Source organism: Pseudomonas sp. JV449, assembly GCF_032424295.1.
GTDB lineage: Bacteria > Pseudomonadota > Gammaproteobacteria > Pseudomonadales > Pseudomonadaceae > Aquipseudomonas > Aquipseudomonas marginalis.
Window position 1 is genome coordinate 164,741 of sequence record NZ_VYKD01000019.1, and the last position, 228,830, is coordinate 393,570.

At 61.9% G+C, this 228,830-nt stretch carries 211 protein-coding genes and 4 tRNA genes (2 of these 215 running past the window's edge); 115 read left to right on the forward strand and 100 right to left on the reverse strand.

Going from position 1 to position 228,830, the window contains the following annotated elements:
• A protein-coding gene (locus tag F6S08_RS18375) for a MotA/TolQ/ExbB proton channel family protein (RefSeq protein ID WP_027607320.1) crosses the window boundary here: on the reverse strand, window positions 1-105 show its 5' end (the start). Its footprint begins 531 nt before the window's first position; 105 of the gene's 636 nt are visible here — the first part of the coding sequence; its start codon is at window positions 103-105; its stop codon lies off the left edge, out of view.
• Between the two features lie 109 nt (window positions 106-214).
• Window positions 215-2,440, reverse strand: a complete 2,226-nt coding sequence (locus tag F6S08_RS18380) for a ComEC/Rec2 family competence protein (protein WP_315872125.1) — start codon at window positions 2,438-2,440, stop codon at window positions 215-217.
• 135 nt (window positions 2,441-2,575) lie between these two features.
• Between F6S08_RS18380 and F6S08_RS18385 the strand changes: the two genes are divergently transcribed.
• Entirely contained in the window at window positions 2,576-3,091 is a 516-nt protein-coding gene (locus tag F6S08_RS18385; RefSeq protein ID WP_027607322.1) for a DUF2062 domain-containing protein, read from the forward strand.
• 3 nt (window positions 3,092-3,094) lie between these two features.
• Here F6S08_RS18385 and F6S08_RS18390 read toward each other — a convergent pair whose 3' ends face one another.
• Together F6S08_RS18390 and F6S08_RS18395 are read right to left on the reverse strand one after the other, a co-directional pair.
• Window positions 3,095-4,462, reverse strand: coding sequence for a sensor histidine kinase (locus F6S08_RS18390; protein WP_065927090.1), 1,368 nt, complete (start codon window positions 4,460-4,462; stop codon window positions 3,095-3,097).
• Entirely contained in the window at window positions 4,452-5,180 is a 729-nt protein-coding gene (locus F6S08_RS18395; RefSeq protein WP_315872126.1) for a response regulator transcription factor, read from the reverse strand. The genes F6S08_RS18390 and F6S08_RS18395 overlap by 11 nt, the downstream gene beginning before the upstream one ends.
• A 205-nt stretch (window positions 5,181-5,385) precedes the next feature.
• Between F6S08_RS18395 and F6S08_RS18400 the strand changes: the two genes are divergently transcribed.
• The 4 genes from F6S08_RS18400 (at window position 5,386) to F6S08_RS18415 (ending at window position 10,065) form a co-directional block, all read left to right on the forward strand.
• Window positions 5,386-8,139, forward strand: coding sequence for a response regulator (locus F6S08_RS18400; protein WP_065948339.1), 2,754 nt, complete (start codon window positions 5,386-5,388; stop codon window positions 8,137-8,139).
• Window positions 8,140-8,162: 23 nt separating this feature from the next.
• A complete protein-coding gene (locus tag F6S08_RS18405) occupies window positions 8,163-9,152 on the forward strand; it encodes a 2-hydroxyacid dehydrogenase (RefSeq protein ID WP_315872127.1) in 990 nt (329 codons plus the stop codon).
• Between the two features lie 71 nt (window positions 9,153-9,223).
• A complete protein-coding gene (locus tag F6S08_RS18410) occupies window positions 9,224-9,664 on the forward strand; it encodes a hypothetical protein (RefSeq protein WP_027607327.1) in 441 nt (146 codons plus the stop codon).
• The gene (locus F6S08_RS18415) at window positions 9,661-10,065 is read left to right on the forward strand and encodes an META domain-containing protein (RefSeq protein ID WP_065927086.1); all 405 of its coding nucleotides are present in this window, start codon (window positions 9,661-9,663) and stop codon (window positions 10,063-10,065) included. Before F6S08_RS18410 ends, F6S08_RS18415 begins: the two co-directional genes overlap by 4 nt.
• Window positions 10,066-10,295: 230 nt before the next feature.
• On the opposite strand, the gene F6S08_RS18420 is transcribed toward F6S08_RS18415, so the two are convergent.
• Window positions 10,296-10,757: a TlpA disulfide reductase family protein gene (locus tag F6S08_RS18420; protein ID WP_315872128.1), complete on the reverse strand. Its 462-nt coding sequence runs from the start codon at window positions 10,755-10,757 to the stop codon at window positions 10,296-10,298.
• A 115-nt stretch (window positions 10,758-10,872) separates the two neighbouring features.
• Between F6S08_RS18420 and arsC the strand changes: the two genes are divergently transcribed.
• From arsC to F6S08_RS18435, 3 genes are read left to right on the forward strand one after another with little or no spacing between them, the layout of a single operon-like run.
• Window positions 10,873-11,226 (forward strand): arsenate reductase (glutaredoxin), encoded by a 354-nt coding sequence (gene arsC, locus F6S08_RS18425; RefSeq protein WP_065927085.1) that lies wholly within the window; start codon window positions 10,873-10,875, stop codon window positions 11,224-11,226.
• Window positions 11,223-11,837, forward strand: a complete 615-nt coding sequence (gene wrbA, locus F6S08_RS18430; protein ID WP_027606360.1) for an NAD(P)H:quinone oxidoreductase — start codon at window positions 11,223-11,225, stop codon at window positions 11,835-11,837. Before arsC ends, wrbA begins: the two co-directional genes overlap by 4 nt.
• Window positions 11,821-12,228 (forward strand): DUF2069 domain-containing protein, encoded by a 408-nt coding sequence (locus F6S08_RS18435; RefSeq protein WP_315872129.1) that lies wholly within the window; start codon window positions 11,821-11,823, stop codon window positions 12,226-12,228. The genes wrbA and F6S08_RS18435 overlap by 17 nt, the downstream gene beginning before the upstream one ends.
• Before the next feature lie 7 nt (window positions 12,229-12,235).
• Here F6S08_RS18435 and F6S08_RS18440 read toward each other — a convergent pair whose 3' ends face one another.
• Both F6S08_RS18440 and ttcA read right to left on the reverse strand, forming a co-directional pair.
• Complete coding sequence (locus F6S08_RS18440) at window positions 12,236-12,907, reverse strand: DNA-3-methyladenine glycosylase I (protein ID WP_315872130.1); 672 nt, start codon at window positions 12,905-12,907, stop codon at window positions 12,236-12,238.
• Between the two features lie 80 nt (window positions 12,908-12,987).
• Window positions 12,988-13,812 carry a tRNA 2-thiocytidine(32) synthetase TtcA gene (gene ttcA, locus F6S08_RS18445; RefSeq protein ID WP_315872131.1) on the reverse strand — a complete coding sequence of 275 codons (825 nt, stop codon included), beginning with the start codon at window positions 13,810-13,812 and terminating at the stop codon, window positions 12,988-12,990.
• 264 nt (window positions 13,813-14,076) lie between these two features.
• On the opposite strand from ttcA, the gene F6S08_RS18450 reads away from it, so the two are divergent.
• Both F6S08_RS18450 and F6S08_RS18455 read left to right on the forward strand, forming a co-directional pair.
• Window positions 14,077-14,679, forward strand: a complete 603-nt coding sequence (locus F6S08_RS18450) for a Yip1 family protein (RefSeq protein WP_027606356.1) — start codon at window positions 14,077-14,079, stop codon at window positions 14,677-14,679.
• 129 nt (window positions 14,680-14,808) lie between these two features.
• Window positions 14,809-15,303: a SprT family zinc-dependent metalloprotease gene (locus tag F6S08_RS18455; protein WP_027606355.1), complete on the forward strand. Its 495-nt coding sequence runs from the start codon at window positions 14,809-14,811 to the stop codon at window positions 15,301-15,303.
• 95 nt (window positions 15,304-15,398) lie between these two features.
• On the opposite strand, the gene F6S08_RS18460 is transcribed toward F6S08_RS18455, so the two are convergent.
• A complete protein-coding gene (locus F6S08_RS18460) occupies window positions 15,399-16,574 on the reverse strand; it encodes a CaiB/BaiF CoA-transferase family protein (protein WP_315872132.1) in 1,176 nt (391 codons plus the stop codon).
• Between the two features lie 157 nt (window positions 16,575-16,731).
• Here F6S08_RS18460 and tusD point away from each other — a divergent pair, with 157 nt between their 5' ends.
• The 6 genes from tusD to F6S08_RS18490 all read left to right on the forward strand — a co-directional run bounded on the left by tusD (window position 16,732) and on the right by F6S08_RS18490 (window position 20,168).
• Window positions 16,732-17,124 (forward strand): sulfurtransferase complex subunit TusD, encoded by a 393-nt coding sequence (gene tusD / locus F6S08_RS18465; RefSeq protein ID WP_315872133.1) that lies wholly within the window; start codon window positions 16,732-16,734, stop codon window positions 17,122-17,124.
• A gap of 1 nt (window position 17,125) precedes the next feature.
• Complete coding sequence (gene tusC, locus F6S08_RS18470; RefSeq protein ID WP_065948345.1) at window positions 17,126-17,476, forward strand: sulfurtransferase complex subunit TusC; 351 nt, start codon at window positions 17,126-17,128, stop codon at window positions 17,474-17,476.
• Window positions 17,476-17,754: a sulfurtransferase complex subunit TusB gene (tusB, locus tag F6S08_RS18475; protein WP_053128523.1), complete on the forward strand. Its 279-nt coding sequence runs from the start codon at window positions 17,476-17,478 to the stop codon at window positions 17,752-17,754. Before tusC ends, tusB begins: the two co-directional genes overlap by 1 nt.
• The gene (locus F6S08_RS18480) at window positions 17,751-18,086 is read left to right on the forward strand and encodes a TusE/DsrC/DsvC family sulfur relay protein (RefSeq protein WP_053128521.1); all 336 of its coding nucleotides are present in this window, start codon (window positions 17,751-17,753) and stop codon (window positions 18,084-18,086) included. The genes tusB and F6S08_RS18480 overlap by 4 nt, the downstream gene beginning before the upstream one ends.
• Window positions 18,083-19,084, forward strand: a complete 1,002-nt coding sequence (locus F6S08_RS18485; protein WP_065927078.1) for a glycosyl transferase family protein — start codon at window positions 18,083-18,085, stop codon at window positions 19,082-19,084. The genes F6S08_RS18480 and F6S08_RS18485 overlap by 4 nt, the downstream gene beginning before the upstream one ends.
• A gap of 88 nt (window positions 19,085-19,172) precedes the next feature.
• Window positions 19,173-20,168: a glutathione S-transferase family protein gene (locus F6S08_RS18490; protein WP_315872134.1), complete on the forward strand. Its 996-nt coding sequence runs from the start codon at window positions 19,173-19,175 to the stop codon at window positions 20,166-20,168.
• Window positions 20,169-20,297: 129 nt separating this feature from the next.
• On the opposite strand, the gene cysG is transcribed toward F6S08_RS18490, so the two are convergent.
• The 6 genes from cysG to F6S08_RS18520 are packed head-to-tail and all read right to left on the reverse strand — an operon-like array spanning window position 20,298 to window position 27,800.
• Complete coding sequence (gene cysG, locus F6S08_RS18495; protein WP_315872135.1) at window positions 20,298-21,692, reverse strand: siroheme synthase CysG; 1,395 nt, start codon at window positions 21,690-21,692, stop codon at window positions 20,298-20,300.
• Complete coding sequence (gene serS, locus F6S08_RS18500; RefSeq protein ID WP_065927075.1) at window positions 21,693-22,973, reverse strand: serine--tRNA ligase; 1,281 nt, start codon at window positions 22,971-22,973, stop codon at window positions 21,693-21,695.
• A 16-nt stretch (window positions 22,974-22,989) separates the two neighbouring features.
• On the reverse strand, window positions 22,990-23,364 hold the full coding sequence (crcB, locus tag F6S08_RS18505; RefSeq protein WP_027606345.1) for a fluoride efflux transporter CrcB: 375 nt from the start codon (window positions 23,362-23,364) through the stop codon (window positions 22,990-22,992).
• Complete coding sequence (locus F6S08_RS18510) at window positions 23,364-24,686, reverse strand: replication-associated recombination protein A (protein WP_027606344.1); 1,323 nt, start codon at window positions 24,684-24,686, stop codon at window positions 23,364-23,366. Before F6S08_RS18510 ends, crcB begins: the two co-directional genes overlap by 1 nt.
• A 27-nt stretch (window positions 24,687-24,713) precedes the next feature.
• Window positions 24,714-25,337, reverse strand: a complete 624-nt coding sequence (gene lolA, locus F6S08_RS18515) for an outer membrane lipoprotein chaperone LolA (protein WP_016975527.1) — start codon at window positions 25,335-25,337, stop codon at window positions 24,714-24,716.
• A 54-nt stretch (window positions 25,338-25,391) separates the two neighbouring features.
• Window positions 25,392-27,800 carry a DNA translocase FtsK gene (locus F6S08_RS18520; RefSeq protein ID WP_065927074.1) on the reverse strand — a complete coding sequence of 803 codons (2,409 nt, stop codon included), beginning with the start codon at window positions 27,798-27,800 and terminating at the stop codon, window positions 25,392-25,394.
• A 498-nt stretch (window positions 27,801-28,298) separates the two neighbouring features.
• Between F6S08_RS18520 and aat the strand changes: the two genes are divergently transcribed.
• The 3 genes from aat (at window position 28,299) to infA (ending at window position 30,061) form a co-directional block, all read left to right on the forward strand.
• Window positions 28,299-28,979, forward strand: coding sequence for a leucyl/phenylalanyl-tRNA--protein transferase (aat, locus tag F6S08_RS18525; protein ID WP_065927073.1), 681 nt, complete (start codon window positions 28,299-28,301; stop codon window positions 28,977-28,979).
• A gap of 55 nt (window positions 28,980-29,034) precedes the next feature.
• Window positions 29,035-29,742 (forward strand): arginyltransferase, encoded by a 708-nt coding sequence (locus F6S08_RS18530; protein ID WP_027606340.1) that lies wholly within the window; start codon window positions 29,035-29,037, stop codon window positions 29,740-29,742.
• Between the two features lie 100 nt (window positions 29,743-29,842).
• Window positions 29,843-30,061: a translation initiation factor IF-1 gene (infA, locus tag F6S08_RS18535; protein ID WP_002553999.1), complete on the forward strand. Its 219-nt coding sequence runs from the start codon at window positions 29,843-29,845 to the stop codon at window positions 30,059-30,061.
• A gap of 163 nt (window positions 30,062-30,224) precedes the next feature.
• Here infA and clpA read toward each other — a convergent pair whose 3' ends face one another.
• Window positions 30,225-32,495 carry an ATP-dependent Clp protease ATP-binding subunit ClpA gene (gene clpA / locus F6S08_RS18540; RefSeq protein WP_027606339.1) on the reverse strand — a complete coding sequence of 757 codons (2,271 nt, stop codon included), beginning with the start codon at window positions 32,493-32,495 and terminating at the stop codon, window positions 30,225-30,227.
• Between the two features lie 29 nt (window positions 32,496-32,524).
• Window positions 32,525-32,893, reverse strand: a complete 369-nt coding sequence (gene clpS, locus F6S08_RS18545) for an ATP-dependent Clp protease adapter ClpS (protein ID WP_010567912.1) — start codon at window positions 32,891-32,893, stop codon at window positions 32,525-32,527.
• A gap of 224 nt (window positions 32,894-33,117) precedes the next feature.
• Between clpS and cspD the strand changes: the two genes are divergently transcribed.
• Window positions 33,118-33,396 carry a cold shock domain-containing protein CspD gene (gene cspD, locus F6S08_RS18550; protein WP_043293603.1) on the forward strand — a complete coding sequence of 93 codons (279 nt, stop codon included), beginning with the start codon at window positions 33,118-33,120 and terminating at the stop codon, window positions 33,394-33,396.
• An 81-nt stretch (window positions 33,397-33,477) separates the two neighbouring features.
• On the opposite strand, the gene icd is transcribed toward cspD, so the two are convergent.
• Window positions 33,478-34,734, reverse strand: a complete 1,257-nt coding sequence (gene icd, locus F6S08_RS18555) for an NADP-dependent isocitrate dehydrogenase (protein ID WP_027606337.1) — start codon at window positions 34,732-34,734, stop codon at window positions 33,478-33,480.
• A 493-nt stretch (window positions 34,735-35,227) separates the two neighbouring features.
• Here icd and F6S08_RS18560 point away from each other — a divergent pair, with 493 nt between their 5' ends.
• Window positions 35,228-37,453: an NADP-dependent isocitrate dehydrogenase gene (locus F6S08_RS18560; RefSeq protein WP_065948350.1), complete on the forward strand. Its 2,226-nt coding sequence runs from the start codon at window positions 35,228-35,230 to the stop codon at window positions 37,451-37,453.
• A gap of 57 nt (window positions 37,454-37,510) precedes the next feature.
• On the opposite strand, the gene F6S08_RS18565 is transcribed toward F6S08_RS18560, so the two are convergent.
• Window positions 37,511-38,383, reverse strand: coding sequence for a LysR family transcriptional regulator (locus F6S08_RS18565; RefSeq protein WP_065927071.1), 873 nt, complete (start codon window positions 38,381-38,383; stop codon window positions 37,511-37,513).
• 72 nt (window positions 38,384-38,455) lie between these two features.
• A complete protein-coding gene (locus tag F6S08_RS18570; protein ID WP_065927070.1) occupies window positions 38,456-39,352 on the reverse strand; it encodes a DMT family transporter in 897 nt (298 codons plus the stop codon).
• Between the two features lie 189 nt (window positions 39,353-39,541).
• Between F6S08_RS18570 and F6S08_RS18575 the strand changes: the two genes are divergently transcribed.
• The 21 genes from F6S08_RS18575 (at window position 39,542) to nuoN (ending at window position 63,302) form a co-directional block, all read left to right on the forward strand.
• Window positions 39,542-39,988, forward strand: coding sequence for an NUDIX hydrolase (locus F6S08_RS18575; RefSeq protein ID WP_137212177.1), 447 nt, complete (start codon window positions 39,542-39,544; stop codon window positions 39,986-39,988).
• 59 nt (window positions 39,989-40,047) lie between these two features.
• Window positions 40,048-41,172 (forward strand): tRNA 2-thiouridine(34) synthase MnmA, encoded by a 1,125-nt coding sequence (mnmA, locus tag F6S08_RS18580; protein WP_065927068.1) that lies wholly within the window; start codon window positions 40,048-40,050, stop codon window positions 41,170-41,172.
• Window positions 41,169-41,792: a high frequency lysogenization protein HflD gene (gene hflD / locus F6S08_RS18585; RefSeq protein WP_027606331.1), complete on the forward strand. Its 624-nt coding sequence runs from the start codon at window positions 41,169-41,171 to the stop codon at window positions 41,790-41,792. The genes mnmA and hflD overlap by 4 nt, the downstream gene beginning before the upstream one ends.
• Window positions 41,793-41,917: 125 nt before the next feature.
• Window positions 41,918-43,288 carry an adenylosuccinate lyase gene (purB, locus tag F6S08_RS18590; protein ID WP_065927067.1) on the forward strand — a complete coding sequence of 457 codons (1,371 nt, stop codon included), beginning with the start codon at window positions 41,918-41,920 and terminating at the stop codon, window positions 43,286-43,288.
• Between the two features lie 84 nt (window positions 43,289-43,372).
• Window positions 43,373-44,539, forward strand: a complete 1,167-nt coding sequence (locus tag F6S08_RS18595; protein ID WP_027606329.1) for a cupin domain-containing protein — start codon at window positions 43,373-43,375, stop codon at window positions 44,537-44,539.
• The gene (locus F6S08_RS18600; protein ID WP_065927066.1) at window positions 44,532-44,954 is read left to right on the forward strand and encodes a GNAT family N-acetyltransferase; all 423 of its coding nucleotides are present in this window, start codon (window positions 44,532-44,534) and stop codon (window positions 44,952-44,954) included. The genes F6S08_RS18595 and F6S08_RS18600 overlap by 8 nt, the downstream gene beginning before the upstream one ends.
• Before the next feature lie 257 nt (window positions 44,955-45,211).
• Complete coding sequence (locus F6S08_RS18605) at window positions 45,212-45,949, forward strand: secretin N-terminal domain-containing protein (protein WP_065927065.1); 738 nt, start codon at window positions 45,212-45,214, stop codon at window positions 45,947-45,949.
• A gap of 495 nt (window positions 45,950-46,444) precedes the next feature.
• The gene (gene aceA, locus F6S08_RS18610; protein ID WP_003219577.1) at window positions 46,445-47,770 is read left to right on the forward strand and encodes an isocitrate lyase; all 1,326 of its coding nucleotides are present in this window, start codon (window positions 46,445-46,447) and stop codon (window positions 47,768-47,770) included.
• Between the two features lie 593 nt (window positions 47,771-48,363).
• Window positions 48,364-48,777, forward strand: a complete 414-nt coding sequence (locus F6S08_RS18615; RefSeq protein WP_003219575.1) for an NADH-quinone oxidoreductase subunit A — start codon at window positions 48,364-48,366, stop codon at window positions 48,775-48,777.
• 10 nt (window positions 48,778-48,787) lie between these two features.
• Window positions 48,788-49,462 (forward strand): NuoB/complex I 20 kDa subunit family protein, encoded by a 675-nt coding sequence (locus F6S08_RS18620; protein WP_003174719.1) that lies wholly within the window; start codon window positions 48,788-48,790, stop codon window positions 49,460-49,462.
• Between the two features lie 72 nt (window positions 49,463-49,534).
• A complete protein-coding gene (nuoC, locus tag F6S08_RS18625) occupies window positions 49,535-51,319 on the forward strand; it encodes an NADH-quinone oxidoreductase subunit C/D (protein ID WP_065927064.1) in 1,785 nt (594 codons plus the stop codon).
• 2 nt (window positions 51,320-51,321) lie between these two features.
• Entirely contained in the window at window positions 51,322-51,819 is a 498-nt protein-coding gene (nuoE, locus tag F6S08_RS18630) for an NADH-quinone oxidoreductase subunit NuoE (protein WP_003232080.1), read from the forward strand.
• Entirely contained in the window at window positions 51,816-53,171 is a 1,356-nt protein-coding gene (gene nuoF, locus F6S08_RS18635) for an NADH-quinone oxidoreductase subunit NuoF (RefSeq protein ID WP_027606325.1), read from the forward strand. Before nuoE ends, nuoF begins: the two co-directional genes overlap by 4 nt.
• A gap of 135 nt (window positions 53,172-53,306) precedes the next feature.
• Complete coding sequence (gene nuoG, locus F6S08_RS18640; protein WP_315872136.1) at window positions 53,307-56,021, forward strand: NADH-quinone oxidoreductase subunit NuoG; 2,715 nt, start codon at window positions 53,307-53,309, stop codon at window positions 56,019-56,021.
• Window positions 56,018-57,025: an NADH-quinone oxidoreductase subunit NuoH gene (gene nuoH / locus F6S08_RS18645; RefSeq protein WP_017137518.1), complete on the forward strand. Its 1,008-nt coding sequence runs from the start codon at window positions 56,018-56,020 to the stop codon at window positions 57,023-57,025. The genes nuoG and nuoH overlap by 4 nt, the downstream gene beginning before the upstream one ends.
• Window positions 57,026-57,036: 11 nt before the next feature.
• Window positions 57,037-57,585, forward strand: a complete 549-nt coding sequence (gene nuoI, locus F6S08_RS18650) for an NADH-quinone oxidoreductase subunit NuoI (protein ID WP_003174725.1) — start codon at window positions 57,037-57,039, stop codon at window positions 57,583-57,585.
• Window positions 57,586-57,594: 9 nt separating this feature from the next.
• Complete coding sequence (gene nuoJ / locus F6S08_RS18655; protein WP_003174726.1) at window positions 57,595-58,098, forward strand: NADH-quinone oxidoreductase subunit J; 504 nt, start codon at window positions 57,595-57,597, stop codon at window positions 58,096-58,098.
• 2 nt (window positions 58,099-58,100) lie between these two features.
• A complete protein-coding gene (gene nuoK, locus F6S08_RS18660) occupies window positions 58,101-58,409 on the forward strand; it encodes an NADH-quinone oxidoreductase subunit NuoK (protein ID WP_003174727.1) in 309 nt (102 codons plus the stop codon).
• Window positions 58,406-60,259, forward strand: coding sequence for an NADH-quinone oxidoreductase subunit L (nuoL, locus tag F6S08_RS18665; protein WP_065927062.1), 1,854 nt, complete (start codon window positions 58,406-58,408; stop codon window positions 60,257-60,259). Before nuoK ends, nuoL begins: the two co-directional genes overlap by 4 nt.
• A gap of 39 nt (window positions 60,260-60,298) precedes the next feature.
• Complete coding sequence (gene nuoM / locus F6S08_RS18670) at window positions 60,299-61,831, forward strand: NADH-quinone oxidoreductase subunit M (RefSeq protein WP_048728604.1); 1,533 nt, start codon at window positions 60,299-60,301, stop codon at window positions 61,829-61,831.
• 7 nt (window positions 61,832-61,838) lie between these two features.
• The gene (gene nuoN, locus F6S08_RS18675; RefSeq protein WP_003174731.1) at window positions 61,839-63,302 is read left to right on the forward strand and encodes an NADH-quinone oxidoreductase subunit NuoN; all 1,464 of its coding nucleotides are present in this window, start codon (window positions 61,839-61,841) and stop codon (window positions 63,300-63,302) included.
• Window positions 63,303-63,426: 124 nt separating this feature from the next.
• Here nuoN and F6S08_RS18680 read toward each other — a convergent pair whose 3' ends face one another.
• Both F6S08_RS18680 and F6S08_RS18685 read right to left on the reverse strand, forming a co-directional pair.
• Window positions 63,427-64,179 (reverse strand): outer membrane beta-barrel protein, encoded by a 753-nt coding sequence (locus tag F6S08_RS18680; RefSeq protein ID WP_315872137.1) that lies wholly within the window; start codon window positions 64,177-64,179, stop codon window positions 63,427-63,429.
• A gap of 123 nt (window positions 64,180-64,302) precedes the next feature.
• Window positions 64,303-65,142: an arylamine N-acetyltransferase gene (locus F6S08_RS18685; RefSeq protein ID WP_315872138.1), complete on the reverse strand. Its 840-nt coding sequence runs from the start codon at window positions 65,140-65,142 to the stop codon at window positions 64,303-64,305.
• Window positions 65,143-65,262: 120 nt separating this feature from the next.
• On the opposite strand from F6S08_RS18685, the gene F6S08_RS18690 reads away from it, so the two are divergent.
• Window positions 65,263-65,499, forward strand: coding sequence for a DUF6555 family protein (locus tag F6S08_RS18690; protein WP_027606320.1), 237 nt, complete (start codon window positions 65,263-65,265; stop codon window positions 65,497-65,499).
• A 32-nt stretch (window positions 65,500-65,531) separates the two neighbouring features.
• On the opposite strand, the gene F6S08_RS18695 is transcribed toward F6S08_RS18690, so the two are convergent.
• Entirely contained in the window at window positions 65,532-65,732 is a 201-nt protein-coding gene (locus tag F6S08_RS18695; protein WP_027606319.1) for a DUF6021 family protein, read from the reverse strand.
• Window positions 65,733-65,744: 12 nt separating this feature from the next.
• The gene (locus F6S08_RS18700; protein ID WP_027606318.1) at window positions 65,745-65,924 is read right to left on the reverse strand and encodes a hypothetical protein; all 180 of its coding nucleotides are present in this window, start codon (window positions 65,922-65,924) and stop codon (window positions 65,745-65,747) included.
• Between the two features lie 135 nt (window positions 65,925-66,059).
• Here F6S08_RS18700 and F6S08_RS18705 point away from each other — a divergent pair, with 135 nt between their 5' ends.
• Window positions 66,060-66,581 carry a DUF3087 domain-containing protein gene (locus tag F6S08_RS18705; RefSeq protein WP_065927058.1) on the forward strand — a complete coding sequence of 174 codons (522 nt, stop codon included), beginning with the start codon at window positions 66,060-66,062 and terminating at the stop codon, window positions 66,579-66,581.
• 1 nt (window position 66,582) lies between these two features.
• Here the strand turns inward: F6S08_RS18705 and F6S08_RS18710 are convergent, their stop codons facing one another.
• The 4 genes from F6S08_RS18710 to F6S08_RS18725 form a co-directional block, all read right to left on the reverse strand.
• On the reverse strand, window positions 66,583-67,716 hold the full coding sequence (locus F6S08_RS18710) for an MFS transporter (protein ID WP_315872139.1): 1,134 nt from the start codon (window positions 67,714-67,716) through the stop codon (window positions 66,583-66,585).
• A 57-nt stretch (window positions 67,717-67,773) separates the two neighbouring features.
• Window positions 67,774-69,141, reverse strand: coding sequence for an MFS transporter (locus F6S08_RS18715; RefSeq protein ID WP_315872140.1), 1,368 nt, complete (start codon window positions 69,139-69,141; stop codon window positions 67,774-67,776).
• 144 nt (window positions 69,142-69,285) lie between these two features.
• Window positions 69,286-69,741: a hypothetical protein gene (locus F6S08_RS18720; RefSeq protein ID WP_315872141.1), complete on the reverse strand. Its 456-nt coding sequence runs from the start codon at window positions 69,739-69,741 to the stop codon at window positions 69,286-69,288.
• 151 nt (window positions 69,742-69,892) lie between these two features.
• The gene (locus tag F6S08_RS18725; protein WP_065948359.1) at window positions 69,893-70,768 is read right to left on the reverse strand and encodes a Dyp-type peroxidase; all 876 of its coding nucleotides are present in this window, start codon (window positions 70,766-70,768) and stop codon (window positions 69,893-69,895) included.
• Between the two features lie 151 nt (window positions 70,769-70,919).
• Here F6S08_RS18725 and F6S08_RS18730 point away from each other — a divergent pair, with 151 nt between their 5' ends.
• Both F6S08_RS18730 and F6S08_RS18735 read left to right on the forward strand, forming a co-directional pair.
• Window positions 70,920-72,536: an NADP-dependent glyceraldehyde-3-phosphate dehydrogenase gene (locus F6S08_RS18730; RefSeq protein WP_315872142.1), complete on the forward strand. Its 1,617-nt coding sequence runs from the start codon at window positions 70,920-70,922 to the stop codon at window positions 72,534-72,536.
• Between the two features lie 90 nt (window positions 72,537-72,626).
• Window positions 72,627-73,688 (forward strand): FUSC family protein, encoded by a 1,062-nt coding sequence (locus F6S08_RS18735; protein ID WP_315872143.1) that lies wholly within the window; start codon window positions 72,627-72,629, stop codon window positions 73,686-73,688.
• 166 nt (window positions 73,689-73,854) lie between these two features.
• Here F6S08_RS18735 and F6S08_RS18740 read toward each other — a convergent pair whose 3' ends face one another.
• Complete coding sequence (locus tag F6S08_RS18740) at window positions 73,855-74,607, reverse strand: TetR/AcrR family transcriptional regulator (protein ID WP_065927052.1); 753 nt, start codon at window positions 74,605-74,607, stop codon at window positions 73,855-73,857.
• Window positions 74,608-74,969: 362 nt separating this feature from the next.
• Here F6S08_RS18740 and F6S08_RS18745 point away from each other — a divergent pair, with 362 nt between their 5' ends.
• From F6S08_RS18745 to F6S08_RS18760, 4 genes are read left to right on the forward strand one after another with little or no spacing between them, the layout of a single operon-like run.
• Window positions 74,970-75,674 carry an ABC transporter ATP-binding protein gene (locus F6S08_RS18745; protein ID WP_137212171.1) on the forward strand — a complete coding sequence of 235 codons (705 nt, stop codon included), beginning with the start codon at window positions 74,970-74,972 and terminating at the stop codon, window positions 75,672-75,674.
• The gene (locus F6S08_RS18750; RefSeq protein ID WP_065948361.1) at window positions 75,671-76,870 is read left to right on the forward strand and encodes an ABC transporter permease; all 1,200 of its coding nucleotides are present in this window, start codon (window positions 75,671-75,673) and stop codon (window positions 76,868-76,870) included. The genes F6S08_RS18745 and F6S08_RS18750 overlap by 4 nt, the downstream gene beginning before the upstream one ends.
• Window positions 76,863-78,341: a TolC family protein gene (locus F6S08_RS18755; RefSeq protein ID WP_065927049.1), complete on the forward strand. Its 1,479-nt coding sequence runs from the start codon at window positions 76,863-76,865 to the stop codon at window positions 78,339-78,341. Before F6S08_RS18750 ends, F6S08_RS18755 begins: the two co-directional genes overlap by 8 nt.
• Window positions 78,331-79,575: an efflux RND transporter periplasmic adaptor subunit gene (locus tag F6S08_RS18760; protein ID WP_315872144.1), complete on the forward strand. Its 1,245-nt coding sequence runs from the start codon at window positions 78,331-78,333 to the stop codon at window positions 79,573-79,575. Before F6S08_RS18755 ends, F6S08_RS18760 begins: the two co-directional genes overlap by 11 nt.
• A 258-nt stretch (window positions 79,576-79,833) precedes the next feature.
• Here the strand turns inward: F6S08_RS18760 and F6S08_RS18765 are convergent, their stop codons facing one another.
• From F6S08_RS18765 to F6S08_RS18815, 11 genes are all read right to left on the reverse strand, one after another.
• On the reverse strand, window positions 79,834-81,234 hold the full coding sequence (locus F6S08_RS18765; RefSeq protein WP_137212168.1) for an FAD/NAD(P)-binding protein: 1,401 nt from the start codon (window positions 81,232-81,234) through the stop codon (window positions 79,834-79,836).
• Between the two features lie 12 nt (window positions 81,235-81,246).
• The gene (locus F6S08_RS18770) at window positions 81,247-82,014 is read right to left on the reverse strand and encodes an ABC transporter ATP-binding protein (protein ID WP_065927046.1); all 768 of its coding nucleotides are present in this window, start codon (window positions 82,012-82,014) and stop codon (window positions 81,247-81,249) included.
• A 3-nt stretch (window positions 82,015-82,017) separates the two neighbouring features.
• A complete protein-coding gene (locus F6S08_RS18775) occupies window positions 82,018-83,358 on the reverse strand; it encodes an ABC transporter substrate-binding protein (protein WP_315872145.1) in 1,341 nt (446 codons plus the stop codon).
• 18 nt (window positions 83,359-83,376) lie between these two features.
• Window positions 83,377-84,426 (reverse strand): branched-chain amino acid ABC transporter permease, encoded by a 1,050-nt coding sequence (locus F6S08_RS18780; protein WP_065948365.1) that lies wholly within the window; start codon window positions 84,424-84,426, stop codon window positions 83,377-83,379.
• A 4-nt stretch (window positions 84,427-84,430) separates the two neighbouring features.
• Window positions 84,431-85,312 carry a branched-chain amino acid ABC transporter permease gene (locus tag F6S08_RS18785; protein WP_027606301.1) on the reverse strand — a complete coding sequence of 294 codons (882 nt, stop codon included), beginning with the start codon at window positions 85,310-85,312 and terminating at the stop codon, window positions 84,431-84,433.
• Window positions 85,312-86,082, reverse strand: a complete 771-nt coding sequence (locus F6S08_RS18790; RefSeq protein WP_065927043.1) for an ABC transporter ATP-binding protein — start codon at window positions 86,080-86,082, stop codon at window positions 85,312-85,314. The genes F6S08_RS18785 and F6S08_RS18790 overlap by 1 nt, the downstream gene beginning before the upstream one ends.
• Entirely contained in the window at window positions 86,079-86,927 is an 849-nt protein-coding gene (locus F6S08_RS18795) for an AMP-binding protein (protein WP_065927042.1), read from the reverse strand. The genes F6S08_RS18790 and F6S08_RS18795 overlap by 4 nt, the downstream gene beginning before the upstream one ends.
• A gap of 258 nt (window positions 86,928-87,185) precedes the next feature.
• Complete coding sequence (locus tag F6S08_RS18800; RefSeq protein ID WP_315872146.1) at window positions 87,186-88,577, reverse strand: LLM class flavin-dependent oxidoreductase; 1,392 nt, start codon at window positions 88,575-88,577, stop codon at window positions 87,186-87,188.
• Window positions 88,577-88,903, reverse strand: a complete 327-nt coding sequence (locus F6S08_RS18805) for an acyl-CoA dehydrogenase (RefSeq protein ID WP_027606297.1) — start codon at window positions 88,901-88,903, stop codon at window positions 88,577-88,579. Before F6S08_RS18805 ends, F6S08_RS18800 begins: the two co-directional genes overlap by 1 nt.
• An 11-nt stretch (window positions 88,904-88,914) precedes the next feature.
• Window positions 88,915-90,111, reverse strand: a complete 1,197-nt coding sequence (locus F6S08_RS18810; protein ID WP_315872147.1) for an SfnB family sulfur acquisition oxidoreductase — start codon at window positions 90,109-90,111, stop codon at window positions 88,915-88,917.
• Between the two features lie 154 nt (window positions 90,112-90,265).
• Complete coding sequence (locus tag F6S08_RS18815) at window positions 90,266-90,829, reverse strand: helix-turn-helix domain-containing protein (RefSeq protein WP_027606295.1); 564 nt, start codon at window positions 90,827-90,829, stop codon at window positions 90,266-90,268.
• Between the two features lie 92 nt (window positions 90,830-90,921).
• Here F6S08_RS18815 and F6S08_RS18820 point away from each other — a divergent pair, with 92 nt between their 5' ends.
• The 7 genes from F6S08_RS18820 (at window position 90,922) to F6S08_RS18850 (ending at window position 98,015) form a co-directional block, all read left to right on the forward strand.
• Window positions 90,922-91,851, forward strand: coding sequence for a DMT family transporter (locus F6S08_RS18820; RefSeq protein WP_115488486.1), 930 nt, complete (start codon window positions 90,922-90,924; stop codon window positions 91,849-91,851).
• A 124-nt stretch (window positions 91,852-91,975) separates the two neighbouring features.
• A complete protein-coding gene (locus tag F6S08_RS18825) occupies window positions 91,976-94,897 on the forward strand; it encodes a monovalent cation/H+ antiporter subunit A (RefSeq protein ID WP_065948368.1) in 2,922 nt (973 codons plus the stop codon).
• Window positions 94,897-95,241, forward strand: coding sequence for a Na+/H+ antiporter subunit C (locus F6S08_RS18830; protein ID WP_003192163.1), 345 nt, complete (start codon window positions 94,897-94,899; stop codon window positions 95,239-95,241). Before F6S08_RS18825 ends, F6S08_RS18830 begins: the two co-directional genes overlap by 1 nt.
• A complete protein-coding gene (locus tag F6S08_RS18835; protein WP_027606292.1) occupies window positions 95,238-96,920 on the forward strand; it encodes a monovalent cation/H+ antiporter subunit D in 1,683 nt (560 codons plus the stop codon). Before F6S08_RS18830 ends, F6S08_RS18835 begins: the two co-directional genes overlap by 4 nt.
• A complete protein-coding gene (locus F6S08_RS18840; RefSeq protein WP_065927037.1) occupies window positions 96,917-97,405 on the forward strand; it encodes a Na+/H+ antiporter subunit E in 489 nt (162 codons plus the stop codon). Before F6S08_RS18835 ends, F6S08_RS18840 begins: the two co-directional genes overlap by 4 nt.
• Complete coding sequence (locus F6S08_RS18845) at window positions 97,402-97,680, forward strand: K+/H+ antiporter subunit F (protein WP_005789171.1); 279 nt, start codon at window positions 97,402-97,404, stop codon at window positions 97,678-97,680. Before F6S08_RS18840 ends, F6S08_RS18845 begins: the two co-directional genes overlap by 4 nt.
• Window positions 97,677-98,015 carry a Na+/H+ antiporter subunit G gene (locus F6S08_RS18850; protein ID WP_074847186.1) on the forward strand — a complete coding sequence of 113 codons (339 nt, stop codon included), beginning with the start codon at window positions 97,677-97,679 and terminating at the stop codon, window positions 98,013-98,015. Before F6S08_RS18845 ends, F6S08_RS18850 begins: the two co-directional genes overlap by 4 nt.
• A gap of 140 nt (window positions 98,016-98,155) precedes the next feature.
• Here F6S08_RS18850 and F6S08_RS18855 read toward each other — a convergent pair whose 3' ends face one another.
• Entirely contained in the window at window positions 98,156-98,614 is a 459-nt protein-coding gene (locus F6S08_RS18855; RefSeq protein WP_074847187.1) for an HIT family protein, read from the reverse strand.
• Between the two features lie 141 nt (window positions 98,615-98,755).
• Here F6S08_RS18855 and F6S08_RS18860 point away from each other — a divergent pair, with 141 nt between their 5' ends.
• The 4 genes from F6S08_RS18860 (at window position 98,756) to F6S08_RS18875 (ending at window position 101,290) form a co-directional block, all read left to right on the forward strand.
• Window positions 98,756-99,451 (forward strand): peptidase E, encoded by a 696-nt coding sequence (locus tag F6S08_RS18860; protein WP_074847188.1) that lies wholly within the window; start codon window positions 98,756-98,758, stop codon window positions 99,449-99,451.
• A gap of 113 nt (window positions 99,452-99,564) precedes the next feature.
• Entirely contained in the window at window positions 99,565-99,900 is a 336-nt protein-coding gene (locus F6S08_RS18865; RefSeq protein ID WP_074847189.1) for a DUF6124 family protein, read from the forward strand.
• Between the two features lie 194 nt (window positions 99,901-100,094).
• A complete protein-coding gene (locus tag F6S08_RS18870; RefSeq protein ID WP_074847190.1) occupies window positions 100,095-100,580 on the forward strand; it encodes an Hcp family type VI secretion system effector in 486 nt (161 codons plus the stop codon).
• Window positions 100,577-101,290, forward strand: coding sequence for a DUF4225 domain-containing protein (locus tag F6S08_RS18875; RefSeq protein WP_315872148.1), 714 nt, complete (start codon window positions 100,577-100,579; stop codon window positions 101,288-101,290). The genes F6S08_RS18870 and F6S08_RS18875 overlap by 4 nt, the downstream gene beginning before the upstream one ends.
• 410 nt (window positions 101,291-101,700) lie before the next feature.
• Here F6S08_RS18875 and cysS read toward each other — a convergent pair whose 3' ends face one another.
• Together cysS and F6S08_RS18885 are read right to left on the reverse strand one after the other, a co-directional pair.
• A complete protein-coding gene (gene cysS / locus F6S08_RS18880; protein WP_315872149.1) occupies window positions 101,701-103,083 on the reverse strand; it encodes a cysteine--tRNA ligase in 1,383 nt (460 codons plus the stop codon).
• A gap of 15 nt (window positions 103,084-103,098) precedes the next feature.
• Window positions 103,099-104,799, reverse strand: coding sequence for a glutamine--tRNA ligase/YqeY domain fusion protein (locus F6S08_RS18885; protein WP_065927033.1), 1,701 nt, complete (start codon window positions 104,797-104,799; stop codon window positions 103,099-103,101).
• A gap of 249 nt (window positions 104,800-105,048) precedes the next feature.
• Between F6S08_RS18885 and F6S08_RS18890 the strand changes: the two genes are divergently transcribed.
• Both F6S08_RS18890 and lpxH read left to right on the forward strand, forming a co-directional pair.
• Window positions 105,049-105,552 carry a peptidylprolyl isomerase gene (locus F6S08_RS18890; protein WP_027606287.1) on the forward strand — a complete coding sequence of 168 codons (504 nt, stop codon included), beginning with the start codon at window positions 105,049-105,051 and terminating at the stop codon, window positions 105,550-105,552.
• A complete protein-coding gene (lpxH, locus tag F6S08_RS18895) occupies window positions 105,549-106,298 on the forward strand; it encodes a UDP-2,3-diacylglucosamine diphosphatase (RefSeq protein WP_027606286.1) in 750 nt (249 codons plus the stop codon). The genes F6S08_RS18890 and lpxH overlap by 4 nt, the downstream gene beginning before the upstream one ends.
• A gap of 259 nt (window positions 106,299-106,557) precedes the next feature.
• On the opposite strand, the gene F6S08_RS18900 is transcribed toward lpxH, so the two are convergent.
• The 7 genes from F6S08_RS18900 to F6S08_RS18930 all read right to left on the reverse strand — a co-directional run bounded on the left by F6S08_RS18900 (window position 106,558) and on the right by F6S08_RS18930 (window position 117,665).
• Window positions 106,558-108,087 carry a DHA2 family efflux MFS transporter permease subunit gene (locus tag F6S08_RS18900; RefSeq protein WP_027606285.1) on the reverse strand — a complete coding sequence of 510 codons (1,530 nt, stop codon included), beginning with the start codon at window positions 108,085-108,087 and terminating at the stop codon, window positions 106,558-106,560.
• Window positions 108,087-109,286 (reverse strand): efflux RND transporter periplasmic adaptor subunit, encoded by a 1,200-nt coding sequence (locus tag F6S08_RS18905; protein WP_065948374.1) that lies wholly within the window; start codon window positions 109,284-109,286, stop codon window positions 108,087-108,089. The genes F6S08_RS18900 and F6S08_RS18905 overlap by 1 nt, the downstream gene beginning before the upstream one ends.
• A gap of 15 nt (window positions 109,287-109,301) precedes the next feature.
• Complete coding sequence (locus F6S08_RS18910) at window positions 109,302-110,753, reverse strand: efflux transporter outer membrane subunit (protein WP_315872150.1); 1,452 nt, start codon at window positions 110,751-110,753, stop codon at window positions 109,302-109,304.
• Window positions 110,750-111,223 carry a MarR family winged helix-turn-helix transcriptional regulator gene (locus tag F6S08_RS18915; RefSeq protein ID WP_027606282.1) on the reverse strand — a complete coding sequence of 158 codons (474 nt, stop codon included), beginning with the start codon at window positions 111,221-111,223 and terminating at the stop codon, window positions 110,750-110,752. The genes F6S08_RS18910 and F6S08_RS18915 overlap by 4 nt, the downstream gene beginning before the upstream one ends.
• A gap of 334 nt (window positions 111,224-111,557) precedes the next feature.
• Window positions 111,558-115,229, reverse strand: a complete 3,672-nt coding sequence (locus F6S08_RS18920; protein ID WP_315872151.1) for a translocation/assembly module TamB domain-containing protein — start codon at window positions 115,227-115,229, stop codon at window positions 111,558-111,560.
• Window positions 115,229-116,956, reverse strand: coding sequence for an autotransporter assembly complex protein TamA (locus tag F6S08_RS18925; RefSeq protein WP_108572655.1), 1,728 nt, complete (start codon window positions 116,954-116,956; stop codon window positions 115,229-115,231). The genes F6S08_RS18920 and F6S08_RS18925 overlap by 1 nt, the downstream gene beginning before the upstream one ends.
• 64 nt (window positions 116,957-117,020) lie before the next feature.
• The gene (locus F6S08_RS18930) at window positions 117,021-117,665 is read right to left on the reverse strand and encodes a GNAT family N-acetyltransferase (RefSeq protein WP_027606279.1); all 645 of its coding nucleotides are present in this window, start codon (window positions 117,663-117,665) and stop codon (window positions 117,021-117,023) included.
• Window positions 117,666-117,833: 168 nt separating this feature from the next.
• On the opposite strand from F6S08_RS18930, the gene xthA reads away from it, so the two are divergent.
• Together xthA and F6S08_RS18940 are read left to right on the forward strand one after the other, a co-directional pair.
• Window positions 117,834-118,646: an exodeoxyribonuclease III gene (gene xthA / locus F6S08_RS18935; RefSeq protein WP_065924116.1), complete on the forward strand. Its 813-nt coding sequence runs from the start codon at window positions 117,834-117,836 to the stop codon at window positions 118,644-118,646.
• Window positions 118,647-118,786: 140 nt separating this feature from the next.
• A complete protein-coding gene (locus F6S08_RS18940; RefSeq protein WP_315872152.1) occupies window positions 118,787-120,121 on the forward strand; it encodes a phosphate ABC transporter substrate-binding/OmpA family protein in 1,335 nt (444 codons plus the stop codon).
• 120 nt (window positions 120,122-120,241) lie between these two features.
• On the opposite strand, the gene F6S08_RS18945 is transcribed toward F6S08_RS18940, so the two are convergent.
• Window positions 120,242-121,471, reverse strand: coding sequence for an acyl-CoA dehydrogenase (locus F6S08_RS18945; RefSeq protein WP_074847198.1), 1,230 nt, complete (start codon window positions 121,469-121,471; stop codon window positions 120,242-120,244).
• A gap of 166 nt (window positions 121,472-121,637) precedes the next feature.
• On the opposite strand from F6S08_RS18945, the gene F6S08_RS18950 reads away from it, so the two are divergent.
• The 3 genes from F6S08_RS18950 to F6S08_RS18960 all read left to right on the forward strand — a co-directional run bounded on the left by F6S08_RS18950 (window position 121,638) and on the right by F6S08_RS18960 (window position 123,996).
• Window positions 121,638-122,573 carry a LysR family transcriptional regulator gene (locus F6S08_RS18950; RefSeq protein ID WP_027606275.1) on the forward strand — a complete coding sequence of 312 codons (936 nt, stop codon included), beginning with the start codon at window positions 121,638-121,640 and terminating at the stop codon, window positions 122,571-122,573.
• Between the two features lie 114 nt (window positions 122,574-122,687).
• Window positions 122,688-123,080 carry a MerR family transcriptional regulator gene (locus F6S08_RS18955; protein ID WP_027606274.1) on the forward strand — a complete coding sequence of 131 codons (393 nt, stop codon included), beginning with the start codon at window positions 122,688-122,690 and terminating at the stop codon, window positions 123,078-123,080.
• 16 nt (window positions 123,081-123,096) lie between these two features.
• Window positions 123,097-123,996, forward strand: coding sequence for a hydroxymethylglutaryl-CoA lyase (locus tag F6S08_RS18960; protein ID WP_065924119.1), 900 nt, complete (start codon window positions 123,097-123,099; stop codon window positions 123,994-123,996).
• 542 nt (window positions 123,997-124,538) lie between these two features.
• Here the strand turns inward: F6S08_RS18960 and F6S08_RS18965 are convergent.
• Window positions 124,539-126,176, reverse strand: a complete 1,638-nt coding sequence (locus F6S08_RS18965) for an AMP-binding protein (RefSeq protein WP_315872153.1) — start codon at window positions 126,174-126,176, stop codon at window positions 124,539-124,541.
• Window positions 126,177-126,326: 150 nt separating this feature from the next.
• Between F6S08_RS18965 and F6S08_RS18970 the strand changes: the two genes are divergently transcribed.
• The 4 genes from F6S08_RS18970 (at window position 126,327) to F6S08_RS18985 (ending at window position 131,971) form a co-directional block, all read left to right on the forward strand.
• Window positions 126,327-127,490 carry an isovaleryl-CoA dehydrogenase gene (locus F6S08_RS18970; protein WP_065924121.1) on the forward strand — a complete coding sequence of 388 codons (1,164 nt, stop codon included), beginning with the start codon at window positions 126,327-126,329 and terminating at the stop codon, window positions 127,488-127,490.
• 11 nt (window positions 127,491-127,501) lie between these two features.
• A complete protein-coding gene (locus F6S08_RS18975) occupies window positions 127,502-129,109 on the forward strand; it encodes a carboxyl transferase domain-containing protein (protein WP_027606270.1) in 1,608 nt (535 codons plus the stop codon).
• A 133-nt stretch (window positions 129,110-129,242) separates the two neighbouring features.
• On the forward strand, window positions 129,243-130,049 hold the full coding sequence (locus tag F6S08_RS18980; RefSeq protein ID WP_027606269.1) for a gamma-carboxygeranoyl-CoA hydratase: 807 nt from the start codon (window positions 129,243-129,245) through the stop codon (window positions 130,047-130,049).
• Window positions 130,046-131,971 carry an acetyl/propionyl/methylcrotonyl-CoA carboxylase subunit alpha gene (locus tag F6S08_RS18985; protein WP_315872154.1) on the forward strand — a complete coding sequence of 642 codons (1,926 nt, stop codon included), beginning with the start codon at window positions 130,046-130,048 and terminating at the stop codon, window positions 131,969-131,971. Before F6S08_RS18980 ends, F6S08_RS18985 begins: the two co-directional genes overlap by 4 nt.
• Here F6S08_RS18985 and F6S08_RS18990 read toward each other — a convergent pair.
• Window positions 131,968-132,603 carry a LexA family protein gene (locus F6S08_RS18990; protein ID WP_065924124.1) on the reverse strand — a complete coding sequence of 212 codons (636 nt, stop codon included), beginning with the start codon at window positions 132,601-132,603 and terminating at the stop codon, window positions 131,968-131,970. The two genes, F6S08_RS18985 and F6S08_RS18990, sit on opposite strands and share 4 nt — an antisense overlap.
• A gap of 131 nt (window positions 132,604-132,734) precedes the next feature.
• Here F6S08_RS18990 and F6S08_RS18995 point away from each other — a divergent pair, with 131 nt between their 5' ends.
• Window positions 132,735-133,085, forward strand: a complete 351-nt coding sequence (locus F6S08_RS18995) for a DUF6124 family protein (protein ID WP_027606266.1) — start codon at window positions 132,735-132,737, stop codon at window positions 133,083-133,085.
• A 463-nt stretch (window positions 133,086-133,548) separates the two neighbouring features.
• Window positions 133,549-134,700 carry a M14-type cytosolic carboxypeptidase gene (locus F6S08_RS19000; protein ID WP_065924125.1) on the forward strand — a complete coding sequence of 384 codons (1,152 nt, stop codon included), beginning with the start codon at window positions 133,549-133,551 and terminating at the stop codon, window positions 134,698-134,700.
• Window positions 134,701-134,718: 18 nt separating this feature from the next.
• On the opposite strand, the gene F6S08_RS19005 is transcribed toward F6S08_RS19000, so the two are convergent.
• A complete protein-coding gene (locus F6S08_RS19005; RefSeq protein ID WP_065924126.1) occupies window positions 134,719-135,258 on the reverse strand; it encodes a cytochrome b in 540 nt (179 codons plus the stop codon).
• On the reverse strand, window positions 135,255-136,337 hold the full coding sequence (locus F6S08_RS19010) for a catalase family peroxidase (protein WP_315872155.1): 1,083 nt from the start codon (window positions 136,335-136,337) through the stop codon (window positions 135,255-135,257). The genes F6S08_RS19005 and F6S08_RS19010 overlap by 4 nt, the downstream gene beginning before the upstream one ends.
• A 169-nt stretch (window positions 136,338-136,506) precedes the next feature.
• On the opposite strand from F6S08_RS19010, the gene F6S08_RS19015 reads away from it, so the two are divergent.
• The 4 genes from F6S08_RS19015 to F6S08_RS19030 all read left to right on the forward strand — a co-directional run bounded on the left by F6S08_RS19015 (window position 136,507) and on the right by F6S08_RS19030 (window position 140,248).
• Window positions 136,507-137,013, forward strand: coding sequence for an RNA polymerase sigma factor (locus F6S08_RS19015; RefSeq protein WP_027606262.1), 507 nt, complete (start codon window positions 136,507-136,509; stop codon window positions 137,011-137,013).
• On the forward strand, window positions 137,010-137,747 hold the full coding sequence (locus F6S08_RS19020; protein ID WP_315872156.1) for an anti-sigma factor: 738 nt from the start codon (window positions 137,010-137,012) through the stop codon (window positions 137,745-137,747). The genes F6S08_RS19015 and F6S08_RS19020 overlap by 4 nt, the downstream gene beginning before the upstream one ends.
• 62 nt (window positions 137,748-137,809) lie before the next feature.
• The gene (gene zapE / locus F6S08_RS19025; protein WP_315872157.1) at window positions 137,810-138,904 is read left to right on the forward strand and encodes a cell division protein ZapE; all 1,095 of its coding nucleotides are present in this window, start codon (window positions 137,810-137,812) and stop codon (window positions 138,902-138,904) included.
• A gap of 39 nt (window positions 138,905-138,943) precedes the next feature.
• Window positions 138,944-140,248, forward strand: coding sequence for a protein kinase (locus F6S08_RS19030; protein ID WP_315872158.1), 1,305 nt, complete (start codon window positions 138,944-138,946; stop codon window positions 140,246-140,248).
• Window positions 140,249-140,475: 227 nt separating this feature from the next.
• Here F6S08_RS19030 and F6S08_RS19035 read toward each other — a convergent pair whose 3' ends face one another.
• Both F6S08_RS19035 and F6S08_RS19040 read right to left on the reverse strand, forming a co-directional pair.
• The gene (locus F6S08_RS19035) at window positions 140,476-141,183 is read right to left on the reverse strand and encodes a YebC/PmpR family DNA-binding transcriptional regulator (RefSeq protein ID WP_027606258.1); all 708 of its coding nucleotides are present in this window, start codon (window positions 141,181-141,183) and stop codon (window positions 140,476-140,478) included.
• Between the two features lie 99 nt (window positions 141,184-141,282).
• Complete coding sequence (locus tag F6S08_RS19040; protein ID WP_074847207.1) at window positions 141,283-142,140, reverse strand: LysR substrate-binding domain-containing protein; 858 nt, start codon at window positions 142,138-142,140, stop codon at window positions 141,283-141,285.
• Window positions 142,141-142,253: 113 nt separating this feature from the next.
• Here F6S08_RS19040 and F6S08_RS19045 point away from each other — a divergent pair, with 113 nt between their 5' ends.
• The 3 genes from F6S08_RS19045 to F6S08_RS19055 all read left to right on the forward strand — a co-directional run bounded on the left by F6S08_RS19045 (window position 142,254) and on the right by F6S08_RS19055 (window position 144,889).
• Complete coding sequence (locus F6S08_RS19045) at window positions 142,254-143,363, forward strand: 2-aminoethylphosphonate--pyruvate transaminase (RefSeq protein WP_315872159.1); 1,110 nt, start codon at window positions 142,254-142,256, stop codon at window positions 143,361-143,363.
• Window positions 143,364-143,390: 27 nt separating this feature from the next.
• Window positions 143,391-144,218 carry a phosphonoacetaldehyde hydrolase gene (gene phnX, locus F6S08_RS19050; RefSeq protein ID WP_315872160.1) on the forward strand — a complete coding sequence of 276 codons (828 nt, stop codon included), beginning with the start codon at window positions 143,391-143,393 and terminating at the stop codon, window positions 144,216-144,218.
• A 113-nt stretch (window positions 144,219-144,331) separates the two neighbouring features.
• Window positions 144,332-144,889, forward strand: coding sequence for a cytochrome b (locus tag F6S08_RS19055; protein ID WP_315872161.1), 558 nt, complete (start codon window positions 144,332-144,334; stop codon window positions 144,887-144,889).
• On the opposite strand, the gene F6S08_RS19060 is transcribed toward F6S08_RS19055, so the two are convergent.
• Window positions 144,879-145,769: a 1-aminocyclopropane-1-carboxylate deaminase/D-cysteine desulfhydrase gene (locus F6S08_RS19060; protein ID WP_065924136.1), complete on the reverse strand. Its 891-nt coding sequence runs from the start codon at window positions 145,767-145,769 to the stop codon at window positions 144,879-144,881. The two genes, F6S08_RS19055 and F6S08_RS19060, sit on opposite strands and share 11 nt — an antisense overlap.
• A 57-nt stretch (window positions 145,770-145,826) precedes the next feature.
• On the reverse strand, window positions 145,827-147,866 hold the full coding sequence (locus F6S08_RS19065) for an NADPH-dependent 2,4-dienoyl-CoA reductase (protein WP_315872162.1): 2,040 nt from the start codon (window positions 147,864-147,866) through the stop codon (window positions 145,827-145,829).
• Window positions 147,867-148,077: 211 nt separating this feature from the next.
• On the opposite strand from F6S08_RS19065, the gene F6S08_RS19070 reads away from it, so the two are divergent.
• Entirely contained in the window at window positions 148,078-149,208 is a 1,131-nt protein-coding gene (locus F6S08_RS19070; protein WP_065924138.1) for a carbon-nitrogen hydrolase family protein, read from the forward strand.
• A gap of 4 nt (window positions 149,209-149,212) precedes the next feature.
• Window positions 149,213-150,247, forward strand: coding sequence for an AraC family transcriptional regulator (locus F6S08_RS19075; RefSeq protein WP_065924139.1), 1,035 nt, complete (start codon window positions 149,213-149,215; stop codon window positions 150,245-150,247).
• An 8-nt stretch (window positions 150,248-150,255) separates the two neighbouring features.
• Here the strand turns inward: F6S08_RS19075 and F6S08_RS19080 are convergent, their stop codons facing one another.
• Both F6S08_RS19080 and F6S08_RS19085 read right to left on the reverse strand, forming a co-directional pair.
• Window positions 150,256-150,513 (reverse strand): hypothetical protein, encoded by a 258-nt coding sequence (locus F6S08_RS19080; protein ID WP_137212152.1) that lies wholly within the window; start codon window positions 150,511-150,513, stop codon window positions 150,256-150,258.
• A 26-nt stretch (window positions 150,514-150,539) separates the two neighbouring features.
• Complete coding sequence (locus tag F6S08_RS19085; RefSeq protein WP_027606249.1) at window positions 150,540-151,016, reverse strand: MarR family winged helix-turn-helix transcriptional regulator; 477 nt, start codon at window positions 151,014-151,016, stop codon at window positions 150,540-150,542.
• 145 nt (window positions 151,017-151,161) lie between these two features.
• Here F6S08_RS19085 and aceE point away from each other — a divergent pair, with 145 nt between their 5' ends.
• Window positions 151,162-153,822, forward strand: a complete 2,661-nt coding sequence (aceE, locus tag F6S08_RS19090; protein ID WP_315872163.1) for a pyruvate dehydrogenase (acetyl-transferring), homodimeric type — start codon at window positions 151,162-151,164, stop codon at window positions 153,820-153,822.
• Between the two features lies 1 nt (window position 153,823).
• On the opposite strand, the gene F6S08_RS19095 is transcribed toward aceE, so the two are convergent.
• Together F6S08_RS19095 and F6S08_RS19100 are read right to left on the reverse strand one after the other, a co-directional pair.
• Window positions 153,824-154,606: a DUF2242 domain-containing protein gene (locus F6S08_RS19095; RefSeq protein WP_027606248.1), complete on the reverse strand. Its 783-nt coding sequence runs from the start codon at window positions 154,604-154,606 to the stop codon at window positions 153,824-153,826.
• Between the two features lie 89 nt (window positions 154,607-154,695).
• Window positions 154,696-155,592, reverse strand: coding sequence for a LysR family transcriptional regulator (locus F6S08_RS19100; protein ID WP_065927027.1), 897 nt, complete (start codon window positions 155,590-155,592; stop codon window positions 154,696-154,698).
• A 115-nt stretch (window positions 155,593-155,707) separates the two neighbouring features.
• Between F6S08_RS19100 and F6S08_RS19105 the strand changes: the two genes are divergently transcribed.
• Window positions 155,708-156,913 carry an MFS transporter gene (locus F6S08_RS19105; protein ID WP_315872164.1) on the forward strand — a complete coding sequence of 402 codons (1,206 nt, stop codon included), beginning with the start codon at window positions 155,708-155,710 and terminating at the stop codon, window positions 156,911-156,913.
• Here F6S08_RS19105 and F6S08_RS19110 read toward each other — a convergent pair.
• From F6S08_RS19110 to F6S08_RS19160, 11 genes are all read right to left on the reverse strand, one after another.
• A complete protein-coding gene (locus F6S08_RS19110; protein WP_141690815.1) occupies window positions 156,860-157,384 on the reverse strand; it encodes a GNAT family N-acetyltransferase in 525 nt (174 codons plus the stop codon). The genes F6S08_RS19105 and F6S08_RS19110 overlap by 54 nt on opposite strands.
• 101 nt (window positions 157,385-157,485) lie before the next feature.
• The gene (locus F6S08_RS19115) at window positions 157,486-159,360 is read right to left on the reverse strand and encodes a SurA N-terminal domain-containing protein (protein ID WP_027606244.1); all 1,875 of its coding nucleotides are present in this window, start codon (window positions 159,358-159,360) and stop codon (window positions 157,486-157,488) included.
• A gap of 230 nt (window positions 159,361-159,590) precedes the next feature.
• On the reverse strand, window positions 159,591-159,863 hold the full coding sequence (locus F6S08_RS19120; RefSeq protein WP_003174819.1) for an HU family DNA-binding protein: 273 nt from the start codon (window positions 159,861-159,863) through the stop codon (window positions 159,591-159,593).
• Window positions 159,864-160,012: 149 nt separating this feature from the next.
• A complete protein-coding gene (gene lon / locus F6S08_RS19125) occupies window positions 160,013-162,409 on the reverse strand; it encodes an endopeptidase La (RefSeq protein ID WP_065927024.1) in 2,397 nt (798 codons plus the stop codon).
• Between the two features lie 162 nt (window positions 162,410-162,571).
• Window positions 162,572-163,855 carry an ATP-dependent Clp protease ATP-binding subunit ClpX gene (clpX, locus tag F6S08_RS19130; RefSeq protein WP_003238279.1) on the reverse strand — a complete coding sequence of 428 codons (1,284 nt, stop codon included), beginning with the start codon at window positions 163,853-163,855 and terminating at the stop codon, window positions 162,572-162,574.
• A gap of 112 nt (window positions 163,856-163,967) precedes the next feature.
• On the reverse strand, window positions 163,968-164,603 hold the full coding sequence (gene clpP, locus F6S08_RS19135) for an ATP-dependent Clp endopeptidase proteolytic subunit ClpP (RefSeq protein ID WP_003174822.1): 636 nt from the start codon (window positions 164,601-164,603) through the stop codon (window positions 163,968-163,970).
• A 91-nt stretch (window positions 164,604-164,694) separates the two neighbouring features.
• Complete coding sequence (gene tig / locus F6S08_RS19140) at window positions 164,695-166,005, reverse strand: trigger factor (RefSeq protein WP_315872165.1); 1,311 nt, start codon at window positions 166,003-166,005, stop codon at window positions 164,695-164,697.
• A 398-nt stretch (window positions 166,006-166,403) separates the two neighbouring features.
• A tRNA-His gene (locus F6S08_RS19145) sits at window positions 166,404-166,479 on the reverse strand.
• A gap of 76 nt (window positions 166,480-166,555) precedes the next feature.
• Window positions 166,556-166,640 (reverse strand) — tRNA-Leu (locus F6S08_RS19150).
• 56 nt (window positions 166,641-166,696) lie between these two features.
• Window positions 166,697-166,772 (reverse strand) — tRNA-His (locus F6S08_RS19155).
• A 32-nt stretch (window positions 166,773-166,804) separates the two neighbouring features.
• Window positions 166,805-166,881, reverse strand: a tRNA-Arg gene (locus tag F6S08_RS19160).
• A gap of 275 nt (window positions 166,882-167,156) precedes the next feature.
• On the opposite strand from F6S08_RS19160, the gene folD reads away from it, so the two are divergent.
• Both folD and pbpG read left to right on the forward strand, forming a co-directional pair.
• On the forward strand, window positions 167,157-168,011 hold the full coding sequence (folD, locus tag F6S08_RS19165) for a bifunctional methylenetetrahydrofolate dehydrogenase/methenyltetrahydrofolate cyclohydrolase FolD (protein WP_065927023.1): 855 nt from the start codon (window positions 167,157-167,159) through the stop codon (window positions 168,009-168,011).
• 208 nt (window positions 168,012-168,219) lie between these two features.
• Window positions 168,220-169,143, forward strand: a complete 924-nt coding sequence (gene pbpG / locus F6S08_RS19170) for a D-alanyl-D-alanine endopeptidase (protein ID WP_065927030.1) — start codon at window positions 168,220-168,222, stop codon at window positions 169,141-169,143.
• A gap of 43 nt (window positions 169,144-169,186) precedes the next feature.
• On the opposite strand, the gene F6S08_RS19175 is transcribed toward pbpG, so the two are convergent.
• The gene (locus F6S08_RS19175) at window positions 169,187-169,849 is read right to left on the reverse strand and encodes a peptidase C39 family protein (RefSeq protein WP_065948396.1); all 663 of its coding nucleotides are present in this window, start codon (window positions 169,847-169,849) and stop codon (window positions 169,187-169,189) included.
• Window positions 169,850-170,060: 211 nt separating this feature from the next.
• On the opposite strand from F6S08_RS19175, the gene F6S08_RS19180 reads away from it, so the two are divergent.
• A complete protein-coding gene (locus F6S08_RS19180; protein ID WP_162844269.1) occupies window positions 170,061-170,222 on the forward strand; it encodes a hypothetical protein in 162 nt (53 codons plus the stop codon).
• On the opposite strand, the gene F6S08_RS19185 is transcribed toward F6S08_RS19180, so the two are convergent.
• Window positions 170,219-170,629, reverse strand: a complete 411-nt coding sequence (locus F6S08_RS19185; protein WP_065927021.1) for a hypothetical protein — start codon at window positions 170,627-170,629, stop codon at window positions 170,219-170,221. The genes F6S08_RS19180 and F6S08_RS19185 overlap by 4 nt on opposite strands.
• Window positions 170,630-170,836: 207 nt before the next feature.
• Between F6S08_RS19185 and F6S08_RS19190 the strand changes: the two genes are divergently transcribed.
• From F6S08_RS19190 to F6S08_RS19200, 3 genes are read left to right on the forward strand one after another with little or no spacing between them, the layout of a single operon-like run.
• On the forward strand, window positions 170,837-174,058 hold the full coding sequence (locus F6S08_RS19190; RefSeq protein WP_315872166.1) for an efflux RND transporter permease subunit: 3,222 nt from the start codon (window positions 170,837-170,839) through the stop codon (window positions 174,056-174,058).
• Entirely contained in the window at window positions 174,048-175,217 is a 1,170-nt protein-coding gene (locus F6S08_RS19195) for an efflux RND transporter periplasmic adaptor subunit (RefSeq protein ID WP_315872167.1), read from the forward strand. Before F6S08_RS19190 ends, F6S08_RS19195 begins: the two co-directional genes overlap by 11 nt.
• The gene (locus tag F6S08_RS19200) at window positions 175,201-176,619 is read left to right on the forward strand and encodes an efflux transporter outer membrane subunit (protein ID WP_074843751.1); all 1,419 of its coding nucleotides are present in this window, start codon (window positions 175,201-175,203) and stop codon (window positions 176,617-176,619) included. The genes F6S08_RS19195 and F6S08_RS19200 overlap by 17 nt, the downstream gene beginning before the upstream one ends.
• 97 nt (window positions 176,620-176,716) lie before the next feature.
• Here the strand turns inward: F6S08_RS19200 and F6S08_RS19205 are convergent, their stop codons facing one another.
• Together F6S08_RS19205 and F6S08_RS19210 are read right to left on the reverse strand one after the other, a co-directional pair.
• Window positions 176,717-177,169: a hypothetical protein gene (locus tag F6S08_RS19205; protein WP_315872168.1), complete on the reverse strand. Its 453-nt coding sequence runs from the start codon at window positions 177,167-177,169 to the stop codon at window positions 176,717-176,719.
• On the reverse strand, window positions 177,147-177,530 hold the full coding sequence (locus tag F6S08_RS19210) for a polymorphic toxin type 44 domain-containing protein (RefSeq protein ID WP_065927017.1): 384 nt from the start codon (window positions 177,528-177,530) through the stop codon (window positions 177,147-177,149). The genes F6S08_RS19205 and F6S08_RS19210 overlap by 23 nt, the downstream gene beginning before the upstream one ends.
• A 369-nt stretch (window positions 177,531-177,899) precedes the next feature.
• Between F6S08_RS19210 and F6S08_RS19215 the strand changes: the two genes are divergently transcribed.
• A complete protein-coding gene (locus F6S08_RS19215; protein ID WP_315872169.1) occupies window positions 177,900-178,358 on the forward strand; it encodes an REP-associated tyrosine transposase in 459 nt (152 codons plus the stop codon).
• A gap of 122 nt (window positions 178,359-178,480) precedes the next feature.
• On the opposite strand, the gene F6S08_RS19220 is transcribed toward F6S08_RS19215, so the two are convergent.
• Both F6S08_RS19220 and F6S08_RS19225 read right to left on the reverse strand, forming a co-directional pair.
• Entirely contained in the window at window positions 178,481-179,764 is a 1,284-nt protein-coding gene (locus F6S08_RS19220) for a Zn-dependent hydrolase (RefSeq protein WP_074847220.1), read from the reverse strand.
• 25 nt (window positions 179,765-179,789) lie between these two features.
• The gene (locus tag F6S08_RS19225) at window positions 179,790-181,271 is read right to left on the reverse strand and encodes an NCS1 family nucleobase:cation symporter-1 (protein WP_065948399.1); all 1,482 of its coding nucleotides are present in this window, start codon (window positions 181,269-181,271) and stop codon (window positions 179,790-179,792) included.
• A gap of 591 nt (window positions 181,272-181,862) precedes the next feature.
• Here F6S08_RS19225 and hydA point away from each other — a divergent pair.
• From hydA to preA, 3 genes are all read left to right on the forward strand, one after another.
• Window positions 181,863-183,302, forward strand: coding sequence for a dihydropyrimidinase (hydA, locus tag F6S08_RS19230; RefSeq protein WP_074847221.1), 1,440 nt, complete (start codon window positions 181,863-181,865; stop codon window positions 183,300-183,302).
• 62 nt (window positions 183,303-183,364) lie between these two features.
• Complete coding sequence (locus tag F6S08_RS19235; protein ID WP_315872170.1) at window positions 183,365-184,732, forward strand: NAD(P)-dependent oxidoreductase; 1,368 nt, start codon at window positions 183,365-183,367, stop codon at window positions 184,730-184,732.
• A complete protein-coding gene (gene preA / locus F6S08_RS19240) occupies window positions 184,732-186,006 on the forward strand; it encodes an NAD-dependent dihydropyrimidine dehydrogenase subunit PreA (RefSeq protein WP_065927011.1) in 1,275 nt (424 codons plus the stop codon). The genes F6S08_RS19235 and preA overlap by 1 nt, the downstream gene beginning before the upstream one ends.
• A 298-nt stretch (window positions 186,007-186,304) precedes the next feature.
• Here the strand turns inward: preA and F6S08_RS19245 are convergent, their stop codons facing one another.
• Window positions 186,305-186,925 (reverse strand): TetR/AcrR family transcriptional regulator, encoded by a 621-nt coding sequence (locus F6S08_RS19245; protein WP_027606227.1) that lies wholly within the window; start codon window positions 186,923-186,925, stop codon window positions 186,305-186,307.
• A gap of 115 nt (window positions 186,926-187,040) precedes the next feature.
• Here F6S08_RS19245 and copC point away from each other — a divergent pair, with 115 nt between their 5' ends.
• From copC to F6S08_RS19290, 9 genes are all read left to right on the forward strand, one after another.
• A complete protein-coding gene (gene copC, locus F6S08_RS19250; RefSeq protein ID WP_065927010.1) occupies window positions 187,041-187,406 on the forward strand; it encodes a copper homeostasis periplasmic binding protein CopC in 366 nt (121 codons plus the stop codon).
• A 3-nt stretch (window positions 187,407-187,409) separates the two neighbouring features.
• On the forward strand, window positions 187,410-188,267 hold the full coding sequence (gene copD / locus F6S08_RS19255) for a copper homeostasis membrane protein CopD (RefSeq protein ID WP_065927009.1): 858 nt from the start codon (window positions 187,410-187,412) through the stop codon (window positions 188,265-188,267).
• 191 nt (window positions 188,268-188,458) lie between these two features.
• Entirely contained in the window at window positions 188,459-189,709 is a 1,251-nt protein-coding gene (locus F6S08_RS19260) for an OprD family porin (RefSeq protein WP_065927008.1), read from the forward strand.
• Between the two features lie 222 nt (window positions 189,710-189,931).
• Entirely contained in the window at window positions 189,932-190,750 is an 819-nt protein-coding gene (locus tag F6S08_RS19265) for an NAD(P)-dependent oxidoreductase (protein WP_315872171.1), read from the forward strand.
• Between the two features lie 30 nt (window positions 190,751-190,780).
• Window positions 190,781-191,656 (forward strand): SMP-30/gluconolactonase/LRE family protein, encoded by an 876-nt coding sequence (locus F6S08_RS19270; protein WP_315872172.1) that lies wholly within the window; start codon window positions 190,781-190,783, stop codon window positions 191,654-191,656.
• A gap of 51 nt (window positions 191,657-191,707) precedes the next feature.
• Window positions 191,708-192,670 (forward strand): TRAP transporter substrate-binding protein, encoded by a 963-nt coding sequence (locus F6S08_RS19275; RefSeq protein ID WP_053138521.1) that lies wholly within the window; start codon window positions 191,708-191,710, stop codon window positions 192,668-192,670.
• A gap of 66 nt (window positions 192,671-192,736) precedes the next feature.
• Entirely contained in the window at window positions 192,737-193,264 is a 528-nt protein-coding gene (locus tag F6S08_RS19280; protein WP_065927004.1) for a TRAP transporter small permease, read from the forward strand.
• A 1-nt stretch (window position 193,265) separates the two neighbouring features.
• Window positions 193,266-194,546 carry a TRAP transporter large permease gene (locus F6S08_RS19285; RefSeq protein WP_065948402.1) on the forward strand — a complete coding sequence of 427 codons (1,281 nt, stop codon included), beginning with the start codon at window positions 193,266-193,268 and terminating at the stop codon, window positions 194,544-194,546.
• 2 nt (window positions 194,547-194,548) lie between these two features.
• Window positions 194,549-195,406 carry an aldose 1-epimerase gene (locus F6S08_RS19290; RefSeq protein WP_315872173.1) on the forward strand — a complete coding sequence of 286 codons (858 nt, stop codon included), beginning with the start codon at window positions 194,549-194,551 and terminating at the stop codon, window positions 195,404-195,406.
• A gap of 111 nt (window positions 195,407-195,517) precedes the next feature.
• Here F6S08_RS19290 and F6S08_RS19300 read toward each other — a convergent pair whose 3' ends face one another.
• From F6S08_RS19300 to F6S08_RS19310, 3 genes are all read right to left on the reverse strand, one after another.
• A complete protein-coding gene (locus tag F6S08_RS19300; protein ID WP_315872174.1) occupies window positions 195,518-196,663 on the reverse strand; it encodes an HlyD family secretion protein in 1,146 nt (381 codons plus the stop codon).
• Window positions 196,660-198,303, reverse strand: a complete 1,644-nt coding sequence (locus F6S08_RS19305; RefSeq protein ID WP_315872175.1) for an MFS transporter — start codon at window positions 198,301-198,303, stop codon at window positions 196,660-196,662. The genes F6S08_RS19300 and F6S08_RS19305 overlap by 4 nt, the downstream gene beginning before the upstream one ends.
• 116 nt (window positions 198,304-198,419) lie before the next feature.
• Window positions 198,420-199,007 (reverse strand): TetR/AcrR family transcriptional regulator, encoded by a 588-nt coding sequence (locus F6S08_RS19310; protein WP_065926999.1) that lies wholly within the window; start codon window positions 199,005-199,007, stop codon window positions 198,420-198,422.
• Between the two features lie 177 nt (window positions 199,008-199,184).
• Here F6S08_RS19310 and F6S08_RS19315 point away from each other — a divergent pair, with 177 nt between their 5' ends.
• Together F6S08_RS19315 and F6S08_RS19320 are read left to right on the forward strand one after the other, a co-directional pair.
• On the forward strand, window positions 199,185-199,973 hold the full coding sequence (locus F6S08_RS19315; protein ID WP_065926998.1) for an SDR family NAD(P)-dependent oxidoreductase: 789 nt from the start codon (window positions 199,185-199,187) through the stop codon (window positions 199,971-199,973).
• Between the two features lie 29 nt (window positions 199,974-200,002).
• Window positions 200,003-201,001 (forward strand): NADP-dependent oxidoreductase, encoded by a 999-nt coding sequence (locus tag F6S08_RS19320; protein WP_074847226.1) that lies wholly within the window; start codon window positions 200,003-200,005, stop codon window positions 200,999-201,001.
• Between the two features lie 146 nt (window positions 201,002-201,147).
• On the opposite strand, the gene F6S08_RS19325 is transcribed toward F6S08_RS19320, so the two are convergent.
• The 10 genes from F6S08_RS19325 to pedF form a co-directional block, all read right to left on the reverse strand.
• Window positions 201,148-202,626, reverse strand: coding sequence for a DASS family sodium-coupled anion symporter (locus tag F6S08_RS19325; protein ID WP_027606213.1), 1,479 nt, complete (start codon window positions 202,624-202,626; stop codon window positions 201,148-201,150).
• A 79-nt stretch (window positions 202,627-202,705) separates the two neighbouring features.
• On the reverse strand, window positions 202,706-204,076 hold the full coding sequence (locus F6S08_RS19330) for a hybrid sensor histidine kinase/response regulator (RefSeq protein WP_065926996.1): 1,371 nt from the start codon (window positions 204,074-204,076) through the stop codon (window positions 202,706-202,708).
• Window positions 204,060-205,223, reverse strand: a complete 1,164-nt coding sequence (gene ercA, locus F6S08_RS19335; RefSeq protein ID WP_065926995.1) for an alcohol dehydrogenase-like regulatory protein ErcA — start codon at window positions 205,221-205,223, stop codon at window positions 204,060-204,062. Before ercA ends, F6S08_RS19330 begins: the two co-directional genes overlap by 17 nt.
• Window positions 205,224-205,350: 127 nt before the next feature.
• Entirely contained in the window at window positions 205,351-205,422 is a 72-nt protein-coding gene (gene pqqA / locus F6S08_RS19340) for a pyrroloquinoline quinone precursor peptide PqqA (RefSeq protein WP_010209364.1), read from the reverse strand.
• 240 nt (window positions 205,423-205,662) lie between these two features.
• Window positions 205,663-207,183: an aldehyde dehydrogenase family protein gene (locus F6S08_RS19345; RefSeq protein ID WP_010209363.1), complete on the reverse strand. Its 1,521-nt coding sequence runs from the start codon at window positions 207,181-207,183 to the stop codon at window positions 205,663-205,665.
• A 121-nt stretch (window positions 207,184-207,304) separates the two neighbouring features.
• Complete coding sequence (locus tag F6S08_RS19350) at window positions 207,305-209,080, reverse strand: PQQ-dependent methanol/ethanol family dehydrogenase (RefSeq protein ID WP_315872176.1); 1,776 nt, start codon at window positions 209,078-209,080, stop codon at window positions 207,305-207,307.
• 126 nt (window positions 209,081-209,206) lie between these two features.
• Window positions 209,207-210,139, reverse strand: coding sequence for a quinoprotein relay system zinc metallohydrolase 1 (locus tag F6S08_RS19355; RefSeq protein WP_315872177.1), 933 nt, complete (start codon window positions 210,137-210,139; stop codon window positions 209,207-209,209).
• 16 nt (window positions 210,140-210,155) lie between these two features.
• Window positions 210,156-210,905 carry a quinoprotein dehydrogenase-associated SoxYZ-like carrier gene (locus tag F6S08_RS19360; RefSeq protein ID WP_065926991.1) on the reverse strand — a complete coding sequence of 250 codons (750 nt, stop codon included), beginning with the start codon at window positions 210,903-210,905 and terminating at the stop codon, window positions 210,156-210,158.
• 9 nt (window positions 210,906-210,914) lie between these two features.
• Window positions 210,915-211,790, reverse strand: a complete 876-nt coding sequence (locus tag F6S08_RS19365; RefSeq protein WP_315872178.1) for an ABC transporter substrate-binding protein — start codon at window positions 211,788-211,790, stop codon at window positions 210,915-210,917.
• 3 nt (window positions 211,791-211,793) lie between these two features.
• Complete coding sequence (gene pedF / locus F6S08_RS19370; RefSeq protein ID WP_027606205.1) at window positions 211,794-212,255, reverse strand: cytochrome c-550 PedF; 462 nt, start codon at window positions 212,253-212,255, stop codon at window positions 211,794-211,796.
• 255 nt (window positions 212,256-212,510) lie between these two features.
• Between pedF and exaA the strand changes: the two genes are divergently transcribed.
• A complete protein-coding gene (exaA, locus tag F6S08_RS19375; RefSeq protein ID WP_074847229.1) occupies window positions 212,511-214,403 on the forward strand; it encodes a quinoprotein ethanol dehydrogenase in 1,893 nt (630 codons plus the stop codon).
• A gap of 241 nt (window positions 214,404-214,644) precedes the next feature.
• Window positions 214,645-215,292, forward strand: coding sequence for a pentapeptide repeat-containing protein (locus F6S08_RS19380; RefSeq protein WP_315872179.1), 648 nt, complete (start codon window positions 214,645-214,647; stop codon window positions 215,290-215,292).
• 19 nt (window positions 215,293-215,311) lie between these two features.
• Here F6S08_RS19380 and F6S08_RS19385 read toward each other — a convergent pair whose 3' ends face one another.
• Window positions 215,312-215,938 carry a response regulator transcription factor gene (locus tag F6S08_RS19385; protein WP_065948415.1) on the reverse strand — a complete coding sequence of 209 codons (627 nt, stop codon included), beginning with the start codon at window positions 215,936-215,938 and terminating at the stop codon, window positions 215,312-215,314.
• Window positions 215,935-217,197 carry a sensor histidine kinase gene (locus F6S08_RS19390; protein WP_315872220.1) on the reverse strand — a complete coding sequence of 421 codons (1,263 nt, stop codon included), beginning with the start codon at window positions 217,195-217,197 and terminating at the stop codon, window positions 215,935-215,937. The genes F6S08_RS19385 and F6S08_RS19390 overlap by 4 nt, the downstream gene beginning before the upstream one ends.
• Before the next feature lie 168 nt (window positions 217,198-217,365).
• Between F6S08_RS19390 and F6S08_RS19395 the strand changes: the two genes are divergently transcribed.
• From F6S08_RS19395 to F6S08_RS19420, 6 genes are all read left to right on the forward strand, one after another.
• Window positions 217,366-218,538 (forward strand): ABC transporter substrate-binding protein, encoded by a 1,173-nt coding sequence (locus tag F6S08_RS19395; RefSeq protein WP_315872180.1) that lies wholly within the window; start codon window positions 217,366-217,368, stop codon window positions 218,536-218,538.
• 30 nt (window positions 218,539-218,568) lie between these two features.
• Window positions 218,569-219,528, forward strand: coding sequence for a YVTN family beta-propeller repeat protein (locus tag F6S08_RS19400; protein ID WP_065926986.1), 960 nt, complete (start codon window positions 218,569-218,571; stop codon window positions 219,526-219,528).
• A complete protein-coding gene (locus F6S08_RS19405; RefSeq protein WP_065948417.1) occupies window positions 219,525-220,265 on the forward strand; it encodes an ABC transporter ATP-binding protein in 741 nt (246 codons plus the stop codon). The genes F6S08_RS19400 and F6S08_RS19405 overlap by 4 nt, the downstream gene beginning before the upstream one ends.
• A complete protein-coding gene (locus F6S08_RS19410; protein ID WP_315872181.1) occupies window positions 220,262-221,053 on the forward strand; it encodes an ABC transporter permease in 792 nt (263 codons plus the stop codon). Before F6S08_RS19405 ends, F6S08_RS19410 begins: the two co-directional genes overlap by 4 nt.
• Before the next feature lie 107 nt (window positions 221,054-221,160).
• Window positions 221,161-221,709 carry a PQQ-dependent catabolism-associated CXXCW motif protein gene (locus F6S08_RS19415; protein ID WP_065948418.1) on the forward strand — a complete coding sequence of 183 codons (549 nt, stop codon included), beginning with the start codon at window positions 221,161-221,163 and terminating at the stop codon, window positions 221,707-221,709.
• Between the two features lie 15 nt (window positions 221,710-221,724).
• Window positions 221,725-222,390 carry a response regulator transcription factor gene (locus F6S08_RS19420; protein WP_010209341.1) on the forward strand — a complete coding sequence of 222 codons (666 nt, stop codon included), beginning with the start codon at window positions 221,725-221,727 and terminating at the stop codon, window positions 222,388-222,390.
• Between the two features lie 341 nt (window positions 222,391-222,731).
• Here the strand turns inward: F6S08_RS19420 and F6S08_RS19425 are convergent, their stop codons facing one another.
• The 5 genes from F6S08_RS19425 to F6S08_RS19445 all read right to left on the reverse strand — a co-directional run bounded on the left by F6S08_RS19425 (window position 222,732) and on the right by F6S08_RS19445 (window position 228,337).
• Window positions 222,732-224,672, reverse strand: a complete 1,941-nt coding sequence (locus F6S08_RS19425; protein ID WP_315872182.1) for a NahK/ErcS family hybrid sensor histidine kinase/response regulator — start codon at window positions 224,670-224,672, stop codon at window positions 222,732-222,734.
• Complete coding sequence (nosP, locus tag F6S08_RS19430) at window positions 224,614-225,759, reverse strand: nitric oxide-sensing protein NosP (protein ID WP_065948420.1); 1,146 nt, start codon at window positions 225,757-225,759, stop codon at window positions 224,614-224,616. The genes F6S08_RS19425 and nosP overlap by 59 nt, the downstream gene beginning before the upstream one ends.
• 139 nt (window positions 225,760-225,898) lie before the next feature.
• Window positions 225,899-226,705, reverse strand: coding sequence for a sulfite exporter TauE/SafE family protein (locus F6S08_RS19435; protein ID WP_065948421.1), 807 nt, complete (start codon window positions 226,703-226,705; stop codon window positions 225,899-225,901).
• Window positions 226,706-227,950 carry an FAD/NAD(P)-binding oxidoreductase gene (locus tag F6S08_RS19440; RefSeq protein WP_315872183.1) on the reverse strand — a complete coding sequence of 415 codons (1,245 nt, stop codon included), beginning with the start codon at window positions 227,948-227,950 and terminating at the stop codon, window positions 226,706-226,708.
• Between the two features lie 51 nt (window positions 227,951-228,001).
• On the reverse strand, window positions 228,002-228,337 hold the full coding sequence (locus F6S08_RS19445) for an ArsR/SmtB family transcription factor (protein ID WP_017527038.1): 336 nt from the start codon (window positions 228,335-228,337) through the stop codon (window positions 228,002-228,004).
• Between the two features lie 94 nt (window positions 228,338-228,431).
• On the opposite strand from F6S08_RS19445, the gene F6S08_RS19450 reads away from it, so the two are divergent.
• Window positions 228,432-228,830: the 5' portion of an MBL fold metallo-hydrolase gene (locus F6S08_RS19450; RefSeq protein WP_315872184.1), read on the forward strand. 465 nt of this gene lie beyond the right edge of the window; 399 of the gene's 864 nt are visible here — the first part of the coding sequence; its start codon is at window positions 228,432-228,434; its stop codon lies beyond the right edge, outside the window.

Below are 228,830 nucleotides of genomic sequence, written 5' to 3' on the forward strand. Positions count from 1 at the left end.
GGCGCGCAGGGTCCACAAACGTTCGGCAACGATGCCGAGTGCGGCGATGGAGCTCAGGATGATGGGCAACATCATCCAGCCGCCAGATTTGACCAATTCCCACACAGTGAATGTCCCCTCGAAAAAGTGCGCCACTTTACCATATAGGTTCGGCGGCGGGGTTCGTCGGCCATGGACCCGTCTGTCCCAGGCGACGGCCTTTGGCATGGCCGGCTCAGGGTAACGTTTCGCGCCAAAAACGGCGTTGACTACGCGCAACAGTGGGTGGCTGGAAAGCCCCTAATTGCACGCGCACCGCGCCCAGCTCGGCACTGTCGTATATCTGGCTGCCCAGTCGCTGGTAGCGCTCCACCACCTGCGGGTGAGGATGGCCGAACGCATTGCCACGCCCACGGGAAATCAGCACCGACGTGGGCGCCAGCCGCTGTAGAAAAGGCCAGGACGACGAACTGCGGCTGCCATGGTGAGGGGATTGCAGCCAGTCGGTGTGCACGGCCAACGAAGACGCGAGAAATGCTCGCTCGGCAGTCCGATCAATATCCCCCGTGAGCAGCAGCCGCTCACCATTGGCCTGGACCTGCAGAACACAGGACTTGGGGTTGCCATCAATCGCATCAGGCCACTGCCACAGCTCGAATGCCACACCGTCCCACTCCCACTGTTCGCCGCTGACGCAGGGCTGGGTGGCGAGAAACGCGGGCAACCCTTCGGTTTCACCGCCCACGACACGCCGGATCGGCAACCCTCGGGCAACAGCCGACGCCCCACCGGCATGATCGGCGTCGGCGTGGCTCAGCAGCATCATATCCAGCGTCCCGACGCCGAGCTTTTTCAACGCGGGCACTACCACACGGGCACCGAGGTCAACCGTCCCCGAACGCGGACCGGCATCGTAGAGCAACGTGTGATGGCGGGTACGCAGGATCAAGGCCTGACCCTGCCCGACATCCAGCTGTACCACCTCCATCCGCCCATGGGGCACGAGCTCGCGGGGTGGAAACACGGCCAACAACAGCAGTGGCAAGCCCAGGGGCCGAAACGGCACGCCGCTGGGCAGCAATAACAGCACCGCGCCGACCAGGCTGATCAGCCAGTAACCCAGGGGCACCTCCGCCGGTATCCAGGCAGGCATTTGCCCAGCGAGCCATGCCAAGCCCCGGAACAACCCGTCAAGCGCCCCGCCCGCCAGCCACAACAAACCCTCCCCGGCATACGGCAGCGGCAACAATGCGCTCCCCAGCAAGGCCAGGGGCAACACCACCAGGCTGATCCACGGCACGGCAACCAGGTTGGCCAGCGGCGCACTGACGCTGACGGGCAAGCCGAGCACCAGCAACACAGGAAACAGACCAACGGCAATCAAGCACTGGGGACGTGTCCATGCCTGCCAGACACTCCACGGCCCCAAGCGCCCACCAAATCCCAGGACCAGCACCGCGACAGCCATGAAGGACAGCCAGAATCCGGGTTGCAGGCTGGCCAGTGGCTCCAGGATCAGCACACCATTGAGTGCCAGCAACAACGGCCACCAGAACCCCAGATGACGAAAGCGCAGGCGCCACAACAACACCAGCCCCACCATGACGCAGGCCCGTTGCACCGGCACGCCAAACCCTGCCAGCAGGCCGTACCCCAGCGCGGCGGCAAACGCCAGGCCGCACGCCCACGGCAGCCACGGCCAGGTAAGGGGCCAGCAGCCGTAGCGTGCAAGTAACGCGACCAAGCCGTAGATCAACCCCGCCAGCAAGCCAATGTGCTGGCCGGAAATCACCAACAGGTGCACCGTGCCAGTGTCCTGCAACACCTGCCAGTCTTCGGCCGCCAGCCCGGAGCCATCCCCCAGCACCAAAGCCGCCAGGCCCGCCTCGCGGCCTTGGGCATCCACCGTCATCAGACGTTGGCGGACCGTGTCACGCCAGGCATGACGAGCCGGTGCCAGGCGCTCACCATCCTTCACCGAGCCAGTGGCGCCAATGCGCTGGGCCAGCAGCCAGGCCTCCTGATCGAAACCGTGAAAATTGAGCAGCCCGGCAGGCCGTTTCAGCGTCACGGCCAGACGCCAGCGCTCGCCACTGCGTACCGGCGGCCCGCCGTGCCAAAACACCCGGATGCGCTTGGGCAACCGGGCGTTGCGCGCCTGGCTGTCGGCCAGCTCAAAACGCACGCCCGTCCCTGTCTGCTGCGGCAACCCGGTTACACGGCCTTCCAGCCATCGCGTCTGGCCATCCAGCACCGGCCGTAGTCGATCATCCAGCGCCCACTGCGCGCTGATGCAGGCCCAGCTCAAACCCAGCAGGAAAAATGCCAGTGGCGACGTACGAAAAGGCAATAGCATCAATGCCAGTACCAACATGGCTATCAGCCACCCCGTCGACGGCAACGCCGGTAGAAAGCGCAAGGCAAGCAACCCCAGCGCGAGCGCGAACATCCCTGTCTTCATGAACCCTCCTTTTCAAGTGATCCACTCAGTCTTAGACGAGGGCCCAGCGTGTCCTATGATGTTTTGTCACAAAGTCTGAATTTTCTGTTTATAGAATGCGGGCATACTTGCCCCTCGAACTGACCTGGACCCCCTATGCCTCGGCGCTTATTCAAACGGTACATGCCCGACCCCACCAGTATCAGGGAACACAAGTCATTACAGTTTCTTGGCACGTTGCTGCACGACCCGAACCTCTGGCACCTGAATCGGCACTCCGTGGCACGCGCCATGGCCGTGGGTTTGTTCGCGGCGTTTATCCCGATCCCATTGCAGATGCTGCTGGCGGCAGTGCTGGCGATCACCGTGCGCGGCAATATGCCCATCGCCATCAGCCTGGTATGGCTGACCAACCCGATCACCATGCCGGTGGTGTTCATCTGCACCTACATGACCGGCGCCTGGCTGATGAATGTGCCACCGCGCAGCCTGCCCGACGACCTGACCTGGGAGTGGATCAGCGGCCAGTTGAGCACGCTGTGGCAGCCCTTCCTGCTGGGTTCGGTGGTGTTGGGGCTGGTGCTGGGCGCACTGGCCTACTGCCTGACCATGGGGTACTGGCGCTGGTGGGTCGCGCACCAATGGAAAAAGCGCAAGCAGCGCCGAGGCTGAGACCTATCGCGCCGGCAACCGCAGGTGCACACGCAGGCCCTGGCCGGTATTTTCCGCCCACAGGCTGCCGTCCTGGCGTTGCACGGCATTGCGCGCGATGCTCAGGCCCAGCCCGAAGCCACCATCGCCGGGCCTCGAACCGTCCAGCCGCGTAAACGGCGCAAAGATTCGCTCCAGATCCTGCTCATCGATTCCCCCGCCCTGGTCTTCCAACCAAAGGTGCCAATACTCCCCCTCGCGGCATCCATCCAGGCACACGACCCCCTCCGCCGGGGAATGGCGTATGGCGTTGCGCAGGATATTCTCCAGGGCCTGGGCCAGGGCATTCAGGTTGCCCCGTACCCAACTGTCGGCGCCCAGAAGGCAGGGCAGCCGCGACGCCGGCCAACCGCTTTCAAAGCACGCGTTCTCGCGCAGCATGTCCCACAGCGCCTGCACCTGAATATCTTCTTTGGGCAGCGGCGCCCGCTCGGTATCCAGCCAGGCCAGTTGCAGGCTGTCTTCCACCAGGCGCTGCATGGCATCGATCTCCCGCCCCAGCCGCTCACGCAGGCGCGCAAGATCCTGCTCACTGTCACAGGCCACCCGCAAACGGCTCAAGGGCGTGCGCAGTTCATGGGACATGTCCCTTAACAGCTGCTGTTGCAGCATCACCGTACCCTGCAAGCGCTCGGACATATGATCAAACGCGCGCCCCAGCTCGCCCAATTCGTCCTGGCGGCTGGTGGCGTCGTGTGACATCCGCGTATTCAATTGATCGGCACGCCATGCGTTGGCCTGCTCGCGCAGTTGATTGAGGGGCATGATCAGCAACCGATAGAGGCCGATGCACAGCAACAAGGTAAAGAGGCCGGGAATCACGCCGTTGGTCAGCACCCGCCAGAACAGTTGGTAGCGCCCCGGCATAAAGCGCTGCGGCAGTTCAATCACCAGCGAACCGGCGCCCGGATCCACCGCAAACGGGATCTTCAACCACGGCAACCCCTTGACGTGGCGGCTGACCGGCCAATCCAGGCCCCGCAGAAAGGTCAGGCGCTGGCTTTCCGTGTCGGTCAGCGGGTAGCTGCTCAACGACTGCAAGTCATTGCCGATCACCCCGATCCACGTGCTTTCGCGCTTGCCCATTGCCTGCAGCCACGCATCAACGCCGGCATTGCCGCTCTGGTTCCAGGCCTGCTCGGCGCCGACCGCATAACCACTCAAGGTGCTCCTGGCCTCATCGGACAGGTAGGCGTTCTTTTGCTCCATGTACCGGCCCCAGGACCAACTGAGCCAGATCATCAGCAAACAGAAGGCGATCAGCAGGCAGGCGAGCTTCCAGAATAACGAGTGCCTGCCCGGCAGCCGTTTCAGTGATGCCTCAAAGCCCATCGTCGTGACCGCTCAGCACATAGCCCTTGCCCCACACCGTGCGCACCTCACGCTCGCTGTAGCCGATGGCCTTGAGCTTGCGGCGGATCTGGCTGATATGCATGTCGAGGCTGCGATCATGGGGCGCATAACCCCGTTGCAACACATGCTGGTAGAGGAAGGCTTTGCTGAGGACTTCTTCAGCGTTGCGATGCAGGGTTTCCAGCAGGCGATATTCGCTGCGGGTCAGGCCCGCCCAGTGGCCTTGATGAAAAACATCGCACCGTTCATCGTCGAAACGCAGGGTGCGGGTATCCTCGCGCACGGGCTCAAGCGTCGGCAACGGGCGCCGATCCAGGGCCACCCGCCGCAGGATGGCTTCGATACGCACGCGCAGCTCTACCATGCTGAAGGGCTTTGGCAGGTAATCATCGGCACCCAGGCGAAAACCGCTGACGCGATCGGTTTCAGCGCCCAGGGCCGACATCAGGATCACCGGAATCGAATGGCTCCGGCGCAGATGGGTGAGGATCGACAAGCCATCCAGGCCCGGCAGCAGAATATCCATCAACACCACGTCGAATGCCTGGTCGCGCGCCATCTCCAAGCCCTGCTGACCGTTCTGGCACCAGGTGACCTGGAAGCCACAGCGCCCCAAATGCTCATGCACATAGGCACCCAGCACGGGGTCATCTTCAATTGTGAGGATACGGGGTAGGCCAACTGCTGCGGGATTCATTAGCGTCTGCAAGTCATTCTCAATCACTGATTATTCAAGATAACCCCGCCGCAGGCAATCGCCACACGGCGTCCAACGGCCCGAAGATTGCCCTCTGTCATTAATTTGCAAGATTCCAGGCCGCGCAAATGGCTACACTGCGCAGGTGGCGCGGGCCGGATGCCGGCGCGGAAGATTGATATCAGTGTGGTAGCAGGAGAGTGGCGTGCTTAAAAGAATGGGGATAAAAGGCCGCGTACTGTTGCTGACCTTATTACCGACCAGCCTGATGGCCTTGTTGTTGGGAGGGTACTTCACCTGGATGCAGCTCTCGGAGTTGCAGGCCCAACTGCTGCAACGCGGCGAAATGATCGCCGAGCAGCTGGCGCCCCTGGTGGCTCCGGCCATGGGCAGCAGGAATACCGACCTGCTGGAGCGTATCGCCACCCAATCCCTGGAACAGACGGACGTACGCACCGTGGCGTTCCTCGCGCCGGACCGCACGCCCCTGGCCCACGCCGGCCCGACCATGCTCAACCAGCCGCCGGTGGGTAACAGTTCCCACCTGCTGCAGCGCACCGGCAACGACGCCACGCGCTACCTGCTGCCGGTGTTTGGTCGCCATCGCAACCTGGCGGGCGATTTGATCCCCGATGAAGCCGATCGCCTGCTCGGCTGGGTCGAGGTGGAGTTGTCCCACAACGGTATGTTGCTGCGCGGCTATCGCAGCCTGTTCGCCAGCCTGCTGCTGATTGCCATCGGCCTGATCTGCACCGCAGCCCTGGCCTTGCGCATCAGCCGTACGATCAACGCGCCGATTGGCCTGATCAAGCAAGCGGTGGCCCAACTCAAGGACGGCAACCTGGAAACCCGCCTGCCACCCTTGGGCAGCCAGGAGCTGGATCAACTCGCATCGGGCATCAACCGCATGGCCGAAACCCTGCAAAACGCCCGGGAAGAATTGCAGCACAGCATCGACCAGGCCACCGAAGACGTGCGCCAGAACCTGGAAACCATCGAGATCCAGAACATCGAGCTGGACCTGGCGCGCAAGGAGGCCCTGGAGGCCAGCCGCATCAAGTCCGAGTTCCTGGCGAACATGAGCCATGAAATCCGTACGCCGCTCAACGGCATACTCGGCTTTACCCACCTGCTGCAAAAAAGCGAGCTGACCCCGCGCCAGCTGGACTACCTGGGCACCATCGAAAAATCCGCCGACAACCTGCTGGGCATCATCAACGAGATCCTCGATTTCTCGAAGATCGAGGCCGGCAAGCTGGTGCTCGACAGCATCCCGTTCAACCTGCGGGATCTGCTGCAAGACACCCTCACCATCCTCGCCCCCGCCGCCCATGCCAAGCAGCTGGAACTGGTCAGCCTGGTGTACCGCGACACGCCGCTGGCGCTGGTGGGCGACCCGCTGCGGCTCAAGCAGATCCTGACCAACCTGATCAGCAATGCGATCAAGTTCACCCGCGAAGGCACCATCGTGGCCCGGGCGATGATCGAGGACGAGCAGGAAGACAGCGTGCAACTGCGCATCAGCGTGCAGGACACCGGCATCGGCCTGTCCAGCCAGGACGTGCGGGCGTTGTTCCAGGCGTTCAGCCAGGCCGACAATTCACTGTCGCGCCAGCCCGGCGGCACGGGGCTTGGCCTGGTGATATCCAAGCGCCTGATCGAACAAATGGGCGGTGAAATCGGCGTCGACAGCACGCCGGGCGAAGGCTCTGAATTCTGGATCAGCCTGAACCTGCCCAAGACCCGCGACGACGTCGAAGACCTGCCCTGCGCGCCGTTGTTGGGCCATCGTGTAGCGGTGCTGGAAAACCACGACCTGGCTCGCCAGGCCCTGCAGCACCAATTGGAAGACTGTGGCCTGGAAGTAACGCCGTTCAATACCCTGGAAAGCCTGACCAACGGCATCACCAGCGCTCACCAGACCGAGCAGGCCATCGACCTCGCGGTACTCGGCGTGACCGCCAACGATATTCCGCCCGAGCGCCTCAACCAGCACCTGTGGGACCTCGAACACCTGGGTTGCAAAGTGCTGGTGCTGTGCCCCACCACCGAACAGATGCTGTTCAACGAGTCGGTACCCAACCCCAACAGCCAGTTGCAGGCCAAGCCGGCGTGTACCCGCAAGCTGCGCCGTGCCCTGTCCGACCTGATCAGCCCGCGGCCCTCCCGCAGTGAACCGGGCGAGCCGTTGTCCAGCCGTGCGCCGCGTGTGCTGTGTGTCGACGACAACCCGGCAAACCTGCTGTTGGTGCAAACCCTGCTGGAAGACATGGGCGCGCAGGTCCGGGCAGTGGAAAGCGGCTACGCGGCGGTCGACGCGGTGAAACAGGACACCTTCGACCTGGTGCTGATGGACGTGCAGATGCCGGGCATGGACGGACGCCAGAGCACCGAGGCGATCCGCCAGTGGGAAAGCGAGCGCCATGGCACGCCCTTGCCGGTGGTCGCCCTCACCGCCCACGCCATGGCCAACGAAAAGCGCGCCCTGCTGCAAAGTGGTATGGACGACTACCTGACCAAACCCATCAGCGAACGGCAACTGGCCCAGGTGGTGCTGAAATGGACCGGCCTGGCCCTGCGCAACCAGGTGCCGGAGCGCGCCGTCGAAGGCCTGGGCCCCGGGGTGCAATTGCCGGTGCTGGACCACGAGGAAGGCCTGCGCCTGGCCGCCGGCAAGATGGACCTGGCGGCCGACATGCTGGCCATGCTGCTGGCCTCCCTGGAAGCCGATCGCCAGGCCATTCACGTCGCCCGCGAGGCCAAGGACAACCTGGCCCTGATCGAACGCGTCCACCGTCTGCACGGCGCCACCCGCTACTGTGGCGTGCCGCAACTGCGCGCCGCCTGCCAGCGCGCCGAAACCCTGCTCAAGCAGGACGACGCCAAGGCCATGACCGCGCTGGACGAGCTGGACATGGCCATTGCACGGCTGGCCAGTGAAGCGCGGGTCAGCGCCTGAACTCATCAAAAAGGACGCCTTTGATGCGTGTGATTCTTTTCAGCAGCCAGACCTACGACCGCGACAGTTTCCTCGGCGAACCCTTGCCGCGCGGCCTGGAACTGCAATTCCAACCCGCCCGGCTCAACCTCGACACCGTCGCCCTGGCCGAACACCACGAGGTAGTCTGCGCCTTTATCAACGATGACCTCAGCGCCCCGGTGCTGGAACACCTGGCCAAGGGCGGCACGCGGTTGATCGCGTTGCGTTCGGCCGGCTACAACCATGTGGACCTGCCTGCCGCCAAACGCCTGGGCCTGACCATCGTGCGCGTCCCGGCCTATTCGCCCCATGCGATCGCCGAACACGCGGTGGCCCTGATCCTCGCCCTCAACCGCCGCCTGCATCGCGCCTACAACCGCACCCGCGACGGCGATTTCAGCCTGCATGGCCTCACCGGCTTCGACCTGGTGGGCAAGACCGTCGGCGTGGTCGGCACCGGCCAGATCGGCGCCACATTCGCCAGGATCATGGCGGGCTTCGGTTGCCAGTTGCTCGCCTACGACCCGTTCCCCAACCCCCAGGTCCAGGCCCTCGGCGCTGACTATGTGAGCCTGCCGGAGCTCTTGGCCCAGGCCCAGATCATCAGCCTGCACTGCCCGCTGACCGCCGACAGCAAGCACCTGATCAATGCACGCTCCCTGGCGCGGATGCAACCCGGCGCCATGTTGATCAACACCGGTCGCGGTGGCCTGGTCGACACGCCGGCGCTGATCGAAGCACTCAAGGACGGCCAACTCGGCTACCTGGGGCTGGATGTGTACGAGGAGGAAGCCCAGCTGTTTTTCGAGGACCGCTCCGATCTGCCCTTGCAGGACGATGTGCTCGCGCGCCTGCTGACCTTCCCCAACGTGATCGTCACCGCACACCAGGCGTTCCTTACCCGCGAAGCCCTGGCGGCGATTGCCGGCACCACGTTGGCCAATATTGCGGCATGGGCCGATGGCCGGACGCAGAACCTCGTCGAAGGATGATCAGCGGTCACATACCAGGCTCATGATCAGCAGGCACCCGTGATAGGATGCCGCGCCTATTTGGAGGATCCATGGCCGAACACGATTTCCGCTTCAGCTTGCTGAGCCCGCAACACACCCTGATCGAATGCCGTGCCCTGGTGCCGGGCCGTTACCAGGTCACCGGCAACGGTGGCTCGATCAAGCATGACGACGTGCTGATCGTCACCCTGCGCGGCAGTAAAACCTTGTCCATGCGCCTTACCGTCGAAGGTGACGCGCGCTACTCCATCCGCCCTGCCGGCCAGTGGGTCGCCATGGCCCGCGGGCCGAAGTTCGGCGAGCTGGAGATTCACACCTGGAAGGTCAACTGCGACAGCTGCGACACCGTGCTGGAGTTTGAATTCGCGGTGGAAACCAAGCTGACCAAGGAGCCGCTGCAACCGGCCGCCAATGCACGCATTGCCGAGTTGGGTTGGGCCAGCGAAGGCGACAAACATCGTTGCCCGAAATGCCAGAAGGCCGGGCAATGAAAGGCCTGCTTCTGCTCGCCGCCGTCGGTGCGGCCCTGAGTGGCTGCGCCGGTGACGCGGCCAAGCTCAAGCAGGATCACAGCTACGTGGTGGAGTGGATTGGTGAGCGGCCGTTGATGGATTACGCACACCTGACCGTCACCCTCGGCGCCGATGGGCGTGCCTACGGCAACGGCGGTTGCAACCACTGGTTCGCGCCGTACACCCTTGAGGGCGACAAACTCAGCTTCGGCAAGCTCGGCAGCACCCGCAAGCTCTGCGCCGAGGCCCTGATGGAGCAGGAACAGCGCTTCTTCCAGGCCCTGCAAGGCGTACAGCGCTGGGACATCTCGCCGATCGAGCAGACCCGCTTCTGGCCGACCGAAGGCAAGCCGATTCGCCTATGGCTCGAAGAGGGCTGATTCCACCGACCTACAGGTTGGTGAGATTTAAATAATGAGATGGGTTGGCAGGTGGGAAGTTGCTCGGCTGTAGATCTCGTGGGCACCGCTGGGCCCCTGTGGGAGATGTCGAGCTTTAGCGAGGCTTCGATGGCGGCGGCATGGTTGGCAGGTGTGTCGGCTGACACACCGCTATCGGGGCAAGTCGAATCGTCGCACCGCCCCTCCCACATTTGATCGGGGGCAATACTCTAGCCGCGCAAGGCCTTGAGCTTGGCCAACACCCCTTCCGCCGTCTGCTCACCCATCAACTGCTCGCGCACCTTGCCCTTGTCATCAATGATATAGGTCACCGGCAACGCTTCGCTGCGCGGAATCTCGAAGATCCCGTCCGGGTTCTGTGCCAGCACGGTGAACTTGATCCCCAGTTTGTCGCTGGCCTCTTTCAGCTCTGCACCCTGCACATTGTCGAAGTTAACCCCGAACACCCCCACGCCCTGCCCCTTCAACTGTTCCGCCAGGGCGTTGAGTTCGGGGATTTCCGTACGGCATGGGCCACACCATTCCGCCCAGTAGTTGACCACCAGCCACTGTTTGTCCAGGCGCTCGGCCGCGACCTTCTGGCCGTACTGGTCAACGCCGTAGTCATTGCCGCAGCCGCTGAGCAGCAGGGTTGTAATGATCGCAAATGCACCGATCAGTCGCCTTGTCATGGGGTATTCCTTCGCAAAAATGAACGTTGGCTGCGACCTATCGCCTCTGACGGTTTAAGGACAGGACGCCGCGCAGGTAGAATACCCGCCACCTTACGCAAGATGCGACCCGCACATGACCGATCTGACGCTTTATCACAACCCGCGCTGCTCGAAATCCCGCGGTGCGCTCGAACTGCTGGAAGCCCGAGGCCTCGCCCCCACCGTGGTGCGTTACCTGGAAAACCCGCTGAATGCCGCGCAATTGAAGGCACTGCTGGCCAAGCTGGGCATCAGCGCCCGCCAACTGCTGCGCACCGGCGAAGACGAATACAAGGCCCTCAACCTGGCCGACGCCAGCCTCAGCGAAGCGCAGTTGATCGCCGCGATCGCCGAACACCCCAAGCTGATGGAACGCCCGATCCTGGAAACCGCCAATAAAGCCATCATTGGCCGTCCGCCAGAGAACGTGCTGGAGATCCTGCCGTGACTGCGCCGTATGTGCTGGTGTTGTATTACAGCCGCAATGGCTCGGTGAGCGAAATGGCTCGGCAGATTGCCCGTGGCATCGAGCAAGGCGGGATGGAAGCGCGGCTGCGCACCGTACCGGCGATCTCCACCGAATGCGAAGCCGTGGCGCCGAGCATCCCGGACGAAGGCGCGCTGTACGCCAGCCTCGATGACTTGAAAAACTGCTCGGGCCTGGCCCTGGGCAGCCCGACGCGCTTCGGCAACATGGCCGCGCCGCTCAAGTACTTCCTCGACGGCACCAGCAACCTGTGGCTCACCGGTGCGTTGGTCGGCAAGCCGGCCGGGGTGTTCACCTCCACCGCCAGCCTGCATGGCGGCCAGGAAACCACGCTGATGTCGATGCTGCTGCCGCTGCTGCACCACGGCATGCTGATCACTGGCCTGCCCTACAGCGAACAGGCGCTGCTCGACACCCAGGGCGGCGGCACGCCGTATGGCGCCAGCCACCATGCCGGGCCGGATGGCAAGCGCCTGCTCGACCCGCATGAAATCACCCTGTGCCGGGCCCTGGGCCTGCGCCTGGCCAAGACCGCCACGCTGCTGGAGAACGGCCGTGGCCAGGAAGCCTAAGGTCCTACCGCCGCAAGCGTGGCTGGAGCCACGGGTCAAGGGGGCACGCGCATTATGTCTGCTGGCGTTTTTCGCCCTGGTGGGTTTGTTGTGCGGGTACTACCTGTTCGTCGCCGACCTGCACGGCGCACGCCCGTGGGTGATCCTGCTGATCGAACTGGTGCCGCTGCTGGTGCTGGCGCCGGGGATGATCATCGGCAGCGCGCGCGGGTATTCGTGGATGTGCTTTGCGGTGAACCTGTATTTCATCAAGGGCGCGCTGGCGGCGTATGACCCGAACCGGCAATGGTTCGGGGTGCTGGAGATGCTGGCCAGCCTGGCGGTGTTTTGCACGGCGCTGCTGTATGTGCGCTGGCGGCACCAGTTGAACCGCCGGTTGGCCACACCCTAGAACCCGGTCAGTGATTCACCGTATAGGCCAGCATCATCGACAGCTGGCACATCGGCCGCCCACTCTCGGCATGCCACTGGTTGAACGCAGCCTGCACCGTGGCCAGGTCGCGCAGGCTGGTGGGTGCCTTGTCGACAATCTTCTGCGCATTCAATGCCGCGACCACGTCATCGCTCGGCACAAAGGTATCCTTGCCCACCATCCGCAAAAAGCGCGGGGCCGACAGCCCGCCCAGCTGATGACCGTGCTTGCTCAGGTATTTCCATAACCCGACGATATCGGTCACCGGCCAGTCAGCGATAAATGCGCCGAAGCTGCCTTTTTCCTGCTCGATGTCCAGGATCATCTGCGCATTGCGCGGCACGCTCTTGAGCTTGCCCAGGTGACGGATGATGCGCGCGTCCTGCATCAGCCGCTCCAGGTGCTCGGCCGCCATCAACACGACTTTTTCCGGGTCGAAGCCGAAGAACACTTGCTCGAAGGCCGGCCACTTGGCATCCACCACGCTGTGTTTCAAGCCGGCGCGAAACACGCGCAACGCCAAGGTCGACAGGTAGCGATCATCACTGATCTTGCGCAACTGCGCCGGAGTCTTGGGCACCGGCAGGTGGGCGTCCAGCTCGGCCGCTGAACCGAAGCGGTTCAGACAATATTCGTGCAGCCACTTGTAATCGCGCATGCCCTCTCCTGCTGTTGAATGCTGGCAATGGAATTGAAAACGGCGCCCGCGAGCGCCGTGTGTCAGAGCGTTGAATGAGCTCAGAGGTTCACAACATTGACGAAACGCGGCGCGGCGCTCTCATCGATTTTAAGGCTGGTGAAGTCGAACAGGTTGCGGTCGGCCAATTGCGACGGCTGCACGTTCTGCAGGCTGCGGAAGATACTTTCGGTACGCCCTGGCGTCTTGCGTTCCCAGTCCACCAGCATTTCCTTGACCACCTGGCGCTGCAGGTTTTCCTGGGAGCCGCACAGGTTGCACGGGATGATCGGGAATTGCTTGAGGTCGGAGTAGGCCTGGATGTCCTTCTCGTTGCAATACGCCAGCGGGCGGATCACCACGTTGCGCCCGTCATCGGCACGCAGCTTGGGCGGCATGGCCTTGAGCGAGCCGTTGAAGAACATATTGAGGAAGAAGGTCTCGACGATATCGTCGCGGTGGTGACCCAGGGCCATCTTGGTCGCACCGATCTCATCGGCAAAGGTGTAGAGCGTGCCACGGCGCAGGCGCGAGCATAGCGAGCAGGTGGTCTTGCCTTCAGGGATCAGTTCCTTGACCACCGAATAGGTGTCTTTTTCGACGATGTGGTACTCGACGCCCAGCGCCTTGAGGTAGGCCGGCAGCACGTGCTCGGGGAAGCCCGGTTGTTTCTGGTCCATATTGACCGCAACGATGTCGAACTTGATCGGCGCGACCTTTTGCAGGTGCAGCAGCACGTCGAGCATGGTGTAGCTGTCTTTGCCGCCGGAGAGGCAGACCATGACCTTGTCGCCGTCCTCGATCATGTTGAAATCGGCGACTGCCTCACCGGCCAGGCGGCGCAGGCGTTTTTGCAGTTTGTTCTGGTTGACCGTAAGAGTGCCCATGGCGCTTGGATCCGCTGGAGGTGTGTGACGAAAAGCCGGGTATTTTACGCAAAAAAAACAGCTAAAGGGCTAACAGTAAAAGACCCCGCCGCGATTAGGCCCCCTGTTTACAGCGCAATTTGCTCTAAAGGCCCTACGGTTATTCCGGTCATCCCTTCCTATACTGCGACTTGAGGTCGCACACATATATCCAGACCTTTGTGGCCATCTGGCCCGTGGGCGCTCCGATGGGGGGCGATGGTAATAACGACAGGAGTGACTGGCATGATCCATCACGTCGTGGGGCTGTTTACCCATCCCGACCAGGAATGGCGGGAAATTCGTGGCGATAAAGAAGAAAGCATCGGCCACATGTACCTCACTCACACCCTGATTCTCGCGGCGATCCCCGCCGTATCGGCTTTTATCGGCACCACCCAGGTCGGCTGGGTCATCGGCAACCGCTCCCCGGTCATGCTGACCCAGGAAAGTGCGCTGTGGATGACTCTCATGTCCTACGCGGCCATGCTCGGCGGCGTGGCAGTGATGGGCGCGTTCATCCACTGGATGGCCCGCACCTACGACGCCAACCCCAGCATGGCGCGGTGCGTGGCGTTTGCCACCTATACCGCGACACCTCTGTTTATCGGCGGGCTGGCGGCGCTCTACCCGCATATGTGGCTGGGCATGGTGGTGGGCACTGCGGCGATCTGCTATACGGTGTACCTGCTGTATGTCGGCGTACCGACCTTCATGAGCATCGATCCGGATGAAGGCTTCCTGTTTTCCAGCTCGATACTGGCCGTAGGGCTGGTGGTGCTGGTGGCGATCATGGCGTTTACCGTGATTGTCTGGGGGCTGGGCGTGGGGCCGATCTACACGAACTGACCCGTTCAATGGCAAAGGCAAGGCCACCGCAAGGTGGCTTTGTGCGTGATGGATGACCATTCGGCGCCTGACAGATTCGGAAACACCCCGCTTTGCGGCATACTGGACGCCTCTGGAGATATGTACAGCATGCCCGAGCAACTCAATACCCGCGTCGAAGATTGTTTCCTGCAAGCCGAATCCTTTTTCAAACGAAGCTTCAAACGCCCCCAGGTCAGCCTCAAGCTGCGGGGCCAGAAGGCCGGTGTCGCGCATTTGCACGAGAACCTGCTGCGCTTCAATCCACAGTTGTACCGAGAAAACAGCCAACACTTCCTGAAACAGACCGTGGCCCATGAGGTGGCGCACCTGATTGCCCACCAATTGTTCGGCGAACGCATCCAGCCCCATGGCGAGGAATGGCAACTGATCATGCGTGGGGTCTATGAACTGCCGCCGGACCGCTGTCACACCTATGCCGTGAAGCGTCGCCAGGTAACCCGCTATATTTATCGTTGCCCGTGTGCCGACAGTGACTTTCCGTTTTCGTCGCAACGCCATGGCATGGTGGCTCAGGGGCGGCGGTACCTGTGTCGGCGCTGTCGGCAGACATTGGTGTTTACCGGCGAAACCAGAGTGGAATAAAGGCCTCATCGGGAGCAAGCCCCCTCCCACATTTTGATCGTATTCACAGGCCTAATGTGGGAGGGGGCTTGCTCCCGATAGCGTCCGCCCAGCCACTACATAATCACCTTGGAGCTGCGCAGCTCGCTGATGCGCTGGGGGCTCAAGCCCAGCTCCGCCAACACTTCATCACTGTGCGCCCCCACGGCGACGCCAATGTGCCGGGGCGCTGGCAACCCTTCCGAAAACTTCAACGGGCAGGCTATCTGCGCCTGGCTAGAGCCATCACCCCTGGGCACCTGGCTGACCAGCGCCCGCGCCTTCAACTGCGGATGGGCCACGGCTTCGCTGAGCGTCAGCACCGGCTCCACGCAGGCATCCACCCCGGTAAACAGCTCGCACAATTGCTGGAAACTGCGCTTCTCGAACTCCACCTGCAAGGCCTGCTTAAGCGCCGGCTGCTGCTCAGGCTTCAAGCCCTGCGCGGCCAACTCCGGGCGGCCCAACGTTTCACACAACTGCTGCATGAAAGCCGGTTCCAGGCTGCCGACCGACATCCAGCGCCCATCTCGCGAGCGGTAGTAATCGTAGAAACTCCCGCCATTGAGCACATGGCCCTCCCGCTCAGGCTCCACACCACACGCCAGGTAACCCGCGCCGGCCATGGCGTTCAGGCTGAACGAGCAATCGGTCATGCTGACATCCAGGTATTGGCCGACCCCGCTCTGCTGCCGGGCGATAACGGCCGCCAGCAGCCCCACCACCGCATGCAGCGAACCGCCGCCCACGTCCGCCAACTGCACGCCCAAGGGCAGTGGCCCGCTGTCCCGGCGCCCGGTGTAACTGGCGACCCCGGCCAGCGCCAGGTAGTTGATGTCATGCCCGGCGCGGTCCTTATAGGGCCCGGTCTGGCCATACCCGGTGATCGACACATAAATCAGCCGCGGGTTGATCGCCTTCAGCGCCTCGTACCCCAGACCCAGGCGTTCCATCACGCCGGGGCGGAATTGTTCGAGGACAATGTCGTAGTCCTTGACCAGTTCGCGCACGATCTCCAGCGCCTGGGCCTGCTTCAAATCCAGCGCCAGGCTGCGTTTGTTGCGGTTGAGATAGGCATGGCTGGCGGAAGTCCCCTGGTCATGGGGCGGCAGCACCCGCAGCAGGTCGATGCGCGTGGGGGACTCGATACGCAGTACCTCCGCGCCCATGTCCGCCAGCATCAAGGAAGCAAACGGGCCGGGCAGCAAGGTGGAAAAATCCAGCACTTTGAGGGACGCCAAGGGACCTGACATGGAGACTCCATTTGGGTTTCGGATTCCCACAGACTAGGCAGCCTGGCGCCTACCGGCAATCGTCAGAACGATCATCGAGGGTGACCGTTTTGATCATGGCGGGCTTTTTCGTGGCGGCGGCTTTATCATTGCCCCACGTTTGCTTGCAGAGTGTTCCATGAAGTTTGCGATTGCAGTGTTTTCCGCCGCCCATGCGCCCTCCTCGCGCCGCGCCCTGCTGTTTGCACAGGCGGCGTTGGCCGGCGGGCATGAGATTGTGCGGCTGTTTTTCTATCAGGACGGCGTCTACGGCGCCTCCAATAACATCGTTGCACCCCAGGATGAGCAGGACATCGCCCGCCAATGGCGCGAGTTGGTCAATCTGCATCAACTCGACGGCGTGGTGTGCATCGCTGCCGCCTTGCGTCGTGGCGTGCTTAATGTCGAGGAAGCCACGCGCTATCAACGCAGCGCGGCCAACCTGGATGCGCCCTGGGCATTGTCGGGCCTGGGGCAATTGCACGACGCCACCCAGGCCGCCGACCGCCTGATCTGTTTTGGAGGGCCGTGACATGTCCAAATCCTTGTTAGTGATCAGCCGCCAGGCGCCCTGGTCCGGGCCGAGCGCGCGCGAAGCGCTGGATATCGTGCTGGCCGGGGGCGCATTCGATCTGCCGATCGGCGTGCTGTTCATGGATGACGGCGTGTTCCAACTGGCGCCGCACCAGGATGCCAAGGCCGTGCAGCAAAAGGACCTCAGCGCTAACTTGCAGGCGTTGGGCCTGTTCGGCATCGATGACGTGTTCGCCTGCAGCCATAGCCTGGGTGAGCGCGGGCTGACGCAGCCGGCCAATGCCCAGTCGCTGGACAGCGAAGCGATCGCCAAGCTGATTGACCGTTACGACCAGGTGATGACCCTCTGATGTCGACTCTACATGTGGTTTCCCACTCCCCGTTTACCGACAGCCGCCTCGACAGTTGCCTGCGTATCTGTGGCGCCGAAGACGCGATCCTGCTCTGCGGCGATGGCGCCTATGGGCTGCATAACGCGGCCCTGCACACCAAGGGCATAAAGGTTTTTGTGCTGGCCGAAGACATGCAGGCGCGCAATCTGCCGCTGCCGGATTGGGCCGACAGCGTGGACTACCCGGGTTTCGTGCAGCTGTCGCTCGACTACAGCAAGGTCAACACCTGGCTATGAACACCCTGACCATAGGCGCGCGCACCCTGGACCTGGACAAGGACGGTTACCTCGTCGACCTGAATGAATGGTCCGATGAGGTGGCCAATGCCCTGGCCGCCGTCGAAGGCCTGGAATTGACCGCCGATCATTGGCAGATCCTCGAACTGCTGCGCCAGTTCTACGCCGAATTCCAGCTGTCCCCTGCCACGCGGCCGCTGATCAAGTACACGGCCTTGAAGCTGGGCCCGGAAAAGGGCAACAGCTTGCACCTCAACAGACTGTTCAACGGCACTCCCGCCAAACTCGCCGCCAAGCTGGCGGGCCTGCCCAGACCGACGAATTGCTTATGACCGACTTCGCCCCGCTGACCCTTGAAACCCCTGCCGAGCATCCGTTTGCGCAGTTCGTGCGCATCCTGGGCAAAGGCAAGCGCGGCGCGCGCAACCTCACCCGCGAAGAGGCCCGCGAAGCCATGGGCATGCTGCTCGACGAAAAAGTCGAAGACACCCAGCTCGGCGCCTTCCTGATGCTGCTGCGCCACAAGGAAGAAAGCCCGGAAGAACTCGCCGGCTTTACCGAAGCCGTGCGTGAACGCTTGAACGCCCCGGCACTGAATGTGGATGTCGACTGGCCGACCTACGCCGGCAAGAAGCGCCACCTGCCGTGGTTCCTGCTGGCGGCCAAGTGCCTGGCGCAACATGGCGTGCGCATCCTCATGCACGGCGGCGGCGCACACACGGCGGGCCGGCTGTACACCGAACAATTGCTGCAAACCCTGCACATCCCGCTGTGCCGTAATTGGCAGCAGGTCGGGACCGCGTTTGAACAAGGCAACCTGGCGTTTATCCCGCTGGGCGATTGGGCGCCGCAACTGCAACGCATGATCGACCTGCGCAACACCCTCGGCCTGCGCTCGCCGATCCACTCCCTGGCGCGCCTGCTCAACCCGCTGAATGCGCGCTGCGGCCTGCAAAGCATTTTCCACCCCGGTTACCAGGGCGTGCACCGCGATGCCAGCGGCCTGCTTGGCGATCATGTGATCGTGGTCAAGGGCGACGGCGGCGAAGTCGAGATCAACCCCGACACGATCAGCCACCTCTATGGCACCACCGGTGGCGAAAGCTGGGATGAAGAATGGCCTGCCCTCTCCGACCAGCGCCACGTCAAGCCGGCAACCCTGGAGCCTGATCACTTGAAGGCCGTGTGGCGCGGCGACGTAGAAGACAGCTACCCGCAACTGGCGCTGATCGCCACCATGGCCCTGGCCTTGCGCGGCCTCGGCCACCCGCGGGAACAGGCGTTCGAATTAGCCCGGCAATACTGGGATGCACGGGACAAATCGATTTAATCGATCATTCACGCCCGGTCTTTGCGCTTTTAGTTCGAACTCATCCCTTTAGACTGGGCTCCAACGCTTATTAGCCAAGGAGCCAGTCATGGGTTTGCTGATTGAAGGACACTGGAAAGACCAGTGGTACGAAAGTAGCGCAGATGGCGCTTTCCAGCGCGAACAGGCCCAGCGCCGCCACTGGGTGACCGCCGATGGCCAGCCGGGGCCCAGCGGCGAAGGCGGCTTCAAGGCCGAGGCCGGTCGTTATCACCTTTATGTGTCCCTGGCCTGCCCCTGGGCCCACCGCACCCTGATCCTGCGCAAGCTCAAGGGCCTGGAAAGCGTGATCGACGTGTCCGTGGTCAGCTGGCTGATGCTGGAAAACGGCTGGACCTTCGACAAGGCCCACGGCTCCACCGGCGATAAGCTCGATGGTTTCGAATTCATGCACCAGCGCTATACCGCCGACACCGCCGACTACACCGGCCGCGTCACCGTGCCGGTGCTGTGGGACAAGCAGCTCAACCGCATCGTCAGCAATGAATCGGCGGAGATCATCCGCATGTTCAACAGCGCGTTCAACGGCCTGACCGGCAACACCCTGGACTTCTACCCTGAGCCGCTGCGCGCGACCATCGATGGGCTCAACGAGCGGATCTACCCGGCCGTGAACAATGGCGTGTACCGCGCAGGCTTTGCCACCTCACAAAAAGCGTATGAAAGCGCGTTTGATGATGTGTTTGCCGAACTGGATCACCTGGAGCAGCATCTGGGCGACCACCGCTACCTGGCCGGCGAATACCTGACCGAAGCGGATGTGCGCTTGTTCACCACGCTGATTCGTTTTGATGCGGTGTATTACAGCCACTTCAAATGCAATCTGCGGCGGATTGCCGATTATTCGAACCTGTCGAATTGGCTGAGGGAGATGTATCAGTGGCCGGGCGTGGCCGAGACGGTGGATTTCGCGCACATCAAGGGGCATTACTATGGGAGCCACCGCACGATCAACCCGACGGCGATCGTGCCGAAGGGGCCGTTGCAGGCGTTTGAAGCCGGGCATGATCGAGCGCGGCTAACCAGCAAAGGCATTTGGAGCTGATACAAAACCCGTAGGAGCGAGCTTGCTCGCGAATAACTCAAAAACACCGCTTGCATTCAGGATGGGCGCGTTATCGTTGACGATTTTCGCGAGCAAGCTCGCTCCTACAGTCGATGTGTGCGCAGGTGCTCAGACTTGTGACTGGGCGCCTTCAAACCACTTCAGCTTCTCGCGCAGCACCACCACCTCACCGACGATCACCAGCGTCGGCGCATGCAATTCATGCTCCGCCACCATGCGCGGCAAGTCCGCCAGGGTGCCGGTAAACACGCGCTGGTTGGACGTGGTGCCCTGCTGGATCAACGCCGCCGGGGTATCCGCGGCACGCCCATGCTTGATCAGTTGCTCACAGATGATCGGCAAGCCAATCAAGCCCATGTAGAACACCAGGGTCTGCGACGGCCCTACCAGGTCACTCCAAGGCAGGTCCGACGTCCCATTCTTCAAGTGCCCGGTGATAAAGCGTACCGACTGTGCGTAGTCGCGATGGGTCAGCGGAATCCCGGCGTACGCCGCGCAACCACTGGCTGCGGTGATCCCCGGCACCACCTGGAACGGGATGCCATGGGCCGCCAGTTCCTCGATTTCTTCACCGCCACGGCCAAAGATGAACGGATCGCCACCCTTGAGGCGCAGCACGCGCTTGCCTTGCCTGGCCAGGTCCACCAGTTGCTGGTTGATCTGGTCTTGCGGCACGGCGTGGTCGGCGCGGCGCTTGCCGACGTAGATGCGCTCGGCATCACGACGGCACAGCTCCAGAATCGCCGGTGCCACCAAACGGTCGTACAGCACCACGTCGGCTTGCTGCATCAGGCGCAGGGCACGGAAGGTCAGCAGGTCCGGGTCGCCTGGGCCGGCACCGACCAGGTACACCTCACCCGGCGCATAAGGCGGTGCGCCGTTGACCTTTTCGATCAACAGACGCTCAGCCTCATCGCCCTGCCCGGCCAACTGACGGTCGGCAATCGGCCCTTGGAACACTTCTTCCCAGAACGCCCGACGCTGCTGCACATCCGGGTACAAACCTTTGACCTGGGCACGAAAGCGCGCCGCCAGCCCGGCCAACTGGCCGTAGGTGGACGGAATCCAGGTTTCCAGCTTGGCGCGGATCAAGCGCGCCAGCACCGGCGCATCGCCGCCGCTGGACACCGCGATCACCAAGGGCGAACGGTCGACAATCGCCGGGAAAATCACGCTGCACAAGGCCGGCGCGTCCACCACATTGACCGGAACGCAACGACGCTTGGCGTCACTGGACACTTGCGCGTTCAGTGGCTCGTCGTCGGTCGCCGCGATGATCAGGGTGCAGCCTTCCAGGTCGGCCTCCTGATAACCGCGCAGAATCATTTCCCCGCCACTGCCATGCACCAACTCACGCAACTGGTCTTCGATCTGGGGAGCAACCACCCGCAGCACTGCGCCGGCGTCAGCCAGCAGGCGGGATTTGCGCAAGGCAATCTCCCCCCCACCGACGACCAGCACACGACTGCCGCGCAGGTTATGAAACAGCGGCAGGAATTCCATTTAGCGGATGACCTCGACGCCCGCCATGTAAGGCTTGAGCACTTCAGGTACGCGGATCGAACCGTCAGCCTGCTGGTAGTTTTCCAGCACCGCCACCAGGGTGCGACCTACAGCCAGGCCCGAACCGTTGAGGGTGTGCACCAGCTCCGGCTTGCCGGTTTCCGGGTTACGGAAACGCGCCTGCATGCGCCGGGCCTGGAAATCACCGCAGTTGGAGCACGACGAAATCTCGCGGTATTTGTCCTGGCTGGGTACCCACACTTCGAGGTCGTAGGTCTTCACGGCGCTGAAGCCCATGTCGCCGGTGCACAGCGCCAGGACGCGGTACGGCAGTTCCAGCAGCTGCAGGACGCGTTCGGCGTTGGCGGTCAAGCCTTCCAGGGCGTCCATGGAGGTCGACGGCTCGACCACTTGCACCATCTCGACCTTGTCGAACTGGTGCTGGCGGATCATGCCGCGGGTGTCGCGGCCCGACGCCCCGGCTTCACTGCGGAAGCACGGGCTGTGGGCGACGAACTTGAGCGGCAGTTGCTTGGCATCGAGGATCTCGCCCGCAACGATATTGGTCAGCGACACTTCGGCGGTCGGGATCAGGTACAGATCAGCTTCGCCATCACGGCTGATCTTGAACAGGTCTTCCTCGAACTTCGGCAACTGGCTGGTGCCCATCAGCGCCGGCGCCTGCACCAGGTACGGGGTGTAAGCCTCTTCGTAACCGTGCTCGCCGGTGTGCAGGTTGATCATGAACTGCGCCAGGGCACGGTGCATGCGTGCAATCGGGCCGCGCAGCAAGGCAAAGCGCGCACCGGACATTTTGGCGGCGGTTTCAAAATCCAGGCCACCGGTCAATTCGCCCAGGGCGACGTGGTCCTTGATCTCGAAATCAAAGGCCGTTGGCGTGCCCCAGCGACGCACTTCGACGTTGCCGTCTTCGTCTTCGCCAATCGGCACGGACTCGTGCGGCAGGTTGGGGATGCCCAGCAGGATCGAATCCAGCTCGGACTGAATGCCTTCCAGCTCGACCTTGCCGTCGGACAGCTCGGTGCCCATGCGCTCGACGTCCGCCATCAACGGCGCGATGTCTTCGCCACGTTGCTTGGCCTGACCGATGGATTTGGAACGCGCATTCCGCTCAGCCTGCAGTGCTTCGGTGCGGGTCTGGACGGTCTTGCGCTGTTCTTCCAGCGCTTCGATGCGCGCAACATCCAAGGCAAAGCCACGGGATGCCAGGCGGTCCGCTACGTCCTGAAGGTTGCTACGTAACAGTTTGGAATCGAGCATGTCGGTCTCTCGTTTATCAAAGTTTGGTCAAGGACAGGCCGGCCCAGGTGGCGAGCAGCCCGCCGAACACGCTGATGCCGAGGTACCCGAAGGCGACCAGGGCCTGCCCGCTTTCCAGCAGGCGCAGCGTATCCAGTGAAAAGGATGAAAAGGTCGTCAGACCGCCTACAAAGCCGACAATCAAGCCGGCGCGAATTTCAATCGGTACTTCCGGGCGCAACAGGAACCAGCCGTACAACAACCCGATGATCAGGCAACCCACCAGGTTGACCGCCAGGGTCGCCGCATAAAAATGCTTCGGCCAATTGGCGCTCACCCAAGTACCAGTGGCGAAACGCAATAATGTACCAGCGATGCCGGCTGCGGACACGGCAAGAATCGTCTTGAACACTACTTTCTCCGCTGTTTGGGGCTGAGGCGGTCGAGTTGGGCGAGGTGATTGAGCTTTTCACCGATCTTCAGCTCCAGGCCGCGGGGCACCGGCTGGTAGAACGGCTGCGGCTCAAGCTCGTCGGGGAAATAGTCTTCGCCGGCGGCATAGGCGTCCGGCTCATCATGGGCATAGCGGTATTCATCACCGTAGCCCAGTTGTTTCATCAACTTGGTCGGCGCATTGCGCAGATGCAGCGGCACTTCGAGGGAGCCGTGTTCGGCGGCCGCACGCAGGGCGGACTTGAAGCCCATGTACACCGCGTTGCTTTTCGGCGCGCAGGCCAGGTACGTGATGGCCTGGGCCACCGCCAGCTCACCTTCCGGGCTGCCGAGGCGCTCCTGCACTTCCCAGGCCGCCAGGCACAGGCTCAGGGCGCGCGGGTCGGCGTTGCCGATGTCTTCACTGGCCATGCGCACCACGCGGCGCGCCAGGTACAGCGGGTCGCAGCCGCCGTCGATCATGCGCGCAAACCAATACAGCGCGCCGTCCGGGTTGGAGCCGCGCACGGATTTGTGCAGCGCCGAAATCTGGTCGTAGAAGGCTTCGCCGCCCTTGTCGAAACGCCGACGCGTATCGCCGAGCAGGCTTTGCAGCAGGTCGACGCCAATCTCGCTGCCGTCTTCGGCCAGGTCGGAGGCGTTCTCCAGCAGGTTGAGAAAGCGCCGGCCATCACCATCGGCGGCGCTTAGCAGAATCTTGAAGCCTTCATCGCTGAGGCTCAGTTGGCGCTTGCCCAAGCCCTTGTCTTCGCTCAGGGCGCGGTGCAACAGCTTTTGCATCGCGGCTTCATCGAGGCTCTTGAGCACATAGACCCGCGCCCGCGAGAGCAACGCATTGTTCAATTCAAACGAAGGGTTTTCGGTGGTGGCACCGATAAAAATCAGCGTGCCATCCTCGACATAGGGCAAAAACGCATCCTGCTGCGACTTGTTGAAGCGATGCACTTCGTCGACAAACAGGATGGTGCGCTTGCCGTACTGTCCGGCCTGCTGCTTGGCCACCTCGACGGCCTGGCGGATCTCCTTGACCCCGGCCAGCACGGCCGAGACCGTTTCGAAGTGTGCATCCGAGACTTTTGCCAGCAGCCGCGCCAGGGTGGTCTTACCCACGCCCGGCGGCCCCCAGAAAATCATCGAGTGCAGCGCACCCTGCTCCAGGGCTTCGCGCAAAGGCTTGCCGCGAGCGAGCAGGTGTTCCTGACCGACGTACTCATCCAGGTTGGTCGAGCGCAGGCGCGCGGCCAAAGGCTGGGCAATCGGGTCACTTCGAAACAGATCCATGGGCAGCGTTTGAAACCTCTGGGCAGTTTATTCCTGGATCACGTCGGCACCCTTGGGGATGTCGAACTTGAACTTGGACGCCGGTACCGGCTGGTTGGCCTTGACCCCGGAGAACAGGATATCGGTGCGCTGGCCGACGCTGTCGACCAGGCGCATGTTATTGATCACGCCGTTGCCGAACGACAGGGACAGCGTGTCAAACAACGTGTCCTTGGATTTCGGCTTGAGGGTGAACTCGATCACGTTGCTGGTTTGCTTGGAGGTGATGTCGAAGCTGTCGTTGATTTTCGACACATCGCCCGACAGCAGCAGCGCCGGCGTCTGGTTCAGGCGCGGGTCGAGCTTCTTGATGGTCGCCTGCTCCAGGTCCGGGTCCCACAGGGTGACTTTCTGGCCGTCCGAGACGATGGTCTGCTCGGCCTTGCCTTCGGTGTGCCAGTAGAACAACCCTGGGCGCTGCACGGCCATCTCGCCGGCGGTTTCCTGCAACTGGGTGCCACCGGCATCCAGGGTGAGCTGGGAGAAGCGCGCAGTCAGGGTCTGGGATTTGTCCAACAGGTTTTTCAGGCTGGCGACGGAGGCCGGGTCAGCGTGGGCCGAAACAGCGGTCAGGGCCAGTGCCGGCAACAACAGCATGCGGATAAGACGCATGGGAGTCCTCATTGAGTCGTAAGGGCGCGCCGCGTGCTGCCACGCGGCACGGAATCAGTCGCGCATCTGCCCGGGGGCGATGACTTCGCGCGAGCCGTTGGTGTTCATTGCAGTGACGACGCCAGCGTTTTCCATGGCTTCGATCATGCGCGCAGCGCGGTTATAGCCGATCTTCAGCTTGCGCTGCACCGCAGAAATCGAGGCGCGGCGGCTTTCCAGCACGAACGCCACGGCTTCGTCATACAGCGCGTCGGTTTCGGCATCATCGTCGCCACCGCTGCTACCACCGTCGAAGCCGCTGCCGGCCTCTTCGACACCGGCGAGGATGTCGTCGTTGTATTCGGGCGCGCCACGCAGCTTCCAGGCCTCCACCACGCGGTGCACTTCATCGTCGGAGACGAAGGCGCCGTGGACCCGGATCGGCAGGCTGGTACCCGGCGGCATGTAGAGCATGTCACCGTGGCCCAGCAGTTGCTCGGCACCGCCCTGGTCGATGATGGTCCGTGAGTCGATCTTGCTCGACACCTGGAACGCCATGCGGGTCGGGATGTTGGCCTTGATCAGGCCGGTGATCACGTCCACCGACGGACGCTGGGTGGCGAGGATCAAGTGAATACCGGCCGCCCGCGCCTTCTGGGCGATACGCGCGATCAGCTCTTCGACCTTCTTGCCGACGATCATCATCATGTCGGCAAACTCGTCGACCACCACCACGATGGTCGGCAGCTTGCTCAACAGCGGTGCTTCGTCGTGGATACTTTCGCGCTTGTACAGCGGGTCGGTCAGCGGCGTGCCGGCGTCCTGGGCTTCCTTGACCTTGGCGTTGAAGCCCGACAGGTTACGCACGCCCATCTTCGCCATCAGCTTGTAGCGGCGCTCCATCTCGGCAACGCTCCAGCGCAGGGCGTTGGCGGCGTCCTTCATGTCAGTGACCACCGGGCAGAGCAGGTGCGGAATGCCTTCATAGATCGACAGTTCGAGCATCTTCGGGTCGATCATGATCAGCTTGGCGTCTTCCGGGCCGGACTTGAACAGGATCGACAGGATCATCGCGTTCACGCCCACCGATTTACCCGAACCGGTGGTACCGGCCACCAGCAGGTGAGGCATTTTGGCGAGGTCGGTGATCACCGGCTTGCCGCCGATGTCGTGGCCCAGGGCCAGGGTGACCGGCGACTTGAAGTTGTCGTATTCGGGCGTCGACAGCACTTCGGAGAAGCGCACGATCTGGCGATCTTCGTTGGGAATCTCGATACCCACGGTAGTCTTGCCCGGGATCACTTCCACCACGCGCACGCTGGTCACGGCCAGGGAGCGCGCCAGGTCCTTGGCCAGGTTGGAAATGCGGCTGACCTTGACGCCGGCAGCCGGCTGGATTTCGTAACGGGTAATCACCGGGCCGGGATGGATCGAGTCCACCGACACCTCGACGCCGAATTCCTTGAGTTTGATTTCCAGCAGATGGCCGACGGCCGCCAGGGACTCAGGGGAATAGTTGAGCTGTTTCTTTTCGGCCGGGTCGAGGATCGAGATCGGCGGCAAGGTGCCTTCCACGGCGCTGTCGACAAACAACGGAGCCTGTTTCTCTTTCTGCACGCGGTGGCTTGGCTCGGCCGGCTTGGGCGGCGCCGGGGCGATCACCGGCGGCACCTGCTTCTCGCGGTCCGACATGTGCTTGCTCAGGGCCTGCTCGCGTTCGATCAGGCGTTCCTTGACCTTGGCCTGCTCACGGCGGTCCGGTGTGCTTGGGGCCACCACTTCGTTGACGCGGGTATCCACCTCGCGCAACTGGGCCACCATGCGCTTGCGTTCGACCCGGGCGGCCCACCAGCGGTTGGCAGCGCCCTGGAACAGCTCCAGCAGGTCGAGGGTGATCTTGCCCGTCACGTCCATCACCTTGAACCACGACAGGTCGGTGAACACGGTGAGGCCAAACAGGAACAGCGCGATAAACATCAGGGTGCTGCCCTGGATATTCAGGGTCTTGCGCGCCAGGTCGCCGAGGCTCTCGCCCAGCGCCCCACCCGCGCCCGCCGGCAGGCCGGTGGGTGCGTGGAAATGAATATGCGCCAGGGCGGCACCGGACAGTACCAGGAATACCAGGCCGATCAGGCGCCACGAAAACAGCCAGCCGCTCCACTGCCACGGCTCATGACGCTGGCGGAAGATCTGCCAGGTCTTGATCGCCAGTAACAGCGGGAAGATATAGGCGAAGTAACCCAGCACCATGAACAGGATATCGGCGCTGTAGGAACCGGCAGGCCCACCGAAGTTCTGCACGTCTTCGATCTTGCTGTTGTGGCTCCAGCCCGGATCGTCCTTGCCATAGGTGAGCAAGGCCATCATCAGGAACAGGCACAGCGCGCCGATAGCGATCAGCGCGCCTTCCTTGAGTCGATAGTGCAGGTGCTGGCGCCAGGCCGGCACGACGGCTGCTTTAGGTGTTGCGGCGGATTTCTTCAAAACGGGTCTTTTCCTGCGCCTGTTAGCGCGTCCATCTGTTGAATAACTGCAAATACTGCCCAATCCGAGCAGCTGAAAAATGAACGAACGTCGTGGAATCTACTTTTAACACTGGGCGATTGCTGGATGAAATGGCGATAACGCCACAATGGCCGCATTGTACGGGTTTGTGTTGCGGTTGCCACGCCACTTGGCTTTCTTCAGGCAGCATAGCCAATTGTGTGTCACAACATGTTCAATTTGAGCATGCATTGTCTTTGCTGACAAAGGCTTATGAGCTGTTTTTACCAATCCAGGCAAGCTTGGCAAATGGCCTGCATGGGCCAGACCCGATTACGACCACGCCTCACGCAGAGAGTTGCAGAAACACCCGCTCACGCTTATGCACGCCAACAGCCGATTCGGGCTGGCCCCACAGCGCTGCGTCGACAATAATCACACCCCTTGGGGCAGGCGATCCGCCTGCCACTCCCCTCCCCTTCCGCAAGCCTGGATGCCATGCTGACCTGGTTACAACGCGACTCACTGACATTTCCCCCGCTGGCCAAGGCCATGCGTGAACCCAATGGCCTGCTCGCCGCCGGTGGCGACCTGTCGGCCGAGCGACTGGTGCAAGCCTACCGCCACGGTTGCTTTCCCTGGTTCTCGGAGGGCCAGCCGATCCTCTGGTGGTCGCCGGACCCGCGCACCGTGATATTCCCCGACGAGCTGCATGTCTCCCGCAGCCTGGGCAAACTATTGCGCCAGCAGCGCTATACCGTGACCTTCGACCAGGACTTTGCCGCCGTCATCCAGGCGTGCGCCGCGCCGCGTGCGTATGCCGATGGCACTTGGATCACCGAAGGTATCCAGCGCGCCTATCTGGAACTGCATCAGCGCGGCTATGCACATTCGGTTGAGGTATGGGACGAAGGCGTGCTGGTGGGCGGACTGTATGGCCTGGCGATGGGCCAGCTGTTTTTTGGCGAATCCATGTTCAGCCGTGCCGACAATGCCTCGAAATTCGGCTTTGCTACATTGACCCGGCAATTGCAGGCCTGGGGCTTTGTACTGATCGACTGCCAGATGCCCAATGATCACCTGCATAGCCTGGGTGCTCGCGCCATTCCTCGCAGTGAATTTGCCGATTTCCTACAAGACCACCTGGACCAACGCAATTCCGGGCCATGGGTTTCTTAGGCGACATCCGCACACCTGGCTTACACTTATTTCAAAGCTTATCCGAGGGTTGATCATGACCGAGTTGGCGCGCTTGAAGTTTTATGCCACTCAACCCCACTCTTGCAGCTATCTGCCCGACGAGCAGGCCACCACGCTGTTCCTCGACCCCAGCCAGCCAATGGATGTGCACGTGTATGCCGATCTCTCGGAAATGGGTTTTCGACGCAGCGGCGATCATCTGTACCGGCCCCACTGCCAGAACTGCAATGCCTGCGTGCCGGCACGCATCCCCGTGGCGCAGTTTCTGCCGGACCGCAATCAGAAGCGCATCCTCAAGCGCAATGCCGACCTGACGGTGGCAGCTGCCAAGCCACGATTCACCGAAGAGTATTTCGACCTGTACCAGCGCTATATCGAGCAGCGCCACGCCGACGGCGATATGTTCCCACCCAGCCGCGACCAGTTTTCCACCTTCCTGGTGCGTGACCTGCCGTTCTCGCGCTTTTACGAATTTCGCGCGGACGGCCGTCTGGTGGCCGTCGCCGTGACCGATTTGCTGCCTAACGGCCTATCAGCGGTCTACACCTTCTACGAGCCGGCCGAAGAGCGGCGCAGCCTCGGGCGTTTCGCGATCCTCTGGCAAATCGGTGAAGCACTGCGCCTGGAACTCGAGGCGGTGTACCTCGGATACTGGATCAAGAACTGCAAAAAAATGAACTACAAGACCCAATATCGCCCCATAGAACTGCTGATTAATCAAAGATGGGTCACGCTTAACTAGAACCCCTTGGCTTAAACACCCTTTTTCGGGCACAATGCACGCCGCTTTTGCCTGGCGCAGTTGCACCGGGCCATTCACTGGATACCGAGGGCTTTACTGCATGTCGAAAGAAGACAGCTTCGAAATGGAAGGCACTGTCGTCGACACCCTGCCCAACACCATGTTTCGTGTGGAGTTGGAAAATGGGCACGTCGTAACCGCGCATATCTCCGGCAAGATGCGCAAGAACTACATTCGTATTCTTACCGGTGACAAAGTGCGCGTCGAGCTGACGCCCTATGACTTGAGCAAAGGGCGCATCACTTACCGCGCTCGCTAAGCAAGTCAATACAAAACGCCCGGTTATGCCGGGCGTTTTTGTGTGCATGGGATTTCTCCAACACCAAGGGATCCTGTGGGAGGGGGCAAGCCCCATTCTGAGAATTGCATTTCAAGACAGCAAAAAGGCGCCTTTCGGCGCCTTTTGCGTTATTGCAGAACGATCAGGCCATTTCAGCCGTGGTTTCGAACTCGAAGGTCAGCTCGCCATCCTTCAGGTCGATATGCACCACGCCACCATGGTCGGAAAGCTCGCCAAACAGGATCTCTTCGGCCAGCGGCCGCTTGATCTTGTCCTGGATCAGGCGCGCCATCGGGCGAGCGCCCATTGCCGCGTCGTAGCCACCTTCGGCGATCCAGCTGCGTGCCGCTTCCGTGACATCCAGTTGCACGCGCTTGTCTTCCAACTGCGCCTGAAGCTCGGTAAGGAACTTGTCCACCACACTCTTGATGACCTCATGGCTGAGGCGACCAAACTGGATAATGGTATCCAGGCGGTTGCGGAACTCCGGCGTGAAGCTCTTCTTGATCACTTCCATCGCATCGGACGAGTGATCCTGATGGGTAAAGCCGATCGAAGCCCGCGCGGCCGTCTCGGCACCGGCGTTGGTGGTCATGATCAGGATGACATTGCGGAAGTCCGCCTTGCGCCCGTTGTTGTCGGTCAGGGTCCCGTGGTCCATTACCTGCAGCAGCAGGTTGAAGACTTCCGGGTGGGCCTTCTCGATTTCATCGAGCAGCAGTACGCAATGGGGCTGCTTGGTAATCGCCTCGGTCAACAGGCCGCCCTGGTCGAAACCGACATAGCCAGGAGGCGCACCGATCAGGCGCGACACGGTGTGACGCTCCATATATTCGGACATGTCGAAGCGCACCAGCTCGATCCCCATGGCCTTGGCCAATTGCCGCGCCGCCTCGGTCTTGCCGACACCGGTAGGACCGGCGAACAGGAACGAACCGACGGGCTTGTCCGGCGACTTGAGGCCCGCACGCGACAGCTTGATCGCGGTGGACAGCGCGTCGATCGCTGCGTCCTGGCCGAACACGGTGAGCTTGAGGTCGCGCTCCAGGTTACGCAGCAGCTCCTTGTCGGAACTGTTGACGTGTTTTGGCGGAATCCGCGCGATCTTCGCGACAATGTCCTCGACCTGAGGCACGTCGATGCGCTTCACACGCTTCTCGACCGGCTGCAGGCGCTGGTAGGCCCCTGCCTCGTCGATCACATCGATGGCCTTGTCCGGCATGTGCCGGTCATTGATGTAGCGCGACGCCAACTCGGCGGCCGCACGCAGCGCCTCATCGGTGTACTCGATGCCGTGGTGCGCTTCAAACCGCCCCTTGAGCCCGCGCAGGATGCCGATGGTGTCTTCGACCGACGGCTCGGACACGTCGACTTTCTGGAAGCGACGCGCCAGGGCACGGTCTTTCTCGAAGATGCCGCGGAATTCCTGGAAGGTGGTCGAGCCGATGCAGCGGATATCACCCGACGACAACAACGGCTTGAGCAGGTTGGAAGCGTCCATCACCCCACCGGATGCCGCACCGGCACCAATGATGGTGTGGATCTCGTCGATGAACAGGATCGCCTGCGGGCGTTTTTTCAGCTCGCCGAGCAGGGCCTTGAAGCGCTTCTCGAAATCGCCACGGTACTTGGTCCCGGCGAGCAACGCGCCCAGGTCAAGGGAGTAGACGACACTATTGGCCAGCAGGTCCGGCACCTGGTTGTCGACGATGCGCTTGGCCAGGCCTTCGGCAATCGCGGTCTTGCCCACGCCCGCCTCACCCACCAGCAACGGGTTGTTCTTGCGACGGCGCGCCAGGATCTGCGCTACGCGCTCCACCTCAAGCTCACGCCCCACCAACGGATCGATCCGCCCCTGGCGCGCCAGCTCATTGAGGTTGCTGGCATAGGCATCCAGCGGGTTGCTTGAAGAAGAAGACTCACCGCCCTCGTCGTCCTGCATATCCTGCTCACCCTCGGAATGATCGCCGTGCCCAGGCACCTTGGAGATACCGTGGGCGATGTAGTTGACGACATCGATACGGGCAACGCTCTGCTGCTTGAGCAGGAACACTGCCTGGCTTTCCTGTTCGCTGAAGATCGCCACAAGCACATTGGCGCCTGTGACTTCACGCTTACCGGAGCTCTGTACGTGGAAAACAGCACGCTGCAATACCCGCTGGAAGCCCAGGGTTGGCTGGGTCTCACGGTCCTCGTCATGCACGGGGATCAGTGGCGTGGTGGAGTCGATAAACTCCTGCAGGTCATGCTTGAGCTTGTCGAGATTGGCGCCGCACGCACGTAGTACCGTGGCGGCAGCTTCGTTATCCAAAAGTGCCAGCAGCAGGTGTTCGACGGTCATGAATTCATGACGCTTCGAACGAGCCTCCTTGAAGGCAAGATTGAGGGTGACTTCGAGCTCGCGGTTTAACATAGCTTCACCTCATACCCAAGTGGTCGGCGTTAACCGTCCTTCTCGATTTCACAGAGTAGCGGATGCTGGCTTTCCCTGGCGTACTGGTTGACCTGCATGGCCTTTGTCTCGGCGATGTCACGGGTAAACACTCCACATACTGCCCGTCCTTCTGTGTGAACGGCCAGCATTACCTTGGTCGCCAACTCGCGGTTCAGGTTAAAAAACACCTCGAGCACTTCGACCACGAAATCCATCGGTGTGTAGTCATCGTTGAACAAAACCACCTTGTACATCGGCGGCGCCTGTAAAGCAGGCTTGGCCTCCTGAACAGCAATGCCTGCAGAACCGTCGTCATCGTGTTCGTGATCCGGTCGATCCTGATTGAATGTTAGTCGAATCTGGCTGATTGCATGCATGGAAAGAAAGGTTCGTCAGTGGTTCAAATACAGTGGTGGGGGCGACCTGTCAGAATTTCAACTCTGACCGCTCAGTCGCCTTGACTATCGGCAAATCGGTGTTACAACCAATAGAACCCACAGTGGGTAAAAAAGGTCCGCGCAGTCAACCTTATTTATTCGGGTTAGGACGGATAAACTGGATGATACTCCAGTGATGGAGTCTGGTGCAGAGGGATATGGGTATGTCTGGCGTCAAGATCAGTGGCAAGGTCAAGTGGTTCAACAACGCCAAGGGATATGGCTTTGTTAATGAAGACGGTAAAACCGAGGACCTTTTTGCGCACTATTCAGCGATTAACATGGATGGGTACAAAACGCTGAAGGCGGGCCAAGCTGTGAGCTTTGAAATCATTCAAGGACCGAAAGGGCTGCACGCCGTGAATATCGGTGCAGTGAAAGCCGAAACACATGAAAAAAACACGCCATCAACCGCTCATAACGAAAAGAAACAAACGGCCTGACACCCCGCGAAGCGAGTGACATGCGATAAAAAACCGGCCACCCGATCGACTTGGGTTGGCCGGTTTTTTTGTACCGGGCTTTTACATGTGCGAAATCAATGCATCCCCAAAGCCCGACGAAGACACCAGCTTCGCGCCATCCATCAGGCGTTCGAAGTCATAAGTCACGGTCTTGGCCGAGATAGCACCGTTGGTGCCCTTGATGATCAAGTCGGCCGCTTCGGTCCAGCCCATATGACGCAGCATCATTTCCGCCGACAGGATCAATGAACCCGGGTTGACCTGGTCCTTGCCCGCATACTTGGGCGCAGTACCGTGGGTCGCCTCGAACATGGCAACGGTGTCGGACAGATTGGCACCCGGCGCAATCCCGATACCGCCCACCTCTGCCGCCAGGGCGTCGGACAGGTAGTCGCCGTTCAGGTTGAGGGTCGCGATCACGTCATACTCGGCCGGACGCAACAGGATCTGCTGGAGCATGGCATCGGCGATAGCATCCTTGACCACTACATTCTTGCCGGTCTTCGGGTTCTTGAACTGCATCCACGGGCCGCCATCCAGCAGGGTCGCACCGAACTCTTCAGCCGCCACTTCGTAGGCCCATTCCTTGAAGGCCCCTTCGGTGAACTTCATGATGTTGCCTTTGTGCACGATAGTCAGCGAGTCGCGATCGTTATCCACTACATATTGCAGGGCCTTGCGCGCCAGGCGCTTGGTGCCTTCCAGCGATACCGGCTTGATACCAATGCCGCAATCCTGATCGAAACGAATCTTGGTGACGCCCATTTCCTCCTTGAGGAACTTGATGACCTTTGTCGCTTCCGGCGAGCCGGCCTTCCACTCGATCCCGGCGTAAATATCTTCGGAGTTTTCGCGAAAGATGGTCATGTCCACATCGCCTGGTTTCTTGACCGGGCTGGGCACACCTTCGAACCAGCGCACCGGGCGCAGGCACACGTAGAGGTCGAGTTGCTGACGCAGGGCCACGTTCAGCGAACGAATGCCGCCCCCTACCGGAGTGGTCAGCGGGCCCTTGATGGACACCACGTAATCCTTGACCGCATCCAGGGTTTCCTGGGGCAGCCAGGTGTCCTGGTCGTAGACCTGGGTCGCCTTCTCGCCGGCGTACACCTCCATCCACGAGATCTTGCGCTTGCCGCCGTAGGCCTTTTCAACAGCTGCGTCGACCACCTTGATCATCACCGGGCTGATGTCGACGCCAATACCATCACCTTCGATATACGGGATGATCGGTTGGTCAGGAACATTGAGAGAATGGTCTGCATTGACGGTGATTTTGTCGCCGACTGCCGGAACCTGAATCTTCTTGTATCCCATGCTGAACTCCATCTATGGATTGAACATCTGGCTGCGTTCGAGCCTACTCCAGATAAATGGCGACTGAAACCTCGCGCCATGCTCATTTGCATCGAAAACAGCATAAATTGTCGCCTACAAGCCTGAAAGCAAAGGGAAAAGCGCCAATCTTGAGCACTTCGTGCGACTTTAGGCGTAACCCGGTACCTGCGACCTTTAGACCAATGGACGACACACCTTTTGTATGAAGGCTCGGCGTAAGCATAGCGACCTATGTATAATGCCGCCGCTGACCAAAGAGTCACGATGGCAGACCGCTCTGGAACAGGGCCCTCCGCTACAAAGCAGGACTAATACAATAGTCCACCCGCTTGACGCTCGACTGATGCAACCCAACATCACCGCGAAGAAACCTCGACCTTTCGCTCATGGATGACTTTGAACGAACGCGCTCCACCCGGCGCATCTCGAGTTTCTGCGCACGCTTTCAGCAAAGAAGAGAGTTAATCCGAATATGCCCACCCGCTCGAAGATCATCTACACCTTCACCGACGAAGCCCCAGCCCTCGCCACCTATTCACTGCTGCCTATCGTAGAGGCCTTCACCGCTTCCGCTGATATTGCCGTGGAAACCCGCGACATCTCCCTCGCAGGGCGCATCCTCGCAAGCTTCCCCGAGCAACTGGGCACCAAGGCCGTACCGGACCACCTCGCCGAACTGGGCGACCTGGCCGTTACCCCTGAAGCCAACATCATCAAGCTGCCTAACATCAGCGCCTCGACCCCGCAGCTGCAAGCGGCGATCAAGGAACTGCAGGCCCAGGGCTACGCCCTGCCGGACTACCCGGAAACCGTAACCACCGACGCGGAAAAAGAAACCCGTGCACGTTACGACAAGGTCAAGGGCAGCGCCGTGAACCCGGTACTGCGCGAAGGCAACTCCGACCGCCGCGCGCCGCTGTCGGTCAAGAACTACGCTCGCAAGCACCCGCACAAGATGGGCGCCTGGGCTGCAGACTCCAAGTCCCACGTTGCCCACATGAGCAACGGCGACTTCTACGGCAGCGAAAAAGCCGTGCAGATCGAAGCCGCTGACGCTGTCAAGATCGAGCTGGTCGCCCAGGACGGCACCACCACCGTTCTGAAAGAAAAGACCAGCGTCAAGGCCGGCGAAATCATCGACAGCGCGGTACTGAGCAAGAACGCCCTGCGCAGCTTCATCGCCGCTGAAATTGAAGACGCCAAGAAACAAGGCGTGCTGCTGTCGGTCCACCTGAAAGCCACCATGATGAAGGTCTCCGACCCGATCATGTTCGGCCAGATCGTTGCCGAATTCTATAAAGACGCCCTGGCCAAGCACGCAGACGTGCTGGCACAAATCGGCTTCAACCTGAACAACGGCATCGGCGACCTGTACGCCCGCATCAAGGCCCTGCCGGCCGAGCAGCAGGCGCAGATCGAAGCTGACATCCAGGCGGTCTACGCCGCTCGCCCTTCCCTGGCGATGGTCAACTCCGACAAAGGCATCACCAACCTGCACGTGCCGAGCGACGTGATCGTCGACGCCTCGATGCCGGCCATGATCCGTGACTCCGGCAAGATGTGGGGCACCGACGGCCAGCTGCACGACACCAAGGCCGTGATCCCGGATCGCTGCTACGCCACCATCTACCAGGCGGTGATCGAAGAGTGCAAGGCCAACGGCGCCTTCGACCCTACCACCATGGGCAGCGTGCCGAACGTTGGCCTGATGGCGAAAAAAGCCGAAGAGTACGGCTCCCACGACAAGACGTTCCAGGTCAAGGCTGACGGCGTCGTCCGCGTGACCGACAGCAAGGGCAACCTGCTGATGGAACAGAAAGTCGAAGCCGGCGACATCTTCCGCATGTGCCAGACCCAAGACGCGCCGATCCAGGACTGGGTCAAGCTGGCCGTCAACCGAGCCCGCGCCAGCAACACCCCGGCCATCTTCTGGCTGGACCCCAAGCGTGCACACGACGGCGTCGTGGTCGAGAAAGTCCAGGCCTACCTGAAAGACCACAACACCGAAGGCCTGGACATCCGCATCATGTCGCCGGTCGACGCGATGAAGTTCACCCTGGAACGTACCCGCAAGGGCCTGGACACCATCTCGGTGACCGGCAACGTACTGCGCGACTATCTGACCGACCTGTTCCCGATCATGGAACTGGGCACCAGCGCCAAGATGCTGTCCATCGTACCGCTGATGAATGGCGGTGGCCTGTTCGAAACCGGCGCCGGCGGTTCGGCGCCGAAGCACGTGCAACAGCTGCTGGAAGAGAACTTCCTGCGCTGGGATTCCCTGGGTGAGTTCCTGGCCCTGGCCGCTTCCCTCGAGCATTTGGGTGTGACGTACAACAACCCGAAAGCCCTGGTGCTGTCCAAGACCCTGGACCAGGCCACCGGCCAGTTCCTCGACAACAACAAGTCGCCATCGCGCAAAGTCGGCAACATCGACAACCGCGGCAGCCACTTCTACCTGGCGCTGTACTGGGCCCAGGCCCTGGCCGCCCAGACCGAAGACACTGCACTGCAAGGTCAATTCAGCGAACTGGCCAAGACCCTGGCCGCGAACGAAGCAACCATCGTTGCCGAGCTCAATGCCGTACAGGGCAAGCCAGTGGACATCGGCGGCTACTACGCGCCGAACCCGGAGCTGACCAGCAAGGCCATGCGCCCAAGCAACACCCTCAATGCGGCGATTGCCAAGTTGAAGTAAGGTTGTAGGGATGCATCACAAACCCCGGCCACGTGCCGGGGTTTGTGTTTTCAGGGTTTATGCAACACCGTATTCCTCGCGCCATGCGGCCTCGATAATCGCCAGGAACTGCGGTTTGTACCAAGGCTCCCAGCCCGGCCGCTGCTTGAGTTCAACCCCAAACCCCGGCAGCGCAGGCAAATGCGCGAGCGCTTCGACGTTTTTCAAGCCCGGCACCTGGGCAAACCAGGGTAAAAGCGTCACACCGACTCCCGCCTGAACCGCTGAACGCAGCGACATCAAGTCTTCAGACTCATACACGCAGCGCCACCTGATGCCACTCTCCTCCAAACGCCGAATCGCCAGGCTCCTGAACACGCAGGGCGCCTTGAACAGCGCCAGCGAAACTTCCTGCCCTTCCATGGGGGCTGCCGCACACTCGCCACCCAGCCACATCAACGAAAGTGCATGCAAAGGCACGCCAGCGACTTTTGGCAACTCATCAATCATCAGGCCAATATCGATTCGTCCCTCACTGAACGCCTCCGCGAGCAACAGGGAACGCGCGACCTTGACCACAATTCGCACTGAAGGTAATTCAAGCGCCAGAGCAGGAATAACGCGCTGCAGGATTTCCTCGCTGAAATATTCGGGAATACCCAGCGTCACGGACTCTTGAGTGCGACTGGCATCAAACAGGCTCCCCACTTTGTCGTTGACGCTGACCATCTGCTGGGCATAGCCGGTCAAGCGCTCTCCTTCGAGGGTGAGCAACACCTGCCGATTGTCGCGGGCAAAAAGCTCGACACCCAGCAAATCCTCAAGTCGTCGAATTTGCTGGCTGATTGCCGGCTGGGTCAGGCTCAACGCTTGCGCGGCCCGGGTGAAACTGCCCAGTTCTGCGACCTTGAGGAAACTGCGCAGCGACTGAATATCAAGATTGACTCTCATGCCACACCCATGGGAGTGAGTAATTATTCCCTGCCATTAGTGCAAGGCGCCCGCTATACCTGTCAAGACTACCTACTTGGCGCGCACATGATTCATCCAATAAACCCCCGCCCCTGAAACAACAAACCCTACAATCGCCACCCCACTCGGCACCTCACCCAACACCAACGACGCCATGATCTGCGTGACCGCCGGAATCACATGAAACAAGTTCGTCGCCTTACTCGCCTCCCCGCGTCGAATCATCAAATACAGCAGCGTCAGCGCACCCACGGAGTTCATCAGCGTGATCCAGGCCACCGACGCTGCGAATGGAACCCACTCGGTGACCTGCATGGTTTCAGTGGTGTATGCCAGCAGCAACATGACCAACGACGCGGTGACCATCTGAATGAAACACCCCACCCATAGATTCACCCCGCCCAGAAAGCGCTTCTGGTAGAGCGTGCCAAGCGTGATACCCAATAGCGCCAAGCCCACCGCGCCGTAACCACCCACTGACGCCTCGGAGCCAAAAAAGCTGCTGGCCACGACGATGGCCACGCCGCCAACACCCAGGATCGAACCCGGCAGGTCGCGCCAGCTCAATTGTTCACCCAGGCAGAAATAGGCACCGATCACCACGAACACCGGCATCAGCCCGACGATCAATGCCGCCTGCCCTGCGGGAACGCCGTGGCTGATGCCGGTGTAAAGGCCGCCGAACTGCAGGGCCTGCAACAGCAGCCCCACTGTCGCAGCATGGAGGTAGGGGGCAAGTCGTTTAGGCCATTGCGCCTTGATGGCGAGTGCAACGCCCAGGAACACCAGGGCAGCCAGGGCAAACCGATAGAACGTCATGGTGAAGGGCTCGCCATAACGCACACCGTACGCACCGCCGATGTAGCCGGAACTCCACAGCAGGATGAAGACAATGGGCAGTGGCGATGTAAGGCGTACTTCGTAGCTTTTATCGGCAATCGGGTTCATGACACTCTCCAAACTGAGGGTTCTGGAGAGATAAGCTGCGCCAGGCGCTGAAATCGGTAAAATCATAAAATGTCAGGCGCATCATGCAGATTGCTTATGCATCATCCTTGTGGGAGGGGGATTGCCCCCTCCCACACTGCTGTAATCCTGCTCCAAGACTGCGCTGCATTCAGAATCGAGAGGCATCCCATGACCTGGCAACCCCACATCACCGTCGCCACCATCGTCGAAGACAACGGCAAGTTCCTGATGGTCGAAGAACTCAAGGGCGGCCGCGCCGTGCTCAACCAGCCTGCCGGCCACCTCGACCCAGACGAGACCCTGACCGAGGCCGCCGTGCGCGAAACCCTCGAGGAAACCGGCTGGGACGTGGAAGCCACCGGCATCGTCGGCATCTACCTGTACACCGCACCCAGCAACGGGGTTACCTATCAACGCGTCTGCTTTATTGCCAAGGCACTGAAACACCACCCGGACTATCAACTGGACGAAGGCATCCTGCGCGCCCGCTGGCTGAGCCGTGACGAGCTGCTGGCCGTGCGCGACGACTGGCGTAGCGAGCTGATCATCCGCTGTATCGATGATTATCTGGCCGGCCAGCGTCACAGCCTGGAATTGATCCGCCCTTCTCTTTAGCCTTGCGGGCCCAGGCCTGTTAGAATCGCGTCCTTTTTCAAGACACCCGTTGAAACCCTATGCGTGATCCAGCCCCTTCTGACACACAAAAGAAGCGCGTCATCGTCGGCATGTCCGGCGGCGTGGATTCTTCCGTTTCCGCCGTTCTGCTCATGGAGCAGGGTTATGAGGTGGAAGGCCTGTTCATGAAGAACTGGGAAGAAGACGATGGAACGGAATATTGCACCGCCATGGACGACCTCGCGGACGCCCAGGCCGTGTGCGACAAAATTGGCATCAAGCTGCACACCGCCAACTTCGCCGCCGAGTACTGGGACAACGTGTTCGAGCACTTCCTGGCCGAATACAAGGCTGGTCGCACGCCGAACCCGGACATCCTGTGCAACCGCGAAATCAAGTTCAAGGCGTTCCTCGACTACGCCATGATCCTTGGCGCGGACCTGATTGCCACTGGCCACTACGTGCGTCGCCGCGACATCGATGGCCGTACCGAACTGCTCAAGGGCCTGGACCCGAACAAGGACCAGAGCTACTTCCTGCACGCCGTCGGCGGTGAACAGATCGCCAAGACCCTGTTCCCGGTGGGCGAGCTGGAAAAGCCAGAAGTGCGCAGGATCGCCGAGCAACACGGCCTGGCGACCGCCAAGAAGAAGGATTCCACCGGGATCTGTTTTATCGGCGAGCGCCGTTTCAGCGACTTCCTCAAGCAGTACCTGCCGGCGCAACCGGGCGAGATCAAGACCACCGACGGCGAAGTGATCGGCCGTCACCATGGCTTGATGTACCACACCATCGGCCAGCGCCAGGGCCTGGGCATCGGCGGCTTGAAGGATGCCGGCGAAGAGCCGTGGTACGTGCTGGTCAAGGACCTGGAGCACAACGTGCTGATCGTCGGCCAGGGCAATGAACACCCGCTGCTGTTCTCGGGCGCGCTGCTGGCCTCGGAGATCTATTGGGTCAACCCGATCGACCTGAGCACCCCGCGCCGCCTGACGGCCAAGGTGCGCTATCGCCAGGGCGACCAGCCCTGCACCCTGGAAAAAACCGCGACGGGCTACCGCGCCACCTTTGATGACCCGCAACGTGCGGTCACTCCTGGCCAGTCCGTGGTGTTCTATGACGGCGAAATCTGCCTGGGCGGCGGCGTGATTGAAGTCGCCGAAGCCTGGAGCAACCCGGCATGAGCCCGACCCAGGAGCAATTGACGGCACTCGGCGGGGTATTTCTCTCCGCCGTGCTCGTGGACAAGATCGCCAAGACCGGCCAGGTCACCGAAGCCGGCCTGACCTGCATGCTCGGCAGCCTGCTGATCCGCGACCCCAAGGACACCCTGGAAGTCTACGGCGGCGACGACCTCGCACTGCGTGAAGGTTATCGCGCCCTGATCGGCGCCCTGGAGCGCGACCCCAGCACCTTGCAGCGCGAGCCGCTGCGCTACGCCCTGTCGATGCTCGGCCTCGAGCGCCAGTTGGCCAAGCGCGAAGACATGCTGGAAACCATCGGCAAACGCCTGCCACAGATCCAGTCCCAGGTAGAACACTTCGGCCCGGCCCACGAAAACGTGATCGCCGCCTGCGGTGCGCTGTACCAGGACACCTTGAGCACCTTGCGCCAACGCATCCAGGTGCACGGCGACATGCGCAACCTGCAGCAACCGAACAACGCCTCGAAAATCCGCGCACTGCTGCTGGCCGGTATTCGGTCGGCGCGGTTGTGGCGGCAATTGGGCGGTCATCGTTGGCAGCTGGTGATCAGCCGACGCAAATTGCTCAAAGAGCTTTACCCGTTGATGCGCAACGAATAAGTCGCACCGACAGGCTATTTTCAAGCCGTTACGCGTAATACGCCGGTCAGTTGGCAACGGACCGGCGAATTTTTTCATGTATGATACGCGCCCCATTTCGTTGCCCGACTGTCCGAGAACACCCCATGCAGCTCTCTTCGCTCACTGCGGTTTCCCCTGTTGACGGCCGCTACGCCGGCAAAACCCAGGCCCTGCGCCCTATTTTCAGCGAATACGGCCTGATCCGTGCTCGTGTACTGGTTGAAGTGCGCTGGCTCCAGCGCCTGGCCGCTCACCCCGCCATCAGCGAAGTACCGGCGTTCTCCGCCGAAGCCAACGCTGTACTCGATGCCCTGGCGGACAACTTCTCCCTGGAGCACGCCGAGCGTGTGAAAGAGATCGAGCGCACCACCAACCACGACGTCAAGGCCATCGAATACCTGCTCAAGGAGCAGGCGGCCAAGCTGCCGGAACTGGCCAAGGTCAGCGAATTCATCCACTTTGCCTGCACCAGCGAGGACATCAACAACCTGTCCCACGCCTTGATGCTGCGCGAAGGCCGTGATGACGTGATGCTGCCGCTGATGCGCCAGACCGCCGAAGCCATCCGCGAGCTGGCCATCCGTTTCGCCGACGTGCCGATGCTGTCGCGCACCCACGGCCAGCCGGCGTCGCCGACTACCCTGGGCAAGGAACTCGCCAACGTGGTGTACCGCCTGGAGCGCCAGATCGCTCAAGTCGCCGCAGTCCCACTGCTGGGCAAGATCAACGGCGCTGTCGGCAACTACAACGCCCACCTGTCGGCCTACCCGGAGATCGACTGGGAAGCCAACGCCCGCGCCTTCATCGAAGACGAGCTGGGCCTGGGCTTCAACCCGTACACCACGCAGATCGAACCGCACGACTACATCGCCGAGCTGTTCGACGCCATTGCGCGCTTCAACACCATCCTGATCGACTTCGATCGCGATATCTGGGGCTACATCTCCCTGGGCTACTTCAAGCAGCGCACCATTGCCGGTGAAATCGGTTCGTCGACCATGCCGCACAAGGTCAACCCGATCGACTTCGAAAACTCCGAAGGCAACCTCGGCATCGCCAACGCCCTGTTCCAGCACCTGGCCAGCAAGTTGCCGATCTCCCGCTGGCAGCGCGACCTGACCGACTCCACCGTACTGCGCAACCTCGGCGTGGGCTTTGCCCACAGCGTGATCGCGTACGAAGCCAGCCTCAAAGGCATCAGCAAACTGGAGCTCAACGCGCAGAAAATCGCCGCTGACCTGGACGCGTGCTGGGAAGTGCTGGCCGAGCCGATCCAGACCGTGATGCGCCGCTACAACATCGAAAACCCTTACGAGAAGCTGAAAGAGTTGACCCGTGGCAAGGGCATCAGCCCTGAAGCACTGCAAACTTTCATCGACGGCCTGGACATGCCAGCCGCGGCCAAGGCCGAGCTGAAACTGCTCACCCCGGCCAACTACATCGGCAACGCTGTAGAGCAAGCCAAGCGCATCTGATTAGCGCAAGCCCCCTTGAGACGCCCGGCCGCGCCGGGCGTTTTTATTTCAGTCTGAAAAGTGCTTTTTTTCAATAGGTTACACATGAATCCTGATATCCCTCTTCAACTTCTGGGCGGCATCACGGCACGGGAATTCCTGCGCGACTACTGGCAGAAAAAACCACTGCTGATCCGCCAGGCGATCCCTGACTTCGAAAGCCCGATCGACGCCGACGAACTCGCCGGCCTGGCCCTGGAAGAAGAAGTCGAATCGCGCCTGGTGATCGAACACGGCGAACGCCCGTGGGAACTGCGCCGCGGCCCCTTCGCCGAAGACGCCTTCAGCACCCTGCCTGAGCGTGAGTGGACCCTGCTGGTACAGGCGGTCGACCAGTTCGTGCCGGAAGTGGCCGAGTTGCTGGAGCAGTTCCGCTTCCTGCCAAGCTGGCGCATCGACGATGTGATGATCAGCTTTGCCGCACCCGGCGGCAGCGTAGGCCCGCACTTCGACAACTACGACGTGTTCCTGCTGCAGGCCCAGGGCAAGCGCAACTGGAAGATCGGCCAGATGTGCAGCTCCGAAAGCCCGCTGCTGCAACACGCCGACCTGCGCATCCTCGCCGAATTCGAAGAAAGCGCCGAATGGGTGCTGGAACCGGGCGACATGCTCTACCTGCCGCCACGCCTGGCGCATTTCGGCATCGCCGAAGATGACTGCATGACGTACTCGGTGGGCTTTCGCGCCCCAAGCGCCGCCGAAGTGCTGACCCACTTCACCGACTTCCTCGCCCAGTACCTGACCGACGAAGAGCGCTACACCGACGCCGACGCGCAGCCGGTCAGCGACCCGCACCAGATCCAGAGCGACGCCCTCGACCGCCTCAAGAGCCTGCTGGCCGAGCACATGAGCGACGAGCGCATGTTGCTGACCTGGTTCGGCCAATTCATGACCGAGCCGCGCTACCCGGAACTGGTGGCGGGCGAAGAACTGGGCGAAGACGACTTCATCAACAGCCTGCAGGACGGTGCGATCCTGGTGCGCAACCCAAGCGCGCGCATGGCCTGGTCGGAAGTCGACGATGACGTCCTGCTGTTCGCCAGCGGCCAGAGCCGTTACCTGCCGGGCAAACTGCGCGAACTGCTGAAACTGGTCTGCGCCGCCGATGCCCTGCACGCCGAAAACCTCGGCGAATGGCTGTTGGACGAAGACGCCCGCGACCTGCTGTGCGAACTGGTCAAGCAAGGAAGCCTGGGGTTTGCCGATGAATAGGATTCACGTAGGTGTCGCGGACTGGCATAAGGATATCGCCGAGATTCGGCGCATTCGTGAAGCGGTATTTATCGCTGAACAGTCCGTCCCACCTGAACTTGAGTGGGATGCGGACGACGCAGACGCAGTGCATTTCCTTGCATTCGAAGGCGACTTTCCGATTGGTACCGCGCGCCTGCTGCCCAGCGGCGAGATCGGCCGGGTGTCGGTGCTCAAGGACTGGCGCGGGCTGAAGGTCGGCGACAAGCTGATGGAAGCGGTGATTGGCGTGGCCGAGCAACGTGGCCAGACCAAGCAGTTCCTGAGCGCGCAGGTGTATGCGGCGCCGTTCTATGAGCGACTGGGCTTCAAGATTGTCAGCGAGGAATTCCTGGAAGTCGGGATTCCCCATGTCGATATGGTGCGCGGGGCCTGATCCCTGCTGTAAGGGCTTGCCTGTGGTGAGCCAGCTTGCCTGTGGTCCTGTGGTAAGCGGGCTTGCCCCGCGCTGGGCTGCGCAGCAGCCCCAAACCAAACGCCGCATTCTTTCCGTAAGAACGCGGCGTTTTTTATAGGGGCTGCTGCGCAGCCCAGCGCGGGGCAAGCCCGCTCACCACAGGCAAGTCCGCTTACTACACTCCAGGCCGACAAACTGGCACTATCAAGCCCAAATGACTCGCAGAGATCACGGACATGTCCCTACGCACCCTGCTCACCGCCCTCCTCCTCACCGCCAGTTGCTCGGCAATGGCCGACACCGAAGTCGTCAACCTGAGCAACCGCACCAGCACCGACCTGCTCCCGGTTGCGCAGAACTTCATCGGCAAGGACGGCACCGTCAGCGCCTACGGCAACCAGCTTATCGTTAACGCTGCCCCCGGCAAGATCCAGGACCTGCGCACGCTGCTCGCCCAGCTGGATACACCAGCCAAGCGTCTGCTGATCACCGTCGATACCAATGAAAACAACCAGCAGAACAGCGGCGACAGCCAGACCCGCATCATCAGCTACGGCACCGCCAGCCGCGACGGCGGCATCCAGCAGATTCAGGCCAGCGAAGGCGTGCCCGCGCTGATCCAGGTCGGCCAGAGCGTGCCAATGACCACCACTCAGCCTGACGCCTACGGTCGCCCGCAGAACCAGACCCAGTACCGCAACGTCACCCAGGGCTTCTATGTCACCGCCAGCGTCACCGGCGAGACCGTGCATCTGGCGATCAGTACCAACCGTGACCGCATGAGCCAGGAACGTCCCGATGTAGTGAATGTGCAAAGCACCGACACAACCGTCAGCGGGCGCCTTGGCGAATGGATCCCCCTGGCCGGCATCAACCGCGAGACCCAGGCCGACAAATCCTCCACAACCCGCAGCTACTCTACCCAGGGCCGCGATGACCTGACGTTGCGGGTTAAGGTCGACACCCTGAACTGAAGCACCAAAAACTGACTGATGAGTCGTATTAGACTAAAGATGTAGTGCCTGAAAAAAAGCACTACAAAACATTTGACGATCCAAAAAAGCATGGGCATGATGGCCTCGCTCCCGCTAATCAGGGGCCCTGGCAAGGGCCTTCGGATCGACGCTCCAAGCTACCCACCCGAGCCGATTCGTGTCTGTACCGCCCACAAGGTGTGTTTGACGAGGTTGCGACTGGAACGAAGTTGTCCCGAGGGACGGAAGCTAACCAGGTAACCCGGCTACACACTGATGGATCGTACAAAGGCCCACGATGCCCGAAGACCGTTCGCAGTTCGCCCTTACCTGCTCAACTCCCCCCCTTGAGCCATCGTTCATCCCGTCGCCTGCCCCGCCGAACTTGACTTGAACACCTGAGCTTCTGGTCAGCGAGCAGCCATAACCACGCATTCACTACGTGGCTGGCAAATGGAATTTTCCACCTAGACCTATGCGACGAGGTTTTCCCCCATGGCACTGACACGCGAACAGCAAATTGCAGCCCTCGAGAAAGACTGGGCTGAAAACCCACGCTGGAAAGGCGTAACCCGCGCTTATTCCGCTGCTGACGTCGTCCGCCTGCGTGGCTCGGTTCAACCTGAGCACACCTTTGCAAAACTCGGCGCCGAGAAGCTGTGGAAGCTGGTCACCCAAGGTGCCAAGCCGTCCTTCCGCCCCGAGAAAGATTTCGTCAACTGCATGGGCGCCCTCACTGGCGGCCAGGCAGTCCAACAGGTGAAAGCCGGTATCCAGGCGATCTACCTGTCCGGCTGGCAAGTGGCAGCGGACAACAACTCCGCTGAATCCATGTACCCCGACCAATCGCTGTACCCGGTGGACTCCGTGCCTACCGTGGTCAAGCGCATCAACAACTCGTTCCGTCGTGCCGACCAGATCCAGTGGAAAGCCGGTAAAGGCCCGGGTGATGAAGGCTACATCGACTACTTCGCGCCCATCGTGGCCGACGCCGAAGCCGGTTTCGGCGGCGTACTGAACGCCTACGAGCTGATGAAGAGCATGATCGAGGCTGGCGCGGCCGGCGTGCACTTCGAAGACCAACTGGCTTCGGTGAAGAAATGCGGCCACATGGGCGGCAAGGTATTGGTACCGACCCAGGAAGCTGTACAGAAGCTGACTGCTGCCCGTCTGGCGGCTGACGTTGCCGGCACGCCAACCATCATCCTGGCCCGTACCGACGCCAACGCAGCGGACCTGCTGACTTCAGACTGCGACCCGTACGACCAGCCGTTCGTAACCGGCGAACGCACCCAGGAAGGTTTCTACAAAGTGCGCGCCGGTCTCGACCAGGCCATCGCCCGCGGCCTGGCCTACGCGCCGTACGCCGACCTGATCTGGTGCGAAACCGCCAAGCCGGACCTGGACGAAGCGCGTCGCTTTGCCGAAGCGATCAAGAAGGAATACCCGGACCAGCTGCTGTCCTACAACTGCTCGCCTTCCTTCAACTGGAAAAAGAACCTGGACGACGCGACCATCGCCAAGTTCCAGCGCGAACTGTCCGCCATGGGCTACAAGCATCAGTTCATCACCCTGGCCGGCATTCACAACATGTGGCACAGCATGTTCAACCTGGCGCACGACTACGCCCGCAACGACATGACCGCCTACGTGAAGCTGCAGGAGCAGGAATTCGCTGACGCCGCCAAGGGCTACACCTTCGTGGCCCACCAGCAGGAAGTCGGCACCGGCTACTTCGACGACATGACCACCGTGATCCAGGGCGGCACCTCGTCCGTGACCGCGCTGACCGGTTCAACCGAAGAAGAGCAGTTCCACTGATCGATGTGAGTACACGGCCACGGCGGACCCGTTAAAGAGCTAACCGCAGTGCCGCACGACAATCACGCCCCGACTGGTTCGGGGCGTTTTTTTGCCGGTACACATCACGCTGGTTCACCAAAGCCAAATGTGGGAGGAGGCAACTCCCTCCCACATGAGGAACGCTTGCAGCCTGAAGATTTTGTGCAAAACCTTGATCCAGAGCGGTATTTGCCGCAGATAAATCGGTTAAAAGATCCGCTCCAACAACTCGCGCTAATCAGGCAAGTAACAGCAACTTACTCCGCTGTATGAGAAACAATCGCTTAAACCCCACGCAAACAATATTCATTATCATTTAGAACATAAAAACTTCGTTACAGGTTAAACAAAACACATTTGATCAAATGCCCGCTAATGCCCGCCCCGCAAGGGCTACAGCCCCAAGAAGGTGCACTATGTGCTTATTCCATCGAATAATTTCGCCCTAGGAATTTTACTTGCCCGGTGTTTAGCCATAAAATCACCGCGATTGATTGCAGTGCGACATATCGTCACTGCATCGTTACTTTTTCGAGCTCAGAGACCTTTGCTCTCTGTTAAGGATTTCCAGCATGACCGAAGCGACAGGACTCATGGCCCACAACTGGGGCTTTGCCATTTTCCTCCTCGGTGTTGTCGGCCTTTGCGCCTTCATGCTCGGTGTGTCCAGCCTCCTCGGGTCAAAAGCCTGGGGCCGCAGCAAGAATGAACCGTTCGAATCCGGCATGCTGCCTACAGGTGGCGCCCGCTTGCGGCTCTCAGCCAAATTCTATCTGGTCGCGATGCTCTTCGTGATCTTCGACATCGAAGCCCTCTTTCTCTTTGCCTGGTCTGTGTCCGTCCGCGAAAGCGGCTGGACCGGATTCGTCGAAGCCCTCGTTTTCATAGCAATTCTGTTGGCAGGCCTTGTCTACCTATTTCGAGTGGGCGCCCTTGACTGGGCTCCGGAAGCTCGTCGTAAGCGGCAAGCGAAGCTGAAACAATGAGGCTTTGGCGATGCAATACAATCTCACCAGGATCGACCCGGATGCTCCTAACGAGCAGTACCCCATCGGCGAACGGGAAACCGTTTCCGATCCGTTAGAAGACCAAGTCCACAAGAACATCTACATGGGCAAGCTGGAAGACGTGCTGAGTGGCGCGGTCAACTGGGGACGTAAGAACTCCCTGTGGCCGTACAACTTCGGTCTTTCGTGCTGCTACGTGGAAATGACCACCGCCTTCACGGCGCCCCACGACATCGCGCGCTTTGGCGCCGAAGTTATCCGGGCATCACCGCGCCAGGCGGATTTCATGGTTATCGCCGGTACCTGCTTTATCAAGATGGCGCCGATCATTCAGCGTCTCTACGAGCAAATGCTCGAACCGAAGTGGGTTATCTCCATGGGTTCGTGCGCCAACTCCGGTGGCATGTACGACATCTACTCCGTGGTTCAGGGGGTGGACAAGTTCCTGCCCGTGGACGTCTACGTGCCTGGCTGCCCGCCCCGCCCCGAAGCATTCCTGCAGGGCTTGATGCTGTTGCAGGAATCGATTGGCAAGGAGCGTCGCCCGCTTTCCTGGGTCGTCGGCGATCAAGGCGTGTACCGCGCCGAGATGCCGTCGCAAAAGGAACAGCGCCGCGAACAGCGAATCGCAGTCACCAACCTGCGCAGCCCAGACGAAGTCTGATCCAGCACCGCTTCTTTTATAGAACGAAAACCTGGCTTCATTCTTTACGTTGACCGAAAGCGATAAAAAACCATGACTACAGGCAGTGCTCGACGCATCCCGCCTTATAAGGCAGACGACCAGGATGTGGTCGTCGAACTCAATAACCGTTTTGGCCCTGACGCCTTCACCGCCCAGGCCACACGCACCGGCATGCCGGTGCTGTGGGTGGCGCGCGCCAGGCTCGTCGAAGTCCTGACCTTCCTGCGCAACTTGCCCAAGCCGTACGTCATGCTCTATGACCTGCATGGCGTGGACGAACGCCTGCGCACCAAGCGCCAGGGCCTGCCGAGCGGCGCCGATTTCACCGTGTTCTATCACCTGCTGTCGCTGGAACGTAACAGCGACGTGATGATCAAGGTCGCACTGTCCGAGAGCGACCTGAGCGTGCCGACCGTGACCGGTATCTGGCCGAACGCCAGCTGGTACGAGCGCGAAGTCTGGGACATGTTCGGTATCGACTTCCCGGGCCACCCGCACCTGACGCGCATCATGATGCCGCCAACGTGGGAGGGTCACCCGCTGCGCAAGGACTTCCCTGCCCGCGCCACCGAATTCGACCCGTTCAGCCTCAACCTCGCCAAGCAGCAGCTTGAAGAAGAGGCCGCGCGCTTCCGTCCGGAAGACTGGGGCATGAAGCGCTCCGGCACCAACGAGGACTACATGTTCCTCAACCTGGGCCCGAACCACCCTTCGGCCCACGGTGCCTTCCGCATCATCCTGCAACTGGACGGCGAAGAAATCGTCGACTGCGTGCCGGACATCGGCTACCACCACCGTGGTGCCGAGAAGATGGCCGAGCGTCAGTCGTGGCACAGCTTCATCCCGTACACCGACCGTATCGACTACCTCGGCGGCGTGATGAACAACCTGCCGTACGTGCTCTCGGTCGAGAAGCTGGCCGGCATCAAGGTTCCGGACCGCGTCGACACCATCCGCATCATGATGGCCGAGTTCTTCCGGATCACCAGCCACCTGCTGTTCCTGGGTACCTATATCCAGGACGTCGGCGCCATGACCCCGGTGTTCTTCACCTTCACCGACCGTCAGCGCGCCTACAAGGTCATCGAAGCCATCACCGGTTTCCGCCTGCACCCGGCCTGGTACCGTATCGGCGGCGTCGCCCACGACCTGCCGAATGGCTGGGAACGCCTGGTCAAGGAATTCATCGACTGGATGCCCAAGCGCCTGGACGAGTACCAGAAGGCTGCGTTGGATAACAGCATCCTCAAGGGCCGTACCATCGGCGTCGCCCAGTACAACACCAAAGAGGCCCTGGAATGGGGCGTCACCGGTGCCGGCCTGCGTTCCACCGGTTGCGATTTCGACCTGCGCAAGGCGCGTCCGTACTCGGGCTACGAAAACTTCGAGTTCGAAGTACCGCTGGCCGCCAATGGCGATGCCTACGACCGTTGCATCGTGCGCGTCGAAGAAATGCGCCAGAGCCTGAAGATCATCGAGCAGTGCATGCGCAACATGCCGGCCGGCCCGTACAAGGCGGATCACCCGCTGACGACGCCGCCGCCGAAAGAGCGCACGCTGCAGCACATCGAAACCCTGATCACGCACTTCCTGCAGGTTTCGTGGGGCCCGGTAATGCCGGCCAACGAATCCTTCCAGATGATCGAAGCGACCAAGGGTATCAACAGTTATTACCTGACGAGCGATGGCGGCACCATGAGCTACCGCACCCGGATTCGTACCCCAAGCTTCGCCCACTTGCAGCAGATCCCTTCGGTGATCAAAGGCGAGATGGTCGCGGACTTGATTGCGTACCTGGGTAGTATCGATTTCGTTATGGCCGACGTGGACCGCTAAGCATGAACAGCACGCTTATCCAGACAGACCGTTTCACCTTGAGTGAAACCGAGCGCTCGGCCATCGAGCACGAGCTGCATCACTACGAAGACCCGCGCGCGGCGTCGATCGAGGCCTTGAAGATCGTCCAGAAGGAACGTGGCTGGGTGCCGGACGGCGCCCTCTACGCCATCGGCGAGATCCTCGGCATCCCCGCCAGCGACGTTGAAGGCGTGGCGACGTTCTACAGCCAGATCTTCCGCCAGCCGGTCGGCCGCCACATCATTCGCGTGTGCGACAGCATGGTCTGCTACATCGGTGGCCACGAGTCGGTGGTCAGCGAGATCCAGGCCAAGCTGGGCATCGGCCTCGGCCAGACCACTGCGGACGGCCGCTTCACGCTGCTGCCGGTGTGCTGCCTGGGCAACTGCGACAAGGCGCCGGCGTTGATGATTGACGACGACACATTCGGTGACGTGCAGCCTGCTGGCGTGACCCAATTGCTCGAGGGCTACCCATGACCCTGACTTCCTTCGGCCCGGCCAACCTGATCAAGCGTTCGGCCGAAACCCACCCGCTGACCTGGCGCCTGCGTGACGACGGCGAGCCGGTATGGCTCGACGAGTACCAGGCCAAGAACGGCTACGCCGCTGCGCGCAAGGCCTTCGCCGACATGGCCCAGGACGACATCGTCCAGACCGTGAAGGACGCCGGCCTCAAGGGTCGCGGCGGTGCAGGCTTCCCCACCGGTGTTAAGTGGGGCCTGATGCCCAAAGACGAATCCATCAACATCCGCTACCTGCTGTGCAACGCGGATGAAATGGAACCCAACACCTGGAAAGACCGCATGCTGATGGAGCAACTGCCCCATCTGCTGATCGAAGGCATGCTGATCAGCGCCCGCGCGCTGAAAACCTACCGTGGCTACATCTTCCTGCGCGGCGAATACACCACCGCCGCCAAGCACCTCAACCGTGCAGTGGCAGAAGCCAAGGCCGCAGGCCTGCTGGGCAAGAACATCCTCGGTTCGGGTTTTGACTTCGAACTGTTCGTGCACACCGGCGCCGGGCGTTACATCTGCGGTGAAGAAACCGCACTGATCAACTCCCTCGAAGGCCGCCGCGCCAACCCGCGCTCCAAGCCGCCCTTCCCTGCCGCCGTGGGCGTGTGGGGCAAGCCGACCTGCGTGAACAACGTCGAGACCCTGTGCAACGTGCCGGCGATCATCGCCGACGGCGTGGACTGGTACAAATCGTTGGCTCGCGAAGGCAGTGAAGACATGGGCACCAAGCTCATGGGCTTCTCCGGCAAGGTCAAGAACCCTGGCCTGTGGGAACTGCCGTTCGGCGTGACCGCACGCGAGCTGTTCGAGGACTACGCCGGCGGCATGCGCGACGGCTACACCCTCAAGGCCTGGCAGCCAGGCGGCGCCGGCACCGGCTTCCTGTTGCCCGAGCACCTCGACGCACAGATGTATGCCGGCGGCATCGGCAAGGTGGGCACCCGGATGGGTACCGGCCTGGCGATGGCGGTGGACAACACCGTGAACATGGTCTCGCTGCTGCGCAACATGGAGCAGTTCTTTGCCCGCGAATCCTGCGGCTTCTGCACCCCCTGCCGCGACGGTTTGCCGTGGAGCGTCAAGCTGCTGATGGCCCTGGAAAATGGCGAAGGCCGCGAGGGTGATATCGAAACCCTGCTGGGCCTGGTCGGTTTCCTCGGCCCAGGCAAGACCTTCTGTGCTCACGCACCGGGCGCCGTGGAGCCATTGGGCAGCGCAATCAAATACTTCCGCTCGGAGTTCGAAGCCGGCATCGCGCCCACCAGCGCCGCCGTCCCGCCTCTGGCAAGGCCGATCGTAGTCGGCGCGTAACGCTTAAACAGGCAAAGGGTCCGTGCCCTTCGCCTGCTCATGTGCTGACGCCGTGAAGGCTGTGTAGATGCACATGAATAACAAGATTCCATTAGCCACGCCCGCTGACAACGGGCCAACGAAGAACTTTGAACCATGGCCACTATCCACGTAGACGGCAAAGCGCTCGAAGTCGATGGGGCGGACAACCTGTTACAGGCGTGTCTGTCACTCGGCCTCGATATCCCGTATTTCTGCTGGCACCCCGCGCTTGGTAGCGTCGGTGCCTGTCGCCAGTGTGCGGTCAAGCAGTACACCGACGAAAACGACACCCGTGGTCGTATCGTCATGTCCTGCATGACCCCAGCCACCGACAACACCTGGATCTCCATCGACGATGAAGAATCCAAGGCGTTCCGCGCCAGCGTTGTCGAATGGCTGATGACCAACCACCCCCACGACTGCCCGGTCTGTGAGGAAGGCGGTCACTGCCACCTGCAAGACATGACGGTGATGACCGGCCACAACGAGCGCCGTTATCGCTTCACCAAGCGTACCCACCAGAACCAGCAACTGGGCCCGTTCATTTCCCACGAGATGAACCGCTGCATCGCCTGCTACCGCTGCGTACGCTTCTATAAAGACTACGCCGGCGGCACCGACCTCGGCGTATTCGGCGCCCACGACAACGTGTACTTCGGTCGCGTTGAAGACGGCGTGCTCGAAAGCGAGTTCTCCGGCAACCTCACCGAGGTCTGCCCGACCGGTGTGTTCACCGACAAGACCCACTCCGAGCGCTACAACCGCAAGTGGGACATGCAGTTCTCGCCGAGCATCTGCCACGGCTGCTCGAGCGGTTGCAACATCTCCCCGGGCGAACGCTACGGCGAACTGCGTCGCATCGAAAACCGCTTCAACGGTTCGGTCAACCAGTACTTCCTGTGCGACCGTGGTCGTTTCGGCTATGGCTACGTCAACCGTGAAGACCGTCCACGCCAGCCACTGCTGGCCGATGGCGCCAAGCTGAGCCTGGACGCGGCGCTGGACAAAGCCGCCGACCTGCTGCGCGGCCGCAACATCGTCGGTATCGGCTCGCCCCGCGCCAGCCTCGAAAGCAACTACGCGTTGCGTGAGCTGGTGGGTGCCGAGCACTTCTACTCCGGTATCGAAGCCGGTGAGCTTGAGCGCATCCGCCTGGTCCTGCAGGTGCTGAACGACAGCCCGCTGCCGGTGCCGAACATGCGCGACATCGAAGACCACGATGCCATCTTCGTGCTCGGTGAAGACCTGACCCAGACCGCCGCGCGTATCGCGCTGTCCCTGCGCCAGTCGGTCAAAGGCAAGGCCGAAGACATGGCCGACGCCATGCGCGTCCAGCCTTGGCTCGACGCTGCGGTGAAAAACATCGGCCAGCACGCGCTGAACCCGCTGTTTATCGCCAGCCTGGCGGAAACCAAGCTCGACGACATCGCCGAAGAATGCGTCCACGCCGCACCGGACGACCTGGCCCGCATCGGTTTCGCCGTGGCCCACGCCCTCGATGCCAGCGCGCCGGCAGTCGAAGGCCTGGACACTGAAGCCGTCGAACTGGCCCAGCGCATTGCCGACGCCCTGCTGGCAGCCAAGCGTCCATTGATCATTGCCGGTACCTCGCTGGGTTCCAAGGCCTTGATCGAAGCCGCCGCCAACATCGCCAAGGCCTTGAAGCTGCGCGACAAGAACGGCTCCATCAGCCTGGTGGTGCCGGAAGCCAACAGCCTCGGCCTGGCCATGCTCGGTGGCGAGTCCCTGGACGCCGCCCTGCAAACCGTGATCGACGGCACTGCCGATGCGATCGTGGTGCTGGAAAACGACCTGTACACCCGCACCGACGCCGCCAAGGTTGACGCTGCGCTGAACGCCGCCAAGGTCCTGATCGTCGCCGACCACCAGAAGACCGCCACCAGCGAGCGTGCCGACCTGGTACTGCCAGCCGCTACCTTCGCCGAAGGCGACGGCACCCTGGTCAGCCAGGAAGGCCGTGCCCAGCGCTTCTTCCAGGTGTTCGATCCGAAGTACATGGACGCCAGCATCCTGGTTCACGAAGGCTGGCGCTGGCTGCATGCCCTGCGCGCGACCCTGCTGAACCAGCCGATCGACTGGACCCAGCTCGACCACGTCACCGCCGCAGCCGCCGCGAGCGCGCCGCAGCTGGCGCGTATCGTCGACGCCGCACCGTCCGCCGCGTTCCGCATCAAGGGCATGAAGCTCGCCCGTGAGCCGCTGCGTTACTCCGGTCGTACCGCCATGCGCGCCGACATCAGCGTGCACGAGCCACGTACCCCGCAAGACAACGACACCGCGTTTGCCTTCTCCATGGAAGGTTATTCGGGTTCGGTCGAGCCACGTCAGCAGGTGCCGTTTGCCTGGTCGCCGGGCTGGAACTCGCCACAGGCCTGGAACAAGTTCCAGGACGAAGTCGGTGGTCACATCCGCGCCGGCGACCCGGGCACCCGCCTGATCGAACCCCAGGGCGACGCGCTGAACTGGTTCGCTGCGGTCCCGCGTCCGTTCAACCCGGCCCAGGGCACCTGGCAGGTCGTGCCGTTCTTCCACCTGTTCGGCAGCGAAGAGACCTCTTCCAAGGCCGCGCCGGTACAAGAGCGCATTCCCGAGGCCTACGTGTCCGTGGCCAAGTCCGAAGCCGACCGCCTGGGCGTCAACGACGGAGCCTTGCTCAGCGTGACCGTGGCCGGCCAGACCCTGCGTCTGCCGCTGCGTATCAACGAAGAGCTGGGTGCCGGCCTGGTTGCCCTGCCTAAAGGCCTTGCCGGCATCCCGCCGGCGATCTTCGGCAAAACCGTTGACGGTCTGCAGGAGGCAGCGCAATGACCTGGTTCACCCCTGAAGTGATCGACGTGATCATCTCGGTCGTCAAGGCCATCGTGATCCTGTTGGCCGTGGTCGTCGCGGGCGCCCTGCTCAGCTTCGTCGAACGTCGCCTGCTGGGCTGGTGGCAGGACCGTTACGGTCCGAACCGCGTTGGCCCGTTCGGTATGTTCCAGATCGCCGCCGACATGCTGAAGATGTTCTTCAAGGAAGACTGGACCCCGCCGTTTGCCGACAAGGTGATTTTCACCCTGGCACCGGTCGTGGCCATGAGCGCCTTGCTGATCGCCTTCGCGATCATCCCGATCACCCCGACCTGGGGCGTGGCGGACCTGAACATCGGCTTGCTGTTCTTCTTCGCCATGGCCGGCCTGTCGGTCTACGCGGTGCTGTTCGCCGGCTGGTCGAGCAACAACAAGTTCGCCCTGCTGGGCAGCCTGCGGGCCTCGGCCCAGACCGTGTCCTACGAAGTGTTCATGGGCCTCGCGCTGATGGGCATCGTGGTGCAGGTCGGCTCGTTCAACATGCGCGACATCGTCGAGTACCAGGCGCAGAACCTGTGGTTCATCATTCCGCAGTTCTTCGGCTTCTGTACCTTCTTCATCGCCGGCGTGGCCGTGACTCACCGTCACCCGTTCGACCAGCCGGAAGCGGAACAGGAACTGGCCGACGGTTACCACATTGAATACGCCGGCATGAAATGGGGCATGTTCTTCGTCGGTGAATACATCGGCATCATCTTGATCTCGGCCCTGCTGGTCACGCTGTTCTTCGGCGGCTGGCACGGTCCGTTCGGCATCCTGCCGCAGCTGGCGTTCTTCTGGTTCTTCCTGAAGACCGCGTTCTTCATCATGCTGTTTATCCTGCTGCGCGCTTCCATTCCGCGTCCACGATATGACCAGGTGATGGATTTCAGCTGGCGTTTCTGCCTGCCGCTGACCCTGATCAATTTGCTGGTGACTGCTGCCGTTGTGTTGTTGAACACGCCAGCGGGCGCGGTTCAGTGAGGATTTGACCCATGTTCAAATATATTGGCGACATCGTTAAGGGTACCGGTACCCAGTTGCGAAGCCTGGTGATGGTGTTCGGTCACGGCTTCCGTAAACGCGACACCCTGCAATACCCGGAAGAAGCGGTGTACCTGCCGCCGCGCTATCGCGGCCGCATCGTGCTGACCCGCGACCCCGATGGCGAAGAGCGTTGCGTGGCCTGCAACCTGTGCGCCGTGGCGTGCCCGGTGGGTTGCATCTCCCTGCAGAAAGCTGAAACCGAAGACGGTCGCTGGTACCCGGACTTCTTCCGCATCAACTTCTCGCGCTGCATTTTCTGCGGCCTCTGCGAGGAAGCTTGCCCGACCACCGCGATCCAGCTCACACCGGATTTCGAGATGGCCGAGTTCAAACGTCAGGACCTGGTGTACGAGAAAGAAGATCTGCTGATCTCTGGTCCCGGTAAAAACCCTGATTACAACTTCTATCGTGTTGCAGGTATGGCCGTTGCCGGTAAGCCGAAAGGCGCCGCACAAAACGAAGCCGAGCCGATCAACGTGAAGAGCTTGCTGCCTTAAGGAAGAAAGATGGAATTCGCTTTCTATTTCGCATCGGGTATCGCGGTTGTGTCCACGCTTCGCGTGATCACCAACACCAACCCCGTGCACGCCCTGCTCTACCTGATCATTTCGCTGATCGCCGTGGCCATGACCTTCTTCAGCCTCGGCGCACCGTTCGCCGGTGTGCTGGAAGTGATCGCCTACGCCGGCGCCATCATGGTGCTGTTCGTGTTTGTGGTGATGATGCTCAACCTCGGGCCGGCCTCGGTCGCCCAGGAACGCGTCTGGCTCAAGCCCGGCATCTGGCTCGGCCCGGTTGTCCTCGCAGCGCTGCTGCTGGGTGAACTGCTGTATGTGCTGTTCGCTCACCAGAGCGGCCAGGCCATCGGCCATACCACCGTGGACGCGAAAGCCGTGGGCATCAGCCTGTTCGGCCCGTACCTGCTGGTGGTCGAACTGGCGTCGATGCTGCTGCTCGCCGCAGCCATCACTGCCTTCCACTTGGGCCGCAACGAAGCCAAGGAGCAATGACGATGCCTGCTATCCCTTTGGAGCATGGTCTGGCGGTCGCCGGCATCCTGTTCTGCCTTGGCCTGGTCGGCCTGATGGTTCGCCGTAACATTCTGTTCGTGTTGATGAGCCTGGAAATCATGATGAACGCTGCGGCACTGGCGTTCATCGTTGCAGGTGCACGTTGGGGCCAGCCGGATGGACAAGTCATGTTCATCCTGGTGATCAGCCTGGCAGCCGCCGAGGCCAGTATCGGCCTGGCGATCCTGCTGCAACTGTATCGTCGCTTCCACACGCTTGATATCGACGCTGCCAGTGAGATGCGCGGATGAACATGATCTTTCTGACTTTCGTATTTCCCCTGATCGGTTTCCTGCTGCTGTCGTTCTCTCGCGGACGCTGGTCGGAAAACCTTTCTGCCCTGATCGGTGTGGGCTCCATTGGCCTGTCGGCCATCGTTGCCGCCTACGTCATCTGGCAATTCAACGTGGCGCCGCCGGAAGGCGGCCACTACACCCTGGTGCTGTGGCAGTGGATGTCGGTGGAAGGCTTCAAGCCCAACTTCGCCCTCTACGTCGATGGCCTGTCGATCACCATGCTTGGCGTGGTGGTGGGCGTGGGCTTCCTGATCCACCTGTTCGCGTCCTGGTACATGCGCGGTGAAGCGGGCTACTCGCGCTTCTTCTCGTACACCAACCTGTTTATCGCCAGCATGCTGTTCCTGGTGCTCGGCGATAACCTGTTGTTCCTGTACTTCGGCTGGGAGGGCGTGGGCCTGTGCTCGTACCTGTTGATCGGTTTCTACTACAGCAACCGCAACAACGGTAACGCGGCACTCAAGGCGTTTATCGTCACCCGTATCGGCGACGTGTTCATGGCCATCGGCCTGTTCATCCTGTTCCAACAGGTGGGCACGCTGAACATCCAGGAACTGCTGGTGCTGGCACCGCAGAAATTCCAGGTCGGCGACTTCTGGATCACCCTGGCGACCCTGATGCTGCTGGGCGGCGCCGTGGGTAAATCCGCGCAACTGCCGCTGCAGACCTGGCTGGCGGATGCCATGGCCGGTCCTACCCCGGTGTCGGCACTGATCCACGCCGCAACCATGGTTACCGCCGGTGTCTACCTGATCGCCCGTACCCACGGCCTGTTCACCCTGGCGCCGGACATCCTGCACCTGGTGGGCATCGTCGGCGGCGTGACCCTGGTACTGGCCGGCTTCGCCGCGCTGGTGCAGACCGACATCAAGCGGATCCTCGCCTACTCGACCATGAGCCAGATTGGCTACATGTTCCTGGCCCTGGGCGTCGGCGCCTGGGACGCGGCGATCTTCCACCTGATGACCCACGCCTTCTTCAAGGCCCTGCTGTTCCTGGCCTCCGGTGCGGTGATCGTGGCCTGCCACCACGAGCAGAACATCTTCAAGATGGGCGGCCTGTGGAAGAAACTGCCACTGGCCTACGCCAGCTTCATCGTCGGTGGTGCCGCCCTGGCCGCCCTGCCGCTGGTGACCGCCGGTTTCTACTCCAAGGACGAAATCCTCTGGGAAGCCTTTGCCAGCGGTAACCAGAACCTGCTGTACGCAGGCCTGGTGGGTGCGTTCATGACCTCGCTGTACACCTTCCGCCTGATCTTCATCACCTTCCACGGTGAAGCCAAGACCGAAGCCCACGCAGGCCATGGCATCTCCCACTGGCTGCCACTGTCGGTGCTGATCATCCTGTCGACCTTCATCGGCGCGCTGATCACCCCGCCACTGGCCGGTGTACTGCCGGAAAGCGCCGGCCATGCCGGCGGCGCCGCCAAGCACAGTCTGGAAATCGCCTCGGGCGCCATTGCCATCGCCGGCATCCTGCTGGCGGCCCTGCTGTTCCTCGGCAAGCGTCGCTTCGTGACCGCCGTGGCCAACAGTGGCATCGGCCGTTTCCTCTCGGCCTGGTGGTTCGCCGCCTGGGGCTTCGACTGGCTCTACGACAAACTGTTCGTCAAGCCCTACCTGGCCATCAGTCATGTACTGCGTAAAGACCCGCTCGACCAGACCATCGGTTTGATCCCGCGCGCGGCCAAAGGCGGTCACACCGCCCTGAGCCGTACCGAGACCGGCCAGTTGCGTTGGTATGCGGCTTCCATGGCTGCTGGTGCCGTGCTGGTGATCGGCGCCATCGTTGTGGTAGCGGTCTGATATGAACTTTGCGAACTTGCGAAAGGAAACGAGCCCGTCATGATTCTGCCCTGGCTAATCCTGATCCCCTTTATCGGCGGCCTGCTCTGCTGGATGGGTGAACGCTTCGGCGCCACCCTCCCCCGCTGGATTGCGTTGCTGACCATGTCCCTGGAACTCGCACTCGGCCTCTGGCTGTGGGCCCATGGCGACTATTCATTCGCTCCGGCACCGGGTGTCGATCCAACGTTCGCGCTTGAATTCAAGCACGTGTGGATCCAGCGCTTCGGCATCAACGTGCACCTGGCCCTCGACGGCCTGTCGCTGTTGATGATCCTGCTGACCGGCCTGCTGGGTATCCTCTCGGTACTCTGCTCCTGGAAAGAGATCCAGCGTCACGTGGGCTTCTTCCACCTGAACCTGATGTGGATCCTGGGCGGCGTTGTCGGCGTGTTCCTCGCCCTCGACCTGTTCATGTTCTTCTTCTTCTGGGAGATGATGCTGGTGCCGATGTACTTCCTCATCGCGCTCTGGGGTCACAGTTCTTCGGACGGCAAGAAAACCCGGATCTACGCGGCGACCAAGTTCTTCATCTTCACCCAGGCTTCCGGCCTGATCATGTTGGTGGCGATCCTGGGCCTGGTACTGGTCAACTTCAACTCGACTGGCGTGATTACCTTCAACTACGCCGACCTGTTGAAAACCAAGATGTCCCTGACCACCGAGTACATCCTGATGCTGGGCTTCTTCATCGCCTTCGCGGTGAAGCTGCCGGTGGTGCCGTTCCACTCCTGGCTGCCTGACGCTCACGCCCAGGCGCCGACCGCCGGTTCCGTGGACCTGGCCGGTATCCTGCTGAAGACGGCGGCCTACGGCCTGCTGCGTTTCGCCCTGCCGCTGTTCCCGAACGCCTCGGCCGAGTTCGCGCCGATTGCCATGACCCTCGGCCTGATCGGGATCTTCTACGGTGCATTCCTCGCGTTCGCCCAAACCGACATCAAGCGTCTGATTGCCTTCTCGTCCGTTTCCCACATGGGCTTCGTACTGATCGGCATCTACTCCGGCAGCCAGCTGGCGTTGCAAGGTGCGGTGATCCAGATGTTGGCCCACGGTGTCTCGGCCGCGGCACTCTTTATCCTGAGTGGCCAGTTGTACGAGCGCCTGCACACCCGTGACATGCGTGAGATGGGCGGCGTGTGGTCGCGCATTGCGTACCTGCCGGCGATCAGCCTGTTCTTCGCCGCCGCTTCCCTGGGCTTGCCGGGTACCGGTAACTTCATCGGCGAGTTCCTGATCCTGATGGGTGCCTTCGTGCAAACACCGTGGATCAGCGCCATTGCTACCTCCGGCCTGGTATTCGGTTCGGTCTACTCGCTGATCATGATCCACCGCGCCTACTTCGGCCCGGCCAAGTCCGACGCCGTCCTGAAAGGGATGGATGCTCGCGAACTGATCATGGTGCTCGGCCTTGCGGTATTGCTGATCTACATCGGCGTGTACCCGCAACCGTTCCTGGACACTTCTGCCGCGACGATGCATGGCGTGCAGCAGTGGTTCGGCACCGCCTTCTCTCAACTCGCTTCGGCCCGGTAAGAGCGCTATGGAATTCACGATCCAACACTTTATCGCGCTTGCGCCGCTGCTGATCACCAGCCTCACCATCGTGGTGGTGATGCTGGCGATCGCCTGGCGCCGCAATCACTCACAAACGTTCCTGCTGTCCTGCGCCGGTTTGAACCTGGCCTTGCTGTCGATTATCCCGGCACTCAAGGTCGCGCCACTGGCGGTGACCCCGCTGATGATGGTCGATGATTTCGCGCTGCTGTATATCGCGCTGATCCTCGTCGCCACCCTCGCCTGCGTCACCCTCGCCCACGCCTACCTCGGCGAAGGCGGCACCGGCTACCCGGGCAACCGCGAAGAGCTGTACCTGCTGATCCTGCTGGCTGCGGCCGGCGGTATCGTGCTGGTCAGCGCGCAGCACCTGGCCGGCTTGTTCATCGGCCTGGAACTGCTGTCGATCCCGACCTACGGCCTGGTGGCCTACGCCTTCTTCAACAAGCGTTCCCTGGAAGCCGGCATCAAGTACATGGTGCTGTCGGCCGCCGGTTCCGCGTTCCTGTTGTTCGGTATGGCCCTGCTCTACGCCGAAGCCGGCAGCCTGAGCTTCACCGGTATCGGTCACGCCCTGGCCGCCACCAACAGCCCCGCGCCGATTGCCCAACTGGGCCTGGCGATGATGCTGATCGGCCTGGCGTTCAAGCTGTCGCTGGTGCCGTTCCACCTGTGGACCCCGGACGTGTACGAAGGCGCCCCGGCGCCGGTGGCGGCGTTCCTGGCGACCGCGTCCAAGGTCGCTGTGTTTGCGGTGATGGTGCGTCTGTTCCAGATCTCGCCTGCCGCCAACACCGGCGTGCTGAGCAACGTGTTGACCGTGATCGCCATCGCGTCGATCCTGTTCGGCAACCTGCTGGCGCTGACCCAGAACAACCTCAAGCGTCTGCTGGGTTACTCGTCCATCGCCCACTTCGGCTACCTGTTGATCGCCCTGGTGGCGAGCAAAGGCCTGGCCGTGGAAGCCATCGGCGTGTACCTGGTCACCTACGTGATCACCAGCCTCGGCGCGTTCGGCGTGATCACCCTGATGTCCTCGCCTTACAAGGGCCGTGACGCCGACGCCCTGTACGAATACCGCGGCCTGTTCTGGCGCCGTCCGTACCTGACCGCCGTACTCACCGTGATGATGCTGTCCCTGGCCGGTATCCCGCTGACCGCGGGCTTTATCGGCAAGTTCTACATCGTCGCGACCGGTGTCGAAGCCCACGAGTGGTGGCTGGTTGCGTCCCTGGTGCTGGGCAGTGCCATCGGCGTGTTCTACTACCTGCGCGTGATGGTCACCCTGTACCTGATCGAGCCAAACCTGCGCCGTGTGGATGCTGAGCTGCACTGGGAACAGAAAGCCGGTGGCGTGATGCTGCTGGCTATCGCCCTGCTCGCCTTCTTCCTCGGCGTGTACCCACAACCGTTGCTGACCCTGGTGCAGCACGCGGTGCTGGGGGTTTGATCCCTTAGCGGTATGCGAATCAACAGAAACGGCGCCCCAGGGCGCCGTTTTTGCGTTCTGGGCTGACCTGCAACAGCCCAAAAAAACGCCCCGAATGTTCGGGGCGTTTTACATTGCAACCGCGTCAGAACGCGATGCCTAGCTTGACCCCGTACTCATCCCGCTTGAGCCGAGTGTTATCGGCCACTTCGGAATCACCGTCGAGCTTGTATTCGGTGCGGGTGTAGTAAAGGCCCGCCATCACCGGCAGGTCGCCCTTCTGGTTCATCAGCAGGCTGACTTCCGCATACGGGTTAGTGCGGTCCTTGAGGTCTACGGTGTCGCTGCCCACGCCGTCCACCTTGAGCTTGGTACGACCATCAATGGTGCGACGCGCACCGGCTTCGAAACGCAGCGTCATGTCATTGAACTGATGGTTGTAGCCCAGGGCTGCCTTGGCGAAGGGCGACTTGTTGGTGAGTTCCATGTCGTAGTCGTTCGAGTCCAGCTCATAGCGGGTCCAGCTGTAACCGCCGCCAACGATCACGTCGACGAAGTTGCGCGCATCCAGCGCGGCACGCCAGCCGAGATCCAGGTCGGCCTGGCCTTCCTTGAGTTTGTTATCACTCTTTTTACCGTACTTGGCTTCCACACCTGCCTGGTAGATAAAGCCCGACTCGGCGGTGAGCTTGTTGCCGAAGTTGTAGAAAAGACCGGCTTCGGGCATGTGGTCCTTATCACTTTCACTACCGCCTTCGAGCTTGAAGTCGTTGTAGCTGCCCAGAATCCCAAAGGTAGAAATCGGGTCAGTGGACGGTGCGGCGAACACCACTGCTGGCGCGGCGACCAGCGCCAGCAGTGAGGAATGCTTGAGGAGGTTTCCGAATAGTTTGGACATCGTTTACATCTCCTTGTCTGGTGGGCAAATTATTCAGGAAACGCTTCGAACCCAGGCTGGCACCAAAGGTTCGAAAAAATTTGCCCCCACTTGGAGGTAAAACGGTTCAGCGATGGCTCTAGATCAATACTCCTGGCGTGCAGCCATTACCAAGCCCTCAAGGGTTGAATCAAGCTGAGGGTGAACCGGCACGCGAATCCCAAAGGTAGTGCCCAGTACGTCCAGCAGCTCGTCGGCGCTCTGGATCACACGCTTGTCACTCGGCCGATCCAGGTAGTGAATCCCATAGTGGGCGTTGTTCAAGGTGTGGCGTTCGCCCGCTGCCAGGCGTGCGACTTTCAATTGGCCCAGGAACGGCGAACCTGGATGGGTCGAGACGTACCAGTTACCGATTTCGTAGTCGATGTCTGCCTGCACTTGCAGGTCGAACACATACAAGCCACGCCACTCCCCCGCGACCTCGGCCCACAACGTGTAGCTGCCCTCCTGCTCATTGAGTGTCAGGCGATACGGCTCATGGGCCGTGGCCTGCACGGCCTGCGTGTCCAACTGCAACGGACTGCTGGGCACCATGCCACCAAAGCCGACGTCGGTGATGTAGCGCACGTCGTCCAGGGTCACCAGGCTCAGGCGATGGGTGCGCGCCGTACGTGCGTCCGGCGGACCACCCATCACAACCCGCCCGGTAATGCCGCGCGCCTCGAACCCCAGTTCCTGCAACAGCGCCAGGAACATCTGGTTCAACTCATAGCAATACCCACCCCGCCCATCGAACAGGACTTTCTGCTCGACGCTGGGCAAGTCGATCGGCACCGGCAGGCGCAGCAGGGTCGACAGGCTTTCGAAGGCGAAGGTGCACACATGACGCAGTTGCAAATCCCGCAGGGTCTGCAGGGTGGGCGGTGGTGGCGAGTCGTAACCCAAGCGTTGCAGGTACAGGCGGCTGTGGTTCAGGAGGGGCATGGCGCGATCCTTGGGCGCGGGAGGAATGCGTCACTATGCCGCGCAAGCATGCAGATTGTCATTTTGAGTGAACCTTTTTAAACCGTTCCCTATCCATCTATAACAAGACAGGGAGGCAACATGAGTACCGCAAAAATCTACACCATCCACTACCAACTGCACGGTCAACCGAAGTCCTTTGTGGTGCGTGCCGAAGTGATGAACAACGCCGAGGCCTGGCACTGGGCAGCCGTTGACGCTGACATTGCGCATGTGAGCCGTATCGGCCGGGTCGGCCATGAGCAAGTGAAAAAAACCACGCGCCCGTGGGCCGAGAAGTACGGCATTACCGACGTCACCTGGATGCCGCCCAGATAAACAAAAAGCCCCGCTCATTGGCGGGGCCCAGCTCATTTCTTCAAGTCGCCCAACGGATCGTAGGGCGGCTTTTTTTTCCCGTCGTCCTTGGCCTTTTTATCCAGAGGGGCGATGGCCGGACCGATGGGATCAACCTGCGGATCAGCCACATCGGGCGAGTCCGGATCAAATCCCAGCTCATCCTTGCCGCTGGCGTGTTCATTGGAGGGCGGTCCATCCGAGCGCTTATTCATCATGGTCTCCTGTTATAGCGGGCGAGCTTTGTCGTGGAGGTTTTCCAGGTCGTCTTCGACGCGCTCCACATCATCCTGGGCGTCACGCTCTTTCGGGTCATTGGGGCGCAAGGCATCGTTGTCGCGCTCCTCTTCACCGGGCGTGCGGTCAGGGTCGGGGGTTCCGGGCGGTGGCTGCTTGTATTCGGGCATGGTGGTTGACCTCAAAGGGACTACACCGGTTTAGAGAAACTGCCCCAGATCATGGTTCAACTTGATTGCCCCACCACTGACCGCTGACCATGAGAAGATGCCTTCCCCTCTACCCGCCCTGGAGACCTGGACCGGATGTTCGAGCTCAAACCCTGCGACCCCGTCACCTACCGCCAACAGACGCGCCGCAGCACGCTGATCGTGGCCGTGCTGTTCGTGGCCCTGGCCATGCTGCTGTCGAGCCTGGCGGTGATGCTGTTCGGCGAACCCGGCGGTGACAACTTCCGCTTTAATGTCGGTGGCGTATTCGCCGGGGTGTTGATAACGGTCGCCCTGCTGCGCGGCCCGTTCCGCACCCAACCGTGGCTGGCACCGGCCGTGTATGGCTGGCAGCTCAAGCGCACCCTGATGCGCGTGACCAACGTGATGCACACCGTCACCGAGCGTGTGCAGGCGAATGATCCGACGGCCATGAAGATACTGCGTTTCTATCACCTGGGGCTGACGCAGATGCACGCCCTGGACGCCAACTCCAGTGCCCAGGCGCAGTTGGTCGGTGAAATGGACGCGCATAAGAACACGATGCTGGCACTGGGGATCGACACCGAACAAACCCGCTTTGATCCCGCCTGGCTGGAAGGATTGAAACGCACGTAAGTCAGTCTGCTGCCACACGGGTGCGCCAGCAGAACAACGCACTCACCGCAATCGCCGCACCCGCCACGCCAAACACCAGGGGTGCCGAGGCCACCGGCAACAGCAGGCCTGCCAGCAGTGGCCCGAGGCCCGCACCGATGTCACGCCATACCGCATTCGACGCCAGGGCCGACACCCGCAGCGAACCGGGGTTGCGCTCGGCGACCAGGGTGGTCACCAGGGGCAGTTGCAACGCGCGCAGCACCAACACCGCCGCCGCGCCGACAATCACCCAATAGCTGCCGAACGCCGTCAAGGCCAAGGCACTCAGGAACGAAAACAGCAACAACATCGAGGTCGCGCCAAAGCGCTGGGCGGCGTGACCTCCCAGGGGGCTCAGGAGCATTTCCGAGACATAACGCAGGGCCATCAAGCCGCCGGCGATCAGCACCGCATTACCGCCGAGCAGCTTCTGCGCCTGGATCGACAGACCGAAAATAAACAGTCCATCCAGCGCCACGCCTTCGATAAACGACCACAGCGCCACGCTGTCGGGCCACTTGAAACGGCGCCCCGGGGTGCTGTGCAAATCATGCGCGGCGCTGGGCAGGCCGCGCGCCATCCACAGCCCCACCAGGCAACAGCCGGCGAGGATCACAAAGATCGGACGCGGCCCGGCCCACAGCGTCAGCCAGCCACCGAACGGCAACGCCAGCATCGGCCCCCAGGCGATCAGGGCCCGCGAACGCCCGGCCCGGCGCGCGGCGCCCTCCGGTTCGGAGGTGGCCAATACCTGAGTCGACAGGTTCAACGCGGCAAAACACAGGCCCCACACCAGCCGCAGCCCCAACAACGCGGCAAAACCCGACAGCACCGAATTGCCCAGGGCGCACAGCGTTGCGGCGCCGGCGGCAATCATGCAGGTCAGGCGATCACCGTTGCGCGCGTAGAAATTCAACACATGCCGATAGCCGAAAATCCGCACCAGGCGGTTGGCCGCCAGCAACACCCCGGCCTGGGCGAGCGTGATGCCGAAGGCCTGGGACTCCATGGGCAGCAGCAGATAGAGCAACACGTCACTGGGCAGGCATAAGGCCAGGGTCAACGCAGCGCGGCGGGAATGGGTATCAGCAGTGCGGAGGGCCAGGCTTGACATAAATCTGAAACATCCCGAAATATTCAGGTCGCCACGTTAGCCCTCCCGCCGCAGGTTTTACAACGGCTTTTTCCCGTAGGGCAGCAAACGCAGGCCGCTGGCCACAGCGCCCACCAGCGCAAACACACACCCCAACCACAACGCGTATTGCGGCCCGCTGCCCACGAACACGTGGAAACACAACGCCACCAACGACGCGCCGAGTGTCTGCCCCAGCAAGCGCGAAATCGCCACGATGCCGCTGGCCCCACCGCTGCGCGCCAACGGCGCACTGGTCATCAAGGCCTTGAGGTTGGGCGACTGGAAGAAGCCGAAACCGGCACCGCACAACGCCATGCGCCAGCCGATATCGAAGGCCGACGCGCCGTGGCCCAAGGTCGCCAACGCGGCCATGCCCACACTCAACATCAACAGCCCGATACCGCACAGCAGGCCCAGGGACACACGGTCAGCCAGGCGCCCGGCGACCAACGCCATCACCGCCACGACCGCCGGCCACGGTGTCATCAGGAACCCGGTTTCCACCTGGCTATGCCCCAGCACCGCCTGCAACAGAAAGGGCAGCGACACAAAGGCCAGGCCCTGGGCGCTGAAGGCGCAGATCGCCGTCAAGGAAGACAAGGCAAACACCGGCCGCTTGAACAGATCCAACGCCAGCATCGGCGCCGGGTGACCGGCCTGTCGGCGCAGCAGCAAGGCGCCACACAGCAGCGCCACCGCAATCAAGCCCAGGGTCAACGCCCCCTGCGCACCATGCACCGCCGTGCCCAGCCCCAGCACCAGCAAGGCGAACAACCCGGCACACAGTGCAGCCGCGAGGCGGTCGAAGGCATGCCCGGCCATCGGCAGGGTCGGCAATGAACGCAGGCCCAATCCCAGGGCCAACAGCCCCAACGGCACATTGATCAGGTACAGCCAGTGCCAGGTCGCCACCGACAGAATCGCCGACGCCGCCGTGGGCCCCAGGGTAAACGCCAGCCCCACCACCAGCGAGTTATAGCCCAGGCCACGCCCGAGCATTTTTGACGGGTAGATATGCCGCAGCAACGCCGTATTGACGCTCATGATCGCCGCCGCCCCCAGCCCCTGCACCACTCGCGCGGCAGTCAGGGTCACCAGCGAACCGGCCAGTCCGCAAAACAGCGACGAGACGATAAACAGCAGCAACCCGCCGAGATACACGCGGCGGTGCCCGAGCACATCGCTGAGGGACGCAAACGGCAGAACCGTGGCGATAATCGCCAACTGGTAGGCATTGACCACCCAGATCACCGAGGCGGAATCGGTGCCAATCCCTTCGGCCAGGGTCGGCAACGCCGTGTTGACGATGGCCGTGTCCAGGGTCGCCATGCCGATCCCCAGGGAGATCGCGATCACGGCCGGCAGGCGTTTATTGAGGGGCAGCCCATCGACGACAGAAGACATGAACCATCCGGACAGGTAACAAAGGCCACTAGCATACGATCAACGGGGATTGATTTCAGTGGCCCATGGCGCCGCTGTCAAAATTTTCATGTTGATGAACATGGAATGTGCGCCTCATCGCGCATCACGCCTGCCTGTCATCCCTTAGTAAACAATCAAGCTCGCAGCAATGATGGGACTGGGACGGCAAGCTTCTGGAGTTGAAGCAGAGCATTGTGGGGGAACGTCCGATAACTTGGCGGCGGCCATCTTCGGATTCCAGCGGCCAATAATACCGTCCCGACCCGCAACATCCACCGTATCCAGCTGATTCATCACCTGGTCACGCTTGAGCACTTCCCTGGCCAACATTGTCAACTTGTTTTGTTGCGCATCTCCCGTCAGCGGGCGCCTCGCGACCTCACGAATTTTCCCCAGCGTCGCATGTGGCGAGCCTGCTGGCCTGAATGCATCGAAATTTTTGTCAAACTCCCGCGCCAGCGCGGCGTCGGACAGCCCCGCATAAGGGTTGGCAGGGTGCCAATGGGCAACAACAGGGGCATGGGTGGCGAAAGATGCACTATGGACAAGAGACAAGTGGTGCTGATGAATGATAGCCATGAGTGAGTTTCCTTGATTACTCGACAAATCCGCTCTACATACCGTCGAAAAACGGATATGCAAAGCAGACTGTTGTCTCTGTGGCGACCCACGCCAGGGTGGTTCCGCAGTCGTACGCAAAAACCGCTTCGCCACCCAAGTCCGGACAGCGTTAGATACGCGGTCCTTGAAGGATTGCACTCAGGTCCAGGCGTCCGTCCTTGACCGGCGCGCACCAGTAGTAACCACCGGTCAACGGCGTGCTGATGCGATACAGGCCATCGACAATCCCGTCCTCCAACCCGCTCATGCGGCGCAGTTGGGCTTCGAACGCATCGAAGGAATGGCCGAATGCGAGGAACATCAACCCGGCCTGGCCATTTTCGGCCCAGGGCATGGAGCGGCGCACCACGAAGGCTTCCGGGGTGAAGCTTTCCTGGGCGGTACGTTTGGTGTGGGCGGATTCGGGAGCGTCTTCAAGCTCTTCGTTGTCGCCATGGCGGCGGCCGATGATATGGTCGCGCTCCTGGGCGGGCAACGCGGCGAAGCCATCGAGGTCGTGCTGCCATTGCTGGATCGCGGCGAAGCTGGCACCGCTGTCGGTCAGGGCGGCTTCAACGGCAGCGTCGTCGTGGGGGTTTTCAGTGCCGTCTTCGTAGTCGGTGAGGTCGAAGCCGGTCTTGTAGCGGAAGCCTTCGGTTGACTGCACCAGGCGAAACGCCGGGGCCAGGGCCTTCTCGAAAGCGCGACTGCGCAGCAGCAACTCACCGCGATCGACGCCATGCAGCCACACCCACAGTGCCTGCTGGGTGGACGGGTTGTGCGCACCCGGTGCGCTCACGGCAGGAAAGCTGCGCAAACCATCAATCGTTGCACCCAGCGCGTTGACCAGCGGCTCGCCAAATCCGACCACTGCCGCCGAATCGGCCAACTGCACCAGCGCGTCCAGCGCAGCGGGCACGGCTGCCAGGGTGTCCACGGCAAAAAACAGATGGCGTGCCTGCAAAGGCACCGGTGCGGCAAGAATGCCCGGCTGGTACTGACTCATGTGAACTCCTTCAAGAAAGGCGCGCAGTCTACTATCTCGAAGAGCAGGCGACACGCCCCGGTGTGTAGTGCAACGCGCACAAGCCTTGCCATAGAGCCCTGTGTTGGGTGACTCTCTCGTCATGTTTTGCAACTATTTCAGGGGTAGTGCCATGACCACCAGCAACCTGCTCGCCCAGCTGTTTCCCACCAGCGTCGCCGATATTCCCGAGCAATACCGCCTGGCGGCGCCCATCGAACAGCGTGACTACCTGGTGGATGGCCAGTTGCAGGTGTGGAACGGCCCCTTGGCCCAGGTGCAGAGCCCGGTGCAATTGGGCGACCGCCGCGTGGTGATCGGCAGCACGCCGTTGCTGGACGCCGACACCGCCCTCACCGCCCTCGATGCCGCCGTGCGCGCTTATGATCGTGGCCAGGGTGAATGGCCGACGATGCGCGTGGTGGAGCGTATCCAGCACGTCGAGGCGTTTTTGCGACGTATGCGCGAACAGCGCGACGCAGTGGTCACCCTGCTGATGTGGGAGATCGGTAAGAACCTCAAGGACTCGCAGAAAGAATTCGACCGCACCTGCGACTACATCACCGACACCATTAATGCCCTCAAGGAACTCGACCGCCGCAGCAGCCGCTTCGAGCTGGAACAGGACACCCTCGGGCAAATCCGCCGCGTGCCCCTGGGCGTGGCGCTGTGCATGGGCCCCTACAACTACCCGCTCAACGAGACGTTTACCACGCTGATCCCGACGCTGATCATGGGCAATACCGTGGTGTTCAAGCCGGCCAAACTCGGTGTGCTGCTGATCCGTCCGTTGCTGGAAGCCTTCCGCGACAGCTTCCCGGCCGGGGTGATCAACGTGATCTACGGCAGCGGCCGCGAAACCGTCAGTGCGTTGATGGCCAGCGGCAAGATCGACATCTTTGCCTTTATCGGCACCAACAAGGCCGCCAGCGACTTGAAAAAGCTGCACCCCAAGCCGCACCGCCTGCGTGCGGCCCTGGGCCTGGATGCGAAAAACCCCGGCATCGTGCTGCCCGAGGTGGACCTGGACAACGCCGTCAGCGAGGCTGTCACCGGTTCGTTGTCCTTCAACGGCCAGCGCTGCACCGCGTTGAAAATCCTGTTTGTGCATGAGGACGTGGTCGATAGCTTTATCGAGAAATTCAACCGCAAGCTGGAGACCCTCAAACCCGGCATGCCCTGGGAAGACGGGGTTTCACTGACACCGCTGCCGGAAGTCGGCAAGGTGGATTACCTCAACGACCTGGTGGCCGATGCCCAACAACACGGCGCCCACGTGGTGAATGCCAATGGCGGTACCCATCGTGGTTCGTTCTTCTATCCGGCGGTGCTGTACCCGGTGACCCCGCAGATGCGCGTGTACCACGAGGAACAATTCGGCCCGGTGGTGCCCATCGTGCCCTACCGCGATCTGGAGACGGTGATCGAGTACGTACTCGACTCGGACTTCGGCCAGCAATTGAGTATTTTCGGCACCAACGCCGTGGAAGTCGGACGCCTGGTGGACACCTTCGCCAACCAGGTCGGCCGCATCAATATCAACGCCCAATGCCAGCGCGGCCCGGACACTTTCCCGTTCAACGGGCGCAAGAACTCGGCCGAAGGCACGCTGTCGGTACATGATGCGCTGCGCGTGTTTTCGATCCGCACCCTGGTGGCGACCAAGTTCCAGGACAGCAACAAGGCGCTGGTCAGCGATATCCTGCGTAACCGTGACTCAAGCTTCCTGACCACCGACTATATCTTCTAAGCACAATGCCGATCGCAATGTGGGAGGGGACCGCCCCCTCCCACATTTGGATTGTGTACATATCCAAAACCGAGGCCACTTTAATTACCGATGAACCTGCCACTCTTCGCCCGGCGCCTGCTGCGCCCCTTGCTCGACCCCTACCGCCGCTATCGCCACGCCAAGCTGATCCACGCCGTGCGCGTGTCCATCGGTTTGCTGGCGACGATCCTGCTGACCACCGGCATCAACCTGCCCCATGGTGAATGGGCATCGGTGACCATGCTGGTGGTGATCGGCGGTTTGCAACACCACGGCAATATCGGCAAGAAGGCCGTTGAGCGCGCCTATGGCACGCTGATCGGTGCCAGCGTCGGTTTGCTGCTGGTGGTGCAGGAGGCGTATGTCGGCCAGCCGTTGCTCACCTACCTGCTGATGTCGGTGGTGTGCGGGTTCTTTTCCTATCACGCCATCGGCAAGGGCGGGTACACGGCGCTGTTGTCCGCGATCACGGTGTTTATCGTCGCGGGGCACGGTGACAACCCGTTGTCGGACGGGCTGTGGCGCACCGTGGATATCCTGATCGGCATTGCCTTGGCGTTGGCGTTTTCCTTCGCCCTGCCGCTGTATGCCGTGTATTCCTGGCGCTACAACCTGGCCAGCGCCTTGCGTGACTGCGCCCAGATCTACAGCCGGATCATCAATGGCCAGTCGGTCACCGACGATGAACACCTGAAGCTGCTCAACCGCCTGAATGCGGCAATGCTGCAATTGCGCTCGCTGATGCCGTCGGTGTCCAAGGAGGTGCGCATCTCCATGACCGAGCTGGACGCGATCCAACGCCACCTGCGCATGTGCATCAGCACCCTGGAGATTCTCGGCAACACCCGCCCGGACCCGCGGGACGAACAGGCGATGGCGCGCATGCAAGTGATGTTGAAATCCGAGCATCGGCAGATTCGCGTGCAGTTGGTGGGGATGGCGCGGGCATTGAAGTCGGGGGTTACGGAGCGGCTGGAGCGCCCCAGCCCTGTCAGCGGCGGCGAGCCCAGCCTGGATGCGCCGGTTTACAGCGCGCTGGATGGGTATCGATTGTTGACCGTGCAACTGGCGGCGAATGTGGACGCGATGCGCCAACGCCTGGCTAAAAGCGCCGGGCGCTGGAAGATCTAGAAAGGTGGCCCGTTGACCGGTTTACTCACATCAACACTTTCACACTTTCTCTTACATATTTTTCACGTTTTATTCACATCCCGGGACGTAGGGTGAAGCCTCATCCGTTACAAACGTTGCACATCAAGCCCGCCGCCCCAGCGGGCTTTTTTTTGCCTGGGATTTCTCAGCGCGAGGCCTTGGCGGCCGGCGCTGTCGCCTGTTCACGAATGGCACGCTGGGTATCCAGCACCTTGGCCAGCGCGTGTTCGGCTTCCGGGCTTTGCTGCGGCACACGAATCGCCGCCGAGACCAGGGTGATCAGCTTGGCCATCACCTCGGCATCCGTCGCCGGGCGGCCCAGGCTCATGGAGTTCATCAGCAGGCGCAGTTCGGTACCGGCCATGACCCCGGAAATCGCCTTGAGGGCAAATTGCAGGCGCACCCCCAGCTCGTTGCGCGGCAAGTCCGGCAAGGCCAGGGCGAAGGCTTCGAAGAAGCGTTGGAACACCGGCTGGTAATGCACCTTGAGGTATTCCTGGATAAACGGCGAGGTGTCGCTGTACACCCGCCCAAGGAAACGGATGAACGAACGCCCTTCCCCGCTCGCCGGGTCGCTGCGTTCCAGGCCCATGGCCGGGGCGAAGAGCACGCCGAGCAAGGTGTCGCAGTCGAGGGGGCCGTCGGATTCGGCCTCACAGCGCGCCAGCAATTCCAGGCGCTGCTCGTTGAGCGGCTCCAGGCGTTGCATCAGCAGGGTCTTCATCAGGGAGTCCTTGTCCCCGAAGTGGTAGTTCACCGCAGCCAGGTTCACCTGGGCGCGCTCGGTAATCTGCCGCAGCAGCACGGCGTCATAGCCGTATTTGATGAAGAGAGCCTCTGTCGCATCCAGCAATCGAGTCTTGGTAACGTTTGGAGCGCTGAGTTTCTTCGCGACCATAAGGGTTCCACGGCGGAAATATTGTTTTAAAAAATAATTTGATTTTTTATACCGGTGTGGCCGGTCGAAAGCAAGTAGTGACACACCGCCATACTATCCAAAGCCTTTGCCCATGGGGATTCTCAGGCAAGCCAGGGACCTTTCGGTAGACCCCCGTACCGGCGAGGGAAATCTTTTCAAAGCGTAAAACCGCTCTACATCCACGGCTGGCGAAGCACCGGGAACACGGTTAGTATTCAAACAATATTTTAAAAACAAGAAATAAAACCAGTCCGTGACGCGAACCAGATAGCCCCCGAACTTGTTACAAAGATTTACAAAGGGCGCATGACGGCAGCGTCGAGACTGCAGGCGTAGTCACGATGACAGATACCCCCGCGCACCCAGGCTTGATTTCCCTGCAAGGCATCGGCAAGCGCTATCAGCTCGCCGGGCAGGAACTGACCATTCTCAATGAGGTGTGCCTGTCCATCGAGCGCGGTGACAGCTGCGGCATCCTCGGCGCCTCGGGCTCAGGCAAAAGCACCCTGCTCAATATCCTCGGCCTGCTGGACCTGCCCAATTGCGGCCAGTACCACTTTGCCGGCCACGATATTTTCAGCGCCACTCCAGATCAACTGGCGGCGATCCGCAACCAGCAGATCGGCTTTGTGTTCCAGAGCTTCAACCTGCTGCCGCGCCTCAGCGCCCTGGACAACGTCGCCCTGCCCCTGAGCTATCGCGGTGTGTCGCGGCATGAATCGGTGGCGCAGGCCCTGCGCATGCTCGAACAGGTCGGGCTGGCGGAGCGCGCCCACCATCGCCCCGCCGACCTCTCCGGCGGCCAGCGCCAACGTGTGGCGATTGCCCGTGCGTTGGTGGGCAAGCCGTCGGTGATCCTGGCCGACGAGCCCACCGGCAACCTCGACAGCAGCACCGCCCAGGACATCATGGACCTGCTGCTGGCATTGAACCGCGAGCAACAGGTCACGCTGATCATCGTCACCCACGACCCGCATATCGCCGAACGCCTGGAGCGCAAGATCCTGGTGCGCAACGGCGTAGTGCACGAGGCCGGGCGCCTATGAGCCTGCGGGTCGAACAGAGCTTCAGCCAACTGCTGCATGAAGCCTTCGTCAGCCTGCGCACCCTGGGCAAGCGCTCGGTGCTGGCCCTGCTGGGCATCGTCATCGGCAGTTCGTCGGTGGTGGCGCTGATCAATATCGGCCATAACGCGGCGGTGGATGCCGCGATGATTTTCAAGGACATGGGCACCGACACCCTGGTCGCCCAGTTCCCGCCCAAGGGCAACAGCACGGTGCCCGCGCCTGCGAGGCTCGACCTGGATGCCGTGCGCCAGGCCGTGCCGGGCATCGCCCATATCGGCGCGCTGACCTTGTTCAGCGGGCCCATCGTGTTCCATGGCCGCACCACCAACGCCAACCTCGTCGGCAGCACACCGGACATCCAGGCAGCGATGCGCCTGGTGGTACGGCAGGGGCGCTTCCTGTCTAGCTTCGACGCCAACGAAACCTATGGCGTGATCGGTGACCAGCTGGCCCAGGCCCTCGGCGCGCCGGGCGATCCGCTGCAACTGGGCGACCGCGTGCGCATCAACGACTACCTGTTCCTGGTGGTGGGCATTCTGCAGAACCAGCCCAGGGCAATGCTGATGCCGGTACAGGCCAACGAGTCGTTGTTCATTCCCGCCGAAGGCATGCGCCGCATCCATGCCATGCCGCAGATCGGCAATGTAATTATCCGCGCCGCGCCCGGCCAGGACATGGAACACATTGCCAGGGAAGCCGCCAGCGCCTTGCAGGCCCAGCTCACCGACCACACTGTCGACATCCAGGTGCCCCAGCAAATGATCGACGGCATGACCCGGCAAAGCCGCACCTTCGCCTACCTGCTGCTGGCCCTCGGCGCCATTTCCCTGGTCGGCGGCGGTGTAGGCGTGATGAATGTGATGCTGATGAACGTGTCGGAGCGCCGTCGTGAGATCGGCATTCGCATGGCCCTGGGCGCTCGCCAGCGCGACATCCGCAACCTGTTCCTGCTCGAAGCCGTCACCCTCACCGCCGTCGGCGCGCTGTGCGGTGCGGTACTTGGCATGACCGCCGCCTGGCTCTATGCCTGGCTGTCGGGCTGGCTATTCGACCTGGCCGTCGCCGCCCTGCCCCTGGGGGTGGGCAGTACGTTGCTGGTGGGCTTGTTCTTTGGCATCTACCCGGCGGTATCGGCCTCACGGTTGCAGCCGGTGGAGGCCTTGCGCGATGAGTAAATGGCTGGGGTTGCTCGTGTTGATCAGCCTGCACGGCATGGCCGCCGAGGTGGTCATCAAGCCGTCGGCCCCCAGCAGCACGCGCAGCGGTTACGACCGGGGCGTGTCCTTGAATGCCCAGGTCACCACCATGACCCTGGGTGACGCCGTGTACCTGGGCCTGCGCAACAACCCGGCGATCCGCAGCGCCTACCTGCAACGGGTGGCGCAGAAGTTCGACCTGCGCGTCGCCGAAGACGTGTTCAACCCCAAGCTCACCCTCAACAGTTATTACCGCAGTACCCGCGGCTCTCAGGACAGTGCGCGCAATGCCAACGTGGCGCCGGCCACCAGCTTGCTCAGTGAATACGGCACTCGCCTGAGCATGGCCTGGACCCAGCAGCTGAACAACGCCGACCGCGCCGGGCGCTACCGCAGCGACGGCCTCGACCTGGCGATCATCCAGCCGTTGATGCGCGGCGCCGGCTGGGACGCCACCACCGCACCGTTGCGCCTGTCGCGCCTGTCGGAGCAGGCCAACCGCCTGAACCTCAAGGCGACCGTGGCGCAGACCATCAGCCAGATCATCGCCACCTACCGCGAACTGCTGCGGGCCCAGGAGCAACTGAGCATCGTACAGGACGCCCTTAAGCGCTCCGGCACCTTGCTGGAGGTGAACAAGGCCTTGATCAGCGCCGGGCGCATGGCCGAATTCGAAATCGTGCAGACCGAAGCCGACATCGCCACCCAGCAACTGGGCGTCGAAGAAGCGCAGAACCAGCTCGACACCAACCGCCTGGCCTTGCTGCGCCTGCTGGCCCTGGACCTGTCCACGCCGATTCGCGCCACCGAAGCCCTGGAGGCCAAGCCCATGCAGATCGACAAACGCCAGGCCTTCAACCTGGCGCAGACCCAGCAACCGGAATACCTCGCCGCCCTGCTCGGCAGCCAGCAGGCCGACCTCAACCTGGTGATCGCCAAGGACTCCGGGCGCTGGCAGGTGGACCTGGTGGCCGGCGCGAACCAGATACGCGACGCCTACAATAACGATGCCGGCAGCACCAACAACCGCACCTGGGACAGCTACGCCGGGGTGCAGGTGCAGATCCCCATCGGCGACATCAGCACGCGCCAGGCCGAAGTGCGCGCGCGGGTCAACGTGGAGGACCAGGAGATCCGCATCACCGACGCACGCCAGGAACTGGAACGCAACGTCAACGACGTGGTACGCGACCTCGGCACCCGCTGGCGCCAGTATGAAATCTCCCAGCGCGCGGTGGAATTGTCGCGGCGCAAGATCGAGATCGAACGCGAGAAACTCAGCGCCGGGCGCTCCACCAACTTCCAGGTGCTGAGCTTCGAGACCGACCTGCGCAATGCCGAAAACGCGCAGCTAAACGCCCTGATCGCTTATTTGAACGCCCAGACCCAGCTCGACCTGACCCTGGGCATGACGCTGGAAAGTTGGGAAATCGCCCTCAATGACTACTAATCGAAAACGCCTGCTGGGCGTCGCATTGATTCTGCTGCTGGCCGGCGCGGGGCTGGCCCTGCGCAGCCCCGCAGAAGGCCCGGCCGGCGCCACCGAACAATGGCTGGCCGTCAAGCCCGACCCGCTGGTGCACCAGATCGGCCTGGTGGGCAAGATCGAACCCGACACCACCCTCACCCTCACGGCGCCGTTCGACGGCAACGTGCAGGCCAATCTGGTGGAGCAAGGCCAGCGGGTCGAGGCTGGCCAGGTCCTGCTGCGCATGGACCCGGCCACCCTTGAAGTGCAGTTGCGCGACGCCCTCTCCGCCCAGCTCAAGGCCCGCCGCGCCGTGCAGGAGCTGCAGGACTGGGACAGCGGCCCCACCGTCAGCCGTGCGCGCCGCAGCCTGCGCACTGCCGAAATGACCGCCGGCAATACCCAACGCAAACTCACCGAAAGCGAAAACCTGTTCAAGCGCGGCATCATCCCGCGCAATGAGCTGGACGACCTCAAGCAACAGGCCCAGCAACAGCAGCTGGACCTCGCCTCCGCCCGCAGCGAACTGCAACAGGCCCTGGACCAGGGCAAGGGCGAGTACCGCCAGATCGCCGACATGGAACTGACCAACGCCACGGTGAAATACGAGGCCCTGCGCACCCTGCTCGCAGGCAAGGAGGTGAAGGCGCCGTTCGCCGGCATCGTGGTGCCCGCCCCCGGTAACAATGCGCCCCAAGGCGGCGGCAACACCAACGCGCCGATTCAGGCCGGCAGCAAGGTCAGCCAGGGCCAGGTGCTGTTCGGCCTGGCCAATATCGAGCGGCTGAAAATCGTCGCCAAGGTCTCTGAGCTGGACATCAACCAACTGCACCAGGGCCAGGCGGTGGAAGTGCTGGGCGATGGTTTTGACGGCGAACGGCTGAGCGGCTCGGTGAGCGTGGTCAGCGGCCTGGCGATTGCCAGCGACAGCCAGGGCAGCGCGCAGTTTCCGGTAACCCTGACGATCCCCAGGCTGACCCCGCAACAGTTGCAGCGGGTGCGCCTGGGGATGAGTGCGCGGTTGACCATCGTCACTTACAACAATGCGCAGGCGATGGTGATTCCGAGCGAGGCGATCCAGGCGGACAGGACGGTGGAGTATCGAGAAGCGATGGATAAGCCGGTGGAGCGGGTGAAGGTGACTACCGGGCAATCGACGCCGCAGGGGGTGGAAGTATTCGGCCTAAAACCCGGCTTCGTAAAGACCTCAAGATAAATGAAGATCCCCTGTGGGAGGGGCATAGGTTTCTACAAAACGTTGGCTCAACGCTGAACGCCCGGCAGAGAGGGCTGTTGTGGCATGCCAGTCAGTTAAGCGTACATCGCCTCCTGTAGGAGCGAGCTTGCTCGCGAAAAACGTCAACGATAACGCGTGCTTCCTGAATGAACGCGGCGCCTGTGAGTTTTTCGCGAGCAAGCTCGCTCCTACAAAAAGCCTTAACTGACTGGCATTGGGGCTTGCCCCCTCCCACATTTAGAAATGCGCCAACTTCAATGCCAATGCCAATGCCTTGGCCTGAAGCGCCACATCCGTCACCGCCGTGCTCTCCCACCACATCCCCCGCAACGGCGGGCCCATGGCGAACAATCGCGCGCTGACCTCGCCCTGGGCATCCAGCACGGCGCCGGACGTGTCCGCCGCAATCCCCAACGCCAACGGCCCGGGCGTGATCAGCCCGCGCTTGAGCAACTGCTGCGGCAGCGGCCGGGCCACGCGGCGCCAGTCGTATTCGATACCGCTGGAGTTGATCAGCGCCGCCCCCGACACTTGGCTGATCACCTGCTCGCCACGGTAACGCAAGCGAATGGTCACGCCCTCGCCCGAAGGCTCCAGCCCCTTGAACGACGCCGCGCGAATGCGCAACCGCCCTTGCTCATGCAGCCGGGCCACCAACTGGGCACTCAACGGCGGCGAGCGGTGGTGATGGCTTTCCCACCAGGGCCGCACATGCCGCACGAACTGACGTTTCTGGCCTTCGCTGGCCTGGCTCCACAGCCGGCCGATATGGGCGCGCACGGTGTCCAGTGGCGCCTGCCAATCGATGCCCTGCGCCAGTGCCAGGCGGCATTGACGCCGCACCTCGCGCAGCAGTTGTCGCGGGCTGCACAAGGCGTGGTCGGCGGCGAGGAAATCGTCCCAGCCCGGCGGCTGCCGGCGCACATGGGGCAACAACCCGTGGCGTGAAAACACCTCGATGGGCCCACGGTGCCCGGCCTGTTCCAGGGACACCACAGCGTCGACCATGGTCAACCCGGAGCCGATGATCAGCACCGGCGCCTGCGGGTCGATCCGGGTCATGGCCTGCACGTCCCAGGGGTCCACGGCGGCGGCGTTCAAGCCGCTGGACTGGGTCTGCGGCGTGCGTGCCGCCGGGAACATGCCGGTGGCCAACACCGCCTGGGCGCCGCGCAGTTGCTGGCCATTGTCGAGGGTCAGCACCACTGAATCGTCGCCGACCTGCAGGTCGACGACTTCGGCGCGGATATGCTCGACGGTAGACGCCGACAACGCCTTGGCTTCAGCCAGCCGTTGCTGTGCATACAGGCCAAAAATCCCGCGTGGCGGGAACAGTTCGCTGATGGGCACGTGCTGCTGGTCCGACTCGGGCCAACCGCCGGCGCCGATGTAGTCGGTGAGCCATTGGGTCAGGTCATCGGCGTTGTCCGGGTCGACGCTCATGCGCGCCGCGTTGCCGTTCAAGGTGTGGCCCAGTTCGACGGCGCTGTAGGCCTCGCCACGGCCGAGTTCGGCGCGCGGTTCGATCACCAGGATCCGGCGCTGCCCAGGCCGACGCAGCAGTTGCACCGCCAGCATGGTGCCGCTCAGGCCGCCGCCGATGATCACCACATCAGCGTTGCGGAGGGATTCAGTCATGCACATTCGCCTTTACTGTTTACCCAGATAAATGTCGTGCAAATCGCCCCGCGCCAACAGCTCGGCGGCGCTGCCACTCAAGGCCACGCGCCCAGTATCCAGCACGTAGCCCTGGGACGCATAGTTAAGCGCGACGTTGATATTCTGCTCGGCGATCAGGAAGCTCACCTGCTGCTCGCGGTTGAGCTGCGCGATGATCTCGAAGATCTCCTGCACGATCATAGGCGCCAAACCCATGGACGGCTCGTCGAGCAGTACCAAAGTAGGACGGGTCATCAACGCGCGGCCGATGGCGACCATCTGTTGCTCGCCGCCGGACGTCAGGCCCGCACGGGTGTGGCGCTTGGTCTTGAGCCGCGGGAACCAGGCGTAGATGCGCTCCAGATCCTGCTCCATGGCCTTGCGGCTCAGGCGCCGCACAAAGCCGCCGCTGCGCAGGTTGTCTTCGACGCTGAGCTGGCCGAAGACATGGCGGCCTTCCAGCACATGCACCATGCCTTGGCGCACGCGCTGGCTGGGGTCGACGCCGGCCAGGTCGACGCCCGCATATTCGATCACGCCCCGGCTGACTTCAGCGCGCTCGGCACGCACCAGCCCGGAGATCGCCTTGAGGGTGGTGCTCTTGCCGGCGCCATTGGCCCCCAGCAGGGCGACGATGGCGCCCTTGGGCACGCTCAGCGACACCCCGGCCACGGCGAGGATCGCGCCGTCGTAGATCACTTCAATATCGTTGACCGTCAACAACGACGGGCGCATGGCTTCGCTGGCGAGCTGGCTCATGATTTATTCATCCCCGGTGCAGGTGCGTGGCGTCAGGCCTTTTTCCTTGGCGAAAGCCGCAGATTTTTCATCGATCAGCGGGCGCAACAGGGCGCGGTCGGCGGCGATCCAGTCGCTGATCAGCGTCCAGTGGGCGCCGTCCCATTGCTGCACGCGCGCCGAGCCGCCGCCTTCGTGGTCGCGGCATGACAACTTGAGGTTCTGCATCAAGCCCAGGTAGCCCATGTCCTTCAAGCGCGCGTCATCGATATTCAGGTGTTCCAGGCCCCAGCGGCCTTCTTCGCCATTGAGCGGGCGCTTGCCGAACTTGGCCTGGCCGGTGCGAATCGCTTCCACAGCCACGGCGGCGTTCACCAGGCCGGAGTTGTAGTAGACGCTGCCGAAGTTTTTCAGGTCCTTGAGGTCGCTGTGGCCCTTGTCGAGGATGTATTGCTTGAGGCGTTTGTGGATCTCGAAATCCGCACCTGCCGGGTAAGGCGTGAATGCCAGGTAGCCCTTGGCGGCGGCGCCTGCGGGCAATACGTCTTCGCTGGAACTGGCCCATATATCGCCGATGATATGGTCCACCGGAAAGCCGAAGCGCGCGGCGGTTTTCACCGCCACCGGGGTGGACACGCCCCAGGTGCGCAGGAACACCCAATCCGGGTTGGCCTGGCGTACCTGGCGCCATTGCGCAGACTGCTCATTGCCCGGGTCGGCCACCGGAATCTGGATGTTTTCAAAACCGTATTTTTCCGCCAGCAATTTCAGCGGGCCAAGGGTTTCGCGACCGTAGGCCGAGTCGTGGTAGACCGTGGCGATCTTCTTGCCCTTGAGTTTGTCGAAGCCGCCTTCGCGCTGGGCGATGTAGTTCACCAGGGTCGACGCCTCGCTGTAGAACGTCAGCATCACCGGGAAGTTGTACGGGAACACCGTGCCGTCGGTGGCTTCGGTGCGACCGTAGCCGAGGGTGATCAGCGGGATCTTGTCCACCTCAGCCCTTTCACTGAGCGCATAGGCCGCCGGTGCACCGTTGGGCTGGTACACCGCGACCGGCGCGCCATCCAGGCCGTTCTTGAAGCGCTCGTAGCACTCGATGCCCTTCTCCGCCGTCCACTCGGTCTCGCATTCCTGCCACACCAGCTTCACGCCATTGATGCCGCCTTCGACCTCGTTGATATAGCGCAGGTAGTCGATCATCCCGGCCCACACCTGCACGCCGCTGGAGGCGTAGGCACCCACCCGGTAGGTGGCCAGGGGAAAGAACTGCTGGTCGGCCGAGGCTACCGCCTGGGGCACGGCACCGGCCAGGGCAGCCAGCGCGAAGGCGGCGCCGGCCAGGGAGCGTTTCAAGGATGCACGCATAGGGATTCTCTTATTCAGTCAGAAACGTAGGGGCCACTGACGCAGCCGATCGCGAAGGTTGTGCAACAGGCGAATCAAGCCCTCGGGCTCCTTGATCAGGAACACGATGATCAACACGCCAAAAATGATTTTCTGCAGGTTCTGCAACTGCCCGGCATCCACCGCACCACCGAACAACGCCTGCCCGGCATGGCTGAGGAAGATCGGCAGCAAACTGATGAATGCCGCGCCGACGAAGTTGCCGGCAATGCTGCCCATGCCGCCGATAATGATGATGAACAGGATCTGGAATGAGCGGTTGATGTCGAAGCTGCTGGCGCTGGCCGTGCCCAGGTAGGCAAACGCCCACAACGCGCCGGCGATGCCGAGGTAGAACGAACTGACCGCAAACGCCAGGCGCTTGTAGCGCACCACCGGGATGCCGACCACGGCGGCGGCGGTGTCCATGTCGCGGATCGCCATCCAGTTGCGGCCCACCTGGCTGCGCACCAGGTTGACCGCGGCCCAGGTCAACAACAGCACCGTGACCAGGGTCAGCCAGTAGCGGCCCAGCGGCGTGTTGAGGTCATGGCCGAACAACGCCAGCTTCGGCGCCGAAATGGTTCCGGACGAACCGTAGTTGTAGAACCAGGGGAATTTGACGAACAGCCACTCCAGGAAAAACTGCGCGGCCAGCGTGGTGACCATCAGGTAGAAGCCTTTGATCCGCGAACTGGGCAAGCCAAACAGCAGCCCGACCAGCGCGCTGATGATCCCACCGCCGAGCAGCGCCACCGGCAGGCCCAGCTCCGGCAGTCGCAGCAAAAACCCATAGGTGGCGAACGCCCCAACCGCCATGAAGCCGGCTGCGCCCACCGAGGTTTGCCCGGTATAGCCGGTGAGTAAATTCAGGCCCAGCCCGGCCAGTGACAGCACCAGGAACGGGATCAGGATCGCGTTGAGCCAATAGTCATTGCCCCACAGCGGCACCACGATAAACGCCAGTGCCAGCAGGCCGAGCAGGCTCCAGGGCACGCGCCGCTGGACCAGCAGCAAGGGGGCGGTGTGTTCAGCAACAGGGATCGACATGCTTTCAGACTCGCTCGATGGCGCGCTCGCCGAACAGGCCGGCGGGACGGATATACAGGAAGGACAACGCCAGCACATAGGCGAACCACGGTGTGATGCCGCCACCGATCAGCGGGCCGATATACACCTCGGCGAGGTTTTCCGCCGCACCGACAATCAGCCCGCCGACAATTGCCCCGCCAATCGAGGTGAAGCCGCCGATGATCAACACCGGCAAGGCCTTGAGCACCACCAGCGACAGCGAAAACTGCACGCCCTGGCGCGCCCCCCACAACAACCCCGCCACCAGCCCGACGATGCCGGCCACCGCCCAGACGATCTGCCAGATGCGGTTGAGGTTGATGCCGATGGACAGCGCCGCCGTGGTGTCATCCGCCACCGCGCGCAGCGACACGCCGATACGGGTCTTGTTGAACAGCAGCGCCAGCACCGTCACCAGCACCACGGCCACGGCCGCGGCGATCAGGTCGAACTGGCTGAGCATCAGCGGCCCGACGAACAGCGGTACATCGTCGATGCCCAGGTCCAGAGCGCGCACCTGCGAGCCCATCACGCCCTGGGCCAGGCCTTCGATAATGAACGACAGGCCCAGCGTCGCCATGAACAGCGTGATCTGCGAGCGGTTCACCAACGGCCGCAGCACCAGGCGCTCGATGAGCAAGGCGCCGACAATCATCACGATCACCGTCAACAGCAACGCCAGGGCAAACGGCACACCCTGGTCGTGCAGGCTGACGAAGGTCAGCGCGGCAAACAGCAGCATCGAGCCCTGGGCAAAATTGAACACGCCGCTGGCCTTGTAGATCAGCACGAAGCCGATCGCGACCAGGGAATACATGGTGCCGGCGAGCAGGCCGCCGAGCAGGGTTTCGAAGAAGAACGTCATCAGTGCGTCACTCCCAGGTAGGCCGCGATCACCTCGGGATTGGCCTGCACCTCGGCAGGGGTGCCGTCGCCGACCTTGCGCCCGTAGTCGAGCACCACAACATGGTCGGACAGCCCCATGACCACGCCCATGTCATGCTCGATCAACACCACGGTGGTACCGAGGTCGCGGTTCACGTCGGCGACAAAGCGCGCCATTTCCTGTTTTTCCTCGGCGTTCATGCCGGCCATGGGTTCGTCCAGCAGCAACAGGCTGGGCCCGGCGATCAATGCACGGCCCAGTTCCACACGCTTTTGCAGGCCATAGGACAGGTTGCCCACCAGCACATCGCGGTAGGCTTGCAGCTCCAGGAACTCGAGGATGCCCTGGGCGCGCAGGCGGAAGGCGTCGGCTTCACGGCGTGCGCGGGGCAAGCCGAGGGCCTGTTCGATAAGGCTGGTGTGCATATGCCGCGACAGGCCGGTGAGGATGTTGTCGAGCACACTCATTTTCTTGAACAGGGCGTTGTTCTGGAAGGTACGGCCAATGCCTCGACGCGCGGCGCCCAGGGGGTCGATACGCTGGAAATGCTGCGCCTCGAACACGATCTCGCCGGCATCGAAGCGATACACGCCGTTGAGGACGTTGAGCAATGAACTTTTGCCGGCACCGTTGGGCCCGATCAACGCGCAGATTTCCCCGCGCGCCACCTCGAACGACAACCCATTGATCGCCTTGACGCCCTTGAACGACAGCGAGATGTCCCGCACCTGGAGAATGGCTTGGCTCATGCACGTTCCCGTTTGAATTCGGCGAGCCACGTCGGCTCGGCATTGGATTTGAGGGGCTGCCAGATATAGGCCAGGCGCTGGAAGCCCAACAGTGTGCGCACGCGGTTTTTCAGCAGGCGGCGCAGGCCGCTGTGCGGGTGGGCAATGGCCCAGTCGCACAGGCGTCGACGCCAGGTGCCGTGGGGTGGCAGACGGCTTTCGATCTCGTCGGCCAGGTGCAGCAAACGGGCGGGCGACAGCAGCAGGCCGGTGGGCGCGACTTCGCTGCGATCACGTCGCGCCGAGGCCAGGCTTTCCGGGAAGGCCAGGCCGTGGCCGCTGCTCAGCCACTGCTCCAGCACCACCGCCAGGCCGCCTTGCCAGTGGGTGCCCTCCTCGCTCCACAACGCGGTTTCACCGGCGGGCTGCCACCAGCGCTGCAGGTGTTGCGCCGGGTCGACGGGGCCGAGCAGTTGGGCGAAATCCAACCGCTGGGTGAAGGTCCAATCGCGCTGGCGACCTTGAACGTAGGCATGGCTGGGATGAATACGCCACAGCTGTTGCTCCAAGGCCTGCGGCTCGAGGTTATCGGCCAGCGTCAGTACCTGTGCGCCGACGGACTGGGCCGCCAACGCCAGCAACAGCAGGTTCGGCTCAAAGGCGCCGCTGAGCACCAAGCGTGACTGTTGATTGAAACCTTGCTGGCGCAAACCATCGGCCAGGCGTTCGACATCGCGCAAGGTGTCGATCCAGCGCCAGGCGTACCACTGGCCCTGGCGCTTGTGGCGCAGGGCGATGTGCAACGGCGTGAGTTGCGCCCAGTGGCGCAGGTGTTCCAGGAGGGCCGTTGGTTCGTGCACGCTCATAGGGGGTTGCTCCTATTGGGGGGGTGTGCGTGCGGTGGTCCGCTGGCTGAAATAAATCAAACTCAATTTCCCGTAAGTAGATACCGAGCACCACGCAAGTCCGTAGCAGCTGCCGAGCGCAAGCGAGGCTGCGTCAGGCGCGCTGCCGATTCGAGCCCGAGTCGCGGCCGACGCAGCCTCGCTTGCGCTCGGCAGCTGCTACGGGGTGAGGCCGCGATGGGGATTGGCATTCGCAGCCTCGCCAAGGCTGCGCAGTTGCTACGCAACATTTGCTTTGCGGGACTCAGCAAGGTTTCGATAGCCAGCGCCCGGGTGGTTCGCACCCAACCTTGCACCGTCGCCAAACAACTTCTCGCGCAATGTGCCCTGGGCGTATTCGGTCTTGTACACGCCGCGCTTCTGCAACTCCGGCACCAGCCATTCGACGGCGTCGACAAAGGTTTCATGGGTCAGCGCATAGGCGAGGTTGAATCCGTCCACGTCGGTCTCTTCGACCCACTCCTGCAACAGGTCCGCCACGGTTTCCGGGCCGCCGACGAACAGCGGGCCAAAGCCGCCGATACCGACCCAATCGGCCAGTTCGCTGGGGGTCCAGACCTTGTTCGGGTCCGCCGTGGAGAAAGCTTCCACCGCCGATTGAATCGCATTGGTGTGCACGTGCTTGAGCGGCTCATCCGGCTTGAACTGGCTGAAATCGATGCCCGTCCAACCAGAGATCAGCGCCATCGCGCCTTCATAACTGGCGTAGGATTTGTATTCGTCGAATTTGGCCTTGGCCTTGGCGTCGGTCTCGTCGACGATCACGGTCTGCAAGTTGAAAATCAGGATTTTCTTCGGGTCGCGCCCGGCTTCGGCCGCACGGCGGCGGATGTCGGCGACGGTCTTTTTCAGCAGCACCTTGGACGGCGCGGCAACGAACACGCATTCGGCCTGCTCGGCGGCGAACTGCTTGCCACGGCTGGAGGCACCGGCCTGGTACAGCACCGGCGTGCGCTGCGGCGAGGGTTCGCACAGGTGGATGCCGGGCACCTGGAAGTGTTTGCCGACGTGGCGGATCTCGTGGATCTTGCTCGGGTCGCTGAAGATCCGACGTTCGCGGTCGCGCAGTACCGCGCCCTCTTCCCAACTGCCTTCCCAGAGTTTGTAGCAGACCTCCAGGTATTCCTCGGCATAGTCGTAGCGGGCGTCGTGTTCGGTCTGGGCTTTCTGGCCAAGGTTCTTGGCGCCGCTTTCCAGGTAGGAGGTGACGATGTTCCAGCCGATGCGGCCCTTGGTCAGGTGGTCGAGGGTCGACAGCCTGCGTGCAAACGGATACGGGTGTTCGAACGACAGCGACGCGGTCAGGCCAAAACCCAGGTGCTCGGTGACCAGCGCCATCGGTGCGATCAGCGACAACGGATCGTTGACCGGCACCTGGGTCGCCTGGCGAATCGCCGCGTCGCCATTGCCGTTGTACACGTCGTAGATGCCCAGCACGTCGGCGATAAACAGGCCGTCGAACTTGCCGCGTTCAAGGATCTTCGCCAGGTCGGTCCAGTATTCAAGGTCCTTGTACTGCCACGAGCGATCGCGCGGATGCGCCCACAGGCCCGGCGATTGGTGGCCGACGCAGTTCATGTCGAAGGCGTTCAAGCGGATTTCACGGGACATCACAGCACTCCGTTGAGGTGGTAGTTGCCGACGACCTGGTATTTCCAGCGCAACGGGTCATCCAGGGTCGGTGGCAGCGCGGTGCGTTGGCCGGTCAGTTCGAATTCGGTGTTGCTGGCAAAGAGCAAGGCTTCGGCGGCGGCGATCTGCGCTTCAGTGACGGCGACCGGGCTTGGATCGGTTTCGGCGCGTTCCAGCAAGGCGGCTGCTACATCCACGCGAATCTGCCAATCGCCGAAGCGGCTGATCACGTAGGGGTCGTCGCTTTTTGCGACGTGGCGACGGGTGCTGTCCAGCAGTTGGCGTGCGAGGGTCAGGGCGGTCATGGGTCAGGTCCTCAGTTCCAGGCATGGCGCGCAGGCTTGACGCCGTTGAGCACGAAATTGCCGATCAGGTGGTATTTCCAGCGGGCCGGGTCGTGCAGGGTGTGGGTCCGCGCGTTGCGCCAGAAGCGGTCGAGGTTGTGCTTGGCGGTGACCGAGCGGGTGCCGGCCAGCTCGAAGAGTTTGCTGCTGGCGAGCAAGGCGGTTTCGGCCGACAGGACCTTGGCCTGGGCGACCACCAGTGAAGCCTGGGCGACGGTGTCTTCATTCGGTTCGGCGAGGGCGCGGTCGACGGCCAGGCCGGCCTTGGCGAGGATCGCTTCGGTGCCGTGCACACGCCACTCCAGGTCGCCGATGGCGGCGATGGTGAACGGGTCCTGCCAACCGTGATCCTGCTGGCTGTCGATCCACGGACGGGCCTGCCGCGCAAAGATTTTTGCCTGTTCAAGGGCGCCGAGGGCAATGCCGGTGTCGACCGCCGCCTGGATAATTTGCGAAATCGGCCCATCGGCCGTGGGTTGGTCAAACGCCAGGTGGGCGGGAATCACCGCGCTCAAGGGCACGGTCACACCGTCGAGGGTCACGCCGCCGCTGGCGGTGGTGCGCTGGCCGAAGCCGTCCCAGTTGTCGATGACGGTAAGGCCTGGCGCATCGCGCTCGACGAGGCCGATGAAGGCCTGACCCTTTTCGTTATTACCCACGGTGGGCACGATATGGGCGAACAGCGCGCCGGTGCAGTAGAACTTCTCGCCGTTGATTTGCGCGGTGTCGCCGTGGAAGCGAATCTGCGTGTCGAAGGTGCCGGCGTTTTTGCTCTTGGCCTCGGAGAAGGCGTTACCAAAGCGATAACCCGCCAGGACTTTGCCAAAGTAGTGGCGCTTTTGTTCCTCGGTGGCGGTTTGCAGCAGGATGTCCACCACGCCCAGGTGGTTCTGCGGGATTTGGCCCAATGACGGGTCGGCGGCGGAGATCAACTTGATCACCTCGGCCACCGTCACATAGGACACCCCGGCGCCGCCATAGGCCTTGGGAACGGTGATGCCCCACAGGCCGCTGGCGGAAAACTCGTCCAGTTCGGCGACGGGCAGGCGACGCTCACGGTCACGCGCGCTGGCGTCGACGGCAAAGCGTTCGGCCAGGCGCTTGGCGACCTCGATGGCCTCCGCGTCCGAGCGGATGATATGGGCAGGTTGTTGAGGGTGGGCAGACATGGGCCGACTCCAGGCTCCGAGGGGATACTGGAGTGTTTGCAGGAGTCGTGCCTGAATTTAATCGTCAGTAAAATCAGCCGGTTGCCGCGTAAACAGGCGTACAACCGCAGTTTCAAACCAGCAAAGTGTGCATCCACTGTTGGCTGGCAAACAGTTAGATCACCACATTGCGCACAAAGCGCACGGCGACCTGGCCGTCATTGCGATAGGCATGGGGCTGGTGGCTGGCGAACATGAAGAATTCGCCGGCGCCGATGGTATTTTCCTGCTCGCCGACCACCAACGTCAGGCTGCCCTCGAAGACGAACAGTTGCTCGCTCCACCCCTCCAGGTCGGGGTCCGGGCAATAACGATCGCCCGGTTCAAGGCGCCACTCCCATAACTCGACCTCGCGCCGCGCCGTGGCCTTGGCCAGCAACACCGCCTTGCTGCCGTCGATTTCCCCCGCCCAGGCCAGTTCGTTGATGCGGCTGTGATCGCGCACATCCGGTGCCTGGATCAGGTCGCTGAACGCCACATCCAACGCTTCAGCCACACGGTCGAGGGTGGACAGGCTGACGTTCTTTTCCCCGGCCTCAATGGCCACCAGCATGCGCCGGCTGACCCCGGACTTTTCCGAGAGCGCAGTCTGGCTCAGGTCGGCGGCGTGGCGCAGGCGACGAACGTTCTGGCTGACGTGCTGCAGGACCGAGGCCCGTTGTGGATTTTCTTTGTGCACTATATTGCTCAATGGGTGGGTGTGCGCAGTATACTGCCCAGCGTGCGGCGCATTGTGCGGTCCGTGCCTTTCCCTTGCAAGACCGAGCCGCCATGACCACGCCGAACTCCCCCTCGCGTTTCAACCGCTTCAGCAAAGCCGAATGCATCCTGGTGTTTATCACCATGATTTGGGGCGGCACGTTTTTGCTGGTTCAGCATGCCATGACCGTCAGCGGACCGATGTTTTTCGTGGGCCTGCGCTTTGCGGCGGCGGCGATTGTGGTCGGGTTCTTTTCCTTGCGTACACTGCGCGACCTGACGTTGTTCGAGCTGAAGGCGGGCGTGTTCATCGGCGTAGCGATCATGTTCGGCTACGGCCTGCAGACCATTGGCCTGCAGACGATCCTGAGCAGCCAATCGGCGTTCATCACCGCGCTGTATGTGCCGTTCGTGCCACTGCTGCAATGGCTGGTGCTGGGCCGTCGCCCGGGGTTGATGCCAAGCATTGGCATCATGCTGGCGTTTGCCGGGTTGATGTTACTGACCGGCCCCGCCGGGGCTTCGCTGAATTTCAGCCCAGGGGAAATCGCCACCCTGATCGGTGCCGTGGCGATAGCGGCGGAAATCATTTTGATCAGTGCGTTCGCCGGGCAAGTGGACGTACGCCGGGTGACGGTGGTGCAACTGGCGACGGCGTCGCTGCTGTCGTTTTTGATGGTGGTGCCGATGGGCGAGGCACTGCCGGGGTTCTCCTGGCTGCTGCTGTTCAGCGCCGTGGGCCTGGGCCTGACCAGTGCGGTGATCCAGGTCGCCATGAATTGGGCGCAGCAAAGCGTTTCGCCGACACGGGCCACATTGATCTATGCCGGTGAGCCGGTGTGGGCCGGGGTAGTCGGGCGGATCGCCGGCGAGCGATTCCCGCCGATTGCCATGCTGGGGGCGGCGTTGATTGTGGTGGCGGTGATTGTGAGTGAGATCAAGACAAAAGGGCAAAAGGCCATCGAGTTGCAGGATGAGCGGGAACAGGAGCAACAGGGCTAGGGTCCGAAACAATGCCAAACGGGAGTTTTCGACCTACTTTGTAGGATCCTGCCACATGTTGCCGTTTGGTGATCGACAAAGCGGCACGTATGATGCATCCCAAACTCCCGCAGATTAGAAGCCTATGTCCCTGATAGTTCTACTGCTTCTGCCTTTTATCGGCAGCTGTCTGGCGGCCTTGCTGCCGCACAATGCACGTAACACCGAATCCCTGCTGGCTGGCCTTGTGGCCCTGGTCGGAACCGTTCAAGTCGCCCTGCTCTACCCCCAGATCGCCCACGGTGGCGTGATCCGCGAAGAATTCATGTGGTTGCCCAGCCTTGGGCTGAACTTCGTGCTGCGCATGGATGGATTCGCCTGGCTGTTCTCGATGCTGGTGCTCGGCATCGGCGCGCTGGTGTCGCTGTATGCGCGCTACTACATGTCGCCGGACGATCCGGTGCCGCGTTTCTTCGCGTTTTTCCTGGCCTTCATGGGCGCCATGCTCGGGCTGGTGATTTCCGGCAACCTGATCCAGATCGTGTTCTTCTGGGAACTGACCAGCCTGTTCTCGTTCCTGTTGATCGGCTACTGGCACCACCGCGCCGATGCGCGTCGTGGTGCGTACATGGCCTTGATGGTCACCGGCGCGGGCGGCCTGTGCCTGCTGGCGGGCGTGATGCTGCTGGGGCATATCGTCGGCAGCTATGAGCTGGACCAGGTGCTGGCGGCCGGCGAGCAGATTCGCGCGCATTCGCTGTACCCGGTGATGCTCGCGCTGGTGCTGATCGGCGCCCTGAGCAAAAGCGCGCAGTTCCCGTTCCACTTCTGGCTGCCCCACGCCATGGCCGCACCGACCCCGGTGTCTGCCTATCTGCACTCGGCAACGATGGTGAAGGCCGGCGTGTTCCTGCTGGCCCGCCTGTGGCCGTCGCTGTCCGGCAGCGAAGAATGGTTCTGGATCGTCGGCGGTGCCGGCGCCCTGACCCTCCTCCTCGGCGCTTACTGCGCCATGTTCCAGAATGATCTCAAAGGCCTTTTAGCCTATTCCACCATCAGCCACCTAGGGCTGATCACCCTGCTGCTGGGCCTCAACAGCCCGCTGGCCGCCGTCGCCGCGGTGTTCCATATCCTCAACCACGCCACCTTCAAGGCCTCGCTGTTCATGGCGGCAGGCATCATCGATCACGAAAGCGGCACGCGGGACATCCGCAAGCTCAGTGGCCTGGTGCGCCTGATCCCGTTTACCGCGACCCTGGCGATGGTGGCCAGTGCATCCATGGCCGGCGTGCCATTGCTCAATGGTTTCCTGTCCAAAGAGATGTTCTTCGCTGAAACCGTGTTTATCTCGTCGACCCAATGGGTGGAAATCGCCCTGCCCCTGATCGCGACCATCGCCGGCACGTTCAGCGTGGCCTACGCCCTGCGCTTTACCGTGGATGTGTTCTTCGGCCCGCCCGCCACCGACCTGCCCCACACACCTCACGAACCCCCGCGCTGGATGCGCGCCCCGGTTGAGCTGCTGGTATTCACCTGCCTGCTGGTGGGCATCTTCCCGGCCCAGGTGGTCGGTTCGATCCTCGCCGCCGCGGCGCTGCCGGTGGTCGGCGGCGTGCTGCCGGAATACAGCCTGGCGATCTGGCATGGCTGGAATGCACCGATGATCATGAGCCTGGTGGCCATGTCCGGTGGCGTGGTGCTCTACCTACTGCTACGCAAACAACTGAAGCGCGGCCGTTTCAAGTACCCGCCGGTCATCAGCTACTTCAACGGCAAGCGCGGCTTCGAGCGCAGCCTGGTGGTGATGATGCGCGGCGTGCGCAGGATCGAGAAACGCATCAGCACCAAGCGCCTGCAGACCCAATTGTTCCTGTTGGTGATCGTCGCAGTGATCGGCGCCATGATCCCGATGCTCAACAGCGGCCTCAGCTGGGGCGACCGCCCGAAGATCCCGGGCTCCATCGTGTTCGTCACCCTGTGGCTGCTGGCGATTGCCTGTGCCCTCGGCGCCGCCTGGCAAGCCAAGTACCACCGGCTCGCGGCCCTGACCATGGTCAGCGTGTGCGGCCTGATGACCTGCGTCACCTTCGTGTGGTTCTCGGCGCCGGACCTGGCGCTGACCCAGTTGGTGGTGGAAGTGGTCACCACCGTACTGATCCTGCTCGGCCTGCGCTGGCTGCCACGGCGGATCGAAGAGGTCTCGCCGCTGCCCAGTTCGCTGCGCAAGGCGCGCATCCGTCGTCTGCGCGACTTCCTGCTCTCCACCGTGGTAGGCGGCGGCATGGCGCTGCTGTCCTATGCGATGCTGACGCGCCAGACGCCCAACGATATTTCCTCGTTCTACTTGAGCCGCGCCCTGCCCGAGGGCGGTGGCAGCAATGTGGTGAACGTGATGCTGGTGGACTTCCGGGGCTTCGATACCCTCGGCGAAATCACCGTGCTCGGCGCCGTGGCGCTGACGGTGTACGCCCTGCTGCGTCGTTTCCGCCCGTCCAAGGAAAGCATGGAGCTGCCGCCACAGCAGCGTCAACTGGCGCCGGACGTGGCCACCGACCTGGTCAACCCGCGCCAGGCCAGCGACACCGCCCTGGGCTTCATGATGGTGCCGGCGGTGCTGGTGCGCCTGCTGCTGCCGATTGCGCTGGTGGTGTCGTTCTACCTGTTCATGCGCGGCCACAACCAACCGGGCGGCGGGTTTGTCGCCGGCCTGGTGATGTCGGTGGCGTTTATCCTGCAATACATGGTTGCCGGCACCCAGTGGGTCGAGGCGCAGATGAGCCTGCGGCCGATGCGCTGGATGGGCTTCGGCCTGTTCTCGGCGACGCTGACCGGGATCGGCGCGTTGTTTGTCGGCTACCCGTTCCTCACCACCCATACCTGGCATTTCAGCCTGCCGCTGCTGGGCGATATTCATGTTGCCAGCGCGTTGTTCTTCGATGTGGGCGTATACGCCATGGTCGTCGGCTCGACGCTGTTGATGCTCACCGCCCTCGGCCACCAGTCGGTGCGCGCGCATAAACCGAGCAACCAGGCCAAAGTAGTCGCCGCCACCGAAGGAGCCGCCTGATGGAAGAAGTCATCGCAATTGCCATTGGGGTCCTGGCGGCCTCCGGCGTCTGGTTGATCCTGCGGCCACGGACGTTCCAGGTGGTGATGGGCCTGTGCCTGTTGTCCTATGGGGTCAACCTGTTCATTTTCAGCATGGGCAGCCTGTTTATCGGCAAGGAGCCGATCATCAAGGACGGCGTGCCCCAGGACCTGCTCAACTACACCGACCCCCTGCCCCAGGCCCTGGTGCTCACGGCCATCGTGATCAGCTTCGCCATGACCGCGTTGTTCCTGGTGGTGCTGCTGGCATCACGGGGCCTGACCGGCACTGACCATGTGGACGGCCGGGAGCCCAAGGAATGAATTGGGTCAACCAACTGATCGTCGCCCCGATCCTGCTGCCGTTGCTCACCGCCGCGCTGATGCTGATGCTCGGCGAAAAACGCCGCCCGCTGAAGGCCAGGATCAACCTGTTCTCCAGCGTCATTGGCCTGGGCATCGCGATCCTGCTGTTGTACTGGACGCAAAAAGGCGGCCCCGGCTCGATTGGCGTGTACCTGCCGGGCAACTGGCAGGTGCCGTTCGGCATCGTGCTGGTGGTCGACCAGCTCTCGGCGCTGATGCTGGTGCTCACCGGGATCATCGGCGTGAGCGCGCTGCTGTTCGCCATGGCCCGTTGGGACCGCGCCGGCACCAGCTTCCATGCGCTGTTCCAGATCCAGATGATGGGCCTGTACGGCGCGTTCCTCACGGCGGACCTGTTCAACCTGTTCGTGTTCTTCGAGGTGCTGCTGGCGGCGTCCTACGGCTTGATGCTGCACGGCTCGGGCCGGGCGCGGGTGTCGTCGGGGCTGCATTACATCGCGATCAACCTGTTGGCGTCGTCGCTGTTCCTGATTGGCGCGGCGATGATCTACGGCGTGACCGGCACGCTGAACTTCGCTGACCTGGCACTGAAAATCCCCCTGGTCCCCGAGGCGGATCGCGGCCTGCTGCATGCCGGTGCGGCGATCCTCGCCACCGCATTCCTGGCCAAGGCCGGCATGTGGCCGCTGAACTTCTGGCTGGCCCCCGCCTACTCCTCGGCCAGTGCGCCGGTGGCAGCGATGTTCGCGATCATGACCAAGGTCGGCGTGTACACCGTGCTGCGCCTGTGGACCCTGTTGTTCTCCGGCCAGGCCGGCGCGTCGGCGTTGTTTGGCGGCGACTGGCTGGTGTACGGCGGCATGGCCACGATCATCTGCGCGGCGCTGGCGATGGTGGCGGCGCAGCGGCTCGAGCGCATGGCCAGCTTGAGCATCCTGGTCTCGGCCGGCATCCTGCTGTCGGCCGTTGGCTTCGCCCAGCCAAGCCTGACCGCCGGAGCGCTGTTCTATCTGGTCAGCTCCACCCTGGCGTTGAGTGCGCTGTTCCTGCTGGCCGAATTGATCGAGCGCTCGCGCTCGGCCAACGACCTGCCGCTGGATGAAGAAATCGACGCACTGCCCAAGGCCATGGAATCCCTGCATCCGCGTCCTGGCGTGAACCTGGATGACGAGCAGAAAGCCGTGGTCGGCCAGGTGATTCCCTGGACCATGGCCTTCCTGGGCTTGAGCTTTGTCGCCTGCGCCCTGCTGATCATCGGCATGCCGCCGCTGTCCGGGTTTATCGGCAAGCTCAGTTTGTTGAGTGCGCTGGTTAACCCCTTGGGCCTGGGCGTCAGTGTGGATGAACCCATTCGCCCCGCGGCCTGGGGTTTGGTGGCGCTGTTGATCCTCTCGGGCCTGGCCTCGCTGATCGCCTTCGCGCGCCTGGGTATCCAGCGCTTCTGGACCCCGGAAGAGCGCCCATCGCCCTTGCTGCGCCGCTATGAATGCGTGCCGATCTTCTTCCTGCTGGGCCTGAGCATCCTGCTGACCTTCAAGGCCGAGCCGCTGATGCGCTACACCCAGGCCACTGCCCAAAGCCTGAACAACCCGGAACACTACGTGATGGCGGTGATGGCCACGCGTCCGGTCCCCAGCCCCGAAGCCAAGACCGCCGCGCTGGAGGTGCAGCCATGAAGCGCCTGTTGCCTGCCCCGTGGTTGTCCCTGGCCTTGTGGTTGCTGTGGCTGGTGCTGAACCTGTCCGTCAGCCCCGGCAACCTGCTGCTTGGCGCGCTGCTGGGCCTGCTTGCACCGCTGCTGATGGCACCGCTGCGCCCGCTGCCGATCCGCATCCGCCGCCCTGGCGTGATCATCCGCCTGTTTTTCCTGGTCGGCCGCGATGTGATCGTCTCCAACCTGCAAGTGGCCTGGGGCGTGCTGATGTGCGGCTCACGCCCACCGCGTTCGCGCTTCGTCAAAATCCCCCTGGACCTGCGCGACGCCAACGGCCTCGCCGCCCTGTCGATGATCACCACCGTGGTCCCCGGCACCATCTGGTCGGAACTGGCGCTGGACCGCAGCATCCTGCTGCTGCACGTATTCGACCTGGAGGATGAAGCGTCGTTTATCGAGCACTTCAAGACCACCTACGAGCGGCCCCTGATGGAGATCTTCGAATGAGCGCCCTGCTCTCCAATGCGATCCTGTTCAGCCTGTTCCTGTTCTCCCTGGCCATGGTGCTGACCCTGATCCGCCTGTTCAAAGGTCCCTCGGCCCAGGACCGGGTACTGGCGCTGGACTACCTGTACATCCTCGCCATGCTGATGATGCTGGTGCTGGGTATTCGTTATGCCAGCGATACCTACTTCGAAGCGGCGCTGCTGATCGCGTTGTTCGGCTTCGTCGGCTCGTTTGCCCTGGCCAAATTCCTGCTGCGCGGAGAGGTGATTGAATGATGCCGCTGTGGATGGAAGTGATAGTGGCGGTGCTGCTGGTGCTCAGCAGCGTGTTTGCGCTGATTGGCGCGATTGGCTTGCTGCGCATGAAGGACTTCTTCCAGCGCATGCATCCGCCGGCATTGGCTTCGACTCTGGGCGCGTGGTGCGTGGCGTTGGCGTCGATTGTTTACTTTTCGGTGCTCAAGTCCGGGCCGGTGCTGCACGGGTGGTTGATACCGATCCTGCTGGCGATCACGGTGCCGGTGACCACGTTGCTGCTGGCCCGCACCGCGCTGTTCCGCAAGCGCATGGCCGGTGACGACGTACCCGCCGAGGTCAGCAGCCGCCGCTGAGTGACAGACCGTACACAGTCAATATGTGGGAGGGGGCTTGCTCCCGATTGCGGTGGGTCAGCTACAGATGAGCCGACTGATCCACTGCAATCGGGAGCAAGTCGAATCGTCGCACCGCCCCTCCCACATTTGGATTTGTGCTAGACGAAAGATCGGATTCGCTCTGCCAGCTCAGCCAATTCGGCATCATCCGCCCGCACATGGTCATGGGAAGAGATATAGCCTTCATAAGCTTCGAAAAACTTATCCACCTTCGAACTCAACGGCTTGAACGCACTGTCCTGCCCCGTCCCATGCATGGGAAACAACTTCGCATGCAAGTGATCCACCCCATACCCTTCCAGCATCATCCCCGTGCGGGCCACATCGGGAAACGCCCGGTCGATCAGCAAAGCGGTTTTCTTGGTCGCGACCATCAGACCAGCCAGCACCTCATCCGACTGCGCAAACGCATAACTGCCGTAATGCTGTTTGGGGATGACCACGCTGAAGCCTGGGGTGTTGGGGAAGATCGAGAGGAACGCCATGTGGTGGTCGTCTTCCCACAGGATGTGGGCGGGGGAAGTTTTGCGGACAATGCTGCAGAAAATACAATCCATTTGAATTACCGCCAGTTTCGTCTTGGGTTTGGTCGTGGCAATCATCTAAAGCTAGGATGGAATGAGCGTCAAACCCTACGGGCATTTTGGGAAATGTCCTAAGACCTGGGTATGCCCGCTGTGCTGAGACAGGAGTTCACCATGGATAAAAACATTATTGTCATCGGCGGCGAGTCCAGCGAAGACATGACACGCATGACCGGCATCGACGAATATATCGTCGCTTCGTCGGGCAAAACCCAGCCCACGGTGCTCTATATCTCCACCGCCAATGGCGATGACCGTACGAAGATTGCCGACTTCACGCTCAAATACCAAAGCGCCGGCTGCACCGTTGTGCCATTGACGTTTTTCATTCCGCCTTTTCCAGCCCCGGGTCATGTTGCCGCGCTGTTTGAGCAGGCTGACATCATCTATGTGGCCGGCGGCAACACCCGAGCCTTGCTGGCCATCTGGCGTGAATTTGACGTGACCGCCCTTTTGAAGCAAGCCCAGGAACACGGCAAAGCGCTTTGCGGCGTCAGTGCCGGCGCCATCTGCTGGTTCGACCACGGGCATTCCGACTCAGGAGGCGTATATGCGCTGATCGACGGGCTGGGTTTTCTCCCTGGCGCGCTGTGCCCGCACTTCAGTTCAGAGGTGGGGAGAGAATCTTCGTTTGTTGAACTGGTTCGACTTAAAAACATACACCCCGCCTACGCGCTGGATGACGGCGTTGCCCTGCATTTCAAGAACGGTGAATACCATGCGACTGTCCATAACGACGCAGCTGGTAGCGCTTATGAGGTCAGCAACACCTCGATATTGGTCGTAGAGAAACTTCCTACAAAGATTTAGTGTTGTCGCTCGGAAAATGGCTTTCTAATCTTAGGTGGTCGCTGCAAATTCAGCGACCGGGTTTCGCAGCCCGATTAGACTCTAGGTGACTCCAATACTCTGGGAGCTTCGCCATGATTAAAGACAATTCGAATCCGCCGCTGGATTCATCTTCGCTTCACGCTTGTGCTGATCAAGCGATTAACCATCATTTGAATCCGTCTTCAACGCCTGGGCCACCTGATGACGGGCTAGGTCTTTTTACTGTACGTAAAGGACTGGATGCCGAGACACTACTGGTCAATGCTTCGGAGGACCTTGCGTCAGTTCAGGCATTGGCTAGTCATTTAGCCTTTGAGATTGATGGCACACCACGCAGCGTGGCACTAGGGATTTGCCGAATGGTGGAAACTATCCAGCTTCTGGTGAATGAAGCACTGAATGAGCATTGCGCGGGAATTGAAAAATAGTAGGCGACGAATGCCGTCATTACCTTCGCTCACACAACCACAGCAAAACGCCCCTGCATAACGGGGCGTTTTTCTTCTCGCACAAAACCGAATAATCCTACATCCCGCTCGCACGATAAAAGGCGAAACATCCGATATTTCCTATTTACATTTTTCCGTATGTTTATGGTGAATAAATCAGGATACCAACTTCCATGGCTAACCACGGTTACATGTCCATTAACGGAAAATCTCAAGGCCTGATCTCGGCTGGCTGCTCAACTCAAGACTCTATTGGCAACAAATGTCAGGAGGGGCACAGGGATGAAATCATGGTGATGTCCTTCAACCACAATATGCTCAACACCGGCAACGTCAGTGCTTCCACTCACGGCCCTGTGGTCATCACAAAAAGCATTGATAAATCCTCGCCCTTGCTGGCCGTGGCGTTATCCAACAGAGAAGAACTGAACTGCGTCATCAACTTCTATCGAATTTCACAGTTTGGTCGGCACGAAAAATACTACACCGTCGATATAAGGGGCTGCATCATTGCCAGCCTGACCGTCGACGTTCCCCATTCCGTACTCCTGAATGATGTAGACGCACAAGAACATCTGTCGATTTGTTATCGGGAAATTATCTGGACACATCACATCGCGGGGACCAGCGGCTATGGCTCATGGGAAACCGGGCGATGAACTCAAAGAACAAAAATCAAACGCCTACTTTCTATGACTTGGGGGTAGTCAGCCAAGCCGCTGCAAAACTGACCAATCATGCGTGCGCAATAAGTGCCCGACATCTACAGGATGGCGTTAATCGTTCGATATTCAATCGGGAAGTGGCCTATTACGCTCGCAGTATTGTTAACGATGTGGAGCAGGGAAAAAAGACGGTTGCGCAGGGGCTCGTGGAGATAAAAACCGAACAACAAAGCCTGCTGAACCAGTCAATGGAGATTGGGCGTAAAGGTATTGGAGTTGTAGCAGGCGCGCTGCAAATGGCCACAGGAGCTGGAATTTGCTACGCATCAGTTGGCACGCTCTGTCTCATTGCGGGGGTGCCGCTGATCGCACATGGTGCAAATAACGTATATGAGGGTGGGCGTAATCTAGTGACGGGACAATCAGATGCGGTCGGCCCGGTTCGTGCTGCATATCAGTCGGCCGCATTCGCTATGGGTCATGATGAACGAGCAGCCAATATGGCCTACGGTGCAGCTGATATTGGCTTATCCGTCTACAGTGCTGCGAGACACGTACTTAAACCTGATGCTTGGCGCCTATTTAGATACCTCCCAACCGATTACATCCGAGCGTACAAAACAATGACCCCAACTACGATGGGAATCGAAGTCTATACAGATTTTCAAACGATAAAGCAGATGTACGACGAGGAAAAACATTGACACTCTGGTTCGTTTTGACTTTCCCGCTATTTGCCACATGGGGAATTCTTTGCGCATACACACTAAAAATACGCTTCTCTGGAACCGAGTATTTTCTTGCAAAATTTCTACTATGTTTAATATTTAATGGCTTTTTTTCGATCACATACTTAAGCATGATCGAAAAAAACAACTTTCCCTTACTCGGATACAACCCAGATCTTATATCAAACTACCCCTTCATTGGATGGATTGCTTTTTTCTGTATACCCGCTCACGCGGGGGCTCTACCTGTTAGATGGGAAATCAGATGGTGGTTTTGATGAGAGCGCTATAAATCCAGCTAGTTTGACGCATACTAATCTCCATACTACAAAAAACGCCCCGAACCAGTCGGGGCGTTTTTTTATTCAACGTACAGCAACCAACCGTCAGTCAGCCAACCGCCAAGTAGTCCCACCTTTCCCATCTTCCAACACCACACCCATCGCGGTCAGTTGGTCACGGATACGGTCGGATTCCGCCCAGTCTTTACTGGCACGAGCCGCCAGACGCGCCTGGATCAGCGCATCCACCTGCGCCGCATCCACACGCCCTTCGGCGCCGGCCTGCAGGAACTCGTCGGCTTCCATCTGCAGCACGCCCAGCACACTGGCCAGTTCTTTCAGGCGCGCCGCCAGGCCCGCCGCCGCGTCGAGATCACTCTCACGCAAACGGTTGATCTCGCGCACCATCTCGAACAGCACCGCACAGGCTTCCGGTGTGCCGAAGTCATCGTTCATGACTTCGGTAAACCGTGCCACGAACGCTTCGCCGCCGGCCGGCGCCACGGATGGCAGGCCTTTCAACGCGTGGTAGAACCGCTCCAGGGCGCCCTTGGCGTCCTTGAGGTTGTCTTCGGAGTAGTTGATGGCGCTGCGGTAGTGGCTGGACACCAGCAGGTAACGCACCACTTCCGGGTGGTACTTTTCCAGCACGTCGCGGATGGTGAAGAAGTTGTTCAAGGACTTGGACATCTTCTCGCCATTGATGCGGATCATGCCGCAGTGCATCCAGGCGTTGGCGTAGGTCTTGCCGGTGGCGGCTTCGCTCTGGGCGATTTCGTTTTCGTGGTGCGGGAACTCGAGGTCGCTGCCGCCGCCATGAATGTCGAAGGTCTCGCCCAGGCAGCAGGTGGACATCACCGAGCATTCGATGTGCCAGCCCGGACGCCCGGCGCCCCATGGCGATTCCCAGCTCGGCTCGCCGGGCTTGGTGCCTTTCCACAGCACGAAGTCGAGCGGATCCTGCTTGGCTTCGTCGACTTCGATGCGCGCGCCGATGCGCAGGTCTTCGATTTTCTTGCGCGACAGCTTGCCATAGCCCATGAACTTGGCGACGCGGTAGTACACGTCACCGTTGCCAGGAGCGTAGGCGTAACCCTTGTCGATCAAGGTCTGGATCATGGCGTGCATGCCGGGGATGTGGTCCGTGGCACGCGGTTCCATGTCCGGCTTGAGGATGTTGAGGCGCGCCTCGTCCTCGTGCATGGCGGCGATCATGCGCTCGGTCAGCGCGTCGAACGACTCGCCGTTTTCGTTGGCACGGTTGATGATCTTGTCGTCGATGTCGGTGATGTTGCGCACGTACGTCAAGTCATAGCCGCTGAAACGCAACCAGCGGGTCACCAGGTCGAAGGCAACCATGCTGCGGCCGTGGCCGATGTGGCAGTAGTCGTACACGGTCATGCCGCACACGTACATGCGCACCTTGTTGCCATCCAGCGGCTTGAAGACTTCTTTGGTCTTGCTGAGCGTGTTGTAGATCGTTAGCACGATGTTTCCCTTAAATCACTGGCCCCACGAATCTCGCAAGGTCACGGTACGGTTGAATACCGGAGCGCCTGGTTTCGAGTCCTTGATATCCGCGCAAAAGTAGCCTTCGCGCTCGAACTGGAAACGGTCTTCCGGCTGTGCGTCGCCAAGCGATGGCTCGGCACGACAACCAGTGAGTACTTGCAGGGAATCAGGGTTGATGTTGTCGAGGAAACTCGCGCTGTCTTCAGCCTTCTCAGGGTTTGGCGAGCGGAACAGACGATCGTACAGGCGCACTTCGCACTCGATGCTGGCAGCGGCAGGCACCCAGTGGACCACGCCTTTGACCTTGCGGCCTTCGGGGTTCTTGCCCAGGGTGTCCGGATCGTACGAGCAGCGCAGCTCGACGATGTTGCCGTCGGCGTCCTTGATCGCTTCGTCCGCACGGATCACGTAGCTGCCGCGCAGGCGCACTTCGCCGTTCGGCTCCAGGCGCTTGTAGCCTTTTGGCGGCTCTTCCATGAAGTCGTCACGGTCGATGTAGATCTCGCGGGCGAATGGCAACTTGCGCACGCCCAGCTCTTCTTTCTGCGGGTGACGCGGCAGTTCGAGGTTCTCGACCTGGCCTTCGGGGTAGTTGGTGATCACGACTTTCAACGGGCGCAGCACGCACATGGCGCGCGGGGCGTTGGCGTCGAGGTCCTGACGGATGCTGAATTCCAGCATGCCGAAATCGACCACGCCGTCGGAACGGTTGGTGCCGACCATGTCGCAGAAGTTGCGGATCGAGGCCGGGGTGTAGCCACGGCGACGGAAGCCCGACAGTGTGGACATGCGCGGGTCATCCCAGCCATGTACGTGCTTTTCATCCACCAGTTGCTTGAGCTTGCGCTTGCTGGTGATGGTGTAGTTCAGGTTCAGGCGGCTGAACTCGTACTGACGCGGGTGCGCCGGGACCGGCAGGCTGTCGAGGAACCATTCGTACAGCGGACGATGGCTCTCGAACTCCAGGGTGCAGATGGAGTGGGTGATGCCTTCGATGGCGTCCGACTGGCCGTGGGTGAAGTCGTAGTTCGGGTAGATGCACCACTTGTCGCCGGTCTGGTGGTGATGGGCGTGGCGGATGCGGTACATGATCGGGTCGCGCAGGTTCATGTTCGGCGAGGCCATGTCGATCTTGGCGCGCAGCACGCGGGCGCCGTCCGGGAACTCACCGGCGCGCATGCGGGCGAACCAGTCGAGGTTCTCTTCTACGGAGCGGTCGCGGAACGGGCTGTTCTTGCCCGGTTCGGTCAGCGTTCCACGGTATTCCTTGGCCTGCTCCGGGGTGAGGTCGTCGACGTAGGCCTTGCCGGCCTTGATCAGCTCGACGGCCCAGTCGAACAACTGGTCGAAGTATTTGGAGGCATAGCGCACTTCACCGGACCATTCGAAGCCCAGCCACTTGATGTCGCTTTCGATGGCGTCGATGTATTCCTGGTCTTCCTTGGCCGGGTTGGTGTCGTCGAAACGCAGGTGCGTGACGCCACCGAACTCCTGGGCCAGGCCGAAGTTCACACAGATCGACTTGGCGTGACCGATGTGCAGGTAGCCGTTGGGCTCTGGCGGGAAGCGGGTGACGATCTGCGTGTGCTTGCCCGAATCCAGGTCCGCCTGGATGATCGGGCGCAGGAAATTGACCGGGACGGCAGGTCCGGCCTTGGAATTCGAGGTAGGGTCGACAGTGGGCTTGCTCATAGGATCCTTGAACAGACAGGTTCGTGGCCGGTTGGGGCCAGATAAAACAAAGGCGATATCATAGCTGATGCTGTCAAGACACTGACAGGTCACGACCAAAAACTGCTGCTTTAATTAACCGGGCGGTAAAAAACCACCTCGAAATTCCTGCCGGGCACGCTAAACTGCGCGCCTTGGCCGCCGTTTAGCCAGACAGGTAAGGCGCCCCAGGCGTCCAAACCCACGAATTCCCTGAAAAGAGTAGTGAACATGACTCAAGTCAAACTGACCACCAACCACGGTGACATCGTCATCGAGCTGAACGCCGAGAAAGCGCCGATCACCGTCGCCAACTTCATCGAGTACGTTAAGGCCGGCCACTACGAAAACACGGTTTTCCACCGTGTCATCGGTAACTTCATGGTCCAGGGCGGCGGTTTCGAGCCTGGCATGAAAGAAAAGAAAGACAAGCGCCCAAGCATCCAGAACGAAGCGGACAACGGCCTTTCCAACGACAAGTACACCGTCGCCATGGCCCGTACCATGGAGCCGCATTCGGCCTCCGCGCAGTTCTTCATCAACGTGGCCGACAATACCTTCCTGAACCACAGCGGCAAGAACGTACAGGGCTGGGGCTACGCCGTGTTCGGTAAAGTCACCGAAGGCCAGGACGTTGTCGACAAGATCAAAGGCGTGTCGACCACCTCCAAGGCCGGTCACCAGGACGTTCCGGTCGAAGACGTGATCGTCGAGAAAGCCGAGATCGTTGAGTGATATTACTGATTTCAGATTTGCATCTGGAAGAGGAGCGCCCGGACATTACCCGGGCGTTTCTGGATCTGCTTCACAACCGCGCCCGTGGCGCCCAGGCGTTGTACATTCTGGGGGACTTCTTTGAAGCCTGGATTGGCGACGATGGGATGACGCCCTTCCAGCGTTCGATCTGCGAGGCTCTGCGCGAGCTGAGCGACAGCGGCACCCCGATTTTTATCATGCATGGCAACCGCGACTTCCTGCTCGGCAAGGCGTTCTGCAAAGCGGCAGGCGCCACCTTGCTCAAGGACCCGAGTGTCGTGCAGCTCGCAGGCGAACCCGTGCTGTTGATGCACGGCGACAGCCTCTGCACCCGCGACCTTGGCTATATGAAGCTGCGGCGCATCCTGCGTAATCCCATCGTGCTGTTTATCCTGCGTCACCTGCCGTTGCGCACCCGCCATCGGCTGGCGCGCAAGCTGCGCAGTGAAAGCCGCGCGCAAACGCGCATGAAGGCCAACGACATTGTCGATGTGACGCCCGAGGAAGTGCCGCGGGTGATGCAGCAGTTCGGCGTGCGCACCCTGGTCCACGGCCACACGCACCGCCCGGCGATCCATAAGCTGCAGATTGGCGACCAGGCGGCCAAGCGCATTGTGCTGGGGGATTGGGACAAGCAGGGCTGGGCGTTGCAGGCGGATGAGCAAGGCTTTCAGTTGGCGGCGTTTGACTTCGTCAATCCGCAGCTGGCGTTGCCTGGCGCCTGATCCTCAAACACCACTGATCCAATGTGAACAGAGATCAAAATGTGGCAGGGGGCTTGCCCTAATGCCAGTCAGTTAAGGCTTTTTGTAGGAGCGAGCTTGCTCGCGAAAAACGCCCAGGCAACGCGTTCATTCTCGATAAGCGCGGTGGCCCTGAGTTCTTCGCGAGCAAGCTCGCTCCTACAGTGAATCACTTTCGCTTAACTGAACGGCATTAGGGCAAGCCCCCTCCCACAATTGATTGCATTTCAGTCTTTGCCAATCAGTGGCCGGACGCTTCCGGCCCTGCCTTGGCGCCAAACGGCGGTTTGGCCAGCCACACCAGCAGCATCAACCCCATGAACATCCACCCCAGCAACGTGAAGTAATCCACGGTGGACATCATGTACGCCTGGCTGGTGAGGATCTGGTCCAGTTGCGCGTAGGCCTTGTGCCCTGCCCCACCGAGCGCCTGCAGCGCGTCGCGGGTGGCCGAGTCATAGGTGGTCATGTTCTCGCTCATGTACGCATGGTGCTGGTCCGCCCGGCGAATCCAGATCCAGGTGGTCAGCGAGGCCGCAAAGCTGCCGCCCAGGGTCCGCAGAAAGGTCGCAAGACCGGCGCCATCGGCGATCTGGTGCGGTGGCAGGTCGGACATCAGGATGCTCAAGGTCGGCATGAAGAACAGCGCCACGCCGATGCCCATGAACAGCTGCACCAGGGCGATGTGGGTGAAGTCCACCTCATTGGTGAAGCCCGCGCGCATAAAGCAGCTCAGACCAATCGCCAGGAACGCCAGGCCTGCCAGCAGGCGCAGGTCGAACTTGTGCGCGTACTTGCCCACGAACGGTGACATCAGCACCGGCAGGATGCCGATCGGCGCCACCGCCAGGCCGGCCCAGGTGGCGGTGTAGCCCATCTGAGTTTGCAGCCATTGCGGCAGGATCAGGTTGATGCCGAAGAAGCCCGCGTAGCCGAGGATCAACACAATCGTGCCGATGCGAAAGTTACGGTAGGCAAACAGCCGCAGGTTGACCACCGGGTGCTTGTCGGTCATTTCCCAGATGATGAACACCGCCAGGGCAATCACCGAAATCGCCGCGCCCACAATGATGAAGTTGGATTCGAACCAGTCCAGGTCGTTGCCCTTGTCGAGGATGATCTGCAGCGCGCCGACGCCCACGATCAGGCTCAACAGCCCGACGTAATCCATCGGCTGGTAGCTGGTGGTCACCGGGCGCTTCTTCAATTGCGCACGCACCACCATCACCGCAAAGATGCCGATGGGGACGTTGATAAAGAAGATCCACGGCCAGCTGTAACTGTCAGTGATCCAGCCGCCGAGGATCGGCCCCGCAATCGGCGCCACCACCGTGACCATCGCCAGCAACGCCAGGGCCATGCCACGCCTCGCCGGCGGGTAGACCGCGATCAGCAGTGTCTGGGTCATCGGGTACAACGGCCCGGCCACCAGGCCTTGCAGCACCCGGAAGCCGATCAATTCGGGCATCGAAGTGGAAATACCACAGAGGAACGAGGCCAGCACAAACAGCATGGTGGCCCACAGGAACAGCTTCACTTCGCCAAACCGCCGGCTCAACCAACCGGTCAGCGGCAAGGCGATGGCGTTGCTCACCGCAAACGAGGTGATCACCCAGGTGCCCTGCTCCGAACTCACGCCGAGGTTGCCGGAAATGGTCGGCAAGGCCACGTTGGCGATGGTGGTGTCGAGCACCTGCATAAAGGTCGCCAGCGACAGGCCAATGGTGGCCATCAACAGGCTGGGCGGCGTGAAGGAGGCGTTATTGCTCATCAGCGTTGCGCAGCCTTGGGCGCAGCGATGCTGTTGGCATGGATCAACTCGGTGATCATGGCGTCAGCCTCGGCCAATTGGCGGTCGTACACGTTGGTGGTGAAGGTCGCCTTTTGCGGCGCCTGTTGCGCCAATACCGGGCCGCTCTGGTCATGCAGGTCGACATTGACGACGGTGCTCAGGCCGACCCGCAGCGGGTGCTTGGCCAGTTCTTCGGCATTGATGTGGATGCGTACCGGCACCCGTTGCACGATCTTGATCCAGTTACCGGTGGCGTTCTGCGCCGGCAGCAGGGCAAACGCACTGCCGGTGCCGGCGCCAAGGCTATCCACGGTGCCGCTGAATTTCACGTCGCTGCCGTAGATATCCGACTCGATGTCCACCGGCTGGCCAATGCGCATGTCGCGCAGTTGGGTTTCCTTGAAGTTGGCGTCGATCCACAGCTGGTTCAGCGGGATCACCGCCATCAACGCCGTACCCGGCTGCACGCGCTGGCCCAGTTGCACGGTGCGCTTGGCCACGTAGCCGGTGACCGGCGCGATCAAGGTGCTGCGCGCATTGGCCAGGTAAGCCTGGCGCAGTTGCGCGGCGGCGGCCTGCACGTCCGGGTGGGACGAGATCACGGTGTCATCCACCAGCGCATTGCTGGTCTTGAGTTGCTGCTCAAGGTTGGTCAGCGCGTTTTTCGCAGCCGTCAGGCTGTCACGGGCGTGGGACAGCTCTTCCTGGGAAATCGCGCCGCCCTGGGCCAGGGTCTTGCGACGGTTGAAGTTGTCCTGGGCAGTTTGCACATCGGCTTTCTGTGCGTTGACCTGGGCTTTCATGCCATCGACGTTGCTGTACAAGCCCCGCACCTGGCGCACGGTGCGGGCCAGGTTGGCCTGGGCGCTTTGCAGGCCGACGGCGGCGTCATTGGGGTCGAAGTTGATCAGCACCTGGCCTTCGTGAACCAGGTCGCCATCGTCGGCGCCGATGCTGACCACGGTGCCGGTGACCAGCGGGGTGATTTCCACCACGTTGCCGTTCACATAGGCGTCGTCGGTGCTCTCGTTGAAGCGCCCGTAGAATTCATACCAGCCCCATACGCCCACGACACCGAGGATGACGATCAGCGCGAGGCCGATCAGCATGACCTTGCGTTTGCGTGGGTTGTTGTCTTTGGGTTGTTCTGTAGCGTTGGTGTTTTCGGCAGTGGCCATGACAAATACCTCAAATTATTCCGTGCGTGTGGCTGGGGTGGTCGACGCCACGTTGTCGGCGCTGTATCCGCCACCCAGGGCCTGCATCAATTGAATCGACAGATCGATTTGCCCGGCATTCAGGGTCGCCAGCTGACGCTGGGCCTGCAGCAATTGCTGCTCGATGCTGAGCACGTCCAGGTAGTTACCGACCCCTGAGCCGTAGCGCTGGACCACGGTGTCGTAGGACTGCTGGGCAATGTCCGTGGCGTGTTGCTGGGCCTGGATCTGCCGACCGGTTTCGCGCAGTTGCGAAAGGGTGTTGCCGATATCGCCCAAGGCCTGCACCAGGGTTTTGTTGTACTGGGCCACGGCCAGGTCGTAGTCGGCATCGCGCGCATCGAGGTCGGCGCGCAGGCGGCCGCCATCGAAGATCGGCAACGAGATCGTCGGCGCAATGTTGAAGAAGCGACTGGCCGAGCCGAACATCGCATCCCCCAGCAACGACTCGGCCCCGGCGCTCGCGCTGAGATTGAGGTTGGGGTAGAAGCGCGTCTTGCTGGCGGCGATGTCCTTGCTCGCAGCCTCGACTCGCCAGCGCGCGGCGATCAGGTCCGGGCGGCGGCCCAGCAGCTCGGCGGGCAACACCGAAGGCACGGCGACAGCGGCGGGCTTGAGCACATTCGGACGAGCCAGTTCGCCGCCTCGGTCCGGGCCTTTGCCGAGCAATACGGCGAGTGCGATCTGGGCGCTCTGCAGTTGTTTGTCGGCATCGATCAATTGCGACTGGGAGCTGGCTTCCAGGCTTTCGGTCTGCTGGTACTGGTACTGGCTGTCGATGCCCGCAGCCAGGCGGCGCTTGCTCAGGTCGAGCATTTGCCGGGTGCGCTTGAGGTCATCGCCGGCCAGGTCGCGCACGATGTGCGCCTGGCCCAGGTCGCTGTAGGCCTTGGCCACATCGGCAGCGAGGGTCAGGCGCGCGGCCTGCTGGTCGACTTCGGCGGCGCGGGCCTGGCCCAGCGCGGCTTCCCAGGCGGCGCGCTGGCCACCCCAGAGGTCGAAGTTGTAATTGAAGCTGGCGCCGATATTACGCACGGTCGAGTAGGCATCGCCCTCGCCGCGCGGGTCCTGGTCCTTGGCCAGGCGTGAACGGCTCACGCCGGCGCTGGCATCCAGGGTCGGCATGCGTGCGGCATTCGCGGCATAGGCGGCGGCTTCGGCCTGATGGGCACGGGCGCTGGCGACTTGCATGTCGGGGCTGTTTTGCAGGGCTTCCTGGATCAGGCCGTCGAGCTGCGGGTCGCCGAGGTTTTTCCACCAGTCGGCGCTGGGCCAGGCGGCACTCGACAGGGTCACCCCGCTCAGGGATTTACCGGTCTGCAAGGTGTTGGCGTCGAGGCGCCGGCCCTGGGTGTCGAGGCCGCTGTAGTTGGCGCAACCGGCCATGCTCATGGCCACGAGCACCAGGCATAGGGCACGTGTGTTCATGCTTTACCTACCCGCTGCAGGGTGATGGGATCACCGGCAGCTATCAGAATTTTCTTGAGAATCCGTTCCAGGGTTTCCAGCTCGCCAGCCTCAAGTACGCCCGCCAGTTGGTTCAACGCCTGGGCGCCTATGTGCGGCAGCATGTCTGCCAGGCGCTGGCCGTCGGCAGTCAGCACCAACTGCACCTGGCGGCGGTCCTGCTCGGAGCGTTTGCGGTCCAGCAGGCCTTTCTGCTCGAGGCGGTCAAGCATGCGGGTCATCGAACCGCTGTCCAGGGACAGGTTGCGGCACAGCTCGGCCGGGGTGTCGACGCCGAACTGGGCCATGATGATCAGCACCTTGAACTGCGCGGCCGTGATGCCGTGGGGTTCCATGTGGGTGTCGATGATGCGGTCCTTGAGGAGCGCCGCACGGCCCAGCAACAGCCCGAGGTGGCAGTTGTGGAAGTTTTCAGGGGTGAAGTGGGGCATCGGAAGTCACCTTATTACTGCCTAGGCAGTGAATGTATGACGAGATGTTACTGCCTAGGCAGCGAAAGTCAAATGGAATAATTAGCTTGCTTGCTAATTTCACGACCGGCGGGCTGGAATGCAAACCAATGTGGGAGGAGGCTTGCCAGTCAGTTAAGGCTTTTTGTAGGAGCGAGCTTGCTCGCGAAAAACTCACAGGCGCCGCGTTCATTCAGGAAGCACGCGTTATCGTTGACGTTTTTCGCGAGCAAGCTCGCTCCTACAGGAGGCGATGTACGCTTAACTGACTGGCATTAGGGCAAGCCCCCTCCCACATTTTTTGATCGAGCAGGACTCAGAAATCGCGCTTGTAGAAGATGTCGAGGGAACTGGCCACGCCACTCGCCACTTCCAGGTACACCTTTTTGCTCAGCAGGTAACGCAAGGCAATGGTGCTGGCCGGTTCGAACACCCCTACCCCGTAACGCAGGCTGAGTTTCTCGGTGATCTTGCCGCTGGCCACCACTGCCGTATTGTTGCCGCTGCCCTGGGTGTCGAGGTCGAAGTCGCGAATCCCCAGTTTGTTGGCAAGATCCGAGGTGACCCCGGCGCTGCCCATCAGGCCCAGGCCGAGGGCGGCCTGGGCAAGCATGTTGTTGTCTTCGCCGGTAGAGCTCAGCGGACGGCCCAGCACCAGGTAGGACAGTGCCTGTTCCTGGCTCATGGCCGGTTCCGAGAAGATCTGCGTGGTGGGCTGCTCGGCGCTGCCGCTGAGGCGGATACCGGCGACTACATCGTCGGTCTTGCGGATCGCTTCGATATCCAGGTACGGCTGGTCGAGCGGCCCGGCGAACAGCAGGCGTGCGCGGCGCACATCCAGGCGCTGACCATAGGCGCGGTAGCGACCGTCGTTGAGCCACAGCTCGCCACGGGTGTCCATGTTGTCGCCGATGTGCACATGGCCCTGCACCTTGGCGGTGAGGCCGAAGCCCGAGAAGTTGAGCTGGTCTTCGCCCACCGCCACGTCGATATCCATGGCCATGGCCATCGGCGGCTTGCCCTCTTCGGTCTGGCTGCCGACGATTACGGTGTCATCCGAGACCTTGACCGTCGAAGGCGGCAGTTCGCGCACGGTGATGTCGCCGCGCGGGATCCGCACCTTGCCGGCAATCGCCAGTTTGTCGTTCTTCAGGCTGATCTTCAGGTCCGGGGCCACTTCGAGCACCGCATAGGGCTCCACCGTGACCGGCAGTTGCGAGCCTTGCAGGCTGAGGTCCACCACCAGGGCCTGGCCCCAGTCGATCTGGCCCTTGAGGCTGCCCTGCCCGGCCTTGCCACTGCGCCATGCGCCGTTCAACTGCACGCTTTCACCGGCAATCAGCGCCTGCACGTTCAGGCCTTCAAGGCTGATGGGCAGCTCCGGCCCGGAGACTTCGCCGCCCACCAGATTGACGTTACCGTTGACCTGCGGCGCCAGCAGGCCACCGGCGATCCGGCCGCTGCCATTGAGCTTGCCGCTGAGTTTCTCGACCATCGGCACAAACGGCCGCGCCACGGCGAGATCCAGACCGGTGAGGCTGAAGTTGCCGCTGATCGGCTTGTTTTTCGGCAATGGGTTGATCTGCGCCTGCAACAGCAACTCGCCGAGCTTGCCGCCTCTGAAGTTCAGCTGGGTGTCGATGCGCTTGGGGTTGAGGGTGGTTTCCAGCTTGAGGGTGTCGTAGGGGAAATCCAGCCACTGGTCCTTGTCCTTGACCCGCAGGGTGCCGCCGCTGGCATCCACCGCGACCACGCCTTTGGGGCCGCTGTCGGGAAGGTCCAGTTGGACGTCGGCGTTGAGCTTGCCCTGCCAGGCGAAGTCCTTGGGCAGAAACGCCGCCAGGCTGTCGATGGGGAATTGCTTGAGGTGGTAGCGCAATTTGGGTTCGGGCATCAGGCGCTGGTCTTCACCGCACAGGCTGGCGGCGCCGGAGATCCAGCAGTGGGCCGCGAAGGTCAACTTGCCGTCGGCCATGTGCTCGATTTTTGCCGGCGCTTGCAGCTTCCAGTCCTGGCCACCCGCCTGCACATCGCCACTGGCCAGGCGACCGCGCCAGTTGCCTTTGTCGAGGTTGCCATCCAGGGCCAGGACCAGTTTGACCAAGGGGCCGGCCAGGTCGAGTTGGACCTTCTGGCTCCTGATATCGCCCTGAGCGCTGGCGGTGAGCGTGCCAACCTGGGTGTCACCGCTTTGAATGCCGCTGCCCTTGAGGCCGATTTTCGCGCGCTGGGCAGTGTCCAGGGTCGCGTCCAGGCTCAGGCTTTGCAGGCGATTATCGGCGAACGCCAGTTGCTGGCCCTTGAGGTCGAGTTTGCCTTGAGGCGCCTTGAGGCTGCCGGCCACGTCGAGTCGGCCATTCACCTGACCACGCAACTGCGGCCACAGCTGGGCCAGGCGCGCCAGCTTGATGTCGATCTGCCCGGCCAGGCGTTGCTGCAGGCTGCCGCTGCCGTTGATGCGGTTGTCGCCCAGGCGGATATCCAGGTTGGCCAGGGTCCATTGCTCGCCCGCGCCTTCGGCCTTGGCCGCCAGCACGGCGGTTTGCCCACGCAGGCGGCCCTTGAGGTCGAGGTCGGCGTTGAGTTTGAGCTGTTCGTTTTTGAATTCACCTTTGCTGCGTAAGGGGCCAGCCAACGTGCCCGGCAATTCCGCCACCCAGTACGCCGGGTTCAGCGCCGACAGGTCCAACGCGGTATCCCAGGCGATGCCATCGGCAAATTGCAGGCTCAGGTGCCCTTCGGCCTTGCCTTGGCCGGCGGTCAGTTTCAGCTCCGGCAGGAAGATTTGCGTGAGGTCGCCACTGAATGGCGTGACCAGATTGAATTTGCCGGCCGGGCCGTCGAGGTCGGCCTTGAGGTTGCCGAGGTAGTTGCCGTCTTTGTAGGAAACCTCACCGTTGAAGGTGCGCAGCACCACCTGTGGCTCGTCGATCAGCGGGTAGAGGCGATGCCAGGGAAAGTCCAGCCAGTCAATCTTGGCGTCGGCGCTGAAGCCTTGTTGCCAGTCCATCTGGGCCGTTAATTTGAGGCTTTGCTGCTCGCCGGCGTTCAGGTCCAGCCCGGAAATTTGCGCGCCCTTGGCGTCGACCGTGCCTTGCAGCAACAGGTCCACCGGGCCTTTTTCCGCCGGCAGCACAGCCTTGCCCAACAGTTGGTAGCCACTGCCCAGGTCGCCCTTGGCGGTGAGGTCCAGTTGATTGAGTTGCAGGGTGTCGGGCAGATCAGCGCTGGGTTTGAAGCCATCGGCAGTGATGTGCAGTTGGGCCGGGAGGTTGTCCGCCAGGGGTTGCAGCTCGCCCTTGAGCTTGGCCGGCAGGTAGCCGCTGCTGTCGGCGTCGAGCCTGAGGGTCTTGAGCAGGTCGCCCTCGACCTTGAGCGCCACCGTCCACGGCGCGCCGTCGGGGGCGTAGGGCAGGTTCAGATTGCCGCTGGCGGTCAGCGGCCAGTCGCCGCTGGGTTGCAACAGGCCGTTCAGGTCCAGCACCAGGCCGTCCCGTTGCAGGTGCACCGTGTCAATCTGCATACCGGCGGCGGTCCAGTGCGCGGCCAGTTGCAGGCCCTTGAGTTGTTCGCTGCCGTTAAGCAGCAGGCTGCCGACACGAACGTCGCCCAACTGAATGGAAACGGGCAGCTTCAGGTCGGGCAATTGAATCGGCCCGCTGCTTTCTTCGGTGCTCGGCGCAACGTCCAGGCGGACTTGCTCCACATCCACGCGATTGATGCACAGGGTCATGCGCAACAGGCACGCCGGCGACCAGTCAAACGTCGGCGCATCGAGTTCGACGCGACTGCCGTCCTGCGCCCACAACAGATGATCGGCGCGCCACTGGCCGCCCAGACGGCCGTGGAAATTCTCTACGCTCAAACCCGGTACACGCCCCAGCGCCCAGCGACTGCCCGCCTGGGTGCCGAGGACTGCCCACAGGGCCAGCAACAGCACGACAAGGATGGCCAACACGGCCAGCCCCGCTATTTTCACACCACGCATCACAGCTCAGGTCCCATGGAAAAGTGCAATCGAACGCCGCCCGGGTCTTCCAGGGCATGGGCCAGGTCCAGGCGGATCGGCCCGACCGGCGAGACCCAGCGGATGCCGACACCCACACCGGTCTTCAAGCTGGGCAACTCCAGGGAGTTGAACGAGTTGCCCTGGTCGATAAAGGTCGCAATCCGCCATTTTTCGGCGATGGAATATTGATACTCGGCACTCAGGGCCACCATGTAGCGGCCGCCGATACGGTCGCCCCGGTCATTCTCCGGCGACAGGGTCTGGTACTCGTAGCCGCGCACACTCTGATCACCACCGGCGAAGAACCGCAGCGATGGTGGCACCGACTTGTAGCCGTTGGTGGCACTGCCGCCGACCTGGGCCCGCGCCAAGAAGCGGTGGTTGTCCCACAGGGTGGTCAGGCCCTTGACCATGGCCGTGCCGTACAGCAGGTTGGTGTCGGAGCCCAGCCCCTCCTTCGCCACCTTGCTGTCGAATTGCAGGCGGTAGCCGTTGTGGGGGTCGATGCGGTTATCACTGCGCAGGTAGGAATAACTCACACCCGGCATCACCAGGTTACTGAGGCCCGAGTCATTGCCCAGGCGGTATTCTTCGCGCTGGTATTTGAGCGAGATCACCCGGGTCCAGCCACTGGGCAACTTGCTGTGCCATTCGGGCCCGAGGGTGAGCAATTTACTCAAGGTGTCGGTGTTGGCGATTTCTTCATTCTGATAACCGCCGGCGAAACGCAGTTTATCGGTGAGCGGCGGGTCCAGCGGGATGTCGTACCACAGCCCGACGTTCTGCCGAGGCGCCGACAGTTCAGCTTCCCAGCCATAGCTGTGGCCCTGGGGATTGACCCAGTGGCGCGTCCAGTTGGCCTTGCCGCGCGGGCCGACGTCGGTGGAGAAACCCAGGCCCAGGCCCATGGTGCGTGGCTTGCGGGTCTCCAGGTTGACGGCCACCGGGATCACGTCATTGGCCGAAGCCGCAGGCGCGGCGTCGACGCGCACGCCTTCGAAAAAGCCGCTGGCTTGCAGGTTCTGGTTGAGTTCGGCGATCAGTTCGGAATCGTAGGGGGCGCCACTTTTAAACGGCACCATGCGTTGCAGCAGCTCTTCGTCAAACGGCGTATCGCCGGCAAAGCTGACCTTGCCCAAGGTGTAGCGCGGGCCGCTGTCATAGATGAGTTCGATATCGGCGACACCGGCCTGGGGGTCTACCGAGAGTTTCTGGTGAGTGAAACGCCCGCTGAAAAAGCCGTAGCGCGAGGCCTGGTTCTGGATCAGACGCTTGGCGTCTTCGTAGTGGCCGTGGTTGAGCACGGCGCCGGATTTCAGGTCGTCGCTGGCGGGCACGCGAAAGGCCTTGAGGTCCGCGGCCGGGCCGTCGACCCGAATGGTCACGTTGCGCAGATGCACCGGTTCGCCGGGGTCGATGGTGAGGATCAGGCGCGGGTTCTTGCCGCCCTTCACATCGCTTTCGATCCGGGGCTGATAGAAACCTAAAGCCTGGGCGGCTTTGCGCGCCTGCTCTTCGGCCCCACGGCTGAACCGCAGCAAGGCCTCTTCGTCACGCTCGCCCACCCCGCCGATATAGCCTTCGATGTTGGCTTTCAACGCGTCGTTTTTTGGCTTGATCCGCACGTCCAATTCGCTTTGCGCGAATGCGCCGCAGCTTGTGAACAGCAGAACCAAGCCGCTGGTAAATCTTCCTGGAAACTTCATAGGCGCGGATGCTACACGAGCTGGGGAGAAACTTAGAACTCAGAGGATTCTGAAAAATTCTGCGCTAAGCCGTTGCAGCATGTAACACCTGCGGATTGGGGTGGAAAAATACGTGTTCCAGAATCGGTCCTACCGCCACTTCGCCGATCTCCTCATAGCCCTGGCGTTTGTAGAACTCCAGATAGCGCGAATTCCCCGTGTCCAACACCACACCGGACGAGTGAGGGTCTTCAGCGCACCAGTTGTGTACCGCCTCCAGCAGCTGTTCACCATAGTGCTTGCCCTGGAATTGCGGATGAATGCCCAGCAGCGGCAACACATGCACCGATTCGTTGGGCAGGCAGGCCATCACCGCATAGTGGTAGTCCAGGTAGCGCCGGGTACCGCGCACGCCGGTGCTCAGCCACATGCGCAATTGCCAGGCCCAGCTTTCGGTAATCCCCAGGCGCCGCTGCGGGGGCGCGATCAGCGCGATGCCGATCAGGCGGTCGTTGACGAACAGGCCGATGGCGGGAAGTTTCTGGAAGAAATGCTGCTTGACCAGTTCGCGCACCGTGGCACGTACCCGTTGTTCATAGCCTGCGCGTTCCGCCTCGAAGATGTAGGCAAACGTCGGCTCATGCCGATAGGCCTGGTACAGCAGCGAGCGGGCTTCGCGGGAGTAGCCGCTGTTGAGCAGGCGAACTTCGCCAATGGCAGTGTCAGTCATACAGTCAATCTCCCTGGGCGCCACTCAATAGATGGCGTTCTTATGGGTACGAACCTACGCAGCACCAGTCGTTCCCAGACATTAGCAGTGCATCTGTCCTACCGCCACGCTGGCCCCCGTCCGACTTGTCCGCTAGCATCGCCCTTTTGCCAGACTGGACCGCCGACCATGAAAATCGTCTCCTTCAATATCAACGGGCTGCGCGCCCGCCCTCATCAGCTGGCGGCACTGATTGAAAAACACCAACCCGACGTGATCGGCCTGCAGGAAACCAAGGTCCACGACGACCAGTTCCCCCTGGCCGAAGTGCAGGCCCTGGGCTATCACGTGTACTACCACGGCCAAAAAGGCCACTACGGTGTAGCGCTGCTCTCGCGCAAAGAAGCCTTGAGCGTGCACAAGGGCTTTGCCAGCGATGAAGAAGACGCCCAGCGCCGCTTTATCTGGGGCACCTTCGCCGATGAAAATGGCCAGCCGGTGACCATCATGAACGGCTATTTCCCACAAGGTGAAAGCCGCGACCACCCGACCAAGTTCCCCGCCAAGCAGCGCTTCTACGCAGATTTGCAGCACCTGCTGGAAAGCCAGTTCAGCAACGACCAGGCCCTGGTGGTGATGGGCGACGTAAATATTTCCCCGGAAGACTGCGACATCGGCATCGGTGCCGACAACGCCAAGCGCTGGCTGAAAACCGGCAAGTGCAGCTTCCTGCCTGAAGAGCGCGAGTGGATGGCGCGCCTGAAGAACTGGGGCCTGGTGGACAGCTTCCGCCACCTCAACCCCGATGTGGCCGACCGTTTCAGTTGGTTCGACTACCGCAGCCGTGGGTTCGAGGATGAGCCCAAGCGTGGGCTGCGCATTGACGTGATCATGGCCTCCAATGGCTTGCTGGCGCGGGTCAAGGATGCCGGCGTGGATTACGACCTGCGGAGCTTGGAGAAACCGTCTGACCATGCGCCGATCTGGCTTGAACTGAGCTGATCCCCTTGACTGTGTACTCGGGCCAAATGTAGGAGGGGGCCGCGGTGTATCAGTAACAGATAAGCTGACTGTCAGTCACATTATTGAAATCCAAGTGACTTAATCTCGCGGCACTCCCTTTGGCTTGAGAAGGTGCCGGCATGATGCTGCGCGTTCTGTTCCTGTTGTGTAGCGCGTTTTCCCTCTGCGTCGTGGCTGCCCCCCTCCCCGTTCCCGACCAAGGCCCGGCTTTGCGCATCCAGGGTTCCAACACCATTGGCGCGGCGCTGGGGCCGGCGTTGGTCAAGGGGTTGATGGAGTATCAGGGCCTGCAGGCGGTGCACAGCGAACCGGCCGAGGGCGCCAATGAACAGCGCGTGATCGGCAAGACGCGCCAGGGCAGGACGGTGACCGCCGAGGTGGCGGCCCATGGTTCCAGCACGGGGTTTGCCGCGCTGAAAAACGCCAGCGCCGACCTGGCCGCCTCGTCCCGGCCGATAAAAGACAGCGAACTGGTGGACCTCGAACCGCTCGGCGACCTGAAAAGCCCCGAGGCCGAACAGGTGATCGCCATCGACGGCCTGGCCATTATCCTCAACCCGCGCAACCCGCTGAATACGTTGAACACCGAGCAACTGGCGCAGATTTTCAACGGCGAAATCAACACCTGGGAAGCATTGGGCGGGATCGGCGGCGCCATTCACCTGTACGCGCGGGATGATCAATCCGGCACCTATGACACCTTCAAGGACCTGGTGCTGCGCCTGCGCGGCAAGCCCCTGGCCGCGTCCGCCAAGCGCTTCGAGTCCAGCGAAGCGTTGTCCGATGCGGTGAGCCGGGATCCCCAGGGCATCGGTTTTATCGGCTTGCCTTACGTGCGCCAGGCCAAGGCGGTGGCAATTGTCGATGGCGACTCGCAACCGATGTTGCCGTTGAACAGCCTGATTGCCACCGAGGATTACCCGCTGTCACGTCGGCTGTTCTTCTACCTGCCGCCCGCCTCCAGCAACCCGTGGGCCAAGGCCCTGGTGGACTTTGCCCAGAGCAGCAAAGGCCAGGCGATTGTGGCGGCCAATGGGTTTATTGCGCAGCAGGTGCAGGCGATGACGGTGGAGCCACGCCCTTCGATGCCCGACGATTACCAGGCGATTGCCCGCGACGCCCAGCGTTTGAGCGTGAATTTTCGCTTCGAGGAAGGCAGCGCCAGCCTGGACAACAAGGCGCGCCAGGACGTGCAGCGCGTCGTGGCCTATATAAAGCGCCACAACCAACTCGACAAGCAGGTAACGCTGGTGGGATTCGGCGATGCCAAGAATGACCCGCAACGGGCCGCGCTGCTCTCGAAGCTGCGGGCGATGGCGGTACGCCGGGAGCTGGTCAAGAATGGCGTGGTATTGCGCGATATTCGCGGCTTCGGCGCACAGATGCCGGTGGCGGCGAATACGGCGGATGAGGGGCGGATCAAGAATCGGCGGGTGGAGGTTTGGGTGTACTGAGGCCTTAGCCTTGCGGTGTTCGGAATGGCCTCATCGGGGGCAAGCCCCCTCCCACATTTTGATTTGGGAATACAGTCAAAGTGTGGGAGGGGGCTTGCCCCGATTGCAGGCGGCGCGGTGTTACTGCCCGCCTCGCATCAACTCTTTAGGCACATACTTGCCGATCTCGAACTTGCCGATGGCCGCGCGGTGCACTTCGTCCGGGCCGTCGGCCAGGCGCAGTGTGCGTTGCATAGCGTACATGTAGGCCAGCGGGAAGTCGTTGGATACGCCGGCGCCGCCGTGGATCTGGATCGCGCGGTCGATCACCTTCAACGCCACGTTCGGCGCCACCACCTTGATCTGGGCGATTTCACTTTTCGCCACTTTATTGCCCACGGTGTCCATCATGTACGCCGCTTTCAAGGTCAGCAGGCGCGCCATGTCGATGTCCATGCGTGAGTCGGCGATCTTGTCGATATTGCCGCCCAGGCGCGCCAAAGGCTTGCCGAACGCGGTGCGGCTGACCGAGCGTTTGCACATCAGTTCCAGCGCGCGCTCGGCCATGCCGATGGAGCGCATGCAGTGGTGGATACGGCCCGGGCCGAGGCGGCCTTGGGCAATCTCGAAGCCTCGGCCTTCACCCAGCAGTACGTTTTCGTATGGCACGCGGACATTGTCGAACAGCACTTCGGCGTGGCCGTGGGGCGCGTCGTCGTAGCCGAACACCGGCAGCGGGCGTACGATTTTCACGCCGGGGGCGTCCACCGGCACCAGGATCATCGAGTGTTGCTGGTGGCGCGGTGCATCCGGGTTGCTCAGGCCCATGAAGATCAGGATCTTGCAGCGCGGGTCGCAGGCGCCGGAGGTCCACCATTTCTTGCCGTTGATCACCCACTCGTCGCCCTGGCGCTCGGCGCGGGCGGCCATGTTGGTGGCATCCGAGGAGGCGACATCGGGCTCGGTCATGGCGAAGGCCGAACGGATCTCACCGCGCAGCAGCGGCTCGAGCCAGCGTTGTTTCTGCTCTTCGTTGGCGTAGCGCACCAGCACTTCCATGTTGCCGGTGTCGGGGGCGGAGCAGTTGAACGGTTCCGGCCCCAGCAGCGAGCGGCCCATGATCTCGGCCAGGGGGGCGTATTCAAGGTTGGTCAGGCCGGCGCCCAGTTCGGACTCGGGCAGGAACAGGTTCCACAGGCCTTCGGCTTTCGCCCGGGCCTTCAGCTCTTCCATGATGGCGGTGGGCTGCCAGCGGTCGCCTTCGCTGACCTGGCGTTCGAACACCGGCTCGGCCGGGTAAACGTAAGCGTCCATGAACGCTGTAACACGTTCACGCAGTTCCTGAACCTTGGGCGAATAGGCGAAATCCATGAGCAGCTCCCTTCTTTGAGAGGTTGTTTAGGTCATGCAATCGATGCTAGAACAGCGTTGATAATTTACCTAGCCTATTCTCGGCGTGTATTAACATTCATCACCGATATATGATCGACGTATGAGCACGTAACAAATCGCCACCTAATAATAAGAGCGCAACCCAATGAATCTGAGCAAGGTCGACCTCAACCTCTTTATCGTCTTCGACGCGATCTACACCGAAGCCAACCTGACCCGCGCCGGGCAGATTGTCGGCATCACCCAGCCGGCGGTGTCAAACGCCCTGGCGCGCCTGCGCGAGACGTTCAACGACCCGCTGTTCGTGCGCACCGCCCAAGGCATGGTGCCCACACCGATGGCGCAGAACATCATCGGCCCGGTGCGCAATGCGCTGTCGTTGCTGCGGGTGTCGGTGCAGGAAAGCCGCATCTTCAACCCGCAGCAGGCGGCCAAGACCTACCGCATCAGCATGACCGACCTCACCGAAGCGGTGATTCTGCCGCTGCTGTTCCAACGCCTGCGCCGCCTGGCACCCACCGTGGTGATCGAGAGTTTCCTCTCCAAACGCCGCGAGACCACCAAGGAACTGGCGGCCGGGCGCCTGGATTTTGCCGTGGACGCGCCGCTCAACACCGACCCGCAGGTACGCCACGTCAAGCTGATGGAAGACCGCTACGTGTGCGCCATGCGCAAGGGCCATCCCATGGCGGGCAAGGACAAGTTCACCCTGGATGACTACCTGTCGCTGACCCATATCCATATCTCCAGCCGCCGCAACGGCTTGGGCCATGTCGACCTGGCCCTGGGCAAGATGGGCATCCAGCGCAAGATCGCCCTGCGCTCCCAGCATTACCTGATGGCCTCGCAAGTGTTGCAGCAGACCGACATGGTCATGACCGTGCCCGAACGTTTCGCCCGCCGCCATGAACTGCATTGGTTCAACCTGCCGGTCAATGACGTGCCACCGGTGGAAACCCACCTGTACTGGCACGAAAGCACCGACCAGGACCCGGCCAACCGCTGGATGCGCGAGCAGATGATCGAGTTGTGCCAGCAAGTCACCGCCCATGAGAAGAAGCTGGATAAGCAACAGGCCTGAGGCTGAAGAGCGCCCCCTGTGGCAGGGGGCTTGCCCCGATGGGCTGCGCAGCGGCCCTTGACGTTTACGTCAACCTGCCATTAGCTTAGCGCCAAGACCTTCTTGAGCGCCCCCATGAGCACGACCTACAGCATCTCCGACCTCGCCCGCGAGCTCGACATCACCACCCGCGCCATTCGCTTCTATGAAGAACAAGGCCTGCTGGCCCCGGAACGCCGGGGGCAGGAGCGCATTTATTCGGCGCGGGACAAGGTCAGCCTCAAGCTGATCCTGCGGGGCAAACGCATCGGTTTTTCCCTGGCCGAGTGCCGTGAGCTGATCGAACTCTACGACCCCACCGGCGGCAACCAGATCCAACTCAACAGCATGCTGGCCAAGATCGCCGAGCGCCGTGAGCAGTTGGAACAGCAACTGCTGGATATCGAACAAATGAAGCTGGAGCTGGACACCGCCGAAGAGCGTTGCACCCAGGCCCTGGCGCAAACCATGGGCCAGGTTGGCCATTGATCAGAAGGTAGCTGCCATGTCCCTCCCCTCCCATGTGCGCCTGGTGGAAGTCGGCCCGCGCGACGGCTTGCAGAACGAAGCCCAGCCCATCAGCGTGGCCGACAAGGTCCAATTGGTGGATGCCCTCAGCGCGGCAGGCCTGAGCTATATCGAAGTCGGCAGTTTTGTCTCGCCCAAGTGGGTGCCGCAAATGGCCGGTTCCGCCGACGTGTTCGCGCAAATCCAGCGCAAGCCCGGTGTAACCTACGGTGCGCTGGCGCCAAACCTGCGTGGTTTCGAGGACGCGCTGGCGGCGGGCGTGAAGGAAGTGGCGGTGTTTGCCGCAGCCTCCGAGGCGTTTTCCCAGCGCAATATCAACTGTTCCATCAGCGAAAGCCTGGAGCGTTTTGCGCCGATCATGACGGCGGCCAGGCAGCACGGCATCAGCGTGCGTGGCTATGTGTCCTGTGTGCTGGGTTGCCCTTACGAAGGTGAGATTGCGCCGGAACAGGTGGCGGCGGTCGCGCGGGAGTTGTATGCCATGGGCTGCTACGAGGTGTCCCTGGGCGACACCATCGGCACCGGCACGGCGGGCACCACGCGGCGGCTGTTCGAGGTGGTCGGCGCGCAGGTGCCACGGGACAAACTGGCGGGCCACTTCCATGACACCTATGGCCAGGCCATCGCCAATATCTATGCCGGCCTGCTGGAAGGCATCACGGTATTCGACAGCTCTATTTCAGGCCTCGGCGGCTGCCCCTATGCCAAGGGCGCCAGCGGTAACGTCGCCACCGAAGATGTGCTGTACCTGCTCAATGGCCTCGGGATCGACACCGGCATCGACCTGGACGCATTGATTCGCGCGGGCCTGCAAATCAGCCATGTCCTCGGCCGCCCTACCGGCTCGCGCGTAGCCAAGGCGCGGACAGCCGGTTGAGTAGCGTAGCCGTGACAATGTGTTACCGCACGGCTACACATCGAGTAACACGGGAACATATTTTGTCGTATTTTCTGTAGGCCAAACCCTACTAAAAAATTAACTTATTGATTTTAAATGGATTTTAAAAGTTGGCACGCCTTCTGCTATCTCTATGGCATAACAAGAATAAAAAGCGCCAAACCTAATAAAAATAAGACGAAACGACTCTGACATAACAAAAACAACACGGCAGAGACGCAGCTAACAGATTTTTTTGGAGAAGATGTGCTTCGCAGGGTACGGCATGCCGAAACCCGCAACCGGTTAGAGAAAAATAAAACTACCTCAGGTAGCTACCCACTGGTTGGATCGTTAACGAAGAAGCAGATCAGCGCTCAAAAAAATACGTTTGCTCTTGACCCCGGATGGGGGTCGCCAAAAACAGCGGTAAAGGGTAACGGTTGCCAAAAACAACAATAGACCGCCCCTCAATAATAAAAAAAGAGCACGCAACGACAAATTAAAGGGGACCTTCGGGTCCCCTTTGTGCTTTCTGGCCTTTAACCCTGCCCTGCCCCCAGCTCTTCGATCGAGATCTCGCGCATGCGGAATTTCTGGATCTTGCCCGTCACCGTCATCGGAAACTCCTCCACGAACTTGAAGTACCTGGGCGTCTTGAAGTGCGCGATGCGGCCCTTGCACCAGGCCTGCAGCTCCAGTTCGCTGGCCACATGGCCGGGATGCAACTTGACCCAGGCCACGATCTCCTCGCCGTAACGCTCGTCCGGAATGCCGATGACCTGCACATCGGCCACCGCCGGATGGGTGAAGAAAAACTCTTCCACCTCGCGCGGGTACACGTTTTCGCCACCGCGAATGATCATGTCCTTGTTGCGCCCGGCGATGCACACATAGCCGTGGGCATCCATGGTGGCCAGGTCGCCGGTGTGCATCCAGCCCGCAGCGTCGATGGCCTCGCGGGTGCCGTCGGGGTTGTTCCAGTAGCCGAGCATCACGCTGTAGCCACGGGTGCACAGTTCGCCGACCTGGCCACGGGGCAGCGTGTTACCGGCTTCATCGATGATCTTGCTTTCCAGTTGCGGCTGGGTGCGGCCGACGGTGGTCACGCGACGCTCCAGATCGTCATCCGCGCCGGTTTGCAGGGACACGGGGCTGGTCTCGGTCATGCCGTAGGCAATCTGCACCTCGCCCATGTGCAATTCGCCGATGACCCGGCGCATCACCTCGATGGGGCACGTGGCGCCGGCCATGATGCCGGTGCGCAGGGTGGACAGCTCGAACTCGCCCCGGCGTGGGTGATCAAGCAAGGCAATAAACATCGTGGGCACGCCGTACAGGCCAGTGGCACGTTCTTCGGCGACGACGGTGAGGGTCAGCAGCGGATCGAAGCCGTCATTCGGGTAGATCATGGTGGTGCCATGGGTAATGCAGCCCAGGTTGCCCATCACCATGCCGAAGCAGTGGTACAGCGGCACCGGGATCACCAGGCGGTCTTGCGCGGTGAGGCCCAGGCTTTCGCCGACCATATAGCCGTTATTGAGGATGTTGTGATGACTGAGGGTGGCGCCCTTGGGGAACCCCGTGGTGCCGGAGGTGTACTGGATATTGACGGCTTGATCGAAGTGCAGGCTGGCCTGACAGCTGTGCAGCTGCTCGGGCGGCAGGCCCGCACCGAGGGCCGCCAGTTCCGACCAGGGCAGGAAACCCGGGGGCGGGCTGGGGTCGAGGCTGATCATGCCGCGCAGCTCAGGCTGCAATGCCTGCAACATCGCGTGGTAGTCGGAGGTCTTGAACGCGCCGGCGCATACCAGCCACTCGCAGCCGGACTGCTTGAGCACGTAGTCCAGTTCACTGCTGCGGTACGCCGGGTTGATATTGACCAGGATCACACCAATCTTGGCGCTGGCGATCTGGCTGATGCACCACTCGGCGCAATTGGGCGCCCAGATGCCCAGGCGATCGCCGGTCTGCATACCCAAGGCCAGGAACGCGCGGGCATGCACATCGACGGTCTCGGCCAGTTGCCGCCAGGTGTAGCGACGCTGCTGATGGCGCACCACAAGGGCTTCGCCATCGGGGTATTGCGCCACGGTGTGATCGAAGGCCTGGCCAATGGTCATGGCCAGCAACGCCTTGTCCTGGGAGCCACGGCTGTAGCTCGGATGCAGTTGATCCATAACGACCCCGGTTGTCTTTTTTGTAGGTTGACGTAAACGTAAACTACGATTGACAGCACCGTAACGCAAGCTTACGTTAACGTAAAGGTGAGCGCCCTTCCCTGGCGCGCCATCCACACAACAACAAAGCTCACATTAAGGTGCCTGTCCATGAGTTACCCGTCCCTGAACTTCGCCCTCGGTGAAACCATCGACATGCTGCGCGACCAGGTGCAGTCCTTCGTGGCCAAGGAAATCGCGCCCCGTGCGGCACAGATCGACATCGACAACCTGTTCCCCGCCGACCTGTGGCGCAAGTTCGGGGATATGGGCCTGCTGGGCATCACCGTACCGGAAGAATACGGCGGCGCCGGCCTGGGCTACCTGGCCCACGTGGTGAGCATGGAAGAAATCAGCCGTGGCTCGGCCTCGGTGGCGTTGTCCTACGGCGCCCACTCCAACCTGTGTGTGAACCAGATCAACCGCAACGGTACTCACGAACAGAAACTCAAGTACCTGCCCAAACTGATCAGCGGCGAACACGTCGGCGCCCTGGCCATGAGCGAACCCAACGCCGGTTCCGATGTAGTCTCGATGAAACTGCGCGCCGACAAACACGGCGACCACTACGTGCTCAACGGCAGCAAGACCTGGATCACCAACGGCCCCGATGCCAGCACCTATGTGATCTACGCCAAGACCGACCTGGAAAAGGGCCCCCACGGCATCACCGCGTTTATCGTCGAGCGCGACTGGAAAGGCTTCAGCCGCAGCAACAAGTTCGACAAGCTCGGCATGCGTGGCTCCAACACCTGCGAGCTGTTTTTCGATGACGTCGAAGTGCCGGAAGAAAACATCCTCGGCGTGCTCAACGGCGGTGTGAAAGTGCTGATGAGCGGCCTCGATTACGAGCGCGTGGTGCTGTCCGGCGGCCCCACCGGGATCATGCAGGCGTGCATGGACCTGATCGTGCCCTACATCCACGATCGCAAGCAGTTCGGCCAAAGCATCGGCGAGTTCCAGCTGATCCAGGGCAAGGTCGCCGACATGTACACCCAGCTCAACGCCAGCCGCGCCTACCTCTACGCGGTGGCCCAGGCCTGCGAACGCGGTGAAACCACGCGCAAGGATGCGGCCGGGGTGATCCTGTACAGCGCCGAACGCGCCACGCAAATGGCCCTCGACGCGATCCAGATCCTCGGCGGCAATGGCTACATCAATGAATTCCCCGCCGGGCGCCTGCTGCGGGACGCCAAGCTGTATGAAATCGGCGCCGGCACCAGTGAGATTCGGCGGATGCTGATCGGTCGCGAACTCTTCAACGAAACCCGCTGAAGGAGCGCCCCATGGCCACCTTGCACACCCAGCTCAACCCACGCTCAGCGGAGTTCGCCAGCAACAGCGCGGCGATGCGCCAACAGGTCGACGCCCTGCATACCCTGCTCGCCCACGTGCAGCAAGGCGGCGGCGCCAAGGCCCAGGAACGCCACACCTCACGCGGCAAACTGCTGCCGCGCGAGCGCATCAATCGCCTGCTGGACCCGGGCTCGCCGTTCCTTGAACTCAGCCAACTGGCCGCCCATCAGGTGTATGGCGAAGACGTGCCTGCCGCCGGCGTGATCGCCGGCATCGGCCGCGTGGAAGGCGTCGAATGCATGATCGTCGCCAACGACGCCACGGTAAAAGGCGGCTCCTACTACCCGCTCACGGTGAAAAAACACCTGCGCGCCCAGACCATCGCCGAGCAGAACCGTCTGCCGTGCATCTACCTGGTGGACTCCGGCGGCGCCAACCTGCCGCGCCAGGATGAAGTGTTTCCCGACCGCGAACACTTCGGGCGGATCTTCTTCAACCAGGCCAACATGAGTGCCCAGGGCATCCCGCAGATCGCCGTGGTGATGGGCTCGTGCACCGCCGGTGGCGCCTACGTGCCGGCCATGGCCGACGAAGCGATCATGGTGCGCAACCAAGCCACCATCTTCCTGGCCGGCCCGCCGCTGGTAAAGGCCGCTACCGGTGAAGTGGTCAGTGCCGAAGACCTCGGCGGTGCCGATGTGCACTGCAGGATATCCGGCGTGGCCGACCACTATGCCGACAGTGACGAACACGCCCTGGCCCTGGCACGCCGCAGCGTGGCCAACCTCAATTGGCGCAAGCAGGGCCAATTGCTGCAACGCACGCCCGTGGCGCCGCTGTACAGCAGCGAAGAGCTCTACGGCGTGATCCCGGCCGATGCCAAGCAGCCGTTCGATGTACGCGAAGTGATCGCACGGCTGGTGGATGGCTCGGTGTTCGATGAGTTCAAGGCGCTGTTCGGCACCACCCTGGTGTGCGGCTTCGCGCATGTGCACGGCTACCCGATTGCGATCCTGGCGAACAACGGGATTCTGTTCGCCGAAGCCGCGCAAAAAGGCGCGCACTTTATCGAGCTGGCCTGCCAACGCGGGATTCCCCTGCTGTTCCTGCAGAACATCACCGGGTTTATGGTCGGCCAGAAATACGAAGCCGGTGGCATCGCCAAGCACGGCGCCAAGCTGGTGACCGCGGTGGCGTGCGCCAAGGTGCCGAAATTCACGGTGATCATCGGCGGCAGCTTCGGCGCCGGCAACTACGGCATGTGCGGCCGCGCCTATGATCCGCGCTTTTTGTGGATGTGGCCCAACGCGCGGATTGGCGTGATGGGCGCCGAACAGGCTGCGGGCGTGCTGGTGCAGGTCAAGCGTGAGCAGGCTGAACGGGCAGGCGTCGGCTTCAGCGCTGAAGAGGAAGCGGCGATCAAGCAGCCGATCCTCGACCAGTACGAAACCCAGGGTCACCCTTATTACTCCAGCGCACGCCTGTGGGACGACGGCGTCATCGACCCGATGCAGACCCGCGATGTGCTGGCCCTGGCCTTGTCCGCCGCGCTGAATGCCCCCATCGAGCCGAGCCGCTTCGGCGTGTTCCGCATGTAACCTGTAGGAGCGAGCTTGCTCGCGAAGGTCGTTAACGATAACGCGAGCATTCTGGATGAACGCGTTGCCTGGACGTTTTTCGCGAGCAAGCTCGCTCCTACAGGAGACCTCTCATCATCATGGAGCTCCTTGCATGAGCGATTTCAACACCCTCGAACTGATCACCGACAGCCGTGGCTTTGCCACCCTGTGGCTCAGCCGAGAAGCCAAGAACAACGCGTTCAACGCCGAGATGATCCGCGAACTGATCATCGCCCTCGACCATGTGCAAGGTGATGCGTCCCTGCGTTTCCTGGTCCTGCGTGGGCGCGGCAGGCACTTCAGCGCCGGTGCCGACCTGGCCTGGATGCAGCAGTCGGCCGAGCTGGATTACCACACCAACCTGGACGACGCCCGCGAACTGGCGGAGCTGATGTACAACCTGGCCAAGCTGAAAATCCCCACCCTGGCAGTGGTGCAAGGCGCGGCCTACGGTGGCGCGCTGGGCCTGATCAGTTGCTGCGACATGGCCATCGGCGCCGATGACGCGCAGTTTTGCCTGTCGGAAGTGCGCATCGGCCTGGCCCCGGCCGTGATCAGCCCGTTCGTGGTGCAGGCCATCGGCGAACGGGCGGCGCGGCGCTATGCCCTGACCGCCGAGCGCTTTGGCGGCCAGCGTGCACGGGAAATCGGCCTGCTGGCGGAAAGCTACCCGATTGGCGAACTGGACCAACAGGTGGAACAGTGGATCACCCACCTGCTGCATAACAGCCCGGCAGCGATGCGCGCCAGCAAGGACCTGCTGCGCGAAGTCGGTAACGGCGCGCTCACCCCTGCCCTGCGCCGCTATTGCGAAAATGCCATTGCGCGCATCCGTGTCAGCGCCGAAGGCCAGGAGGGCTTGCGCGCGTTCCTGCAAAAACGCCCACCCAGCTGGCAGCCCCAGGAGCCGCGTTCATGAGCACGCTGACCACCGTACTGGTGGCCAACCGCGGCGAGATTGCCTGCCGGGTGATGCGCACCGCCAAGGCCATGGGCCTGACCACCGTGGCGGTGCATAGCGCCGTCGACCGTGATGCGCGACACAGCCGCGAGGCGGATATTCGTGTCGACCTGGGGGGCAGCAAGGCCACCGAGAGCTACCTGCAAATCGACAAACTGATCGCCGCCGCCCAGGCCAGCGGTGCCCAGGCCATTCACCCAGGTTACGGTTTCCTGTCGGAAAACGCCGGGTTTGCCCGTGCGATCGAAGCGGCGGGCCTGATCTTCCTCGGGCCGCCCGCCTCGGCCATCGACGCCATGGGCAGTAAGTCCGCCGCCAAGGCCCTGATGGAAACCGCCGGCGTGCCCCTGGTGCCGGGATATCACGGCACAGAACAGGACCTGGAAACCTTCCGCGCCGCCTGTGAGCGCATCGGCTATCCGGTACTGCTCAAAGCCACGGCCGGCGGCGGCGGCAAGGGCATGAAGGTGGTGGAGGATGTCAGCCAACTCGCCGACGCCCTGGCCTCGGCCCAGCGTGAGGCGCTGTCGTCCTTCGGCAATGGGCAGATGCTGGTGGAGAAATACCTGCTCAAGCCACGCCACGTAGAGATCCAGGTGTTTGCCGATCAGCATGGGCATTGCCTGTACCTCAATGAGCGGGATTGCTCGATCCAACGCCGCCACCAAAAGGTCGTCGAGGAAGCCCCGGCACCGGGGCTGAGCGTTGCACAGCGCAAGGCCATGGGCGAAGCGGCGGTGCGTGCGGCCCAGGCCATCGGTTATGTCGGTGCGGGCACGGTGGAGTTCTTGCTGGATGCGCGCGGCGAGTTTTTCTTCATGGAGATGAACACCCGGCTGCAGGTGGAACACCCGGTCACCGAAGCGATTACCGGCCTGGACCTGGTGGCCTGGCAGATTCGCGTCGCCCAGGGCGAGGCGCTGCCGATCACCCAGGAGCAGGTGCCGCTGATCGGCCATGCGATTGAAGTGCGTTTGTACGCCGAAGACCCGGCCAACGACTTCCTGCCCGCCACCGGGCACCTGGCGCTGTATCGCGAGTCCGGGCCGGGCCCGGGGCGCCGCGTGGACAGTGGTGTCGAGCAAGGAGACGACGTGTCGCCGTTCTACGATCCGATGCTCGGCAAGCTGATTGCCTGGGGTGAAGACCGTGAACAGGCACGCCTGCGGTTGCTGAGCATGCTCGACGAGTTTGCCGTGGGTGGGCTGAAGACCAACCTGGGCTTCCTGCGGCGCATTATTGGTCATCCGGCATTTGCGGCGGCCGAGTTGGATACCGGATTCATTCCGCGCTATCAGGAGGATCTGCTGCCGGTGGCCGGGACGCTGAGCGATGCGTTCTGGCAGGCTGCGGGTTCGGCCTTTATGCAGAGCTTGCCTGCGGGTGACGGGCCATGGGCGGACACCCGTGGATTCCGTGCGGGGCTGCCCGCCGAGGTCTCGCTGCACTTGAGCTGCAATGGCCAGGACCGCCTGGTGACACTGGCCGCCGACGCCGCGACATTGCAGGGCGAACAGTTAGTGATCGAACACCAGGGCGTCCGTCGTTCACATCTGGCAGTGCGCAACGAGCACACGGTTTTCCTGCGTTGGGACGGCGAGATGCAGGGCGTGAGCCTGTTCGATCCGATTGCGGCAGTCGAGGCCAGCCAGTCGCACCAGGGCGGCCTCACGGCACCCATGAACGGCAGCATCGTGCGGGTACTGGTGGACGTCGGCCAAACGGTCGAGGCCGGCACGCAACTGGTGGTGCTCGAGGCGATGAAGATGGAGCACAGTATCCGCGCGCCCCAGGCCGGGGTAGTCAAGGCGCTGTTCTGCCAGGAGGGTGAAATGGTTGCCGAAGGGTGTGCGTTGGTGGAGCTCGAAACGGAGGACTAGAACTTCACCGTGGCCTGCACGACGACGCCGAGGATGCGGCAATCAGCGGTGAACAGCAGTTTCGGGTAGGTGGGGTTGAGCGGCACCAGGTAGAGCTGGCCGCTCTCTTCCAGCAACTGGCGGAAGGTCGCCTGGGTGCTGGCGGCCCGTTGGGCAACTACCAGTTTGCCGGGTTCGGCGGCGATGGCCGGATCTACCAGGATCATCATCCCCGCTGCGATGCTCGGGCCGCTGAGCGCGGTCATGGCGTCACCTGTCACCGGCAGCCAGAAGGCGTCGCCCCGGGCGTGGTAATCCGTCGGTTCGAAGCGTGCGGCGCCATAGGCCGGGCGCTCTTCGCGAATGTCACACAGGCCTTTCCACTCGCTGACCGGGTAGCGAAAATACGACGTGTATTGTTTTGCCGGGCCACGGACTTCGTCGGCCTTCTCACGCAGCTCCTGCACCACCTCCAAGTCGCCCAGCCCCAACTCTTCCAGCACCCGGTTCATATCCGCCAGGCTCGGCACGCGGCGCTTGTTGAGCCAGTGCCCAACGCCCCCCTGGGACATGCCCAAGCGTTCAGCCAGCTCACCCTGGGTGACCTCGCGGTCTTTCATGTTGGCCTTGACCAATGCTATCCATTTATCCATGGCCGCGGACAATACGTCAGCCAGTTTCCAGGGCAATAAACAGTTTGTAGTAATCCATAAAACGACATAAATACGATACGTACTATCATCGAGCATAAGGTTTTCGACACCCACCCAGAGTACCGCCCCTTATGACGACGAGCCCGTATCCCCTGCCTGAAACACCCGAAAACGATGACGTTCAAGGCCTGCGCAGCAGCGGTGCTGCCCAGCGTGCCTTGGACTTCTACTTGAAAGAAAATATGTCAGCACCCGTCCCGGATGACAGCTTTTTCGCCATCAAGCCCGGCATCAGCCAGGAGGAAGCCCTGGTGCACGCCTCGGACCTGTTGCGCAGTGCCGCCGCCACGGCCTACGAATCAGCGAGCAGCCATCAGGGCAACCAGCGCGACCTGGCGTTTTCCGTGGTGTATTTGATTGATATGGCGAAGGCGATGGTCGAGCGGTCGTTGCGGGCACCGGAGGTTCGGGCGAACGGATAACAACCGCGAAAGAAAAATATTTCTATCCCATGGATAAAAACATTTGACTTGCAAATGATAATGATTATTATTGGACCCAGCTGATCGCGAGATCAGTCGATAGACCAAGGGACCTTAGGTCGGACTCTTGGAATATCTCCTCATCAGGCTAATCACGGTTTTTGACCCGGCTCTTTGGCCGGGTCTTTTTTTTGCCAGTTTCCCTGGCATGGCTTCAGGCTAATGAAGACTGTGTGTTGCTTGATGGCGCGCATGGTAGCAAAAGACCATCGCCAAAAGAAAGCCAGTCCAGTGCTCCAGCGCACATCTCTGCGAAATAGCGCTTGAGAATCAATCTCATAGATTCTAAGCTGCGGCGGCGTCACGGACGACGCCCCCCTCCCCGCAACAATTTTGCATCCAGGCTTTACCAAACTCCTGTGTAATATAGCCGCCACAACACTCATATTCAGGCAACCAGACTATGACCGTGGCCTTGACCTCCATCAAGATCAGCACCGACTTCGACAGTGGCAATATCCAGGTGCTCGACGCCAGCGACGCCTACCAGCTGCTGCTGGCCATCCAACCCGATACCCGCAGCCACCATTACCAATGGTTCCACTTCAAAGCCGAAGGCATGCACGTGGGCCACACCCATAACTTTCGCCTGAGCAACGCCGGTGGCTCTTCGTATAAGCACGCCTGGAGCGGCTATAACGCTGTCGCGTCCTATGATCACGTCAACTGGTTCCGAGTCCCCACGCGCTTTGACGGCGAGATCCTGCACATCAGCCTAGAAACCCGTGAGAAGCATGCCTGGTTGGCCTACTTCGAGCCCTACAGTCGCGAACGCCACAACTGGCTGATCGACCAGGCCCTGAAGTACGCCGGCACCCAACTGCTGGCCACCGGCAAAAGTGTCGAGGGCCGCGATATTCAACTGTTGCGACGTGGCAAAGGCGGCGAAGGCCGACGCAATGTCTGGATCATTGCCCAGCAGCACCCCGGCGAACACATGGCCGAATGGTTCATGGAGGGCATCATCGAACGCCTGCAACAGGATGGCGATGCCGAGATGAAAAAGCTCCTGGCCGTTGCCGACCTGTACCTGGTGCCGAACATGAACCCCGACGGCGCCTTCCACGGTCACCTGCGCACCAACGCCATGGGCCAGGACCTCAATCGCGCCTGGCAAAGCGCCAGCCAGGAGATCAGCCCGGAAGTGCTGTTCGTGCAACAGCAAATGCAGCAGTACGGTGTCGACCTGTTCCTCGATATTCACGGCGACGAAGAAATCCCCTACGTGTTCACCGCTGCCTGCGAAGGCAACCCCGGCTACACCCCGCGTATCGAAGCGCTGGAAAAACGCTTTCGCAGCCATTTGAGTTCGCTGACCCGTGACTTCCAAACCACCCACGGCTACACCCGCGACTTGCCGGGCGAAGCCAATATGACCCTGGCCTGCAATGCCGTCGGCGAGCAGTACGACTGCCTGTCCCTGACCCTGGAAATGCCGTTCAAGGACAACGACGACGCCCCCAACCCGAAAACCGGTTGGTCAGGCGAACGCTCCAAACAGCTGGCCAAGGACGTCTTGAGCACCGTGGCCGATATCGTCACGGTCCTGCGCTAACGCCCCTGGCCCCCGGCATCAGTCCTTGGTGCCGGTCATGCTCTGCAACACACCATCGCGCCGAATCAACCCATGGAACAACGCCGCCGCCAGGTGCAGCAGTACCGTCAGGAACAGCAGGTAGGCCAGATACCCATGGGCCTTGCGCAATAGCGCAAACAGCGGCGCATCCGCCGCCACCAACGCCGGCAACTGCACCGAACTGCTGAGCATCACCGGGTCGCCCGCCGCCGAAATCATCGCCCAGCCCAGCAGCGGCAATACCAGCATCAACCCATACAAGACCAGATGGGACGCCTTGGCCGCCAGCACCTGCCACAGCGGCAAGTCAGACGGCAACGGCGGCTGGCGGGTGGAAAAGCGCACCGCCAGGCGCAGGATCACCAGCATCAGGATCGCGATCCCCAACGGCTTGTGCAGGTGGATCAACCACTCATGCCGTTCCGACACTGACGCCGCCAGGCCTGCGCCGATAAACAACATGGCGATGACCATCAGCGCCATCAACCAGTGCAGCAGGCGCGCCAGGGGCGCAAAAAACCGTGGTTGGGCATTCATGGCTTCGACTCCGCTGGGGCACTGTGCAAGGGGCTGACTTCACCGGCACGGCGCAGGTACGAACTGGCATACGCCGCCGAACGTGCAGCCAGCAGCGGGTCATTGGAGGCTTCGATGCCGCTGGGCAAGATCAACGGATCGAAATTGATGTCGCGACAATCGCCGTCGGCCTGGGGCTGGCTGCTTTGCAGCACCAGGGTGCCGGCATTCAACACCTTGTGCTCACCGGTCCAGGGTTTGCTCGCGTCCTCCAGCGGGTCGCCGGGGTTGGCCAGGGTCATGTTCAACTGCCAACGCAACGGCCCTGTGGCCAGGCGTTGCACCAGGTCTTTCTCCAGAAAGTCGGCGCCCGTCGGTGCGGTCTCCCCCGCTGCATCCTGACTCTGGGGCACTACGCCCCAACGCACGGCCTGGCGCTTGCCCTCGGCACTCACCAAATAAAACGCGTTGATACCGTTATAGGTTTCGGTCGCATAACTGGCCGATGGCCTGGCCGTCTTGACCCACGCCAGGAATGGCGCCGCCTCAGGGTGTGCGGCAAAAAACGCCGGCATATTCGCCGGGTTCGGCTTGCCGGTGGCCGGGTCCGGCGCGCCGGCCTTGAGCATCTGGTAGAACGCCTCGGGCGTGCCCACCGGGAACACCGGCATGCTGTTCATGCCGGTGCGCCATTGCTGGCCGTTGGCCAGGCTGAACTGTACGGCAAAGCTGCGGATCGGCACACTGCTGTCCGGCGCATAGGGGTTGCCGCTGGGCAAGGCGAAGCGGCCGATCAACGGCGTCCTGGCCGCGCTGAACACCTGGGCGCGGGAGTAGGCACGCGCCTCGGCACTGCTTTCGAAGTACCCGGCCACGCACACGCCCTTGGCATGGTTACGCCGGAATCCAGGGTGCACGCCGTTGTTGGTTTCCAGGGCATTGACCAGGGTTTTCGGGCGCAGGCGTTGTGGGTCGAGGCTGCCGTTGACGTAGGCAAATGCCCCGGCCATAACCGCAACCACGGCACCAATTCCCGCAAGTCGTGCGATCAGGCTCGCCGTGCTTAACGGGGGACGTGGCGGTGATGAGTGATCTACCATGAACAGACTCCAGGGCCTGAAGGCCTTTGGGGGTAACCATAAGGTCGGAGCATTAAGACGAACGCCGATCCGCTCTATTCCCAGGCCCTGGATTTATTTTCCACGGCCGGGAATAACCGTTCACGCCGGACGTCTCTCTAGTCCCAGCGTAGTGACCAGCCAGACACCCATGCATGAACTCGACGAACCGTTACGTGAACTCATCCCCAGGCTGCGGCGTTTCGCTGTGTCCCTGACCCGTAACGCCAGCAGTGCCGACGACCTGGTGCAGGCGACCCTGGAGCGGGCGATCACCCGTTGGGCCGACAAACGCATCGAGGGCGATTTGCGCGCCTGGCTGTTCTCGATCCTCTACCGGCAGTTCCTCGATGCCCACCGCCGCACCCGGCGCTATGCACGCATGCTGGAATTCTTTACCGGCCGCGATGATGCGCAGCCGTCGGTGGAGCGCACCGTCATCGCCCAAGCGACCCTGCAAGCCTTCGACCAACTCAACACCGAACAACGCGCACTGCTGTTGTGGGTGTCGGTGGAGGGCTTGAGCTACAAGGAAGTCGCGCAAATACTCGAGGTGCCGATCGGCACCGTGATGTCGCGCCTGTCCCGGGCGCGCCAAGCGTTGCGTCAACTCAGCGATGGCGACATCGCCAGCCCTTCCCTGCGGATACTCAAATGATCAGCCTGCCCCCCAGCGAACGCGACCTGCATGCCTACGTCGATCATCAACTCCTGGACAGTGATCGCCGCGTGCTCGAAACCTATCTGGCCGCCCACCCCGAGGTCGCGGCCCAAGTGCAGGCGTGGCAACAGGACGCGCAATTGCTGCGCGCGTCCTTGAGCGGCGCCCTGCAACAACCGGCTAACCCGGCGCTGGACCCGGCACTGATTCGCCAGCGCCTCAAGCATCAATCGCGCCGCCACTATGCTACCGCTGCGGTGCTGCTGATGGCCGTCAGCCTCGGTGGCCTCGGCGGCTGGCAGGCCCGTGAAGCCACGCAACCGCCGCTGCTGCCGATGGCCGATGCGATGCAAGCGTTCCGCCTGTTTGCCCAGGAGGGCATCATGCCCGCCGACTATAACGGCCAGGACCGCGGCACGATGCAGGCGTGGCTCGACCGCTACTTCAATCAAGCCCATCGCCTGCCGGACTTGAGCCAAGCGGGCTTCACGCCCGTCAGCGGGCGACTGCTCACCACCGATCAAGGCGCCGCCGCCATGGTGCTGTACCAGGACGCACAAGGTCGACGCATCAGCTTCTACATCCGCCCACCGGGCCCGGACAACGGTTTCCTGCCCCGTGGCGAGCGCACGGCGGATGGGTTGCAAGCGCAATACTGGTCCGGCGGCGGCTACAACTATGCGGTGGTCAGCCCGGCCGGCCAGGCGACGCCACCCCTGCAGCCGTTCTAGATTGGTCAAATCGCCAGCGGCGCCCTAAAGTAAGCGACCACCGCACTACAGAGTGACTCGCATTGGCCGTGCTCCCCCTTATCCGTCGTTTGCTCGGTAAAAAAACCGACACACACGACGACATGCCCATCCAGACGTTCTTTCAGGACAAAGCCCGGCAACAGGGTTACACCCTCAGTGCTGGCCAAGCCCAGGCCATCGACGCGATGGCGCGCCAGACCCGGCACCTGCTCGCCAGCCAGCCGACCCGCAGCCTGTACCTGCACGGCCCGGTGGGGCGCGGCAAAAGCTGGCTGCTGGACGGTTTCTTCCAGGCGCTGCCCATCGCCGAAAAGCAACGCGTGCATTTCCATGAGTTTTTCGCCCGACTGCACCGCGGTATGTTCACGCACCAGGCGACGGACGATGCCTTGGCCATGACCCTGGACGAACTGCTCGACGGCTGCCGCGTGCTGTGTTTCGACGAGTTCCACGTGCACGACATCGGCGATGCCATGCTGATTACCCGGCTGTTCAAGGCCCTGTTCCAGCGTGGCGTGTGGGTGCTGGTCACCTCCAACTATCCACCCGAAGGGCTGTTGCCCAACCCGCTGTACCACGAGCGTTTCAAGCCGGTGATCGACTTGATTGCCGCACGTATGGACGTGCTGGAAGTCAGTTCGCCCGAGGACTTTCGCAGCCTGCCCCAGGCCCATGCCGCGCAACGCTTTACCACCGGTTGTTACCTGTGGCCGGGCACGCAGGCCCAGCGTGCGGCGCTCGGCCTGCCTGTCAGCGGCGGCCCGACGCAGACGCTGACGGTGGGCAACCGCACATTGATCTGCCGCCAGCATCATGCACGCACCATCGTATTCACCTTCAACGATCTGTGCGAACAGCTGACGGCGGTGATGGACTACCTGTTGCTGTGCGAGGCGTTCGATCACTGGGTCATCGACGGCCTGCCCCACCTGGCAGAGTGCCCGATCGCCGTGCAACAGCGTTTTATCAACCTGGTGGACGTGCTTTACGACAAGGACAAGCACCTGGTCCTGATCGGCGAACAACCGCTGGCACAGGCCATGAGCGGCCAGGCCATCGACCTGGCGCGCACCGCCAGCCGCCTGAACCAATTGCAACAGGCCGACCCGCAACGGGTGCGCGACCCGGTATCATGAGCGCCATTTACGCCCCCTTGCCGAGTGACCGCGCCGTTCATGAATACCCTCGCCCAACTCAAGGCCGGCCACTTGGCCGGCATTACGCGCCTGGACCTGTCCTGCGGACTCACCGAATTCCCTGAGGAAATCTTCGGGCTGGCCGACTCCCTGGAAATCCTCAACCTCAGCGGCAATGCCCTGAGCCGCCTGCCCGACGACCTGCACCGCCTGCCGCACCTGCGCGTGCTGTTCTGCTCGGACAACGCCTTTACCGAACTGCCGGAATGCCTGGGCCAATGCGCCAAACTGAGCATGATCGGCTTCAAGGCCAACCAGATCAGCCACGTGCCCGCCGCCGCGCTGCCGCCGTTGCTGCGCTGGCTGATCCTCACCGATAACTGCATCAGCCAGCTCCCCTGCGAGTTGGGCGAGCGGCCGCTACTGCAGAAACTGATGCTCGCCGGTAACCAACTGACGCAGTTGCCGCAGAGCCTGGCCAACTGCAGCAATCTGGAGCTGATCCGCATTGCCTCCAACCGCCTCACACGCCTGCCCGAGTGGCTGTTGACCCTGCCGAGCCTGACGTGGCTGGCCTATGCGGGCAACCCGGTGGAAATGGCCGTGGATGTGGCGGTAGACGACGCAACAGCGGCTATTCCCTGGACGGAACTGGAACTGTCCGAGGTGCTGGGCGAAGGTGCCTCGGGGGTTATTCGCAAGGCCCTGTGGACACCCACGGCCAAGCCCGTCGCCGTCAAGCTGTACAAAGGCACGATCACCAGCGACGGCTCGCCGCTGCACGAAATGCAGGCCTGCATCGCCGCCGGGTTGCACCCTAACCTGATCAAGGTGCAAGGCCGCGTGGTGGGTGCCCCCGAGGACCAGGCCGCGTTGGTCATGGACCTGATCGACCCGAGCTACCGCAACCTCGCCGCCCTGCCGAGCCTGGCCTCGTGCACCCGCGATGTCTACGACCCCGCCACCCGCTTCAGCCTCGACGTAGCCTTGCGCATGGCCCGGGGCATCGCCTCCGTGGCCGCGCATCTGCACCGGCACGGCATCACCCATGGCGACCTGTACGGGCACAATATCCTGTGGAATGAAGCGGGAGATTGTTTGCTCGGGGACTTTGGCGCGGCGTCGTTCCATGCCAAGGCAGACACCTTGGAAACACGAGCCTTGCAACGCATTGAAGTGCGCGCGTTCGGGGTGTTGCTGGGGGAATTGCTGGAGCGGGTTGAAGCGGGGTTGATTGACGAGGCGCTGGTAGCGTTGCAGAAAAGCTGTTGCCAGCCCGACGTGTTGGCACGGCCGAGCTTCGAAGAAATCAACGCCTTGCTGCAATCCATCCAACACCACTAAGCAACTGTGGGAGGGGGCTTGCCCTAATGCCAGTCAGTTAAGCGTACATCGCCTCCTGTAGGAGCGAGCTTGCTCGCGAAAAACGTCAACGATAACGCGTGCTTCCTGAATGAGCGCGGCGCCTGTGAGTTTTTCGCGAGCAAGCTCGCTCCTACAAAAAGCCTTAACTGACTGGCATTAAGGCTTGCCCCCTCCCACATTTTGAATGCGTTTCTTCAGCGGATAAATCAGCCCGCCAGTCCGACGAACATATCCTGCACGTCGTCGTGGTTGTCCAAGCCTTCGAGGAAGGCTTCGACTTCAGCCATCTGCTCATCGGTCAGGCCACTTACCGGGTTCTTCGAGATGTAGCCCAACTTGGCCGACAGCACGGTGAACCCCTGTTCCGGCAGGGCTTTTTGCACGGCGTCCAGGTCGGTGGTCTCGGTGATGAACAGGGTGGTGCCTTCCTCTTCGCCGTCTTCAAAGTCCTGCGCACCGGCTTCGATCGCGGCCATTTCCGCATCGGCATCCGGGGTGTCCGGCGAGGCTTCGATCAGGCCGACATGGTTGAAATCCCAGGCCACGGAGCCGGAAGCACCCAGCTGCCCCTTGCGGAACGCCACGCGGATTTCCGCCACGGTGCGGTTGATGTTGTCGGTCACGCACTCGACGATCAACGGTACCTGGTGCGGGGCGAACCCTTCGTAGGTCACGCGGTGGTATTGCACGGTTTCACCGAGCAGACCGGCGCCCTTCTTGATCGCGCGTTCCAGGGTTTCCTTGGGCATCGAGGCCTTTTTGGCCTGTTCCACCACCAGACGCAGGTGGGCGTTGGTCGCGGTGTCGGCACCGTTGCGGGCGGCGATGGTGATTTCTTTCACCAGCTTGCCGAAGATCTTGCCCTTGGCATTGGATGCCGCTTCTTTATGTTTGACTTTCCACTGTGCGCCCATGACTCACTCTCTTCTATACATCGCGCCGAAACGTCTACTGGCCGGCGCTTTGGGGGCAGAGTTTATAGCGCGAGAACGCATCGTTCCACCAAAAAACCCTCAGGGCGCCAACTCGAAAAACGCCTGAATCAGGCGCAACGAACGGCGCCGCTCCATGCAACCGAGCAGGTGCCGGTTGAGCAGCCCCTCGCCCTCAATCGGCACCGCCTGCACCCGCGGGTCGGGGCTGACTTCCATGGACGAGACCACGCCCACCCCCAGCTCAGCGGCGACGGCTTCGGTCACCGCCTCGCGGCTGTCCAGCTCCAGCAGCACCTTGGGCTGCACATTCGCGGCCATGCAGGCCTCATCGAAGGTACGCCGGGTGATCGAGCTGGGCTCGCGCAGCACCATGATCATGTCGTTGAGTTGCTCGAGGCGAATACCCTCGGGTTGCTGCGCCCACGGGTGGCTGGCCGGCACCAATGCGCACATCCGCGACTCGCTCAACGGTTGCAGGTGCAGACCGTTGCGCGGTTCCACTTCGGTGAGCACCGCCACATCCGCATGCTCGGACAACAGCGCGGCCAGGGTTTCCTGGGCATTGCCCAGGCGCAGGTTGACGGTAATCCCGGGGTAGCGCGCGCGCAGGCTGGCAATCATCGGCATCACCAGGTGCGGGCCGTCCGCCGCGACTTCCAGGCGCCCGCTCAGCAGTTGGCGGTTGGCCTCCAGCATGGTCTGGGCTTCGTCCACCAGGCCAAAGATCGCCCGTGTGATCGCCGCCAGCCGCGCGCCCTCTTCGGTCAACTCCACCCGCCGCGCGGTGCGGCGCAGCAACGGGATCTGGTAGTGCTCCTCCAGGGCCTTGATATGCCCGGTCACCGCCGGTTGGCTGATGAACAGCCGCGCGGCAGCACGGGTAAAACTGCCCTCGCGGGCCACGGCATCGAATGCGCGCAGTTGGAACAGGTTCATGGTTATCGGCCTCACTGATAGCTCGCATAACAACAAACAATTTGATTGATGACAAGCCAAACTGCAATTTAGGCGTCGTAGCTTCAACCCCCGATGCCTTGCGAGGACTTGAGATGACCACTGCCGCGCCGATCCTGCTGACACCTGGCCCCCTGACCACATCGAACCGCACCCGCCGGGCCATGATGGTGGACTGGGGTTCATGGGATGACCGCTTCAACCAACTCACTGCCAGCGTCTGCGCGCAATTGCTGGCGATCCTCCACGGCGAAGGCAGCCACCATTGCGTGCCGTTGCAAGGCAGCGGCACCTTTGCGGTCGAGGCCGCCATCGGCACCCTGGTCCCGCGTGACGGCAAGGTACTGGTGCTGATCAACGGCGCCTACGGCAAGCGCCTGGCCAGGATCTGCGAAGTGCTCGGCCGTGATTTGAGCACCTTTGAGACCGCCGAGGACCAGCCCACTACCGCCGCCGATGTGGACCGCCTGCTGGCGGTAGACAGCGCCATCACCCACGTTGCGTTGATCCACTGCGAAACCAGCACCGGCATTCTCAACCCGCTGCCGCAGATCGCCGAGGTCGTCAAACACCACGGCAAGCGCCTGATCATCGACGCCATGAGCTCCTTCGGTGCGCTGCCGATCGATGCCCGCGAAGTGCCGTTCGACGCACTGATCGCCGCGTCCGGTAAGTGCCTGGAAGGCGTGCCGGGCATGGGCTTCGTCTTCGCGAACAAACAGGCGCTGGCCACCGCCCAGGGCAACTGCCATTCCCTGGCGATGGACCTGTTCGACCAGCACAGCTACATGACCAAGACCGGCCAATGGCGCTTTACCCCGCCGACCCATGTGGTCGCCGCCCTGCACGAAGCGCTGCTGCAATACCAGGAAGAAGGCGGCCTGCCCGCGCGCCACCGACGCTATGCCGACAACTGCCAGGCATTGCTCGACGGTATGGCCGCACTGGGCCTGCGCAGCTTCCTGCCGGCGGCGATCCAGGCACCGATCATCGTGACCTTTCACGCACCGCAGGACCCGCGCTACCAGTTCAAGGACTTCTACGAACGGGTCAAGGCCAAGGGGTTCATTCTGTACCCGGGCAAATTGACCGAGGTGGAGACGTTCCGCGTGGGCTGCATCGGCCATGTCGATGCGCAAGGGATGCGCGCAGCGGTCAAGGCGATCGCCGAGGTGCTGGAAGAAATGGAAGTGTCGGACATCTGATTGCCCCTTACCCACAGGATCTGAACCATGAACTATCAAAACCCCAACACCCTCCAGGCCGTCATCCTCGACTGGGCCGGCACCGTGGTCGACTTCGGCTCCTTCGCCCCCACGCAGATTTTCGTCGAGGCCTTCGCCGAATTCGATGTGCAGGTATCCATCGAAGAAGCCCGTGGCCCGATGGGCATGGGCAAGTGGGACCATATCCGCACCCTGTGCGACCAGCCGCAAGTCGCCGAGCGCTACCGCCAGGCATTCGGCCGCACGCCCACCGATGACGACGTGACGGCCATCTACCAGCGCTTCATGCCGTTGCAGATCGAGAAGATCGCCGAACACTCGGCGCTGATCCCCGGCGCCCTCGACACCATCGCCCGACTGCGCGGGCAAGGCATCAAGATCGGCTCTTGCTCCGGCTACCCCAAGCAAGTCATGGACAAGGTCGTCGCGCTGGCCACCACCAACGGCTACGTCGCCGACCACGTGGTCGCCACCGACGAAGTGCCCAACGGCCGCCCATGGCCAGCCCAGGCACTCGCCAACGTGATCGCCCTGGGCATCGACGATGTGGCGGCGTGCGTCAAGGTCGACGACACCGTGCCAGGCATCCTCGAAGGCCGCCGCGCCGGGATGTGGACCGTGGCCCTGACCTGCTCCGGCAATGCCCTGGGCCTGACCTACGCGCAGTTCCGCGCCCTGGACAGCGCCACGTTGGCCAGCGAACGCACGCGCATCGAAGCGATGTTCGAAGGCTCGCGCCCCCACTACCTGATCGATACCATTACCGACCTGCCGGCCGTCATCGCCGACATCAACCAGCGCCTGGCCCGTGGCGAAATGCCGCAAAGCGACTGATAGAGGTAAAGACAACGACATCGCACCGGGCAAACCGCGCAAAACAGGCTTACAGTAAAAGGACTTCGTCGCCAAAGAACGAAGGTTCGCCCTGATGAGTGAGGAACCCAGCGATGCCGTGGAAAAATTCCGATACGCGCTACAGCACCATGTCGATTGCGCTGCACTGGTTGATGGTGGTGCTACTGGCGGTGGTCTACGCCTGCATTGAGTTACGCGGACAGTTTCCCAAAGGCAGCGGTGCACGGACGTTGATCGTCGAGATGCATTTTATGTTCGGCCTCACCGTGTTTGTGCTGGTGTGGCTGCGCCTGTTCGCGCGCAGCCTGGGGGTTGCGCCGAGGATCGTCCCCGCCCCGCCGCAATGGCAAAGCCTGCTGGCCACGCTGATGCACTTCGCGCTGTACGCCTTGATGATCGGCATGCCGATTGCCGGTTGGCTGATCGTCAGTGCCGAGGGGCATTCGGTGATGTTCTATGGGATCGAGTTGCCGCCACTGATCGCTGAAAACAAGGCGCTGGCCAAAGAGATTGAAGGCTGGCATGTGTGGTTCGGCAAGGCCGGTTACTGGCTGATCGGGCTGCATGCGTTGGCGGGGATCTTTCATCATTATGTGATGCGTGATAACACGGCGCTGCGGATGATGCCGGGCAGGCGTGCTAGGCTGTAAACCCTCGGCGGCCCTGCAAGCCGCCGGTATGCACGAAGATCAGGCGAGTGCCGGGTACGAACCGCCCGGCCTCGATCTGCTGCTTCAACGCCAACAACGCCTTGCCGGTATAGAGCGGTTCCAGCGGTACACCGCAGGCCTGTTCAGCGGTCTCGATAAAGTCCAGTAGCAGCGGATCTACCTTGGCAAAACCGCCCCGACTGGCGTCCAGCAATTCATAACCACCCTGCACCAGGGCACTCACGTTCTGTGCCACACCATGATCATCCGGTACCGCCATGGCGCCATACACCGGATGCGCGCCCGCCTCCGCCAACGCCAACCCCGCCAACGTCGTACCGGTGCCTGCCGCCAACCACCAGGCATCGTAATCGGCCCAGCCCACGGTGCTCAATTGCCGGCGTGCCTGCTCGACCAAGACCCCGCAACCCAATGCCCCGGCCATCCCGCCGCCGCCTTCGGGCACGGGGTAAAGATCGGGATATTGCGCGCGCCACGGCAACCAGAAATCCTCCGCGTGGCGCGCGCGGTAGCCGGCATAGCCCAGCCAATGCAACTGCATGCCAAAGGCTTTCAGATCGAGGACTGTGGGGGTGTCTTGAGGGTGACCACGCAACAGGCCGACGGTGGGAAAACCAAAGCGCTTGCCCGCCGCTGCCAGCGCGTGCAGATGGTTGGAGTAAGCACCGCCGAGGCTGACGATGCCGCTGGCACCGGCCTGCTGCGCCTGGGCCAGATGTTGGGTGAGCTTGAACCACTTATTGCCGCTGATCAGTGGGTCGATACGGTCCAGGCGCAGCACGGCCAGCTCGACGCCGTTCAGCCACTCCAGCGCTAACGGTTCAAGCGGTGCATGGGGAAGCCAATCGAAAGGACCCATCGGGCGGCATCTGCATCGAAAAAGGGGCGGTAGTCTAACACCGCCCCTTGCGTCGCCTTACAGCTCGGCGGCGAGCCGTGAGCCTTGGTTGATGGCGCGCTTGGCGTCCAGCTCGGCCGCCACATCGGCGCCGCCGATCAGGTGCACGTTCTGCCCTGCGGCGACCAGGCCGTCCTGCAACTCGCGCAGCGGGTCTTGCCCGGCGCAGATGACGATGTTGTCCACGGCCAACAGCTGCGGCTCACCTTCGGCACCGATGCGGATATGCAGGCCGTCATCGTCGATCTTCAGGTACTCGACGCTGTTAAGCATCTGCACGCGCTTGTTCTTCAAGCCGGTACGGTGGATCCAGCCGGTAGTCTTGCCCAGGCCGTCGCCGACCTTGGAAGCCTTGCGTTGCAACAGGAACACATCACGGGCCGGGGCATGGGGTTGCGGCTTGATCCCGGCCACACCGCCACGGGCTTGCAACTGGGTGTCGATGCCCCACTCTTTCCAGAACGCTTCGCGGTCGAGGCTGGTAGACACGCCTTCATGCACGAGGAATTCCGACACGTCAAAACCAATGCCGCCGGCGCCGATCACCGCGACGCGCTTGCCCACCGGCTTGCGCTCGAGGATCACGTCCAGGTAGCTCAGCACTTTGGCATTTTCAACGCCCGGAATCGCCGGCGTGCGCGGCGCAATGCCGGTGGCCAGGACGATCTCGTCGTAACCGCCCGCCACCAGTTGTGCGGTGTCGACACGGGTGTTGAGGCACAGCTCGACGTGGGTGGTCTGCAACTTGCGATTGAAGTAGCGCAGGGTCTCGAAAAACTCTTCCTTGCCCGGTACGCGCTTGGCGATATTGAATTGGCCGCCGATCTCACTGGCCGAATCGAATAAGGTCACCTGGTGGCCACGCTCAGCCGCCACGGTGGCGGCGGCCAGGCCTGCGGGGCCGGCACCGACCACGGCGATTTTCTTGATCTGCTTGACCGGCAGGTAGTTGAGTTCGGTTTCATAGCAGGCCCGCGGGTTGACCAGGCAGGTGGTCAACTTGCCGCCAAAGGTGTGGTCCAGGCAAGCCTGGTTGCAGCCGATGCAGGTGTTGATTTCATCGGCGCGGCCGGCGGCGGCCTTGTTGACGAACTCGGGGTCGGCGAGGAAAGGCCGCGCCATCGAGACCATGTCGGCATCGCCTTCGGCGAGGATCTGCTCGGCAATCTCCGGTGTGTTGATGCGGTTGGTGGTGATCAACGGGATCTGCACCGCACCGCGCAATTTGGCCGTGACTTTGCTGAACGCGCCACGGGGTACTTTGGTGGCGATGGTCGGGATACGCGCTTCGTGCCAGCCGATGCCGGTGTTGATGATGGTCGCGCCGGCCTGCTCGATGGCCTTGGCCAACTGCACAATTTCTTCCCAAGTGCTGCCGCCTTCCACCAGGTCGAGCATCGACAGGCGGAAGATAATGATGAAGTTCGGGCCCACCGCTTCACGCACGCGGCGCACGATCTCCACCGCCAGGCGCATACGGTTTTCGTAGCTGCCGCCCCAACGGTCGGTGCGGTGGTTGGTGTGGGCGGCGAGGAACTGGTTGATGAAGTAACCTTCGGAACCCATGATTTCCACGCCGTCGTACTCGGCGACCTGGGCCAGCAGCGAGCAGGTGACGAAATCCTGGATCTGCTTCTCGATGCCTTCCTCGTCCAGCTCCTTGGGCTTGAACGGGTTGATCGGCGCCTGGATCGCACTCGGCGCCACCTGTTTTGGGCTGTACGCATAACGGCCGGCGTGGAGGATCTGCATGCAGATCTTGCCGCCCGCTTCGTGCACGGCCTGGGTGACGATCTTGTGCTTTTGCGCCTCGCTATCGGTGGTCAACTTGGCTGCACCGGCATACACCCCGCCTTCATCATTCGGGCCAATGCCGCCAGTGACCATCAGGCCCACGCCGCCACGGGCGCGCTCGGCAAAGTAGGCCGCCATGCGCTCGAACCCACCGGGCTTTTCTTCCAGGCCCGTGTGCATCGAGCCCATCAGGGTGCGGTTGCGCAAGGTGGTAAAACCCAGGTCCAACGGGGCCAGCAGGTGCGGGTAGGCAGCAGCGGTCATGGTACAGCTCCACAACGGATCATCACGGGACGTGGAGGGCTCGAATGGCACCCCATCGGTTTATGTCCCACAGACTAAGAGGCGGTGGACGACGGCTCAATGACTGAAACTGACAAGTTATTGATCCAAATGCACAGCGCCCCTTGGCAAGCCGCTGCCGGGGCCCTACCCTAGTCGCGAACCCTGCACCCGGTCTGTTGTCTGTTGCCCCATGCGTAAACTTCTCGCTTTTACCGTCTCCATGGCCCTGGTTGCCGCAGTCGCCGCGTATCTGGTCTGGACCCAGGAGCGCCCCGTGGGGCATTACCTGTCGGACCTGCGCATCACCCTCGCCGTCAACGAAGGCCTGCCCGCCGATCGCGGCAACTTGCTGGGCATCCAGCCGGAGCTGTTTCCCGCCGATTACCAGAGCCTGGAACGCCTGCACCTGAAGCTCGCGGCCTATCTGCAAAAGGCCCGGGACCAGGGGTTGATCAACGAAAAAACCATCGTGGTGCTGCCTGAACATATCGGCACCTGGCTGATGTTGACCGGTGAAAAAAATGAGGTGTACCAGGCGCTGCACGTGAAGGATGCGATGAACTGGCTGTCAGTCAGCAACCCGCTGCTGTTTGCGCGTGCCTGGATCAGCGCAACCGGCGATAACCGCACCGATGACGCCTACCTGCGCATGAAAGCCTCCGGCATGGCGCGGGACTATCAGGTGCTGTTCGGCGGCCTGGCCAAGGAGTTTGGTGTCACGCTGGTGGCCGGCTCCATCGCCCTGCCCAACCCCAGCGTCAGCCAGGGCCAACTGCAGGTCGGCCATGGCGCCTTGTACAACGCCAGCGTGGTGTTCGCGGCGGACGGATTGCCCCTCGGTGATCCCCAGCGCCAGCTTTATCCGATCTACGATGAACGCGGTTTTATCGAACCCGGTGACGAAAACATCGTCAGCGTGGTCGACACCCCGGCCGGGCGCCTCGGCGTATTGGTCGGCAGTGACAGCTGGTACCCGGACAACTATCGCAAGCTCAACGAGCAAGGTGCGCAACTGATTGCGGTACCGGCCTTTGTGCTGGGTCGCGATACCTGGGATCGACCATGGCGCGGCTTCAAGAGCGTGTCCACGCCACCGGAAATCAGCCTTAAGCCTGAAGAACTCAGCGAAGGTGAGGCCTGGCGGCGCCTGACGCTGATCAGCCAGCAACCCGTCAGCCAGGCAACCGCTGGCATGAGCGTATTCCTGCGTGGGCAGTTCTGGGACCTGGGCACGGCCGGGCACAGCTTTCTCAGCAGCTACGGGCAGATCAGCGCCGACGGCGACGCCCGTGGTGCGCGCCTGCTGAATATCTGGCTGTAACCCCGTGAAGCCGGTGCGCCTGGGTGATTTGTCGGTGGGCTTCGTGCACACTCTGGCCGACGCGATCCACAGCCACGGCCTCGACCCGCAACCGCTGCTGCTGCAATACGGCCTCGACCCCGCGCGCCTCGCCGAAGCGGGTGCACGCTTGTCGATCCCCCGTTATATGCGCCTGGGCCATGCGGCCATCCAACTCACCGGCGACCCCGGCCTGGGCCTGCGCATGGGCCAGCTCAGCCGCCTGAGCCAGGCCGGGCTGGCCGGGGTCACCGCCGCCCAGGCACCCAACGTACGTGAGGCGGCGCGCACCCTGACCCGCTTCGAGGCGCTGTACGGCTCCAACTATCGCGGCCAATCAAGTTTTCACGAGGACGCCGAAGGCGCCTGGCTGCGTTTCTATTCCATCAGCCCCTATAACGCCTACAACCGCTTCGTGGTGGACTCGATCATCGCCGGCTGGCTGCAGCAACTGTCGAGCCTGGCCCAGCAAACGGTGCAGGCGCAGCGGATTGAAATCGAGTTTGAAGCGCCGGACTACAGCGAACAGTACGCGGTGCTGGGCGATGGCCCGATCCAGTTCGGCGCCGACGCCAATCAACTGCGCCTGAGCCAGCAAACCCTGGCCCTGCGCAACCCGCAGCATTGTCCGAGTACCTGGCACCTGTTGCTGCAACTGTGTGAACGGGAACTGGAGCAGTTGACCCGCACCCGCAGCCTGCGCGAGCGCATTACCCGGTTGCTCGGGCCGATGCTCAATGGCGGCCGGGAACCCGACCTGGAAGAAGTGGCGGCACGCTTGAAGCTGCCGACCTGGACACTGCGCCGCAAACTGGCCGAAGAAGGCACACAGTTTCGCGCGATTCTCAACGATACCCGCCGCGACCTGGCCATGACCTACATTCGCGATACGGAACTGGCATTCGGCGAAATCGCCTACTTGCTCGGTTTTGCCTCGGCCCAGGCGTTTCAACGGGCGTTCAGGCGATGGAACAACCAGACCCCAGGGGAATTTCGCCGCAGTCAGCGGCATTCCGCCTGAAGTCGGTCTTACAGCTCGGTGGCGTCATCGGCCGGATCCAGAGGATCCAGTTCAAAGGCCTGGTACTCCAGCAGTTCTTCCTGGTATTCGTCCATGGTGGGCTCCTTGTTTTGAATTAAAAGCGGCTGCAGATAAATGACCTGCACAGCCAGCCTAAAGTGCCGTGATGACGAAAAAATGTCGACGTCATGACGTTCCTGCACTCCAGGATTAAACGTAGCAGCGTTGTGCGGATTTAGCACCGGGGTTTTGAGGCGCGATTGCAATCAGGGATGCACTGAAATGGAATGCATCAAGTTTCAGACTTGCGTCGACCACGGGTTTGGACACCCGCCTCCACCGCCATCCCGGCGGTACGCTCCAACGCCTCGGCAAACGCCTGGCGCTGCTGCGGTTCGATCTGCGACAGGAACAACTCGTCCACCGTACTTTCGTAGATCTTCCACATTTTTTTACGCAACGCCCGGCCGGCATCGGTGATCGACGCAAAGGCCGCGCGCCCATCGCCGTCGGAACGTGAACGCAGCACCAGGCCGTCCTTTTCCAGGCGATCTACCAGGCGCGTGAGGTTATAGCGCTCGATGGCCAGCACATCGGCCAATTCGTGCATGCGGCGGGTGCCTTCGGGGCCGCTTTCAAGGCCCCACAGTGCATCGTACCAGGCGTAAGGCGGCAAGTCGGCGGCCGCCAGGCGGCGCTCGATTTCACGGATGACCGTCCTGTGGGCCCTGACAAAACGGAACCATACATCAGGCTCTTTCGACGACATGCAACACCATCCGGCGGATTTCAAGAAGGTTGCAATAGTAGCTCATCCCGCGCTAGATTCGGCCATGTAGTTGCAATTGCAACAACATTGACGACGTTCCCACAAGGAGCCCGCCACTTGAAATCCGCCGACCCTGGAGCCTCACATGACCCCGAATAACGTAGTCAGACGCGACGTCGATCCACAGGAAACCCGCGAGTGGCTGGAGTCCATCGAATCGGTGCTGTCCACCGAAGGTCGCCCGCGCGCCCATTACCTGATCGATCAGTTGCTGGATTTCGACGTGGCGCGGCATGGTGATTTCTACGGGCGGGTGACCACGCCTTACGTCAACACCATCCCGGTGGAACGCCAGTTGCCCTACCCCGGCAACCTGGTCATCGAACGCCGTATCAACGCGTTTATCCGCTGGAACGCCATGGCCATGGTATTGCGTGCAGGCAAACACTCCGGTGTGGGTGGGCATATCGCCACTTATGCGTCAGCCGCTGTGCTGTACGACGTAGGTTTCGACCACTTCTTCCGTGGCCGCACCGACAACTTCGACGGCGACCTGGTGTACATCCAGGGCCACTCCTCGCCAGGCATCTACGGCCGTGCCTACCTCGAAGGCCGCATCAGCGAAGCACAACTGGATAACTTCCGCCGCGAAGCCGGTGGCGAGGGCATTTCGTCCTACCCCCACCCACGGCTGATGCCGGACTTCTGGCAATTCCCCACCGTGTCCATGGGCCTCGGGCCGATCACGGCGGCCTACCAGGCGCGCTTTATGCGCTACCTGGAGTTTCGTGACCTCAAGCAACACCAGGGCCGCAAGGTCTGGGCATTCCTCGGTGATGGCGAAATGGACCAGCCGGAATCCCTGGCCGCCATTTCCCTGGCCGGGCGCGAGAAACTCGACAACCTGATCTTCGTGGTCAACTGCAACCTGCAACGTCTGGACGGCCCGGTACGCGGCAATGCCAAGGTGATCCAGGAGTTCGAAAGCCTGTACCGCGCCGCCGGCTGGAATGTGATCAAAGTGATCTGGGGCGGTGGCTGGGATGCGCTGCTGGAAAAAGACACCGGCGGCCTGCTGCGCCAGCGCATGATGGAGTGCGTGGACGGTGACTACCAGAACTACAAATCCCAGAACGGCGCCTATGTGCGCGAACATTTCTTCGGCAAATACCCGGAGTTGCTGGCACTGGTTGCAGACCTGTCCGACGACGATATCTGGAAACTCTCACGGGGCGGCCATGACCCGGACAAGGTCTACAACGCCTATGCTGCCGCCGTACGCCACAGCGGCCAACCAACGGTGATCCTGGCAAAGACCGTCAAGGGCTTTGGCATGGGCGAAGCCGGCGAAGGCCAGAACATCAATCACCAACTGAAAAAGATGGGCGCCGATGCCGTCAAAGCCTTCCGCGACCGCTTCGGCCTGGAAGTGCCCGATGAGCAACTGGCTGAAATTCCGTACCTCAAGCCCACCGCCGACAGCGAAGAAGCCCGTTACTTCGCCGCGCGTCGCCAGGCCCTGGGCGGCTATGTACCCGCGCGCCACACGGCGGTCGAACCGTTGCAGATCCCCGAACTGAGCGCCTTCGCCACTCAGCTCAAGGACACTGGCGAGCGCGCGATATCAACCACCATGGCCTTCGTGCGCATCCTCGGCACCCTGCTGAAAGACCCGAACCTGGGCAAGCTGATCGTGCCCATCGTGCCGGACGAATCACGCACCTTCGGCATGGAAAGCCTGTTCCGTCAGATCGGCATCCACTCTGCCGTCGGCCAGCTCTACACCCCACAGGACTCCGGGCAACTGAGCTATTACAAGGAGAGCAAGGACGGACAGATCATGCAGGAAGGCCTGAATGAGTCCGGGGCCATTTCCTCGTGGATAGCGGCGAGTACGTCCTACAGCAATCACGGCCTGATGACCGTGCCGTTCTACATCTTCTATTCGATGTTCGGCTTCCAGCGCGTCGGCGACCTGGCCTGGGCAGCGGGCGATGCACGGGCACGTGGTTTCCTGCTGGGTGCCACGGCCGGGCGCACCACGTTGATGGGCGAAGGCCTGCAGCATGACGATGGCCATAGCCATATCCTGTCGTCGGTGATTCCGTGCTGCGTGTCCTATGACCCGACCTTTGCCTACGAACTGGCGGTGATTATTCGCGAAGGCATGCGGCGTATGTATATCGAACAGGAGGATACTTACTACTACATCACCCTGCTCAACGAAAACTACCCGCACCCGGCGATGCCCGAAGGTATGGAGGATGGCATTGTTAAAGGCATGTACCGCCTGAGCGGCAGCCAGCACGCCAAGGTGCAACTGATGGGCAGTGGTTCGATCCTGCGCGAAGTGATCGCCGCCGCCGACCTGCTCGCCAACGACTTTGCCGTGCAATGCAATGTATGGAGCGTGACCAGCCTGACCGAATTGCGCCGTGACGGGCACGCGGTGGAGCGCTGGAACCTGTTGCACCCCGAGCGTGAGCCACGCGAGAGCTACGTCGAGCAATGCCTGGCCGGGCAAACGGGACCGGTGGTGGTGGCGACGGATTACGTGAAGCTGTTCGCCGATCAGATTCGTCCGTTCGTGCCGGGCCGACGCTTTGTCGCACTGGGCACTGATGGTTTCGGGCAATCAGACACCCGGGAAGCCTTGCGCGCGTTCTTTGAGGTGGATCGCCACTTCATCGCCCTGGCTGCCCTGAAGGCACTGGCGGATGACGGCGTGATCGGTCGCGACAAGGTCAGTGAAGCGATCAAACGCTACGGGATCAACGTCGACAAGGCCGACCCCGTAGCGGTTTGATTTACTGCGCAGGCGTCGGCAGGGGCGGAATCGCTTCTGTCGGCGGCGGCAGGTCCGGCGTGGTGGCAGCGGGTGCGGGCTCGGCCTGCGGCGCAATCGGTGCAGCCTCAGGCGCGGGCACAACCGGCTCCGAGGCAGCCGGTGCGGCAGGCTCTTCCTTCGGCGCCTCGACTTTCTCTGCAGCCGGTGCGGCCTTCGGCTCCGGCACACCGAGGTCGGCCTTGGGCTGCTCGGGGATATGCTCGGCCTTCTTCACTTCCTGTGGCAGGAACACATCCACCAACGCAAAGTAACGGTCGTAGAACTTCGGCGCGGACACCGTCTCACTGGCCACCTTCACCATCGAGTCATCGGTAGAGCCGATCGGCATCGACACCGACCCCAGCACGCCCACGCCCAGGCTCGCGGAGTTGTTGACCTTCTTCAGCGCATAACGATCCTGCAGGGCATTGGCGAACATCGTCGAGTGGTTCTTGCCTTTGCCATCATCGGCGCACACCACGTTGAAGCTGATCTGCAGGTGCGTTTCGCCGGTCTGCTGGAAGCTCTTGTTACCCACGACCAGTTTCGGATCGCTGCTGGTGATGATGTAGCCCTGGCTCAGCAAGGCGCGCCGCGCGGCCTCGCACGCCGCTACATCGGTAACCGGGTAATCCCGGGAAAATGTACCGGAGTCGTCGAAGTTCTCATGTTCATAAATAGCGGTCTTGGGTGACGAGCAGCCCGCGGCGCCCGCCAGCACCAGCGCCAGCCCGAGGCTACGCAAGTGGAATGATGTCGACATTGATAATCCTGAGGAAAACGGTCTGGGCGGTATTGTGCAACAGAACGAGGCCTTGGCGCGCGCATTCCTGTCGGTAAAACGTCACAGGGTTACGCGCCGGGGCCTGCAGGGAAAAGCCCGGCGCACATATGGTCAATAAATACGCGGAGCTTGGCCGAGGTATGGCGACCGGGCCACAATATCCAGAAATTGCCCCGATGCTCCAGGTCATCATCCAGCACCCGTTGCAAGCGCCCTTCGTCCACGGCCTGGTTGACCATGTAGTCCGGCAGGCAGGCAATGCCCAAGCCCTCGAGCACCACATGCTTGAGGGACTCGATGGTGGTGCTGACCAGCGGCGTACGCAACAGCGGTTCCGCAGCCCCCGGGGCAAGGCGCAACGGCCAGGGCTCGAGCTTGCCCGTGGCGCAGAACTTGTGGCGCAGGCAGGCGTGGCCATTGAGGTCCTGTGGTTGCTGCGGCGTGCCGTGTTGGGCGAAGTAGCCCGGCGTGGCGACGAGTACCAACTGGTAGTGGCCCAGATGACGCGCCATCAAGCGCGAATCTTCCGGCTTGCCCGTGCGAATCACCGCATCGAAACCTTCCTCGATCACGTCCACCATGCGGTCGGAAAAATCCACGTCCAGCTCGATCTCCGGGTAGGTGCGCATAAAGTCACTGAGCACCGGCATCAACAAGCCGCGCACCTGCGGCACACTGATGCGCAACTTGCCCCGTGGCGTTGCAGCGGCGTCCGTCAGCTCCTGCTCGGCCGCTTCCACCTCAGCGAGAATCCGCCGCGAGCGCTCAAGGAACAGTGCACCTTCACTGGTCAAGGTGATACTGCGCGTGCTGCGGTGAAACAGCCGCACGCCCAGGCGCTCTTCCATCCGCGCAATGCTTTTGCCCACGGCCGACGACGACACCCCCAGCACGCGGCCGGCGGCGGTGAAGCTGAGCGTCTGCGCCACCTGCACAAATACCGACAGGCTGCCCAAGCTGTCCATGATCTGCCTCCAATTACGGACATCCGCGTCCGATAAGTTCGGAACCTTAGCCTGTTTTTCCGTCAACCACAGCGCCCTACTCTGCCTGCTTGCCCTTTTACCTGGATAAAACGTCATGAGCAGCAGCCCTTCACTCACCGCATCAGCCCAGCGGGATTCTTTACCCTTGGGCGGTCTACTGGCCCTGGCCAGCGCCGGCTTTATTACCATCCTCACCGAAGCCATGCCCGCCGGGCTTCTGCCGCAGATGGGCGACGGCCTGGGCGTGTCGCCCGCCTTGGTCGGCCAATTGGTTACCCTCTACGCCCTTGGCTCCCTGCTGGCAGCCATCCCGCTGACGCTGCTGACCCGCGGCTGGCGCAGGCGGCCGTTGTTGCTGCTGGCCATTGGCGGCTTTGCCTTGGTCAATAGCGTAACCGCGCTGTCCAGCCATTACGGGTTGACCCTGGTGGCGCGCTTTTTTGCCGGGGTCTTCGCCGGGTTGCTGTGGGCGTTGCTGGCGGGTTATGCGAGCCGAATGGTGGCGCCACACCTGCAAGGTCGCGCCATTGCCGTGGCGATGCTGGGTGCACCCCTGGCGCTGTCGCTGGGTGTACCTGCGGGCACCTTCCTCGGCACCGCCGTTGGCTGGCGCTTGAGCTTTGCGATCATGACCGGGCTGACCCTGGTGCTGCTCGCCTGGGCACGCTGGCAACTGCCGGACTTTGCCGGCGAACGGGCGGATAAACGCCTGGGGCTGCGCCAGGTGCTGAACCTGTCGGGCATTCGTCCGGTGCTATGGGTGACGTTTACCTACGTGCTGGCCCACAACATTCTGTACACCTACATCGCCCCGTTGCTGGTGCCCGCAGGGGTCGATGCGGACGTTGACAGAGTACTGCTGGTGTTCGGCCTCGCGGCAGTGCTGAGCATCTGGCTGGCAGGTGTATTGATTGACCGGTGGTTGCGCGCCTTGCTGCTGATCAGTTGTGCGCTGTTTGGCCTGATCGCCCTTGCGCTGGCGTTGTGGATCAATGTGCCGGCAGTCATCTATATCGCCGTGACGTTATGGGGCCTGGCGTTCGGCGGTTTGCCGGCATTGCTGCAAACCGCACTGGCCCAATCGGCGGGCAAGTCGGCGGATGCCGCACAATCCATGCTGGTGACCGTGTGGAACCTGGGGATAGCCGGTGGCGGCCTGGCGGGTGGCGTATTGCTTCAAGGTTGGGGCGTCACGGCCTTTCCATGGGCGGTTGTGCTTCTGATGCTGCTGGCCTGGGCCGGTGCATCACAGACGGCGCCCCAGCAGTTGGCCCGGCCACCCCGCCAAGTCGAACGTTGAAATGCGCTGGTAGCCACAGGACTCATAAAAACGCACCAGATCCCCTGTCCCGCCGCCGTAGCAGTCCACACGCAAGCGCGTGACTCCTGCTGCGCGGGCCTGGTCATCGGCAAAGGCCATCATGCGCCGGCCAAGGCCGCGAACACTCGGGTCACGCGCGGCAATCAACAGGCGCACATACACCTCGGGCTCAGTCGCCGAAGGTACATAAGGCATGGGGTCGCCCACCACCAGCGCTCCTCGGAGATGCCCCTCGGGGTCCTCGACAACCCAGGCCCCGGGCAACGCGCAGGCTTCAGCCACTTGCGCGACCCGCCGGGGCGACCCCGACCAGGGCTCGGTGCCCCACTGATGGGTATTGCCCCTGCCAACGAACCAGGCGATCACCTCGTCGAACACCTGCAGCACCGCAGGAACATCCGCCACGCTGGCGCGGCGGATCAGCAAGCCATCCATTCCTTGAATCAACACGCTTGGAACTCCCGGGTCGACGATACCGAGTACCCAGTCTAGCGCACACATAAAAAAGCCCCCGGTCTTTTCAGGCCGGGGGCTTCTTGTTCAAAGCGACATCAGTACTTCTTGATATCAGCCTTGGTTTCCAACTGCTTGCGGTACGCCGCAAAGTCCTGCTGGCCGACACGGGAAGCGAGGAAGCGGCGGTATTGCGCCTTTTCTTCGTCCGTTGGGGCGGCCGCTTCGTTGACGCCGTTCAAGCGCACGATCACCAGGCTGCCATCAGCCAGGGTCACGGTGGTGAAGGTCGGCTTGTCCTTGGCCGCAGGCTTGGGCATGCGGAACAGGGCTTGCAGCACGGCCGGGTCAATCGCTTCCTGGCTACGGGTAGCCGCTTCAGTGACTTTCCAGGCCTGGCCGTCGACCGGCTGGTTCAGCGGGGTCTTGCCATCACGCAGGCTGGCGATCAGTTCGTCAGCGTGAGTCTTGGCAGCCGCGCTGGCGCGCTCCTTGGCCATCTGTGTGCGAATCGCCGCGGCAACGCTTTCCAGCGGCAGTTGCGCCGGTTTGCGGTGCTCTTTGGCACGCAGCACGATGATGGTTTCCGGGTCCAGCTCGATGGCGCTGCTGTTGGCACCCTCATCCAGCACTTCCGGGCTGAACGCAGCGGTGACCACGGCGCGGTTGGCCGCGACACCGTCACCACCTTCACGGCCAAACGGCGCGGAGGTGTGTACGGTCAGCTTCAGGTCCGATGCTGGTTGGGCCAGGTCGGAGGCTTCGAATGCCGCATCTTCCAATTGCTTGGTTGCTTCGACAAAACGCTGCTCGACCTGTTGGGTCTTGAGCTCGCGGGTCAGCTTGTCTTTCAGGCTGGCAAACGTCGGCACTTGCGGTGCTTCAACGCCCAACAGCTTGATCAAATGCCAACCGAAGGTGCTGCGCACCGGCGCCGAAACCTGGTCTTTGTTCAACGCGTACAAGGCAGCTTCGAAGTCAGGGTCGTAGACGCCAGGGCCGGCAAAGCCCAGATCGCCGCCATTGTTGGCCGAACCTGGATCCTGGGAGAACTCCTTGGCCAGGGCCTCGAACTTCTCACCCTTGGCCAGGCGTGCCTGGATTTCTTCGATCTTGGCCTTGGCTTGCGCGTCGGTGACCTTGTCGTTGACTTCAATCAGGATGTGCGCGGCACGACGCTGTTCAGCGAGGTTGGCGGTTTCTTTCTGATAGGCAGCCTGCAGTTCATCGTCCTTGACGCTGACCTGGTCGAAGAAGGAAGACTTCTTCAGTTCCAGGTAGTCAATGACCACCTGGTCCGGGGTCATGAACTCCTTGGCGTGCTGGTCATAGTAAGCCTTGACCTCGTCGTCGGTGAGTTTCACCGCCGCAGGGTTGGCCTTGATATTGACGGTAGCGAAATCGCGGGTCTGTTTTTCCAGACGGGCGAATGCCAGCACTTCGGCGTCGGTCACGAAACCGCTGCCGGCGATGCCTGCGCGCACCTGGCCGATCAGCATTTCCTGGGTCAGCATCTGACGGAACTGCAGACGGCTGTAGCCCAGCTGACGGATCACCTGGTCAAAGCGTTCGGCGTTGAACTTGCCGTCCACCTGGAATTCCGGCGTCTGCAGGATCACCTGGTCCAGTGCAGCTTCAGAGAAGCCAAACTTGGAGTCGGCAGCGCCTTGCAGCAGCAGCTTGCGATCGATCAGGCCCTTGAGGGCCGCTTCGCGCAGCAGTTTTTCGTCCAGCAGTGAAGCATCGAAATCCTTGCCCAGCTGTTGCATCAGCTGGCGACGTTGCATGTCGACGGCCTGGCTCAGTTCAGTCTGGGTGATTTCTTCACCGTTGACCTTGGCCACGTCCTGCTTGGTGTTGGTCGAAGCCTGGAAAATGGCCTCGATACCGGTGAACGCCATCAATGCGACGATGATCCCGATAATGGTCTTGGCAATCCAGCCTTGTGAATTGTCCCTGATATTTTGCAGCATGCGTCCCCCAGAAACGGTTGAACTTCAAAAATTGGCAACCGTGGAGCGTGGGTAGAGTCCGGATAGAAGAAAGGCGCATCCGAGGATGCGCCTTCTCGTAACTGGCGGAGCGGACGGGGGGTTGAATCTACACCCCCGGCTTGGCGACCCGATGGATACTTGGGTCAGCTTTCGCTCCGCTGCCAGGCCAGACCTGCGTCCGACCCGGGTAGCAAAGGCTTGATCGAAGCTTAGTTAACCGCTTCTTTCAGGGCTTTACCGGCTTTGAAACCTGGTTTCTTGGCAGCAGCGATTTGCAGTGCTTTGCCAGTCTGTGGGTTACGGCCAGTGCGAGCTGGGCGGTCAGTCACAGAGAAAGTACCGAAGCCTACCAGTACCACGGAGTCGCCGGCCTTCAGAGCGCCAGTGACGGATTCGATTACTGCATCCAGCGCACGGCCGGCAGCAGCTTTCGGGATATCAGCGGATGCAGCGATAGCATCAATCAGTTCCGACTTGTTCACTCTAAGTCCCCTTATATATCTATTGAGTATGATTCTAAGTTTTTTGGTAAACAGCAAAAACCAGTGCTGAATGGCCTACAGACACTTAAGAGCCGCTTTATAACAAGGGCTCTAAAAAGCTGTCAAGGAAGCCCCCAGGCTTATTCACATTAATGCGTGCTAATTCTTTCCTTGGAATCAGACTCTCGTTTTTCGTCCTTTGCAACTATCTCCGGAACCACATCCGGCAAGGGCTCCGGCGCGTATTGCAGCGCAATTTGCAGGACCTCGTCAATCCATTTAACCGGTTTAATCTGAAGATCCTGCTTGATATTGTCAGGAATTTCCTTCAAGTCGCGAACATTCTCTTCAGGAATGATCACAGTCTTGATGCCACCGCGGTGTGCAGCCAGCAATTTCTCTTTCAGGCCACCAATGGCCAATACCTGGCCACGCAGGGTGATTTCCCCGGTCATCGCAACATCGGCGCGCACCGGTATGCCGGTCAATGCCGAAACCAGGGCCGTGCACATGCCTACGCCAGCGCTCGGACCATCCTTCGGTGTAGCCCCTTCCGGCATGTGGATGTGGGTGTCGTGCTTCTCGTGGAAGTCCAGGGGGATCCCCAGGCTCCTGGCGCGGCTGCGCACCACGGTCTGCGCGGCGGTAATGGATTCGACCATCACGTCACCGAGGGAGCCGGTCTTGATCAACTGGCCCTTGCCGGGGATCACCGCAGCTTCGATGGTCAGCAATTCGCCGCCCACCTGGGTCCACGCCAGGCCAGTCACCTGCCCTACCTGATCCTGCTGTTCTGCCAGGCCGTAACGGAATTTACGCACACCCAGGAAGTGCTCAAGAGCGTCGGCCGAGACCTTCACCGAGAAGCGTTTTTCCAGCGCGTGCTCCTTGACCGCCTTGCGGCAAATCTTCGCGATCTGGCGCTCAAGGCCCCGGACACCGGCCTCGCGAGTGTAGTAGCGCACGATGTCGCGGATCGACTCGACGTCGAATTCGATCTCGCCCTTCTTCAGGCCATTGGCCGAAATCTGCTTGGGCGCGAGGTATTTGACGGCGATATTGATCTTCTCGTCTTCGGTGTAACCCGGCAGACGAATCACCTCCATCCGGTCCAGCAATGCCGGCGGGATGTTCATGGAGTTGGAGGTGCACAGGAACATTACGTCGGACAGGTCGTAGTCGACCTCCAGGTAATGGTCGTTGAAATTGTGGTTCTGCTCAGGGTCGAGCACTTCCAGCAAGGCCGATGCCGGATCGCCACGCATGTCGCTGCCCATTTTGTCGATTTCATCGAGCAGGAACAGCGGGTTGCGCACACCCACCTTTGTCATTTTTTGAATCAATCTTCCTGGCATCGAACCGATGTAAGTCCGGCGATGGCCACGAATTTCCGCCTCATCGCGCACACCACCGAGGGCCATGCGCACGAATTTACGGTTGGTGGCATTGGCGATGGACTCGGCCAGGGAGGTTTTACCTACCCCAGGCGGGCCAACCAGGCACAACACCGGGCCACGAATCTTCTTCACGCGCTTCTGCACGGCGAGGTATTCGAGGATGCGCTCTTTGACTTCTTCAAGGCCATAGTGGTCGGCATCAAGGATATCTTCGGCACGGGCCAGGTCCAGGCGTACCTTGGTCTGGGCCTTCCACGGCACCTGCACCAGCCAGTCGATGTACGAGCGCACCACGGTGGCTTCGGCCGACATCGGCGACATTTGCTTGAGCTTGTTCAACTCGGCGGTGGCTTTGGCCAGGGCGTCTTTCGGCAGGCCGGCAGCATCGATGCGCTTTTTCAGCTCTTCGATTTCGTTGTGGCCTTCCTCGCTGTCGCCGAGCTCCTTCTGAATGGCCTTCATCTGCTCATTCAGGTAGTACTCGCGCTGGCTGCGCTCCATTTGTTTTTTGACCCGACCCCGGATGCGCTTCTCGACCTGGAGCAGGTCGATCTCGGCATCCAGCAACGCCAGCACGTGTTCGACACGGGCCGACAGGTCAATGATTTCGAGGATGTCCTGCTTCTGCTCGATCTTCAGCGCCATGTGCGCGGCCATGGTGTCGACCAGGCGGCTTGGCTCATCGATGCTATTGAGGGAAGACAGGACTTCAGCCGGGACTTTCTTGCCCAACTGCACGTACTGCTCGAACTGCGAGAGCAGGCTGCGCACAAACACTTCGGACTCGCGCTCAGGGGCCTCGACTTCGTCGATCAGCACCACTTCGGCGCGCAGGTGGCCGTCCACCTCCATGAAACGCTCTACCGCACCGCGCTGCTCGCCTTCCACCAGCACCTTGACGGTGCCATCGGGCAGCTTGAGCAGTTGCAGGACAGTGGCAATGGTGCCGACGCGATACAGGGCATCTTCGCCTGGATCATCATCGGCAGGATTTTTCTGGGCCAACAGCAGGATCTGCTTGTCGCCCGTCATCGCGGCCTCGAGGGCTTCGATAGACTTCTCGCGCCCCACGAACAGCGGGATAACCATGTGCGGATAGACGACGACATCACGCAACGGCAGGAGAGGCAATTCGATGGTTGTCTTCATGATTTCGCCTCTATGACAGTTGAAAAATAAGCTTGAAACCAAGATGGGGGCTGCGTGTAAAAAAAACAAGCTCAATGCTGGCAGTTACACGCAGTAAAAATCCTTATGAAAAACAAAGGAGCCCCTAGAGGCCCCTTCGTTTGTACCAAAACTGCGAAACGCTTACGCGTCTGGCGCAGCCTTGGCAGTCGGCTCACTGTTTTCGTAGATATACAGTGGCTTGGACTTACCTTCTATAACGCTTTCGTCGATCACCACTTTACTCACCTCGGACTGCGAGGGGATTTCGTACATGGTGTCGAGCAATACACCTTCGAGGATCGAACGCAGGCCACGTGCACCGGTCTTGCGCTCCAGTGCCCGCTTGGCCACCGATTTGAGCGCGTCGGTACGGAACTCGAGGTCCACACCTTCCATCTCGAACAGCTTGGCGTATTGCTTGGTCAGGGCGTTTTTCGGTTCGGTGAGGATCTGAATCAGAGCCGCCTCATCCAACTCGTCCAACGTGGCCAGGACCGGCAGACGGCCAACGAATTCCGGGATCAGACCGAACTTGACCAGATCGTCAGGCTCGACTTCACGCAGGGACTCGCCCACCTTCTTGCCTTCTTCCTTGCTGCGCACTTCTGCACTGAAACCGATGCCGCCACGGGTAGACCGTTGCTGAATAACCTTCTCCAGGCCGGAGAATGCACCGCCACAGATAAACAGGATGTTGCGCGTATCAACCTGAAGGAATTCCTGCTGCGGGTGCTTGCGGCCGCCTTGTGGCGGTACGGAAGCAACCGTGCCTTCGATCAGTTTCAACAGGGCCTGCTGCACGCCTTCACCGGAAACGTCCCGAGTGATCGACGGGTTGTCGGACTTGCGCGAGATCTTGTCGATTTCGTCGATGTAGACAATACCCATCTGGGCCTTCTCTACGTCGTAGTCGCACTTCTGCAGCAGTTTCTGAATGATGTTCTCGACATCTTCGCCCACGTAGCCAGCCTCGGTGAGGGTGGTGGCGTCAGCGATGGTGAACGGAACGTTCAGCAGGCGAGCGAGGGTTTCTGCAAGCAGGGTCTTACCCGAGCCTGTAGGACCGATCAGCAAGATGTTGCTCTTGCCGAGTTCGACTTCGTCGCCTTTCTTGTCACGCTGGTTCAAGCGCTTGTAGTGGTTGTATACCGCTACGGCCAGAACCTTCTTTGCACGCTCTTGACCAATCACATACTGATCAAGGATGCCGCTGATTTCTTTAGGCGAAGGCAATTTATGCGCGCTGCTTTCGGCCTGGGCTTCCTGCACCTCCTCACGGATGATGTCATTGCACAGGTCGACGCACTCGTCGCAGATAAAGACCGAGGGGCCGGCAATCAATTTGCGCACTTCATGCTGGCTTTTGCCACAGAAGGAGCAATAGAGCAGCTTGCCGTTGTCCTCGCCGTTGCGGGTGTCAGTCATTCGTTCGATCCAAATCCGATAGGCTTGCAACACAAGATGAAGGCTTATGCGGGCTTTTTCAAGCCCGCAGATGATCGGGAAACCCGACCAGCCCTATTTTGAGCGGCTTATATTAAGCGGGGCGCTTTTCGATCACTGCGTCGATCAACCCATATTCACGTGCGGCTTCGGCGCTCATGAAGTTGTCACGGTTGGTGTCGCGCTCGATTTCTTCCAGGGTGTGCCCGCTGTGCTTGGCCATCAGCGTGTTGAGACGTTCGCGGATGAAGAGGATTTCCTTGGCGTGGATTTCGATGTCCGACGCCTGGCCCTGGAAACCGCCCAGTGGCTGGTGAATCATCACGCGCGAGTTCGGCAGGCAGTAACGCTTGCCCTCGGCACCTGCGGTCAGCAGGAACGCGCCCATGCTGCAGGCCTGGCCAATGCAGGTAGTCGATACGTTCGGCTTGATGAACTGCATGGTGTCGTAGATCGACATGCCCGCTGTCACCGAACCGCCCGGCGAGTTGATGTAGAGATGGATGTCCTTGTCCGGGTTTTCCGCTTCAAGGAACAGCAGTTGCGCACAGATCAGGTTGGCCATGTAGTCCTCTACCGGGCCCACCAGAAAGATCACTCGCTCCTTGAGCAGGCGCGAGTAGATGTCGTAGGCGCGTTCGCCACGAGCGGACTGCTCGACAACCATCGGGACCAGGCCGCCTGCGGCCTGGATATCAGAGTTCTGCTGAATATAGGAATTACGGAACATGCTCTGCAGTTACTCCCAAATAGTCATGTCTTGAAAACGCATAAGCCAGCGCGAGGCTGGCTTATGGTTGAATTTCCAACGAGTTGGACAATCAGTCGGCTTGTGCTGCTTCCGCCGGCTTGACTGCTTCTTCGTAAGAGACCGCTTTATCGGTCACCTTAGCCTTCTGCAGAACAGTATCCACAACTTGTTCTTCCAGCACAACCGAACGTACTTCGTTCAGCTGCTGGTCGTTCTTGTAGTACCAGGACACGACCTGCTCAGGCTCCTGGTAGGCCGAAGCCATTTCCTGGATCATTTCGCGGACGCGATCTTCGTCAGGCTTGAGGTCGAACTGCTTGACCACTTCAGCCACGATCAGACCCAGCACCACACGGCGCTTGGCTTGCTCTTCGAACAGCTCGGCCGGCAGCTGGTCTGGCTTGATGTTGCCGCCGAACTGCTGGACAGCCTGTACGCGCAGGCGATCCACTTCGTTGGACAGCAGGGCCTTAGGCACTTCGATCGGGTTGGAGGCCAGCAGACCGTCCATGACCTGGTTCTTGACCTTGGACTTGATAGCCTGGCGCAGCTCGCGCTCCATGTTCTTGCGAACTTCGGTGCGGAAGCCTTCGATACCGGTTTCCTTGATGCCGAACTGATTGAAGAATTCTTCGTTCAGCTCTGGCAGCTTAGGCTCGGAAACGCTGTTGACGGTCACGGTGAACTCGGCGGCTTTGCCAGCCAGGTCCAGGTTCTGGTAGTCAGCAGGGAATTCCAGGTTCAGGACCCGCTCTTCGCCAGCCTTGGCGCCAACCAGGCCGTATTCGAAGCCAGGAATCATGCGGTTGGAACCCAGCACCAGCTGAGTACCCTTGGCGGAGCCGCCAGCGAATGCTTCGCCGTCAACCTTGCCAACGAAATCGATGTTCAACTGGTCTTCGTTCTGGGCAGCACGGTCGACCACTTCGAAACGGGTGTTCTGCTTGCGCAGGATTTCCAGCATGTTGTCCAGGTCCGAATCAGCCACTTCGGCGCTCAGGCGCTCGATAGCGATACCGTCGAAACCGGCCACTTCGAACTCGGGGAACACTTCGAATACGGCAACGTATTCCAGGTCCTTGCCCGCTTCCAGGGACTTGGGTTCGATCGAAGGCGAACCAGCCGGGTTCAGCTTTTGCTCAACCACTGCTTCGTAGAAAGAAGCCTGGATCACGTCACCGACGGCTTCATTGCGTGCATCAGCACCAAAACGGCGCTTGATTTCGCTCATTGGCACTTTGCCTGGACGGAAACCAGCGATCTTGGCCTTTTGGGCAGTCTGCTGCAGACGCTTGTTGACCGCAGTCTCGATGCGCTCAGCCGGCACGGTGATGCTCATGCGGCGCTCGAGAGCAGTAGTATTTTCAACAGAAACTTGCATGGATATTCCTCGTTGCACAGACGTTAGCCGGCCATTTCCGACCCCAATCAAGGGCATGCATTCTAGTGGGTCAAACTCAAGAAGTCACCCTACTGGAAATACGCCCGTAAACAGCCGGCAATTTATCGATACGAAGGCACTGTCGCGCCCCGCCCCGGTGACAAATAAAGCCAATCACGCCAGGGCTCTGCGCCGCCCCTTCTATATATAGAAGGGGTCGTCGCTCATCTCCCTGACGCCCACCCCGCAGTGAGGGCAGATAGACAACGCAGTATCATCGAGACACATAAATACGATGAAACGCACCGCCATCGCGACCCAGAACCTGCAGCCACGACAATCCGAACCGCCAAAACCAAAAAAGGCGCCAGACTGTTAAATCTGGCGCCTTTCGAATATGGGGTGGACGAAGGGGATCGAACCCTCGACAACGGGAGTCACAATCCCGTGCTCTACCAACTGAGCTACGCCCACCATATTGCGTTAACAAAGAAACCAAACCACTTCTTTGTCGAGCCCTACCCTGCGTATAGACCGAGTAAAGCTTTATTGGTGCGGATGAAGAGACTCGAACTCTTACGCCTTGCGGCGCTGGAACCTAAATCCAGTGTGTCTACCAATTCCACCACATCCGCGCTTGAAGCTCTTAAAGCAAAGGCGCCAGACGGTTAATCTGGCGCCTTTCAAAATATGGGGTGGACGAAGGGGATCGAACCCTCGACAACGGGAGTCACAATCCCGTGCTCTACCAACTGAGCTACGCCCACCATATAGCGCTACTTGTGCCAAAGCTGCCTAATGGCGCACCCGGCAGGACTCGAACCTGCGACCATCCGCTTAGAAGGCGGATGCTCTATCCAGCTGAGCTACGGGCGCCTTATTAATCTGTACTCTTGGAGGATTACAAACTAAGTGCTTCCAGCCTTGCAGAACAACGATTCTGCTCGACCTTCTTAACCAGTGCTAGGCTGTGCCCGACAAGTGCGACGAATAGTATAGAGGGCCTGGAAACCCGTCAAATCTTTTTTGAAAAAAATTCATTTTATTTAAGGGGTTAGGCCAATTTGCGGACCAAGCGCCTTTGCCCTCACGCCGTGGCGTGCGAGAATGCGCGCACTTTTCCTCCCCCTCTCGATGGTTAATCACGCGTAATGACTGCACAACTTATCGACGGCAAATCAATCGCCGCCAGCCTGCGCCAGCAGATCGCCAAACGAGTCACCGAGCGCAGCCAGCAAGGCTTGCGCACGCCTGGCCTCGCGGTGATCCTGGTCGGCAGCGATCCTGCCTCTCAGGTTTATGTCTCGCACAAGCGTAAAGACTGTGAAGAGGTCGGCTTTCTTTCCAAGGCCTACGACCTGCCTGCCGACACCACCCAGCAGGCCCTGACCGACCTGATCGACAGCCTCAACGACGACCCGGCGATGGACGGCATCCTCCTGCAATTGCCATTGCCCGCGCACCTGGACGCGTCCAAGTTGCTCGAGCGCATCCGCCCTGACAAAGACGTCGACGGTTTCCATCCCTATAACGTCGGCCGCCTGGCCCAGCGTATCCCGCTGCTGCGCCCGTGCACGCCCAAAGGCATCATGACCCTGCTGGAAAGCACCGGTGTCGACCTGTACGGCCTCGATGCCGTCATCGTCGGCGCGTCCAACATCGTGGGCCGCCCCATGGCCATGGAGTTGCTGCTGGCCGGTTGCACCGTCACCGTGACCCACCGTTTCACCAAGGACCTCGCAGGCCACGTTGGCCGTGCCGACCTGGTCGTCGTGGCCGCCGGCAAGCCGGGCCTGGTCAAGGGCGAATGGATCAAGGAAGGCGCCATCGTCATCGACGTGGGCATCAACCGCCAGGAAGACGGCAAGCTGGTCGGCGACGTGGTGTATGAAACCGCCCTGCCCCGCGCTGGCTGGATCACCCCGGTGCCGGGTGGCGTTGGCCCGATGACCCGTGCCTGCCTGCTGGAAAATACCCTGTACGCCGCAGAAACCCTGCACGGTTAATAACCAGTCGTACTGAAAAAGCCCTGCCTTATCGCAGGGCTTTTTATTGCCCGGAAGAAAACCTGTTTTTTCTTAGTTTTTAAGCACTTTCGTCTGGTTTTAGAAGAACATTCGACAGTCCGTCGTCCATACTCCTAAAATGTAACGCCATTTGTCACAGAACCCGTTTCCCAACGGTATTTCTTACTTTTTTAGCGAGTTCATCCGCGTGAAAATTCGTCTTTCCATTGTCAGCCTATTTTTTGCTTTCACCGGCACCTTTGCACACGCTGCCGACTCCGCCCTGGCGCCGCGGGATCCATCCAAACTGCAGATCGCTTCCGGCAGCGCCATGCTGGTGGACCTGCAAACCAACAAGGTCATCTACGCCAGCAACCCCGACGTGGTGGTGCCTATCGCCTCGGTGAGCAAACTGATGACGGGCCTGATCGTGCTTGAAGCCAAGCAGAACATGGACGAGTACATCGACATCAACATCACCGACACGCCGGAGATGAAAGGCGTGTTCTCCCGCGTGAAGATCGGCAGCCAGATGCCGCGCAAGGAGATGTTGCTGATTGCCCTGATGTCCTCGGAAAACCGCGCCGCCGCGAGCCTGGCGCACCACTATCCGGGCGGCTACGCGGCCTTTATTGCCGCGATGAACGCCAAGGCCAAGGCCCTGGGCATGACCAGCACCCATTATGTCGAGCCCACCGGCCTGTCGATCCACAACGTGTCCACCGCCCGCGACTTGAGCAAGCTGCTGGCCTACGCGCAAAAATTTCCGATGCTGAGCCAGTTGAGCACCACCAAGGAAAAGACCGTAGCGTTCCGCAAGCCCAACTACACCCTGGGTTTCTCCAATACCGACCACCTGATCAACCGCGCCAACTGGGATATCAAGCTGACCAAGACCGGTTTCACCAACCAGGCCGGTCATTGCCTGGTGCTGGTCACCCGCATGGGTAATCGTCCGGTGTCGCTGGTGATCCTGGATGCTTTCGGCAAATTCACCCACTTTGCCGATGCCAGCCGTATCCGTAACTGGGTCGAGACCGGCAAGGGCGGCTCGGTGCCGGACGTCGCTCTGCGCTACAAGGCTGACAAGAACCTGAAGAACCGCGCGAATGCCGCCGAAGTCCGCCGCTAAGGAACACCGAGAACTCATTTAGGAGGGGCTCGCCCCTCCCATTTTATTTGTGTTCCGCCAACACCTTGAGCGCCTGCGCCGCCGCCCGCTCCTGCCCGGCCTGGGCCGTTGCGTTCGCCGAGTCCCGCCAGCGCTGCGCATCCACATTGGCCGGCAACTGGCTCGGGCGCTGAGTGAGGATTGCCCAGTGCCCGGCACTGCTCCACTTCGACTCAAAGTCGCTGAAGCTCATCAGCAGGCGTCGGTCCATGCCTGAACGCAACAGCACCGTGCTTTTCTGCTGGTTGAAACCCACCACGACCACGTAGCGCGCGTCAGACAACAGGCCGCCGCCAATCCGCGCCATCACCGGGTAACCCGCCGCCACCTGCGCCAGTACCGCGGTCAGCTTGGCATCCAGCGGGTACACCATCAGCCCGTACTCACGGGCCAGCACCTGCATGTTGCGCTCCAGGTCCGCTTCCCCGCCCGGCAAATGCAACGGTTTATCCAACAAGCCCGGTGTCATCACAATGCCTTGTTGCGACAGCATGCTGGCTAACGCTGTAGGACCACTCTGATAAGCCTCGCTGCGAAAGGTCGGCACACCATTGAGTTCGACACGTTCCGGCAGGCCCGGAAGTTTCGACGGCTGCCCGGAACAGGCCGCGAGCCCCAGGGCACAGGCCAGCAACAAGGATGTTTTAAGGTTCGACCGTAACCGCAATTTTTTACTCTCTTGATCAACTGCCGGTGAGGGCCCTGATCATAGGACGCTCTGCCACGCGGGTATAGCCCACAGGCTCAGTAAAGCGTCGCGGATAGAGCAAACGAGTTGGACGAACACGACCATTGGTCAATAGCAGGCAACCGCCGGGTAGCTAGACTGTCCATTGAGAAGACTGTGTGTGCCCCCTGCGGGGCGAAAGGAGGCCAAAATGAGCCTTGCAACAACGATTTTCCTGTTGATCTGCGGTTGGCTGGCGGTAGCCGGCGCCATGTTGTGGGGGGTGTTGCGCATTACTCGCCGGCACCATCACCCCCACGTCAAACCTGCGGCACCCGCCAAGCCCCATAGAGCGGCGGTGCACCACGCCTAGCCAGGCATGCAATTGAAATCCTGAGTCGCTGCGACTTCCTTACCGTGCCCGTCCATCAGGGATGCGCGCACGGTGGTGCCCAGGCTCGACTCCACCAGGGTGTAATGCTCACCCGCCTTGAAATCCTTGTACTCGACCCGACCCTGGCAGTCCTGCTGGTTGTCGTCGCCTGCCTCTTCCTCGAACAACGTCACGTCCAGGCGGTGATCCCCGGGGGTCACCTCGAAAAAGCGCCCGTCGTCGACACGCTTGCCGTCCACACGTTCGGCCATCAGGTCGTTCGGCGCTTCTTCTTTCAAGCCGATCCAGGCTTCGCTGGGGTCCGCCTTGGGAATCGGGCCGGCACAGGCCGACAACAACAAAACAGCCCCCAGGGCGGGGATCAACAATAAAGGTTTGAGTGACATGGCAGGGCTCCAAAGAACATCAGTTAAAAGACAAGTCGTCCGATGGGATGCAAGCTTGGGCAGCCACGCCCTGTAGAACAAATGAATCCATATGAAACGATCTTCAGCCCTTACCTAAATGTTCCTTCACCTGACTGAAAGGCGCGTGTTAGGTGGGTCGGGCAAGACTGCCGGGGTTTGCAATCCTGCTCCCTCGGAGGTTCACGCATGCTCGGGCTGGTAAAGACCGCACTGCAAAAGCCGTACACGTTTATCGTGTTGGCCATATTCATCTGCATCATCGGGCCGATGGCGGCCCTGCGAACCCCCACCGACGTGTTTCCCGATATCGGCATCCCTGTGGTCGCTGTGGTCTGGCAGTACAACGGCCTGTCACCGGACGCCATGGCCGGCCGGGTGATCTACACCTATGAACGCTCCCTGAGTACCACCGTCAACGACATCGAACATATCGAATCGCAATCCCTGCCCGGCATGGGCATCGTGAAGATTTTCTTCCAGCCCGGCGTCGACATCCGCACCGCCAACGCCCAAGTGACCGCCGTGTCACAAACCGTGCTCAAGCAGATGCCACCGGGCATCACGCCGCCGCTGATCCTCAACTACAGCGCCTCCACGGTGCCGATCCTGCAAATGGCGTTCTCCAGCACCACGCTGTCGGAAGCCAAAATTCGCGACCTGGTGCAGAACAATATCCGCCTGCCCCTCAGCGCCCTGCCCGGCCTGGCCATGCCCACGCCGATGGGTGGCAAGCAGCGGCAGATCACCCTCGACCTCGACCCCCAGGCGTTGGCGGCCAAAGGCTTGTCGGCCCAGGATGTGGGCAATGCCCTGGCGCTGCAGAACCAGATCATCCCGGTGGGCACCGCCAAACTCGGCCCCAATGAATACACGATCCTGCTCAACAACAGCCCCAAGGCCATCGATGAGCTCAACGACCTGCCGATCAAGACCGTCGACGGCGCGCTGATCACCATCGGCCAGGTCGCCCACGTGCGCGACGGTTCGCCGCCGCAGACCAACATCGTGCGCGTCGACGGCCATCGAGCGGTGCTGATGCCGGCGTTGAAAAACGGCAGCATTTCCACCCTGTCGATCATCGACGGTATCCGCCAGATGCTGCCGCGCATCAACGAAACCCTGCCGCCGTCATTGAAGACCTCGTTGCTGGGCGACGCCTCGGTATTCGTCAAGCAATCGGTGGGCAGCGTGGCCCAGGAAGGCATCATCGCCGCGCTGCTGACCAGTGCGATGATCCTGCTGTTCCTCGGCAGCTGGCGCTCCACGATCATTATCGCGGCGTCAATTCCCCTGGCGGTGCTGTCGGCCATTGCGTTGCTGGCGGTCAGCGGGCAGACCCTCAACGTCATGACCCTCGGCGGGCTGGCGTTGGCGGTGGGGATCCTGGTGGACGACGCCACGGTGACCATCGAAAACATCAACTGGCACCTGGAACAAGGCAAGGCGGTGAAGACCGCGATCCTCGACGGCGCCGCGCAAATTGTCGGCCCGGCGTTCGTCTCGCTGCTGTGCATCTGCATCGTGTTCGTGCCGATGTTCCTGCTGCAAGGCATCGCCGGTTATCTGTTCCGGCCGATGGCGCTGGCGGTGATCTTCGCCATGGCCAGCTCATTCATTCTTTCGCGCACCCTGGTGCCGACGCTGGCGATGTTCCTGCTCAAGCCGCACACGCCGGAGCCAGGCGTGGGGCACCATCCCGAAGATGCATTCATCAACCACCATGAGGGCGAGCAGCACCCGAAACCGCGCAATGCCGCACTGCAAGCGGTGCTGAATTTCCAGCAGGGTTTCGAGCGTCACTTCTCGAATATCCGCGACACCTACCACGGCCTGCTGACCTTGGCCCTGGGCAATCGCAAGGGTTTTATCGTCGGTTTCCTGGCCTGTGTGCTCGCCTCATTCCTGCTGTTGCCAAGCCTGGGCCAGGACTTTTTCCCGGCGACGGATGCCGGTGCGCTGGCCCTGCATGTGCGCCTGCCGCTGGGCACGCGCATCGAAGAAAGCGCCGCCGCCTTCGACCGCATCGAAGCGCGGATCCGTGAAGTGATCCCTTCCGAAGAGCTGGACACCATCGTCGATAACATTGGCATTCCGCTCAGCGGCATCGACATGGCCTACAGCAGCAGCGGCACCATCGGCCCGCAGGATGGCGACATCCAGGTCAGCCTGAAAAAGGGCCATGCGCCCACCGCCGACTACGTGAAGAAACTGCGTGAAGCGCTGCCGCAGAGTTTCCCTGGCAGCCACTTTGCGTTCCTGCCGGCGGACATCAGCAGCCAGATCCTCAACTTCGGTGCGCCGGCGCCGCTGGACGTAAAAATCTCCGGGCGCAGCGATGCAGAAAACCGCGCCTATGCCGTCGAGTTGGAACGTCGCCTGCAACACGTGCCCGGTATCGCCGACCTGCGCATCCAGCAGTCCACCGGCTACCCGTCGCTGCAGGTGAATGTCGACCGCATGCGCGCCAACGGCCTGGGCATTACCGAGCGGGACGTGACCAACAGCATGGTGGCGTCGCTGGCCGGCAGTTCGCAGACCGCGCCGACCTTCTGGCTCAACCCGGCCAACGGCGTGTCCTATTCCATTGTCGCCGCCACCCCGCAATACCGCCTCGACAGCCTGCCGTCACTGGAAGCGCTGCCCGTCACCGGTGCCGATGGGCAGTCGCAGATCCTCGGCGGCGTGGCAACCATCTCCCGCGTGCAAAGCCCGGCGGTGGTGACCCACTACAACATCGAACCGACCCTGGACCTGTACGCCAACGTGCAGGGCCGCGACCTCGGCGGCGTAGCCCGCGACGTGCAAAAGGTGCTGGATGACACCGCGCATCTGCGTCCCAAAGGCGCGACGATCAGCCTGCACGGACAGATCGATGCGCTGCATGAAGCCTTCAGCGGCTTGAGCCTTGGCCTGCTGGGTGCGGTGGTGCTGATCTACCTGCTGATCGTGGTCAACTTCCAGTCGTGGGCCGACCCATTCGTCATCATCACCGCGTTGCCGGCGGCGCTCGCAGGCATCGTGTGGATGCTGTTCCTCAGCGGCACCTCCTTGTCGGTGCCGGCACTCACCGGCGCCATCCTGTGCATGGGCGTGGCCACGGCCAACTCGATCCTGGTGGTGAGCTTCTGCCGTGAACGCCTGGCCGAACATGGTGATGCGTTGAAAGCCGCCATGGAGGCCGGTTACACGCGCTTCCGCCCGGTGTGCATGACCGCCCTGGCGATGATCATCGGCATGTTGCCCCTGGCGATTTCCGAGGAGCAGAACGCCCCGCTCGGGCGCGCCGTCATCGGCGGTTTGATCTTCGCCACCCTCGCCACATTGTTGTTTGTTCCCGTGGTCTTCAGCCTGGTCCACGGTCGTCACCCTACTCGCGCAGTTGCAGGAGAAACCCCACATGTCGTCTGATCACAAACCCTCGCGCAAGCGTCTGATGCTCATGGGTGTCGGCGGCCTGACCCTGGCCGCCCTGTTGGTCGCCAACGGCCTGCATGCCCGTACGCTGCACGAACAATCGGTCACGGCCTGGACCGAGACCGCCGCCATCCCGCACGTGATGGTGTTCCAGCCCAGGCAGAATGTGGCCGGCGATACCTTGCGCCTGCCGGCGCACCTGGAAGCCTGGAGCAAGGCGCCGATCCACGCCAGGGTCAGCGGTTACCTGAAGGATTGGAAAGTCGATATCGGCAGCCACGTCAACGCCGGGCAAGTCCTCGCGGAAATCGACAGCCCCGACCTTGATCAACAGTTGGCGCAGACCCATGCACGCCTGGTGCAGGAACAGGCCAACGCACGCCTGGCCGAAACCACCGCCACGCGCTGGCAAAACCTGCTGGCCAGCCATTCGGTATCGCGCCAGGAGGCCGATGAAAAAACCTCCAATGCCGCTGCCGCCAAGGCCAACGCCGAGGCCGCCGCTGCCGACTACGCCCGGCTGTCGGCGCTGGAAAGCTACAAGACCCTTCGCGCCCCGTTCGCCGGCACCATCACCGCGCGCAACACCGATATCGGCCAGCTGATCAAGGCCGACACCGACAGCGATCCGGAACTGTTCGACATTGCCGACACCCATCAATTGCGCCTCTATGTACCGGTGCCGCAGAACTACGCAGCGGTCATCCATCCCGGCCTTGAAGCCGAGCTGACCGTGCCCGAGCACCCCGGCAAGCATTTCAAGGCGCGCCTGATCGGTGACTCCACCGCCATCGACCGCCGCTCCGGCACCCTGCTCGCCCAGTTCGTCGCCGACAACCCCGACGGCGAACTGCTGCCCGGTGATTATGCCGAAGCCACCTTGCCGATTCCGGCCGATACCCATGGTGTGAGTATCCCGGCCAGCGCGCTGATCTTCCGCGCCCAGGGCACCCAGGTGGCGGTGTTGGACGGGCAGAACCATGTGCACCTGCAGGCCATCCATATCGGCCTCGACCTGGGCGAACGCCTGGTGATCGACCAGGGCTTGAAACCCGCCGACCGCATCGTCGACAACCCGCCCGATGCCCTGCGCGAAGGTGATCCCGTGCAACTCGCCGATGCCTCCGGAGGTGCGCATGCGCATAAGGCTTAAACCGCTCGCCGCATTGACGCTGCTGGTCTTGCAGGGTTGCTCGATGGCGCCGACCTACAAGGTGCCGGCGATCGACCTGCCGGCCAACTACCGCGAACAGACCAGCGATGGGCCCTGGCACAGCGCCCAGCCCTCCGACCAACTGGCGCCCGAATGGTGGAAGCTCTACAACGATTCGCGCCTGAATGACCTGCAACAGCAGCTGCTCAAGGCCAACCCGGACCTGGCGGCGGCGCTGGCGCACTTCGACGCTTCCCAGGCGTATGCCAGCCAACTGCACGCAGGCCTGTTCCCGCAAATCAGCGCCAGCGCGCAACCGCTGCGCCAGCGGCAATCGGATTCGCGACCGTTGCGGGGGGATACGCAACCGTCGGTGTACAACAGCAACATCGCGGGCTTTTCGTTGAGCTATGACCTGGACCTGTGGGGCAAAATCCGCAACCAGGTCGCGGCCGGCGATGCCCAGGCGCAAGCGTCCGGGGATGACCTGGCGGTGGCACGCCTGAGTTTGCAGCGTCAGTTGGCGACCTTGTACGTGCAGCTCAATGGGCTGGATGCACAGAGCCGGATTCTCACTCGCTCGCTGGATGATTTCAGCCAGGCATTGCAATTGACCCGCAGCCGCTACGAGGGCCAGATAGCCTCGGAGCTGGACCTGACCCGTGCGCAAAATCAACTGGCGCAGGCCAGGGCGCAATTGGATGAAGTGCGTGGGCAACGCAACCTCACCGAGCACGCCATCGGCGAGTTGGTGGGTGTGGCAGCCAGCGACTTTACCTTGCCGCCCGGCCAGCAACTGATCGCCCTGCCGGGAATTCCGTCGCAGTTGCCAAGCCACCTGTTGCAACGTCGCCCGGATATTGCAGCGGCAGAGCGACGGGTGTTTGCGGCCAACGCAAATATCGGCGTGGCCAAGGCGGCGTGGTATCCGGACTTCAGCTTGACCGGGTTGATTGGCGGGCAGACACAAGGCGTCGGCAATCTGCTGTCGGCGGGTAATCGGTATTGGGCACTGGGCCCGTTGGTGAACCTGCCGATTTTCGACGGTGGCCGCTTGAGCGCCAATGAACGCCAGGCCAAGGCCGAGTTTGAAGAGGCGTCGGCGCAGTACCGTAGCCAGGTGCTGAAGGCCGTGCGCGAGGTGGAAGATAACTTGGCGCAACTACGGGATTTGCAGCAGGAAGCGCAGGATGAACAGGCGGCGGCGGATGCGGCGCAGCATACGCAATCATTGGCGATGAACAGCTATCAGGCGGGGGCGGTGAGTTACCTGGATGTGGTGACCGCGCAGACCGCGGCGTTGCAGGCGCAGCGGACATTGCAGGCGGTGCAGACGCGGCAGTTGCAGGCCAGTGTAGGACTCGTGACCGCACTCGGCGGCGGCTGGCAACCTGGCGCCTGACATCGCCCCAAGGCACAGTTCAGGCTAAATGCAGGAAAGAGCTTGCCCCCGATGGCGGTGGCTCAGTCAACCACCACTGACTGAGCCACCGCACATTTCAGCCCTCTGGCCGACTATTAAGAAAAACACTCACCACTGTGTAATCACTACCATTGGCATGCCGATACAGGGTACTGCTGTGATAGTCGGATACATCCCCCGACACCGAAACCGCAATCGAACGGCTCTCGACATCAACTTTTACCGCCCCGTCACGCGTAACTAGAAACGGATTGGCATCTTTCAATACAGCCAATATTTCACTATCGGTTCCCAAGGTGCGGTAAACGTAATATCGGTAACTGAACGGCACAGTGGCCCCTCCGCGATCATCCTTGACGCCATAGATCGAAGCGTCATCACTGATCGGCACGCGGAGTACAACCTCCGTCAATTGCGGACGGCCCGGCGAGAGCAGCCAATCACCAGCGATATACACCAAGCAAAGCGCCAGCAAGATCGTTGTGACCGTTGAATAAAGCGACTTTCTAGTAGTTCCTGAACCTGGCATAGCTGATTCCTTTCTTGATCCAATATTGGTCGACTGGATCGTCACCGAAAGGCGCATCCCCCCACCAACGACCAAACTCGGGTTTATCCGTACCCGCTCTGGTTTGAGCAAGTCCCGCTGCGCGTAAAAGCACTTCCTCGCTGAAACCCGCCGCAATCCCCACCGCACCATAGTGAAAATTTCCAAACGCTTCATATTCTTTGGAAATTTGCTTGTAGTCCCACGGGCCGCGATTGCGGACCTGAGTATAAAACCAAGAGTACATAAACGCTGAACCGGCTTTCAGTACATTCTTTTTATGAAAAGCGGTGGCCATATTTTCGTCAACCGATACACCAGGCGGGGGTATAGGGTTCGCCATTGCATGCTTCCTCTGCATTAGGTTTTTGCGCGGCAGAACCTAACACCAGATAGCCAAGATGATGAGCGAGGAGAAGAACAAAAGAGACTTCGTACAAAGGAGTAAGACATGCCTTACACCACAGCCTCAAAACAAGGTACTTCCACGTCCAATGAGGTTTCGGCAGCGTCAGTTCCGGCCTCATCGGGAGCAAGCCCCCTCCCACACTGGTCCCACGTCAGACACACAATGTATGAACACCGCTGAGCCAATGTGGGAGGGGGCTTGCCCCCGATCGCGACCGTCCAGACACATCCTGCCAAAAGCCCGCCCATCAACCTCTTGCTCTCCAATCTAGCCTCTCTAAGCACATCTAGAGAGGGCCAGGGAATGGCAGATTTACCCGCTTCACACCGCCTGCGCATCGGTCGATTCAGCGACCCCAACCGCATCTACCTCATCACCACCAACACCCACGAACGCATACCGATATTCGACAATTTCCAACTCGCTCGCCTGGTGGTCTGGCAATTTCGGTTAGCCCAGTACCAAGGGCTGGCCAACTCCCTGGCATGGGTCATCATGCCGGACCATTTCCATTGGCTGCTTGAACTGAAAAAAGGCTCGCTGGCGGACTTGATGTGCCAGGTGAAGTCAAAAAGCACCAGGACCGTCAATGCTGTGAGTGGTCGCAAAGGACGGCTTTGGCAAGAAAGCTTTCATGACCGGGCACTGCGCAAGGAAGATGACTTGGTGAACATGGCCCGGTATGTGGTGGCTAATCCATTGCGAGCGGGTCTGGTCGAGCGGATTGGCGACTACCCACTGTGGGATGCCATCTGGGTTTAACGTCAAACACAGTTCAAATGTGGGAGGGGGCTTGCTCCCGATTGCGGTAGGTCAGTCAACTTATCTGTAACTGATACACCGCTATCGGGAGCAAGCCCCCTCCTACATTTTTTACCCGCATTTCAAGCCGCGAGTTTGCCGCTGGCGATGGCGGCTGAAGCGGCCACCATGGCCCGCAACAACACCGCACACCCCGCCGCCAGGTCATCCGGGGCGGCGTTCTCGATTTCGTTGTGGCTGATGCCCCCTTCACACGGCACAAAGATCATCCCCGCCGGCCCCAACTCGGCGACGAAAATCGCGTCGTGCCCTGCCCCGCTGACGATGTCCATGTTCGACAAGCCCAGCCCATTGGCCGCATCGCGCACGGCGTCCACACAGCCTTTGTCGAAGTACAGCGGCGGGAAGTCAGCCGTGGGTTCCATTTCAAAACTCAGCCCATGCTTGGCGCAGGTCTCGTCAATCACCTGGCGCACCTGGGCAATCATCGAATCCAACCGCGCTGGTTCCAAGTGACGGAAGTCCAGGGTCATGCGCACTTCGCCCGGAATGACGTTGCGTGAACCGGGATACGCCTGCAGGCAACCGACGGTCCCGCACGCATGGGGCTGATGCCCCAACGCCGCCGCATTGACCGCCGCCACCACCGCTGCCGCGCCTACCAGGGCGTCCTTGCGCAGGTGCATCGGCGTCGGCCCCGCATGGGCCTCGACACCGCGCAGTTTCAGGTCGAACCACTTCTGCCCAAGGGCGCCGAGCACCACGCCGATGGTCTTTTTCTCATCCTCCAGAATCGGCCCTTGTTCGATATGCGCCTCGAAATACGCACCGACCTTGTGTCCACACTCGGGACGGGTTCCCGCGTAGCCAATCGCATTCAGCGCGTCACCCACGCTGACCCCATCCGCATCGACCTTGGCCAAGGTATCCGCCAGGGTGAATTTCTTGGCAAATACCCCCGAGCCCATCATGCACGGCGGGAAGCGCGAGCCTTCCTCGTTGGTCCACACCACCACTTCCAAGGGCGCCTCGGTTTCGATCTTGAGGTCATTGAGCGTACGCAGCACCTCCACGCCCGCCAGCACACCGAAACAGCCATCGAACTTGCCGCCCGTAGGCTGTGTGTCGATATGGCTGCCGGTCATCACCGGCGGCAGGTCGGGATTACGCCCAGGGCGGCGCGCAAAGATATTGCCGATGCCGTCGACGGTCACGGTGCAACCGGCGTCTTCGCACCATTGCACAAACAGGTCGCGGGCCTTGCGGTCGAGGTCGGTGAGCGCCAGGCGGCACACGCCGCCCTTGGGGGTGGAACCGAGTTTGGCCAGGTCCATCAACGACTGCCACAAGCGGTCGCGATTGATGTGCTGGTGGGGCGATTGCAGAACGTCGAGGGCAGCGTTCATGGGGATCTCCTCAGGCTTGTATTTCTTATGAATTGACAACCACCGGGCTGGCTCCACGCCTGGCATTCAGGCCGTAATACAACAACCCGCCCAACGCCGAACCGGTAAACCAGCCGTAGCTATAGAACCAGCTGAACGCATCACTGCCCAGGGACAGCAAGGTCAGCACCACCGGCACACCGAAGGCGATAAAACCGCTCCAGTTCCACGCCGGGTACACGTCGTCGCGGTACAGGCCGGCCAGGTCCAGTTGTTGTTTGCGGGTGATGAAGTAGTCCACCACCATGATCCCGGCAATCGGCCCCAACAGGCTGGAATAGCCCAGCAACCAGTTGGAATACACGGTTTCCAGGCTCACATCCGAGACGATCAAGCCGAGTTTTTTCAGCAGTTCATGGCCCATCAACGCCAAGCCCACCAACCCGGTGAGGATCACCGCCGTGGTGCGGTTGATCAGCTTGGGCGCGATGTTCTGGAAGTCGTTGGTGGGCGAGACGATGTTCGCGGCGGTGTTGGTGGACAAGGTGGCGACGATGATCAGCGCCATGGCCACGGCCACCCACACAGGGCTCTGGATATGCCCGATCAGCGTCACCGGGTCGGACACGCTGACGCCCACCAGTTTCACCGACGCGGCGGTCATGATCACGCCGAGGGCGGCGAACAGGAACATGGTCAGTGGCAGGCCGAAGATCTGCCCGAGGATCTGGTCCTTCTGGCTTTTGGCGTAGCGGCTGAAGTCGGGAATATTCAGCGACAAGGTGGCCCAGAAGCCCACCATCGCGGTCAGGCCGGCCATGAAGTAACCGGTAAGGCTCGCGCCCTCCGGACGCTTGGGCGGGATTGCCATCAGTTCGCTGAGAGACACATTCGGCATCGCCCACACCAGCAGGCCAATGCCCACCGCCACCAGCAACGGCGCCGACAGGGTTTCCAGGCGCTTGATCGACTCGGCGCCGCGCAGCACCACCCATAAATTCAGGCACCAGAACATCATGAAGCCGATCACTTCACCAGTGCCGCCGAGGGACTTCCACCCCTCGAAAATCGAGCCCAGGAACAGGTGAATCGCCAGCCCGCCAAACATCGTCTGGATCCCGAACCAGCCGCACGCCACCAGCGCGCGGATCAGGCACGGCACGTTAGAGCCGAGGATGCCAAAGGACGAACGCAACAACACCGGGAACGGAATGCCGTACTTGGTACCGGGGAAGGCGTTAAGGGTCAGGGGGATCAGCACCACGATATTGGCGAGCAAAATCGCCATCAGCGCCTCGCCCACCGACAACCCGAAATACGCGGTGAGCACACCGCCCAGGGTGTACGTGGGCACGCAGATCGACATGCCGACCCACAGCGCGGTGATGTGCCACTTGTTCCAGGTGCGTTCGTGCACCTTGGTCGGTGCCATGTCGTGGTTGTAGCGAGGGCTGTCGAGGACGTCGGGGCCGGCGTCGAGTTCGTACAGGCCGTTGCGCTCAATGACTTGCGATCTGTTCTGTTGCATGGCCGCTCCACGGTTTTTTCGAATTATTGTTGCTCACTCCGCGCTGAACGCAGGGTGGCCGGAGTACCTCGTAAACAACATGACATCACGGGCCCGGCCAGCCGCCACTGCACTCAATAACCGTGCCGACAACCGCTCTTGAACCCGCACCGCTTATATAACTCGCTGATGTTAATCAGCTTTCCGATTGTGCCTGCGGTACTTGCCGCGATACTCAGGCTAAATAACGCGCCAATTATCCGAATGGTCAGGACTCAATCTGGTGCACCACAATTATTTTTATTGACCGACCCCGTCAAGAGGCATGTCTCAAGCGTCTGATTTGCAATAAGAAATGTTGCTCATATTGGGAACCTGTCAAGTGCGTCAAAATGGTGAGAGACCGCTACATTTTGGTGATTTTGTATTTTTATTCTTATAAATCAATAGATTAAATACGATATAAGCTTATAAAAAATCTTCTTGCTCAATCGAAAAACTCGGTCTAGTTTCTATTCCTGTCACCGATGACAGGAATTAACCGACCATCGGCGCGTAGCCATACAACACTTAGAACTGGCACAAGCCGGTCAAGCCTGTGAGGAACTCGACATGTCGCTGTTGATCCGTGGCGCCACCGTTATTACCCATGATGAAAGTTACCGCGCCGATGTTTTATGCGCAGGCGGTCTGATTCGCGCCATTGGCACGGACCTGGATATTCCCGCCGGCACTGAACAACTCGACGGCAGCGGACAATATTTGATGCCCGGCGGCATCGATCCCCATACCCATATGCAACTGCCCTTCATGGGCACCGTGGCCAGTGAAGATTTCTTCAGCGGCACGGCGGCGGGTTTGGCGGGGGGCACTACGTCGATTATCGACTTCGTGATTCCCAACCCGCAGCAATCGCTGATGGAAGCGTTCCATCAGTGGCGGGGCTGGGCGGAAAAATCCGCGTCCGACTATGGCTTTCACGTAGCAATCACCTGGTGGAGCGAGCAGGTGCGCGAGGAAATGGCCGAGCTGGTCAGCCACCACGGCATCAACAGCTTCAAGCATTTCATGGCCTACAAGAACGCGATCATGGCGGCCGACGATACCCTGGTGGCCAGCTTCGAACGCTGCCTGGAACTCGGCGCCGTGCCCACCGTGCATGCGGAAAACGGCGAGCTGGTGTACCACCTGCAACGCAAACTGATGGCCCAGGGCATCACCGGGCCGGAAGCACACCCGCTGTCGCGCCCGTCCCAGGTGGAAGGCGAAGCGGCCAGCCGCGCGATCCGTATCGCCGAGACCATCGGCACGCCGCTGTACCTGGTGCACGTGTCCACACAGGAAGCGCTGGATGAAATCACCTACGCCCGGGGCAAGGGCCAGGCGGTCTACGGCGAAGTGCTCGCCGGCCACCTGCTGCTGGACGACAGCGTCTACCAGCACCCCGACTGGCAAACCGCCGCCGGCTACGTGATGAGCCCGCCGTTCCGCCCGCGCGGGCATCAGGAAGCGCTGTGGCGTGGCCTGCAATCGGGCAACCTGCACACCACCGCCACCGACCACTGCTGCTTCTGCGCCGAGCAAAAAGCCGCCGGGCGTGACGACTTCAGCAAGATCCCCAACGGCACCGCCGGTATCGAAGACCGCATGGCGCTGCTGTGGCACGAAGGGGTCAATACCGGGCGCCTGTCGATGCAGGAGTTCGTCGCGCTGACCTCCACCAACACCGCGAAGATCTTCAACCTCTACCCACGCAAAGGCGCGATCCGCGTGGGTGCGGATGCCGACCTGGTGCTGTGGGACCCCGAGGGTACGCGGACCATCTCCGCCAAGACCCATCACCAGCAAGTCGACTTCAACATCTTCGAAGGCAAGACCGTGCGCGGCGTGCCGAGCCACACCATCAGCCAGGGCAAGCTGGTCTGGGCCGATGGCGACCTGCGCGCCGAGCGCGGGGCCGGGCGCTATGTGGAACGGCCGGCGTATCCGTCGGTGTTCGAACAGTTGAGCAAGCGGGCGGAGCATTCCAGGCCGGTTGCTGTGAAGCGCTGAGACCGCCAGGCAACAAAAATGCCCACTTAGAGGCAATCCAAAAAAACCGTGAGGCCCACACCGTGATCCAGACCCTGACCCACCTCCCCCATCCCCATGAAGACGGGGCCACCCTCGCCAGCCATTTCACCGACCTGGCGCCGCCGCTCAACGCGCGCCAGGCCCAACTGGAAGCCTCGCGCTGCCTGTATTGCTACGACGCCCCTTGCGTGAACGCATGCCCCAGCGAAATCGACATCCCGTCGTTCATCCGCAATATCCACACCGACAACGTCCAGGGCGCCGCGCAGAAAATCCTCTCGGCCAACATCCTCGGCGGCAGCTGCGCGCGGGTCTGCCCAACGGAGATCCTCTGCCAGCAAGCCTGCGTGCGTAACAACGCCGAAGAATGCGCGCCGGTGCTGATCGGTCTGTTGCAACGCTACGCCATCGATAACGCCCACTTCAGCGAACACCCGTTCCAGCGTGCCGCCTCCACCGGCAAACGCATCGCCGTGGTCGGCGCAGGTCCCGCAGGGCTGGCCTGTGCCCATCGTGCCGCTGTGCACGGGCATGACGTGGTGATCTTCGAAGCGCGGGAAAAAGCCGGCGGCCTGAATGAATACGGGATCGCCAAGTACAAACTGGTGGATAATTTCGCCCAGAAGGAACTGGATTTCCTCCTGCAGATCGGCGGCATCGAAATCCGCCATGGCCAGCGCCTGGGCGACAACCTCACGCTGAGCGAACTGCACCAGCAATTCGATTCGGTGTTCCTCGGCCTGGGCCTGGCGGCCAGCAAGCAACTCGGTCTACCCCATGAGGACGCCCCCGGCCTGCTCGCCGCCACCGACTATATCCGCGAACTGCGCCAGGCCGATGACCTGACTCAACTGCCCCTGGCCGACCGCTGCATTGTGCTCGGCGCCGGCAATACCGCCATCGACATGGCCGTGCAAATGGCCCGGCTCGGTGCCCGTGATGTGAACCTCGTCTACCGCCGTGGCCTGGCCGACATGGGCGCCACCCACCATGAGCAGGACATCGCCAAGGCCAATCAGGTGCGCCTGCTGACCTGGGCCCAACCCGAAGCAGTCCTGCTCGACGACCAGGGCCACGTACGCGGCATGCGCTTCGCCCGCACCCGCCTGGAAAACGGCCGCCTGCAATCCACCGGAGAAACCTTCGAACTGGCCGCTGATGCCATCTTCAAGGCCATCGGCCAGGGCTTCGACAACGACGCTTTGCACGATCCCCTGGCGCAACAGCTGCACCGCGTCGGCGAGCGTATCTTCGTCGACGAACAGCTGCGCACCAGCATCCCTGGGGTCTACGCCGGCGGTGACTGCGTCAGCCTCGGCCAGGACCTCACCGTGCAGGCGGTGCAACACGGCAAGCTGGCCGCCGAAGCCATGCACGCCCAACTCATGCTGAATGTGGAGGCTGCGTAATGGCCGATCTCTCGATTGTGTTCGCCGGTATCAAGGCCCCCAACCCATTCTGGCTGGCCTCCGCGCCGCCCACCGACAAGGCCTACAACGTGGTGCGTGCGTTTGAAGCGGGCTGGGGCGGCGTGGTGTGGAAGACCCTGGGTGAAGACCCGGCGGCGGTCAATGTGTCATCGCGCTACTCGGCGCACTACGGCGCCAACCGTGAAGTGCTGGGCATCAACAATATCGAACTGATCACCGACCGTTCCCTGGAGATCAACCTGCGGGAAATCACCCAAGTCAAAAAGGACTGGCCCGACCGCGCGCTGATCGTGTCGCTGATGGTGCCCTGCGTGGAGGAATCCTGGAAAAACATCCTGCCCCTGGTGGAAGCCACCGGCTGCGACGGTATCGAGCTGAACTTCGGCTGCCCCCACGGCATGCCCGAACGCGGCATGGGTGCGGCGGTGGGCCAGGTGCCGGAGTACGTGGAACAGGTGACGCGCTGGTGCAAGACCTATTGCTCGCTGCCGGTGATCGTCAAGCTCACGCCGAATATCACCGACATCCGCGTGGCGGCACGGGCAGCGTATCGCGGCGGTGCGGACGCGGTGTCGCTGATCAACACCATCAACTCCATCACCAGCGTGGACCTGGAACGCATGGTCGCCCTGCCGATGGTCGGCACCCAGAGCACCCACGGCGGTTACTGCGGCTCGGCGGTCAAGCCGATTGCCCTGAACATGGTTGCCGAAATCGCCCGTGACCCGCAGACCCAAGGCCTACCGATCTGCGGGATCGGCGGCATCGGCAACTGGCGCGACGCCGCGGAATTCGTCGCCCTCGGTTGCGGCGCGGTGCAGGTGTGCACGGCGGCGATGCTGCATGGTTTTCGCATCGTGGAAGAGATGAAGGATGGGCTGTCGCGATGGATGGACAGCCAGGGCTACACCAGCCTGCAAGAATTTTCCGGGCGTGCGGTGGGCAACACCACGGACTGGAAGTACCTGGACATCAATTACCAGGTGATCGCCAGGATCGACCAGGCGGCGTGCATTGGCTGTGGGCGTTGCCATATTGCCTGTGAGGACACCTCGCACCAGGCCATCGCCAGCCTGAAACAGGCGGACGGCACGCATAAATACGAAGTGATCGATGACGAGTGCGTGGGCTGCAACCTGTGCCAGATCACCTGCCCGGTGGCGGATTGCATCGAGATGGTGCCCATCGACACGGGCAAGCCGTTTTTGAATTGGACGCAGGATCCGAGGAATCCTTACCGGGAAGCGGTGTAGGCCTTCAGGCCGCTATCGGGGGCTTGCCCCCGATGAGCATGGGTATCTACACAACTTCCAGTGAATACGGAATCTATGGCAATTAGGCTTCTGTGGTGAGCGGGCTTGCCCCGCGCTGGGTTGCGAAGCGGCCCCAATAAGGTCACCGCAGAGTGCCAGAATCAATCGAGGTGAAGGTTTTGGAGCTGCTTCGCAACCCAGCGCGGGGCAAGCCCGCTCACCACAGAGTTATGTGTCAGCCTTTAAGAGTTGTGTAGATACCTATGCCCCGATGAGGCCCTCAGCCCCACCACAACACTCAAGGCTCCAACCCAATCCCGCGCAAAATCACACTGGTCACCGTCTGGATCGCCTTCTCGAACTGCATATCCGACAACGGCTGGTGATCATTCAAAATCTTCACCTGGTGATCAAAGTCGGCATAGTGCTGGGTCGACGCCCAGATCATGTACAGCAGGCTCGACGGCTCCACCGGCAGGATGCGTTTGTCTTCCACCCACTGGCGAATTTTCGCTTCCTTCATCTTGGCCCAGTCGTACAGGCTTTCATCCAGGGCCTCACCGAGTGTCGGCGCGCCGTGGATGATCTCGTTGGCCCAGACCTTGGAGCCATAGGGCCGCGTGCGCGAGCGCTGCATCTTGGCGCGGATATAGCTGCTGAGCACCACCCGGGGGTCATCGAAGGTTTCGAAGCTGAGGGCGTCCTGCTTCCACACTTCCAGCAGGTCGAACAGCACCGCGCTGTACAGCTCGCTCTTGGTGGTGAAGTAGTAATGCAGGTTGGAGCGCGGCAGTTGTACTTCTTCGGCGATATCGGCCATGGCAGTGCTGCCGTAGCCCTTTTCGGCGAAGATTTTCTCCGCCGCCAGCAGGATTTTCTCGACGTTGACCCGGCGAATTCCGCTCTTGTGATTGCCCATAAGGGCTCCCTGACAAAGACATGCCCCAAAGACTACCACCGCTCTAGATCGGGGCGACAGGCGCAGTCGAAACTTCGTACACTGCCCGCTCCTAACCATTGATGGGTATTGCACAATGTTGATCAAGAAAACCCTGACCACTGTCGCCCTGCTCGCCTCCCTGCTGGGTGCCTCCGCAGCATTTGCCCATGCTCATCTCAAAAGCTCCACGCCTGCGGCAGACAGCAGCGTCACCGCGCCCAAAGACCTGCGCCTGACCTTCAGCGAAGGCGTCGAAGCCACCTTCACCAAGGTGTCCCTGAGCAAGGACGGCACCGAAATCGCCATCAAAGGCCTGGAAACCCCGGACGCCGACAAGAAAACCCTGGTGGTGACACCGGCCGCCCCACTTGCGGCGGGCACCTACAAGGTGGTGTGGAATGCGGTGTCGGTCGACACCCACAAGAGCAACGGTGAGTACAGCTTCAAGGTCGGCCAATAACCCATGGCAACGCTGCTGGTGCTGTGCCGGTTCGTGCATTTCATCGTCGTGCTGTTGATGTTCGGGGCCCGTGTATTCAGGCCCTGGCTCCTCGGCGCTGAACCGCAGCCGGTGCTGGACCGGCAATTGTTGCGCATCACCCATGGGCTGGCATGGACGGCCCTCGCGTCGGGGGTGATCTGGTTACTGTTGATTACCGCCAGCATGGCCGGTTCATGGCCGGCGGCGCTGGAACTGTCGACCGTGCAGTTGGTGCTGGGCAAGACCTTTTTTGGCCAGGTGTGGACCTGGCACCTGATCGTCAATGGCTTGCTGGTCATCGCCCTGATGACCCCGTGGAAAGCCCCGCGCCTGCCATTGCTCACACTGTTGCTGATGACTCTCGCCCCGGTCGGCCATGGCGCCATGCTCGACGGGCTGAGCGGGCAGTTGTTGATCCTCAACCAGGTGATGCACCTGATATGCGTCGGCGCATGGCTGGGTGGGTTATTGCTGCTGGTATTGATCCTCAGGCAGTCACACCGTGTTGAGCTGGCGCCTGTCCTGCGTCGTTTCAGCGGCGTGGGTTATGGCCTGGTCACCGGCTTGCTGGTGACCGGCCTGATCAATGTGCGCGTACTCACCGGACAGCTGTGGCCCACGCCGTTGTTCAGTGGTTTTGCCCTGATTCTGCTGATCAAGGTGATGCTGGTGCTGGGCATGCTGGCGCTGGCATTGTTGAACCGGTTGCGCCTTGATAGCGGCGAACAGCGGTTGGGCAGCTTGAAGGCCAGCGTGATGCTGGAATGGCTGCTCGGTGTTTGTGCAGTAGCGGTCGTTTCACTCCTTGGCACTTTGCCGCCGATGGTCCTGGCGGGCTGAATGTGGAAGGGGCAAGTCGAATCGTCGCACCGCCCCTCCCACATTGATCCTGTGCGCTCTGGATCAACCCACACCTAGTCATCGTATAACTTCTGCTTGACACACCCTGAAAAGCCCGCAAATATCCGCTCCAATGTTGTACGACGACGTATAACAAATAATAAAAACAACAAATGAAAGGGAGCGTCACTGTGAGTCCATTCGCCCGCAATTCGTCCGCGCGTCTCAGTGTTATCGGCCTGTTTACCCTGCCCCTCCTCGCCCATGCCGACGGTTTCGTCGATGATGCCAAGGCCACGCTCAACCTGCGCAACGCCTACTTCAACCGCAACTTCACCAACCCGAGCAACCCCCAGGGCAAGGCCGAAGAGTGGACGCAGAGTTTTATTCTCGACGCCAAGTCCGGCTTCACCCAGGGCACCGTGGGGTTCGGCATTGATGTGCTGGGGCTGTATTCCCAGAAGCTCGATGGCGGCAAAGGCACCGGCGGTACCCAACTGTTGCCGATCCACGACGACGGCCGCCCCGCCGACAACTTCGGGCGCCTGGGCGTGGCGCTGAAAACCAGGCTGTCGAAGACCGAATTGAAGGTCGGCGAATGGATGCCGGTGCTGCCGATCCTGCGCTCCGACGATGGCCGCTCGCTGCCCCAGACCTTTCGCGGCGGCCAGGTGACGTCCAGCGAAATCGCCGGCCTGACCCTCTACGGCGGCCAGTTTCGCGGCAACAGCCCGCGCAACGACGCGAGCATGGAAGACATGTTCATGAACGGCAAAGCCGCGTTCACCTCTGATCGCTTCAACTTCGGCGGCGGCGAATACACCTTCAACGACAAGCGCACCCAGGTCGGCGTGTGGTACGCCGAGCTGGCCGATATCTACCAGCAGCAGTACTTCAACCTGACCCACAGCCAGCCCGTGGGCGACTGGACCTTGGGGGCCAACCTGGGTTTCTTCAACGGCAAGGAAGACGGCAGCGCCCTGGCCGGCGACCTCGACAACAAGACCGTGTTCGCCCTGCTCTCGGCCAAGTACAACGGCAACACCTTCTACGTGGGCCTGCAAAAACTCACCGGCGACAGCGTGTGGATGCGCGTCAACGGCACCAGCGGTGGCACCCTGGCCAACGACAGCTACAACGCCAGCTACGACAACGCCAAGGAAAAATCCTGGCAGGTGCGGCATGACTTCAACTTCGTGGTACTCGGCGTGCCGGGGCTGACCCTGATGAACCGCTATATCAGCGGCAGCAACGTGCACACCGGGGCGATCACCGATGGCAAGGAATGGGGGCGCGAATCGGAACTGGCCTACACCGTGCAGAGCGGTGCGTTGAAGAACCTCAACGTGAAGTGGCGCAACTCGACCATGCGTCGAGATTTCAGCAACAACGAGTTCGACGAAAACCGGATCTTTATCAGCTATCCAATCTCCCTGCTGTAGAACCTAGTCTCCCAGCCCCAGAAAATCCCCTGTGGGAGGGGGCTTGCTCCCGATGGCGGTGGGTCAGTAACAGATGCATTCACTGGCACGCCCTCATCGAGGGCAAGCCCCCTCCCACAGTTTGAATCTCACTCATCTGGAAGAACGTTGACAACCTGGGGGATCCCTAACAATACTTCGGCATAGTCATACGACAACCTACAACAAAAATTTGGAATCCCCATGACCACGACCACCCCCACTCCCTTCAACCGCCTGCTGCTCACCGGTGCCGCCGGCGGCCTCGGCAAAGTCCTGCGCGAACGCCTGCGTCCCTACACCCAGGTGCTGCGCCTGTCGGACATCGCCAGCATGGCCCCGCCGGTGGATGCCTCGGAAGAAGTCCAGCCCTGCGACCTCGCCGACAAACAAGCGGTGCACCACCTGGTGGAAGGCGTCGACGCCATCCTGCACTTCGGCGGTGTATCGGTGGAGCGTCCGTTTGAAGAAATCCTCGGCGCCAATATCAGCGGTACCTTCCATATCTACGAAGCCGCACGCCGCCATGGGGTAAAACGTGTGATCTTCGCCAGTTCCAACCATGTGATCGGCTTTTACAAGCAGACCGAAACCATCGACGCCCACTCCCCACGCCGCCCCGACAGCTACTACGGCCTGTCCAAGTCCTACGGCGAAGACATGGCGAGCTTCTACTTCGACCGCTACGGCATCGAGACCGTGAGCATCCGTATCGGCTCCTCGTTCCCGGAACCGCAGAACCGCCGGATGATGCACACCTGGCTGAGCTTCGACGACCTGACCCAACTGCTCGAACGCGCGCTGTATACGCCGAACGTCGGTCACACGGTGGTCTACGGCATGTCGGATAACCTCGACACCTGGTGGGACAACCGCTACGCCGCGCACCTGGGCTACGCCCCGAAAGACAGCTCCGAAGTCTTCCGCGCCCAGGTCGAAACCCAGCCACCGGTAGCCGCCAATGACCCGGCCAAGGTCTATCAGGGTGGGGCGTTCTGCGCCGCCGGGCCGTTCGGTGACTGAGTTCACACCAACCCAAGGGAATGAGTGGCCATGACTGCTGAATTGATCGTCGACGCCCGCAATGCCGTGGGCGAATGCCCGGTGTGGGTGCCCGAGGAAAACGCCCTGTACTGGGTGGATATCCCCAACGGCGGCCTGCAAAAATGGAGCGCCGCCAGCGGCCACGTTGCCGCCTGGAAAGCCCCGCAGATGCTTGCCTGCATTGCCCGCACCACGGCGGGCAACTGGGTCGCCGGGATGGAAACCGGTTTCTTCCAACTCACGCCGCACAACGACGGCAGCCTCGATACCACGCCGTTGGCCAGTGTCGAGCATCCACGCCCGGACATGCGCCTGAACGACGGCCGTTGCGACCGCCAGGGCCGTTTCTGGGCCGGCAGCATGGTGCTGAACATGGGCGCGAATGCGGCCGAAGGCATCCTCTATCGCTATGCATCGGGTTCGGCCCCCCACGCCCATCTGGACGGTTTTATCACCCTCAACGGCCTGGCCTTCAGCCCCGATGGCCGCACGATGTATGCCTCGGATTCGCACCCGCTGGTCCAGCAGATCTGGGCCTTCGACTACGACATCGACACCGGCACGCCGTCCAACCGTCGCGTGTTCGTCGACATGCACAACTTCCTCGGCCGCCCCGACGGCGCCGCCGTGGACGCCGATGGCTGCTACTGGATCTGCGCCAACGACGCCGGCCTGATCCACCGCTTCACCCCCGACGGGCGCCTGGACCGCTCCCTCACCGTACCGGTGAAAAAACCCACCATGTGCGCCTTCGGCGGCAGCCGCCTGGACACCCTGTTCGTCACCTCGATCCGTGACGACCAGAGTGAACAGTCAGTGTCCGGCGGCGTGTTCGCCCTCAACCCCGGTGTCGCCGGATTGCCGGAGCCCCGCTTCATCCTTTAGCTGCATCGCTGTGCCTTGAATACAACAATAACAACACAGGAGTGACCTCCCATGGACTTCAAACGCACCTTGCTCGCCGCCGCAGTCTTTACCCTCAGCAGCGCCGCCCATGCACTGGAAATCAAGTTCGCCGACATCCACCCCGCCGGCTACCCCACCGTCGTCGCCGAAGAAAACATGGGCAAGGCCCTGACCAAGGAAAGTAACGGCGAACTGACCTTCAAGTACTTCCCCGGCGGCGTGCTGGGCTCCGAGAAGGAAGTGGTCGAACAGGCCCAGGTCGGCGCCGTGCAGATGACCCGCGTCAGCCTCGGCATCGTCGGGCCGGTGGTGCCGGACGTGAACGTGTTCAACCTGCCGTTCGTGTTCCGCGACCAGGCGCATATGCGCAAGGTTATCGACGGCGAGATCGGCGACGAGATTCTCGCCAAGATCACCGACTCCGAGTTCGGCCTGGTGGCCCTGGCCTGGATGGACGGCGGCACACGCAACCTCTACACCAAGAAGCCGGTGCGCAAGATCGAAGACCTCAAGGGCATGAAGATCCGCGTGCAAGGCAACCCGCTGTTCATCGACGCCTTCAACGCGATGGGCGCCAACGGCATTGCAATGGACACCGGCGAGATCTTCAGCGCCCTGCAGACCGGGGTGATCGACGGCGCGGAGAACAACCCGCCGACCCTGCTGGAACACAACCACTTCCAGAACGCCAAGTACTACACCCTCACCGAGCACCTGATCCTGCCCGAGCCCATCGTGATGTCGAAAATCACTTGGAACAAGCTCACCCCGGCGCAACAGGTCATGGTCAAAAACGCCGCCAAGGCCGCCCAGGCCGATGAGCGCGCGCTGTGGGATGCCAAGTCCGCCAGCAGTGAGGAAAAACTCAAAAAGGCCGGCGTCGAGTTCATCACCGTCGACAAAAAGCCCTTCTATGACGCCACCGCAGCGGTTCGCGCCAAGTACGGCGCGCCGTACGCCGACATCATCGCGCGCATCGACGCCGTTCAATAACCTCTCCTGCCTCTCGCAAACGGCCCGGCGCGGTCTGCACCGCCGCGCCCGGTTACGGTGAACGCCATGAAGAATCTACTGCTGCGCATCAACGACCGCATCTACATGACCTGCATCTGGGTCGCCGGCCTCTCGGTTCTCGGCGTCGCACTGATCATCCCCTGGGGCATCTTCGCCCGCTACATCCTCGGCACCGGCTCCAGCTGGCCGGAACCCACCGCCATCCTGCTGATGCTGGTGTTCACCTTTATCGGCGCCGCCGCCAGCTACCGCGCCGGCGCGCATATGTCGGTGGCCATGGTCACGGACCGCCTGCCGCCCGCCCAGCGCCGCATCGTCGGCATCCTGTCACAACTGCTGATGGGCACCATCTGCCTGTTCATGGCGATCTGGGGCACCAAGCTGTGCGTGTCCACCTGGAACCAGTTCATGAGCGCCATCCCGACCCTGCGCGTGGGCATCACCTATATGCCGATCCCGATTGGCGGGCTGCTGACCCTGATCTTCGTGGTGGAAAAACTCCTGCTCGGTGACCAGAGCAACCGGCGCGTGGTGCGCTTCGACCTGGTGGAAGAAAGCGAAGGGGCTGCCTGATATGGACGCATTGATTCTGCTGGGCAGCTTTATCGCCTTGATCCTGATCGGCATGCCGGTGGCCTACGCCCTGGGTTTGTCGGCGCTGATTGGCGCGTGGTGGATCGACATCCCGTTCCAGGCCCTGATGATTCAGGTGGCGGGCGGGGTGAACAAATTTTCGCTGATGGCGATTCCGTTCTTCGTGCTGGCGGGGGCGATCATGGCCGAGGGCGGCATGTCGCGGCGGCTGGTGGCGTTTGCCGGGGTGCTGGTGGGGTTTGTGCGCGGTGGCCTGTCGCTGGTGAACATCATGGCCTCGACGTTCTTTGGCGCCATCTCCGGCTCGTCGGTGGCCGACACCGCCTCGGTCGGCTCGGTGCTGATCCCGGAAATGGAGCGCCGTGGCTACCCACGGGAATTTGCCACCGCCGTCACCGTCAGCGGTTCGGTGCAGGCGCTGCTGACCCCGCCCAGCCATAACTCGGTGCTCTACTCCCTGGCGGCGGGCGGCACGGTGTCCATCGCCTCGCTGTTCATGGCCGGCGTGGTGCCCGGCTTGCTGATGAGCGCGTGCCTGATGGTGCTGTGCCTGATCTTCGCGAAAAAACGCAACTACCCCAAGGGCGAAGTCATCCCCTTGAAACAGGCCCTGAAAATCTGCGCCGACGCGCTGTGGGGCCTGATGGCCATGGTGATCATCCTCGGCGGCATTCTTTCGGGCATTTTCACCGCCACCGAGTCCGCCGCGATTGCCGTGCTGTGGGCGTTCTTCGTGACCATGTTCATCTACCGCGACTACAAATGGAGCGAGCTGCCCAAGCTGATGCACCGCACGGTGCGCACCATTTCCATCGTGATGATCCTGATCGCCTTCGCCGCCAGCTTCGGCTACATCATGACCCTGATGCAGATCCCGGCAAAAATCACCACGCTGTTCCTGACCCTGTCGGACAACCGCTACGTGATCCTGATGTGCATCAACGCCATGCTGCTGTTGCTCGGCACGGTGATGGACATGGCACCGCTGATCCTGATCCTCACGCCAATCCTGCTGCCGGTGGTGCTCGGTATCGGCGTCGACCCGGTGCACTTCGGCATGATCATGCTGGTTAACCTCGGCATTGGCTTGATTACGCCGCCGGTGGGTGCGGTGCTGTTCGTGGGTGCGGCGGTGGGCAAGGTGAGTATCGAGAAGACCGTGAAAGCGCTGCTGCCGTTTTACGCCGTGCTGTTCCTGGTGCTGTTAGCGGTGACTTACATTCCGGCGCTGTCGTTGTGGCTGCCAAGCGTGGTGTTGTGAAGATGATTGAACTTGAAGACCACCTGACCCACCTCACCGTGAATCCGGCCGTGGGCGGCAGCATCGTCAACTGGACGGTGCGCGCCACCGGGCAGCCGCTGCTGCGCCATAACGATGAGCAGGCGATCCATACCGGTTTGCCCGGCAAGCTGGCGTGCTATCCGTTGGTGCCCTGGTCCAACCGCATTGCCCACGGCGGTTTCGACAACCCCGACGGTTGGCTCGCGCTCACGCCCAACAGCCTCACCGATCCGCTGCCGATCCATGGCTCGGCCTGGCAACAGGCGTGGCAGGTGGTCAGCCAGTCGGCGAATGAAGTGGTGCTGGAGGTGCTGTGCGAGACGCCGTTTGCCTATCGCGCCGAGCAGCGGATTCACTTGAGCGACGGAGCGTTGAGTATTGAACTGCGGGTGACCCATCTGGCCGAAACAGCCGCATGGCATGGCCTGGGCTTGCATCCGTACTTTCCGCGCCGGCCGGGTACCCGGTTGCAGGCCAGGGCCGCACAGGTGTGGATGAGTGACGCATCCAAGTTGCCGACCGGGTTGGCGCCGGTGCCGGGCGAGTGGGACTTCCAGGTATTGAAGCCCCTGCCCGAAGGCTTGGTGGACAACGGGTTTTGCCAGTGGGACGGGCATTGTCGGATCGAACAGCCGGACCTGGGCTATGCGCTGGAATGCCAGGCCAGCGGGGCCGATTACTTCCTGCTGTACTGCCCGCCGGGGCTGGGGTTCTTTTGCATCGAGCCGGTGAGCCATCCGGTGAATGCTCATCACCTGGCGGGACGGCCGGGCCTGAAACTGCTGGAACACAATCAGTCGGTCCAACTCAATTTCAACCTGAAATACACCCCCCTGTAGGAGCGAGCTTGCTCGCGAAAAACCTCAGGGCAACGCGGGGCATCAGGCGCCCCGCGTTATCGTTGACGATCTTCGCGAGCAAGCTCGCTCCTACAGGGATCAGCGTCATGCTCAAGGTGGAGAGTTTTTCAGCCGCCCAGCCGTGTCGATACTCACGACAACCGACAACCCCGGCCGCAACCGTTCACTCTCAGCCTGATCCGGGTCCACCGCAATCCTTACCGGCACGCGTTGGGCAATCTTCACAAAGTTGCCCGTCGCGTTGTCCGCCTGCAACAGGCTGAACTCCGAGCCCGTGGCTGGGGAGATATGCTGCACCGTGCCGTGAAACCTGCGGTGGTTGAGCGCATCCACGGTGAAAGTCACCGGCTGGCCGACCTGCACATTGTCCATCTGGGTTTCCTTCATGTTGGCGATCACCCACAGCTGCTTCGGCACCAGCGCCATCAACTGCGCGCCGGAGTTGACGTAGGCCCCCAGGCGCACGCCAATCTGCCCCAACTGCCCGTCACGGGGCGCCGTAATGCGGGTGTTGGACAGGTCGATCCGCGCCAGCTCCACCGCCGCCTCTGCACTGGCCACCGCCGCTTCCAGGGAGCCGCGATTGACGATCACCGTCTGCAAATCCTGCCGCGCGATTTCCAGGCTGGCCTGGGCCTGGGCCACGGCGGCGATGGTCTGGGCATTGGCGGCGCGGGTCACGTCCAGCTCGCGCCGGGACACCGAACCGTCGCTGATCAGCTCTTCGTTGCGGCGCAGGTCGGCGGTGCTTTTGCGCGCCTGGGCCTGGCTGTCCACCAGTGCGGCCTGGCGCAGCTTGATGGTGGCTTCGGCACTGTTGCGTTGCTGCACCACATTGGCCAGCGCGGCCTTCTGCACCGCCAGTTGCGCCAGGGCCTGGTCGAGGCGCTGCTTGTAGATACGGTCATCCAGGCGCACCAGCAGGTCGCCAGCCTTGACGTACTGGAAGTCCTGCACCGGCACCTCGAACACATAGCCGCTGAGCTGCGGGCCGATAATGGTCACCTGGCCGCGCACCAGAGCGTTCTCGGTGGTTTCCACCGCGCTGCTGAACGGCGGCAATTGCCAGGCATACAGCACGATCAGCACGCCGACGATGGCAATCGCGGCAAAGCCCAGGGACGAGAAGATGCGCACGCGCAATGAGCGCGGCTCGGTAACCGTGGCGCCGGGCGGCGTGGTGCCTTCCGGGGTGGCGGCGATGGCGTTGGTGGTCGTGGTGGTGGGTTCGGTCATGAAGTAGCGCCGCTGGGTTGAACGGGAGTGGCTGCCTTGGTGGTACTCATCAGCCACAGACTGCGGATAAAGATCCAGATCATGGTCAGGATCGCGATAATCGCGATCAGCATGAACACATCGTTGTAGGCCATGACATTGGCCTCGCGGGTCGCCGCCGCGGCCAGGCTGCGGATGCCCATGAGGTTACGCAGTTCCGGGTCGGCGACGATACCGCCATAGGCCGACCCGCCGCTCTGCACCCGTGCGGCCACACGCGGGTCGAGCAGCGTCAGGTGCTCGACGATCATGCTGGAATGATACTTCTCGCGCACGATCTGGAAGGTCCCGAGCAAAGCCGCGCCGATCAGGCCGCCGAGGTTCTGGCAAATCCCGAACATCACCGAAAAGCTCACCAGGTTACGCGGGTTGGCCAGCACGTTTTTGGTCCCCAGCACCATGGTCGGCCCCAGGAAGAAGGTGCCACCGAAGCCTAGCAGGAACTGACTGATGTACAGGTTCTGCGGACGCGTGAGGTTGCTGGAGAAACTGTCCATCACCGAGCCGGTGGCCATCAGCGCCAGGGAGATGACCAACGGCATTAGAAGGTGCGCCGGGTTGATCGTCAGCGCACTGACCACCAGCCCGCTGATCGCGCCGGCCAGCATCACCACGTACAGCGTATGCATCTGCTGGTAGCTCATGTTCAGCATCTGCATGAACCCCACCGCACCGGTGGACTGCTCCGACAGCACCATGCGAATCAGGATCACCGCCAACGCCAGGCGGATCATGGTGCCGCTGCCCAGCCAGCGGGTCATCAGCATCGGGTTGGCGCGGTTATGCTCGATGGCCAGGCCGGCCATGATCAGCACCAGGGAACAGGCCGAGGCCACGCCGATCCACGGCGCTTCCAGCCACCAGTCGATACGCCCCAGGGACAACACCGCACACAGCAGCGCGACACCGCTGGCGAGAATGGCGAAGGTGACGAAGTCGAGTTTTTCAAAGGTCTTGAAGCGGTCGCCGGGAGGCAGTTTGAGCAGGAATACACAACCCAGGCAGATCAGCGCCAGGCCCAGTTCGAACAGGTAAAGCCCGCGCCATTCGGCGATCTGCAACAAGTCCTCGGAGAACAGCCGCGCCAGGGGCAACGCCAACTGCGCCGTGCCCAGCCCCAGCACCAGGGATTTCAACCGCCACTTGGCCGGGAACGCCTGGATCATGTAATACAAGCCCAACGAACTCAGCGCCGCGCCGACCATGCCGTGGGCGGCCCGTACGGCGATGGCCGAGTTGAGGTCGTTGACGAACAAGTGGCCGAAGGTCACCAGCGCATACAGCACCAGGAACGCCTCGGTAAACGCGCGCAGGCCGAATTGCTGGCGGAACTTCACCAGCAGCAGGTTCATGCATACGTTGGTCATCACATAGGCGGCGGGCAGCCAGGCCATTTCCGCGGTGGTCGCACCGAGGGCGCCTTGCAGGTATTGCAGGTTGGCGATCACCAGCGCGTTGCCAAGGCCACCGGTGATTGCCACCAGCACGCCGACCATCGCAAACAGCCAGCGCTTGTGCGTCGGATGCAGCGGCGTCGACGGCGAGCCCGGCAGGCTCGGGCGCTCGTGGGGTTCCCAAGGGCGGGGGGTGTATTTGTCCATTCGATGACCTAGATGAGCCGACGGGTGACGTCGGTAAAACCACTACTCAGAGTAGTAAACCTGAGCGGGGTTCATCTTGCCATCTTGGGCGCGTCGGTCAGCGCCCATCTTGCCACTCATGCGCTGCTTTCTTTACTCGATGGCAGGGATGCCATTATCTCAGCGCGGCACGTTTCCAATATTTCATCCGCCAGGGCCGAGTCATCCGGACACGCCCGCGACAGCATGACCGCACCGATTGCATGGGCCAGCAGGTCGATCATTTTCGCGCGGACCTCTTGCCTGGGCACATCCACACCCGCCGTGTACTTGTCCTCGAGTGCTGCAAGCGTGTTTTCAACGCCACTGGCAAAGGTTGCCTTCAGATCATCTGACTGACGGGCCGCGTCACCACACAGGGCTGCCATGGTGCACCCCTCTCCCCTGCCGTCTCTGTGATCCCTGGACACGTACAGGTTCACAAAGCCCGGAATGTCCAGATCGGAGCTATTCGACAGGGACTTTGCCAGGCTATTTTCCGCTGCTTCGGCCATCAAGTCGGCCTTGGAGCCGAAGTGTTTGTAGAAGCCTCCCTGGGTAAAACCCGCAGTAGCCATGAGTTCTGCCACACCCACACCGTCATAGCCACGCTCACGAAACAGCTCTGACGCCGTCTCCACAATATGAGCTCGGTTGGCGAGTGATTGTGTCTTGGTGATCTTCATTTCGCGCCCCTGGGACTCCTGAACAATGGCCTGACTATACTCTGATGTCGATCACAATCAAAACTGTTGACAGTTTTGATTGTGATCGACATCATAAAACCACCAGCGCATGTCTCTGCGGCTGTACGGCGCGGATCGCCGTCTCTGATCATCCTGAACAATCAAGAGCATCTACTTATGAGCACCCCAGAAACCGTACTGATTACCGGCGCCTCAACAGGCATTGGCGCGACCTACGCCGAGCGTTTTGCCCAACGTGGGCACAATCTCGTGCTGGTAGCCCGCGATAAAGGCCGGCTGGACGCACTGGCCTCGCAGCTGCGTGAGAAACACGCGGTGTCCATTGACGTGATCCAGGCCGACCTGACTCAAACCGGTGACCTGGCCCGCGTCGAAGCACGCCTGCGTGACGACGCCAGTATCGGCATCCTGGTGAACAATGCGGGCGCCGCCCTCTCCGGCAGCTTCATCGAGCAATCCATCGACAGCGTTACCAACCTGGTCGCGCTCAACACCACCGCCCTGGTGCGACTCGCCAGCGCCATCGCTCCACGCCTGGTACACGCCGGTAACGGCGCGATTATCAACATTGGCTCGGTGGTGGGGCTGGCACCGGAATTCGGCATGAGCGTCTACGGTGCAACCAAGGCGTTCGTGCTGTTTCTATCCCAGGGGCTGAGCCTCGAACTCTCGCCCAAGGGCGTCTACGTGCAAGCCGTTCTTCCAGCCGCCACTCGCACGGAAATCTGGGATCGCGCGGGCATCGACATCAATACCCTGAGCGAAATCATGAGCGTGGACGAGTTGGTCGATGCTGCGCTGGTCGGTTTTGATCGTCGCGAGCCGGTGACCATTCCGCCATTGCAAGACGCCGCCCGCTGGGATGCCCTGCAAGCCGCCCGCCAGGGTTTGCTGTCAGAGATTCGCCAATCGGTCGTCGCCGAGCGCTATCAAGCCAAGGCGTGATTGTCACGTATAGCCATGGGAACTGAACGATGAAAGCCTTCCTGATCGACCGTTACGGCAAGCATCAAGGACGCCTTGCCGAGGTACCGGACCCGGAACCGGGCATCCACGACGTACTGGTCAAGGTACATGCCAGCAGCGTCAACCAGCTGGACTCGAAGATCAGCAAGGGTGAATTCAAACTGATCCTGCCGTACACATTCCCGCTGATCATGGGCAACGACCTGGCCGGCGTCGTCGTTCGCGTAGGGTCAGGCGTGCGCACCTTCAAGCCCGGTGACGAGGTCTACGCGCGCCCGCCCGACGCGCGCATCGGTGGCTTTGCCGAGCTGATCGCGATTAAGGAAAGTGCCCTCGCACTGAAACCCAAAAACACCAGCATGGAACAAGCCGCCGCCCTGCCCCTGGTGGCACTGACCGCCTGGCAGGTGCTGGTTGAAACAGCCCGCGTGAAGAAGGGGCAAAAAGTCTTTATCCAGGCGGGCTCCGGTGGTGTCGGCAGCATTGCCATCCAGCTTGCAAAACACCTGGGGGCTTTCGTTGCCACCACGACCAGCACCGCCAACGTGGATTGGGTCAAGGCGTTGGGAGCAGACGTCGTCATCGACTATACGCAGCAGAATTTCGAAAACGTCTTGCGTGACTACGACGTCGTCTTGAACAGCCTCGGCCCCGCCGAACTGGAAAAATCCCTGCGCATTCTCAAACCGGGTGGGCAGCTCATCTCCATCTCGGGGCCACCGACCGCCGAGTTCGCACGCGAGCAAAAGCTGTCCTGGGGACTCGGTTGGATCATGCGCCTGTTAAGCAGCGGCATACGCAGAAAAGCCCGCAGGCAGGGCGTCGACTATGGGTTCGTGTTCATGCGTGCGAGCGGTGCGCAATTGCAGAAAATCACCGCGCTCGTCGAGTCCGGCGCTATCACACCGGTGATCGACCGAACCTTCCCTCTCGAGGCAACGGCTGAGGCCTTGAGCTACGTCGAACGGGGCAGAGCCAAGGGCAAGGTGGTGATCAAGGTCCTATGACTAAGCCCACCCAACGCTCAAGCTGATGGCGATGCAGACTTGTCCCCCGTGAGGGTGCGAAGCGCCCCCAGCGCGGGACAAGCCCGCTCACCACATCAGCGGCCTGCCACAGTGGATCTCATGGGCATCCACAAGCGCATTTCAAATCAGATCCAACCGAGCCAGCTCCAGTAAGTCGCCGCAAACACCAACATCAACCCATACCCGATCAACGTCACCAGGATCCCCACCTTGGCAAACTGCCGCGCCGTAAACGTCCCCGTCCCCAGGCACACCATGTTCTGCGGCGCATTGATCGGCAGGATAAACCCGTAGCTCATCACAAACCCCAACAGCATGGTCATGCCCAAGCGGTTGAACTCCCCCGGCAAGGTCTGCAGCACCGCAATCAATATCGGCAACAACGCCGAAGTCAGCGCCGTGGCGCTGGCAAAGCCCAGGTGGATCACAATCAGAAACGCCCCCAGGATCGCAAACACCCCCAGCGGCCCGACCTGATCCAGGCCGGTGTGCGCCACCACCTGGGACCCCAGCCATTGCCCGGCCTGGGTGGTCAGCAATGCGGTACCGAGGCTGATGCCCACCCCAAACACGATCACCGTGCCCCACGGAATGCGCGATTGCACATCTTTCCAGGTCATCACCCCGATGCCCGGCAGCAGCAGGAACACCAACCCGGCGTAGGTGGTCGAGGTGGTGTCGAACGGGTGCAGGCGCCCTTCCGTGGCCCATGCCAACAGCAGCAGCACCGACACCGTCAGCAAACGTTTCTGCGGGCCGGTCATCGGGCCAATGTCCACCAGGGACTGGGCCACGGCCTCCTTGCCACCGGGGATGCTGTCGGTTTCCGGCGGCAGCAGCTTGATCACCAGGAACAGCAACACCGCCGACATGATCACCGCCCACGGCGCGCCGGCGATCAGCCAGTCGATCCACGACACGCGCTGGCCGAGCATCTTGTCCATGAAGCCCACGGTCAGCAGGTTTTGCGCGGCGGCGGTCTGGATGCCGACGTTCCAGATGCTGGTGCCCTGGGCCACCACGATCATCAGGCCGGCGGCGATGTTGGAGCGCTTGTCCACGCCAAATGCGGCGACCACGCCCATCATGATCGGCACCACACAGGCGCTGCGCGCCGTGGCGCTGGGCACCACGAGGCTGAGCAGGATCGTCACCGCAATCGCCCCGAGCAGAATGCCCCGCGTGCTGGTGCCGACGCGGGTCAGGGTCACCAGGGCGATGCGCCGGTCCAGGCCGGTGTGGGTCATGGCCGCCGCAATGAACAACGCGCCCGCCACCAGGGCCAGTGCCGGGTTGGAAAAGCCGGTAAGCGCCATGCTGATGGCCGGGCTGGAGCCGATCAGGTGCGTGGGGTCTTGCAGCGACGGCGCGGTGCCGAGCAAAAACGCCATGAGCGAGGTGATCATGATCGCGCTGGCTTCATAGGACACCGCCTCGGTGATCCACACCACCACCGCAAACGCGAGGATCGCCAGCATGCGCTGCCCGGCCACCGGCAGGTCGGCGGGCAGCGGCAACAGCAGCACGCCGACCATCACCAGTACGCCGATCACCAGGCCCAGGGGCAACTTGAAAGAGGCTGCGGTTGTTGCGGGGGCGTTCATGGCGGGCTCCGTCGGGCTCTGAATCAGGGAGGCAGCATGGGGCAAAGCGCCGCAACAGGTGTTGACGGGTATCAACACCCTAGGTCAATAACTGGCTCAATACCGCCCGCAACTTGCCGGGCTTGAGCGGTTTGTTCAGCAACGGCGCGTCCAGGCGGCGCAGCGCGCGGCGGCACTGGTCAGTGCGGTCGGCGGTGATGATCACGGCGGGGATGTTCTGCGCGAAATGCTCGCGCAGGTGCTTGACCACCGCACAACCCACCACCCCATGGTCAAGGTGGTAGTCGGCGAGGATCAGCTCCGGCGCCCTGCCCTGCAAAGCCAGCAACGCCCCGGCCTGGTCGGTGGCGGTAATTACCTCGCAGCCCCACTGCCCCAGCAGCGCGCGCATGCTGTCGAGGATGCTCACCTCGTTGTCGATTACCAGCAAACGCCGCCCCGGCAGCGGGTTACCCGTGGTCGGCAGCACCGGCAGTTGGCTGATCGCCAGGGGCATCTCTTCGCTGATGGGCACCTCGATGCTGAACATCGAGCCGCGCCCCGGCCACGAACGGACCGCCACCGGGTAGCCGAGGATCTCGGCGATGCGCTCGACAATCGCCAGGCCCAGCCCTACGCCTTTGCGGTCCGAGGCACGGCCGACGTCAAGCTGGTTGAATTCAAGGAAGATCGCGTCGAGGCGGTCGGCCGCGATGCCGCGCCCGGTGTCCCACACTTCCAGGCGCAGGCGATCGCCACGGCGGCGCGCGCCGAGCAGGATGCAGCCCTCGTCGGTGTAGCGACAGGCGTTGCTGAGGAAGTTACGCAGGATCCGCGTCACCAGGCGCAGGTCGGTGCGAATCGCATAATGGCCGGTACGCGCGCGCAGGTTCAGCCCGGCCGCCAGCGCCACCGACTGGAACTCCGAGACCAGCGGCGCAAACAGCTCATCCAGGCGATACAGCGCCACATCGGGCTTGACCGCCGCCTGGTCGAGCCGCGAAATATCCAGCAGGTCGGTGAGCAAATCCTCGGCGCCTTCCAGGGCCTGGTGCGTACGTTCCACCAGCACTTGTTCGACGCTGGGCAGCTTGCGCTCGCGCAAGGTGGAGATCAGCAGTCGCGCGGCGTTGAGTGGCTGCAACAGGTCATGGCTGGCGGCGGCGAGGTATTTGTCCTTGCTGCGGTTGGCGGCCTCGGCGGCATCGCGGGCGTCACGCAGCTCCTGCTCGACCTGCTCGCGCTGGGCGATCTGCTGTTGCAGGTTGCGGTTGGCTTCCAGCAGTTCATCGGTGCGCGCCGCCACGCGCTGCTCCAGCTCATCGTTGAGACGGATATAGCGGTTGCGCTCGGCCTCCAGCTCGTCGAGACGCGCGGTGAGTTCCGGGTAGTGGCTCTTGCGCGCCGAGTGATTACCCAGGCCCAACAGACCGGCGAGGGCCTGTTGCTGGTCGTCAGAGCGCTTCGCCATACACCACCTCGACATCACGCTGGCTGGACTCGCGCGGGTTGGTGAGGATGCACGGGTCGTGCATCGCATGCTGGGACAGGAACGGAATGTCCGCCACGCGCACGCCATGCAGGCCGAGGGTTTCATGGAAGCCGATGGCGTGTTTCAGGGCAATCAGGTGTTCCACCAGGCGCCCACAGATCTGTCGGTGGTTGAGGCCACGGCAATCGATGCCGAAGGTCTCGGCAATCACCTTGAAGCGCTCCGGCGCCGAGTTGTAGTTGAACGCCACCACGTGTTCCACCAGCACCGCGTTGCACAAACCATGGGGCAGGTCGAGAAACCCGCCGAGGCTGTGGGACATGGCATGCACCGCGCCGAGGATCGCATTGGAGAACGCCAACCCCGCCTGCATGCTGCCGAGCATGATCTTCTCGCGCAGGGCAATGTCACCGGGGTTGGCGATCATCTGCACCAGGTTGCCGTTGATCAGGCGCATGGCTTCCAGCGCATGGGGGTCGGTCAGCGGGCCATGGCCGGTGGACACGAACGCCTCGATCGCATGCACCAGCGCGTCGATGCCAGTACAGGCGGACAGGAACGGGTCCATGCTCGCCGTGGTTTCCGGGTCGATCAGCGACACATCCGGCACCACCGCCTTGCTGACGATGGAGAACTTCATGCGTTCCTGCTGGTTGGAAATGATCACGAACTGCGAGACATCCGCCGAGGTGCCGGCGGTGGTGGGGATCAGGATCAGTGGCGGGCTCGGCACGCGGATGGTGTCCACGCCTTCGAACTCGAGGATGCAGCGCCCATGGGCGACCACAATGCCGATGGCCTTGCCGCAGTCCATGGGGCTGCCGCCGCCGATGGCCACGATCACGTCGCAATGGTTTTCCCGGTACACCTCGGCACCGAGCATCACTTCCTCGACGCGCGGGTTGGGCGACACGGCGCTGTACAGGCAGTAGTCGATGCCGATGGCCTGCAGGCTGGCTTCCACATCGGCGACCCATCCGGCGGCGATCACACCGGGGTCGCTGACCACCAGGACCTTGCGCGCACCAAAGGTCTTGGCGTAGTTACCGACGTTGTGCCGACAGCCGGCACCGAAGATGATTTCAGGCGAGACGAATTTACGCAGGAGGCTCAGATTGGGGCTCATTGGAAAGCCTGTTGTTATTATTTTTGGGAGATGCGCTCCACACTAACCCATTCGCAGGCGTTTGCAATCAGACCAAAGGGTCATTCCCAATAGGGCACCGGCCAGCGCGAGGCTGGCCGGAGATGGATCAGCGGCTGGCGAAGTACATGGTCACTTCGAAGCCGATACGCAGGTCGGTGAAGGCGGGTTTGGTCCACATGGGGAGAGTCCTCTTGTTGTGCCGGAAGATTCCGGTAAAGGCATTAATGCATGGGGGGATGGGGGTGCGAATGCTACTTTCGAACGAAGCGGCGCCTGCATTGGTAGCGGGTGTACGCCGATCAAAATGTGGGAGGGGGCTTGCTCCCGATGGCGGTGTGTCAGCCAGCATTTATGCCTCTGACCCACCGCCATCGGGAGCAAGCCCCCTCCCACAGGGGACCGCATTGCAATCAGAGGGTTAGAAGAAACCCAATGGATTGATGTCGTAGCTCACCAGCAAATTCTTGGTCTGCTGGTAGTGATCGAGCATCATCTTGTGGTTCTCACGCCCCACGCCCGACTTCTTGTAGCCGCCAAACGCCGCATGCGCCGGGTACAGGTGATAACAGTTGGTCCACACGCGGCCGGCCTTGATCGCCCGGCCCATGCGGTAGGCGCGGTTGATGTCGCGGGTCCACAGCCCGGCGCCGAGGCCGAATTCGCTGTCGTTGGCAATCGCCAGGGCTTCGGCTTCGTCCTTGAAGGTGGTGATACCCACCACCGGGCCGAAGATTTCTTCCTGGAACACACGCATCTTGTTGTGGCCCTTGAGCAGGGTCGGCTGGATGTAGTAACCGCTGGACAGGTCGCCCTCCAGGCGCTCGGCCGCGCCGCCGGTGAGCAGCTCGGCGCCCTCTTCCTGGGCGATCTTGAGGTAGGAGAGGATCTTGTCGTATTGCTGTTCGGACGCCTGGGCGCCGACCATGGTCTCGGTGTCCAGCGGGTTGCCGCGCTTGATCTTGACGATCTTCTTCATCACCACTTTCATGAAGTCGTCGTAGATCGACTCCTGCACCAGCGCCCGCGACGGGCAGGTGCACACTTCGCCCTGGTTGAAGAACGCCAGCACCAGGCCTTCGGCGGCTTTTTCGATGAACTGCGGCTCAGCCTGCATGATGTCTTCGAAGAAGATGTTCGGCGACTTGCCGCCTAGTTCCACGGTGGAGGGAATGAGGTTCTCGGCGGCCGCATGCATGATGTGCGCACCGATGGGGGTCGAGCCGGTGAACGCGATCTTGGCAATGCGCTTGCTGGTGGCCAGCGCCTCCCCGGCTTCGCGGCCAAAGCCCTGGACGATATTCAGCACGCCCGGTGGCAGCAGGTCATTGATCAACTCGGCAAACACCATGATCGACAGCGGCGTCTGCTCGGCCGGCTTGAGCACGATGCAGTTACCGGCGGCCAGGGCCGGGGCGAGTTTCCAGGCGGCCATCAGCAGCGGGAAGTTCCACGGAATGATCTGCCCGACCACGCCCAATGGCTCATGGAAGTGATAGGCCGCGGTGTGTTCGTTGATCTCGGCGGCGCCGCCTTCCTGGGCGCGGATGCAGCCGGCGAAGTAGCGGAAGTGGTCGGCGGCCAGGGGCACGTCGGCGTTGAGGGTTTCACGCACGGCCTTGCCGTTGTCCCAGCTTTCGGTCACGGCCAGCACTTCGAGGTGCTGCTCGATACGGTCGGCGATTTTCAGCAGCACCAGGGAGCGATCCTGGGGCGAAGTCTTGCCCCAGGCGTCGGCGGCGGCATGGGCAGCGTCAAGGGCCTTGTCGATATCGGCGGCGTTGGAGCGCGGGAATTCGGCGATCACTTCACCGGTCACCGGCGAGGTGTTGGTGAAGTACTCACCACTGAGCGGGGCGACGAACTCGCCGCCGATGTAATTGCCGTAGCGCTGCTTGAAGCTGACGATGGCGCCAGGGGTGCCAGGTTGTGCGTAGATCATGTTAAAGCCTCTGTCTGGGTCCGGGCCTGTCGGTCAACAGGCGATGACCCGATAGTAAAGAGCCCCCGCTGGCGGGCGAATGCGCCGTTGGCAGGGGGGCACTTGTCATTTGGTCGTAGATTCAGTGCTTGGCGACCAGGTCTTTGGGCAGCTTGAAGGTCCAGAGCATGCCGCCCTGGTTGAAGTCCTTGATGCGCTTGGCCACTTCACCGCCCCACAACGGCACGGCGCCGCCCCAGCCGGAGAGCACCGAGACGTACTGTTCGCCGTCCATTTCCCAGGTCACAGGCGAGCCGAGCACGCCGGAGCCGGTCTGGAATTCCCAGACCTTCTCGCCGGTCTTGGCGTTGAACGCCTGCAGGAAGCCTTCCGGCGTGCCGGTGAACACCAGGTTGCCCTTGGTGGTCAGCACCCCGCCCCACAGCGGCGCGAAGTTCTTGTGGCGCCAGACTTCCTTGCCGGTCTTCGGGTCGATGGCGCGCAGTACGCCGATGTAGTCTTCGTTCAGCGGCTTGATGGTGAAGCCGGCGCCAAGAAACGCCGCGCCCTTCTTGTAGGCGATGCCTTCGTTCCAGATGTCCATGCCCCACTCGTTGGACGGCACATAGAACAGCCCGGTGTCGCGGTTATAGGCCATCGGCATCCAGTTCTTCGCACCGAGGAACGCCGGCGCGACAAACACCGAGGTGCCCTTGGTTTCGCTGCCCGGCGCGCCTGGGCGGCTGGCTTCGTTGTAGATCGGTCGACCGTCCTTATCCAGGCCGCTGGCCCAGGTGATCTTGTCGACAAACGGGAAGCCACGGATGAACTTGCCGTTGGTGCGGTCGAGTACATAGAAAAAGCCGTTGCGGTCAGCGGTGGCTGCCGCTTTGATTTCCTTGCCGCCTTCGGTGTAGTTGAAGGAGATCAGCTCGTTGACGCCGTCATAGTCCCAGCCGTCGTGGGGCGTGCTCTGGAAGTGCCACTTGATGGTGCCGTCGTCCGGGTTCAGCGCCAGGCGCGAGGACGAGTAGAGGTTGTCGCCGGGGCGCAGGTGCGAGTTCCACGGCGCCGGGTTGCCGGTGCCGAACAGCAGCAGGTTGGTTTCCGGGTCGTAGTAGCCGCCCAGCCACGGTGCGGCGCCGCCGGTTTTCCACAGATCGCCCGGCCAGGTCTTGCCCGCCTCGCCACCGGAGATGCCGTTTTCCACGGCTTTGCCGTCCTTGTAGACATAACCCATATGACCTTCGACCGTCGGGCGGCTCCACAGCAGCTCGCCGTTTTTCGGGTCATAGGCCTGGATCTTGCCGACCACGCCGAATTCGCCACCGGCCACGCCGGTGATCAGCTTGCCGTTGACCACCAGGGGCGCGGCGCTGATCGAGTAGCCTTCCTTGTGGTCGGCGACCTGCTTGCTCCACACCACTTTGCCGGTGTCTTTGTTCAGCGCCACCAGCTTGGCGTCGAGGGTGCCGAAGAACACCAGGTCGCCGTACAACGCCACGCCACGGTTGATCACATCACAGCACGGGCGGATGTCATCGGGCAGACGCGCATCATACTGCCAGAGCTTCTTGCCGGTACGCGCATCCACCGCGAACACCCGCGAGTAGGAACCGGTGAGGTACATCACCCCATCCTTGATCATCGGCTGCGCCTGTTGCCCACGCTGCTTCTCGCCGCCAAAGGAAAACGCCCAGACCGGGCGCAGTTCCTTGACGTTGTCGACGTTCAGGGTATCGAGGGGGCTGTAGCGCTGGCCCTGCACGCCGAGGCCGTTGGTGACGATCTGCCCGGGGTTTTTAGGGTCCTGGAGGATGTCCTCATCGGTGACCGAGGCCATGGCCTGGCCAGACAACAGGATGGCACCGAGCAACACACTCAAGGCGAAGGGTTGGCGACGTGCGGGTTGGGTCATGACGGCTACCTCTGCGGTTTTTTGTTATACCCGGGAAATTTTCCCGGTCTGGTGCAGATTCTTGGGCGCAGGGGCCGTTGTCACAATTGACCGCAGTATCGAGTTTGCTAGTTCCTTAGTAGCGGGTCAGCGCGGCGAATCCACGCGTTGCATCTGTTCGCGCTCGTAACGCGGGTACAGGTGACTGACGCTGCGGATCAGTTCATAGCGGCTCAGGCTGATCGCCGCGAAGCGTGCGGGGATGGGGCTGCGGATCATCTCGGCCATGTCGCTGCCCTGGGCCGCGCCGTCACGCAGCAGTTGGTCAAGCCAGGTCAGGTAGTCGCGCATCTGTGTGAAAGGCTGGGCATCGCTGGCCACCGGGCCATGGCCGGGCACGATCAGGGTCCAGGGCAAGGCTTGCAGGGTGCCGAGGTCAGCCAGCCACACCGCCAGCCCCGGGCTGTTGGGGGTGGTGAGGGCGCGCTGGTAAAACACCAGGTCGCCGGCAAACAGCACGCCGGTGCTCTGGTCGAAGATCGCCAGGTCGGCGCCGGTGTGACCGCTGAGCGCAAGCAGGCGCAAGTCGTGGCGGCCGACGCTCAGCACACCGGGTTCCAGCACCTGGGTGGGCAACACCACCTCGGTGCCGCGCATCCAGTCGCCAACCATGCGATAGAGGTTTTCCGCCATGCCGTCGCCCTGCTCGTGCAGCAGCCGCGTGGTCTCGGCCAGGGCGCCGATGGGCATGTCCTTGAAGGCCTGGTTGCCGAGCGCATGGTCGGGGTGATGATGGGTAATCAGCACCTGGATCACCGGTTTGGGGGTGACACGGGCGATGGCCTCGCGCATGGCTTCGCCGTAGCGCCGCGACGGTCCGGTGTCGATCACCACCACACCGGCCTCGGTGACGATGAAGGCGGTGTTGACGATATTGCCGCCATTGGCCTTGGCAAAATTGTCGGTGCTGCCTTCGAGCAGCCAGGTGTCGTCGGCGATCAGCCGGGGCTTGAGGGCGTAGTCGAGGTCCGCCAGGGCGGGCAGGCTCAGGCCCAGGCATAACAATAGAATCCAGCGCATGCCGCGCTCCTTCTGGTCAGGGGATGGCCGCGTCGAACTCATTGCCGCTGTTGTCGCGCAACACCAGGCGGGTGGGCCCCGGCGCGTCGATGTCGAAGGCCAGGTTGGGGTTTTCGCTGACCGCCGGGAACAACTCAAGGTCAGCCAGCACCTGGCCGTCCTGGCCGCGCAGTTGTGCATGGTTGATAAAAAACTCGGGGATGCCGCTGACCATGCCGTTGTCCATCGGGTGCGCCACCTGCACACGCACCCGGCTGAACTCGCCACGCGGGTAACGGCCGCCGAGCACTTCGCCGATGTGCTCTTCCCAGCCCGGCTGGGTGCGTACCACGCTGGGCGCAGTGCAGCCGCCACCGGCCGCGTCGATCAAGGTCGAGCCCACGTGCCACAGGCCGTCATCGGTGAGCACCGCCGCCCGCAACGGCGTGGCCTGCTCGATACGAATCCGCAGCGACAGCCACGGCAGCACCCCGGCCTTGGGCTGGAAGTCGACGATTTTCGGCAACGGGTTGAGCTCAGCCCAGGCGAGGATCTTTACCACATGGCCGCTGAAGGCCCGTGCATCGATTTCCAGGGGCACCTGGCGCGCATCTTCGGCAAACGGCGGCGCAAGCAGCTTGACTCGGTCGTCGAACACGAACGGCGCCAGCGCCAGGAACTGCTTGTGATAGAAGTCCCACATCACCGACGGCACCGGATCGACCTCCACGGCGTGCGCCGCCAGCGGCAGCCAGCAGGCCAGGATGCAGCTCAATCGCCAGTTCATCGCCTGCTCCTATTGATACATCTCGGGCACTTCGTACTGCAGGCCGTAACGGGCATAGATGGCTTGCACCGCGCCGTCGCGGATCAGGCCTTCCAGCGCCTCTTCCACCGCGTAGGCCAACTGGCGATTGCTCTCGTGCACCGCCATGCCGATCTCCCAGCGTTGCTTGCCCATGTTCGGGTAGGCGTTTTCGGCCAGGGCCAGTTGCGGGTCATGGGCCTCGTGCACCTGCCAATCGACTTCGCCGCGCATCGCCATCACCGAATCGACCTCACCGGCTTTCATCGCCGCAAAGGCCTGGGGTACGTCGGGGTAGTGATGGGTCTTGGCGGCGAGCATGCCGTTGAACACCGAGGTGAGGTAGAACGACGGTACGCTGTCGACTTCGACGCCAATCGGGTGCTGCTCGAACACCGCCACACTGGCAACCGTGTCCAGGCGCCGACGGTCATAAGCTACCTGCCATTGTTCGTTCTGGTACGGCCCGAACATCACCACATGGCCGTTTTCCAGTTCGCCCTGGTCGTTGCGCTTTTGTGCGTAATCGCGGTCGTAGGGCGCGCGCATCATCAGGTCGGCCAGTTGCTGGTTGTGCAACGGGCTGCCGCGCCAGATGTAGTCGCGCAGGTCGTCGTCGAGCTTCTCGCCGGCCGGCGCCCAGATCAACGTGAGCCGTACCCCCAGCGCCGTGGCCAGGGCCTGGGCCAGTTCCACGTCGACCCCGCGCGCGGTGGTGCCGTCTTCGAAACTGTAGGGGGCAAAGTCCTTGTACACCGCCACGTTGATTTCGCCGGCGGCGATCATCTGGTCATAGCTGCGCACCTGCGCCTGTGCCGGCTGGCAACACAGCAGGGCCAGGCCAAGCACATAAGCGAACAGGCGCATGGCTTACTCCTCGACGTGCACGCTGTCCAGGTAAGTGCGCACGGCCCACAAGGCTTCCTGGCTCAGGTAGTCGGCCATTTTCGGCATGTACACGCGACCGTCACGCACCGCGCCATGGCGCACGCGCTCGACGAACCACTCATCACCGGCTTCGCCCACATCGAGCATGCGCAGGTCGGGGGCGATGCCGCCGGACTTGGCTTCCAGGCCGTGGCAGGCGGCGCAGTTCTGGTTGTAGGCGGACGAGCCGATTTCCACGGCGCGGTCGTGTTCAGGCGAGGTGCGGTACGGGTTGACCGCCGCCCAGCCGTCTTCGTTGACCGGTACGCCGGCGTCCTTGATCGAGGTCAGGCCCTTGGTTTCCACCGCTTGCGGGACCACGTTGCCATGGGCCCAGGCGGAGCCCCCGGCGATCACACCGACCAACAGCCCGGCGACGAGCAAGGCATTGTGTTTTGTTGTCATTATTTTTGCCCTCAGGATTGCACGCAAAACCTCATTGCAGAGGCTATGGCAACCATCTTAGAAACCCCGGGGCATAGGCCGTATGCTGCTTTGGTGGCCGCCCTCTCCTCCCTTGGTAGTAGGGCTTGTGGGGCACGCCTAAAACAGCGGCGCCTCGGGAAGTCTTCCCGGCCACGGCGGGAGTTTTTCCGTATCCGCCCGGCGCCCCGGCGTTCCACCCTGTGCAGGCCAAAACCTCCACTGGGAACTGCAACCATGACAATAAGATCGCTACCCGCCCGCTCACCTTTAAGCCTTGCCGTGCAAGCCTTCGTGCTGGTGGGCAGCCTGTCCCTCAGTGCGGCAACGTTTGCCGCCGCCGAACCCGCCAAGCCGACGCACAATGTCACCTGGGAAGACATCGCCAACGACCACCTGACCACCCAGGACGTGCTGCAATACGGCATGGGCACCAACGCCCAGCGCTGGAGCCCGCTGGCCCAGGTCAACGACAAGAACGTGTTCAAGCTCACCCCGGCCTGGTCCTACTCGTTCGGCGATGAGAAGCAACGCGGCCAGGAATCCCAGGCCATCGTCAGCGACGGCGTGGTCTACGTCACCGGCTCCTATTCCCGCGTGTTCGCCCTCGACGCCAAGACCGGCAAGCGCCTGTGGACCTACAACCACCGCCTGCCCGACAACATTCGCCCATGCTGCGATGTGGTCAACCGCGGTGCGGCGATCTTCGGCGACAAGATCTACTTCGGCACCCTCGACGCACGCCTGATCGCCCTCGACAAGCACACCGGCAAAGTGGTGTGGAACAAGAAGTTCGGCGACCACGCCGCCGGCTACACCATGACCGGCGCCCCGGTGCTGATCAAAGACAAGGTCAGCGGCAAGGTGCTGTTGATTCACGGCAGCTCCGGCGATGAGTTCGGCGTGGTCGGCCAGCTGTTTGCCCGCGACCCGGACACCGGGGAAGAAGTGTGGATGCGCCCGTTCGTGGAAGGCCATATGGGCCGCCTCAACGGCAAGGACAGCACCACCACCGGCGACGTCAAGGCGCCTTCGTGGCCGGATGACCCGACCACCGCAACCGGCAAGGTCGAGGCCTGGAGCCACGGCGGCGGCGCCCCTTGGCAGAGCGCAAGCTTCGATGCCGAGACCAACACGATCATCGTCGGCGCCGGCAACCCTGGCCCGTGGAACACCTGGGCGCGCACCGCCAAGGACGGCAACCCCCACGACTTCGACAGCCTCTACACCTCGGGTCAGGTCGGCGTCGACCCGAGCACCGGCGAAGTGAAGTGGTTCTACCAGCACACCCCGAACGACGCCTGGGACTTCTCCGGCAACAACGAGCTGGTGCTGTTCGACTACAAGGACAAGGACGGCAAAGTGGTCAAGGCCACCGGCCACGCCGACCGCAACGGCTTTTTCTATGTGGTGGACCGCAACAACGGCAAGCTGCAGAACGCCTTCCCGTTTGTCGACAACATCACCTGGGCCAGCCATATCGACCTGAAGACCGGACGTCCGGTGGAGAACGAAGGCCAGCGCCCGGCCAAGCCATTGCCGGGTGAAACCAAAGGCAAACCGGTGGAAGTCTCGCCGCCGTTCCTGGGGGGCAAGAACTGGAACCCCATGGCCTACAGCCAGGACACCGGCCTGTTCTACATCCCCGGCAACCAGTGGAAAGAGGAGTACTGGACCGAAGAGGTCAACTACAAGAAGGGCTCGGCGTACCTGGGCATGGGCTTTCGCATCAAGCGCATGTATGACGACCACGTCGGCACCCTGCGCGCGATGAACCCGACCACCGGCAAGGTGGTGTGGGAGCACAAGGAAGCCTTGCCGCTGTGGGCCGGCGTGTTGGCGACCAAGGGCAACCTGGTGTTTACCGGTACAGGCGACGGCTTCTTCAAGGCCTTCGACGCGAAAACCGGCAAGGAGCTGTGGAAGTTCCAGACCGGCAGCGGCATCGTTTCGCCGCCGATCACCTGGGAGCAGGATGGCGAGCAGTATGTCGGCGTCACCGTCGGCTACGGCGGCGCGGTGCCATTGTGGGGCGGCGACATGGCGGAGCTGACCAAGCCAGTGGCACAAGGCGGGTCGTTCTGGGTGTTCAAGATCCCGAGCTGGGATCAAAAGACCGCGCAAAAATAACCCCCGCGAGAATGCCGGGCCGCCTTTTGTAGTGAGCGGGCTTGCCCCGCGCTGGGCTGCGCAGCGGCCCCGGCATTCCTCCAGCACCACCGTGCGTTCAGGTCCTACGACTGCTGCGCAGCCGAGCGCGGGGCAAGCCCGCTCACCACAACAAGCCCACTCACCACAGCAAGCCCGCTCACCACAGCAAGCCCCTCACCACAGCAAGCCCGCTTACCACAGGATCCCCAGAGGTCGCACGATGAACTACCTGCCCTTGTTACTCCTGCTCTGCTTGCCCGTGGCCCACGCCGAGGATGGCGACGATGCGCCGCTGATCATCAACGGCTGCACCATCGCCGAACACAGCCAATGCCCTGGCGCCAACCTCAAGGGCGCCAACTTGCGCAACCAGGACTTGAGCAAGATGAACCTGGCCGGCGCCGACCTGCGCGAGGCGGATCTGCGCCATGCCAACCTCGACCTGGCCAACCTGGAAAAGGCCCAGCTGCAAGGTGCCAACCTGACCCGCGCCAGCCTGCAACAGGCCAACCTGCGCCTGGCCAACTTCAGCGGCGCCACGCTGATGGCGATCCAGGGTTGGGGCCTGTTCGCCCAAGGCGCGCAGTTCGAAAACGCCAACCTCAGCGCGGCCTACCTGCAATTTGCGCGGCTGTCGGGGGCGAAAATGCACAAGGCCAACCTGCGTGCGGCCGACCTGGAAATGACCTGGCTGAGCAAGGCCGACCTGCAAGGTGCCGACCTCAGCGATGCCAACCTGCAGGAAGCCAAGTTCGGCGAGAGCAACCTGGAACAGGCCACCCTCACCGGCAGCCGCCAGCACTACGCGAACTTCCAGGATGCCAATATGGAAGGCTGCATCGACTGCCCCACCACCTGGGATCGCTAGAACCCCCGCGCACACCCGCTTATCCAACCACCCGCACCACCCCCATGTCGATCCCCAGGTGCACCAGCTCGGCATGGGAACTCACCTGCAATTTGCTCTTGAGCAAGGTCAGGTGATTGGACACGGTCTTGCTGCTGATATTCAACTGGTCGGCAATCGCTCGGGTCGGCGTGCCCCTGGCCAGCATCAGGAAGATTTCCAGCTCGCGCGGGGTCATGCCCTGCAAACGTTGATCACCGGGCGTATAGGCCAGTTCAGTGGCCAGGGCCTGTTCGATATAGGCGTGGCCGTCGAGGATGCGCCGCACCGCTTCGATCAACACCTCGGGTGCCGAGGTTTTGGTCAGGTAGCCCGAGGCGCCCGCCTCCAGGGCCTGGCGCACCAGGGGCAACTCGTCGTGCATGCTGAAAAACAGCACGCGCAGGTGCGGCAGGCGCTGGCGCAGGCGCCGGGTGGTTTCCAGGCCGCTGATGCCCGGCAGGCCGAAGTCCATGATCACCAGGTGCGGCAGCGCTTCCTGGACCCGGCTCAACGCCTCTTCGCCACTGGCCGCCTCGCGCACTTCAACAGCCGGCAGCAGCGCACGCAACAGGCTGGCATAGCCCTGGCGTACCACCGCGTGGTCATCCACCAACAGAATATTCATGAGGCCTCCAACGGCATGTTCAACGCCAATGCCCAGCCGGCGCCGGGGTGGCTGATGATCTTCAATTCGCCGCCCAGGCAGCGGGCGCGTTCGGCCATCGAATACAGGCCCACGCCGGGCCGCTGGGGCGTGTCTGCACCGCGACCGTTATCGCGCACCCACAGGCACAGGCGCGAACCGCGATGTTGCAGGCGCACGTGCACCTGGCTGGCGTCGGCATGCCGCAGGATGTTGGTCAGGGCTTCCTGGAGCAGGCGGTACAGATGGGTCTTGCTGGCGCCGGGCAACAGCGGCAGGTCGGTGCTGACCTGCAGGTGGCAGGGAATGCCGTGGCTGGCCTGCCACTGGGTGACCAGCAGCGCAAACGCCTCGGCCATCGGCAGGTGTTGCAGGGCCACCGGATAAAGGTCGTGGACCAGTGCCCGGAAGCCTCGCTGCAAGTGCTCGCAGTGATCCTCAAGTTGCGTCACCGTGGGCGCCAGCAGGTGCGGCTGGTCGGTGGCCAGGCGCAACAGGCAGGCCTGGGCGCGAATGCCGGCCAGGTATTGGCCGAGGTCATCGTGCAGGGTCTGGGCCAGGTGGGTGCGTTCCCGCTCCTGCACCGCCAGCAGGGTTTGGGTAAGCCGGGTGTTATCGGTGCGCGCCTGCTCCAGGGCGTCGGTCATGCGGTTGAAGTGCAGCGCCAGTTGGCGTGCTTCCGGCGCGCCTTGGCTGCGCAGGCGCACATTGAGCTGGCCGGCGCACACCTGTTGCAGCGCACGCAGCAATTCATCCAGCACGCCCATGCCCCGGCGCACCGCCCAGCGGATGGTCAACAGGCTCAGGGCCAGGGCCAGGGCGCACAGGCCCAGCAGTTGTTGCAGGGAGTCCCAGACCTCGTCGATTTCATCCCGCGGGTCGACAGCGATGGACACGCGCCGGCCGTCCGGCAAGTCCAACACCTGGGCACTGCGCCGCGCCTCGGCAAACAATAGCTGCCCGAGCCAGGCGTCCAGCCCGTCCGCGTCCGGCGCTTGCACGGTGTCGCCGCTCGCCAGCCAGTGCACACGTACATGGCGCAAACTCGCGGTGAGGTGGGGTTGCAGGCTGGCCGGGTCGCGCGCGGCGGTTTCGCTCAGGTAGTGCACCACCGCTTCGGCCGATTGCAGCTCGCGCTCCACATCGGCCAGGGCCTGGTGCAGCAACAGCGCGGTGCAGGCGCAGGTCACCAGGATGAAGAAGCCGCACACCCATAGGTTGATGCGCCACAAGGCCGACAAGACGCGCATGCTGGTGTCACTCCTGTGGATAGAGCCCGTGGTGCTCCATGCTAAAACCCCACGGCGCGCCCGGGGCTACTACCTTGGTACTGCCCCAGCGCTACTTTCTGCATATTTGCAGCGACGTTCAGGGTTCCTATGCTGGCGCTACCTGTCATGGAGTGCCCTATGCGCCAGCTCGCCCCCTACGCCGTGATCTGCCTGCTGGCGATCGCCTGGACCGCCACCGGCCAGGCCGCCGAAGCGCCCTTGCAGGTGCAGATCGGCTACCTGGGCTATCGGCCCGATCCAGGCCCGCTGCTGTCGAATGTGATTCCCGAGCCCGCCGATGCCGGGCAGCGTGGCGCTGAACTGGCGATCATCGACAGCAACAGCACGGGCGCCTTTCTCAACCAGCGCTACAGCCTGACGACCGCCACGGTGGACACCCCGGACGCCCTGCTCGCCGCCGCCCAGGCCCAGCATGCCCAGGGCCTGCGCCTGTTCGTGATCAACGCACCCGCCGCCAGCCTGCGCCAACTCAGCGCAGCCCTGCCCGACAGCCTGCTGTTCAATGCCGGCAGCCCGGATGACCGACTGCGCAGCAGCGACTGCCTGGGCAACGTGCTGCATACCCTGCCCAGCCGCGCGATGCTCGCCGATGCCCTGGCGCAGTTCCTGGTAGTGCGCAAATGGCAGAAAGCGCTGTTGATCGTCGGCCCCACCGAGGATGACCAGGCCTACGCCGCCGCCCTGCGGCGCGCCGCCAAACGCTTCGGCGTGCAGCTGGTGGCGGAAAAGGCCTGGCGCTTCGATAACGACCAACGCCGCAGCGCCCAGGCGGATATGCCGCTGTTCACCCAGACCGCCGAATACGACGTGGTGCTGGTGGCCGACGAGCGCGGCGACTTCGGCGAGTACGTGCCCTACCAGACCTGGTACCCGCGCCCCGTCGCCGGCACCCAGGGCCTGACGCCCACCGGCTGGCACAAAACCGTCGAGACCTACGGCGCCGCCCAATTGCAGAAACGCTTCGAGGCCCTGGCCGGGCGCTGGATGAACGACCGCGACTTCGCCGCCTGGATGGCCGTGCGCAGCGTCGCCAGTGCAGTGAGCAAGTTGCGCCAGGTCGAGCCCATGGCGATCCGCCAAGTGGAAATCAGCGAGCAACTGCCCCTGGACGGGTTCAAGGGCCGCAAGCTCAGTTACCGCCCCTGGAACGGCCAACTGCGCCAGCCGATTCCCATCGTGCAGCCCCGCGCGCTGGTCAGCACCTCGCCCCAGGACGGCTTCCTGCACCCCACCAACGAAATGGACAGCCTGGGCTATGACAAACCCGAGGTGACCTGCCGCTTCCCTTGATCGCCTACCCACAATAATAAGGAATCCGCCATGCGCCGCACCCTGCTCCCATGCGCCCTGCTGCTTGCCGCCGGGCACGCCGTGGCCAGTACCGCCTGGGTCTCCAACGAGAAAGACAACAGCCTGAGCCTGATCGACATGCAGACCCTGCAAGTCACCGACACCCTCAAGGTCGGCCAGCGCCCACGGGGCCTGCTGCTGTCCCATGACAACAAGCTGCTGTACATCTGCGCCAGCGACTCGGACCGCGTGCAGGTGATGGACGTGGCCACGCGCAGGATCATCAAGGAACTGCCCTCCGGCAAAGACCCCGAGCAGTTCGCCCTGCACCCCAATAACCGCTGGCTGTACGTGTCCAACGAAGACGATGCGCTGGTCACCGTGATCGACACCGAGACCTCCAAGGTGCTCGGCCAGATCAACGTCGGCGTCGAACCCGAAGGCATGGCCGTGAGCCCGGATGGCAAGTGGGCGGTGAACACCAGCGAAACCACCAACATGCTGCACTGGATCGACACCAGCACCCAGACCCTGGCCGACAGCACCCTGGTGGACCAGCGCCCGCGCTTCGTCGAGTTCAACCACGATGGCTCGCAACTGTGGGCCTCGGCGGAAATCGGCGGCACCGTGACCATCCTCGACGTGGCCAGCCGCGCGATCCTCAAGACCTTGACCTTCAAGATCAAGGGCGTGCACCCGGACAAAGTCCAGCCGGTCGGCATCAAGCTCAGCGCCGACGGCAAGTACGGCTTTGTCGCCCTCGGCCCGGCCAACCATGTGGCCGTGATCGACGCCAAGACCTTCGAGGTCATCGACTACCTGTTGGTGGGCCGCCGCGTGTGGCAGATGGCATTTACCCCGGACGAGAAACAGTTGCTGGCCACCAACGGCGTAAGCGGTGATGTGTCGGTGATCGATGTGGACAGTCTCAAGGTGATCAAGTCGGTGAAGGTCGGGCGTTATCCGTGGGGCGTGGTGGTCACGCCATGAACGCCCTGGAGGTGCGCGACCTGAGCTTCGCCTACGGCGCACGGCAGGCCTTGTGCGAGATGAGTTTCAGCCTGGCGCCAGGGCGTTTTGCGGCGCTGCTGGGGCCCAATGGCGCCGGAAAATCCACCTTGATCGCCCTGCTCACGCGGCTGTATGACCTGCAAAGCGGCGACATTCGCGTGGGCGGTCATTCCCTGCGTGAGGCGCCGCGTGCAGCCCTCACCCAGCTGGGTGTGGTGTTCCAGCAAAGCACCCTGGACCTGGATTTAAGCGTGGAACAGAACCTGCGCTACCACGCCGCGCTGCATGGTTTATCGCGGCGCCAGACCGACCTGCGCGTCGCCGCCGAACTGGCCCGCCAGGCCCTCACCGAACGGCGCCGGGAAAAAGTTCGCGAACTGAACGGCGGGCATCGGCGCCGGGTGGAAATCGCCCGGGCGTTGCTGCATGAGCCGCGCCTGCTGCTGTTGGATGAGGCCAGCGTCGGCCTCGACCCGGCCAGCCGCCTGGCGCTGAACCAGCACGTGCGCAGCCTGTGCATCGAACAGGGCATCAGCGTGTTGTGGACCACCCACCTGCTCGACGAAGTACAGGCCGACGATGGGTTGATGATCCTGCATCAGGGCCGCCTGGTGGCCAGTGGGCAAGTCGCTGCCTTGATCGCGCAGCAAGGCGGCGATCTGGGCAGCGTGTTCGCGCACTTGACTCGCCCCACCACGACGGGAGCGGCGGCATGAACGCTTACTGGCAATGCCTGCGCGGCATCGTGCTGCGCGAGTGGCTGCGCTTTGTGTTGCAGCGCACGCGGTTTCTCAGTGCGCTGGTGCGCCCATTGCTGTGGCTGCTGGTGTTCGCCGCCGGGTTCCGCGCCGCGCTGGGCATCTCGGTAATCGAACCCTACGACACCTACATCCCCTACGAGGTGTACATCGTCCCGGGGCTGGCCTGCATGATCCTGCTGTTCAACGGCATGCAAGGCTCGCTGTCGATGGTCTACGACCGCGAGATGGGCAGCATGCGCGTGCTGCTGACCAGCCCGCTGCCGCGCACATTCTTGCTGTGCAGCAAGTTGTTGGCCACCGCGCTGATTTCGCTGTTGCAGGTGTATGGGTTCCTGGCGATCGCCTGGGTGTACGGCGTGCAACCGCCGGCCATGGGGCTGGTCGTCGCCCTGCCGGCGTTGCTGCTGGTGGCCTTGATGTTGAGTGCCCTGGGCCTGCTGCTGTCGAATGCGATTCGCCAGCTGGAGAACTTTGCCGGGGTGATGAACTTCGTGATCTTCCCGCTGTTTTTCCTGTCATCGGCGCTGTACCCGCTGTGGAAGATGCGCGACTCCAGTGAATGGCTGTACTGGCTGTGCGCGATCAACCCGTTTACCTACGCCGTGGAGCTGGTGCGCTTTGCCCTGTACGAACGCTTCGCCGGCCTGGCCCTGGCGGTGTGCCTGGGCTTGACCGTGCTGTTCGCGGTGTTGGCGGTGCTGACCTTCAATCCCCAGCATGCGACGTTGCGCAAAAAGGGCTGAAGGCGGCAAAACTACTACTTTGGTACTGGTTTTCCTGTCTATCGTCGCATTCCCAAGGGCTCGGGACTCACGTGTAATGCGCGCATAACGATAAGGATTGCCCTGCCATGCTGTACGCTCGACTGCCTCTATTGGCGCTGCTGTGCCTGTTCGTCGCCCACGTCCAGGCCGACACCCCGCTGTTTTCCGCCGACGGCTACCGCATCAGCCTGTACCGCAGCCCTACGCCCGACCACCTGCCAGGCGCCACGATTGTCGATACCGCGGCCCTGCAAACCCTGCTCAATCAAAGCCCGGCGCCAGTGCTGATCGATGTGTACCGCCGCCAGTGGCTGCAAGGCCGCTTCATCGAAGACCAGCCCCACGCCAACCTGCCCGGCAGCCACTGGCTGGCCAATACCGGCGACGGCGACCTGACGCCGGAGTGGCAAAGCTATTTCGTGCGCCACTTGTATGCCTACAGCGGCGGCGACCTCAAGCGACCGTTGGTCTTCTATTGCCGCTCCGATTGCTGGCTGAGTTGGAACGCGGTAAAACGTGCCGCCAACCTCGGCTATACCTCTGTGTACTGGTATCGCGACGGCCTGGATGCCTGGGAAGCGGCGAAGCTGCCGGTGACGGTCGCCCAACCCGAGCCATTTCAAACCTCACAATAAGAAAGGTGAACGGCCATGTACAAAATCCTGATTGCCGACGATCACCCACTGTTTCGCGAAGCGATCCATAACGTCATCAGCGACGGCTTCCCCGGCAGCGAAGTGATGGAAACCGCCGACCTCGACAGCGCCCTGGCATTGACCCAGGAACACGACGACCTCGACCTGATCCTGCTCGACCTGAACATGCCCGGCATGCATGGCCTCAATGGCCTGATCAACCTGCGCAACGAGGCGCCGACCATTCCGGTGGTGATCGTCTCGGCCGAGCAGGACAAGCAGGTCGTGCTGCAAGCCATCACTTACGGCGCCGTGGGCTTTATCACCAAGTCCTCGCCCCGCCTGCAAATGACCGAGGCGATCCAGCAGATTCTCAACGGCAACGTGTACCTGCCGCCGGACATCATCCGCACCCAGAAGCCCGGCACCCACCGGCGCCTCAACGAAAACCCCGGCTTCGCCCCCGAGCTGCTGCAAGCCCTGACGCGCAAGCAGTTGCTGGTACTGGAGCGCATGACCAAGGGCGAGTCGAACAAGCAGATCGCCTACACCCTGGAGATTGCCGAGACCACGGTGAAGGCCCATGTGTCCGCGATCCTGCGCAAATTGAATGTGCATAACCGGGTGCAGGCGATCCTCAGTGCCGGGGATATCGATTTCGGCTCGTACCTGCGCCGCTGACCCGTCTGACACAACACAAATCAAAGGTGGGAGGGGGCTTGCTCCCGATGGCGGTGCATCAGTCAGTCATGATGTCGACTGACCCACCGCTATCGGGGCAAGCCCCCTCCCACATTGGTTCTCCGTTTGTCAGGGCCGGCCGAGCAGGTGGCTCATGGCAGTCTTGAGCTTCATCGGACGTACCTGCGCCGCCAATCTTCCAGGCACAACACTGCTCAAAGGTGGGAGGGGGCTTGCTCCCGATGGCGGTGCATCAGTCAGTCATGATGTCGACTGACCCACCGCTATCGGGAGCAAGCCCCCTCCCACATTTTGATCTCCACTTGTGGGTATTTCGCCGTTCATTTGCCGAGCAGGTGGCTCATGGCGGTCTTGAGTTTCATCGGGCGTACCGGCTTGTGCATCAGCGTGTGCCCCAACTCGCGAATTTGCAGCTTGAGTTCATTGCTGTAGTTGGCGGTGATCATCAGCGCCGGTATCGCGCGGCCGCGGCGCCCATTGATGCGGGCGACGGCGTCGACGCCGTTCTGGTCGTCGTCGAGGTGGTAGTCGGCGATCAACAAATCGGCTTCGGCATGGTAGTTGTCCACCTGCCGCGCCAGGTCCTGCTCCGACAACGCGGTGATCACCTGGCAGCCCCAGCCTTCCAGTAAGGTGCGCATGCCCGCGCAGATCGCCGCGTCGTTATCCAGCACCCACACCCGCGCGCCTTGCAGGCGTTCGAGCATCGGCTCGCTCATGGCCAGCATTGGCAGCGACTTGGGCGCGGTGGCGCTCAACGGCACCTCCACCGAGAACATCGAGCCCTTGCCCGGCCAGGATTTGACGCTGACGCGATGCCCCAGGATCCCGGCGATCTTTTCCACGATCGCCAGCCCCAGGCCCAACCCCCGGTCCTGGTCGGGCCGCTGCACATCGCCGCGCTTGAATTCCTGGAAAATTTCCTCCAACCGCTCCTCGGCGATGCCCATGCCGCTGTCCCACACCTGGATCGACAAACGCTGATGCTGGCGGCGACAGCCCAGCACCACACGCCCCTTGTAGGTGTAGCGAAGCGCATTGCTCAGCAGGTTGCGCAGAATCCGCGCCAGCAACTGGATATCGCTGCGCACCAGTGCCGAACAGCCGACAAAATGCAATTCCAGGCCCTCGCTGCGGGCCAATTCGGTGTACTCGACGGCCAGGTTGTCGAGCAATTCACTCAGGGCAAACGGCGCGATGTCGGCCTTGATCACCCCGGCATCCAGCTTGGAAATATCCACCAGGGTGCCCAGCAGGTTTTCCACGTCTTCCAGGGAATTGCTCACGTTGCGCACCAGGGTTTCGCTGGGCCGCTCCAGCAATGCGCTGGTAAACAGGCGCGCCGCGTTCAAAGGTTGCAGCAGGTCATGGCTGACGGCGGCGAGGAATTTGGTTTTCGACAGGTTGGCCTGTTCGGCCTCGAGCTTGGCTTCACGCAGGCGCGCCTCCATGCGCCGGCGCTCGTCGATCTCCTGCAATAACTGATCGTTGAGCGCGGTGAGTTCCGAGGTGCGCTGGGCGACGCGTTGTTCCAGGTGCTGATAGGCCTGGTGCAGGGCTTCGGCGGTACGGCGGCGTTCGGTGATGTCGCGGATCAGCACAAAGATCCCCACCACCTCGCCGCTGGCCAGCATATTCGGCACATAGGAGCGCAGCATGTAGCGCTCCTGGTTATTGATGTTGGTCTCGGCGAATTCAAAGGTCACGCTCTCCCCCGCCAGGGCGCGGGCGACGTAGGCATCCAGGCGCTGGCAGTGCTGCTCGCTGTGGACTTCGCGCAGGCTCTGGCCGAGCATCATGCCGCGCGGCCAGCAATACCATTCTTCATAGACTTTATTGGTGAACTCGTAGACCAGGTCGGCATTCAGGTAGCCGATCAGGGCAGGGACGTTATCGGTGATCAGGCGAATCCAGCGTTCGCTTTCCTGGGCCTTTTGCGCCGCCGCCTGTTCGCCGCGCAGGGTTTCGGCGCGCAGCCGGGCGTTGATCAGCAAGTGGTTGCTGGCCTTGAGTTCGGCCATCGCCTGGTTCAGCGCGTCGGTGCGTTCGCGGACTTGCTCGGCCAGCACCACCGAATGCTGGAAGGTGGTGTAAGGGTTATTGCCCTGGGCCATGCCGGACTCGATGCGCTCGATCAGCGCCGCGTTGATCCGTGCCAGCTTGTGGTTGTCCTGTTGCAGCTGGGCAACCTGGGCGAGCAGTTCAGCGCCGGCCTCGGGCAATGGCGACCCCGGTGAAGGTCTGGTTGATATGCATGCCATTGAACTGTTCTCCGTAGGTGTTGAAACCCATCACCCGTTGGTCGCGCAGGAAACCGCCGATCTGTTCCAGATTGCCTGAGTCTTCCAACTCCAGGCGGCGCAGGAAGCAGTCGCAGCCGATGGTCAACAGCAGGTCGCCAAGGCGCGCTTGCAGGCCGTCGAACAGGGTTTGCAGGTTGGGCAGGATCGGTCCGGGCTTCATCACGGTAAGGACGATGCCGTTTTCCACCGCGCAGTAGAAACTCAGGCTGAGGTCGTCGTGCACTTGCTGGATCGCGCGCACGTAGTACTGGTCGTGGATGCGCACCGCCAACGGGTGCGCCGCGAAGACGCGGTGGTCGAGGTCGGCCACGGCCACGCCGATATGCCGCGCGTACTCTTCGGCGGCGGGTTCGGCGTTAAGCTCGAAGACCCGGCGTGACGGACTGTCGGCGCCGGTCACCACCAGCTTTTCACTGCGCGGCAGGATGTGGTGGGTGGTGAACACCTCGAAATCCAGCCAGGTATTGACCAGCACCACCACCGCCGCGCCGCTGTGGAAGGCGCCGTTGAAGTACACGTGGGTGTGGGTGAGGAAGTTGTCGTCGCCGGCCGAACCGCCGAAATGCGGAATGTCGCCGAGCGCCGCGCTGAGGGCGGCGAGCACTACCTCTTCACGGCTGGACAAGCCATCGAGCAGGGTCAGGGCGAAGGTGTTGCCCTTGATCGGCGCCAGGGTATTGCTGCGGCAACCGCCGACCAGACGTTCGACCATCTGCTGGGCGTCGATCAGGCTGAAGTGTTCCACCTGGTCGATCAGCTCCGTGGCGATGGAAAAGTGCGCGTGGTTAAAGCCCATCGCCGTAATGCAATTGCGGCCATAGCCTTGGGGCGTGATCTCGCCGGCGCTGGTGCAGCCCACCACGCGCACATTGCCCAGGCACTCTTGCAACGCTTGGCCCAGGGCCTGCAAATCGTAGGACGCCGAGCAGAAAAACAGCACGAAGCCCAGGTATGGATGCAACAGTTGCTGCGCCAACTCCTCGGCGGCCTGCCCGGCATCGCTCGCCTGGGACATCGCGCTGACTACGCCTTCGCTGTTATGCATCGTTGCCTCCCCCTCTGAGGCATGAGTGTACGAAGGGCGGAGGGTGGGACCTATGCTACTTGGGTACTGGGTGGGGGGATGCGATGGGATGAATCGCTCAAAAACAAGGGAGATTCAAATGTTGGACTGCATTTCAAATTCACAGCAAAGCGTTCACAAGCATTCCAGCTGCAACCACTACACACAGGCTGGCAAACCCCACCTGCAAGGTGCGTGCGGCAATCACCGAGCACAGGCGCCGGCCGATCAGCATGCCGACGATGCTCGCCACGATAAACACCCAGCCCACGGGTTCGATGCGCACACCGGCATGGAACGCGCCGGCCACGCCGATCAGCGAAATCAGGCTGATCACCATCAGCGACGTGGCGACGATGCCGCGCATCTGCACGTCGGTGAGTTGCTTGAACGCCGGTACGATCAGAAAGCCGCCGCCCACCCCGAGCAACCCCGAGACGGCCCCCGTCACGGCGCCCAGCGCGGCCAGGGTGGCACTGCATTTGGCGGTCCAGGCCAGGCGCCCGGTCTGCTGGTTGAGCATGCAGTTCTTCTGGCCCCAGGACGCCGCGCCATGGTCACTCGGCCCGGCCTCGAGCTTTTCGCGCTGCAACATGCGCCAGGCCACCAGCACCATCAGCGCACTGAACAGGCCCATCAGCACCGGCTCCGGCAACTGGTGGGCGAGAAACACCCCCAGCGGCGAAAACAGCGCGCCGAGCAACGCGATCAACAGCGCGGCGCGGTAACGCACCAGGCCGTGACGTAACCCGTCAATCGCCCCGACGGCCGCTGCCGCCCCCACCGCCAGCAACGACACCGGCGCGGCCTGGGTCATCGTCAAGCCCAGCCCCAGCACCAGCGCCGGCACCCCGAGGATGCCGCCGCCCGCGCCGGTCAGGCCCATGACCAGGCCCATCAACACGCCTAAAACGCTCGCCAGCAGCATTTAATCCACCTTGCTCAGACGGGTCAGCCACTCGCGGCCCTTGAGCATGCCGTTCCAGTAGAACCACGGCAGCCAGGTGGCCTTGAGAAACCACATCGAACGGCGTGCCCGGGTCGGGTCGAGGGGAAAGGTCGGCAGCAGCTTGCCGCCGTAGCCGAACTCGGCCAGCACCACCTTGCCCTTCTCCACCGTCAGCGGGCACGAGCCATAGCCGTCGTACTTGAGCGGCAGCGGCGCCTGTTTGCGCAGGGCGAGCAGGTTTTCGGCGACCACCACGATTTGCTTGCGCACGGCGGCGGCGGTCTTGGCGTTGGGGGTGCCGCACACATCGCCCAGGCCGAAGATGTGCGGGTAGCGCAGGTGTTGCAGGCTGTGGGGGTTTACCTCGCACCAGCCGGCAGCGTCGGCCAACGGGCTGTGGCGGATGAAATCCGGCGCGACTTGCGGCGGCACCACGTGCAGCAGGTCAAAGGTTTTTTCCTCCAGCGTGACGTTGCCCTCGGCGTCCTTCACCTCGAACCAGGCCTTGCGCGCCGGGCCATCGACCTTGACCAGATTGGCGTTGAACGCCAGGCGCGCATGGTATTTCTCCACGTACTTCATCAACGGCGGCACAAAGGTCGCCACGCCGAACAGCGCCGCGCCGGCCAGGTTGAATTCGACGTCGATGTGCTTGAGGTCGCCCTGCCTGAGCCAGTGATCGCAGGACAGGTACATGGCCTTTTGCGGTGCACCCGCACATCTGATCGGCATGGCCGGCTGGGTAAAGATCGCCTTGCCGCCCTTGAGTTGCTGCACCCGTTGCCAGGTGTAGGCGGCACTTTCGTAACTGTAATTGGAGGTGACGCCGTGCTGGCCCAGGGTCTCTTCCAGGCCTTCGACCTTCTCCCAGGCCAGGCGCAGGCCGGGGCAGACGATCAGGTGGTTCCAGGTCACCCGCTGGCCGCTGTCGAGCACCAGGGTGTGCTCATCCGGCAGCAACTCGGTAACGGCAGCCTGCACCCAGGTGACGCCATTGGGCAGCACGTCGGCCAGGGGACGCCGGGTCTTTTCCAGGTCGTAGGCGCCGCCGCCGACCAGGGTCCAGGCCGGCTGGTAGCAGTGATGATCGCTGGGTTCGATAAGGGTGATGTTGAGGTCGGGGTCGCGCTTGAGCAGGCTGGCCAGCAGGCCGATGCCTGCCGAACCGCCGCCGATGACGACGATATCGCCACTGATGGTTGGCCCCCAGTGTTGGTCGGTCATGGTCTATTGCCTTTTATCGTCAATGCACACAAGGGTCGCTGCCGTATGGCGTCACGCCCAGCTTTTTATCACCGCGCCGCAGTAAAGACCGGACAGTGTCTTCATCACTTGGATCACTTCATGGCTGGCCAGCCCGTAGAAGATGTACTTGCCTTCGCGACGGGTGGCGACCAGCCCTTCGTCACGCAGGATGCCCAACTGCTGTGACAGCGTTGGCTGGCGTACGCCGGTCATGGTTTCCAGCTCGCCGACGTTGCGCTCGCCCTGGGTCAACTGGCACAGGATCAACAAACGATCCTCATTGGCCAGGGCCTTCAGCAAGGCACAGGCCTTGGACGCCGACGCGCGCAATTGGGCGACTTCGCCTTCACTCAGAGTAGATTCCATTTGCCTCGGGTCCTTTGCGTCACTTAAGCTCAAAACATTATGTGTAAATGTAAAGTGATTGTAATCACTTTTTTCAACATCAGGGGCAGCCGTCATGTCAGCGTTGATTCATTCCTTTCTGGACGAGGCGTCGTCGACCTACACCTACGTCGTCTATGAAACGGACGGCGGCCCGTGTGCCATCGTCGATTCGGTGCTCAACTACGACCCGGCCTCCGGGCGCACCGACACCGTTCAGGCCGACAAGGTCATTGCCTTTGTGCGTGAGCACGGCTTGCAGGTGCAATGGCTGCTGGAAACCCACGCCCATGCCGACCACCTGTCGGCCGCGCCGTACCTGCGCCGCACCCTGGGCGGCAAGATCGCCATCGGCCAAAGCATCAGCAAGGTGCAGGACGTGTTCAAGCATCTTTTCAACCTGGAGCCGGAGTTTCGCGTCGATGGCTCGCAGTTCGACCACCTGTTCGCGCCGGATGAAATCTTCCACATCGGC

Coding starts and splice junctions, on each gene's coding strand:
- F6S08_RS19355 (WP_315872177.1), bottom strand. CDS start 210,139: ATGCGCTGGATTCTATTGTTATGCCTGGGCCTGAGCCTGCCCGCCCTG.
- F6S08_RS19330 (WP_065926996.1), bottom strand. CDS start 204,076: ATGGCGAAGCGCTCTGACGACCAGCAACAGGCCCTCGCCGGTCTGTTG.
- F6S08_RS18785 (WP_027606301.1), bottom strand. CDS start 85,312: ATGACGTTCTTCTTCGAAACCCTGCTCGGCGGCCTGCTCGCCGGCACC.
- F6S08_RS18975 (WP_027606270.1), top strand. CDS start 127,502: ATGGCCACCTTGCACACCCAGCTCAACCCACGCTCAGCGGAGTTCGCC.
- nuoG (WP_315872136.1), top strand. CDS start 53,307: ATGGCCACTATCCACGTAGACGGCAAAGCGCTCGAAGTCGATGGGGCG.
- F6S08_RS19275 (WP_053138521.1), top strand. CDS start 191,708: ATGGACTTCAAACGCACCTTGCTCGCCGCCGCAGTCTTTACCCTCAGC.
- F6S08_RS19210 (WP_065927017.1), bottom strand. CDS start 177,530: ATGGCGAACCCTATACCCCCGCCTGGTGTATCGGTTGACGAAAATATG.
- F6S08_RS19395 (WP_315872180.1), top strand. CDS start 217,366: ATGCGCCAGCTCGCCCCCTACGCCGTGATCTGCCTGCTGGCGATCGCC.
- F6S08_RS18570 (WP_065927070.1), bottom strand. CDS start 39,352: ATGAACCCGATTGCCGATAAAAGCTACGAAGTACGCCTTACATCGCCA.
- F6S08_RS18740 (WP_065927052.1), bottom strand. CDS start 74,607: ATGGTCGCGAAGAAACTCAGCGCTCCAAACGTTACCAAGACTCGATTG.
- F6S08_RS19000 (WP_065924125.1), top strand. CDS start 133,549: ATGACCGTGGCCTTGACCTCCATCAAGATCAGCACCGACTTCGACAGT.
- nuoN (WP_003174731.1), top strand. CDS start 61,839: ATGGAATTCACGATCCAACACTTTATCGCGCTTGCGCCGCTGCTGATC.
- F6S08_RS18565 (WP_065927071.1), bottom strand. CDS start 38,383: ATGAGAGTCAATCTTGATATTCAGTCGCTGCGCAGTTTCCTCAAGGTC.
- F6S08_RS19440 (WP_315872183.1), bottom strand. CDS start 227,950: ATGACCGACCAACACTGGGGGCCAACCATCAGTGGCGATATCGTCGTC.
- F6S08_RS19105 (WP_315872164.1), top strand. CDS start 155,708: ATGAGCAGCAGCCCTTCACTCACCGCATCAGCCCAGCGGGATTCTTTA.
- folD (WP_065927023.1), top strand. CDS start 167,157: ATGACTGCACAACTTATCGACGGCAAATCAATCGCCGCCAGCCTGCGC.
- F6S08_RS18415 (WP_065927086.1), top strand. CDS start 9,661: ATGAAAGGCCTGCTTCTGCTCGCCGCCGTCGGTGCGGCCCTGAGTGGC.
- exaA (WP_074847229.1), top strand. CDS start 212,511: ATGACAATAAGATCGCTACCCGCCCGCTCACCTTTAAGCCTTGCCGTG.
- F6S08_RS18870 (WP_074847190.1), top strand. CDS start 100,095: ATGGCTAACCACGGTTACATGTCCATTAACGGAAAATCTCAAGGCCTG.
- F6S08_RS19095 (WP_027606248.1), bottom strand. CDS start 154,606: ATGTCGACATCATTCCACTTGCGTAGCCTCGGGCTGGCGCTGGTGCTG.
- clpX (WP_003238279.1), bottom strand. CDS start 163,855: ATGACTGACACCCGCAACGGCGAGGACAACGGCAAGCTGCTCTATTGC.
- F6S08_RS18575 (WP_137212177.1), top strand. CDS start 39,542: ATGACCTGGCAACCCCACATCACCGTCGCCACCATCGTCGAAGACAAC.
- F6S08_RS19415 (WP_065948418.1), top strand. CDS start 221,161: ATGCTGTACGCTCGACTGCCTCTATTGGCGCTGCTGTGCCTGTTCGTC.
- F6S08_RS18530 (WP_027606340.1), top strand. CDS start 29,035: ATGACCGAGTTGGCGCGCTTGAAGTTTTATGCCACTCAACCCCACTCT.
- F6S08_RS19300 (WP_315872174.1), bottom strand. CDS start 196,663: ATGACCGAACCCACCACCACGACCACCAACGCCATCGCCGCCACCCCG.
- F6S08_RS19035 (WP_027606258.1), bottom strand. CDS start 141,183: ATGGGCGCACAGTGGAAAGTCAAACATAAAGAAGCGGCATCCAATGCC.
- F6S08_RS19200 (WP_074843751.1), top strand. CDS start 175,201: ATGCGCATAAGGCTTAAACCGCTCGCCGCATTGACGCTGCTGGTCTTG.
- F6S08_RS18840 (WP_065927037.1), top strand. CDS start 96,917: ATGAAGCGCCTGTTGCCTGCCCCGTGGTTGTCCCTGGCCTTGTGGTTG.
- F6S08_RS18765 (WP_137212168.1), bottom strand. CDS start 81,234: ATGACTGAATCCCTCCGCAACGCTGATGTGGTGATCATCGGCGGCGGC.
- F6S08_RS19190 (WP_315872166.1), top strand. CDS start 170,837: ATGCTCGGGCTGGTAAAGACCGCACTGCAAAAGCCGTACACGTTTATC.
- tig (WP_315872165.1), bottom strand. CDS start 166,005: ATGCAAGTTTCTGTTGAAAATACTACTGCTCTCGAGCGCCGCATGAGC.
- F6S08_RS18700 (WP_027606318.1), bottom strand. CDS start 65,924: ATGCCCGAATACAAGCAGCCACCGCCCGGAACCCCCGACCCTGACCGC.
- pedF (WP_027606205.1), bottom strand. CDS start 212,255: ATGACAACAAAACACAATGCCTTGCTCGTCGCCGGGCTGTTGGTCGGT.
- F6S08_RS18560 (WP_065948350.1), top strand. CDS start 35,228: ATGCCCACCCGCTCGAAGATCATCTACACCTTCACCGACGAAGCCCCA.
- F6S08_RS19425 (WP_315872182.1), bottom strand. CDS start 224,672: ATGGCATGCATATCAACCAGACCTTCACCGGGGTCGCCATTGCCCGAG.
- F6S08_RS18825 (WP_065948368.1), top strand. CDS start 91,976: ATGTCCCTGATAGTTCTACTGCTTCTGCCTTTTATCGGCAGCTGTCTG.
- F6S08_RS18685 (WP_315872138.1), bottom strand. CDS start 65,142: ATGCCCCTCCTGAACCACAGCCGCCTGTACCTGCAACGCTTGGGTTAC.
- F6S08_RS18985 (WP_315872154.1), top strand. CDS start 130,046: ATGAGCACGCTGACCACCGTACTGGTGGCCAACCGCGGCGAGATTGCC.
- F6S08_RS18460 (WP_315872132.1), bottom strand. CDS start 16,574: ATGTCAGGTCCCTTGGCGTCCCTCAAAGTGCTGGATTTTTCCACCTTG.
- nuoE (WP_003232080.1), top strand. CDS start 51,322: ATGAACAGCACGCTTATCCAGACAGACCGTTTCACCTTGAGTGAAACC.
- F6S08_RS18850 (WP_074847186.1), top strand. CDS start 97,677: ATGATGCCGCTGTGGATGGAAGTGATAGTGGCGGTGCTGCTGGTGCTC.
- F6S08_RS19055 (WP_315872161.1), top strand. CDS start 144,332: ATGCCGTGGAAAAATTCCGATACGCGCTACAGCACCATGTCGATTGCG.
- copD (WP_065927009.1), top strand. CDS start 187,410: ATGGCAACGCTGCTGGTGCTGTGCCGGTTCGTGCATTTCATCGTCGTG.
- F6S08_RS19400 (WP_065926986.1), top strand. CDS start 218,569: ATGCGCCGCACCCTGCTCCCATGCGCCCTGCTGCTTGCCGCCGGGCAC.
- nuoH (WP_017137518.1), top strand. CDS start 56,018: ATGACCTGGTTCACCCCTGAAGTGATCGACGTGATCATCTCGGTCGTC.
- nuoM (WP_048728604.1), top strand. CDS start 60,299: ATGATTCTGCCCTGGCTAATCCTGATCCCCTTTATCGGCGGCCTGCTC.
- F6S08_RS18810 (WP_315872147.1), bottom strand. CDS start 90,111: ATGTCTGCCCACCCTCAACAACCTGCCCATATCATCCGCTCGGACGCG.
- tusC (WP_065948345.1), top strand. CDS start 17,126: ATGTCCAAATCCTTGTTAGTGATCAGCCGCCAGGCGCCCTGGTCCGGG.
- F6S08_RS18930 (WP_027606279.1), bottom strand. CDS start 117,665: ATGACTGACACTGCCATTGGCGAAGTTCGCCTGCTCAACAGCGGCTAC.
- phnX (WP_315872160.1), top strand. CDS start 143,391: ATGAACTATCAAAACCCCAACACCCTCCAGGCCGTCATCCTCGACTGG.
- F6S08_RS18830 (WP_003192163.1), top strand. CDS start 94,897: ATGGAAGAAGTCATCGCAATTGCCATTGGGGTCCTGGCGGCCTCCGGC.
- ercA (WP_065926995.1), bottom strand. CDS start 205,223: ATGAGCCCCAATCTGAGCCTCCTGCGTAAATTCGTCTCGCCTGAAATC.
- F6S08_RS18960 (WP_065924119.1), top strand. CDS start 123,097: ATGTCCCTCCCCTCCCATGTGCGCCTGGTGGAAGTCGGCCCGCGCGAC.
- hydA (WP_074847221.1), top strand. CDS start 181,863: ATGTCGCTGTTGATCCGTGGCGCCACCGTTATTACCCATGATGAAAGT.
- xthA (WP_065924116.1), top strand. CDS start 117,834: ATGAAAATCGTCTCCTTCAATATCAACGGGCTGCGCGCCCGCCCTCAT.
- F6S08_RS18940 (WP_315872152.1), top strand. CDS start 118,787: ATGATGCTGCGCGTTCTGTTCCTGTTGTGTAGCGCGTTTTCCCTCTGC.
- F6S08_RS18915 (WP_027606282.1), bottom strand. CDS start 111,223: ATGCCCCACTTCACCCCTGAAAACTTCCACAACTGCCACCTCGGGCTG.
- F6S08_RS19045 (WP_315872159.1), top strand. CDS start 142,254: ATGACCACTGCCGCGCCGATCCTGCTGACACCTGGCCCCCTGACCACA.
- clpA (WP_027606339.1), bottom strand. CDS start 32,495: ATGTTAAACCGCGAGCTCGAAGTCACCCTCAATCTTGCCTTCAAGGAG.
- F6S08_RS19310 (WP_065926999.1), bottom strand. CDS start 199,007: ATGAAGATCACCAAGACACAATCACTCGCCAACCGAGCTCATATTGTG.
- F6S08_RS18760 (WP_315872144.1), top strand. CDS start 78,331: ATGACTACTAATCGAAAACGCCTGCTGGGCGTCGCATTGATTCTGCTG.
- lon (WP_065927024.1), bottom strand. CDS start 162,409: ATGAAGACAACCATCGAATTGCCTCTCCTGCCGTTGCGTGATGTCGTC.
- F6S08_RS19270 (WP_315872172.1), top strand. CDS start 190,781: ATGACTGCTGAATTGATCGTCGACGCCCGCAATGCCGTGGGCGAATGC.
- F6S08_RS19380 (WP_315872179.1), top strand. CDS start 214,645: ATGAACTACCTGCCCTTGTTACTCCTGCTCTGCTTGCCCGTGGCCCAC.
- infA (WP_002553999.1), top strand. CDS start 29,843: ATGTCGAAAGAAGACAGCTTCGAAATGGAAGGCACTGTCGTCGACACC.
- copC (WP_065927010.1), top strand. CDS start 187,041: ATGTTGATCAAGAAAACCCTGACCACTGTCGCCCTGCTCGCCTCCCTG.
- F6S08_RS19325 (WP_027606213.1), bottom strand. CDS start 202,626: ATGAACGCCCCCGCAACAACCGCAGCCTCTTTCAAGTTGCCCCTGGGC.
- F6S08_RS18780 (WP_065948365.1), bottom strand. CDS start 84,426: ATGTCGATCCCTGTTGCTGAACACACCGCCCCCTTGCTGCTGGTCCAG.
- arsC (WP_065927085.1), top strand. CDS start 10,873: ATGACCGATCTGACGCTTTATCACAACCCGCGCTGCTCGAAATCCCGC.
- F6S08_RS18875 (WP_315872148.1), top strand. CDS start 100,577: ATGAACTCAAAGAACAAAAATCAAACGCCTACTTTCTATGACTTGGGG.
- F6S08_RS18745 (WP_137212171.1), top strand. CDS start 74,970: ATGACAGATACCCCCGCGCACCCAGGCTTGATTTCCCTGCAAGGCATC.
- F6S08_RS19265 (WP_315872171.1), top strand. CDS start 189,932: ATGACCACGACCACCCCCACTCCCTTCAACCGCCTGCTGCTCACCGGT.
- aceE (WP_315872163.1), top strand. CDS start 151,162: ATGACCCCGAATAACGTAGTCAGACGCGACGTCGATCCACAGGAAACC.
- F6S08_RS19015 (WP_027606262.1), top strand. CDS start 136,507: ATGCATGAACTCGACGAACCGTTACGTGAACTCATCCCCAGGCTGCGG.
- F6S08_RS18600 (WP_065927066.1), top strand. CDS start 44,532: ATGAATAGGATTCACGTAGGTGTCGCGGACTGGCATAAGGATATCGCC.
- F6S08_RS18835 (WP_027606292.1), top strand. CDS start 95,238: ATGAATTGGGTCAACCAACTGATCGTCGCCCCGATCCTGCTGCCGTTG.
- F6S08_RS19070 (WP_065924138.1), top strand. CDS start 148,078: ATGCGTAAACTTCTCGCTTTTACCGTCTCCATGGCCCTGGTTGCCGCA.
- ttcA (WP_315872131.1), bottom strand. CDS start 13,812: ATGGGCACTCTTACGGTCAACCAGAACAAACTGCAAAAACGCCTGCGC.
- F6S08_RS18955 (WP_027606274.1), top strand. CDS start 122,688: ATGAGCACGACCTACAGCATCTCCGACCTCGCCCGCGAGCTCGACATC.
- F6S08_RS18410 (WP_027607327.1), top strand. CDS start 9,224: ATGGCCGAACACGATTTCCGCTTCAGCTTGCTGAGCCCGCAACACACC.
- F6S08_RS18695 (WP_027606319.1), bottom strand. CDS start 65,732: ATGAATAAGCGCTCGGATGGACCGCCCTCCAATGAACACGCCAGCGGC.
- F6S08_RS18770 (WP_065927046.1), bottom strand. CDS start 82,014: ATGAGCCAGCTCGCCAGCGAAGCCATGCGCCCGTCGTTGTTGACGGTC.
- F6S08_RS18605 (WP_065927065.1), top strand. CDS start 45,212: ATGTCCCTACGCACCCTGCTCACCGCCCTCCTCCTCACCGCCAGTTGC.
- F6S08_RS18900 (WP_027606285.1), bottom strand. CDS start 108,087: ATGAGCAATAACGCCTCCTTCACGCCGCCCAGCCTGTTGATGGCCACC.
- F6S08_RS19280 (WP_065927004.1), top strand. CDS start 192,737: ATGAAGAATCTACTGCTGCGCATCAACGACCGCATCTACATGACCTGC.
- F6S08_RS18420 (WP_315872128.1), bottom strand. CDS start 10,757: ATGACAAGGCGACTGATCGGTGCATTTGCGATCATTACAACCCTGCTG.
- F6S08_RS18390 (WP_065927090.1), bottom strand. CDS start 4,462: ATGGGCTTTGAGGCATCACTGAAACGGCTGCCGGGCAGGCACTCGTTA.
- F6S08_RS18405 (WP_315872127.1), top strand. CDS start 8,163: ATGCGTGTGATTCTTTTCAGCAGCCAGACCTACGACCGCGACAGTTTC.
- F6S08_RS18385 (WP_027607322.1), top strand. CDS start 2,576: ATGCCTCGGCGCTTATTCAAACGGTACATGCCCGACCCCACCAGTATC.
- F6S08_RS19290 (WP_315872173.1), top strand. CDS start 194,549: ATGATTGAACTTGAAGACCACCTGACCCACCTCACCGTGAATCCGGCC.
- hflD (WP_027606331.1), top strand. CDS start 41,169: ATGAGCCCGACCCAGGAGCAATTGACGGCACTCGGCGGGGTATTTCTC.
- F6S08_RS19065 (WP_315872162.1), bottom strand. CDS start 147,866: ATGACCGCTGCTGCCTACCCGCACCTGCTGGCCCCGTTGGACCTGGGT.
- nuoK (WP_003174727.1), top strand. CDS start 58,101: ATGCCTGCTATCCCTTTGGAGCATGGTCTGGCGGTCGCCGGCATCCTG.
- F6S08_RS18820 (WP_115488486.1), top strand. CDS start 90,922: ATGACCACGCCGAACTCCCCCTCGCGTTTCAACCGCTTCAGCAAAGCC.
- F6S08_RS18855 (WP_074847187.1), bottom strand. CDS start 98,614: ATGGATTGTATTTTCTGCAGCATTGTCCGCAAAACTTCCCCCGCCCAC.
- F6S08_RS18980 (WP_027606269.1), top strand. CDS start 129,243: ATGAGCGATTTCAACACCCTCGAACTGATCACCGACAGCCGTGGCTTT.
- F6S08_RS18910 (WP_315872150.1), bottom strand. CDS start 110,753: ATGAACACACGTGCCCTATGCCTGGTGCTCGTGGCCATGAGCATGGCC.
- F6S08_RS19405 (WP_065948417.1), top strand. CDS start 219,525: ATGAACGCCCTGGAGGTGCGCGACCTGAGCTTCGCCTACGGCGCACGG.
- F6S08_RS18620 (WP_003174719.1), top strand. CDS start 48,788: ATGCAATACAATCTCACCAGGATCGACCCGGATGCTCCTAACGAGCAG.
- F6S08_RS19220 (WP_074847220.1), bottom strand. CDS start 179,764: ATGAACGCTGCCCTCGACGTTCTGCAATCGCCCCACCAGCACATCAAT.
- F6S08_RS18885 (WP_065927033.1), bottom strand. CDS start 104,799: ATGAGCAAGCCCACTGTCGACCCTACCTCGAATTCCAAGGCCGGACCT.
- F6S08_RS18680 (WP_315872137.1), bottom strand. CDS start 64,179: ATGTCCAAACTATTCGGAAACCTCCTCAAGCATTCCTCACTGCTGGCG.
- tusD (WP_315872133.1), top strand. CDS start 16,732: ATGAAGTTTGCGATTGCAGTGTTTTCCGCCGCCCATGCGCCCTCCTCG.
- F6S08_RS18790 (WP_065927043.1), bottom strand. CDS start 86,082: ATGAGCCAAGCCATTCTCCAGGTGCGGGACATCTCGCTGTCGTTCAAG.
- cspD (WP_043293603.1), top strand. CDS start 33,118: ATGTCTGGCGTCAAGATCAGTGGCAAGGTCAAGTGGTTCAACAACGCC.
- serS (WP_065927075.1), bottom strand. CDS start 22,973: ATGCTCGATTCCAAACTGTTACGTAGCAACCTTCAGGACGTAGCGGAC.
- F6S08_RS18865 (WP_074847189.1), top strand. CDS start 99,565: ATGATTAAAGACAATTCGAATCCGCCGCTGGATTCATCTTCGCTTCAC.
- F6S08_RS19040 (WP_074847207.1), bottom strand. CDS start 142,140: ATGAACCTGTTCCAACTGCGCGCATTCGATGCCGTGGCCCGCGAGGGC.
- F6S08_RS18860 (WP_074847188.1), top strand. CDS start 98,756: ATGGATAAAAACATTATTGTCATCGGCGGCGAGTCCAGCGAAGACATG.
- F6S08_RS18800 (WP_315872146.1), bottom strand. CDS start 88,577: ATGTCCCGTGAAATCCGCTTGAACGCCTTCGACATGAACTGCGTCGGC.
- F6S08_RS19445 (WP_017527038.1), bottom strand. CDS start 228,337: ATGGAATCTACTCTGAGTGAAGGCGAAGTCGCCCAATTGCGCGCGTCG.
- F6S08_RS18485 (WP_065927078.1), top strand. CDS start 18,083: ATGACCGACTTCGCCCCGCTGACCCTTGAAACCCCTGCCGAGCATCCG.
- F6S08_RS18615 (WP_003219575.1), top strand. CDS start 48,364: ATGACCGAAGCGACAGGACTCATGGCCCACAACTGGGGCTTTGCCATT.
- F6S08_RS18510 (WP_027606344.1), bottom strand. CDS start 24,686: ATGGATCTGTTTCGAAGTGACCCGATTGCCCAGCCTTTGGCCGCGCGC.
- F6S08_RS19285 (WP_065948402.1), top strand. CDS start 193,266: ATGGACGCATTGATTCTGCTGGGCAGCTTTATCGCCTTGATCCTGATC.
- F6S08_RS18925 (WP_108572655.1), bottom strand. CDS start 116,956: ATGAAGTTTCCAGGAAGATTTACCAGCGGCTTGGTTCTGCTGTTCACA.
- F6S08_RS18720 (WP_315872141.1), bottom strand. CDS start 69,741: ATGGCTATCATTCATCAGCACCACTTGTCTCTTGTCCATAGTGCATCT.
- preA (WP_065927011.1), top strand. CDS start 184,732: ATGGCCGATCTCTCGATTGTGTTCGCCGGTATCAAGGCCCCCAACCCA.
- F6S08_RS19100 (WP_065927027.1), bottom strand. CDS start 155,592: ATGGACAGCTTGGGCAGCCTGTCGGTATTTGTGCAGGTGGCGCAGACG.
- F6S08_RS19115 (WP_027606244.1), bottom strand. CDS start 159,360: ATGCTGCAAAATATCAGGGACAATTCACAAGGCTGGATTGCCAAGACC.
- F6S08_RS19010 (WP_315872155.1), bottom strand. CDS start 136,337: ATGGTAGATCACTCATCACCGCCACGTCCCCCGTTAAGCACGGCGAGC.
- F6S08_RS19320 (WP_074847226.1), top strand. CDS start 200,003: ATGAAAGCCTTCCTGATCGACCGTTACGGCAAGCATCAAGGACGCCTT.
- F6S08_RS18725 (WP_065948359.1), bottom strand. CDS start 70,768: ATGAGTCAGTACCAGCCGGGCATTCTTGCCGCACCGGTGCCTTTGCAG.
- F6S08_RS18735 (WP_315872143.1), top strand. CDS start 72,627: ATGAACCTGCCACTCTTCGCCCGGCGCCTGCTGCGCCCCTTGCTCGAC.
- F6S08_RS18905 (WP_065948374.1), bottom strand. CDS start 109,286: ATGGCCACTGCCGAAAACACCAACGCTACAGAACAACCCAAAGACAAC.
- F6S08_RS19225 (WP_065948399.1), bottom strand. CDS start 181,271: ATGCAACAGAACAGATCGCAAGTCATTGAGCGCAACGGCCTGTACGAA.
- F6S08_RS18690 (WP_027606320.1), top strand. CDS start 65,263: ATGAGTACCGCAAAAATCTACACCATCCACTACCAACTGCACGGTCAA.
- clpP (WP_003174822.1), bottom strand. CDS start 164,603: ATGTTCCGTAATTCCTATATTCAGCAGAACTCTGATATCCAGGCCGCA.
- F6S08_RS19085 (WP_027606249.1), bottom strand. CDS start 151,016: ATGTCGTCGAAAGAGCCTGATGTATGGTTCCGTTTTGTCAGGGCCCAC.
- F6S08_RS18995 (WP_027606266.1), top strand. CDS start 132,735: ATGACGACGAGCCCGTATCCCCTGCCTGAAACACCCGAAAACGATGAC.
- F6S08_RS18395 (WP_315872126.1), bottom strand. CDS start 5,180: ATGAATCCCGCAGCAGTTGGCCTACCCCGTATCCTCACAATTGAAGAT.
- F6S08_RS19020 (WP_315872156.1), top strand. CDS start 137,010: ATGATCAGCCTGCCCCCCAGCGAACGCGACCTGCATGCCTACGTCGAT.
- nuoL (WP_065927062.1), top strand. CDS start 58,406: ATGAACATGATCTTTCTGACTTTCGTATTTCCCCTGATCGGTTTCCTG.
- F6S08_RS18945 (WP_074847198.1), bottom strand. CDS start 121,471: ATGGATTTCGCCTATTCGCCCAAGGTTCAGGAACTGCGTGAACGTGTT.
- nuoJ (WP_003174726.1), top strand. CDS start 57,595: ATGGAATTCGCTTTCTATTTCGCATCGGGTATCGCGGTTGTGTCCACG.
- F6S08_RS19205 (WP_315872168.1), bottom strand. CDS start 177,169: ATGCCAGGTTCAGGAACTACTAGAAAGTCGCTTTATTCAACGGTCACA.
- F6S08_RS19350 (WP_315872176.1), bottom strand. CDS start 209,080: ATGACCCAACCCGCACGTCGCCAACCCTTCGCCTTGAGTGTGTTGCTC.
- tusB (WP_053128523.1), top strand. CDS start 17,476: ATGTCGACTCTACATGTGGTTTCCCACTCCCCGTTTACCGACAGCCGC.
- F6S08_RS18965 (WP_315872153.1), bottom strand. CDS start 126,176: ATGGATCAACTGCATCCGAGCTACAGCCGTGGCTCCCAGGACAAGGCG.
- F6S08_RS18730 (WP_315872142.1), top strand. CDS start 70,920: ATGACCACCAGCAACCTGCTCGCCCAGCTGTTTCCCACCAGCGTCGCC.
- lolA (WP_016975527.1), bottom strand. CDS start 25,337: ATGCGTCTTATCCGCATGCTGTTGTTGCCGGCACTGGCCCTGACCGCT.
- F6S08_RS19345 (WP_010209363.1), bottom strand. CDS start 207,183: ATGATCTACGCACAACCTGGCACCCCTGGCGCCATCGTCAGCTTCAAG.
- F6S08_RS18715 (WP_315872140.1), bottom strand. CDS start 69,141: ATGTCTTCTGTCGTCGATGGGCTGCCCCTCAATAAACGCCTGCCGGCC.
- F6S08_RS19385 (WP_065948415.1), bottom strand. CDS start 215,938: ATGAATATTCTGTTGGTGGATGACCACGCGGTGGTACGCCAGGGCTAT.
- F6S08_RS19005 (WP_065924126.1), bottom strand. CDS start 135,258: ATGAATGCCCAACCACGGTTTTTTGCGCCCCTGGCGCGCCTGCTGCAC.
- F6S08_RS18795 (WP_065927042.1), bottom strand. CDS start 86,927: ATGAGCGTGCACGAACCAACGGCCCTCCTGGAACACCTGCGCCACTGG.
- aat (WP_065927073.1), top strand. CDS start 28,299: ATGCTGACCTGGTTACAACGCGACTCACTGACATTTCCCCCGCTGGCC.
- F6S08_RS19360 (WP_065926991.1), bottom strand. CDS start 210,905: ATGAACTGGCGATTGAGCTGCATCCTGGCCTGCTGGCTGCCGCTGGCG.
- F6S08_RS18380 (WP_315872125.1), bottom strand. CDS start 2,440: ATGAAGACAGGGATGTTCGCGCTCGCGCTGGGGTTGCTTGCCTTGCGC.
- F6S08_RS18440 (WP_315872130.1), bottom strand. CDS start 12,907: ATGCGCGATTACAAGTGGCTGCACGAATATTGTCTGAACCGCTTCGGT.
- F6S08_RS19195 (WP_315872167.1), top strand. CDS start 174,048: ATGTCGTCTGATCACAAACCCTCGCGCAAGCGTCTGATGCTCATGGGT.
- nuoF (WP_027606325.1), top strand. CDS start 51,816: ATGACCCTGACTTCCTTCGGCCCGGCCAACCTGATCAAGCGTTCGGCC.
- F6S08_RS18805 (WP_027606297.1), bottom strand. CDS start 88,903: ATGACCGCCCTGACCCTCGCACGCCAACTGCTGGACAGCACCCGTCGC.
- F6S08_RS19420 (WP_010209341.1), top strand. CDS start 221,725: ATGTACAAAATCCTGATTGCCGACGATCACCCACTGTTTCGCGAAGCG.
- F6S08_RS19435 (WP_065948421.1), bottom strand. CDS start 226,705: ATGCTGCTGGCGAGCGTTTTAGGCGTGTTGATGGGCCTGGTCATGGGC.
- F6S08_RS18990 (WP_065924124.1), bottom strand. CDS start 132,603: ATGGATAAATGGATAGCATTGGTCAAGGCCAACATGAAAGACCGCGAG.
- F6S08_RS18970 (WP_065924121.1), top strand. CDS start 126,327: ATGAGTTACCCGTCCCTGAACTTCGCCCTCGGTGAAACCATCGACATG.
- F6S08_RS19030 (WP_315872158.1), top strand. CDS start 138,944: ATGAATACCCTCGCCCAACTCAAGGCCGGCCACTTGGCCGGCATTACG.
- F6S08_RS18450 (WP_027606356.1), top strand. CDS start 14,077: ATGATCCATCACGTCGTGGGGCTGTTTACCCATCCCGACCAGGAATGG.
- nuoC (WP_065927064.1), top strand. CDS start 49,535: ATGACTACAGGCAGTGCTCGACGCATCCCGCCTTATAAGGCAGACGAC.
- icd (WP_027606337.1), bottom strand. CDS start 34,734: ATGGGATACAAGAAGATTCAGGTTCCGGCAGTCGGCGACAAAATCACC.
- clpS (WP_010567912.1), bottom strand. CDS start 32,893: ATGCATGCAATCAGCCAGATTCGACTAACATTCAATCAGGATCGACCG.
- F6S08_RS19410 (WP_315872181.1), top strand. CDS start 220,262: ATGAACGCTTACTGGCAATGCCTGCGCGGCATCGTGCTGCGCGAGTGG.
- cysG (WP_315872135.1), bottom strand. CDS start 21,692: ATGGAATTCCTGCCGCTGTTTCATAACCTGCGCGGCAGTCGTGTGCTG.
- F6S08_RS18490 (WP_315872134.1), top strand. CDS start 19,173: ATGGGTTTGCTGATTGAAGGACACTGGAAAGACCAGTGGTACGAAAGT.
- F6S08_RS19215 (WP_315872169.1), top strand. CDS start 177,900: ATGGCAGATTTACCCGCTTCACACCGCCTGCGCATCGGTCGATTCAGC.
- F6S08_RS18920 (WP_315872151.1), bottom strand. CDS start 115,229: ATGCGTGGTGTGAAAATAGCGGGGCTGGCCGTGTTGGCCATCCTTGTC.
- mnmA (WP_065927068.1), top strand. CDS start 40,048: ATGCGTGATCCAGCCCCTTCTGACACACAAAAGAAGCGCGTCATCGTC.
- F6S08_RS18845 (WP_005789171.1), top strand. CDS start 97,402: ATGAGCGCCCTGCTCTCCAATGCGATCCTGTTCAGCCTGTTCCTGTTC.
- F6S08_RS19245 (WP_027606227.1), bottom strand. CDS start 186,925: ATGGGCAATCACAAGAGCGGAATTCGCCGGGTCAACGTCGAGAAAATC.
- F6S08_RS18750 (WP_065948361.1), top strand. CDS start 75,671: ATGAGCCTGCGGGTCGAACAGAGCTTCAGCCAACTGCTGCATGAAGCC.
- aceA (WP_003219577.1), top strand. CDS start 46,445: ATGGCACTGACACGCGAACAGCAAATTGCAGCCCTCGAGAAAGACTGG.
- F6S08_RS18480 (WP_053128521.1), top strand. CDS start 17,751: ATGAACACCCTGACCATAGGCGCGCGCACCCTGGACCTGGACAAGGAC.
- F6S08_RS18775 (WP_315872145.1), bottom strand. CDS start 83,358: ATGCGTGCATCCTTGAAACGCTCCCTGGCCGGCGCCGCCTTCGCGCTG.
- purB (WP_065927067.1), top strand. CDS start 41,918: ATGCAGCTCTCTTCGCTCACTGCGGTTTCCCCTGTTGACGGCCGCTAC.
- nosP (WP_065948420.1), bottom strand. CDS start 225,759: ATGCATAACAGCGAAGGCGTAGTCAGCGCGATGTCCCAGGCGAGCGAT.
- F6S08_RS18950 (WP_027606275.1), top strand. CDS start 121,638: ATGAATCTGAGCAAGGTCGACCTCAACCTCTTTATCGTCTTCGACGCG.
- F6S08_RS18710 (WP_315872139.1), bottom strand. CDS start 67,716: ATGTCAAGCCTGGCCCTCCGCACTGCTGATACCCATTCCCGCCGCGCT.
- F6S08_RS19305 (WP_315872175.1), bottom strand. CDS start 198,303: ATGGACAAATACACCCCCCGCCCTTGGGAACCCCACGAGCGCCCGAGC.
- F6S08_RS19180 (WP_162844269.1), top strand. CDS start 170,061: ATGAGCCTTGCAACAACGATTTTCCTGTTGATCTGCGGTTGGCTGGCG.
- F6S08_RS19365 (WP_315872178.1), bottom strand. CDS start 211,790: ATGCGCCTGTTCGCTTATGTGCTTGGCCTGGCCCTGCTGTGTTGCCAG.
- F6S08_RS18595 (WP_027606329.1), top strand. CDS start 43,373: ATGAATCCTGATATCCCTCTTCAACTTCTGGGCGGCATCACGGCACGG.
- nuoI (WP_003174725.1), top strand. CDS start 57,037: ATGTTCAAATATATTGGCGACATCGTTAAGGGTACCGGTACCCAGTTG.
- F6S08_RS19060 (WP_065924136.1), bottom strand. CDS start 145,769: ATGGGTCCTTTCGATTGGCTTCCCCATGCACCGCTTGAACCGTTAGCG.
- F6S08_RS19185 (WP_065927021.1), bottom strand. CDS start 170,629: ATGTCACTCAAACCTTTATTGTTGATCCCCGCCCTGGGGGCTGTTTTG.
- F6S08_RS18890 (WP_027606287.1), top strand. CDS start 105,049: ATGACTCAAGTCAAACTGACCACCAACCACGGTGACATCGTCATCGAG.
- F6S08_RS19315 (WP_065926998.1), top strand. CDS start 199,185: ATGAGCACCCCAGAAACCGTACTGATTACCGGCGCCTCAACAGGCATT.
- F6S08_RS18455 (WP_027606355.1), top strand. CDS start 14,809: ATGCCCGAGCAACTCAATACCCGCGTCGAAGATTGTTTCCTGCAAGCC.
- F6S08_RS18755 (WP_065927049.1), top strand. CDS start 76,863: ATGAGTAAATGGCTGGGGTTGCTCGTGTTGATCAGCCTGCACGGCATG.
- F6S08_RS18705 (WP_065927058.1), top strand. CDS start 66,060: ATGTTCGAGCTCAAACCCTGCGACCCCGTCACCTACCGCCAACAGACG.